This is a genomic window from Dactylosporangium maewongense (genome assembly GCF_039531485.1).
Classification (GTDB): Bacteria; Actinomycetota; Actinomycetes; order Mycobacteriales; family Micromonosporaceae; genus Dactylosporangium; species Dactylosporangium maewongense.
Genome location: NZ_BAAAQD010000005.1, coordinates 113,969 through 339,358 on the forward strand (window position 1 = coordinate 113,969; position 225,390 = coordinate 339,358).

Below are 225,390 nucleotides of genomic sequence, written 5' to 3' on the forward strand. Positions count from 1 at the left end.
CCGGGTTGAGCAGGATCTTCGGCTGCGAGCCCTGCTGGACGCCGGTCTGCGCGAGGTCGAGGTCGATGTCACCGGCGATCAGCTGGTTGTCGATCTCCTCGACGGCGATGCCGAAGGTGACCTCGATGCGGTCCGGCAGCGCCTTGCGGACCGAGTCGGTCTTCGGGTCCCACTGGTCGTTGCGGACGAGGACGGCCTTCTTGCCCTGGTCGTACGACTCGAACTTGTACGGGCCCGAGGAGACGGGACGGTTGCCGTACTGCTCGCCGTTGTCCTTGGCCTTCGGCACGGGGGCGGCGCCCGGCATCGCGAGCAGGTACGGGAAGTCGCTCAGCGGCTCCTTGAGCGTGAACACGATGGTCTTGTCGTCGGGGGTCTGCACCGACTTCAGGCCCAGCTTGTCGGGGTCGGTGTCCTTGTACGGGCCGGGGTACTTCTGGCCCTGGTCGAGCACGTCGACCAGGTAGGTCGGGCCGCCGGACAGGACGTCCTGCGCGAAGACGCGCTCGACGCCGTACTTGACGTCCTTCGACGTGATCGGCGTGCCGTCCTCGAACTTCAGCCCGTCGCGCAGGGTGAAGGTGTACTTCTTGCCGCCGTCCTCGATCTTCGGCAGCTCCGCGGCCAGGTCGGGGGTGAGCACGAGGCCGTCCTCGCCGGGCTTGGCCTGGTTGGTCAGCAGGGTCCGGACGAAGAACCCCTTCATGAAGTTCCAGACGTTCGCGTAGTACGTCCGCACAGGATCGTACGAGTCGGGGCTGTCGTGGTTGGTGACCTTGAGCGTGCCGCCCTTCTTGTCCGAGGGGTTGACCACCCCGGTCAATGCGGCGTTGAAGCCCGCGGCACCTTTCTGACCGGCGCCCTTGCTGGTATCGTCGCTGCTTGGACCGCCTCCGCAGGCGGACAGCACGAGCGACGCGGTGACCGCTCCGGCCACCAGCGCACCTGTTCTGATATTCACGTGTGTTGAACCTTCCCGGATGCCACGACTGTGCGGTCGTGGAGGGTGTTTCGGCACACGGGCAGCACGCATCGCCAGGCGTCCACGATGGACCCTCTACTGTGGACGGGCACGGGCATGCACCGCGCCCACCATGTGGGTCGTCGAGTCGTCTGTACGGGGTTACGAATCTGCTCGCGTAACGGCGATGTGCGTCGCCGTTCATTGAGCAAAGACCTCGGGCACGGCGAAGCGGTTGCGGTGGGCCAGGTCACGCTTTGGTCAAGCAGCGCCGCGTCCGCTCAGTCGAGGAGCGCGATGTTCGCCGACTCCTCCGGGTCGGGGTCCTCGACGGCGAGAAACGCGGCGAGGACCTCGACCGCGACGTCGGGCGCGAGCCGCTTGAGGCTCATCGCGAGGACGTTGGCGTCGTTCCAGAGCCGGGCGCCCCGGGCGATCCACGGGTCCCAGGCGAGCGCGGCGCGGACGCCGGGCACCTTGTTGGCGGCGATCGCCGTGCCGGTGCCGGTCCAGCACATGACGACGCCGAGGTCGGCGCGGCCCTCGACGACGGCGCGGCCGACGGCGGTGCCGAGGTCGGGCCAGGGCGCGCCGGGCACGGCGACGTCCAGCACCTCGTGCTGCTGGGCGAGGTGCTGGACGACCGCCGTGGTGGTCTCGTTGGAGTCGTCTGCGGCGAAGGCGATACGCACGCCTTCAAACCTAACCGTCAGTCGTCCAGGTCGCCGCCCGATGAGCTGGCTTCCAGGGACGACATCATCGACTTGGCCGCGGTGACGAAGTCGGCGCGGACCTTGTCGGGGGTGAGCGTGGTGCCGGCCGGCGCGGTGATGTTCAGGCTGAGGTAGAGGTTGCCGTCGTACAGGTCGAGCTCGTAGAGCAGGGCCTTGTCGGCGGTGGTGTACATCGCGAACGCCTTGGTGCCGATGCCGGACACGTCCGCGACGGTCGCGCCCGCCGCGACGCTGGCGTCGGCGGCCTTCTTCACCGAGTCGTAGTGGGTGCGCACGTCCGACTCCGTCGACGGCACGTCGATCATGACGGTCAGGGTGCCGGCCGCCTCGTACGTGACGACGCAGCCCGGGTAGGTGCGGCCGAACGCCTTGGTCTCCTTCGGTTTCTGGTCCTTGACGGTGCCGAACGAGGACAGGCCCTGGGCGGCGGAGACGGTCGCGCAGGCGTCGGCGGGCTTGGCGTAGGTGGTGGAGTCGGCAAAGAAGTACAGGGCCACGCCGCCGCCGCAACACAGCAGCAGCAGCGAGCCCGCGATGATTCCGAGGATAAGGAAGACTTTCTTCACGCGGTGATGCTGGTGGACGGCTCAGCGAAGATCAGTCGCGTAACGGCCAATGTCGTCAACCCGCCTCGGGGCGCCGGCGCGCAGCCGCTGCGTAAGGGCGACGCACACCAGGACCACCACCGCGGCGGCGACCGCGCCGGCCGGCACGGCCTCGTGCAGCAGCAGCGCCGACCACGCGAGCGTCAGCACCGGCTGCGACAGCTGCAGCTGGCCGATCTTCGCCACCCCGCCCCGGGCGAGCCCCGAGTACCAGGCGAAGAAGCCCAGGAACATCGAGATCACGGTGACGTACGCGAAGCCGGCCCAGGCGCCCGCGGACGCGTGCGGCGGCTGCCGCCAGGCGGAGACCGCGGTCACGGCGACGGTGCACGGCAGCGACAGCACGAGCGCCCAGCAGATCGTGCGGGCGCCGCCGAGGTCGCGGGCGAGGGCGCCGCCCTCGGCGTAGCCGAGCCCGCACAGGGTGACGGCGGCGAGGAGGAACAGGTCGGCGGGGCCGACCGAGCCGCGCACCGCGCCGCTGGCGACGAGGAACACGAGCACGGCGGCGAGCCCGGCGCCGCCGGCGACCCAGAACGCGGGCGTGGGACGTTCGCCGCTGCGGAGGACGGCGAAGCCGGCGGTGATCGCGGGCAGGAGGGCGATGACCACGGCGCCGTGCGAGGCGGTGCTGGTGACCAGGGCGAGGGACGTGAAGAGCGGGAACCCGACGACGACCCCGAGCGCGACCACGGCGAGCCGCCGCCACTGCGCGGCGGTGGGGCGTGGCGCGCGGGTGACAGCCAGGTATGCCAGGGCCAGGAGCCCGGCGCCGACGGCCCGGCCGAACGCGACGAACCACGGGTCGAGATCGCCGACGGCGACCCTGGTGGCGGGCAGCGACATGCTGAACGACAGGACGCCCAGCAGCCCCAGGATCACGCCCGTTACCGTCCCGGCGGGAGTAACGCTACTCTTGTCTCTCATGAATGACGATAACGCAGCCGTCCGCGTTATCCAAGATCTCCGGGTGCAGGCGGCCACGCAGGCCCCGGGGTCGCGGCTGCCGACGGTGCGCGAGCTCAGCGCCCGCCACCAGGCGTCGCCGGTGACCGTGACCCGGGCGATCCGTGCGCTGACCGCCGAGGGCGTCCTGGACGCGCAGCCGGGCCGCGGCACGTTCGTCGCGCGCCGCCCGCGCGCCGCGCAGGAGCAGGACCTCGGCTGGCAGTCGATCGCGCTCGGCGCCCGGCCGCCCGGCGAGGACGCGATGCAGGCGCTGCTGGCCGTGCCGCGCCCCGGCATGATCCCGCTGTCCAGCGGCTATCTCGACGCGGACCTGCAACCGGTGGCGGCGCTCGGCGCGGCCCTCGCCCGGGCGGCCCGGCAGCCGGCGGCGTGGCAGCGCGGGCCGGTCGAGGGCCGGGAGGACCTGCGGGCCTGGTTCGCCCGGACGGCCGGCGGCGAGCTGCGGGCCGACGACATGAACATCTGCCCCGGCGGGCAGTCGGCGCTGTCGACCGCGTTCCGTGCGCTGTGCGCGCCCGGCGACCCGATCCTGGTGGAGGCGCCGACGTATCTCGGTGCGCTCGCCGCCGCGCGGGCCGCCGGGCTGCGGGTCGTGCCGGTGCCGGCCGACGCCGAGGGCGTGCGCCCCGACCTGCTCGAGGCCGCCTTCCGGCGCACGGGCGCGCGGCTCTTCTACTGCCAGCCGCTGTACGCGAACCCGCACGGCGCCACCCTCGCGGCGGCCCGTCGCCCGGACGTGATGGCGGCGGTCCGCCGGGCCGGCGCGTTCCTGCTGGAGGACGACTACGCCCGGGACCTCGCGATCGACGGCGACCCGCCGCGCCCGCTCGTCGCCGACGACCCGCACGGGCACGTGGTGTACCTGCGGTCGCTGACGAAGTCCGCGGCGCCCGGGCTGCGGGTGGCGGCGATCGGTGCCCGCGGGGCGGCCGGCGCGCGGCTGCGGGCGGCGCGGGTCCTCGACGACTTCTTCGTCGCCGGCCCGCTGCAGCAGGCGGCCCTGGACCTGGTGACGTCGCCGGCGTGGCCGCGGCACCTGAAGGCGCTGCGCACGGAGCTGCGGGCGAGGCGCGAAGCGCTGACGGAGGCCCTCGCGGTGCACGTACCGACGCTGCGGACGCCCCTCGTGCCGGCCGGTGGCCTGCACGTCTGGGCACGGCTCCCGCAGGGCATGGACGACGTGGCGGTCACCAACGAGGCGGCGGCCCGGCAGGTGGTGGTGTTCCCCGGGCGGCCGTGGTTCGCGGCCGAGCCCGACGGCGCCTATCTGCGGCTGACGTTCGCCGCGGCGCCGCCGGACCAGCTGCGGGAAGGTGTCCGCAGACTGAAGGGGGCCGCCGGATGAACCGACGGCCCCCACAGTGGACGGTGTGACTAGTTGATGGTGATGACGAGCAGGGTCGGGTTCAGGTTCCTGACGTTGATGTAGTTGTTCGTCAGCGTCAGGTTGTTGAACGTGACCGCGCCCCGGGCGGGACCCTGGCCGGCCTCCGGCAGCTCGTTCGCCCAGATCGCGTAGCCGGACTTCGCGTCGAACGCGTCACCGGAGCGCTGGGCGCCGGAGATCGACACGTTCGTGAAGATGGTGTCCGTGATCGGGTTCTGCGGGGAGCTGCCGACGTAGTTCGTCTGGAACATGATGCCGGAGTAGGTCGGGTCGATGATGTCCACGTCGTTGACCCGGATGCCCTGGAACACCTTGGATGCGGAGAACACCCAGATGGCTCCGAAGACCTGGCTGCCCCAGAAGTGGCCGCCGGCGCGAACGATGGAGATGTTCGAGAACTGGGTGGGCGGGCTCGCACCGAAGCCGTTCATCGGGTAGCCGAAGTCGAGCGAGCTGATGGTGATGCCGCTGTAGACCAGGGTGTCCGCGATGTAGATGTTCCGGAACGTGTTCGCGTACCCGCCGTAGACCGCGAGCCCGGCGGCGCGCCAGGTCAGGGTCGTGGACAGGTTCTCGTAGACGTTGTCCTTCTCGTCCGAGCCACCCGCGTCGATCGCCGAGAACAGCGCGAAGGCGTCGTCACCGGTCGAGCGGGCGTCGTTGTTGGTCACCAGGTTGTTCGTGCTGCCGTTGGTCATGTTGATGCCGTCGGCGAAGGTGTCCCGGATCCGCGAGTTCTTGATCGTCACGAAGTCCGTGTTGGCACCCCAGTACATGCAGACCATGTGCTCGGTCCAGATGTTGTCGATCGTCATGTTGGCCACGTTGGACCAGTCGAAGACCTTGCCGGGACCGTCGTTGCGGATGATGTAGTTACCGAAGTACGCGAAGCCGGAGAACGTCGAACCGTTGGCGGTCGAGTCGGCCCGGAAGCCCACGTCGGTGTTGTCCTGCGTGGACGGTGCGTAGAACCGGGTGAACCACGGGCCGGCGCCGATGACCTTGATCGCCTTGCCGTAGACCTGGAACTTGCTGGCCGTCTGGTAGTCGCCGGGCGGCAGGTAGACACCGAGCGCGGTGGTGCTCTGCCGGGCCTGGCTCAGGGCGTTGTCCACGTCCTGGTGGGTGAAGCCGGCCGGGACGATGTACTTCGTCGGGTCCGGGTTCGGGATGACCGTGGCCTGCTCGAGGTTGATGAAGTCGACCGCGATCGGGCCCGAGTTGGCGGCGTCCTTCTGCAGCTTGATCGTGGCACCGGCCGCGACCGTGGTGCCGAGCAGGACGTTCGCCTCGTCGTAGATGTGGCGCGGGCCGGTGCCGGAGTTCTGCGGCGCCGTCTCGTTGCCGTACAGCCAGGCGTACTTCGACGTCAGGGCGATGTTCTTCAGGTACGTGCCGTTGACGTAGATGTTGAGCGTGGTGTTGGTGTTGTCCGGGATCGAGAACCGCACGACCAGGGTGTTGGTCTGCGCCTTGGTGGTCCACTGGACGTAGTTGCCGGTGCTGTTCAGGTTGACCGCGCGGCGGCCCGAGGCCTCGCCGGCGATGTCGCCGACGGTGCGGTTCGGGCCGACGACGGTCGCGCCGCCGCCGACGGTGCCGTCCTCGGCCTCGTACATGTCGTACGGCATGTTCGCGCCGCGGCCGACGAAGAACGAGGTGGTGGAGGTGTTGTTGGCCTGCTTGACCGACAGCTCGTTGGTGTCCGCGGCGATCACCGTGGTCACCGTGTACTTGCCGTTCGCCGCGGTCCACGTGCCCAGGTTGACCGGGGCGGTGGTGGCGCCGGCGTTGATGACGCCGGTGTAGGAGCCGGTCAGCGTCTTGACGGTCGCGCCGCTGGTGGCGTCCTTGATGGTCACCGTGATGCCGTGGGCGCCGCCGGCGGAGGCCTGGGTGCCCTGGTTCTTGATGGCGACGGTGAACGTGACGGTGTTGCCGGCCGACGGGTTGCTCGGCGACCAGCCCGACGGCGACGCGAGCAGGTCGGACGTCTGCACCGGCGCGACGGTGAACGCCGACCCGGTGAACGTGTTGTTCGTGTCGTCCTGCTCGACGACCGTGTTGCTCTCGTCGACCTTCGCGATCGGCGTGTAGGAGCCCGCGTCGCGGGCGCCGATGCTGGCCGTCACGTTGGTGCTGGCACCGGCGGCGAGGGCGCCGACGTTGGCCGTGCCGACGAGCGTGGTGCCGAAGTAGAACTTGACGTTCGTCGCCGCGGAGCCGGCCGTGCCCTGGTTCTTCACCGTGGCCGTGAGGCTGACCGCGTCGGTCTCGATCGGGTTCGCCGGCGAGCTGGAGATGGCGGTGACGACCAGGTCCGGGTTCGGCGCCGCGACGCCGTAGACCTGGAACTCCGCGATCTGGCCCGACGGGGCGCCGGTGTTCGAGTTGATCTTCAGCTGGACGTCGGCGACGCGGGCGGTCAGCGTGATGTCGACGCTGTTGCCGGTGGCCGGGTCGAAGCGGTAGTCGCGGGCCGGCACCAGGCTGGTGAGCCCGGACGCGCTCTGCTCACGGCCGAGGACCTCGATGTTCTGGGTCCGGGCGCCCCACGCGGTGCTGGGGTCGAGCTTCAGCGTGAGCTTGCTGATGTCGGCGTTGGCGCCCAGCGTCGAGGTCAGGGTGGCCGGGAAGCCGCCCGCACCCTCCCAGTAGGTGGTGACGCTGTTGTCGTTGGCGTTGGCCGGCACGAACGTGAAGACCGAGCCGTTGGCGGTGATCGGCTTGCCGAGGGCCAGGTTGGTGCCGGGCGGCGGGTTGCCGGTGCCGGTGCGGGTGACGGTGTTGCTGGCGGCGGAGTTGTTGCCGGCGCCGTCGACCGCCTTCACCTGGTAGGACACCGTCGCCGTGTCGGGCTGGTTGTCGGTGTACGTGAGGACCGTGCCGGCCACGTTCGCCCGGTAGGAGCCGTTGGCGTAGATGTCGTAGCGGGCGATCGAGCCGCTGTTGTCCGTCGACGCGCCCCAGGTCAGCTTGATCTGGCCGCTGGCCGGCTGGGTGTACGCGAGGTTCGTCGGTGCGGTCGGCGCCTGCGTGTCGACGACGGTGCCGGTACGGGTGACCGTGTTGCTCTGCGCCGACTGGTTGCCGGCCGCGTCCCGCGCCTTCACGAAGTACTGCACGGTGGCGGTGTCGGGCTGCGTGTCGGTGTAGGTCAGGACGGTGCCCGCGACGCTGGTGCGCAGCGCGCCGTTGGCGTAGACGTCGTAGCCCGCGATCGAGCCGCTGTTGTCGGTGGAGGCGGACCAGGTCAGCTTGATCTGGCCGCTGGCCGGCTGGGTGAACGCGAGGTTCGACGGCGCGGTCGGCGCCTGCGTGTCACCGGTGGACGGCCCGTACACCTCGAGCTCGGACAGCTGCGCGGCGGTCCAGCCCGTGTTCGCCGAGATGCTCACCCGGATGTAGCGGGTGGTCAGCTGGGTGAACGGGATGGTCACCGTGTTGCCGGTGCCCTGGTTGAACTCGTATGCCGCGGAGCCGAGGATGTTGGTGAACGTGCTGCCGGTGGTGCTGCCCTGCAGGGTCAGCGTCTGGGTGCGGGTGCCCCAGTTGGTGGGCAGCTTGAGCACGACGGAGCTGACCGGCACGGCCGAGCCGAGGTCGACCTGCACCCACTGCGGCAGCGCGCCGGTGCTCTCCCAGTAGGACGCCTGGTTGCCGTCGCCGGCGTTGGCGGCCGTGTACTGGCCGTTGGTGCTGCTGGAGGAGAACGTCTTGCCGGCGGCGAGGTTGGTGCTCGACGACGCGACACCGTAGATCTCGAACTCGGAGATCTGCGCGGCCGGCCAGCCGGTGTTGGCGGTGAGGTTCAGCCGCACGTAGCGCGCGTTCGAGGCCGTGAAGTCGATGGTGACGGTGTTCTGCTGCGCGGGGTTGAAGCTGTACCCGACGGAGCCGACGATCGTGCTGAACGAGGTGCCGTCCTGGCTGCCGGTCACCGACAGCGTCTGCGTCCGCGTCGCCCAGGCGGTGTCGTTGGGCAGCTTCAGCTTGATCTGGTCGATGTTCTTCGCGCTGCCCAGGTCGATCTGCGCCCACTGCGGGAAGGCGTTGTTGGCGCTCTCCCAGTAGGAGGCCTGGTTGCCGTCGTTGATGTTGCCGATGCCGTTGGCGCCGTTCGTGCTGCTCGACGTGGCGGGTCGGCCGCTGGCGAGGTTGGTTCCACCGGCGGCCTGCGCCGGCAGCGTGTGAGCCGTAACCGCGACCAGGGCTGCCACGGCGAACGCCGAGAGCACCCTTCGCGTCACGTGCCTCTTACTCATCGCGATCCTTCGTTCAGGGGTGTGGTGCGGTGCGGGGAGTTGGCGGCTCCGCGAGGGACGTTGTGGATCCCTCGTGCAGTGGCGGTGCGGTCTTCAGTCAACGGCGGCTGACCCGGTCTTCGGACCGGGTGTGTGGTGGGGCGCGAACGGGCACAGCGGTGCCTCCGGAGACGGGGGATGCGCGGTGGACCTGTTGGCGGACGGGTCACGGCGCGACTCTGACGGCGTCTTGTTGGAATCTTGCATCGGGTTGGCCCAAATGTTGCAGACATGCTACCGATAAGTCAACGGGTGTCACTGGAATCGGCAAGCGCGCGGTTCTGTGGCATCCCGTGGGGTTCCCGCGTTGGATCGTGGGCACCTCGACACACGGCCTGAACGGAGTTTCGAAACGTTCTGGATTCGTTGCCCGCAGGTCTGGTGTTGCCGGGATGTTTCGTGGTTGATTCGTCGGACTGACCGACGAATGAGCTGCGTCGATGGTGTTTGGATGGGGGTCGTTCGATGGCTAGCAAGGAGCGGGCCGGCGCCGGTTCCGTCGACGAGCCCACGGACCAACTCGCCCTGCGCCGCGCCAATCTGAGCCGGACCCTGCGGCACATCCGCATCAACGGACCGCGGTCCCGGGCCGCGATCGCCGCCGCAACCGGCTTGCACAAGGCGACCGTGTCGAGCCTCGTCGACGAGCTGCTGAGCCGGCGGCTCGTGCGCGAGATCGGCACCGAGCACTCCGGCAGCGCCGGGCGCCCCGGCCGCGGCATCGCCCTCTCCCCCGACGTCGGCGCCGTCGGCATCGAGATCAACGTCGACTACCTCGCGGTGCACGGCAGTGACCTCACCGGGCGCACCGTCATCGAGAAGCGGGTCAGCTTCGACGCCAAGGGCCGCGACGTGGAGCGCTGCCTCGACGACCTGACCCAGGCCGCCCAGCGGACCCTGGCGGAGCTGGTCCGCCGCGGCGTGACCCCGGTCGGGCTCACCGTCGCCGTGCCCGGCCTCGTCGACGTGGGCCGCGGCGTGGTCGTGCTCGCCCCCAACCTCGGCTGGCGCGACGTCCCGGTCGCCACCCGCCTCGCGCACGGCCTCGACCCGGACCTCTGGATCATGGTCGACAACGACGCCAACCTGGCCGCGCAGGCCGAATACACGTGGGGGGTCGCCGCCGGCACCGACGACCTCGTCTACCTCACCGGAGAGGTGGGCGTCGGCGGGGGTGTCATCGTCAACGGCCGGCTGCTGCGCGGCGCCGACGGCTTCTCCGGCGAGGTCGGCCACCTGCCGGTCGAGCCGGGCGGGTCGAAGTGCGGCTGCGGTCGCACCGGCTGCTGGGAGACCAAGGTCGGCCTCGCCGAGCTGGTCCGCCGCGCCACCCCGGACGTCGCCTACGGCCTGGAGCAGGGGCCCATCCCGGACCCCGAGGAGCGGGTCGCCGAGGTGCTGCGGCGGCTCGCGCGCGGGGACAAGGCGGTGGCCGCGGCGGTCGCGGAGGTCGGGCACTGGCTCGGGCACGGCGGCGCGATCCTGGTCAACCTCTTCAACCCGCGGGTGATCGTGCTCGGCGGCTACTTCGCGGAGCTCGCCGACCACCTGATCCCGTCCGCGCAGGCGAACCTGGCCCGGATGGCGGTCGCCAGCACGGCGGCGCGCTGCCACTTCGTCGCGTCGCACCTGGGCTTCACGGCGGCCGCCCGCGGCGGGGCCGGGGTGATCGTCGAGCGGATGATCGAGGATCCGACGGCCGTGTCGCTGGCGCCCGCGCCTACCCTTGCGGTCGCACGGTGATCATGAAGTCCCTGAGCTCGTAGCTCGAGATGTCCGGCTTCTTCGTGACCCGCGGCGGTTTGAGCATGGTGAGCCGCGGCTGCGCGAAGAGCTTGCTGAGGAAGATGTCGGCCTCCTGGACGGCCACATAGGCGCCCGGGCACTTGTGCGGGCCGTCGCCGAAGGACAGCCCCGGACCCTCGTCCACGCGTTCCAGGTTCGCGGTGCTGACGTCGATGTCGACCAGCCTGCCGTCCGGGATGTCCCCCACGGGGCCGGTCGTGCGCCGCTTGAGGTTGCCCACGACGGGCTCCAGCCGCAGCAGCTCGTGCAGCAGCGCCACCCTCGTGGTGTCGTCGCCGCCGGTGTACCGGTCGCGAAGGACGTCGTCGGTGAACAGATGCCAGGCGACGACGTTGACGAACTCGCGGGTGGTGACCATGCCGGCCGCGGCGAAAGTCAGGCACTCGCCGAGGATCTCGCCGTCGCGGCAGCCCTCGTCGATCAGGTGCGAGATCAGGTCGTCCCTGCGCTGCCGGCGCCTGACCTTGACCGCCGGCCGCACGTCGGCGAGGTAGATGCCGAGGAACTGGATGTTCTGCTTGAACACCCAGTAGATGCCGTTGAGGCTGGTGAACCCGGGCTTGCCGAACTTCTCCGGGAAGAACCGGTCGAGCCGCCGGTCCAGGCCGGGACGGCTCTCCGTCAGGCCGATCACCGCGCACACGACCTCGATCGCCATGCGGAAGCTCAGCTTGGCGAGGTCGGCCGTCCCCTGCTGCCGGAGCGTCTCGATCTGCTGGTCCGCCGCCCGCTCCATGAGGTCGCGGTAGTGCTCGTCGACCCGCCGCGGGGTGAAGTACCGCGCGGTCTGCCTGCGGTGCTCCCGGTGCTCCTCGCCGTCGCGGTACAGCACCGGGCGGCGGATGCTCGGCGGCAGCTTCTCGACCGTCTCCACGCCGAGGCCCGCCTGGACCGTGTCCGTGCTGCGCAGCACCGCCCGGGCCCGCGCATACCCCATCACCCGGACGGCGTCGGCGTCGGGTTCGTAGCTGCGATCGATCTTCCGGCTACTCATGGTGACCCATACGATACGGGCTCGCGGGGTTCGCGTGTTGCTCGTACGTCTGTACGAATGCGGGTGTAGCATTGATCGCATGATGGACGTCGCGTACCAGCCTTCGATGCTGGACACGGTCATGCCCGCGGTGGGGCCACTCACCGGCGGCATGGTGCGCCACGAGCTCAGCCGCGGCGCCTGGGTCGACCACCTTCCGGGCTGGGTCCTCGGCTCCGACGCGGTCCTTTCGACGCTGCTGCACGAGGTGGACTGGCGCGCCGAGCGGCGCAAGATGTATGACGGCGTCGTCGACGTCCCGCGCCTCCTGCGGTGGTATGGCGAGCGCGACGAGCTGCCGCACCCACTGCTCACCGAGGCCCGCCGCGACCTGACGCGGCACTATGTCGAGGAGCTCGGCGAGCCCTTCGTCACCGCCGGCATGTGCCTCTACCGCGACGGCCGCGACAGCGTCGCCTGGCACGGCGACACCATCGGCCGCGGCGCCCGCTTCGACACGATGGTCGCGATCGTCTCCTTCGGCTCGCCCCGCACCCTCCTGCTGCGCCCCCGCGGCGGCGGCGACAGCATCCGCTTCCCGCTCGGCCACGGCGACCTGATCGTCATGGGCGGCTCCTGCCAGCGCACCTGGGAGCACGCGATCCCCAAGACCGCCCGCCCCGTCGGCCCCCGCGTCAGCGTCCAGTTCCGCCCCACCGGCGTCGCCTGACCGAGGCTTTCTCGCCGGATTCGATCTTTCGATGGATGCGGGAGCGGCGCGCATCCCGTATCGTGAGAGCGGCTCTGATTGTGAGAAGGTGAGCCAGATGAACGAGGTCGATCGTTTCGCGGTATTCCCGGAGTTGCACATCACGGTCGACCCGATGCCAAACCAGGCGCTCCGCGTCAGGGTTGCGGGCGAGGTCACCATGGAGAACGTCGCCCAGCTGCGCACCATCCTCCACCGCGCCATCGACGACGTCCACGCCACCGCCGTCGAGGTCGACCTGAGCCTCGTGTCCTTCATCGACTCGACCGGCATCGGCAAGCTGGTCGCCGCCCGCGCCCACGCCCGCGGCAACCACAGCGACCTGTACATCGTCCACCCCAGCCCCGGCGTCCGCCGCGTGCTCAGCCTGCTGGGCCTCCTGGAGATCCTGAGCGCCCCCGACACCACAGGCACCGCCGCCTGACGGCGTCCCGCCTCCTTTGAAAGATCGGCGTTGCCCGGATTGGAGCTGGGCGTCCGTCGCTGTGGAGTGGGCAGGCTGCGACCGGAGTGATGGTGCGGACGTTGCCGGCCGGGAGTCCGTTGACGGTGCGCCCGGCCGGACCGTCAACGGCCACGCCTGCCTCGTCTTCATCGAATCATCGGGCCGCCCGCGCCTGCCGGGATCAACTCGATCACCATGAAGGGCAGACCTCGGTTCACGGCAAGGATGCCGGCGTGCGGGGTCGTGGGTCCCGGTGTCGATCCGGGCACACCGCCCTTATGAGGGGCGGCCGGACAGCCAGCGTCCGTACCCACGGTGGGTCCACAGTGGACGGCATTCGGAAGGGCGATCGTCGGGAGTCGAACCCGAACCACCAGGGCCACGACCTGGAGTGCACAGCCGGTACACCACGAACGCCATGGAAATGTGGAACTGCTTGCGTACCCGCGGAGGGATTCGAACCCCCAACAGTCTGCTTGTAGGGCAGATGCTCTTCCGTTGAGCTACACGGGCCTGGAACGCGTGGACCGACTCGGGATCGAACCGAGCAGGCGAGGATTGCAAATCGACGCTGCACACCAGTGCTCAGCCCAGAGAACTGCGCGCCCTGTACGGGATTTGAACCCGTGAATCTCCGCCTTGACAGGGCGGCGTCCACTCCTGACTGGACCGACAGGGCTTGCGTACCCGGCGCGACGCCTCTTCCGTTGGGCTGTCCGGGCATGTCGTACAAAAGCTGGGAGCGGAGGATTCGAACCCCCACAGCGAGGACCAAAACCTCGTGGCCTGCCGTTAGCCGAGCTCCCAAAAAACGCAGAGTCGGGAGCCGGGGAATCGAACCCCGCGCTTCCTGGTCCCAAACCAGGTCCGGTCACCAAGCCGGTCGCTCCCGAAGCGAATGCCATCCACTGTGGAGTTGTCAAAGCACAACGCAGGGGCGACAGGATTCGAACCTGCAGCCGTCGGTTTTGGAGACCGGTGCTCAACCAGTTGAGCTACGCCCCTATGAGAAAAGAAAACCGCCCGGTCCCTGGAGGGGGCGGGCGGTGGGGAGGCTGAAGAATCTAGCCTCGGCACCATCCCGCGGTGTGCGGCATGTCGGCCCAGTGCGCGACGGGGGCCATGGGCAGCGCGGCAGCGCGCGCCGGCGCTTGCGGTGCGGTCCAGTGGCTCATCATCGTGACTCCCGGGATCTGTCGTTGTTGACATGGACAACGATAGGCGCGCGCCGACGCGCTGCCAATCGATTAAAGGCGGATTACAGCGCGTCCAGGGCACGGTGGACGACGCCGCCGGCGGCGCGCAGGGCGCGGCGGGCCGAGTCGACGTCGACGCGGGCGAGCAGGGTCACCAGTGCCACCTTGGCCTCGTCGCCGGCGGCGGTGAGCGCGGCCTGGCACGCGTCGGCGGGCAGTCCGGTGGCCTGGACCAGCATGCGGACCTGCCGCACCCGCAGCTTGGCGTTGCTGGCGACCATGTCGGTCATGAGGTTGCTGTACGTGCGGCCGAGGCGCACCATCACGGCGGTCGACAGCGCGTTGAGGACGAGCTTCTGCGCGGTGCCGGCCTTCATGCGGGTGGAGCCGGTGACGACCTCGGGGCCGGTGTCGACGGCGAGGTGGATGTCGGCGTACTCGGCGAGGGCGGCGTTGGGGTTGGCGGAGAGCAGGACGGTGCGCGCGCCGCGGTCGCGGGCGGCCCGCAGCGCGCCGCCGACGAACGGGGTGCCGCCGCTGGCGGTGACGCCGAGCGCGACGTCGCCGGCCGTGAGCACGCCGCCGGCGGTCGAGAAGCCGGTCTCCGCGTCGTCCTCGGCCGCCTCGACCGCGTCGGTGAGGGCGCGGGTGCCGCCGGCGAGGTGGGCGACGACGTGGCCGGGCTCCACACCGTACGTGGGGCGCAGCTCCGTCGCGTCGAGGACGGCCATCCGGCCGGACGTGCCGGCGCCGAAGTAGTGCAGCCGGTGCCCGGAGCGCAGCGCGTCGACGCAGTCGTCGACGGCCTCGGCGAGATCGGGGAGCACGGCGGCGACCGCGGCGGCGACGGTCGCGTCCTCGGCGTTGATCAGCTCGAGGATCTGCAGGGTGGGCAGCTGGTCGATCTGGTGGGACCGCGCGTTGCGTTCCTCCGTCGGGGCGATCGGCGGCGAGACGGTCACCAGGGTCCCCGCTCCGGTCGCACCCGCCGGCTGCGGACCGCTTCTCGGGTTTTCTCCACGGCCGCCTTCGTCTGTGCGTACGTCTTCTGCGCGACGCCGACGAACACGCAGTCGACGACGGTGAGCTGCGCGAGCCGGCTCGCCATCGCCCCGGACCGGAACGTGGTCTCGCGGGCCGCGGTGGTGAGGGTCAGGTCGGCGATGCGGGTGATCGGCGACTTGGGGAAGTTGGTGAGCGCGACGGTCGTGGCGCCGCGCCGGCCGGCCTCGCCGAAGGCCTCGATGGTGTCGACGGTCGTGCCGGTGTGGGAGATCCCGATGGCCACGTCGCGCTCGTCGAGCAGCGCCGCGCTGGTGAGCGCCAGATGCAGGTCCGACCAGGTGTAGGCGACGAGCCCGACGCGGTGCAGCTTCATCTGGAAGTCGCGGGCGACGAACGCGCTGGCGCCGACGCCGTAGATGTCGACCCGGCGGGCGGCGGCGACCGCGTCGATGACCCGCTGCAGGATCTCCAGGTCGAGCTGGGCGGCGGTGTCCTCGACGGCGCGGGCGTCGGCGAAGGCGATCGTCTTGACGACGGTGGCGAGGTCGTCGGTCTGGCTGATGTCGCTGCCGGGCGCCTCGCCCGGGGCTCCGTCGTCCTGCGCCCGCCCCGCCTCCGCCGCGAGCCGCAGCCGCAGCTCCGGATAGCCGGAGAAGCCGATCGCGCGGCAGAACCGGATGACGGTCGTCTCCGACGTCTCGGCCCGCTTCGACAGCTCCGTGATGGTCAACTGGGCGGCGGTGGCGGATTCGTCGGCGACGATCCGTCCGACTCGCTGCTCCGCCGGGGAAAGCGAGGGCAGCAGCCCCCGGATCTTCACCGCGGTGGACGTGGCGCCGCCCTCGGCGGACTGCCGGCTCACCTTCATGTGGGAAAGTTTCCGTTCTCACGCGCTTTTCGTCAATGCAGTACGGTGTTCCGGTGCGAGCACCCCTGGTAGTCGGCGTGGACGCGGGCGCCACCAGCACCCGTTGCGTCGTCGCCACCCTCGACGGCGAGGTCCTCGGCCGTGGTCGCGCGGCCGGCGCCAACCGGAACTCCAGCGGGGGCCGCCCGGCGCAGGCCCTGGAGCAGGCACTCCGCCAGGCACTCAACGGTATCGACCCGGCCGCCGTGGCGTCCGGGGTGGTCGGCACGGCCGGCGCCGCGGCCGCCGGGCGGGCCGAGGCCCGGGAGGCGGCCGAGGAAGCCTGGCGGGCGGCCGGCGCGGCCGGGACGCTCCGCAGTGTCACGGACCTCGAGGTCGCGTTCGCCGCCGGCACCCCGGACCGCGACGGCCTGCTGCTGCTGTGCGGCACCGGCGCCGCGGCGGTGGCGTTCCGCGACGGCACGCCGTACAGGCGCTGCGACGGTTACGGATGGCTGCTCGGCGACGAGGGGTCGGCGGTGTGGCAGGGCCGCCAGGCGCTGCGGGCGGTGCTGCGCGCCCTGGACGGCCGCGGCCCCGCGACCAGGCTCACCGGACCCGTGACGGAGGCCCTCGGGGCGGACGCCGCCGCGGACCCGGAGGAGCACGCGCAGGCGTTGATCAGGGTGGCGTACCGGCAGCCGCCCGCCGCGCTCGGTCTCCTGGCGCCCCTCGTCGGGCGGGCCGCGCTGGACGACGACGCGGTCGCGTGCGAGGTCGTGTACGAGGCCGCCGGGCACCTGCTGCACGCCCTCGACACGGCCGCCGGCGCACCCGGGGAGCGGGCGCGGCCGGTCGTGCTCGCGGGCTCCGTGCTGCTCACCGAGGGCCCGGTCGCGGACCTGGTACGGGAAGGGGTCCGGCTGCGGTTCCGGGTCGAGCCCGCCGAGGCCCGCGACGGCGCAGCCGGCGCGGCCGCCCTCGCGATCGCCGCCCTCACCGGGGCGCCGGTGGCTCCCGCCGTACACACGCGGCTGACGGCACCGGGCAACGATTTCGTCAATATTTGAGCCGAACCCCTGGCAGGAACCTTCCTACTCTTGAAACTTCCGTTGGAAACCTTCATTCTCGATCCAACGAGCGCCCCCTCGACCCCCAACGAAGGAGCACGACGGATGAACACGCTGACCCGCAGGGGCGTCCTGCAGACTGCGGCCACAGCCGGTCTGCTGGCCACCGCCCCGGCCGCGCTGAGCGCCTGTGCCACGAGCGATGGCGGCGGGGACTCCAAGGCCGCCCAGGGTGACAAGAGCAACGTCAACCCGCTCGGCGTGAAGGAGGACGCCCCGCTCGAGGTCGTCATCTTCAATGGCGGCTTCGGCGAGGACTACGCCAAGGCCCACGAGGCCATGTACAAGGAGAAGTACCCGAAGGCGGAGATCAAGCACTCCGCCACCCAGGAGATCGGCAAGACGCTGCAGCCGCGGTTCGTCGACGGCAGCCCGCCCGACATGATCAACAACTCCGGCGCCGCCCAGATCGACTTCAACGGGCTCGTCTCGCAGAACGCGCTCACCGACCTCGCCCCGCTGCTCGACGCGCCGAGCCTCGACATCGCCGGCAAGAAGGTCCGCGACACGCTGCTGCCGGGCGCGCTGCTGCCGGGCACCTACAACGGCAAGGTGTTCGCGCTCAACTACGCCTATACCGCCTACGGCATCTGGTACGACGAGAAGCTCCTCGCCGACAAGGGCTGGCAGTACCCGAAGACGTGGGACGAGATGATCGCCCTCTGCAAGACCATCAAGGCGGCCGGCATCGCGCCGTGGACGTACCAGGGCAAGCACCCGCGGTACATGAGCTGGCCCATCCTGTCCGCGGCGGCGAAGCTGGCCGGCCCGGAGGTCCTGCTCGCCATCGACAACCTCGAGCCCAACGCGTGGAAGCACGAGGCGATCAAGACCGCCGCCGACGCGTACTCGCAGCTCGCCCGCGACGGCTTCATCCTGCCGGGCTCCGAGGGCCTGGACCACATCCAGTCGCAGACCGAGTGGTCGAAGGGCAACGCCGTCTTCATCTCCTGCGGTTCGTGGCTGGAGAGCGAGCAGAAGAAGGTCACGCCGCCCGCGTTCAAGATGGCGATCGCGCCGACGCCGAGCCTGAGCAGCGGCGACAAGCTGCCGTTCGAGGCGCTGCGGGGGACCGCCGGCGAGCCGTACATCGTGCCCGCGAAGGCCAAGAACGCCAACGGCGGCATGGAGCTGATGCGCATCATGCTGTCGAAGAAGGGCGCCGCGGACTTCACCCGCAAGACCTCGAGCCTGACCTGCGTCGCGGGCGCCGAGGAGGGCGTCGAGCTGCCGCCCGGCCTCACCAGCGTCACGAAGGCGCTCAAGGCGTCCGGCGACAAGGGCTTCAACTGGGTGTACAACTCCTTCTACCGCAAGCTGGAGCGCAACCTCGTCGACGCGGCCTGCGGCGACCTGTTCACCAATCGGATCAACGCCCAGCAGTTCGTGGAGGCGTGCCAGAAGGGCGCCGACGAGATCGCCAAGGACACCTCGATCACGAAGTACAAGCGGAGCTGACCCATGCGGCACGGTCGGCGCCTGTTCGTGCTCACGTTCCTCGTACCGCCGCTGGCGCTGTACGCCGTGTTCGTCATCTCGCCCTACCTGCAGGCGTTCCAGATCTCGCTGACCAACTGGCGGGGGCTGTCGCCGGAGTACGAGTACGTGGGGCCGGAGAACTTCAGCCGGCTCCTGCAGGACCACTACGTGTGGAACGCGCTGAAGAACAACGCCATCATCCTCGTGGCACTGCCGGTCGTCACGATCGTGCTGGCGTTGTTCTTCGCCTCGATGCTCAGCGTCGGCGGCCGCTCCGGCAAGGCCGGCGTGCGGGGCGTGCGCGGCGCCGCCTTCTACCGCGTCGTCTACTTCTTCCCCCAGGTGCTGTCGGTGGCGATCATCGGCGTGCTGTGGAAGGAGGTGTACGCGCCGCGCAGCGGCATCCTCAACGGCTTCCTGCGCGCCATCGGGCTCGACGGCCTCGCGAAACCCTGGCTCGGCGACCCGGACCTCGCGTTCTGGTGCGTGCTGGCGGTCATGGTGTGGAGCAACGTCGGCTTCTACGTCGTGCTCTTCAACGCCGCCATGCAGTCGATCCCCCGCGAGATCTACGAGGCGGCGATGCTCGACGGCGCCGAGCGCGGCGAGACCCTGCGCAAGATCACCGTGCCGCTGCTGTGGGACACGATCCAGGTGGCGTGGGTGTACCTCGCGATCCTCGCCATCGACGGCTTCGCCCTGGTGCAGATCATCACCCTGGGCGGCCCGGGCAACAGCTCCGACGTCATCGGCCTGCGCCTGTACGACACGGCGATGGGCGATTACAAGTTCGGCTACGCCTCCGCGATCGGGGTCGCGATGTTCTTCCTGACGCTGTCCATCGCGGTCGTCGCGCTGCGCCTCTCCCGCCGGGATCGGATCGAACTGTGAAAAGCCGCTTCCGTGTCGTCAACGCCTTCTCGCACACCTTCCTCGTCGGCTGGGCCGTGCTCACCACGTTCCCGCTCATCTGGGCGATCCTCAGCGCGTTCAAGGACGACAACGAGATCCTCACCAGCGCCTGGAGCCTGCCGGCCAAGCTGCGCTTCGAGAACTGGAGCCGGGCCTGGACCGAGGCCAGCATCGGCCGGTACTTCCTCAACACGGCGATCGTCGTCGCCGGCGCCCTGGTGGTCACCATGCTCCTCGGTGCGATGGCCGCCTACGTACTGGCGCGGTACACCTTCCGGGGCAGCCGCCTGGTGTACTTCCTGTTCGTCGGCGGCATGATGTTCCCCGTCTTCCTGTCGCTCGTCCCGCTGTTCTTCGTGGTGAAGAACCTCGGCCTGCTCTCCACCCATCTCGGCCTGATCCTGGTGTACAGCGCCTACTCGCTGCCCTTCACCGTCTTCTTCCTCACCGCGTTCTTCCGGACCCTGCCGAGCGAGGTCGCCGAGGCCGCGATGATGGACGGCTGCACGCACTACGGGCTGTTCTTCCGCGTCATGCTGCCGATGGCCCGCCCCGGCCTGATCAGCGTCGGCATCTTCAACCTGCTTGGGCACTGGAACCAGTACGTGCTGCCGATCGTCCTCATGCAGGGCGAGGACGCGGAGAAGCACTGGGTGCTCACGCAGGGCCTCACCGCGCTCGCCATCAACCAGGGCTACGCCGGCGACTACAGCGCCCTCTTCGCCGGCATGGCCATCGCGATGCTGCCCGTGCTCATCCTGTACCTCGTGTTCCAGCGCCAGGTGCAGTCCGGGCTGACCGCCGGCCACCTGAAGTGACTCCCCCGCCGGGGCATCCCGTGAGAGGCGATACACCTACGATCACCGGATGACCTCGCAAGCGCGGACAGTGCCCGACGTCGTACGTCGCCGGCTCACCCCGCCCGGACCCGCCACCCCAGGGTTCTGGCTGGCGGCGATCCTGGTCACCGCGATCGGGCTGCTCCTCCGGATGGTGAACCTGTCCCATCCGAGGGAGCCGATCTTCGACGAGGTCTACTACGCCAACGAGGCGTGGGACCTGCTCCAGCACGGCGTCGAGTGGAACCCCGAGGACAACACCCCGCAGTACGTAGTCCACCCGCCGCTCGGCAAGTGGATGATCGGGCTCGGCGAGCAGATCTTCGGGTACAACTCCTTCGGCTGGCGCATCGCCGCCGTCACGGTCGGCGTCGTGTCGATCCTGCTGATCGTCCTCGCCGCCCGGAAGCTCTTCCGCTCCACGATCCTCGCCGCCACCGCCGGCCTGCTGATGTCCCTGGACGGCATGCACTTCGTCCTCTCGCGGGCCGCGCTGCTGGACATCTTCCTCATGTTCTGGATCGTGGTCGCCTTCTACTTCCTGGTCCTGGACCGCGAGCAGCGGCGCGCCCGGTGGCTGGCCCACCTGGAGTCCGGCTCCTCCCGGGTGCGGCTCGGCGTTCCCTGGTACCGGCTGGCCTGCGCCGTCTCGCTCGGGCTCGCGGCGGGCGTCAAGTGGAGCGCGCTGTGGTACATCCTGCTCTTCGCCGCCGCGATCGTCGTCTTCGACGCCGGAACCCGCCGCACCGCCGGCGTCTCCAACTACGTGAGCACCGCGCTGCTGCGCGACGGCCGGTGGCTCCTCGTGTTCGGCGCGCTCATCGTCGTCACCTACCTCGCCACCTGGACCGGCTGGTTCGCCTCCGACGACGGCTACTTCCGGCACTGGTACGCGCAGGCCCACGGCCTCGGCAGCGACCGCCTCATCGACCCGCTGGTCAACCTGTGGCACTACCACCAGGAGGCGTACGGCTTCCACACCACCCTGGACACCGGGCACCCCTACCAGTCCTGGCCGTGGATGTGGCTGCTGCTGGGCCGCCCCGTCAGCATGTACGTGAACACCGACGGCCCCTGCGACGCCGCCAGCTGCGTCTCCCAGGTGCTGCTGCTCGGCACCCCGGTCCTGTGGTGGTCGTTCCTGCCCGCGCTGGCCGCCCTCACCTGGCTCGCGATCGCCCGCCGCGACGGCCGCGCCTGGCTCATCCTGGCCTGCTCCCTCGCCGGCATCGTCCCCTGGTTCCAGTCCATGCCGGCCCACCGCACGATGTTCTACTTCTACGCCCTGCCCGCCGAGCCCTTCCTGATCCTCGCCGTCGTGTACGTCCTGGGCGCCATCATCGGCCCGCCCCGCCACGTCAACCCCGCCAGCGACCACCGCCTGATCGGCTCAATCGTCGCCGGCGCTTACGTCACCCTGGTCGCCATCTGCTTCGCCTACTTCTACCCCATCTACAGCGCCACCGTGATCACCAACGCCGAATGGCTCTCCCGCATGTGGCTAGGCTCCCGCTGGATATGACCCACCCCCTGCGAGGGGCAGTGGCTAGCCCGGAACAGCGGCTGACCTGGGGGAATGCGACTGATCTCGATGCGGACGCGGGCGTGTCGCGGGAAGCGGTCCGGACCGACAGCCGTTGTTGAGGTTGCAATGTCGCCGCCGTGGGCTGGGAAGGCGCCCGTGGTCGCTTGCTTGCTGAGTGGTGCCACGTGGCGGTGGGGGTCTTCTGCTGTGTCGGGCGGGTTGTGGTCGCGACTGGTGCGACGGCCTCTTCCCGGAGGTCGCGGTGAGCCCGATGCCGAGCGCGGAACCCGAAACCCGACCGCAGCGGGCGCGGTCGCCACAGCCGGAGCCGAGGCCGCAACCGGAGCTGGGACTGGCGCGGAGGCAGGAGCCGGAGGCGGCGGCGTGGGTGGGGCTGGGGTCACCGTCGTGATCGAAGCCGCAGTCGAAGCTGACGCCTCGGCGGCTGCGGGGACCGCGATCCGAGCAGAGGTGGGGGCAGTCGTCCCGCCCGCAGCGGGCGGCGCAGCCCCAGCCGCAGCCAGCGCCACAGCCCGAGGTGCAGCTGGCGGCACAACCCGAGCGGCAGCCAGCGCCACAGCCCGAGGTGCGACCGGCGGCGCAACCCGACTCGCAGTCAGCGACGCAGTCCGAGGGACGGGTGGGGGCGGAGCGGTGGCGGGGTGCGGTACCGACGCCGCAGCGGGATGTGAGAGTGCTGCCGTGGACGGAGGTGGGGCTGTGGGGGCGGCGGCGAGGATGCGGGCGTTGCGGAGGCGGGTCAGGTTCGTGGCGTGGCGGGTGGTCAGGCCGTGGGCGCGGGCTTCGGCGAACTCCGACCTGGCGCGGGAGCGGGCCTCGCGGCGGCGGGCGAACTCGGCTGCGGTGGCGGCGCGGCGGGCGGTGCCGTCCAGCTCGGCGATGGGCAAAGGTGGGCGTGGATCTGGTGCGGACAACGAGAAGTACGGGCGTGGCATTGGCGGCCTCCCCCTGGCCGACGCTTACCTCAATTCTCCCGGCCGCCCAACCCAGCGTCCAGCGCCCACCGCCACCATGCACGTGTTGTGACGGTCGAAGCACCGACCGTCAGAGGCGGGAGCGGAGGCGGCGGAGCATGCGGGCGTCCTCGAAGCCGGCGGCGCGGGCGGCGGACTCGACGGTGGCGCCGTGGCCGATGAGGTGTTCGGCGCGTTCGACCCGCAGGAGCTGCTGGTAGCGCAGCGGGGTCAGGCCGGTGGCGTCGCCGAAGAGGCGGGTGAGGGTGCGTTCGCTGACGCCGGCCGTGGAGGCGAGGTCGCGGAGCGGGAGGCGGTCGGTGAAGCGGGCGTCGATGACGTCCTGGACGCGGTGGACGACGTCGGAGAGGTGGGCGCGGTGGCGGAGCATGGCGCTGTCCTGCGGGTCGTCGCCGTTGCGCCGGGCGTACACGACCATCTCGCGGGCGATCTGGGCGGCGGTGCCCGGGCCGTGGCGCGTGGCGACGAGGTGGAGCGCGAGGTCGATGCCGCTCGCGATGCCAGCGGAGGTGACGACGCGGTCGTCGATGACGAAGAGGACGTCCTTGAGGACCTTGGCGCGTGGGTACCGCGTAGCCAGCCGGTCCTGCAGCAGATGGTGTGTGGTGCACCGGCGGCCGTCCAGGAGACCGGCCTGGCCGAGGGCGTCGGCGCCGGAGCAGACGCTGGCGCAGGTGCCGCCGGCCGCGTGGTGGGCGGCGAGCCAGGTACGGACGGAAACGCTGAGACGGCCGTTCTGCGGGAAGCCGTGGCTGCGCCAGCCGGGCACCACAACCAGGTCGGACGGTGCCAGCGACGGCAGGCCCGTGGTCCGGCGGACCGGCAGGCCCTGGGCGGAGGGGACGTCGTCCTGCTCGGCCGCGTAGTCCAGCTCGTAGTCCAGGCCGAGGTCGCGGGCCGTGGAGAAGACCTGCGCGGGGCCCGCCAGGTCGAGCAGGTGCAGCTGCGGCACGAGCAGGAACACGACCTTCATCAGCCGATGAGCTCCTTCACCGTCGCGATGGTGGCGAAGCGGCCGGCGAGGGCGTACTCGGTGCGGGCGATGACCTCGTCGGTCCGCAGGGTGCGGGGGCTGGCGAGGATCTCGTCGTAGGGCAGGTCGCGCTCGTCGCGGTGCGGGATCGGGAACGTGGCGGTGGCCTCGGTGACGAACGTGACGTCGTAGCCCAGGTCGCCGGCGACGCGGGTGGTGGTCTCGCAGCACAGCTCGGTCTGGATGCCGGTGACGACGAGGTGGCGGATGCCTTCGGTGGTGAGCAGCTGCTGCAGGCCGGTGGTGGTGAACGCGTTCGCGGAGGTCTTGGTGAGGACCGGCTCGTCCGGCAGCGGCTGCAGGCCCTCGATCGGGCGGACGTGGCCGTTGCGCGGGTCGAACACGTTGCCGACCTCGTGGTGCAGGATCCAGATGACGAGGTCGCCGCGGGTACGGGCGGCGTCGATCAACGGGTTGACCGTCGCGACGATGTCGGGGTTGGAGACGGCGGCCCAGCTGGGGCGCTGGCGGAAAGACTCCTGGATGTCGATGACGAGCAGCGCGCTTCTCATGACGACGATCCTGCGCCGCCGGGCGGCTCCGCGACAGGCACGGCCACGCCGGCAACCGGAACGATCTGGTCACGCGAGGAACCGCGCGGAACGGCACCGGACGCTCCGGGCGACGAGAGTCGCAGGGTCAGCCAGTACAGGAGCAGCAACAGCAACGCGAGGGCCAGCAGCGCCGACCCGAGGACGTTGACCCCGGCACGCGCGAGCAGGACGCCGATCGCGGTCGGGACGAGGGCGCCACCGAGCCCGGCGCCGGCGATCTGCAGCCCGATCGCCCGGTCGGCGTGCGCGGCCCCGACGCGGTCGGCGGTGGTGAGCGTGAGCAGCGGGAACACGGGCGCGGCGGCGAAGCCGATGATGCCGAGGCCGGTCGCGGCGAGCCAGCCGGGGCCGGGCAGCGCGACCAGGAACGCACCGGCCGCCATGCCGGCCATGCACCCCACGATGACGCGGTTGACGCCGATCCGGTCGGCGACGGCGCCCTGCACGACGCGGCCGAGGAAGAGCATGGCCCAGTAGCCCGACACGCACACGCCGGCGACCGCGTCGCTCACGCCACGGCCCTCGGTGAGCAGCAGGAACGCCCACAGGCCGGCGCCGGCCTCGACCGCGACGTAGACCCCGAACGCGACCACCTGCACCCACACCACTGGCATCCTGAGGGTGTCCCGGCCGCGTTGTGGCGTCTCGTGTACCGGCACCGGGGCCCTCCCCCAGCTGCGGGCCTTGACGACGAACGAGACCGACAGTGCCAGCTGGGCGGTGGCGACCAGTGCGTACCCGAGGCGCCACGGCGAGCCGCCGCTGATCACGGACGTCATGATGAGCGGTCCGATCGCGACACCGAGGCCGAAGCAGGCGTGCAGCCAGTTCATGTGGCGGGCGTTGAAGTTCGCGGCCGCGTAGGCGTTGAGCCCGGCGTCGATCGCACCGCCGCCGAACCCGCCGAGCAGCGCGCACGGCACGACGAACCAGAGGCTGGGGGCGAGGGCGTACCCGGCGAGGGCGAGGCTCGTCGCGGCGGTGCTGCCGGCGAGCAGCCAGCCGACGCCGACCCGCCCGAGCAGGAACCCGGCGGCGACGCTGGAGGTGAGGTAGCCGGTGGTCGCGGCGACGAGCAGGTAGCCGACGGACTCGGTCGACACGTGGAAGGTGCCGGCCATGAACGGCCAGCCGACGCCGAGGAGGCCGTCGGGGAGCCCGAGGCTGATGAACGCGAAGTAGGCCAGCACGAGCAGCGACGTTCTCACTCCGGCGATCTTACGGTGTCCATTGAATGGGAATCGTCTCCCATTATTAGAGACGAGAATATTAGAGTCTGGGACATGGCCAACAACGTCTACACCCATGGACATCACGAGTCGGTCCTGCGCTCCCACCGCTGGCGCACCGCCGCGAACTCCGCCGCGTACCTGCTGCCGGTGCTCCGGCCGGGCATGACCCTGCTGGACGTCGGCGCCGGCCCCGGCACGATCACCGCCGACCTGGCTTTGGCGGTGGCGCCCGGAGCGGTGACCGCGCTGGAGGCGACCGCGGAGGCACTGGAGGTCACGAAGGCGGGGGTGCGGGGCGTCTCGTACGTGGTCGGCGACGTCCACGCGCTGGACTTCCCCGACGACAGCTTCGACGTGGTGCACGCCCACCAGGTGCTGCAGCACGTCGCGGACCCCGTGCAGGCACTGCGCGAGATGCGCCGGGTGTGCAAGCCCGGCGGTTACGTGGCCGCCCGGGACAGCGACTACGCGGCGTTCACCTGGTTTCCGCAGCTGCCGGAGCTGGACGAGTGGATGGCGCTGTACCAGCGGATGGCCCGCGCCAACAGCGGCGAGCCCGACGCCGGCCGCCGCCTGCTGTCATGGGCGCGCGCGGCGGGCTTCACCGACGTGACGGCGACAGCTTCGACGTGGTGCTTCGCCGACGACGAGGACCGCTCGTGGTGGGGCGGCATGTGGGCGGACCGGGTCCGCGCCTCGGCGATGGCGACGCAGGCCCTGGCCAGCGGCTCGACCCCATCAGACCTGCAGCGCCTCTCGGACGGCTGGCGCACCTGGGCCGCCTCCCCCGACGGCTGGCTCTCCATCCTGCACGGCGAGATCCTGGCCCGGCCGTAAGCTCTACGGGTGGATCGACCCCTCGTCACCGTGTGCCGCGACTGCTGCTGCGGCTCGCCGCGCAAGCACCCGGACGTCGACCACGCCGGCCAGGTGGCGCGGCTCCGCCAGGCACTCGGGGCGGCGGGGGTCCGGGTCAGCGGCAGCCTGGACGCGTGCGCCCGCTCCAACATCGTCGTCGTGCACCCCACCCCGTCCGCCCGGCGGGCGGGTGCCCGGCCGGTGTGGCTCGGCTACCTGCTCGACGACGCCGTCATCGACGACCTGACCGCCTGGGTCGAGGCCGGCGGCCCGGGGGTGGCCCCGCTGCCCGCGATCCTGGAGCTGTACCTGACGAAGGCACCCGCGGGTCAGGGGTAGCGGCGGGGGGTGAAGACGACGGGGGCGCCGTCGCCGCGGGTCAGGGTGCGGGTCTGGGACGAGCCGACGATGAGCAGGGTTCGCATGTCCACTTCGGACGGGTCCAGGTCAGCGAGGCGCACCACGCGGACGCGCTCCTGCGGGCCGCCGACGTCGCGGCCCAGGACGACCGGGGTTTCCGGGGAGCGGTGGCGCAGCAGCAGGTCGCGGGCGGCCTCGACCTGCCAGGTGCGGCTCTTCGAGCCCGGGTTGTAGATGGCGATGACGAGGTCGGCGCCGGCCGCGGCCTCGAGGCGGGCGGCGATGACGTCCCACGGCTTCAGGCGGTCGGACAGCGACAGCACGCAGAAGTCGTGGCCGAGGGGGGCGCCCGCGCGGCTCGCCACCGCCTGGGCGGCGGTCAGGCCGGGCAGGACGCGCACCGGGACGTCCTTCCAGCGGGGTTCGGCGGCGATCTCCAGTACCGCGGCCGCCATCGCGAACACGCCCGGATCGCCGGACGACACGACGGCGACGCGGCGGCCTTCCTTCGCGAGGGACAGGGCGAACTCGGCGCGCTCCGACTCGACCTTGTTGTCGGAGGCGTGCCGGCGCTGGCGGGGGTTGGACGGGATCCGGGCCAGGTACGGGGCGTAGCCGACGAGGTCGGAGGCGGCCTCGACCGCGGCCAGGGCCTCGGGGGTGAGCCAGTCCCGGCCGGCTGGGCCGAGCCCGACGACGACGACCTCGCCGGCGGCGACCGCGGGCGGCGTGGACCGCAGCGCCGACGCCGTCTCCTCGTGCATGCGGCTCGGCAGCAGGGCGAGGGAGAAGTACGGGACCTCGGCCGGGTCCACAGTGGACAGAGGGGCGACGCGCTCGTTGGCGGTGGTGGCGCGCTCGACGTACCAGGCGTCATCGAGGCGGCCGGCGCGCTCCAGGGCGTCCCGGACGGCCCCGAACGTGCGGCCGAGCTTCATGACGGCGGCGGAGTCGGTGCTGGCGAGCCGCGCGGCCAGGTCGTCGACGGGCAGCGTGCCGGGCAGCACGGTGAGCACCTCGTCGCGCTCGACGAGGGGGCGGCCGAGCACCGCGGACGCGCCCGAGACGGAGGTGACGCCCGGCACGACCTCCGTCGCGTAGGCGTGCGACAGGCGCTTGTGCATGTGCATGTACGAGCCGTAGAAGAACGGGTCGCCCTCACAGAGCACGACCACGTCACGGCCGGCGTCGAGGTGCGCGGCGAGCCGGGCCGCCCACGCGTCGTAGTGCTCCTCGATGAGGGCCCGGTAGTCGCGGACCTCCTCGGTGGTGACCGGGTAGACGAGCGCCTCTTCGATCTGGCCGTCGCGCAGGTACGGCGCGGCGATCGAACGGGCGATGCTGCGCCCGTGGCGGGCGCTGTGGAACGCGACGACGGGTGCGGCGGCGACGAGCCGGGCCGCCTTGACCGTCACGAGCTCCGGGTCGCCGGGGCCGAGTCCTACGCCGTACAACCGACCGGTGTCCACTGTGGTCATTCCTTCTCGTCCGCGATGGCGTTGACGGCGGCGGCCGTCATCGCGCTGCCGCCCCGGCGGCCGTGCACGACCAGGTGTGGCAGGTCCGACGCCGCGAGCGCGACCTTCGACTCGGCCGCGCCGATGAACCCGACGGGGATGCCCAGCACGGCCGCGGGCCGGGGCGCGCCGGCCGCGATCATCTCCAGGAGCCGGAACAGCGCCGTCGGCGCGTTGCCGATGGCGACGACCGCGCCGTCGAGGCGCGGACCCCACAGGTCGAGGGCGGCGGCGCTGCGCGTGGTGCCCAGCTCATGGGCGAGCGCCGGGACCCGCGGGTCGCGCAGCGTGCACAGGACCTCGTTGTCGCGGGGCAGCCGGGCGCGGGTCACGCCGGAGGCGACCATCTCCGCGTCGCACAGGATCGGGGCGCCGTCGCGCAGGGCGGCGCGGGCGAGGCGCACGACGTCCGCGCTGTACCCGACGTCACCGGCGAGGTCGACCATGCCGCACGCGTGGATCATGCGGACGGTGACCTGGGCGACGTCGGCGGGCAGCGCGGACAGGTCGGCCTCGGCGCGGATCGTCGCGAACGACCGCCGGTAGATCTCCGCGCCGTCCTTGACGTAGTCGAAGCCACCGTCCTGGACGGAACCGGAGGCGCCATCAGCGACGGTCTCCTGAGCCGTCATGACAGCACCCGGTAGCCGTCGGCGGTCGCGAGCATCTCCACGTGCCTTCCCTTCGGTGCGCCGCAGCGCCGTTCGCAGCCGACCCAGTGCACCGGCAACGCATGGTCGAGACCGCTGAGGACGGCCGCGCGGGCGTCGGCGCGCACGTCGGCGAGGGCCTTCGCGCAGCCGGGCCGGCCGGCGCACGCCGTGACCCCGGCCCACGGTGTCGCGGGGTCGGTGCCGAGGCCGGCGGTCGTCAGCAGTGACTCGAGACGTCCAGCTTCTTCGACCGGCACGTCGGGCACGACGACGGTCCGCCACGGCGTGACGATGATCTCCCCCGGCGCCGCCGCGACGAGCGCCGCCGACTGCTCCGGTGTCAGCAGCCCGAGTGGTACGACCACCGTCAGCGCGACCAGTCCCCCGACCTGCGGGGCCCGTCCGACCGCCGGCCCAGGCGAGCCTACGAATTGGTCAACGTCTGTACCGGGGGCGAACCCCAGGCGGGCCGCCACCCGGGCCGGGCCGTCGGTCAGCTCGGCCAGCCGCCACGCGGTGCCGCCCTGCGCAGCGCGCTCGTCCAGGAACGCCCGGGACGCCCGGAGCAGCAGCTCAGCGGGGTTGTCACCGCCCCGGCCCGCGGTCGGGAGCCCGGCGAGGAGGAGGCGGTCGCCGTGCAGGCCGACGTCGCCGCCGAGCGGGGACACGTCGCCGCGCCCGTCGTCGATGGTCACCAGGAACCGGCCGGGCAGCGCCGCCAGCGCGGGGTCGGCGCACAGCCCGGCGTCGAACGCGGCCACCACCGGCCGCACGTCCAGCTCGCCGAGGCCGTCGCGGCCGCTGAGCGGGCTGGCGATGATGTTGCGGACCCGCTCGTGGGTGTCCGACGGCAGCAGTCCCGCGGCGGTGAGCCTGGCCGCCAGCTCCGGCGACGCGTCCGGCCGCAGCCCTCTGATCTGCACGTTTCCGCGCGAGGTGAGCTCCAGGGCGGGGTCGCCGAGGTCCGCGGCGGCGGCGCGGAGGACCGCGAGGGCTGGGACGGGCAGCCGCCCCCCGGGCAGCCGGACGCGGGCAAGACCGCCGTCGGCCGCCGCGTGGACCTGCACGGCACCCGGGCACCGGTCCGGAGCGTCACGTCCACTGGCAGCCTGCACGCGCCGGATACTACTGCGCAGCGCCGCCCCCGACCCAAGGAAGCCGACCAAGCGACCCGGCCAAGCGGGCCGACCGGCGGCGGCCGGCCCGGGCGAGCTTGACGCAAGGAAGCCGTGACCGGCAGAGTTGGCGGTGCTGTACGGCGACGTGTGGAGGAAGCCGGTGTGAATCCGGCGCGGTCCCGCCACTGTGACCGGGGAGTGGACCTCCGACGACGGCCACCGGGCCCAGCGCCCAGGGGGCCGGAGACGACGGCCACCGGGTGCGAGCCCGGGAAGGCCGGAGGCGAGCGCCGATCCGGGAGCCAGGAGACTCTCCGCCGCCGGAACCTTTCCCGACCGACTTGGGGCGCGGACCCCGAGGGAGGACCCCGGCGTGATCCTGCTGCTGTCGACGTCCGACACCGACCTGCTCAGCGCCCGTGCGAGCGGCGCGGCGTTCCGGCTGGCCAACCCGTCCCGCCTCACCGTGGAGGAGCTGCCGGCCCTGGCCGACGGCGCCGACCTGGTCGTGGTGCGGTTCCTGGGCGGCTACCGCGACTGGCAGGAGGGGTTCGACACGCTGCTGCGCCTGCCGGCGCCGGTGGTGCTGCTCGGCGGTGAGTCGCTGCCCGACGCGGAGCTGATGCGCCACTCGACGGTGCCCGCCGGCGTCGCCGCGGAGGCCCACGCCTACTTCACCGAGGGCGGCCCCGCCAACCTCGCCGAGCTGCACAACTTCCTCTCCGACACGGTCCTGCTGACCGGCCACGGGTTCGCGCCGCCGGTGCAGACCCCCGCGTGGGGAGAGCTGGACCGGGAGTCCACGGCCGACGGTCCGACCGTCGGGATCATCTACTACCGGGCGCACCACCTGGCGGGAAACACCGCGTTCGTGGAGACGCTCTGCGAGGCCGTCGAGGACGCGGGCGGGCGGGCCCTGCCGGTGTTCGCCTCGTCGCTGCGGGCCGCCCCGGCGGAGCTGCTCGACACGCTGCGGCAGGCGGACGCGCTGGTCGTCACGGTCCTCGCCGCGGGCGGCACCCGGCCCGCCGACGCGCAGGCCGGCGGCGAGGACGGGGCGTGGGACGTCGGCGCCCTGGCCGCGCTCGACGTGCCGATCCTGCAGGGGCTGTGCCTCACGAGCTCCCGCGACACCTGGGACGCCAACGACGACGGGCTGTCGCCGCTGGACACCGCGACGCAGGTCGCGATCCCCGAGTTCGACGGCCGGATCATCACGGTGCCGTTCTCGTTCAAGGAGATCGACGCCGACGGCCTCACCGTGTACGTCGCCGACCGGGAGCGGGCCGGCCGGGTCGCCGGGACCGCGGTCGCGCACGCCCGGCTGCGGCACCTGCGGCCCGAGGACCGCAAGATCGTGCTGATGCTCAGCGCGTACCCGACGAAGCACGCGCGGATCGGCAACGCGGTCGGCCTGGACACGCCCGCGAGCGTCGTGCGGCTGCTCGATGCGATGCACGCGCAGGGGTACGTCGGCGCCGACGGCTTCCCGAAGGACGGCGACGCGCTGATGCACACGCTCATCGCCGCCGGCGGGCAGGACGTGAACTGGCTCACCGAGGACCAGCTGCGCGGCAACCCGATCCGGATCTCCGCCGCCCGGTACCGGAGCTGGTTCGACACGCTCCCCGCCGACCTGCGGGAGGAGATGGAGCGGCACTGGGGGCCGGCGCCCGGTGAGCTGTTCGTCGACACGTCCCGCGACCCCGGCGGCGAGATCGTCCTCGCCGCGCTGCGCGAGGGCAACGTCGTGGTGATGGTGCAGCCGCCGCGCGGCTTCGGGGAGAACCCCGTCGCGATCTACCACGACCCCGACCTGCCGCCGAGCCACCACTACCTGGCCGCGTACCGGTGGCTCGCCGACGAGTTCGGCGCGCACGCGGTCGTGCACGTCGGCAAGCACGGCAACCTCGAGTGGCTGCCGGGCAAGACGGTCGGGATGTCCGCCTCGTGCGGCGCCGACGCGGCCCTCGGAAACCTGCCGCTGATCTACCCGTTCCTGGTCAACGACCCCGGCGAGGGCACCCAGGCGAAGCGGCGGGCGCACGCCACCCTGGTCGACCACCTGATCCCGCCGATGGCGCGCGCCGAGTCGTACGGTGACATCGCCCGCCTCGAGCAGCTCCTGGACGAGCACTCGACGATCGCGGCCCTCGACCCGGCGAAGCTGCCGGCGATCCGCGGGCAGATCTGGACGCTGCTGCAGGCGGCGCGGCTCGACCACGACCTGGGCCTGGCCGACCGGCCGGGTGACGACGGGTTCGACGAGCTGATCCTGCACATCGACGGCTGGCTCTGCGAGATCAAGGACGTCCAGATCCGCGACGGGCTGCACGTGCTCGGCGTCGCGCCGGCGGGCGAGGCCCGGGTCGACCTGGTCCTCGCCATGCTGCGGGCGCGGCAGCTGTGGGGCGGCGCGGTCGCGCTGCCCGGCCTGCGCGAGGCCCTCGGCCTGACCGAGGGCTCGACCGCGCGCGTGTCGGTCGACGAGGCCGAGTCGCAGGCCCGCGCCCTCGTGGCGGAGATGGAGTCACGGGGCTGGCCCACCACCGACATCTCCGACATTTCGGATTTGCCGGATGTGGTACGGGTGCTGGAGTTCGCCGCACGGGAGATCGTGCCGCGGCTGTCCCGTACCGGCGACGAACTGACGATGGTCCTGCATGCGCTGGACGGAGGGTATGTCCCGGCGGGGCCGAGCGGGTCGCCGCTGCGCGGGCTGATCAACGTGCTGCCGACCGGGCGCAACTTCTACTCCGTCGACCCGAAGGCGATCCCGAGCCGGCTCGCGTGGGAGACGGGTCAGGCGATGGCCGACTCGCTGCTCGCCCGCTACAAGGCCGACCACGGTGCGTGGCCGCGCTCCGTCGGCCTGTCGATGTGGGGCACCAGCGCCATGCGCACCGCCGGCGACGACATCGCCGAGGCGCTCGCGCTGCTCGGTGTCCGGCCCGTCTGGGACGACGCGTCCCGCCGGGTGGTCAGCCTCACCCCCGTCGACCTCGCCGAGCTGGGCCGCCCCCGCATCGACGTCACGATGCGCATCAGCGGCTTCTTCCGCGACGCGTTCCCGCACGTGGTCGCGCTTCTGGACGACGCGGTGCAGCTGGTCGCCGCGCTGGACGAGTCCCCCGACGACAACTACGTCCGCGCCCACGTCGCCGCCGACGTGGCCACGCACGGCGACGAGCGGCGCGCCACGCTGCGCGTCTTCGGGTCCAAGCCGGGCGCGTACGGCGCCGGCATCCTCCCCCTCATCGACAGCCGTAACTGGCGCGACGACGCCGACCTGGCCGAGGTGTACGCGGTGTGGGGCGGCTACGCGTACGGCCGCGACCTGGACGGGCTGCTCGCCCGGGGCGACATGGAAGGCGCGTACAAGCGGATCAGCGTCGCGGTCAAGAACACCGACACCCGCGAGCACGACATCGCCGACTCCGACGACTACTTCCAGTACCACGGCGGCATGATCGCCACCGTCCGCGCGCTGACGGGCCGCGCCCCGGCCGCGTACGTCGGCGACAGCACCAACCCCGACGCCGTGCGCACCCGCACCCTGAGCGAGGAGACCGCCCGCGTCTTCCGCGCCCGCGTCGTCAACCCCCGCTGGCTCGCCGCCATGCGCCGCCACGGCTACAAGGGCGCCTTCGAGCTCGCCGCCACCGTCGACTACCTGTTCGGCTTCGACGCCACCGCCGGCGTCGTCGCAGACTGGATGTACGAGAAGCTCGCCGAGTCCTACGTCTTCGACCCCGAGAACCGCAAGTTCCTCGACGAGTCCAACCCGTGGGCCCTGCACGGCATCACCGAACGCCTCCTGGAAGCCGCCGACCGCAACCTCTGGGAACACCCGGAACAGTCCACCCTGGACGCCTTGCGCCAGGTGTACCTCGAAACCGAGGGCGACCTCGAGGACGACAACTAGCCCGGCCCTGTGCTTCCGCCCCACCGCTGCCGCGGCGGGTCCCGGCGGGGATTCTCACCCGCACCCCAATGCGCCGCTCCGCGGCGCACTGCCCGCGCTCGCGCGGCAGGATGGCGCTCACGCGAGCATCCCGCGGCCAGCCCGACCCCTTCATTGATCCAAGGACGAATCCGGTCGTTCGGGTGACCGTTTCCGTCCTTCGATCATGACGCCGATGGCCTGTGTCGCCGACGTACGTAAGGCGGCGGCGCGGGGTCAGGGCACGAGGACGGTCTTGCCGCGGATCAGGCCGGACTCGGCGGCGACGTGGACGGCGGGCAGGTCGGTGAGCGGGCGGGTGGCGGTGACGTCCAGGTGGACCGCGCCGGTGTCGATGAGGGCGACCAGCGCGGCGAGCTGCGTGGTGTCGTTGCGTGCGACGAACTGCACGGTGGTCAGCGAGGATCCGGCGGGGACGGGGATCGGCACCGTGGCGGACACCGCGACGCCGCCGGGGCGCAGGAGGGGCAGGAGCGTCGCGGCGGCGTGCTGCGGGTCGAGGGCGACGAGGTTGAGGACGGCGTCGACGGGTTCGTCGAGGGCGGCGGCGAGCGGGGTGGTCGTGTAGTCGATGACCTGGTGGGCGCCGAGGCGGCGGACGGTGGCGGCGCTGCGTGGTCCGGCCGTGGCGATCACGTGCGCGCCGGCGTGCCTGGCGAGCTGGACCGCGAACCCGCCGACGCCGCCGCCCGCGCCGTTGACCAGGACCCGCTGGCCGGGCGTGACGTTCGCGTGGTCGAACACGGCCTGCCAGGCGGTCAGGCCGGCGACGGGGACGGCGGCCGCGTGGGCGAGCGGGACGGTGGCGGGCGCGGCGACGAGCGTGTCCGCCGCGGCGGTGACGAACTCCGCTGCCGTGCCGCCGCTGTCGACCCGGCCGATCACCGGGGCGCCGGGGGCGAGGGTGTGCACGCCGTGGCCTACCTCGACGACGGTGCCGGCGACCTCACTGCCGAGCGTGAGCGGCAGGTCGACCGGCAGGACGGACCGCAGCAGCCCGCGGCGCAGGCCCACGTCCGACGGGTTGAACGACGTCGCGGCGACCCGCAGCAGGACCTCACCCGGACCGGCGGACGGGCGGGGCACGTCCTCGGCGCGGATGACCGAAGCGTCGCCGTACACATGGATTCGCATGGCTCTCACCGGTCGAACCTATGGCGAGGAAGCGGGACGAGCCATGCTTGGAACGCCTTGTTTCATGCGTGATCGTCCCGCGCCGGTACGATCGGCGGGATGGACGTGCTCAGCGACGTGATCGCGGTGATGCGGACGGGGCAGCCGCGGTCGGCGCGGGTGGCGTGGCGCGCGCCGTGGGCGCAGGAGTTCGCGCCGGTGCCGGGGTCCGCGGGCTTCCAGGTGATCCTGCAGGGATCGTGCTGGCTCATCAGGCCGCAGGGCGAGCCGGTCGCCCTCGCGCCCGGGGATGTGGTGCTGCGTCCGCACGGGCACGGCCACACGCTCGCGGACGACCCGCGGACACCGCCGGCGCCCGCCTGCGACCCGGCCGACCCCAGGGCGCTCCAGCCGTATGTCGCCGACACCGCCGGCGGTGACGGCCCCGCCACGGTCACGCTGTGCGGCGGATACCAGCTGGACGGGACCCGCGTCCACCCGCTGCTGCGGGACCTGCCGGAGCTCATCCACCTGCCCGCGCACCTGGGCCGGCACCCCGAGCTGCGCGCGACCGTGGACCTGCTCGCCGGTGAGCTGGAGCGCCCCCGCCTCGGCACCGCCGCGATCGTCCCCGCCCTGCTCGACACGCTGCTGCTGCACGTCCTGCGGGCCTGGATCGAGCGGCAGCCCCTCCGTGAGGCCGCCGCCGGGTGGGCAGCGGCGCTCAACGACCCGGCCGTCGCCGCTGCCCTGCAGGCCATGCACCGCGACCCGGGCCGCCCGTGGACCGTCGCCACCCTGGCCGCCGAGGCCGGGCTGTCCCGGACCCCGTTCGCCCGCCGGTTCACCCAGCTCCTCGGCCAGCCGCCGCTGACGTACCTGACGTGGTGGCGGATGACCACCGCCGCGCGGCTGCTGCAGGAGTCCGGCGCGCCGCTGAGCGCCGTCGCGGCCCGCGTCGGCTACTCGTCGGAGTTCGCCTTCGCCGCCGCGTTCAAACGGCAGCACGGCACCGCCCCCGGCCGGTACCGCAGAAGTCGTGCATGAGCGCACTGAACGGTGACATGTCGACGGCGTCGGGCTCGCACCGACCACCCCACGTCGCCGGCCGGGCTGCCCCGCCCTCATCCGCGACAGCGTGCTCGATCCTCGGCGTTCTCTAGCTCTCCCAGGGCGGCCGGGACAGTATGGGACGTATGGAGCAACCCGACTGGCACGGCCCGCTCACCGAGGCGTACGAGCAGGCGACCCGCTTCCTGACCGGTCTCCCGTCCCGCCCGGTCGGCAGCGGCGCCGGCCCGGACGAGCTGCGGGCGGCGCTCGGCGGGCCGCTGCCCGACAAGGGCACCGACGCGCGTGAGGTGATCGCCCGGCTCGCCGCCGCGGCCGACGCCGGGATCGTCGCGTCGCCGAGCGGCAGGTTCTTCGGGTTCGTCATCGGCGGCGCGACACCGGCCGCGCTCGCCGCCGACTGGCTCACCGCGACCTGGGACCAGAACGCGGGCCTCTACGCCGCCGGCCCGTCCGCCGCGGTCGTCGAGGAGGTCGCCGGCGGTTGGCTCCGCGACCTGTTCGGCCTGCCGGCGCACACCTCGGTCGGCTTCGTCACCGGCGCGCAGATGAGCCACGTGACCGCGCTCGCCGCCGCCCGCCACGAGGTCCTGCGCCGCGCCGGCTGGGACGTCGAGGCCGGCGGCCTGCACGGCGCCCCGCGCATCACGGTCGTCGCCGGCGCCGACCGGCACTCGACCATCGACCGCGCGCTGCGGTTCCTCGGCATCGGCACCGCCGCGCTGGTGCCGGTGGACGTCGACGACCAGGGCCGCATGCAGCCGGACGCGCTGCGCACCGCGCTCGACGACATCGACGGCCCGGTCATCGTCTGCGCCCAGCTGGGCAACGTCAACACCGGCGCGTGCGACCCGATCGCCGCCATCTGCGACATCGCGCACGCGTCCGGCGCCTGGGTCCACGTCGACGGCGCCTTCGGCCTGTGGGCCGCGGCCAGCTCCCGCCACCGCCACCTCGTGACGGGCGTCGACCGGGCCGACTCCTGGACCACCGACGCCCACAAGTGGCTCAACGTCCCGTACGACTCCGGCCTCGTCTTCTGCGCCCACCCTCAGGCCCACCGTGCCGCCATGGGCGTCCGCGCCGCCTACCTCGTCCACGCGGGCGGCAACGAACGCGACGCCCTCGACCACAACCCGGAGTTCTCCCGCCGCGCGCGCGGTTTCCCCGTGTACGCGGCCCTGCGCACCCTCGGCCGGAACGGCGTCGAGGCCCTCATCGACCGCACCTGCGAGCTGGCCACCCGCTTCGCCACCCACATGGGCGACGCGGTCCTCAACGAGGTCGTCCTCAACCAGGTCCTGCTCACCTTCGGCCCGCAGACCTTCGACCTCATCACCCGCGTCCGCGAGGAAGGCACCTGCTGGGTCAGCGGCACCACCTGGCAGGGCAGTCCCGCCATGCGCTTCTCCGTCAGCAACCACACCACCGACGAGTCAGACATCGACCGCGCCGCCGAGGTCATCCTCCGCCTCGCCACCTCCTGACCAGCCGCCGCCTTGATCGAAGGACGGAAGCGGCCGTCCCCCGACAACCAGATCCATCCTTGGATCATGCGGTTCGGGGGAGGGTACGGCCTTTCCCCGTGTCAGGACGCACGTAGCGGTCGCATCACGCCGCGGAACCCGGATCGAGCACCTTGCCGCGGGTAGCGCGGTCGCGGGCGGTAGTGCGGGGAACGTCAGGGCTTGATCGAAGGATCGCAGTGGTCGTCATGGGCCGGATTCGTCCTTCGATCTTGCGCGGCGGCGGACAAGTGGGCGTTCCAACCGGAGTTGGACGGGCCGCGGATGCCCGCGCGAGCGCAGGCAGTGCGCCGCGGAGCGGCGCATTGGGGTGCGGGTGAGAATCCCCGCCGGGACCCGCCGCGAAGCGGTGGGGCGGAAACACAGCGCAGTGAGGTGGGACACGGTGGTTGTCGGGTGGCATACATCCGGGATTCAACGGCCGGGTGGGGTGCGTAGGTTCATGGGCGTCGCAAGGAAAACAACCCCCGGACACCTTCCCCGCACCACCACATATATAAGGAAACGAATCCCCATGAAGCGTCTGCTGATCGCGTCCGTTGTCGCCGGTGCCACCCTGCTGCTGACCGCCGCCTGCGGGGGTGATGACAAGAAGGCCGACGACAAGAAGGACGCGCCGGCCGCCGCGGCCTCGACCGTTGCCAGCGGCGCGCCCGCCGGGAGTGGGCAGCCGTCCGGGAGCGCCAGCGCGAAGGCGAGCGGTGCGGCCGGGAAGGGGCTGCAGTACCAGACGGTGGCGAAGCTGACCGGTGACCTGTTCACCAAGGACCCGCTGTGCCCGGTCGGCCAGTGGGACACGAACTCGACGGGCGTGCCCTCGAAGTACCGGTCCGCGGTCGCGAACTTCAAGCAGTTCGACTGCTACAAGAAGAAGGGCGACTTCATGCCGTCGCGGGGGCAGCAGGCGATCTTCGTGGAGTTCAAGGCGGCCAACGCGGCCAAGGCGTACGCGCAGGACGAGGCGAAGATGTACCCGACGCTCATCGTCGGCAACACGGTCGTCGTGGCGGGCACGGGCCTGGAGAACACGGACATGAAGGCCTACCTGGAGGCCGTGAACGAGACGGTCGGCGGCGCGGGCGAGATCCTGGCGAAGGCCTAAATCCGCAGGCCAGCCCCTTAATTCAGGTCGCGTATTGACTAAGGTACCGGGGCGGGAATAGCCTCCGATGGATCTGTAAGGCAACTTCACAGATCTCGGCCTCCGTCGTCACCCACCGGCGTCGGAGGGCGGCTCCCCGCCCGCCCCGGACCTACCCCCGACATGGGTCCCGAGGGCGGGCGAACCGCCCAGAAGGGACCCCCGTGACCCGCATCTCACGACGCAGGATCGGTCTCGCCATCGGCGCGACCGTCCTTGCCGTCACCGGCACCACCGTGGTCGCCATGACCACCGCCTCGGCCGCCGCCACCGGCCAGATCACCGGCTACGGCGGCAAGTGCGTCGACGTCGCCGCCGCCAGCAACGCCAACGGCACCCAGGTCCAGCTGTACACCTGCAACGGCACCGGCGCCCAGCAGTGGACGGTCGGCGACGACGGCACGATCCGCGCCCTCGGCAAGTGCCTCGACGTCAACGCCGCCAGCAACGCCAACGGCACGAAGATCCAGATCTGGGACTGCAACGGGACCACCGCGCAGCAGTGGTCCAAGCAGAGCGACGGCACGCTGCGGTCGCTCGGCAAGTGCCTGGACGCGACCGGCCCCAGCTCCGCCGACGGGACCAAGCTCCAGCTGTGGGACTGCTTCGCGAGCGCCAACCAGCAGTGGACGCTCCCGGGAGGCACCACGAACCCGCCGACCAGCACGCCCCCGAACAACCCGAACAACCCCGACCTCGGCCCGAACGTGTCGGTGTTCGACTCCTCGATGTCGCAGGCGACGATCCAGAACCGGCTCAACACCGTGTTCAACCAGCAGGTGACGAACCAGTTCGGCGACGCCCGGTTCGCGCTGCTGTTCAAGCCCGGCACGTACAACGTCAACGCCAACGTCGGGTTCTTCACCCAGGTCGCCGGCCTCGGGCTGAGCCCGGACTCGGTGGTCATCAACGGCGCCGTGCACGCCGAGGCCGACTGGTGGCCGGACGGCTCGCAGAACGCGACGCAGAACTTCTGGCGCTCCGCGGAGAACCTGTCGGTCACCCCGACCGGCGGGCTCGACCGGTGGGCGGTGTCGCAGGCCGCGCCGTACCGGCGGATGCACGTGCGCGGGAACCTGGCGCTGTCCGACGGCGGCTGGTCCAGCGGTGGCTGGATCTCCGACAGCAAGATCGACGGCCAGATCCAGTCCGGCAGCCAGCAGCAGTGGATCACCCGTAACTCGCAGATCGGCAGCTGGTCCGGCTCCAACTGGAACCAGGTCTTCGTCGGTACCGCCGGCGCGCCCGGCAACAGCTTCCCCAACCCGCCGTACACCACGGTCGGCACCGCGCCGGTCGTGCGGGAGAAGCCGTTCCTGTACGTCGACGGCGCCGGCGCCTACCAGGTGTTCGTGCCGTCGCTGCGGACCAACGCCAGCGGCAACAGCTGGTCCAGCGGCAGCACCGCCGGGTCGAGCCTGCCGATCAGCCAGTTCTACATCGTGAAGGCCGGCGCGACCGCGGCCAGCATCAACGCGGCCCTCGCCGCCGGGCAGAACCTGCTGTTCACCCCCGGCGTGTACCACGTGAACGACACCATCCGGATCACCCGCGCCAACACGGTCGTGCTCGGCCTGGGCCTGGCCACGATCGTGCCCGACAACGGCGTGACCGCGATGACCGTCGCCGACGTCGACGGCGTGAAGGTCGCCGGGGTCCTCTTCGACGCCGGCACCACCAACTCGCAGGTCCTCATGGAGGTCGGCCCGAACGGCTCGACCGCGGACCACTCGGCGAACCCGACCTCGCTGCACGACGTGTTCTTCCGCGTCGGCGGCTCGATCGCCGGCAAGGCGACCGTCAGCCTGCGGGTCAACAGCAACAACGTGATCGGCGACCACATGTGGATCTGGCGCGCCGACCACGGCAACGGCGGCACCGTCGGCTGGAACATCAACACCGGCGCGAACGGCCTCGTCGTCAACGGCAACAACGTCACCATGTACGGCCTGTTCGTCGAGCACTACCAGCAGTACCAGACGATCTGGAACGGCAACGGCGGCCGGACGTACTTCTACCAGAACGAGATCCCGTACGACGTGCCGAACCAGTCCAGCTGGTCCAGCGGCGGCGGGGCGCAGGGCTGGGCCGCGTACAAGGTCGGCGCGAACGTCACCAGTCACGAGGCGTGGGGGCTGGGCAGCTACTGCTTCTTCAGCACCAACCCGAGCGTCGTGCTGGGCCACTCGTTCGAGGTCCCGCAGACCCCGAACGTGAAGTTCCACAACATGGTCACCGTCTCCCTCGGCGGCACCGGCACCATCGCGCACATCATCAACAACACCGGCGGGCCGTCGAACTCCTCGACGAACGTCGCGAACTGGGTCAACTACCCGTAACCACTGCCGATCAGACCGGCGATGCTGTTCGTCGCCGGTCTGCTCGCGGTCTGCGCCGCGGCCCAGGTCGCGGTGGCCCTGGCGCCCACGGCCGGCACGATCGCGACCGTGGGCGCCGCCACGACGCTCCTCGCCCTCGCCACGAACGTGCGGCTCTTCCGCCGTTTCGCCGCCGGCACCGGCAGGGCCAGGGTCGCCTGGTTCTTCGCCGGGCTCGCGTCCAGCGGCTGGACCCTGGCCTGCCTGCTGTACGTCCTGGACGTCGTCGCCGGGCGGGACGGGCCGCCGCCGCGGGCCGGGGACTGGGCGTCGCTGCTCGCGGTCGGGCTCGCGCCCGCGGTCCTGCTCAGCGCGCCCGCCGCCCCGCAGTCCCTGGAGCAGCGGGTCCGGCTGGCCCTCGACGGGGTGATGGTCGCGGCGGCGCTGTTCGTGCCGGCCTGGCCGCTGCTGCTGCGCGACACGATGCACGCCATCGGCAGCCTCGGCGGGGTCGTCGCGACCGGCGTGCCGAGCGTGCACATCGCCTGCATCGCGATCGCGATCGTCCTGCTGTCCCGCAGCCGGCTCGGCGGCACGACCGCCGTCACCGTCCTGACCGGCGGGTTCGCCGTGTTCGCCGCCGCCACGCTCGTCTACCTGTGGCTCGGCCGGCACGGCTGGACCTCGACGGGTTCAAGCAGGTCAACGACACGCTCGGGCACCCGGCCGGCGACCGGGTGCTGGTCGAGGCGGCCGGCGCGCTGCGGGCCGCGGTCCGCGCCGGCGACCTGCCCGCCCGGCTCGGCGGCGACGAGTTCGCGGTCCTGCTCGCCGACGTGCGCGACGAGCGGGAGGCGGTCGCGGTCGCCGACCGGATCATCGCCGGGATCGTGGCGCGGGTGGCGTCGTCGGGCTGCCCGGTGCGGGTCGGCGCGAGCGCCGGGGTGGTGGTCCGCACGCCGGGACTGGACGACGAGACGATGTTCCGCCTCGCCGACGCCGCGCTGTACCGCTCGAAGGCGGCCGGCAAGGGACGCGTCGAGCTGCACGTCGCCGCATGACATTCTTGCCGGCGTGCGCACTGTGCTCATCCTCGGCGGGACCGGTGAGGCGAGGCGGCTCGCGGAGGCGCTGACCGGCGGCTGCCGGGTGATCAGCTCCCTCGCCGGGCGGGTCGCGGACCCTGCCCTGCCGCCCGGCGAGGTCCGCGTCGGCGGGTTCGGCGGCCCCGCGGGGCTGGCCTCCTACGTGCGGGCCGAGGCGGTCGACGTGGTCGTCGACGCGACCCATCCGTTCGCGGCGGGGATGAGCGCGTCGGCGGCGGCGGCAGGTGTACCGCTGGTGGTGCTGCGACGCCCGGGTTGGGTCGCCGGCGAGGGCGACGAGTGGCACCGGGTACAGGACCTCGATGCCGCGGCGGCGTTCATCGCGGCATCCCCCTACGAGCGGGTGTTCCTCACCACCGGCAGGCAGGGCCTCGGCGCGTTCGCCGCCCTGACGGACCGCTGGTTCCTCGTGCGCAGCGTCGACCCGGTGGCGCCGCCGCACCCGCCGCGGCTGGAGTCGATCCTCGACCGGGGGCCGTTCACCGTCGACGGGGAGACGGCGCTGCTCACCTCGTACGACATCCAGCTCCTCGTGACGAAGGACAGCGGCGGCCCGATGACGGCCGCGAAGCTGGACGCGGCACGGTCGCTGCGGCTGCCGGTGCTCATGGTCGACCGGCCCCCCGTCACGCCCGGCGTGCCCGTGGTGGCGAGCGTCACCGACGCCCTCACACACCTGCGGGGCCTCGGCATCTCCTGACACGATCACCGGCATGCTCCCCGCGGACCTGCACACGCACACCGAGTTCTCCTGGGACACCGCGACCGGCGACATGGAGGGCTCCTGCGCGCGGGCCGTGGAGCTCGGGCTGCCGGCGATCGCGTTCACCGAGCACACCGACTTCGTCGTCTGGGACGTCGACGCCGTCCCGGGCCGCCGGTTCTCGCACATGGCCGACGACAGGAACCTCGCCCCGCCGCCGCTGGACGTGCCCGGCTACCTGGCGGCGATCGACCGGTGCCGGTCGAAGTTCCCGACGTTGAAGATCATCACCGGGGTCGAGCTGGGCGAGCCGCACTGGTTCCCGGCACAGGCGTCCTCGCTGCTGGCCTCGGCGCCGTTCGAGCGGGTCATCGGGTCGCTGCACTCGCTGCGGGTGGACGGCCGGTTCCGCCTCGTCGAGGACGAGTACCCGCTGCGGGGCGTCGCGGACGTGCTGCGCGACTACTTCACCGAGGCGATCCTCATGATCGAGACGGGCCCGCCGTTCTCGGCCCTGACCCACCTCGACTACCCGGTCCGCTACCTGCCGGCCGGCACCACGTTCACCATCGCGGACTTCGAGGAGGAGATCCGGGCGGTGCTGCGCGCCCTCGCCGGCACCGGCCGCGCCCTGGAGGTCAACACCCGCCGCGGCCCCGAGCCCGAGTTCGTCGCCTGGTGGCGCGACTGCGGCGGGCGCGCCGTGTGCTTCGGCAGCGACGCGCACCGGCCCGACCTGGTCGCGACCGGCTTCGCCGAGGCGGCCGCGATGGTGGAGGCCGCCGGCTTCCGGCCGGGCCGCCATCCGTACGACCACTGGCTGCTCTAGGGTTTCGGGATGGGTTGGAACACGTCGGCGCTGTTCGTGCGGGGCGCCTCGGCGGCGGACGCCGTCGGGCTGCTCGCGTCCCCAGCGGTCGCGGAAGGCGCCCCGGTCCCCGCCGACGAGGCCACGAGCGGGCTCGCCGACGGGGTGCTGTTCGCCGCGGAGACGGGCGGCTGGGCGCAGGTGTGGGACCCGTCGATGGCGCTCGCCCCGGCCTGCGACCCGCCCGGCGACGCGCTGAGCGTCATCTTCTCCAGCGTCGCCAGCACCTACGCGTTCACGCTCTCCAGCGGCGGTGAGGTCGTGCGGCAGCTCGTCCACGCCGACGGGGAGGCGGTCGTCGACGTGGGCGCGCCGCTGCCCGTGGAGGCGACCGTGGAGATCCCGTCCTGGGGGCCCGACGAGGACTTCCTGTGGGCCGTCATCGAGGCCGTGACCGGCACCGGCTACCCGGCGTCGCTGGAGTTCCAGCCGTACCGGCACGGCTGAGGCCTTTCTTCAGTCCGCCGGCCAGCTGTACTCGAACGACAGCGAGAACGTCCGGTCGATCCAGTCGCCGCTCGTCTCCCCCGGCGCCGGCCCCGGGCGGCTGCACGCCTCGCTCAGCCGCCGGCGGACCTCGGCGAGCTCGGCGGAGCGGTCGTGCGCGGCGGTGCGCACCCCGCCGTCGAAGCGCAGCTCGGCGACCCGTTCGTACCCGTACGCCGGCCGGAACCCCATGTGGAGAAACCCGATACCGGCGATCCCGGCGCCGACCAGCAGCCGCCCGGTGAACGCGACCGGGGCGTCGACGTCCGAATAGGACCACCGGCCGCGCAGCCCCTTCGGATACGCCGAATGCCCCGGCAGGACCCCGAACAGCGGCACCGGCGGCGCTGTCGCGGGCGCGCCGAGCTCGGCGTCCTGGAGCAGCAGGCGGCCGGCGTCCACCCGGTACCGGCACACGAACCCGCGCCAGCACGCCGTGCTCATCGCGGTGACCTCGATGCCGTGGCCGGCCGGGTCGAACAGCCCCGCACCGTCGACCGCGGTCACGGCGTGCCACTCGCCGTCGTGCAGCACCTCGTCAGGCAGCTGTCCCGTCACGCCGCGAGTCTCGCACCCCCGGGACGCGGTCAGGGGGCGCAGACCGCGTAGGCGGTCGCGGACCAGACGCCGGCGTAGCCGTCCTCGTCCTCGGTCGCGGTGATGCGGACCCCGCTGACCTTGTCGTCCTCCTTGACCGCGACGATGCGCACCTGACCGCCGCCGCCGGTGATCTCGCCGCCGACGCCGTGGACCCGCCCGGCCCCCTGGCACGACGCGACGACCGTCTTCGTGGCCGCCGAGTCGACGGCGGTCGTGGCGGACCTGCGGGTCTGCCCGGCGTGCGGCGTGCCGCAGATCGCCTGCGCGGTGACCGCCCACGGGCCGGCGAACCCGTCGTCGTCCTCCGACCCGGCGACGGTCACGGAGCCGAGGTCCGGCGCGATGCGCAGCCGCTCCAGCATGACGTTGCCCAGCCCGCCGGAGACGCCGCCGCCGGCGGTGTAGACCTTCATGCCGGGCCGGCAGGTGGCGGTCGCGGACCGCTGCGCCGAGGAGCTCGCCACGACCTCCCAGTCGACCGGCGGCAGGTGGCAGGCCGAGCTGGTGGTGACCTGCCAGCCGCCGCTGAAGCCGGTGTCGTCCTCGGTCGCCACGACCGTCACCTCCCCGAACGGCGACAAGATCAGGTTGGTGCGGCCGACCTGGGCCCCGCCGTCCTTGACCTCGGCGCTCACCGCGAGCGGGTATTCGTCCGGGCTGTCGCAGCCGCCCGGCTGCGCCTTGTTCAGGCTGTTGGTGTCGGACGTGCGGGCGAAGTGCGACGGCGTGTCCGCGTGCGCCGGCCCGGCGACGAGGGTCACCGCCGCCGCAACCGCGACCGCTGTCCAGGCCGCCTTCACTTCGCGCACACCGCCTGCCCCGCCAGGGTCCAGCTGCCGCCGTAGCCGTTGCCGTCCTCGGTCGCGGTGACCAGCATCGCCGGCCCCTGATCGGTGGCCGCCATGATGGTGGTCAGCCGGGCCTGCCCACCCCCACCGGTGATCGCCGCGCCCATGCCCTGCAGGTGCTTGCCCTCCGGGCACCGCACGCCGAGCGCCTTCATCGTGCTGGAGCTGGCGGGGACGGTCGCGGTGACCAGCTCGAGCCCGCTCAGCGTCGCGGTGCACACCGCTCTGGCGACGACCCGCCAGCCGCCGCCGAAGCCGTCCTCGTCCTCCACCGCCGTGACGCTGACAGCCTTCAGATCCGCGGTGATCCTCAGGTCGTCGAGCCCCACCTGGGCCTTCCCGCCGACGATCACGGCACCGCCGCTCATCACCCGGCTGCTGCCCGGACAGGTCGCCGTCGCCGCCTGTGTACTGCTGGAGCTCAGCGCCGACTGGCCGGTGACGACCTTCCGGTCGACGGACGGATCTCGGGATCGACCGGGAAGCAGCCGGGAAGACAGCTGGGCGGGTCCGCGTCGAACATCAGCCGGATCGAGGTCGGCGACCTGGGCATCAAGAACCGCGACCTGGAGCGGCTGCTCGACTTTCCGCGGCAATCTAGGTCCGGAGTCGGCCGCGGAAGCATCCGGACCTACGAGCTGCGGTTCGTGCCGGGGCTGCTGCAGACGCCGGCGTACGCGAAGGAATTGCGCCGGCTGCGTTCCATCACGAGCCGGAGGAGGCCGAGCGGCGGCTGGCGCTGCGGATGCACCGGCGGCGGATGCTGTTCGCGCGGGGCACGCCGCTGCTGTGGACGGTCATCGACGAGGCCGCGCTACGCGGTGAGGGTGACCGATCCCGGCCGGCACCGGCAGCGGGCAGCGGGCGTCAGCCGGTGACGTCGCACAGTTGGGGCGGGCCGGCGCCCCCGCAGGTCCACGCAAAGGTGGGCACGTCCGATGCGCGGTCCGTTCAGGGGCGGGCCGGTTGAGTGGGCTGGGTGGACGGGGCTGGGCTGGGCAGGAAGTGCTGGGCGGCGGCGATCGCGGGGTACAGGAGGACGGCGAGCAGGAAGGTCAGCGGGGTCCAGCCGGCGAGGGCGTCGATGGTGAAGGTGGCGAGGACCAGGGCCGTGCCGAGGAGGGCGCCGCCGAGGGCGACGGTCGTGCCGCGGCGGCGGGGGCCGGGGCGGGGTGGGCCGGCGTGGCGGTCCAGGGCGGCGGCGAGGGCGGCGGCGCCGAGGAGGGCCGGGGTGGCGAGGAAGAGCGCGGCGAGGGGGCCGAGGAAGAGGTACAGCGCCAGGCCCAGGCCGGTCACGACAAACGTGAGGGCGAGGCCGAGCAGCAGGGCGAGCCACAGGTGCACGGCGCGGCTGCCGGACGGGGGTGGGGCGGGGACGGCGTCGCGGCGCAGCCAGGTCGCGGCGAGGAGGGCGGCGCCCGCCAGGACCAGCGCCGCCGACACGGCGAGGAGGACCGTTGAGGTGAGGGTCGTGGTCGAGGAGAGGTATTCGAAGGTCTGGCCGTCGTCGCGGACGCACGTGACGCGGGGCGGGAAGGAGCGCTCGACGGCCGTGAACGTGCGGCTCTCGTCGAAGCGGTAGTGGCACGAGCGCGCCGGGTCGAACTTGGACGGGCCGATGGCCCAGAGCGTGAGCGTGGTGCCGAGTCCGAGCAGGGCGCCCGTGCCGGTGAGCGCCCATCCGCCTGCCAGTGCCTTCATGCGGGACATGATGGCAAGGGGGCGCGAGGCGAACTGCATCGATCTTCGCAGGTCGCGACGCGAATTTCGGCAAACGGCGGTCAGAAGTGCGACACAGGTCAGGGGCGGGACGCGCGGCGCAGCAGCTCGGCCATCGGCAGGGTGGCCGCGCCGAACGCGACGGCGTCGGGGCCGAGCTCGCACAGCTCGATCGACACCTGGCCGAACGGGTGCTCCAGGGCCTGCTCCCCCGCCGCCGCGCGGATCTGCGGCAGGAAGCGGGCGCCGAGGGCGAGGCCGGCCCAGCCGCCGAGGACGACGCGCTCGGGGTTGAACAGGTTGACCAGGTTGCCGATGCCGGCGCCGAGCATGCCGGCGGTCTCGGCGAGGATGCCCTCGGCCTCGGGCGTGCCGGCCGCGATGAGGGCGGCGACGTCGGCGAGCTCGTCGGCGCTGCGGACCAGGCCGGGGTTGACCTGCTGGTACCGGTCGAGGATGCCCTCGGCGCCGACATAGGCCTCCAGGCAGCCGCGGGCGCCGCACCGGCACTGCCGGCCGCGGTAGACGACCGTGGTGTGGCCCCACTCGCCGGCGCTGCTGCTCGCGCCGCGGTAGAGGGTGCCGTTGGTGATGACGGCGGCGCCGACGCCGGAGCCGACGAGGACGATGACGGCGTTGGCGGCGCCGCGGCCCGCGCCGAACCACATCTCGGCCTGGCCGAGGGACTTCGCGCCGTTCTCGAAGAAGAGCGGGGCGGTGACGCCGCCGTCGCGCAGCAGCCCGTCGAGGGACGTGCCGCGCCAGCCGATGGTCGGGGCGTGCACCCGCACGGGGTCGGACTGCTCGACGGTGCCGGGCACGCCGATGCCGACGCCGATGACGTCGGCCGGGTCGGTGTCGCCGAGGACCTCGCGGATGCCGGCGAGCAGCTGCCCGGCGACGGCCTCCGGGGCGGGCCGCGACGACGGCAGCGGCTCGTCGACGGCCGCGAGGCGGGTCATGGACAGGTCGAACAGCTCGACCTTGACGCCGGTCTCGCCGACGTCGGCGCCGACGAGCCGGCCGAAGTCGGGGTTGACGCGCAGCAGCACGCGCGGGCGGCCGCCGTCGGACTCGATCTGGCCGGCCTCGACGATGAGGTGCTCCTGGAGCAGCTCGCCGGTGACGCTGCTGGCGGTCGCGGCGCTCAGGCCGGTGATGCGGCTCAGGTCGTGGCGGCTGAGCGGCCCCCGGAAGAACAGCTCCGAGAGCAGCGTTGACCGGTTGCGCCGGCGCATGTCACGGGTCGTGGCCCGCTCGACCTCGATGCGCACCACCGCCGCGTGCCCCTCCCCCGACTGCTGTTTGTCGGTGAATCGTGTCATGTGAGCGCTCCCGCGTCGACACCGTGGGTGCTCATCGTCGCCTGGCGCGTCGTGCTACGGCCGCGACCAGCATCAACGCGACCACCGTGAAGGCGCCCAGCAGCAGCGGGGCGCGGGTGGACCGCTTCGAGTCGGGCGCCGTCCGGGCCTGCGCCTGGGCCTGGGCCTGGGCGGGCAGGGGCGGTGCGGCGCTGCTCGGCGGGGCCAGTTTCAGGCCGCTCGGGTACCGCAGGATCACGGCCGGACCGTCCTGGTCGGAGACGGTCAGCAGGCTCGCGCCGTCGGCGGTGTAGGCGATCGCCTCCCCCTGCGGCTCGTCGGGCAGCGCGGTCACGGTGGCCTTGCCGGAGGTGATCGCCGCGGCGACGTCGCCGCCCTTGACCTCGAACTCGTAGGCGTCGGCGTAGGTGCGCACCACCGCCTTGGTGCCGTCGGCGGACACGGCGGCGCCGGTGACCCAGGCGATGCCGAGGAACCCCAACGGGTTGGACGTGCCGGTGCGCCGCGGCTCGAACGCGCCGACCTTGGTGAGCCTCGCGCCCTCGGTGTTGTCGGTCGGCAGCGGCGTGTCGAGGCGGAACACCTCACCGTTGGGGTCCTTGGTGACGATCACCGGCCGGCCCTGCCCGTCGATGAGCAGCGCCTCGGCGTCGCGGGGCACCCCGTCCGGATACACCAGGCGGTGGATCTTCAGCTGCTTCGAGCCGGCGGCCATGGTCCACAGCGCGATCGTGCTGCGGCGGTTGCCGGAGCCGCCGGTCAAGGGGCTGTTGTCGCCGATGTCGGCGATCCACAGCGTGCCCTTCCGGTCGACGGCGAGGTCCTCAGGGTCCCGGGCGGTCGTGGGGTACTGGACGTCGCCGGTCACCCTGCACGCCTTGTCGAGCATGAAGACGCGGGTCTTGGCGGGGTCGGGGTTGCTGTCGTTCTCCACGAGGTAGCCCGTGGGGGTGACGGCGAGCCCGGACACCTCGGTCACGGCTGGGTCGGTGATCCGGCACATCTCGACGGGTGCCGCCGGCGCCCTCGCCGGCACGGCGGCGTGACCGGCGGAGGGCATCAGCACGATCAGCACAGCAACCACCGCCGCCCACCGCATGGTTCGAGTTTCCCAGAACCTTGACGATCATGTCCGGACATCCGGTTTGGGTGACCCTGCGTCAACCGTTCGGTTACGGAATGCGGCCGACACGTTGGGGGAAATGCTCGGAGGTTACGGCGTCAATATGACACATTTCGGGCATGAACACATGGGGGAACACGTATGGCGGACGGATGAGCGCCATCCGGCCGGCGGTGCTGGCGGCCGCGGCACTCTGCGCGCTCGGCGGCGCCGGCCCCGCGTCCGCCGCCCCGAGCCGGCCCGCACCCGAGCCGGCCGCCGCCACAGCCGAGACAGCCGCACCGGTCATCGTCGCCCGGTACACCTTCGACACCGCGAGCAAGAGAGCCGGTGGCGCCGTCGTCGAGGACGACTCCGGGCACGGGCACACGCTCACCTCGTCGGCCGGGCACGGCGGCAAGGTCCGGCTCGCCGAGCTGCCCGGAAAGATCACCACCGGCCTGGCGGCAGACTTCCCGACCCGGTGCGCCGGCAAGAAGTGCCCGCACGCGGTGCTGCAGACGCCCGACTCGCCGGAGCTGAACCCCGGCACCGGCCCGATCCGCTACGGCGCGACCGTGCGCCTGCCGAAGAAGGAGACCGGCTCCGGGCAGAACATCGTGCAGAAGGGCTACTCGGCCTCCGGCACCCAGTACAAGCTGCAGATCGACGGCGCGGCGGGCCGGCCGAGCTGCGTCTTCGCCGACGCGGCCGGGCCCGCGATCCACGTGGCCCTGTCGGACGTGTCGGTGTCCGACGGCGCCTGGCACCGCCTGGAGTGCCGCCGCGACGGCACCTCCCTCACCCTGCTCGTCGACGACGTGGTCCACGGCACGGCCACTCTGCCGGCGACACTGTCGGTCGTCAACACCGTGCCGCTCAGCATCGGCGGCAAAGGCAACGGCAAGGACAACGACCAGTTCCACGGCATGCTCGACGACGTCTGGATCGCCCGCGGCTGAGCGGTTCCCGGGTCCCTCAGGCCTTCCGGGCCCGAGGGACCACGGTCGCGATCACCGCGGCGGTGGCGAGCATCGCGGTCAGCACGGCGAAGGCGTACGTGTAGCCCGACTCCAGCGGCAGGCCCGCGGGCGTCGTGTGGGCCGTGATCACGGCGCTGGCCACGGCCGCGCCGAGCGAGCCGCCGATGGTGCGGATGTTGGCGTTCATGCCGCTGGCCACGGCCGTCTGCCCGGCGGGGACGGTCGCCACGATGAGGTTGACCATCGCCGTGAACGTCAGCCCGAGCCCCACCCCGAACACGCCCGTCGCGACGGCGACCTGCCAGTACGCGTCGTGGAACAGCGTCAGCCCCGCGCACGACACCGCCGCGGTCGCGGTGCCGATCAGCAGCTGGACCTTCGTCGGCACGTACGCGGTCAGCGGGCCGCTCGCAGACCCGGCCACGGCCATCGTGACCAGCATCGGCAGCATGGCGAGACCGGCGCCGGTGACCGTGGTGCCGAACCCGTAGCCGGTCGACCGCGGCGTCTGCAGGAACTGGGGCAGGAACGCGTAGGTCGCGAACATCCCGGCGCCGAACAGCAATGACACCAGGTTCGTCGTCCACACCGCGGGCAGCCGCATCATCTGCATGTCGATCAGCGGCTCCGCCGAGCGCAGCTCCACCAGTACCCATGCGGCGGCGAGGACGAGGGCGAGCAGCAGCAGCCCGACGACCCGCGCGGACGTCCACCCCCACACCGGGGCCTTGCTCAGCGGCAGGATCAGGGCGACCAGCCACGCGGACAGCAGCACCCCGGCCGGCCAGTTGATCCGGCCCCGGCCCTGACCCGGGTCGCCGACCGGCGACTCGCGGACGAACCGCAGCGTCAGCAGCGCGGTGCCCGCCACGACGACGGCGGGGATCCAGAACAGCGCCCGCCAGTCCAGCGCGCCGACGACCGGGCCGGCGAGGACCACGCCGAGGCCGCCGCCGACGGCGATCACCGCGGACAGCCCGCCGATCGCGGACGGGACCCGGGCCGGCGGCAGCTCGTCGCGGAGGATGCCGAACGAGATCGGGAACACCGCCCCGCCGAGGCCCTGCACGACCCGCCCGATGATCAGGACGCCGACGTTGGGCGCCGCGGCGGCGATCAGGCACCCGACCGCGATGGCGGCGAGCGCGACGAGGAGGGTGCGGCGTTTGCCGTACATGTCGCCGATGCGCCCCATGATCGGCGTCGCCACGGCGGCGGACAGCAGCCACGCGGTGAGCACCCAGGTGACCGTGCCCTGGCTGGTGTGCAGGTCGTGCTGGATCTTCGGCAGCACCGGCGTGACCAGCGACTGCAACAGGGAGAACGACGCGGCCGCGGTGGCGAGCGCGACGAAGAGGAACCGGCTCGCCCGCGGCTGGACGGTGGCGAGCGACGGCGGGCTGAGGGTGAGTGCGCGTGTCATCGGATCTTTCCCCCGGACGCGGTACAGTAGTGGAGGTACACCTCCACATTAGCGGAGGGGTGCCTCCGCTTCCACCTGGTTCCACTATTTCGTTGCGTGCTGGAGATCACCCATGTCGGCCGAGTCCCCTGTCGCCGTCCGGCGCCCGCAGCGCGCCGACGCCCGGCGCAACTTCGACGCGCTCCTCGCCGCGGCCCGTGACGCGTTCGCCGAGCACGGCACCGACGCGTCCCTGGAGGACGTCGCCCGGCGCGCCGGCGTCGGGATCGGGACGCTGTACCGCAACTTCCCCACCCGCCAGGACCTCTTCGAGACCGTCTACCTCGGCGAGATCGAGCAGCTGTGCCAGACCGCCGAGGACGTCGCCGGCCTCCCGCCGTGGGACGCCCTGGAGTCCTGGTTGCGCAGGTTCGTGTCGTACGCGGCGACGAAGCGCGCCATCTACGAGGCGCTCAACCGCGACTCGGCGATGTTCCGCAGCTGCCGCGAGGAGATCTACCGCGTCGGCGAGCCCCTGATGACCCACGCCCAGTCCGCCGGCGCCGTCCGCCCCGACGTCACCTTCGACGACACCGTCCGCATGCTCAGCGGCCTCACCTCGGCCGGCTTCCGCGACGACGCCCAGCGCGACCGGGTGCTGCAGATCGCCCTGGACGGCCTGCGCCCCCGCTGACCGGCGCGGAGATGGACCTCGGGGCTCAACCCACGGGTGGAGACGCGGCCGCTAGGGTCGACCCCGTGACCGACATCGAGGCGCGCCTCGCCAGGATCCGGCGGCTGTTCGCCCGCCTGCACGACCTCGGCTGGACCGAGGCCGCACCCGCCCCGCTGGACCCGTCCACAGTGGAGGGTTTCGAGTCCCGGCACGGGATCCGCCTGCCGGAGAACTACCGCCGCTACCTGCTCGAGTTCGGCGACGCCGACACGGGGCTGCTGGCCCTGGCCGCGTACGGCACGCCACTGTCCAAGCAGGACGAGGCCGAGGACTACTTCCGGTGCAACACGGAGCCGTTCCCGCTGGACCGCGCCTGGGCCGGCACGCCGGATCAGCTGGAGGAGTACCAGGAGGAGATGGGCGAGGACGCGGACCATCTGGACCCGGACGACTTCTACGACATCGACGGCGACCCCCGCGACGGGATGCTGCACCTCGGCGGCACCCGCAGCCAGCTGTACGCGTGGCTGGTCCTCAACGGCCCGTTCGCGGGCACGGTCTGGGTCGACAGCACCGGCTATGCGCCGGACGGCTGGCTCGCCCCGGCGGTGGACATGCTGCAGGAGTTCGTCCCCGAGCAATGGTGGGAGCCGCTGCGCGACGAGCCGTGGTTCCCGGCCGCCGAGGAGCCCGTCGGCGGCCCGGACTTCCTCGACCTGACCGGCGACTGCCTGGCCCGCGTCGTGCTGCGCGCCGAGCTGCGCCGGGCGGTGCCCGCCGACCGCGTCCGCCCCGTCGACGAGCAGCTCACCGGCCTCAGGTACGGCTACCAGTACGACTTCCGGAAGCTCATGCGCATCGACGCCTGACATCCGCCGACTGTCCAATGTAGATGTCCGCTAGCCGACAACCACGCGGCCCTCGGAGACGACAGGATTCCGCGTGTGATGACACGAGCGTTGCTCCCGATCGCCGTCGCGGCGATCGCCCTCGCCGGCTGCTCCTCCGAGGACCCGGCCGACACCACCGCGGCACCCGCATCCACCAGCACCGCTCCGGCCGCCGGCACGTCCAGCGCGGCGGCACCGTCCAGCGCGGCACCGGCCGCATCCGGCTCGGCGGCGACCGGCGGGGGCTGCCCCGTCGACGCGGCCACGCTGCAGAAGGCGTTCCAGGCCAACGCCGAGGTCGCCGGGGCGATCATCCTCGGCAAGGGCTTCAAGGACATCAGCTGCTACCAGGGGTACGCGACGGCCCTGACGCAGCCGGAGGCGATGGACACGGCCGTCGTCGTGTTCAAGTACGACGGCACGAACAAGGTCTGGAAGGCGCTCATCGGCGGCACCGACAACGTCTGCCAGGACACGGTGCCGGCGTCGATCCGCCCGAAGCTCAAGCACTGCACCTGATTCCATTCCGGGACGCGCAGGGCAACGGGCCGGCCGCGCCTCAGCCGGCCCGTTCGCGGGCCGCATAGACGCCCGGGGTCTGGCCGGTCGCGCGGCGGAACGTGTCGACGAAGCTGCTCGGCGTCGCGAACCCGCACCGGTGCGCGACCGCCGTGACCGGCAGCCCACCCGCGAGGAGGATCATCGCGCGGTACACGCGGACGTTGGTGCGCCACTGCGGATACGTCATCCCGAACTCGGCGCGGAACAGCCTTGCCAGGGTCCGCTCGCTCGCGCCGGCCTCCCGGGCCAGCGAGGCCAGGGTCCGCGGCTCGTCGAGGCGGTCCGCGGCGGCCGCGCACGCGGCGGCGAGCCTCCCGTCGCGGGCGGTGGGCAGCGCGACCGGCTCCTGCGGCGCGCGGTGCAGCCGGTCCCGGATCACCGCCCTCAGCCGCGTCTCCTCATCGGCCGGCAGGTCCGCGTCGGTACAGGCGACGAGCAGCTCTCGAAGGAGCGGGCCGACCGCGACGACGGTCGGCGCGCCGGCCGGCAGCGGCGGGTCGTCCTCGTCGGCGAACCCGACGGTGTGGAACACGCTCGCGCCGTGGAACCGGTGCTCGTGCCAGCAGCCGGCGGGAATCCACACGGCCCGGTCCGCCGCCGCGACCCACCCGCCGGCCTCCGTCTGCACGGCGATGACCCCGCGGCTCACGTACACCAGCTGATGCTGGTCGTGGCGGTGCCGGTCGATGTGGAAGCCGGAGCCGTGCTCGGTGGCTTTCGTCGGCGCGACCGGCATGTGGCGGATGTTCGACATCGATCGGCAGAATACCGGAAGCCCGCACCGTACACCCGCTGCGATCTTGAACGGGTGACTGTTGCAACTGCGATCGCCTCCCCGTGGCGGCGCATGCGGGTGTGGGCGGCGGCGCACGCCGTCGACGACTTCTACCAGGGGCTCGTGCCCGCCGCGGTGCCGTACTTCGTCCTCGACCGCCACTACGGCTACGTCGCCGCCGCGGGGCTCGCCATGGCCGCCGCGCTCGGCAGCTCCCTGCCGCAGCTCGTCTTCGGCGTGCTCGCCGACCGGCGCCGCCTGCCGTGGATGTCGCCGGTGGGGGTGGCCCTGGCCGGCACCGGCGCGGGCCTCGCCGGGGTGGCGCCGTCGTACCCCATGGTCTGGACCCTCCTGCTGCTGTCCGGCCTCGGCGTGGCGATGTTCCACCCGGCGGCGGGGCGCGACGCGCGGCTCGCGGCGGGGTCGAGCGCGACCGCGATGAGCTACTTCGCCGCGGGCGGCAGCGTCGGCTTCTTCGTCGCCCCCGCCCTGGCGACCCCGGCGCTGGACGCGTGGGGCGTCGGCGCCACCGCCCTGTTCATCCCGCCGGCCGTGCTCATGGGCTTCGTCCTGCTCCGCCACCAGCGCCGCACCACGGGCGCCGTCGCCGCGCGGGCCACCGCCGAGGGGCGGGACCGGCCCGCGCAGTTCGCCGTCCTCGCGTCGGTGGAGATCGTCCGCTCGGCGGTGTCGTTCGGCGTCAACACGTTCGTCGCCCTCTACTGGATCGACACCCTCGGCGCCTCCCCCACCCTCGGCGGCACCGCCCTCGCCCTGCAGCTCGGCGGCGGCGTCCTGGGCACCCTCGCCGGCGGCCGGATCGCCGACCGGATCGGCCTCGTGCGCACCGTTCGCCTGGGGAACCTGCTGCTCGGCCCGGCGATCGCGGTCATGCTCCTGTGCCCGTCGCCCTACCTGGCGCTGCCGCTGGTGCTGCTGGTCGGCCTGGTCACGAACATCCCGTTCGCCGTGCTGGTCAAGCTGGGCCAGGACTACCTGCCGACCCGCCCCGGCACCGCGGCCGGCGTCACCCTGGGCCTGGCCGTCAGCGCCGGCGGCCTGGCGATGCCGCTGCTCGGCCTCATCGCCGACCACCACGGTCCCCGCGGCGCCTTCATCGCCCTCGCCGTCGTGCCCGTGCTGGCGGCCGCCCTGTCCGCCGCACTGCGCGAACCCGTTCCCGCGCCGGAACTGCGCCCGGCGGCGGTCTTGCAGGAGCCGCGCGTCTGACGGCCCGTCAGGCGACGCCGCCGATGACGGTGCGACCCTCGTCGGCGGCAGCGCGGTAGAACGCGGCGATCGCGTGGGAGACGAGCGTGACCGCCTGGCCCGGCCTCCACCAGCCTTCCTCCGCCAGCCCGTCGGCGATCGCCGCGGCCTCCGGTGCCGTCACCACGAACCCGTTGCCGTTGCCGAAGTCGAAGCCGACCACGGCACCGGTGCCGTCGAGCCGGGAGAATGGCGGTGGTCCGCGGCATCGAGGTGCCGTAGGTCAGTGGCCGCTCAGGGAGGCGGGCAGGCCCGCGGCGCACAGGGCGAGGACGTCGGTGGTGGAGCGCAGGGCGGCCAGGACGCCCGGGTCGGGGGTCGCGAACACGGGCTCGTAGTCGCACTCCCCCGCCGCCGGGTCGACGGTGAAGGCCAGCCGCGGGCCGGCGAGCGAGAACTGCGCGTCGACGCCCGGCTTGTTGCCGCGCGGGTCCTGCCGGTGCCACCGGCCGTCGAGGTGCACGGCGACGAGGCCGTGCAGCACGAAGCCGCCGTCGCCGGTCGCGAGGCGCTGGTAGCAGAGGCCGGCCGGCACGCCCTCGGCCCGCAGCACGGCGGCGAGCAGGTGCGACTTGGCGTAGCACAGCCCGACGCGCTGCTCGAGCACCTCCGCCGCGGTGACCGTCACCCGCGGATCGCCGGCATCGACCGAGTGCCGCACCTCATCCCGTACGAACTCGAACGCCACCCGCGCGAAGCCGGTCTCGTCACGCCCACCCCGCAGCGCCGTCGCGGCCGCACGGACGGCCGGGTGGTCCGCCTGCACGACCTCGTCGCCGGCGAGGTACGGGTCGAGGCTCATGAGCGGTGGCGGGTGGTGGAGTACAGGTGGCTGTCGGGGAACTCCTCGGCGGTGAGGACGCGGCCGACGACGATGACGGCGGTGCGCAGGATGCCCGCCTCCTGGACCTGCTGGGCGATGTCGGCGAGGGTGCCGCGGAGGATGACCTCGTCGGGGCGGCTGGCGCGGGCGACGACGGCGGCGGGGCAGTCCTCGCCGTACCAGGGGACCAGCTCCTCGACGAGGACGGCGATGCGCTGCACGGCCAGGTGGAGCACGATCGTGGCGCGGCTGGCGGCCAGTGTGGACAGTTCCTCGCCCGGGGGCATCGGGGTGGCGCGGGCGGCGGTGCGGGTGAGGATGAGGGTCTGCGCGACGCCCGGCACGGTCAGCTCGCGGCCCAGCGAGGCGGCCGCGGCGGCGAACGCGGGGACGCCCGGCACGATCTCGTAGGGCACGCCCGCGGCGTCGAGGCGGCGCAGCTGCTCGGCCATCGCACTGAAGACCGACGGGTCGCCGGAGTGCAGCCGGGCGACGTCGAGGCCGGCGGCGTGCGCGGTGGTCAGCTCGGCGAGAATCTGGTCGAGGTCGAGGTTCGCAGTGTCGACGAGCCGGGCGCCGGGCGGGCACACGTCGAGGAGCTCGACCGGCACGAGGCTGCCCGCGTACAGGCAGACCGGGGTCCGGGCGAGGACGTCGCGGCCGCGGACCGTGATGAGGTCCGCGGCGCCCGGTCCGGCACCGATGAAGTACACCGTCATTTCCACACCACCCATTGCGTCACCGGCATCATCGGCCGCCAGGCGAGGAACCCGCCGACGGGTGCGGCACGCTGGACCGCGATCCGGGTCAGGGAGCCGCCGTGCGTCTCGTGGAGCTCGGCGACGAGCCGCTCCGAGGCGACGGTGACCGCGTTGACGACGAGCCGGCCGCCGGGGCGCAGCGCCGACCAGCAGCGCTCGAACACCCCTGCCGCGGTGAAGCCGCCGCCGATGAAGACGGCGTCCGGTGCCGCTTCGGACGGGGCGAGGCCGTCGAGCGCGCCGGGCGCGGCACCGACCACTGTGGACAGGTGCGGGACGCCGAGGGTACGGGCGTTGGCGGTGACCCGCTCGGCCCGGACGGGGTCGCGTTCGACGGCGACGGCGCGGCACGAGCGGTGCGCGCGCAGCCACTCGATCGCGATGCTGCCCGAGCCGGCGCCGACGTCCCACAGCAGCTCGCCGGGGCGGGGGCCGAGGGCGGCGAGGGTGACGGCGCGGATCTCGCGCTTGGTGAGCTGGCCGTCGCTGCTGTACGTGTCGTCCGCGAGTCCCGGCGTCAGGGCGGCACCGCTGCCGCGGCAGTCGACGGCGACGACGTTCAGCGGGCCGGCGGCCGTGACGTCGTGGTGGATCCGCTCGTCCGGGCCGCCGAGCGACTCCAGGACGGTGACGGTGCTGTCGCCGAACCCGGTCTCGGCGAGAATCGCGGCCACCGACGGCGGGGTGGCGGTGCCGGAGCTGAGGACGAGCACCCGGCGTCCATTGTGGAGGACGCGGCGCAGCGCGTCGACGGACCGGCCGACGGCGCTGACGACCTCGACGTCGTCCTGGGCCCAGCCGAGCCGCGCGCACGCGAGGGACACCGACGACGGGTGCGGCACCACGTGCACGTGCGCCGCGCCGAGCAGCCTGACGAGGGTGCTGCCGATGCCGTAGTACGTGGGGTCGCCGCTGGCGAGGACCACGACCCGGTCGGCGTGGTGCTCGGCGAGCAGCCGCGGCAGGGCGGGCACGAGCGGCGACGGCCACTCGACCCGCTTCGCGGTGACGGCGGCGAGGTCGAGCTGCCGGCCGCTGCCGAACACGACGGTGGCCTCGGCGATCGCGGCACGCCCGGCCGGCGACACGGACTCCAGGCCGTCGGCGCCGATCCCGACGACGGTCACCTCGGGCGCGACCGCCGCGACGGCGAGGGTCGCGACCGCGGACGACCGCCTGGCGACGACGAGCACCGCCGGTCCATCGAGCGAGGTCGTAGTGACCAACGTCTGTGCGGGGGGTGGCACGTCAGGCCGGCCGGGGACCGTCGCGGCGGACCCAGCCAAGGCCGATGCGGCGGACCCAGCCGGCGGCGGCGCGGTGGACCCAGCCGGCGGCGACGCGGTGGACCCAGCCGGCGGCGACGCGGTGGACCCAGCCGACGGCGGCGCGGCGGACCCAGCCGACGGCGGCGCGGCGGACCCAGCCGACGGCGGCGCGGCGGACCCAGCCGGCGGCGGCGCGGTGGACCCAGCCGGCGGCGGCGCGGTGGACCGGCCGGGGAGGGGCTTGGACGCGGCGGTGCGGGCGGTGAGCAGTGCGGCGGACTCGGCGACGCTCGGGGTGCCGGTGTGGGCGGCGACCCGCGGGGACGGGTTCGGCACCTCGACGGCGGCGAGCGCGGACGCCGGGTGGGTGACGACCTCCCAGCCGTGCCGGGACGCCAGCTCCTCCGCCAGGCCCGCCCTGGTGTCCACGGTGGACAGGGCGAGCACCACGTCGCCGGTGAAGGCGGGCAGGAGGGCCTCGACGTCGGCGGCGGTGGCGGTGGAGCGGGCGCCGAACCCGAGCACTACGCGCATGCCGAGACCAGCCTGTGCGCGAGGTGCGGGGCGCCGGCCCAGTGCAGGTGCAGGTACGACCCGTGCACCGACCCAGCCGCGAACCCCTCCCGGACCGTCCCGCGCTCGCCGTGCCAGGCCCACGCGGGCGTGGCGCCGGAGGACGGGCTGACGGCGGTGCGGTGGAACTCGTGGCCGCTGACCCGGGTGCCGGCGGCGGCGAGGACGCTGTCCGCGACGGCGACGGCGTCGCGGTAGCCGAGGGTCAGCTTCGGGGTCATGGCGGCGTCGACGGGCAGCACCCCGCACATCGGCCGGCCGTCCAGGGTCCGCGCCAGCCACAGCAGCCCGGCGCACTCGGCCGCGATCGGGGCGCCGCGGGCGGCCAGCGCGGCGACCGCCTCGCGGAGCGGCGTGTTGTCGGACAGCTGCTGGGCGTACACCTCGGGGAAACCGCCACCGACGACGAGCCCGCGCGTGCCGGGCGGCAGCGCCTCGTCCCGCAACGGGTCCACGATGGACACCTCAGCGCCGGCGGCGGTGAGCAGCTCGACCGTCTCGGCGTAGCTGAAGGAGAACGCGGGCCCGCCGGCGACCGCGACCACGGGCCGCCCGGCGACGGGCTCACCCACCGACGGCGTCCACGGCGCAGCGGCGAACGAGGGCGCCGAGCGGGCGACGGCGAGGACCGCGTCCAGGTCCACGCCGGAGGCGACCACGGCGGCGAGGGCCCGCACGGACTCGAGAGCCTCGGCGTGGCGTTCGACGACGGGGACGAGGCCGAGGTGCCGGGACGGGGCGGCGACCGCGTCGTGGCGGCGCAGCACCCCGAGGACGGGCGTGCCGACCTCGGCGCACGCGTCGCGGAGGATCTGCTCGTGCCGGTCGGAGCCGACCCGGTTGAGCACCACCCCGGCGATGCGCACGCCGGACCCGAACGACCGGAACCCGTGCACGACCGCGGCGATCGACCGGGCCTGCGCGGTCGCGTCGACCACGAGGACGACGGGCGCGTCGAGCAGCTTCGCGACGTGCGCGGTGGAGCCGAGCTCGCCCGCGCCGGTGCGCCCGTCGAACAGGCCCATGACCCCCTCGACGACCGCGACGTCGGCGCCGGATGAGCCGTGCGCGAACAGCGGGCCGATCCGTTCCTCGCCGACGAGGACCGGGTCGAGGTTGCGGCCGGGGCGGCCGGCGGCGAGCGCGTGGTAGCCGGGGTCGATGTAGTCCGGGCCGACCTTGAACGGCGCCACGCGCAGGCCACGGGCCGCGAACGCGGCGAGGAGCCCGGTCGCCACGGTCGTCTTGCCGTGGCCGGAGGCCGGCGCCGCGACGACGATGCGTGCTACCACTCGATGCCCTGCTGGCCTTTACGCCCCGCGTCCATGGGGTGCTTGACCTTCGTCATGTCGGTGACGAGGTCGGCGATCGCGACGAGGTCGGGGTGCGCGTCGCGGCCGGTGATGACGACGTGCTGGTTGCCGGGCCGGTCCCGCAGGGTGGCGACGACGTCGGCGACGTCGACCCAGCCCCACTTCATCGGGTACGTGAACTCGTCGAGCACGTAGAACCGGTGCGCCTCCGCGGCCAGGTCGCGCTTGATCTGCTCCCAGCCTTCGGCGGCCTCGGCGGCGTGGTCGCGTTCGGTGCCGGGGCGCTGGATCCAGGACCAGCCCTCGCCCATCTTCTGCCACACGACGGGGCCGCCTTTGCCGGTCTCACCGAGGGCCTTGAGGGCGGTCTCCTCGCCGACGCGCCACTTGGGGCTCTTCACGAACTGGTAGACGGCGATCGGCCAGCCGGCGCTCCAGGCGCGCAGCGCCATCCCGAACGCGGCCGTCGACTTGCCCTTGCCCTGTCCGGTGTGGACGGCCAGGATGTGCTGCCGGCGGCGCTGGCGGGTGGTGAGCCCGTCGTCCGGCACGCTCTCGACCTTGCCCTGCGGCATGTTCAGCTCCCCGTGTGGATCGCGGCGGTGGACAGTGCCGACAGCGGCAGGCAGTCGGCGGACAGGGCCCGGGCGAGGCGGCCGGCGAGGCCGAGCCGCACGGGGCCGGACTCGCAGTCGACGACGACCGCGGGGATGCCGGCGAGCGCGGGCGCGACGGTCATCGGGTCGGGGCCGCTGGTCGCGCGGCCGTCGGTGACGACGACGAGCAGCGGGCGGCGGCGGGCGTCGCGGCGCTTCTCGCCGTGCAGCGTGCGGGCGGCCTGGCGCAGTCCCGCAGCGAGGGGGGTCCGGCCGCCGGTGCGCAGCTCGGCGAGGCGCAGCACGCCGACCTCGTGGCTGGCGGTCGGCTCGAGGACCGTGGTGGCCTCCGCGCCGCGGAAGGTGATCATGCCGACCTTGTCCCGGCGCTGGTACGCGTCGCGCAGCAGCGACAGCACGGCCGTCTTCACGACGGTCATCCGCTGCCGGGCCGCCATCGACCCGGACGCGTCGACGACGAACAGCACGAGGTTGGCCTCCCGGCCCACCTTGACCGCCTCGCGCAGGTCGCGGGCGTGGACGCGGCGGGACCCGCGCAGCGCGGCGGCGCGCACGGTGTCGGGCAGGTGCAGGCTGACGAGCTTGCCGCTGGGCTGCCGGGACCGCACGACGCGGCCGTGCCGGCCGTGCGCGGGTGAGCGCCGCCCAGCGTGGGAGCCCTGCTGCCGGTTGGCCCTCCCACCGATCTTCAGCAGGCGCGTCTTGTACGGGGCCTGCGCGAACGCGAGGTCCCCGGCCGGGCCCGTGGCGGGGCCGGTGTCCCCATCGACGTCCGACGTATTGACCATCGTTTGTTCGGGGGTCGGGCGGCCACCCGGATCGTCGACCGGACCCGACGAGCCGGAAATGTCGGACGAGCCGGTAGAAGCGCTCGGCGGAGGCGGGCCACCGCCGTCAGGGCCGCCGCTGTCCGGGCCGCCGCCATCGGGGCCGCCGCTGTCCGGGCCGCCGCCATCGGGGCCGCCGGTGTCAGGGCCGCCGTCCGGGCCGTCGGTGTCGGAGCCGCCGTCGTCGGAAGCGTCGTCGGGGCCGTTGAGCTCCTGGTCGAGGATCTCCTCCAGGCGCTCCTGGTCCGCGCCCGGCGGGTCCAGGGGATCGCGGCGGCGCCGGTGCGGCAGCGCGAGCCGGGCCGCGGCTCGCAGGTCGTCCTTCGTCACGACGGTCCGGCCGTGCCAGGCGGCGACGGCGACCGCTGTGCGGGCCACGACGATGTCGGCGCGCAGGCCGTCCACCCGGTACGCGATGCAGATCCGCGCGATCCGGTCCAGCTGCGCGTCCGGCAGCGTGACCCGGGGCAGGATCTGCCTGGCGGCGTCGATCCTGCCCGCCAGGGCCGCGTCCTGCTCGACGTAGCGGGCGGCGAACCCGGCCGGGTCGTTCTCGTACTGCAGCCGCCGCCGCACCACCTCGGCCCGCGGCTCGACCGTGGCGGGCGCGGCCACGCCGACGACCAGGCCGAACCGGTCGACGAGCTGCGGCCGCGGCTCGCCCTCCTCCGGGTTCATGGTGCCGACGAGCAGGAAGCGGGCGGCGTGCTTGACGGAGACCCCGTCGCGCTCGACGTGGGCGCGGCCCATCGCGGCGGCGTCGAGGAGCAGGTCGACGAGGTGGTCGGGCAGCAGGTTGACCTCGTCGACGTAGAGGACGCCCCGGTGCGCGGCGGCGAGCAGGCCGGGCTCATAGGCCTTCACGCCCTCGCCGAGGGCCCGCTGCAGGTCGAGGGTGCCGACGACCCGGTCCTCGGTGGCGCCGACGGGCAGCTCGACCAGCGCGGAGCGGCGCTGGGCGGCGGGCGTGCCGGCGGTGTGCGGGCCGTCGGGGCACGAAGGGTCGGCAGACAGAGGGTCGCAGGCGAAGCGGCAGCCGGCGACGACGTCGACCTCCGGCAGGAGCGCGGCGAGGCCACGCACGACGGTCGACTTGGCGGTGCCCTTCTCACCCCGGACGAGGACCCCACCGATCGCCGGTGACACGGCGGTGAGCAGCAGGGCCAGGCGCAGGTCGGGCAGGCCGACCACGGCCGAGAACGGATACGGCGACGTCACGGGCACATCCTCCTCGAGCGGGTCCGCGCCCGCTGGGTCATGGAGCACGAGCGGCTGGAGTCTCCTGACTCCCGGATCGCCGCCATCCCCCGACCTTCCGGCTTTCGGCCGTGGCCCTTGCGCTGGAGGGTGGCTCCCCGGTCACAGTGGCGGGACCGTCCCAGATTCGCACTGGGTTCCTCCCTTTGACCGCTCGGGGTTCATCGTGTCCCACGGCTCCCAGTGACGTCAACGTGACCCAAATCCTTCGGGCCGGGCACGACCGGCCGAACAGATGACATGTGGAGGAGCGTCGCGCACGCCGTCCTGTGCGTCGTGTTGACCATGGGTCTGCTCGTCGCGTCGGTACGGCCGCGCCTGCCGCCCCTGGCGCCGGAGACGAGCGTGGCGCCGCCGGGCACCCGGGCCATGTGGCTGTGGGAGCGGGAGCGGCCGGAGGCCGTCGTCGACTGGGCGAAGGCACGCTCGGTGACGACGATCTTCGCGTACTACGACCCGCGCGCCGACGTGACGGAGCTGACCCGGTTGCGTGCGCTGTGTGACGACGCCGGGATCGCCCTCGACGCGCTCGGCGGCGAACCGGCCTGGACGACCGACCACGCGACCGCGCTCGCCTGGGCGCGGGCCGCCGCGGCGTCCGGCCTGTTCCGGGGGCTGCACGTCGACGTCGAGCCCTACCTGCTGCCGGCCTGGGAGGAGCGGCAGGCGGCGCTCGTACCGCAGCTGCTGCGGCTGCTGGACGAGCTGGTGCTGATCGGCCCGCCGGTCGAGCTCGACGTGCCCTTCTGGCTGCCGACGGTCCAGGTCGGCGGGGAGAACCTGGCCGACGCCGTGCTCGCCCGGGTCGACGGCGTCACGGTGATGAGCTACCGCAACACCGCGACCGGCGGCAACTCGATGCTCGGCGTCGCCGACGACCTGCTGCGGCGGGCCGGGAAGGCGGCGAAACCGGCCCGGCTGGGCGCGGAGACGCAGGCGCTCGGTGACTGCGCGTACTGCACGTTCCACGGCGGCACGGACAGCGCCATGCGGGCCACGCTCAGCGACGTCGACCGGGCCGCGCAGCGCTATGCCGCGTTCGAGGGAATCGCGGTGCACCAGTACGACACCTGGATAGCGCTCACCGGCTAGCTCAACCGGCCGCCGGCCCGGCCGATCTGGAATTCGTCATCAGGCAGCCATCATCAACAGAGAAGGACCTCTACCGATGCGCCGTTCAGCCTCGATCGCCCTCGCCTGCGCCGCGGGCGCGGCCGCCATCGTTCCCGCCGCGGCGCCGGCCAGCGCCGCGACCCCGGACCTGGGCCTGGTGGTGCCGCTGCTCGCGCCGATGCTGCCGGGGCAGTCGGGCTGGGTGGGCACACTGTGGGGTGCGGCCGACGACGTCTGCGACGTGCGGGTCACCGCCTCCGGGGCGGGCCTCACCATCACGTACCCGTCGAACACGCAGAGCTACTCGTCGCTGTCGAAGGGTGACTCGCTCGCCGCCGGGCGCGTGGACTACATCGCGTTCAACATCAGCGTCGCCACGAACAAGCTCGTGTCGCTGAACCCGGTGACGCTGAACTACTCGTACACCGAGAAGGCCGACGGCGCGACCACCTGCACCGGCACGAAGCGCACCGGCTCGCAGGTCGCGACCCTGCCGGTCGTGTCGGTCACCGGGGACGCCGTCACCCAGAAGACCTCGACGGTGACGGTGCCGAAGAAGACCCCGGTCTGGTCGCAGCTGGTGTTCCAGGCGCGCAAGGGCGGCGTCGACGACCTGCGCATCACCGTCTCCGGCGGCCCGACCGGCCTGGTCGTCAGCTACCCGCAGGAGCGCGCGTACACCCAGCCCAACCAGGCCGCGGCGCTGGCCGTCGGCACCGACGACTTCGCCGCCGTGAAGTTCGACGCCACGAACGTGGCGGTGGGCACCTACAAGCTGACGGTCAAGCAGACGTACGGCGGCATCACCGACACCAACGACCTCACGCTGGTCGTCGTATAAGGAGGACGCTGACATGATCCGCTCGCGTGTGCTGCTCACCATCGCCGCCCTCGCGGTCACCGCCGGCCTGGCGGGCTGCGGCGACGAGGGCTCGAAGACCCCGGCGAAGATCTCCGCACCGTCGACGGCCGGACCGTCCGCCAGTGCGTCGTTGACACCCGAACGGATGGAGACGATCTTCCTGGACACGACCGCGGCGCACCTGTGCTCGGTCCAGTCGCGGGTCTACACCGACCCTGCGGCGATGGCCGACGCGTACGCCAGCAAACCCCTGTACACGGGGCTGGCCGACGCGCAGGTCGAGCAGTACCAGCAGCGGGTCATCGCCGACCCGGCCTTCGCCGAGCGGCTCACCGCGCAGATCCAGGCGACCTGCGGCACCACCACCGGCTGACCGGTGCCGTCGCGGCCGTCCTCCTCAGCGGAGGGCGGCCTTGCGGCGTTTCTTCTCCGGCTGCACCGGCGCGCGCCGGGCCGCGAGCCCGATCATGAGGCCGACACCCACGATGAGCAGCGCCGGGATCAGCCAGTCGGTGAGCACGAACGGCGTCTTCACCGGCGCCGGCGCCGACACCGGCGGCTGCGCCTGCTGCGGGCCCTGGGTCGGCCCGACCGCCGCCGGCGGGGTGCCCTCCTTGTTGAGCGCGCGGGTCAGCGCCTCGGACGGGCCGGCGGTCGGCGCGGTCCAGCCCGCCGGCGCCGGCGTCACCGGGCCGCTGTAGGTGAACCGCAGCTGCCCCTTCACGGCCTCCCCGTCGGAGGCGACCGTCTGGTAGGCGGCCGTGTAAAGGCCCTGCTCAGGCCAGTGCGACACCGGGACGAGCGCCGGGAAGCCGGTGTTGTACGACCTGGGCTCGAACTTCCCGTCGACCATGAAGTACTCCTGGACGGGCTTGTCGAGCCGCTTCGGCTCCCCGGTCCGCCAGCCGCCCTCGACCCGCAGCCCGGACGGCGCGGTGACCGTGAACCAGGCGAACGAGGCGGGCTGCTCGGTGAAGTACAGCGCCACCTCGGCGCGCGGCTTGTCGACGGTGCTGTCCTGCACCGGGTCGGACATGGCCAGCTGGCCGTGGGCCGAGGCAGGATGTGCGGGCAGCACGACGCCGAGCACGGCGACGAGCGCCAGCACCGCGATCTTCGACGCACCTACACGGACCGATCGCATCGGCACATGATGCCGGGTTCCCCCATGAGCGACAAGACGCTAAATTCACAGCCCTGACAAACCCCCCGTCGCCTCGGGAGCCTTTCCGTGCCTGCAGCTCGTGCCACCGTCCTCGCCGCCGCGCTCGTCCTGGCCCTCACGGGGTGCTCCGCCGACCCTGCAACACCTGCGCCGGCGCCGTCCACCACGACCGCGACGGCCGCCGCCGCCGGTACCGACGCGCCGTCACCAACGGCGGGAACCTCCTCGGCACCGCCGTCGCCGGTCGCGACCTTCGACAAGGAGATCGTCGTCACCGTCGCGAAGAAGAAGGTGACGCCGCCGACCGGCCGGGTCGAGGTCGCCAAGGGCAACCTGGTGCGGATCACCGTCACCTCCGACGTCGCCGACGAGCTGCACGTCCACGGCTACGACAAGAGCCTGGCGCTGCCGGCCGGGGCGCCCGCGTCGCTCGAGCTGCGGGTCGACCGGACCGGGCTGTTCGAGGTGGAGACGCACGCGTCGCACCTGGTGCTCTTCCAGCTCGTGGTCCGTTGAACACCGACCTCGCGCCGGTCCTGGCCCACGGTGTCGGCGGCCGCCAGGACCTGCCGCTCACGCTGGGCCAGCTGCTGGTCGGCGCCGCCGCCGCGTTGATCGTGTCGTTCGTGGTGCTCGGCGTCGCGTGGCGCGCCCCGCGGCTCGACCCCGCCGCCGGCCGTCCCGTGCGGACCATCCCGGTGCCCGCCGTCATCCCCCGGCTCGTGGGCATCCTGCTGCTGGCCGTTCTAGCGTGGACGTTCACGCTGCCCGACACGGCCGACAACCCGGCGGCCGGCATCGTGTACGTGCTGTTCTGGGTCGGGCTGGTGCCGCTGTCGCTCCTGCTCGGCCCCGTCTGGCGGGCCCTGAACCCGCTGCGCACGCTGTCGCTGGGCTTCAAGCCCCGCCGCCCGCTGCCCGAGGGCCTCGGCTACTGGCCCGCCGCCGCGGGGCTCTTCGCGTTCGCGTGGCTGGAGCTCGTCGCCCCCGACCGGGCGACCCTGCCCGTCATCGGCACCTGGCTGGCCGTGTACGCCGTGGCCATGCTCGCCGGCGCCTTCGTCTACGGCCCCGACTGGCACACCCGCGGCGACGCGTTCGAGGTGCTCAGCGACCTCGCCGGCCGGCTCGCCGTCATCGGCCGCCGCCCCGACGGCACGCTCGCCTGGCGCAACCCCCTCGACGGCATCGCCGGCCTGCGCCCCGCGCCCGGGCTCGTCGCCGTCGCCGTCGTGCTGCTCGGCGCCACCTTCTACGACGCGATGTCCGGCGCGCTCTTCTGGCTGCGGTTCACCCAGGAGAACGGGCTGCCCGCCCCCGTCACCGGCACCCTCGGCCTGCTGGCGGTCATCGGTGCGGTGGCGCTCGCGTACACCGTGGCGACCCGCACCTCGGGCCGGCGCGGCCACACGTCGGCGGAGCGCATGCCGGGCGAGCTGGCCCACTCGATCGTGCCGATCGTCGTCGGCTACGTCGTGGCGCACTACTACTCGCTGTTCGTCCTGGAGGGCCAGCGCACCGTCGCGCTCCTGTTCGACCGGCCGGACTTCGACCCGTGGACCGGCGTGATCACCCCGACGGGCGTCGCCAACGTCCAGATCACCGCGATCATCCTCGGCCACCTCGTCGGCACCGTCCTCGCCCACGACCGGGCCCTGAAGGTCTTCCCCCGCGCCCAGGCCATGACCGGCCAGGTGCCGCTGCTGGGATTGATGGTCGCCTACACCGTCGCGGGCCTGCTGCTGCTCTTCACCGGCTGAACCCCGCGCCGGAATGCTTGGTAGAGCGGCGCGAGGGAGGAGCGCCGCTCTACCGGTCCAGCGATATATGTGTATCGAAGGGGGGCCTTCGAGCTAGTCCGTGCGAGGGTCCCGGGGGGTTGGGACCCTTTCGGTTGCCGCTGAGAAGAGCATGCAGGTCGCCACTTGGCGCGGACTTGGCGAACACTTGCGCTGACCTGTCACCCACCCGACACCGTTGCCCGGTATCTCCCACCTTGATCCACCCCTCCGTGGAGGTGTTCAGGCGGGCGCCTGCTCGCTCGTGGGCTCCTTGGCGCCGGCGGCGGGCTCGCCGGGCTCGCCGGGATCGGTGGGCTCGGTGGGCTCGGTGGGCTCGGTGGCGCCGGTGGTGACGAGGAGGAGGGCCGCGGCTGCGGCCATCGTGGTCAGGCCGGCGGTGATGAGGGCGCCGCCGCCGCCGAGCCAGGCGACCAGCGGGGCCGCGGCCGCGGTGCCGCCGCCGATCGCGGTCTGGTTGACGGCGCTGACGGTGGCGAAGAGGCGGCCGTGGCGTTCGGGTGGGGTGCGGGCGGTGATCAGGGCGTTCTGGGCGACGTTGAGGATGCCGTTGCCGGCGCCGCCGAGGGCCGCGGCGGCGTAGGCGAGCAGCAGGCCGGGGGCGAGGCCGATGCCCGCGATGCCGGCGCCCATGGCGAGGCACGCGACGGCGACCGCGACCCGGTGGCTGAGGTGCAGCAGGGGCAGCAGCTGCGAGCCCACGAGGACGCCGGCGCCCCAGACGGTGAGGTAGAGGCCGTACTGCGCGGAGGAGGCGCCGAGCTGGTCGACGAACCGGAACGGCGCCGCGACGTTGTCGACGATGGCGGCGCCGACGCTGATCGCGACGCCGAGGACCGCGACGGTCAGGACCCGGTCGGCGAGCAGCAGCCGCAGCCCGCCGGACCGGTCGTCGGCCGCGGCCGAGGGGTCGGGGCGGCGGCGGACGGTGAGCAGCGCGCACGCGCCGGCGAGCAGCGCGAACGTGGCCGCGTCGGCGAGCACCGCGGCCCGCACGCCGAACCAGCCGGTGAACAGCCCGCCGACGGCGGGGCCGAAGATCCAGCCGAGGCCGAAGCCGAGCGACAGCCGGGCGTAGCCGCGCTCCCGCCCGCTGGGCCCGGTGATGGCCGGCACCAGCGAGCTCGTCGCCGGCCGGACGAACGCCGCCAGCGCCGCGAGCGCCGCGAACAGCAGCACCGTCGGCAGCGGGCCGTCCAGCAGCGCGAGCGGCACCGCGACCAGCGCCTGGCCGAGCAGCGCGACGATCAGCACGCCACGCGTCTCGAGCCGGTCGACGACGCGGCCCACCACCGGGGCCAGCACCACGACCGGCACCAGCTCCGCGGCGAGGAGCGCGGCGACCCACCCGCTGCCCTGCGGCTGGAGGCGCAGCAGCAGCGCGATGAACGCGGCGGCGTCGCCGGCGACCGACACGGCGAGCCCGGCCGTGAGGATCCCGAGGTCCGCACGCCCGCGCCCCGCATCGACGGTCCTCATGGTCGCCATGTCCGCCACCGTACCGCCGCCGCATCCGACGGGACGGCCCCTGATCCCGTATCCTTCGCGGGTTCAAGGGTGGTGACGGGGGGGTCGCTGTGGTGGTACCGGAGTCCGGGCACGGCTGGCACCCGCCCGACGGACCGCCGCCGGGCGACCCGGAGGAGCGGGGCGCGCCGGCCGACGGGTTCCCGACGCCGCCGGTGTACGGGCCACCGCCGCAGCCGGCACCCGCGCCGTCCTTCGCCCAGGGGGCCCGGCCGTCCGCCGTGGTGGCCCTCGTCCTCGCCGGCGTGGTCAGCCTGGTCGCGTGCGTCTGTGTGTCCGCCTACCTGAACGACAAGCCAGAGCTGCCCCGGTCCACCGCGCCCACCTATTCCCGGCCCGCCGCGCCGGCCGCCCCGTCCCTGTCGTCGCGGCCGCCCAGCAGCGCTCCGGCGGGTCCGCCGCGGGTGTGGGCGCTCAAGGCACCGGCGAAGGCGGGCACGATGCGGCGGTCGGACGATCCCCCGCCGGTCCCGGATCCGTACTCGGCGACCTACGAGGATCCGCTCGACCCTCAGTACATGGTGATGCTGACCGGGCAGGTCGGCGCGCGCTTCACGCAGGACGGCCCGCAGGCGGCGGTCGACGCGTGGCTCGCCGCGCAGGACCCGGCCCGCGCGCAGACCACGCTGTGGGCCGAGGAGATGGTGCGGCGCGGCCCGCTCTCGATCGGCGGCGTCGCGCTGTGCCGGGACTCCGTCGGGCTCCCCACGCCCGAGGCCTGGTGCGCGTGGGCGTCCGACGGCGTGGTGGTCGAGTTCGTGTTCGTGCGGGTGCCGGCGCCGGTGGCGTGGGACCGGATGGCGGAGATGCTGCCGGCCATCGCCACGTACTCCTGACGCCCGGTCCTGCCCTGCGGGCTCCCGGAACCGCGGAACGCCGGCCGGCCCGAAGGCCGACCGGCGTTCCTAGCGCAGTCGAGACGCACCCGGCGGGTGGTCAGGCGCTGCTGTCGGAGATCTCGTAGTTCGGGCCGTCCATGACGTTCCCGAGGAAGCTCTCGAAGCGCTCCGTGAGCGACATGACGTGCGCGTCCGACGCCTCGGCACCCTCGATCTCGGCCGCACCGAACCCGGCGGAGCCCTCCTGGCCGTACGCGGCGAAGGTGTGCTCCTGCTCGATCTCGGTGTGCTCGTACCGCGTGTACTCGGTCACCTCGTAGTGGTTGCCCGCGGCGTCCGTGTACTCGATGTGCTTGACGTTCTCGTACTCGGTGTGCTCGATGCTCTGGTGGTCGGTCTCGAGGATGCCGTACTGCGAGTTGTAGTCCTGCTCGCCGACACTCGCCTCGTGCGCCTCCGCGAGGCCGCTGTGGCCTTCGCTGGTCTCGATCTCGCCGTACTCGCTCATGGGGGTGGTCCTCTCGGATGCGTCATCTCGGTGTTGCGCTGTTGGACCTAACGGTACGGGCGTCCGCCAGACCCAAAATCCCGGAAACGTGCCACCCGCACATCCCCGGATCGGCCCGTTCTTCAGATGACGTCGCGTTGGGGTAGGGCTCCAGGGTCAGCGTCGCGAACACCTCGGGGGCGCCGCGGGGGTGTCGATGTCCACCGGCTCCATGACACCAACCCACCGGTGTCAATTTCTTGCATTTCACCAATTATTTCTTGCATGTGCGAGTCCGTCCGGGTTCTGGCACACTGCCGCACCATGCTGGAGGAACTGGTGCAGCCCAACGAGACCACCGTGCCGCTGCTGCCGTGCGTGGCCCCCGAGGAGACCGTGGCGTTCTGGCGTTCGCTGGGGTTCGCGGTCACGTACGAGCAGCGCCGGCCCTACCTGTACCTGGCCTTCCAGTGGCGCGGGGTCGGGCTGCACTACAAGCAGCCGCCGGGCGGCATCGACGCGGCACGGGAGGACATCGGCGGCTGCCTGGTGATGGTCGACCTGGTCGCGCCGTATCACGCGGCGTTCACGGAAGCGATGCGGCGCTCGTACGGCAAGATCCTCGCGAAGGGTCTGCCCCGGATCACCCGCTTCCGCCCCGGCGCGTCGCGCTTCACGGTCGTGGACCCGTCCGGCAACTCGATCGTCTTCATCCAGCGCGACGAGCCGGCCGAGCTGGAGTACGGCGGCGCCAAGCACCTGCAGGGCCTGGCCAAGGTCCTCGACAACGCCCGAATCCTGCGCGAGTTCAAGCACGACGACCTGGCCGCGTTCCGCGCCCTGAACTCCGGCCTCCGCCGCCACGCCGACGGCGCCGCCACCCTCGAACGCGCGGTGGCCCTGGCCTCGCTCATCGAGCTGGCGACGGCCCTCGACGACCCCGGCCGCATCCCGGAGTGGGGCGCCCAGCTGCGCAGCCTCCCGCTCACCGCCGAGGAACGCGCCACGGTGCGGGCCGCCGTCGCCGACACCGCCGTGCTCGAGCCCTGGCTGCCCGCGGACTGACGCGTGAAGCGCGGACAACCCGGTGGATCCGTCGATCCACCGGGTTGTCGAGCGGACGGGTCAGTGCGTCGGGGCGGTCACCTTCTCCGAAGGCGAAGTCGCGGGGTCGGGGGTGTCCAGGTCCAGGGTGGTGCGCAGCGCGGTCGGGCGCATCAGGGCCGCGGCGGCCACGCCGACGAGCGCGATGCCGGCCGAGATGAGGAAGATGTGGCCGGTCGCGTCGCCGTAAGCGGCCCGGACGATGTGCTGCAGGGCGGGCGGGAGGGCGCCGAGGTTGAGGTTGCTGGCGCCGCCGCCGGAGCCGGCGGGGACACCCGCCGCGGCCAGGGAGTGCGTGATGTTGTCGGTGACGCGGCGGGCGAGGACGGCGCCGAGGACGGAGACGCCGATGGTGCCGCCGAGCGAGCGAAAGAAGGCGATCGTCGAGCTCGCCGCGCCGATGTCCTTCAGGGGCACGGTGTTCTGCACGGCGAGGACGAGGTTCTGCATGGAGGAGCCGACGCCGACGCCGACCAGCAGCATGGCCGCGCCGACGAAGACGAGCGACGTCTCGTGGTCGATGGTGGCCAGGGCGGCGAACCCGAGCACGAGGATGACGGTGCCGGCCACGATGTACGGCTTGATGTTGCCCGAGCGGGTGATCAGCCGGCCGACGATGATCGAGGCGCCCAGGACGCCGGCCATCATCGGGATGGTGAGCAGGCCGGCCTCGGTCGGGGTGTAGCCCCGGCCGATCTGGAAGTACTGGCCGAGGAAGACGGCGCCGCCGAACATGGCCATGCCGACGGAGAGGCTCGCGACGATCGACAGGGCGGTGGTGCGCTGCCGGACGATCTGCAGCGGCACGACCGGCTCGGCCGCGCGGGCCTCCACCAGTACCGCGGCGGCGAGAAGGACGAGTCCGGCGCCGACCATCGCGAAGGTCTGCCACGACAGCCACGCGAACGAGCCGTCGACGAACGAGACCCAGATGAGCAGGACGCTGACGCCCGCGGCGATGAGCGAGGCGCCCAGGTAGTCGATCTTGACAGAGCGCTTGACCGTGACCAGGTGCAGGGTCTTCTGCAGCACGAACAGCGCGATCACGGCGATCGGCACGCCGACGAAGAAGCACCAGCGCCAGCCGAGCCACGACGTGTCCACGATGACGCCGCCGAGGAGGGGGCCGCCGACGGTCGCGACGGCCATCACGCCGCCGAGGTAGCCGTTGTACCGTCCGCGCTCCCGCGGCGGGATCATCGCCGCGATGACGACCTGGACGAGCGCCTGCAGGCCGCCCACGCCGATGCCCTGGAAGGCGCGCGCGGCGATCAGCTCACCGGCGTTCTGCGACAGGCCGGACAGGATCGAGCCCACGACGAAGATGACGATGGAGATCTGGACGAGCAGCTTCTTGCTGTACAGGTCGGACAGCTTGCCCCAGATGGGGGTGGAGGCGGTCGCGGTGAGCAGGGTGGCGGTGACGACCCACGTGTACTGGCCCTGGGTGCCGTTGAGCGCCCCGATGATCTTCGGCAGGGCGGTGGAGACGATGGTGGAGCTCACCAGCGCCACGAACAACACGAGCAGCAGCCCGCTCAACGCTTCGAGAATCTGCCGATGCGACATCGGCTTGGCGTGACTCATCGTGTTGCCTCCAGGTGCAGGTCGTTCGCGAAGCGGCGCAGGTAGCCGCTGAAGTGCTCGAGGTCTTCTGGGCTCCAGTCGCGCAGCGCGCCGGCGAGCAGGTCGTCGTACCAGGCGACCGCGTCGGCGAGGGTCTGCCGGCCGGCGGGCGTGAGCTCGAGGAGGGTGGCCCGCCCGTCGTGCGGGTCGGGGACGCGCCGGACGAGGCCGGCCTGCGAGGCGGCGCTGACCGCCCGGCTGGTCGTCGACTGGTCGAGGGCGCACCGTGCCGCGACCTCCTTCAGGTGCCGGCCGCCGTCCGAGCGGTCGATCGCCTGCAGCAGCCCGACCGTGCCCGACGGCAGGACCGGATGCCGGCGGCGGTGCTTGAGCACACGAAGGACCTTCATCAGCTCGTACAGATCGTCGCGCAGCATGGACACCTCCCCAATTACTTGCCTTCTACAAGCATCAGAAAAAGTTGCCCAGTGCGCAAGTTTTCTCAGTGAGAAGTGGGTAACATTCGGAACGTGAGCACCGGGCTGCGGGAACGCAAGAAATCCGCCACCCGGCAGGCTCTGCACGAGGCCGCCGTCCGGCTGGCGATCGAGCACGGCCTCGACCGGGTCACCGTCGAGGCGATCGCCGACGCGGCGGACGTGTCCAGGCGGACGTTCTCCAACTACTTCGCCAGCAAGGAGGAGGCGTTCCTCTACGGCGACCACGCCCGCATGTGCGTGCTCATCGACGCGGTGCGGGCCCGGCCCGCCGGCGAGGCGCCGTGGCAGGTGCTGACCGCCGCCGCCGTCGAGGTGTTCCAGGTGCTCGGCGCCCGGGACCCGCGCTGGATCGCCCAGGTGCGGCTCGTCCGCCGGCACCCGGCGCTCGCGGCGCAGCAGGTCACCACGTACACCTCGATGGAGGACGGCCTCACCGCCGAGCTGGTCGCACGCGGGGTCGAAGGGCCGATCCGCGCCCGTCTGATGGCGGCGGCGTTCATGGCGTCGGTGCGGGTCGCGGTCCAGGCATACCCGGACCGCACCGGGGGCGCCGCGCTGATCGACGTCATGCGAGAAGCCCTCGCCGTGACGGGCGAGGGCTTCCGCGGGTAGGGGGAATCGGGGTCAGCGGCTCCCGTGCGGCGTGGGTCAGCGGCTCCGATGCGGCAGCTGGGTGGCGGGGGTCAGCGGGCGCCGGTCAGCTGCGGGCGGAGCATCAGCAGGACGCCGAGCGTCATGTAGCCGATGAGCAGGTGGCCGCCGCCGACGTAGTCCGCGAGCGGCGAGCCGAAGGTGGCGAAGACCGGGACGGTGACGACGGCCCAGCTCTCCGCGACCACCGGCCAGATCCGCACGACGCCCTTCCACCGGCCGGTGATCGCCAGCTTCACGCCGATGACGGCCATGCCGAGCATCGACAGCGGCCAGAAGATGTCCATCGGGACGAGCCACGCCGCGTCGCGCAGCGCCGGGACGGCGTGCAGGACGCTCCACAGCGTGGCGATCGCCAGCAGCACGTGCTCGACCACGAGCATGCCGCGGGCCACCTTCGTGAGGCCCGTCGCGCGGGTCCGGACCTGGACGGCGAGCAGCGCGAACAGCCCCAGCTGGAACAGTCCGCCGGTGGCGTCGGTGATGGTCAGGCCGAGGGAGTCGGTCGGGTTGTTGCCGACGGTGAACATGCTGGCCGCCCACGCCGCCGTGCCGGCGGTCAGGGCCAGGCCCAGCTTGCGGACGCCACCGACGGTGATGGCGGCGGGGGGCTGCTGGCCGGTGAGGACGTCGGTGCGGGCGGGGACGGGCTCGGTGCGGATCGTCATGGCAGGTTCCTTTATGTGAGGCGGCGGGGCTCGCCGGGTATGCCGAGAATCCTGCGTCCCACCGCGACCCGGGCGGCAGGGCCGCGCGCCCCCGACGGCGTCCCTTCCCGTGTCCCGGCCCGGACGGGACTGCTGTCCCCGGGACCGCGGGACTGCCGGGCTGACACGATGGCCGCATGCGCACGCGGCTCCCCACCATCGCCGGCGGGCTCTTCGTCCTGCTGGCACTCGCCTCGACGATCATCTCGATCGTCCTGGAGACCGCGATCGGCGCCGAGCGCCGCGCCACCGACGGCATCGAGGCGGGCTGGATCTCCGGCCTCGCCGGCCTGGCCCTCGCCGTGCCGGGCGCGCTGCTGGCCCGCAAGGTCCCGCGCAACGCGGTCGCCTGGATCCTGTGCGTCACCGGCCTGCACTGGTCCAGCGACGGCACGTTCGCGTCGTGGGTCGCGTACGCCACCGCCCACGACCCCTGGCTGCCCGGCGTCACCATCTCCTGGTGGCTCTACCAGCGGCTCGGCGCGGCGCTGCTGTTCTCGCTGCCGCTGCTGCTGATCTTCTACCCGGACGGCCGGCCGCCGGAGGGGCGCTGGCGCTGGGCCTCGTTCGTCAGCCTCGGGTTCACCGCGGTCCTGCCGGTCACGCTGCTGTTCGTCCCGACCCGCATCGCCGAGGCGCAGGGCGGCGGTGACGACCCCTCCGCGGCGCTGAAGCTCTCGATCGACCTGCTCACGCTCCCGCTGCCCGACGGCGTCTGGGTCGTCCTGCTCCGCCTCGGCTATGCGGCGCTGCCGTTGAGCTTGCTGGTGCCCTTCGCGGTGGTGTTCCGCCGGTACCGGCAGGCGGAGGGCCTCGCCAAGACCCGCATGCGCTGGCTGGTCTGGGCCGGCGTCGTCGACGTGCTGGTCATGCTCTCCGCGCTGCTGCTGCCCCAGTCGGCGCTGTCGTTCGGCCTGTTCGTGGCGATCGTCGTCACCGGCGGCGCGATCGCGGTCGGCATCCTGCGCCCGCGTCTCGTGGACATCGACCGGCTCCTCGGCGGCACCGTGCTCTACGGCGCCCTGGCCACGCTCGTCGTCGCCGTCGACGCGATCCTGCTCGCCGCGGCGACGACCCTCCTCGGCGAGCAGGGTGCCGCCCTCGCCGGCCTGCTCGTCGTGATGCTCGTGTACGGCCCGCTGCGGCACCGCCTCTGGCAGCTGGTCCAGCGCGTGGTGCTCGGGCGGCGGCACGACCCGTACCGTGTCGTCTCCGGCCTCGCCGAACAGCTCGAACGCACCGACAGCCCCGAGGACCAGCTGCTCGCCGTCGCGCGCAGCGTCGCCGAGGCGTTCAACGCCCCCTACGTCGCCGTCGAGGTCCACCGCGGCGGCGACTCGACCCTGCTCGCCGAGCACGGGCAGCCGGTCCCGGATACGCAGACGCTGCCCATCACGTACCGCGGCGAAACCGTCGGCAGGCTGATCCTGCCCGCCGGCGGACCCCGCACCGACCTCTCCCCGCGCGACGAGCGGCTCCTCGCCGACGTGGTCCGGCAGGCGGCGGCCGCGGCGCGCTCCAGCCACCTCGCCGCCGAGCTGCAGCTGAGCCGGGAACGCCTGGTCGGGGCCCGCGAGGAGGAGCGCCGCCGGGTGCGCCGCGACCTGCACGACGGGCTCGGCCCGGCGCTCGGCGGGGTGGCGCTGCGCATCGACACCGCCCGCAACCTGCTCAAGTCCTCGCCGTCCAGGGCCGACGACATCCTGCGGCAGGCCCGGGAGGACGTGTCGACCGCGCTCGCCGACGTACGACGCCTCGTGCACGACCTGCGCCCACCGGCCCTCGACGACGTGGGCCTGATCGGCGCCGTCGACCAGATCGCCGACCGCCTCCGCACGCCCGCCCTCGCGATCCGCGTCGAGGGTGCCCTGCCCTCGGGGCTGCCCGCGGCGGTGGAGGTGGCCGCTTACCGGATCGCCTCGGAGGCCTTGACGAACGTGTCGAAGCACGCGCGGGCGTCGTCGGTTTCCGCTGATTTTTCCGTTGCTTCGGACAAGTTGGTGGTGACGGTGACCGACGACGGCGCCGGGATCGCCGCCGGCACGCCGTCCGGGGTCGGGCTCATCTCGTTGCGGGAACGCGCCTCGGAGCTCGGCGGCAACTGCGAGATCGAGTGCCCGCCGGACGGCGGCACGACCGTGCGCGCCACACTGCCTCTAGGATCTTCACGTCAGGAGGTGGCCGATGGCCGATGAACCGGTCCGGGTCCTGGTCGCCGACGACCACCCGATCTTCCGCGACGGCCTCGCCGTCCTCCTCGGCTCCGTCGACGGCATCGACGTCGTCGGCACCGCCGCCACCGGCGCGGAGGCCGTCGCCCTCGCCGTCGACCTGCTCCCCGACGTGGTCGTCATGGACGTACAGATGCCCGACCTCAACGGCATCGAGGCCACCCGCCGCCTCTCCGCCGAGGCCCCGTCCGTCGGCGTCGTCGTGCTCACCATGTCCGAGGACGACGGCACGGTCTTCAGCGCCGTCCGGGCCGGCGCCCGCGGGTACCTCGTGAAGGGCGCCGAACAGGAGGAGATCGTCCGCGCCATCAACACGGTCGCCTCCGGCGGCGCGGTCTTCGGCGCCACCCTCGCCCGCCGCATCGCCGAGTTCTTCGCCGCCGGCCCCCCGACCGCGACGACGGCCTTCCCCGAGCTCACCGCCCGCGAGCGCGAGATCCTCGAGCTCCTCGCCGCGGGCCGCTCCAACGCACAGATCGCCCAGACCCTCTACCTGTCCCAGAAGACGGTCCGCAACAACGTCTCGAACGTCTTCGCCAAGCTCCAGGTCGCCGACCGCTCCGAGGCCATCGTCCGCGCCCGCGAGGCCGGCCTCGGCCGCCCCCAGTAGCCACACTCCATCAGCACGAATGCCGCAAGCCGAGCATTGACCAACGCCTGTCCCGGGCCGCGCGGGAGCAGCCACGTGGGAGCAGCCACGGAAGACCCAGGGACCAGCGCCACCCGGGAGCACTTCGCGATGGAGCGTCTGAGGCGAGCACGCCTCGGGCGGGACGGGTGGGTCAGCGGGAGGTGATGGAGGAGATCAGGCCGTACTCGACGGCGTCCTCGGCGGACAGGACGCGGCCGGTGGACAGGTCGTCCTCGATGCGGGAGCGGGGCTGGCCGGTCGCGGCGGCGATGCGCAGGACCAGGTCCTCCAGGTCGCGCAGGTAGCGCCCGGCCTCGGCGACGACCTGATCGGCGGTGCCGCCCGGGCTGGTCACCTTCGGCTCCGACAGGCGGAACCTGGCGTGCGCGAACGCCGTGCGGGTCGCCGCGGCGCAGAACACCCCGAGGGCGGCGCCGCCGACCTGGCCGACGGCGGTCGCGTGGACCGGGGCGTGCACGGCGTCGAGCGCGTCGACGAGTGTGAACACCGCCGCCAGCTGTCCCTCCTCCGCCGACAGGTGCAGCGTGATCGGATCGGCGCCGATCGCGTCGAGTGCGAGGAGCGTCGCCGCCGCCCTGCCCGCCATCTCGGGCTCGATCACCCCGCGCAGAAACACCATGCGCCGACCGAACAGCTGCTCGTCGAGCCACGGCGCGTGCTGCGCCTGCGGCGGCTGCGGGTCTTCGTCGGGCCGCCACTCGGGCCGGAACCGCAAACTGTGCTCCATACGCCGACCCTAGGCGACCTCGCCCCCACCCGCCGCACCCCGTGTCCCCATTCCGCTGCGGGCGGAAGCCGGGCTCGCCGACCAACCCAGGCAGACCGCGAGATCCCCGCCGTAGGTGGGGAACGGGTGCCGGCCCGCGGCGGCGAGCTCGTGGCCCAGGCGGAGGCGGTCGCCCCAGGTGGGGTTTCTCCGCAGACAGCGCTCCAGGTACGGCTCGACGAGGTCGGGCCGGTCGCGGGCGGCCAGCCACTCGACCAGCGACGACGGCGAGTTGGTGCGGTCGCCGGGCACCGTGACCACGGCCCGGTCCGGGTCGCCCGCCTCGTCGAACCACGGCAGCACCGCGTCGCGCACCACGGCCGCGAAGGTGGCGAGTGCCGCGGGGCGGCGGGCGGGGTCGGTCAGGTCGATCTGGCCGTCGGGGAAGTCGCCGTACACGTAGCCGTTGGCGCGACCGGCCGCGTACCCGAGCGGGTGACCGATCGCCCAGCTGTCCTGGTCCGGCACCAGGCAGCGGCCGGGGTTGGCCCGCCGCCAGGTGGTCAGGGCCGCGTCGTGCAGGATCAGGACCGTCTGCACGGTGATGGTGCCGGCCGCGCGGTTCATCGACGACGGCTGGAGGGAGACCTCGTGCGTGACGCTTTCGACGGTACGGGTGAGGTTGCGCCGGCGGGTCGACCATGCGAAACCGGTGCCGGTCAGCAGGTCACCCAGATGGTGGCCCGCCGCGGTGACGACGTCCGCCGGCCGCCGCGCCGAAACCAGAGCCGCAACCGAGGTCGGAGCCGGGTGCGCAGGGTCGGTCATGTCACGAGTGGGGGCGGTCGAGGCCGAGGTGGTCGAGCCAGTCGTCGACGGGGTGGCCGAGGTCCTCGGCGGTGTCGAACCAGTGGGCGGCGGTGGCGGCGTCCTCGGGGACGCCCTCGCCGGTCAGGTGCATGTAGCCGAGCATGGCGGCGGCGCGTGGGTTGCCGGCGTCGGCGGCGCGGCGGTAGTAGGCGGCGGCGAGGGTCAGGTCGGCGGGGAAGCCGTCGCCGGTGGCGTGGGCGGCGCCGAGGTTGTACAGCGCCCGTGGCTGGCCGAGGTCGGCGGCGCGCAGCAGCCAGCGGCGGCCGAGGTCCTCGTCGCGGGGGACGCCTTCGCCGGTCGCGTGCAGCACGTACAGCTCGAAGGCGGCGTCGGCGTCGCCCTGCGCGGCGGCCCACTCGTGGTGCGGCACGGCGGCGGCCGGGTCGCCGAGCCACTGCTCCAGCAGGCCCAGCCGGTAGCGGGCGGCGGGGTCGGTGGCGGCGTGCGGGCGCAGGTGCTCGCGGGCCGCCCGCTGCGCGTCGGCCGGGCCGTCGGCGCACGAACGGGCGAAGAGCAGCGCCCCGTCGCGGTCGCCGAGCGCGGCGGCCTCGGCGAAGCACTGCCGGGCCTGGTCCAGCGTGGTCCCGCCGGAGGGGAAGGCGGGGGCGAGCACGGCACCGCTCACGCCGAGGTAGCAGTGGCCGAGCTCGGTCCAGGCGCGGGCGCTGCCCGACCGGCCGGCGGCGCTGAGCCCCGCGACGACCTCCTCGGCCGCCGTGAGCGGCAGGATACCGATCATCATGTCGCCGCGGTTGATGCGGCCCGCGAGGTCGATGCAGCGTGACTCGTCGAACTCCACCCGCGCAACCTAGCAGCCGCCGGCCCGTGACCGTCCGCGATCGTCTCAGAGTGATTTTCCCGTTTCCCCGGGGCTGCTACTTCCGGCTGTCACCATGCGGTTAACGGGTACAGCTTCCGATGACCTCTGGAGTGCGCATGGTGGACGCCTCGCTCAACGAGTCCGGCCTCGCCGACACAGACCTCGTCGAGATCGTCAACGAGGTCTGGGACGCGTACCTGCAGCAGCCGGACGCCCAGGCGACCGATCACGAGCCGGTGCTGGACATGCGTCCGATCACCGCCGCCGTCTCGATCACCGGTGCCTGGGAGGGTCACGTGCGGGTGCTCGTACCGGCGGCGGCGGCGAACGACATCACCGGCCTGATGCTCGCCATGGAGCCCGACGAGGTCACGGACCAGGACGTCACCGACGCGATGGGTGAGCTGATCAACGTCGTCGGCGGCAACCTGAAGAACCGCGGCGCGCAGCCGGCGAAGCTGGGGCTGCCCGTCGTCGCGACCGGCAAGATGCTGTTCCCGTCGACCCGCGAGACGCACCGGCTCGCCGTCGGCTGGCAGGGCAAGCCGGACGAGCCGATCACGTTCAGCGTGCTGCACGTGCACCGGGACCGGCCGGTCACCAGCCGCATGGCGTGACCGTGGCGGTCACCAGGTTCGCTGCCGCACCAGCGCGGCCTCGATGCGTTCCGCCGGTGCCGGCGTGCCGTAGTAGTGGCCCTGGCCGTAGCGGCAACCCGCGGTCCGCACGACCTGCAGGTGCCGCTCCGCCTCCAGACCGTGGGCGACGACCGTCACGTTGAGCCGCTGCGCGAGGCTCACGACGACGTCGATGATCGGCGCCGCGGCCCCGCCGCCGGCCGGCTGCGCCGCGAAGAGGGCGCCGTCGACCTTCAGCACGTCCGTCGGCAGCCGCCGCAGGTGCGCCAGTGACGTGGCGCCCGTGCCGAAGCCGTCCAGCGCGGTCCGCACCCCGATGGCCCGCACCGTGGCCAGGGGCTCGACGGCCCGGTCGAGGTCCACCCCGAGCTCCCGCTCCGACAGCTCCACGACCAGGTCCGGCGGGTCGATCTGGTGGCTGTCGAGGGCGAGGCTGAGCCGGCCGGCGAACCCTTCGGCGACGAGGTCGTCGATCGCCACGTTGACCGACATCCACAGCTGGTACCCCTCGTGCTGCCACGACGACAGCTGCCGGCACGCCTGGTTGAGCACCCAGTCGTGGATCTCGCCGGTGATCCCGAGCTCCCGCGCCACCTCCAGGGTCTCCCGCGGCGGGACCGTGCCGAGGGTGGGGTGCCGCCAGCGCAGCAGCGCCTCCACGCCGATCGGGTGGCCTTCGACGAGGTCGTAGACCGGGTGGTACGCGAGGTCGAGCTCGCCGCGCTCGGCCGCCTGCGGCAGGTGCTGCTCGAGCGTGGCCCGCCGCACGAAGGCGTCCTCGACGGCGGCGTCGTGCCACTCGACCTTGCCGCGCCCGCCGCGTTTCGCCCGGCGCAGCGCCAGCCCGGCCCGGCGCAGCGACTCCTCGGCGCCGCCGCCGGCCGGGGCGAGCCCGATCCCGGCGGACAGCTGCAGGTCGGCGCCGGGCAGCGGGTACGGCTCGCCGAGGTCGCCGAGCAGCCGCGTCGCGAGCGTGAACGCGTGGACCTTGTCGACCCCGGTGTACACCGCGAACTCGTCGCCGTTGAGCCGCGCCGCGACGTCGCCCTTGCCGATCGCGGCGCGGATGCGGGCGGCGGCCTCGACCAGCATCGCGTCGCCGACGTCGGAGCCGTGCAGGTCGTTGACGCCCGCGAAGCCGTCCAGGCCGATCATCATCAGGTGGCCGGTCTTGTCTTCGAGGTGGGCCAGCAGCGTCCCGCGGTTGGCCAGCCCGGTCAGCGGGTCGGTCCGCTGCGTGCGCTGCAGGCTGCGCTCCAGGTCCTGTTCGGCGGTGACGTCGCGCAGGTGCACGACGACGCCGTCGACCTCGGGGTTGCCGCGTTCGTCGGTGACGCTGACCTCGACCGGCCGCCACGCCCCGAACCCGTCCTGGATCCTGGCCCGCACCGGCTGCGGCGACGTCCGGTCCAGGGCCAGCTCATCGGCGTCGCCGGGATGTACCAGCTGCAGGAACGGCCGGCCCACCACGTCCTGGTCCGACAGCCCGAACCGGCGCGCCGCGGCCGCCGACTGCCACCGCACCGACAGGTCCCGGTCCAGCACCACGATGACGTCGGAGGATCCGGCGACCAGCGTGCGGAAGGTCGCCTCCTGCGCGTCGAGCTGGCCGCTGTACCGGCGTAGCGCGACCGCCTCGAGCAGCTCGCGTACCGCGACGGCCAGCACGGCGAGCGTGCCGATGACCATCGCGGGCGTGCCGAGCTGCCCGCGGCTGACGAGCGCGTACAGCACCGCGGCGGCGCCGGCGAGGACGGGCGCGACGAGCAGCGGGTCGCCGATCAGCGTGCCGTCGGTGGCGGGCCGGACGGGCCGGCGGTCGACGTACACCGACCGGCACGCCCCGGCCCAGACCAGCACCGACCCGAGGACGAGCAGGCCGCCCGCGACGAGCAGCCAGGTGCCGCCGCCGGCGGGCCGCAGCGGCAGCACCGCCAGGCCGAGAACCAGGAGCGCGACGCCCCCGGCGGCGGTGACGGCGGCCCAGCGCGGGAACGGCGCCCGTACGCCGCTGACGACCGCGACCGTGATGCCGACGATCGCGAGCAGGCAGGTGGTGAAGACGGTGGGGCTGGGGTCCCCGTGCTGTTCGAGCACGAGGACGAGCAGGGTCAGGAACTTCCACAGTGCGACGCAGATCCCGTCGAGCGCCCGCCGGAACGCGCCGGGCGTGTCGACGGTGACCCCGGGCAGCTTCAGCAGGCCGGCCACGAGCGCCGCCCCCGCGACCGGCGCGACGTACCCGGCGACGGGCGTGGCCACGGCGGAGACCCCGGCGCCGAAGACTCCCAGAGCGAGCGCCACGAGACTGAACACGGTGCCGCGCGGCAGCGCCTTCGGCGCGGCGGCGACGGCCTCGTCCGCGTGCGGGTGCTGCCGGCCGGCACCGATCGCGAGGCGCAGCAGCCAGGCGGCGTGCAGGGTCACCGCGGCCGCGGCGGCGACGAGGACGGCGACCTCGGCCGGTAGCCCGAGCGGCGGCCCGCCGACGAGGACGGCCGCCGCGACGGTCAGCGTGAGCGGTGCCGAGGCCATGAGCATCCGGCCTCGTGATCTGTGCGCGCCACCGATACCCGGTTTCATCGCGTCGGTCCGTTCGCTCGCTCGGCAGGGGGTCCTAGCTGCCCCCAGCAACGACGAGCGCGGCCCGGGGTGACGTCAAGGTCACCCGATCGGACGAAACTTCGCCCGTTTTGCGATGGTTTGATGGCATACGCCTCGGGGACGATGTGAGCGGCGCGCCAGGACGGGTAACAGGGCGGGTTTGCCCGCCGCTCGCAGGGGCCCTGCGGGGCGGGTCCGGCATGCCAGGATGAGCCGATGGGGAGCGTCGACGAGGTACGCGCGGTGGCGCTGAGCCTGCCGCGGACGACGGAGCACCTGATCCGCGACCGGGTCAAGTTCCGGGTGGGCAGCATCGTCTATCTGGCGCTGTCGCAGGACGAGACGACGCTGGGGTTCGCGTTCCCGAAGGAGGAGCGCGACGCCCTCGTGGCGACCGACCCCGGCCGGTTCTTCCTGCCGCCGCTGTCGGACCTGCGGTTCAACTGGGTCTGCGGCCACCTCGCCGAGCTCGGCGGCGAGGAGCTGCGCGACCTGATCGTCGACGCGTGGCGGATGGTGGTCCCGAAGCGCGTCTACGCCGCCTGGCACCAGAGCCTGTCATGAGCGCACCAGAGCCTGTCATGAGCCTGGCCGTGCCGCCGTTGTTCGCGGCGCTCGCCGGGGCGCGCAGCGTCCTGGTCGCCGGGGCGGGCGGCGGCTTCGACGTGTACGCCGGGCTGCCGCTGGCGCTCGCACTGCGCGCGCAGGGGAAGGTCGGTCTGGCGAGTCGGGTGCTGTACCTGGACACGCTCGAGGACACGGTCAGCATGGAGCAGGTGGTGGCCCGCATCGGGCAGTTCCGCGCCGGCGTCACGCCGCGGCCCGCGCGGCCTTTTCCACACTGACGGGTGCCGGACAGCTGGTAGCCTTGCGGATTCGGCGAGCGGGGTGGAGGTGAGGCGTGAGGACCGCACTGCGCACGACCGCGGTCAGCCTCGCGCTGAGCATCTGCGCCATGCTGCTCGGCCTGACCCAGGCCCACCACACGCTGCCCGGCGACACGTTCCAGGTCGCGCGGACGGCGAGCGTCGCGTCGGCGGCACCGGGCGCGGAGGCGCCCCAGGGGCGCAAGCTCCCCCGCACCGGCGACACCGGCGCCGACGGGGCGCACTGGCTCGTGGTGCTGCCCGCCACCGTCGACGTCACGCCGCCGGCGGCCCGCTGGTCCGCGGCGGCCGGCCCATCCCACGTCCACAGTGGACGATGCGGTGCCACCCCGGGGTGCCGGGGCCCGCCCACTTCCTGAGGTTCCACGCCTTCCACAGCCGTGACCCCGCCGGGGTCGACGGTTTCGTCGCGTTGTCCCTCAGGAGGTTCCGTCATGTACCGCATACCGCAACGCCCGCGTCAGTTCGTCACGCCGCACGGCCCGCCGGGCCGCCGGTGAGCGCCATCGCCGCGATCGTCATCTTCACGGTCGCGTTCGCCCTCATCGCCACCGAAAAGGTCCACCGGGTCGCCGTCGCCCTGTTCGCCGCCGGCATGATGGCCCTGCTGGGCCTGGTGCCCGGCAAGGACGTGTTCTTCTCCGAGCACGCCGGCATCGACTGGAACGTCATCTTCCTGCTGCTCGGCATGATGATCATCGTCGGGGTCATCAAGCAGACCGGCGTCTTCGAGTTCCTCGCCATCTGGGCGGCGAAGCGCTCCGGCGGCCGGCCGTACAAACTCCTCGTGATGCTCATGGTCATCACCGCGGTCGCGTCGCCGTTCCTCGACAACGTCACCACGATCATGCTGGTCGCGCCGGTGACCGTGCTGGTGTGCCGCAAGCTGGGCATCCCGGCCGCGCCGTACCTGATCGCGGAGGCCCTCGCCTCCAACATCGGCGGCGCCGCCACGCTCATCGGCGACCCGCCGAACATCATCATCGGCAGCCGCGCCGGCCTGACGTTCAACGACTTCGTCGTGCACATGGCACCGATCGTCGTCGTCCTGTTCGTGCTGTTCGTGCTGCTGGCGTGGGTCATGTTCCGCAAGCGCTTCGAGTACCACCCCGAGCGCGTCGCCGAGGTCATGGCCATGGACGAGCGCGCGTCGATCACCGACCGGCGGCTGCTGATCCGGTGCCTGGCGGTCCTCGGGCTGGTCGTCACCGGCTTCGCGCTGCACGCCGTCATCCACGTCGAGCCGGCCATCATCGCGCTGCTCGGCGCCGGGCTGATGGTGCTCGTGTCCCAGGTCCCCACCGCCGCCTACCTGGAGGAGGTGGAGTGGTCGACGCTGGTGTTCTTCATGGGCCTGTTCGTGATGGTCGGCGGCCTCGTCGAGACCGGCGTCATCCACCACATCGGCACCTGGGCGACCGGCCAGGTCGGCGACGACTGGTTCCTCGCCGCGACCGGGCTGCTGTTCGGATCCGCCGTGCTCGGCGCGTTCTTCGACAACATCCCGTACGTGGCGACGATGGCCCCGATCGTGGAGGACATCGTGGCGACCACCCCCGACCCGGCCACCGGCCAGTCGCTGTGGTGGGCGTTCGCCCTCGGCGCCGACTTCGGCGGCAACGGCACCGCCGTCGCCGCCAGCGCCAACGTCGTCGTGCTGGGCATCGCCGCCCGCTCCGGCGAGCCGATCAGCTTCTGGCAGTTCACCCGCTACGGCATCGTCACCACCGTGATGACCACCGTCATCGCCTGGGGTTACGTCTGGTTGCGCTACTTCTCCTGACCCACGCCCCACCGGCCCACACAGGGTGACCGCCCCAGCCACCGGGGCGGTCACCCGCGGCGCGACCAGGCCTGGTCCGGTCCACCGCGCTTCACATTTCTGGGGTTTGTCGGAGCGGCGAAGCGGACGAAACGATGAGATATTCGACGGGTGGACCATTTCACAACGGCTGCGGGGTCGCCGTCGCGGGCCCTTAACATCCGGTCATGAGTGAGGCTGTGCGCCTCGGCGCCGACTTCGCCGACGGTGACCTGGAGCAGTGGCAGCGGCTGGCCCTGGCGGTGCTGCGCAAGACCGGTGCCGCCGACGACGGCACGCCGCCGGAGGCGGTCGCGGAGCTGCTGGGCAGCGCCACCTATGACGGGATCGCGGTCGCGCCGCTGTACACCGCCGCCGACGCGGCCGGGTTGCCGGCGGCCGGGTGGCCGGGTCAGGCGCCGTTCATCCGCGGCGGCAGCGCGCAGCCGCGGCCGTGGGACGTGCGGCAACGGCACGCGGACCCCGACGCGAAGGCGACCCGCGAGGCGATCCTCGCCGACCTGGAGAACGGGGCGACCTCGATCTGGCTCGACGGGATCGCGCCCGGCAGCATCCCCGACGTCCTCGACGGCGTGTACCTCGACCTGGCCCCCGTCGTGCTCGACTGCGGCGCCGCGACGGAGGACGCCGCGCGCGTGTTCCTCGGGCTGCCGGGTGACGACAAGCGCGGCAACCTCGGCGCCGACCCGCTCGGGTGGCAGGCGAAGACCGGGGAGCCCGCCGACCTCGGCATGCTGGGCCGGCTCGCGAAGCAGGCCCCGCGGCACGTGCCGGTGGCGACGGTCGACGCGACGCCCTACCACGAGGCCGGCGGCAGCGACGCCGAGGAGCTCGGCTTCGCCGCCGCGACCGGGGTCGCGTACCTGCGGGCGTTCGTCGACGCGGGGATGAGCGCCGGCATGGCGCTGCGCCAGCTGGAGTTCCGCTATGCGGCCGGCCAGGACCAGTTCGCGACGATCGCGAAGCTGCGGGCGGCGCGGCGGATCTGGTCGAGGATCGCGACGGTCTGCGACGTGCCGCACCTCGGCGCGCAGGTGCAGCACGCGGTGACGAGCGCGGCGATGATGACGGCCCGCGACCCGTGGGTGAACCTGCTGCGCACCACCGTCGCCTGCTTCGCCGCCGGGGTCGGCGGCGCCGACGCGGTGACGGTGCTGCCGTTCGACGCGCGGCTCGGGCTGCCCGACGGCTTCGCCCGGCGGATCGCGCGCAACACCTCGACGCTGCTGGTCGAGGAGGCGCACGTGGCGCGGGTCCTCGACCCGGCCGGCGGCTCATGGTTCGTGGAGTCGCTGACCGACGCGCTCGCGCACGCCGCCTGGGACGTGTTCGTCGAGGTGGAGCGGGCCGGCGGGATGGGCGCCGCGCTCGGCGGCGGGCTCGTCGCCGACCGGGTCGCCGCGACCTGGCAGCGCCGCGCCGACCGGATCGCGCACCGCCTCGACCCGATCACCGGCGTCAGCGAGTTCGCGTCCCTGGAGGAGCGGCGGCCGGTCCGCTCCCCCGCGCCGCAGGCACCTTCGGGTGGGCTGCCGCGGCACCGGTACGCCGAGGCGTTCGAGTCCCTGCGTGACGCCGCCGACGGCTCGGACCAGGTCGTCAGCCTGGTCACGCTCGGCCCGGTCGCGGCGCACACCGCGCGGGCGTCGTTCGCGGCCAACCTGTTCGCCGCCGGCGGCATCCGGACCACAGTCGTTGACTCGGGCCGCGGCGGAGCCGTCCACAATGGACCGTCTACGACCGTGGCGTGCATCTGCGGCTCCGACCGTTCCTACGCCGAGGAGGCCGAGGACACCGCCCGCCGGTTGAAGGCCGAGGGCGTCAAGACCGTCTGGCTGGCGGGGAAACCCGCCGGCTACGAGCACGTCGACGACTACCTGTACACCGGCTGCGACGCACTCGCCGTGCTCCGCCGCACACATCTGGACCTGGGACTGGTGGCGCCGTGATCCCCGACTTCACCGAGGTCGCCCTCGGCACCCCCCGCGTCGACGCCACCCCGCCGGAGCCCGCCGAGGCGTGGCCGACCCCGGAGGGCATCGACGTCGCCGGCGTGCACGGCGCACCCGACCTCGACGGGCTCGACTTCCTCGACACATACCCGGGGATCGCCCCGTTCCTGCGCGGGCCCTACCCGACGATGTACACCACGCAGCCGTGGACGGTCCGCCAGTACGCCGGGTTCTCCACCGCCGAGGAGTCCAACGCCTTCTACCGGCGCAACCTCGCCGGCGGGCAGAAGGGCCTGTCCGTCGCCTTCGACCTCGCCACCCACCGTGGCTACGACTCCGACCACCCGCGGGTCGCCGGCGACGTCGGCATGGCCGGCGTCGCGATCGACTCCATCCTCGACATGCGGCAGCTCTTCGACGGCATCCCGCTGGACAAGATGAGCGTGTCGATGACGATGAACGGGGCGGTGCTCCCCGTGCTCGCCCTCTACATCGTCGCCGCCGAGGAGCAGGGCGTCGCGCCGGAGCAGCTGTCCGGCACGATCCAGAACGACATCCTCAAAGAGTTCATGGTCCGCAACACCTACATCTACCCGCCCGCGCCGTCGATGCGGATCATCAGCGACATCTTCCGGTACACCTCGGAGAAGATGCCGAAGTTCAACTCGATCTCCATCTCCGGCTACCACATCCAGGAGGCCGGGGCGACCGCCGACCTGGAGCTCGCCTACACCCTGGCCGACGGCGTCGAATACCTGCGGGCCGGCCGCGACGCCGGCCTCGACGTCGACGTGTTCGCGCCGCGGCTGTCGTTCTTCTGGGCCATCGGCATGAACTTCTTCATGGAGGTCGCGAAGCTGCGCGCCGGCCGGCTGCTGTGGGCGAAGCTCGTGCGCGAGTTCGGCGCGAAGAACCCCAAGTCGCTGAGCCTGCGCACGCACTGCCAGACGTCCGGCTGGTCGCTGACCGCGCAGGACGTGTTCAACAACGTGGTCCGCACCTGCGTCGAGGCGATGGCCGCCACCCAGGGCCACACCCAGTCGCTGCACACCAACGCCCTCGACGAGGCCCTGGCGCTGCCGACCGACTTCTCCGCCCGCATCGCCCGCAACACGCAGCTGCTGCTGCAGCAGGAGTCCGGCACGAACCGGGTCATCGACCCGTGGGGCGGCAGCGCATACGTGGAGCGCCTCACCCACGACCTCGCGGCCCGCGCCTGGCAGCACATCCAGGAGGTCGAGGCGGCCGGCGGCATGGCCCGCGCCATCGACGAGGGCATCCCGAAGCTGCGCATCGAGGAGGCGGCGGCCCGCACCCAGGCCCGCATCGACTCCGGCCGGCAGCCGGTGATCGGGGTCAACAAGTACCGGCCCGACGCCGACGAGCCGATCGAGGTCCTGAAGGTCGACAACTCCTCCGTCCGCGCCCAGCAGCTGGCGAAGCTCGCGCGCCTGCGCGCCTCCCGCGACTCCGCCGCGACGCAGGCCGCCCTGGACGCGTTGTCGGCCGGCGCCGCGTCGGACGGCAACCTCCTGGAGCTGTCGGTCGCGGCGGCCCGCGCGCACGCCACCGTCGGGGAGATCTCCGACGCCCTGGAGAAGGTGTTCGGGCGGCACACGGCGCAGATCCGTACCATCTCCGGGGTGTACCGCGACGAAGCCGGCAACGACGAGCTCATCGACCGGGTCCGCGCCGCCACCGCCGAGTTCGCCGAGGAGGAGGGGCGCCGCCCCCGCATCCTCGTCGCGAAGATGGGCCAGGACGGCCACGACCGCGGCCAGAAGGTCGTCGCGACCGCGTTCGCCGACCTCGGCTTCGACGTCGACGTCGGCCCGCTCTTCCAGACGCCGGACGAGGTGGCCCGCCAGGCGGTCGAGGCCGACGTGCACATCGTCGGCGTCAACTCCCTCGCCGCCGGGCACCTCACCCTCGTCCCCGCGCTGCGCGACGCCCTCGCCGCCCTCGGCCGCGACGACATCCTCGTCATCGTCGGCGGCGTCATCCCCCAGCAGGACTTCGACGAGCTGCGCGCCGCCGGCGCCGCCGCGATCTTCCCGCCGGGCACGGTGATCGCCTCCGCGGCCCTGGACCTGCTCGCCCAACTGCGCCGGTGACCGCTCTCCTCGAGGGGGTGCTCGCCGGGCACCGCGCGTCGATCGGGCGGGCGATCACCCTCGTGGAGTCGACCCGCCCCGACCACCGCACCCAGGCGCAGGAGCTGCTCGTCGCGCTGACCCCGCACGCGGGCCGGGCCCGCCGCGTCGGCGTCACGGGCGTCCCCGGCGTCGGCAAGTCCACGTTCATCGACACGCTCGGCACGTTCCTCACCGGCGCCGGGCACCGGGTCGCGGTCCTCGCCGTCGACCCGTCCTCGACCCGCACCGGCGGCAGCATCCTCGGCGACAAGACCAGGATGGCCCGCCTCGCCGTCGACGACGCCGCCTTTGTACGGCCGTCGCCCACGTCGGGCACCCTCGGCGGCGTGGCCCGCGCGACCCGCGAGGCGATGACCGTCGTCGAGGCGGCGGGCTACGACGTCGTCCTCGTCGAGACCGTCGGCGTCGGCCAGTCCGAGACCGCCGTGGCCGGGATGGTCGACACGTTCCTGTTGCTGGCGCTCGCCCGTACCGGCGACCAACTGCAGGGCATCAAGAAGGGCGTCCTGGAGCTCGCCGACGTCATCGCCGTCAACAAGGCCGACGGCCCGCACGAGCCCGACGCCCGCAAGGCCGCCCGCGAGCTCGCCGGCGCGCTGCGCCTGCTGCACACGTCCGGCGCCCGCGACTGGCAGGTGCCGGTCGTCACCTGCAGCGGCCTCACCGGCGCCGGCCTGCCCGACCTCTGGTCCCGCCTCGAGGCCCACCACGACCACCTGTCGTCGTCGGGCGCCCTCGACCGCCACCGCGAGGCCCAGCGGGTCGCGTGGATCTGGGAGACCGCCCGCGCGACCCTCCTGGACCGGCTGCGCGCCGACGCCGACGTGCGGGCCCTCGCCCCCGACCTGGAGGCCCAGGTCCGCGCCGGCACCATGACCCCCGGCCAGGCCGCCGACGCCATCCTCGCCGCCTTCCACCGCTCGGCGTAGCGAACCTCAGGCGGCGCCCTCGTCGGGAGCGCGCTCAGCTCGGCGGAGCCGTGGCGGGCGCCGGCGGCGACCCGGGCGCCCGGCGACCGCCAGGCCGATGCCCTTGCTCGCGCCGGTCACGACGGCTCGCCGGCAGGGGCGGCCGAGGTTCACAGGGACTGCTGCTTCAGCCAGGTCAGGCAGGTGTCCGCCACCTCGCGCCAGCCGGAGTCGATGGTCAGCGAGTGCGCCCGGTCCGGGAACGTGACGAGGTCGGTGACGGCCTCGGAGTGGCGGTACTGCTTGAGGGTCGCCCGGGTCACCGACTCGGGGACGGTGTGGTCCTTGCCGCTGGCGATCAGCAGCAGCGGGCCGCGGGTCTGGTTGTCGGTGGCGACCTTCGCCGGGGAGTGCGGGTCGAAGTTCGCGGTGGCCGCCTCGAACAGCGGCTTGCCCGGCGCGGGGATCGTCCAGCGCTCGTGGAGCTCGTCGGACTCCTGCTCGGAGACGGTGTTGGCGAAGGCGAACCGGAACTGCTCCGCGGTCAGGGAGACGGCCCGGTGCAGGTTCGCCGGGTTCCTGAAGACCGGCAGCGTGGCCCGCAGCGCCGACAGCGGCACCGGCAGCACACCCTTGATCTGGGCGGCGTCGATCGCGATGGCGGCGAGGGCACGGTCCTGGCCCAGCAGCTTCTGGGCGATCATCCCGCCGAACGAGTGCCCGATCAGGATCGGCGGCGAGGGCAGCCGATCGATGACGCCGGCGAAGTGCTCGACGACGTCGTCGATGCCGTGGTCGCCGATCGCGTCGGGGTGCTGCCGCGACGCCTCGACCGTGGCGCCGTCACCGGGCCAGCCGGGGGCGTGCGGGTCGTAGCCGGCGTCCCGGAACAGCTGGATCCACGGGTCCCACGACGAGGCGTGCAGGCAGAGGCCATGGATGAAGAGCACGGGCGTGGTCACGGTTCGTCTCCACTCGACGCGGGCAGGTGCAGCGGTCGTGAGCACGGTACGCCGGCGGGCTTCAGTCCCGGCTAGCGTCAGACGACTGAACCTGGTGGGACAGCGCGGCGGCGAGCTGGCCGCGGGAGCCGACGCCGAGCTTCGGGAAGATGCGGTACAGGTGTGAGCTGACCGTGCGGTGCGACAGGAACAGCCGCTGGCCGATCTCGCGGTTCGACAGGCCCTGCGCGGCCAGCTCGGCGATCTGGGTCTCCTGCGGCGACAGCCGGTCCCGCGGGTGCGGGGTCGGCTGCCACCCGCGCTCGCCGGTCGCCCGCAGCTCCTGGTCGGCCCGCTGCGCCCACGCGCGGGCGCCGACGGCCTCGAAGGCGGCCCGCGCCGCGCGCAGCGGCTCGCGGGACTCGACGACCCGCCGCCGCCGGCGCAGCCACGAGCCGTAGGCCAGCTCGGCGCGGGCCCGGTGCCAGGGCAGCCGGCGGCTCGCACCGTCCACGGCGAGCTGGAACAGCGTCTCGGCCGACCCGTGATCCGCCAGCACCGCCCTGGCGTACTCCAGGGCGATCGTCGATCCGGTCGCCGGCGACGACCCCGCGATCCGCTCCATCGCGGCCAGCGCCGACCTCGCCTCGGCGTGCCGGCCGGTGTGGACGGCCGCGTCGGCCAGATAGCCCAGCGTCCACACCTGCTGCACCCGCTGGAAGGCCTGATCCGCGGGCTCGAATACGCGGAGCAGCTCGCGGTACGCCGGCTCGGGCCGGTTCGCGCCCAGCTCGGCGATCCCGCGGGCCAGCTGCACACCGGCGAGCAGCGACGACGCCGCGTTCGGGGTCCGCAGCGCCGTGTGCTCGGCCTCCGCGAGCAGGACGTGGTGCGTGTCCCAGCCGCGGCCCACGCCGTCGATCAGGGCCACGGCGATGCGGGCGGTCGCGGCCCACAGCGACTGGCCCGTCTCGTCCGCGAGCCGCATCGCCTCGTCCGCCGAGCTCGCCGCGTCGAACGTGCCCAGGTAGATCTCGGCCCACGCCCGGATCGCGAGCGCCTCGGCGAGCAGGCTCATGCGGCCCTGCGCGCGCAGCTCGTGCACGGGGGTGGACAGGAACGTCACGGCCCGGGGGAAGTCACCGGTGCAGAACGCCGCGATGCCCAGCAGGCCCGCCAGGTCGGGGCGGCCGCCGGCGTCCGCGGGCCACCGCGCGAGCTGCTCGATGACCGCCGGTCCCTGCTCGTGCGACTCCGACAGCGCGTGGATGGCCAGCAGCCGCGGGTCGCCGGCCAGCACGTCCGCCTCCCGGGCGGCCTCGACGATCGCGTGCCGGAGCCGCTCCCCCGGGTCGCGCCACCAGACCCGGCGGGCCGCGCCGACCAGCAGCTGCATGGCGAGCTCGACGTCCCCGCCGGCGGTGGCGTGCCGGGCCTCGTCGACGAGGTGCCGCACCTCTGCCGGCTCGCCCGTGGACCCGTCGTGGAAGACGCCCTCAAGCCAGATCAGCCGCGACCGGTCCCGGGGCCGCAGCGTCACCCCCGCGACCTGCGCCTTGATCTGCTCGACCTGGTCGAAGCGGCCCAGCTGGTAGCCGAGCTCCGCGGCGCTGAGCAGGCGCGCGGCCTGCGCCTGCGGGTCCGGGCTCAGCGCCGCCGCCCGCTCCAGCCACGCCGCCGCGGACGCGATCGCGCCGCGGCGCTGGGCGTTCCCGGCCGCCTGCTCCAGCTCGGCCGCGATCCGTTCGTCGCGCCCGGAGACCGCGGCGGCCCGGTGCCACACCGCCCGGTCCGGCTGCGCGGCCAGCACCCGGGCGAGCGCCTCGTGCGCCTGCTGGCGCGTCGCCGGCGGCATGGCCTGCCGCAGCGCCGAGCCGACCAGGGGGTGGGTGATCCGGTACCGGTCCCCGGCCACCGTCAGCAGCCCGTGCTCGAACGCCGGCTGCGCCGCGACCCGGTCGACCGGCGCACCGTGGAGGATCCGCGCCGCCGCGAGCACGTCGTTGACGTCGTCACCGTCGTCGACCGCGGCCACGGTCAGCACCGCGCGCACGGCCGGGCCCAGGTGCTCGGCCCGCGCGGCGAAGGCCCGCTCCAGGCGGGTGGTCATGGGCAGGTCGTCGTCGAGCTCGGTCCACGCGTGCTCCCCCGACTCCAGCGTGGTCGCGAACTCGATCAGGGCGAGCGGGTTGCCGCCGGCCTGCCGCAGCACCCGGTCACGCACCGCCGGGGCGAGCCGCGGCGCCCGCGCCTCCAGCAACGCCGCCGCGGCGGCCTCGTCGATGCCGCCGAGCTCCATCCACTCGACCGTGCCGGGGTCGGCGAACGGCAGCGGCCCGGTCCGCGACGTGCACAGCACGACCACCCGCTCACTGTCGATCCGGCGGGCGACGAAGGCGAGCGCGTCGATCGACGGCCGGTCCATCCAGTGCAGGTCGTCCAGGCACACCAGCACCGGCGTCCGCCGCGCCAGGTCGACGAGCAGCTCCAGCACGGCCAGGAACGCGAAGAACGGGTTCACCTCGGCCGAGTCGCCCATGGCGAAGCAGGCGAGCAGGGCGTCGCGCTGCATGGCCGGCAGCCGCTCGGCCCGCGGCAGCAGCGGCCGCAGCACCTGGTGCAGGCTCGCGAACGGCAGATGCGTCTCCGACTGGCTCCCCCGCGCCGCCAGCACCGTGAACCCACGGGTCCGCGCGTGCCCCACGACCTCCGCCTGCAGCGCGCTCTTGCCCACTCCGGGCTCGCCGAGCAACCCGACCGCACACCCCCGGACGTCGACCGCGTCCAGATGCCCGGACAGTGTGCGCACCTCATCGTCACGCCCGAGAAGACGCTGACCGGTCGACCTGCTCACACCGCCGAGCATTCAACCTCCGCCGCCCCCGTGTCCAACCGGGCCGGCCCTCACCGACACTCAGATGTCGACGGGTTTCCCGGTGGTGAGGTCGACGACGCTGATCGCCTCCATGGGGCAGGAGGCCATCGCGTCGAGGACGGCCTCGTCGCCGGGGGCCACGTCCTGGTCGACCGGGTGGGCCCGGCCCTCGACGTCGTCCAGCTCGAAGCGGTCCGGGGCGATGCCCTGACAGCTGCCCGAGCCGATGCACGTGTGGTCCACGGTGATCCGCCACATACACACCAACCTATCGAACTGCGCCATTGTTTGCCGACCCGAGCCAGGTTGGCAAGATTCGTACGGACGATTGAAAAAGTTCAACTTCGGTCGTAGCTTTTGAGGCGCTCACCCCCTGACCCGGTCGGAAGGTGGCTCCATGTCTGCATACCCCGCCAGCGTGCACTTCAGCTCCGGACGCACCGCCGAAGGACCGCTCATCTGGGCGCAGACAGCGATCTGGGACGTGCTGCGCTGGCTGCCACCGCGCGACTCGACCCTCAACCTGCTCACCCGGTGCCCCGTCCCACCGCACAACGACCTCGACGGCGTGCTCGCGGCCCTCCGGCGGCTCGTCGAGCGGCACGACTCGCTGCACACCCTGTACGCCGACACCCCCGAAGGCCCCCGGCAGCGGGTCGTCGGCGAGGGCGACATCCCGCTGCGGGTCCACGACATCGGCGACCGCGGCACCGACGAGGCCGCCGCGGAGCTCGGGGAGGCGCTGCGCGCCCCGTGGTTCGACATCGGCGCCGACCTGCCGCTCCGGGTCGCGATCCTGGTCCGCGACGACGCCCCGGTCACCGTCCTGCTCGCCGCCAGCCACATGGCCGTCGACGGCGGGAGCTTCGCGATCGTGCGCGGCGACCTGCTCAACCTGCTGCAGGACCCACCGGTCGCGGTCGAGCCGGGCCAGCAGCCGTTGCAGCGCGTCGAGTACGAGACGTCCGCCGTCGGCCTGCGCAGGGAGGCGAAGGCGCTCGCCTACTGGGCGAAACACCTCACCGGCGTCCCCACCCGCATGATCGAGAGCGTCCGCGACGGCCGGCCGCCCAACCTCGACTGGGGGCTGATCCAGTCCCCCGCCCTGGCGCTCGCCGCGAACGGGCTCGCCGCCCGGGCCGGCGTCCCACCGGCGACGGTGCTCCTGGCCGGGACGGCGCTGCAGCTCGCGGCGTACACCGGCGAGACCGAGGCCCTGCTCCGCATGATCGTGGCGACCCGCTTCCGGCCGGCGAGCCGCGCGCTGGTCGGCGCCTTCAACCAGAACGCGCTCTTCCGGCTCGACTTCACCGGCCGGCCCGCCGAGACCGTCGGCGACCTGCTGCACCGCGCCTCGGACGCCGCGCTGCTGGCGTACGCCCACTGCGAGTACGACCCACGCCGGCTCGAGTCGCTGTTCGCCGAGATCGCCGCCCGCAGCGGGATCACACCCGACGGCTACTGCTTCTTCAACGACACCCGCTTCGTCGCGCAGGACCAGCCACCGCCGGCGCCGCCGGCCGACCTCGCCGACGCGATCCACGCGGCGCTGCCGGCGACGAAGCTGCGCGCCCCCGTCATCGACCGCCTGCCCAAGGGCGCCAACTTCTTCATGTTCCTCACCGACCTGAGCGACACCGCCGAGCTGATGCTGTGCGCCGAGCACGGGTTCCTCGGCGAGCGCGGCCCCCTCGGCTTCCTCGACGGCCTGGAGCGCCTCGTCGTGAAGGCCGCGCTCGACGAGCACGTCACGACCGGCGCGCTGTACCGCGACGCCGCCTGCCCGTGACGGCCCCGCACCACCATGCTCAAAGGCCCGTGACGCGACGATGACGGCGGCGGCCCGGTCACCGGAAAGCCGGTGGCCGGGCCGCGAGACACCGCACGCTCAGGTGCTGGGGCGCGGGATCAGCTCGGGGGAGATGACGTCAGCGATCGTGCTCTCGCGGAGGTGACGGTTGTGGCGCGGCACCTGCCGGGTCTTGGCTTCGGCCAGGCGCCGGCGCAGGTCGTCGCGGACCTCCAGGATGGCGGCGTGCAGGTCCTCCTCCGTCGATGTGGTCACCGCCTTCGGGTGGCCGGGGGTCCAGCACTCGAGGGTGACCTTCTGGCCGCGGGCGTTGCGGTCCTTCACCGACACCTCGATCTCCGTCGCGTCGACCGGGAACGCGGCCAGGTGGGTGTCGAGCGTGGCGAACTGCTCGGCGATCCAGACTCTGTCGCCCTGGGAGAAGCCGGCGCCGACGCGCAGGCAGTCCTCGACGGTGGCCGGTGTGCTCGTAGCACTTCTCGACATGTCCGAGACCCCTTCCGTTGCTTGCCTTGACTTTGACCGCTTACCCCTCAATGACCCGGTTCATGTCCCCCAATCCTTCCTAGGAGGCTAGTCCACCACCCTTGGCGATGATTCCGGCCCGAATCCGTCAGCTCGCCCGGTCGGCGGCCGATGAAGGGGACAGTATGTCCAGACCTCCGTGGATCGTCGCCGTCGTGACAGCGCTCGCGATCCTGCTCACCCCGACCGTGGTGCTCGGCACGGCCTCGCCCGCGAACGCCGGCGAGGGGGGCGACCCTGCCCTGATGCAGAAGCTCGACGAGGCGAACCGCGCCTACATCGACGCGCAGAACGCCCTGACCGCGTCCCTGCAACGGCAGAAGGCCCTCGAGGAACAGCAGCAGAAGCTGGAGCCGGAGTACGCGAAGCTGCGCGACGAGACCCAGACGATGACGGTCGCCGCGTACCAGAACGGCGGCGGGCTGCGCAGCGCGGCGACGCTGCTGGACAGCCGGACGCCGGGGGTCTTCGCCGACCGGGTGAGCACCCTGGAGGTCATCGCCCGGCGCAACGCCGCCCGGCTCACCCGGCTGACGGCGATGCGGACCGAGCTGATCAGGACGAAGGCGACGATCGACGCCGAGGTCGGCACGCAGCAGGCGAGCATGGCGGTGATGGCGAAGCAGAAGGCCGACCTGGAGGAGGCGCTCGCCCAGTCGATGGCCGCCGTCGACGTGTCCACCACGTGGAGCGGCAAGACCACGACCAAGGTGGCCGAGCCCGCGCCGCGCCTGGCCGACGGCTCCTGGGCGGCGGAGTCGTGCGGCACCGACGACCCGACGACCGGCGGCTGCCTCACGCCGCGGACCCTGCACGCGCTGCAGGAGGTGCGCAGGGCCGGGTTCCTGCACTTCGTGTCGTGCTGGCGGGCACCGGGCGAGCCCTACGAGCACCCGAAGGGCCGGGCCTGCGACTTCGCCGCCGACGTGAAGGGCTTCGGCGGGGTGGCGGCGGGCGCGTCGAAGGAGTACGGCACCCAGCTCGCCGCGTGGCTGATCAAGAACGCGCAGGCACTGGGCGTGATGTACGTGATCTGGTTCAAGCAGATCTGGACGCCGGCGGGCGGCTGGCACGCCTACAACAGCGGCCAGGGCGACCCGAGCAGCGACCACACCAACCACGTGCACATGTCAATCTACTAGCACCGACAGCAGCGCCGTCACCGCCGGCAGCGCCGCTCTGCCCGCCGTGACCAGCGCGTCCAGCCGCCGGGCGCCCGCGACGGGCAGGTCGGTCACCCGTACACCCGCCGCCAACGCGTCACGGAGCGCCAGGTCCGGCACGATGGTGGCGCCGTGCCCCGCGGCGACGAGCGCGAGCACGACCGGGTAGTCGACGCACGCGTGCACCCGCCGCGGGGTGAAGCCGCGCTCGCGGCCGAGCCGGTCCAGGACCTGCCCGGTCGTCGACGTCGGCGGCCCGGCGATCCACGGGCAGTCGGCGAGGTCGCCGTAGGAGAGCACGGGCGGCCAGCCCGCGGGCACCACGACCCGGTACGGGTCCTCGCCGAGCGGCACCACGCTCACCTGCCGCCGCGACTCCAGGCCCAGCGAGGCGTCGCGCTCGGTGATGGTCACGTCGAGGCCGCCGAGGCGCAGCTCGCGCAGCGCGGGCGGGCCGTCGAGCTCGGTGATCGAGCAGGTCACGTCGGGGTGGTCGCGGGCGAGGCGGGCCATCGCGGGGATCAGCAGGTGCCGGATCACGGTCGCGAATGCGCCGACACGCACGAGCCCGGCGGCGCGGCCCGACATGGCGACCAGCTCCCGCTCCGCCTCGGCCAGCTCCCGCTCGATCGCCTCGGCGCGGACGGCGAGGACCCGGCCGGCGGCGGTGAGCACGGCGCGCCGCCCGGACCGGTCCACCAGCGGCCGGCCGACGGTGTGCTCCAGCTGCGCGAGCTGCTGCGACACCGCCGACGGGGTGACGTGCAGCGCCGCGGCGGCGCCGGCGAGGGTGCCGCGGCGGGCGATCGCGGCGAGCACCGCGAGGCGGCGCGGGTCCAGGTTCATGCAGTCCTGCTTCAGTGCAACTGTAGGAATTCTCGCTCACACGTTAGCTGCGCTGTCTGCCACGATCGCAGGTGTGCGACGCTTCATCGAACTGAGCCACCCCGTCCACGCCGGCCTGGTCACCTATCCGGGCATGCCCGGGCCCGTGATCAGCGACTACCTGTCCCGCGAGGACGCCCGCGGCAGGTACGCGCCCGGGACCGACTTCCAGATCGGCCGCATCGACCTGATCGCCAACACCGGCACCTACCTGGACACGCCCGCGCACCGCTTCGAGGGCCGCGGCGACCTCACCGACGTCCCCCTCGAACGGGTCGCGGACCTGCCCGGCGTCCTCGTCGACGCGACCGGTGTCCGCGCGGTCGACGCGGCGCTGCTGGAGCGGCAGGCCGGCACGTACGGCGACGTCACGGACTGCGCCGTCCTCGTGTGCACCGGCTGGTCGAAGCACTTCGGGAAGCCCGCCTACGGCGACCCGGACGCGCCGTTCCTGACCCGCGACGCCGTCGAGTGGCTGGTGCGCAGCGGCCCGGCGCTGGTCGGCATCGACTCGGTCAACATCGACGACGTCGCCGACCTGACCCGCCCCGCGCACACCGGCCTGCTCGACGCCGGCATCTACGTCGTGGAGCACCTCAACGACCTGGACCGGTTGCCGGTCGACGGGTTCCGGTTCACGGCGGTGCCGCCGCGGATCGCCGGCATGGGCACGTTCACCGTCCGCGCCTACGCGGTGCTGTCGTGATCGCCCTGATCGGCTGGGCGGGCGCGGCCGGGCTGCTCGCCGCGTACGCCCTCGTCTCCACGAAACGGATCACCGGCGACGGTGCCGTGTTCCAGGGCCTCAACATCACCGGCGGCGCGGCTCTCGCGCTCAACTCGGCCGTCAACGGCGCGTGGCCGTCCGCGGTGCTCAACGTCGTGTGGGTGGCGATCGGCGCGGTCGCGATCTTCCGGCTGGCGCGGCGCCGGGCCGTCAGAGCCGCCCCGAGTACCAGGGCGTCCTGACCCGGTAGAAGACGAACCGTCCGGGCGCCGCCGCGCAGGCCAGGTACGTGTGGCTCCACGTGCACGTGTCGACCGGCACGTCCAGGGCGCCGAGGTCGCGGGTCGCGCCGTTGTCGGCCTGCACGCCGAGCCAGGTGTACGGGCCGGCCGGCACGTCGACCGGCAGCAGCAGGTAGCTGCCGTCGTCGAGGCGGGCGGCGCGCCGGCCGGGCCAGCGCCGCACGACCTGCCCCGCGTCGTCGAGCAGCACCGCGCCATCGGCGTCGCGGAGCATCAGCCGCTCGCCGACGGGCAGCAGGGTGCGGGGCGCGTCGACGTCGACGCGGAACGCGACCTCGCCGGTGCGGATGTCCAGCGCGGTCACCCGGTGCCCCTCGACCGCGCAGACCCGCCGCTCCCCGCAGGCGGCGAGCGACCGCACCCGCACCTGCGGGTCCGGTGACGTCCACGTCCACTGCACCTTGTCGAGCTTCAACCGGTCGCGGGCCTGGATCCGGTACCCGGGGCCGGATCCGGCGACGAAGACCTGCTCCTCGTACGGGTACACGAGGTCCTCGGGCGCGGCGACGGCCGGCGCGGCGTCGTCCGGCTTGCCGCTGGACAGGCTGATCACCTCGATGCCACCGCCGGCGACGGCGCGGACCAGGTGCGGGTCGACGGTCAGCGGCTCGTCGAGGGCGGCGCCGTCCGGCGACGTCGGGACCTGCTGGTGGCTCCAGTTGTCGGTCAGCCAGAAGCTGCCGGCGCCACCCGGCTGATCGAGGGTCGCGATCTCCTTCTGCGTGCCGACGTCGGTGACGACGAGCTTGTGGTCGGCGCCGCGGTACCGCACGAAGTACTTGCCGACGAGCTCCCAGCGGTCCCCGGCGACGACGTCGAACCTGATGAACGGCACCCCGTTGTTCGCGTTGAGCAGGGTGATCGTGCGGTGTCCGGCGGTGTCCGGGGCGCCGGTGACGATCACGGAGCCGCGGGCGAAGCTGAACGACTCGACGGCGGTGAGGGCCGAGTTGGTCCAGATCGGGGGCTCGCCGGGCTTGTCGACGTCGACCGCGCGCAGGTGGAAGCGCCCAGTGGCTCCCGGACCGGCCTGATAGCCGACGAACGCCCGGCCGCTGTCCAGGAACGCGCGCAGGCCGGGCCCCTCGACGGCGCCCGGGAAGGCGGCCTCGCCGGTGCGGGTCAGCCGGTCGAACGCATACGGCCGCTGGTTGAGCCGGTAGACGAACGCGCCGGCGAGCACGGCGACGACGAGGACCGCGACGACCGCGGCGGACCAGCGGGCGCGCCGCGAGAGCCACAGCGACCGACGCGACGTCTGCACCCGCCGACCCTATCCTGACCGTCCTACGAGAAACTGTTGGGGCCGAGCAGCGCTTTCAGGTCGCCCTTCAGGGCGGTGGTCGGCTCGACCCGGTACGGGCCGAGGCGCAGCAGGGTGATCCGCGAGCCGTGGCTGAGCTTCACGTGCACCTCGGCCTTGCCGGGGTGGTTGAGCAGGATCTCCTTGAGCCGGTCGACCAGCGGCGGCGTGCACCGGTTCGCCGGCAGCGACAGCACCACCGGCCGGTTCTCGTCCGCGGTGGTGACGTCGGGCATCGACAGGTCCATCGCCATGAGCCGCGGCGTCTCGTCCCGCCGGTCGACGCGGCCCTTGACCACGACGATCGCGTCCTCGGCGATGTACTGGCCGACGAGCTCGTACGTGTTGGGGAAGAACAACGCCTCGACGGCGCCGCCGAGGTCCTCCAGGCTCGCCGACGCCCACGGCTTGCCCTGCTTGGTGATGCGCCGCTGCACGCCGGTCAGCATCCCGGCGAGGGTGATGACGGCGCCGTCCGGCACCGAGCCCTCCTCCGACAGGCTGCTGATCGCCGTGTCCGCGGCCTTGGCGAGCACCGACTCGAGGCCGAACAGGGGGTGGTCGGACACGTACAGGCCGAGCATCTCCCGCTCGAACGTGAGCAGCTCCCGCTTGTCCCACTCGATCTGCGGGATCGCGGCGGTCATGGCGGGGGCGCCGCCGCCGGTGTCGTCGCTGCCGAACGCGTCGCCGAAGAGGTCGAACTGGCCGATCGCCTCGTTCTTCTTGATGTCGGCGTACGCGTCGATCGCGTCGGCGTGGATCGCCAGGAGCCCGCGGCGCGGGTGGTCCATCGAGTCGAACGCGCCGGCCTTGATCAGCGACTCGATCGTCTTCTTGTTGCAGGCGACGGCGTCGACCTTCGACAGGAAGTCGTGGAAGTCCTTGTACGGCGCGGCCTGCCGGCAGCGCACGATCGCGTCGACGACGTTGTGGCCGACGTTGCGCACGGCGGCGAGGCCGAAGCGGATGTCCTTGCCGACCGGCGTGAACGGCCCCGCGGACGTGTTGACGTCCGGCGGCAGCACGTCGATGCCCATCCGCCGGCACTCCGACAGGTACAGGGCCATCTTGTCCTTGTCGTCGCCGACGCTGGTCAGCAGCCCGGCCATGTACTCCGCCGGGTAGTTCGCCTTGAGGTACGCCGTCCAGTACGAGACGAGCCCGTAGCCGGCCGTGTGCGCCTTGTTGAACGCGTAGTCGGCGAACGGGACGAGCACGTCCCACAGCTTCTTGATCGCGTCGGCGCTGTAGCCGTTGGCCTTCATGCCGTCGCTGAACGGCACGAACTCCTTCTCCAGGACCTCTTTCTTCTTCTTGCCCATGGCCCGGCGCAGCAGGTCGGCCTGGCCGAGGGTGTAGCCGGCGAGCTTCTGCGCGGCGCGCTGCACCTGCTCCTGGTAGACGATCAGCCCGTACGTGGGGCCCAGGATCTCCTGGAGCGGCTCCTCCAGCTCCGGGTGGATCGGCGTCATCTCCTGCTGCCCGTTCTTGCGCAGCGCGTAGTTGGTGTGCGAGTTCGCACCCATCGGGCCCGGGCGGTACAGCGCCAGGACCGCGGAGATGTCCTCGAAGTTGTCGGGCTTCATCAGCCGCAGCAGCGAGCGCATCGGGCCGCCGTCGAGCTGGAACACGCCGAGGGTGTCGCCGCGGGCGAGCAGCTCGTAGGCGGCCTTGTCGTCCAGCGAAAGGCTGAGCAGGTCGAGCTTGATGCCGTGGTTGCGCTCGATGTTCTTGACCGCGTCGTCGATGATCGTCAGGTTGCGCAGGCCGAGGAAGTCCATCTTCAGCAGCCCGAGCGTCTCGCACGTCGGGTAGTCGAACTGCGTGATGATCGCGCCGTCGGCGTCGCGGCGCATCAGCGGCACGTGCTCGATCAGCGGCTCGGCGGACATGATGACGCCGGCGGCGTGGACACCCGTCTGGCGGATCAGCCCCTCGATGCCCTTCGCCGTGTCGACGACCTTCTTGACGTCGGGGTCGCTCTCGTACAGCGCGCGGAACTCGACCGCCTCGGAGTAGCGCGGGTGGTTCGGGTCGAAGATGCCGGTGAGCGGGATGTCCTTGCCCATCACCGCGGGCGGCATCGCCTTGGTGATCCGGTCGCCGACCGCGAACGGGTAGCCCAGGACCCGCGCCGAGTCCTTGATGGCGGCCTTGGCCTTGATCGTGCCGAAGGTGGCGATCTGCGCGACCCGGTCCTCGCCCCACTTGTCCGTCACGTACCGGATGACGTCGCCGCGCCGGCGCTCGTCGAAGTCGATGTCGATGTCGGGCATCGAGATACGGTCGGGGTTCAGGAACCGTTCGAAGATCAGGCCGTGCGGCAGCGGGTCGAGGTCGGTGATGCCCATCGCGTACGCCACCAGGCTGCCGGCGGCCGAGCCACGCCCCGGGCCGACGGCGATGCCCTGGTTCTTCGCCCACAGGATGAAGTCGGACACGACGAGGAAGTAGGCCGGGAAGCCCATCTTCACGATCATGTCGGTCTCGTAGTCGGCCTGCCGCTGGTGCTCCTCGTCGATGCCCTCGGGGAACCGGCGCGCCATCCCTCGGGCGACCTCGGCCCGGAAGAACGACTCCTCGGTCTCCCCCTCCGGCACCGGGAAGCGCGGCATCAGGTTGCGCTCCTTGAACATGCCGTCGGTGTCGACCTTCTCGGCCACCAGCAGCGTGTTGCGGCAGCCCTGCTGCCACAGGTCGGAGCCGTCGACGGCGCGCATCTCGTCGGCGGACTTCAGGTAGTAGCCCGACCCGCCGAACCGGAACCGGTTCGGGTCGTTGATGTTGGCCGCCGTCTGCACGCACAGCAGCACGTCGTGCGCCTCGGCCTGGGCCTGGTGCGTGTAGTGCGAGTCGTTGGTGACGACCGGCGGGATGTCGAGCCGCTTGCTGATCTCGGTCAGGCCCTCGCGGACGCGCCGCTCGATGTCGAGGCCGTGGTCCATGACCTCGAGGAAGTAGTTGTCCTTGCCGAAGATCTCCTGGTACTTGGCGGCGGCCTTCAGCGCCTCGTCGAACTGGTCGAGCCGCAGCCGCGTCTGGACCTCGCCGGACGGGCAGCCGGTCGTGGCCATCAGGCCCTCGGCGTGCTCGGCGATGATCTCCATGTCCATCCGGGGCCACTTCACGAAGTGCCCCTCGATCGACGCCCGCGAGTTGAGCCGGAACAGGTTGTGCAGGCCGGTCCTGTTCTTCGCCCAGATGGTCTTGTGCGTGTACCCGCCGGAGCCGGACACGTCGTCGTCCTTCTGGTCGGGGCGGCCCCACTTGACGCGCTGCTTGTGCAGCCGCGACTCGGGCGCGACGTAGGCCTCGACGCCGAGGATCGGGGTGACGCCGGCGGCGGTCGCCTGCTTGTAGAAGTCGTACGCGCCGTGCATGTTGCCGTGGTCGGTGATCGCGACGGCGGGCATGCCGAGACGGTTCGCCTCCTTGAACATGTCCTTCAGTCGCGCCGCTCCGTCGAGCATGGAGTACTCGGTGTGCACATGGAGATGCACGAACGAGTCGGCCATGCTGCGCCCCCCTGTTCAGCTGTCCTTCACTTCCGGCGCGTCAGCCTAGCCACGGTTCATGATCGACACGCCGTCGGGCGGATGTGATCCCTCTTGCGGCCCAGAATCGGCACACGCAGACCGGACAAAACCGCCGCCGCCTCGACGGTCCGTCACGGCCGGGTCACTGCAGCTCGGCGGTGACCAGCAGCCGCACGTACGCGTCGACCCAGAGGCGCACGGTCGCGTCGTCCGGGTCGGGTCCCAGCCCTTCCCGCAGGGCGCCGACCGAGGCGGCCGCGCGGCGCAGCCCGACCCGCAGCAACGTCTGCTCCGCGTCGCGCAGCCGGCCGGCGAACGTCGGCGGCAGCATCCGCAGGCCCCGGTGGGGCACCTCGGCGAGCAGCGCCGAGGCCGCGCCGACCGCGTGCCGGAGCGGGTCCTCGTCGAGCACCGGCCCGCCGTCGACCCGGAACCCGCCCGCCGGCGCCAGGTCGGGGACCACGACGGCGTCGGCGCCGACCGCGAACCCGAGCGGCTCGACGGTGATCATGCCGCGGGTCCTGCCGACGATGCCGGCGACGGCCCGGACCGGACCCCGCAGCGCCGCGGCGATCGCGTCGAGGGCGCCGGGCGCGGCCGCGGTGTGGGTCGCGGTGATCGTCGCCACCCCGCCGGCCGGGGCCGCGACGACGGCGTCGAGCCGCTGGGCGCCCGGGGAGTAGTGCACGGACCGGACCTCCGCGACCTCCACGACGCGCACCAGCTCCGCCTCGACCCTGGGCCGCACGACCCGCGGCGGGAGCCCGTCGAGGTGCGCGGCGAGGTCCCGCAGGTCCCGCACGACGAGCGCGTCCGGCAGGGCCGTCCACATGCCCTGCGACGGGGTGACGGTGGTCTTCGCGACGCGGCTGGTGGCGAGGCGCACGGTGCGGCTGGCGCTGCGGACCGCCGACTCGGTCACGACGGTGCCGCCGGCGAGCTGGGCGGCGGTGGCTCCGGCCACCCGGCCGCCTTCCCGGTACGGCCGGCGCAGCACCAGCACGGTGGCGCTGTCCGCGTGGGCGAAGTAGATCTCGACCTGCGTCTCGTCGCCGACGGTCCTGAGCCGGCAGCCGAGCCCGTCGAGCCGGGCGCGGCGCATCGGGGTCTCCGCGGCCTCCCGCGTGCCGAGGATCCTGGCCCGCAGGCCGGCGCCGGGAGCTGCCGGAAGGGCGTGACACCGGCTGGTGACCGCGCGGTGCCTGGCGTGCAGCTCGGCGACCAGCCCGGCGAGCCGTTCGTGGCTGTAGGAGGTGGCGCGCTGCCCGTACGCCGCGAGCTGCTCCTCGAGGTCGCCGACGGCGAGCAGCGGCCAGCGCAGCCCGGCCCGGTCCAGGCGCTGCCGCACCTCGGCGACCGTGGCCGCCAGCCCGGGGCCGACGTGGGTCGCGCCGGTGAGCAGGATCTCGCCGGCGAGGTGTACGGCGGCGTCGAGGGATGCGTCGGTCCCGGTGTCGGCGGTGGCGGGCCCTCCGACGTCGACCTGCACGTCCTGCCCGTCGGTTTTTGCACCTTTCGCGGCTTCTGTATCAGCTGCTTCTGCGGCGGCTTTCGCGTCTTTTGTATCGGCGGCTTTCGGGTCTGCATTCGCGTCTGCGGCTTTCGCGTCTGCGGCTTTCGCGTCGGCGGCTTTCGCGTCGGCGGCTTTCGCGTCGGCGGCTTGGAACGCCCATACGGCGAGCGCGATGACGTCGTCGCGGACCCCGGCGACCGCGTCCGTGTGCACGAACCCGAGATCGCCGGGGACCAGGAACCGGACCGTCGCCGAGCCGAGCTCCACCCGCGGCGCCGGGTCCGCCGCGGAGGGCCGGTGGACGCGGGCGACGTACCCGGCCCGGTGCGCCCGCCGTGCGGCGTTGAGCTGCCGCGCCCCGATCCGCGCCTCGAGCTGCTCGTCGGTGAACACCCCCGGCGACCATCGCGTGACGTCTTCGGTTGTCTCGTTGCCGCTCTGGTACGCGATGACGAGGCCCACGATGTGCCGGCAGATCCCGGTCGCGCCGCAGGTGCAGCTGCCCTTCTCGAGGCCGCCCTGCGGGAGCGCGGTCTCGGGGCCGTCCGGGTAGGTGCCGCGGACCGTGCCGTCGGGGTCCTCACTGATCGCCGGGGGCGCCTGCTCGACCTCCCTCGTCGCGCGCTTGACCAGTCCCCGGTTGGTGAGCGCGGCGAGCGACTCCTGGGTCAGCGCGAGCAGGTCCGCTCTCATCGGGCCACCTGCTCCGCGACGTACGCCGCCAGCTCGCCGGGGGTCATGGCACCGACGGAGGCGCCGGCGTCGGCGAGGCGGGCGCCCATGTCCCGGTCGAACGCCGGGTCGGCGTCCTCGTCCAGCGCCGCCAGGCACAGCACCTTCGTCCCCTGGGCCGTGACGTCCCTGACGAGACGGACGAGCCGCTCGCCGCCGGTGGGCCCCTCGTACAGGTCGCTGATCACGACCAGGATCGCCCGGCGCGGCTGCTCGATCAGTCCGGCGCCGTAGTCGACCGCCCGCGCGATGTCAGTACCGCCGCCGAGCTGGACCTTCATCAGCAGCTCCACCGGGTCGTCGACGTCGGCGGTCAGGTCCACCACCGCCGTGTCGAACGCGACGAGGTGCGTCTTCACGCCCGGCAGCCCCCACAGGCACGCCGCGGTGACGGCCGAGTGGATGACGCTGCCCGTCATCGACCCCGACTGGTCGACGAGCAGGATCACCTGCCACCGGTCCAGGTGCCGGCGCGTCCGCGAGATGAAGTACGCGGACTCGACGTACACCTTCCGCTCCTGCGGCCGGTACCGCCCGAGGTTCGCCCTCAGGGTGCGCTTCACGTCGAAGTTCCTGGCGACCTTGAACCGGCTCGCGCTGCGGGACCGTGCCCCGGAGAACGCGTGCCGCACCTCCGTCGCGAGCTTCTCCACCAGCTGCCGCACAACCTTGTCGACGATCCTGCGCGCCAGCACCAGCACGTCGGGGTTCATCAGGTGCTTGGTGCGCAGGACGGCTCTCAGCAGCGTCGGGTTGGGCTCGACCCGGGCGAGGACCGCGGGGTCGGTGACGACGTCGTGGATCTCGTACCGCTCCACGGCGTCGCGCTGCAGCCGCTCGATCGTCTCCTTCGGGAACAGCGTCGTGATGTCGTCGAGCCAGTCGACCGTGGTGACCACCGACTCGCCGTCGCCGCCGTGCCGTGTCTGCGGGCGCCGGATGCCTCGCCGTTCGAGGTCGTCGTCGCGTCCGTACAGCCAGTCGAGGGCCGCGTCGCGCCCCAGCCCGTCTTCGCTGAGCTGCCCGCCGTCCAGCACCGACTGGCCGGCCTCGCCGAGCACCAGCCGCCACCGCTCCAGCTCCATCGCGGCACGCTTCTGGTCGACACTGTCCCGCTCCGCGCTGATCTGAGCGGCGCTGTCCTGCGCCACGCTGTCCGACACGGCACGGTCCTGGTCGGCGCTGACCTGCGCAGCGCTGTCCCGCTCCGCGCTGACCTGCGCAGCGCTGTCCGGGCCGGGGCTGTCGTGGTCGGGCGGGCTCATGTCAGGAGTCCTTCACGGGTGAGTGCCGCGTCGACCCGGGCCTCGAGCTCCAGGGCGGCGGCGACGAACGCCGGGTCGGTGCTCCGCCTGCGCAGCAGCGACCGGGGGCTCCCGCCGAGCCCGCGCCTCGCGAGCAGGTGCCCGGCGACGGTCTCCCGTTCCCGGGGCGGGAAGTACGTGAACGCCTGCCGCAACGCCGGCAGCGCGATCAGGAACTCCGCCTCGCCCATCCCGCTGATCAGGTCGTCGAGCACGTCGAGCACCCGCGGCGAGTGCAGCACCTCTTCGCGCGCCACCGCGAACAGCCCTGCCAGCCAGTCGCCGGCCGTGCCCGGGGCCGCCGCGCCGCGCACCGCCCGCACCGGGTCCTCCCAGCCGCTGCCCTGTTCCTCCGGGTCGGTGGTGTCCACGGACCAGCAGAAGCCGAACGCGGCGCCGCGGAGGTCGGGCGGGGACTCCCGGTCCTCGGCGACCCGGCGCATCACGGCGAGTGCGGCGTCGCGGTCGAGGGCGAGGCGCGGCCCGGCGTGCACCGTGGTGTCCCGGACCGCGACGACCGCCGCGATGCGGGCGGGGTCGGCCGGGGAGGCGCTGCCCCGTACACCTTCCGCGAGCCACAACGCCCGCTGGTGGGCGGCGGCGATCACCGTGCCGAGGGGGACGCTGCCGGCGGTGCCGAGGAGCCGGTCGTGCCGCCACAGGGTCAGCACGACCGCGAGGAGCCGGCCGAGGTCGCCGAGGTCCCCGGCGGTGCCGACGGCCGCGCCCAGGTCGTGCAGCACCTGGTCCGACAGGCGGACCGTGCCGCACAGCGCCGCGTCGAACAACGCGTCGGCGAGACCGGCGACGTCCGCCCCGCGGATCCGTTCGGCGAGGACGGCCGCGGCGGCTTCGTCGAGGGTCGCCCCGTACGCCCCGGCCTCGATCAACGCGACCAGCCGATGCTCATGGACGGTGACGTCCCACTGCTCCTCCAGCACCGGATCAACCCCGGTCCGCGGCCCCCGCCGCCGCTCGAACCCCGGGATCCGCAGCACCCGCAGCCGGTGCAGCAGCCGGCTGCGCCGCAGGCCGTCGTCCTCGGTGAGCGCGACGGTGACCGTACCGTCGACGCCGAACCCTTCCCGTTCCAGCTCGACATCCGCGTGGTGCACGAGCGGCGGCAGCGGCGTCGATGGATGCAGCCGGCCGACGCGGGTGCCGCTGAGCGCCGCGACCATCTCGACGACGACCGGGTGGGTGCCGGCCCGCAGCCGCCCACGGGTCGCCCACGGCAACGGCTCGTCGAGCGCGTCGTGCACGAGCGCCCCGGCAAGCCCGTCGAGGATGTCGGTCCTGCCCGGGTACTGATGTCCCCGCACGAGCGCCAGCCCCGCTGCGGACGCCCGCGCCGCGATCAGGTCCGCCGTCGACGCCCGCTGCTTGCGCTCCCGCAGCCGCCCGACGACAGCCCCGGCCAGGTGATCGGCGGCCTGCCGCGGCCCCCCGTCCCACAGCTGCTGGTAGTACTCCGGCGACGGCATCCCCGACTGGTACCCGTCGAACGAGTCCAACCGCCGGAACGAGTACGGCACCAGAAAACTGCCCCCGACCGCCCCCTCAGGCAACACCGGCACCTCAGGCCACCCCGTGTCCCCGCCCACGCCCCCCACCGACGCGCCACCCCCGTCGGCACCTTCACGCGGCACTGGCACGCCGAACCGCGTGGCGCCCCCGTCCGCATCCGCGCCCTCAGCACCCACCGGCTCCTCAGGCGACGCCCCACTCTCGTCCGCACCTGCTCGCGGCGCCGGCACAACGGACCGCCCAGCGTTCCCGTCCCCGGCACCCACCGACACTCCGGGGGACGCGCCACCCTCGTCCGCGTCTGGCGGTGGCACCGGTGTGACGCCCCCGTCCGTCAGGCGGATCAGCGCCGGCCGGTGGAACCCGCCGGTGACCACGACGACGGGACGGTCCCCCGCGTCGGCGGCGGCCGCGCGGATCCAGCGGGCCATGTACGCCTCCCGCCTCACGTCGCCCTCGCTCGCCGGGGTCTCCCCACGCAGCAGGTCGAAGTACGCGGCGAGCCGCTCGGCGATCCCGTCATCGGGCGGGATCTCGAACAGGTGGTCCCACAACGCGTCCACGTTGTCGACGGCGAACTCCGTGCACAGCCGGTCGACGACCTCGGCGTAGCGCTGCTCGGCGTCGGCGTACCGGTTCTCCCGCTGCCCGAGGGCCGGGTCCCACGCCGGCAGGTCGATGAAGCGCACGGTCGCGCCGGCCCGGTGACCTTCCTGCAGCGCGACCCACTCCGGCGAGTACGCGCAGAACGGCGCCCACGACGCGCAGTGCCGCTCGTCGTCGCGGTAGCTGCTGAACACCGCGACCGGCAGCTCGTGCCCGAGAAGCAGCTCGCCGATGCGGTCGTTCATGTCGGCGGGCCCCTCGACGAGCACGTACGCGGGCCGCAGCACCGCGATCGTGCCGGCGACGAGCCTGGCGCAGGCCGGGCTGTGGTGCCGCACGCCGATGAACGTGGTGACCATCGCCGTTACCCCGGCAGCTGGTGCCGGGCCGCGTGCAGCGCCTTCCACTGCGCGCCGGTCCGCCAGGTCAGCTGCTGCTCCAGGTACCGCCGCAGCTTGGCCAGATCCTCGGTGTTGTCCTTCGCGGCGGTACCGGCGAGGCACGACACCAGGTCCTCGGCGGTGCCGGCCTCCCGGCGCAGGAACCAGCCGCGCAACCCGACGGCGTGCGCGACGGAGACGGCCTCGGCGGTGCTCATGACCGCCGACAGCCGCTCCATCGTGTCGCCGCGCGCCGACTGTCCCGTCCGCAGCTCCCGAAACGTCGTCACGAGCACCTCCAGCACGTCGCGGCGCGGCGCGGCGGTGACCCCGGACCGGCGCAGCAGCGCACCCGCCTCCGCCTCGACGAGCGCGAGCTCCGTGTCGAAGTCGGCGATCGGGAACACGGTCTCGAAGTTGAACCGCCGCTTCAACGCCGCGCTCATCTCGTTGACGCCCCGGTCACGGGTGTTGGCGGTCGCGATCACGTTGAACCCGTCACGCGCGAACACCATCGCCTCCGGCCCAATCAGCTCGGGAATCGCGAGCACCCGGTCCGACAGCGGCGACAGCAGGCAGTCCTGGACCTCGAGCGGGCAGCGGGTGATCTCCTCGAACCGCACGACCTTGCCCTCGGCCATCCCCCGCAACAGCGGCGCCCGCACGAGCGACCGCTGGTTGGGCCCTTCCGCCACGAGGAGTGCGTAGTTCCACGAGTACTTGATCTGGTCCTCGGTCGTCGCCGCCCCGCCCTGTACGGTCAGCGTCGACTCCCCGCTCACCGCCGCCGCCAGCAGCTCCGACAGCAGCGACTTGGCGGTGCCGGGCTCACCGACCAGCATCAGCCCCCGGCTGGTGGCGAGCGACACGAGGGCCCGGTCGATCAGCGACGGGTCACCGACGAACTTACGGCTGATCCCCGCCGACGGGTCCCCCACGATGAACCGCCGCGCCGCCGTCAGGCTCAACGCCCACCCCGGCGGCCGCTCCCCGCTGTCGGTGTCGCGGAGCTTCGCCAGCTCGTCGGCGTACCGGACCTCGGCCGGCGGCCGCTGCACGGCGGTGCCCTCCTCCAGCAACTCGTGCGCAGCGCTCACAGCCTGACCTCCCACAGGTCTCTGATGATCTCGGACACGGTAACGGGGCCGAGCCCGCCGACCATGCCCGGCCCGTCCCTCTCCCACCTGGCCACGCCACCCCCACCGATCCAGAACTCCAGAAACGCCTGCCCCGCCGTCTCCTTCACGCCGCGCGCACCCCCTCCCACTCCCGCCTCGCAAGCCACACCCACTCCCACGACTCCGCCCGGACCCGCCTCGCAAGCCACACCCACTCCCACGACTCCGCCCGGACCCGCCTCGCAAGCGGCACCCGCTCGCACAACGCCGCCCGCATCCACTCCCACGACCCCGCCCGCGACACCGCTCGGACCCACGACCCCGCCCGCGACACCGCTCGGACCCGCGACGCCGGCCGGACCCGCGACGCCAGTTGCACCTGCTTCATCCGTCCGATCCGCTTCTCCGAGGCGGGCCGGGCACACTTCGCCGGGCGAGCCCGTGCCGCTCGCGGTGTCCTTGGTCATGCGGTCGCTGCTTCCAGGTCACGGACGAGCTCGTACGCCCCGATCGGGTCAAGGTCGGCGAGCCGCAGCCGCTCCGTCCCCAGGTGGCCGGCGTGCCGCCGCACGACGCAGACGTCGGCGATCGCCTGGACCGGGTCGACGGTCGGGTCGGCGTGGTGCAGCCCGGGGTCCAGCTCGACCACGGCGACCCGATCACCGGGGAGATCCCTCTCGATCGACCCCCACCCGTCCCGCAGCCCGCTGCCGGTCCGGCGCCACGCGCCGCGGAGCAACGCGGCGAACCTCTCGCTCGGCGCCTTCACGCCGACGAACCGGACCAGCGCGTCACGGTCCACCTCCTCGGCGGCGAGCGCATGGGAGCCTCGCCCGAGCTGCGGAAACGGCTGCAGGATCGCATAGTCGGCGAACACCCCGGCCCACGCGGCCACCCCGTCACCGAGGTGCAGCGGATGCGCGACCCCGACCACCGCGTCGTCGGCCAGCGTCACCGACTCGTCACCAACCCCGGCGAACGTCCGATCCTCCGCCACCCGCACCCCCACGACGCCCCGCGCTGGCCCGCCACCTCCACCCGAACCAGCGGCCGCGACCTCAACCCCACCGCCCAGCGCGGTGACGCCCCGCGCCGGCCCGCCACCCCCGCCCAAACCGACAGCCGCGACCTCAACCCCACCGCCCAGCACTGTGGCACCCTGCACCGGCCCGCCACTTCCATCCGAATCAGCTGCCGCGACCCCGATCCCGGCGCTCAGCACGGTGCGGGACGGCGCGGTGGCGTCGGAAGCGGCGGCCTGCATGGTGCGGGAAGGCGCGACGACACCTGCCGAGACGGCATGGCCACCCACCACGAGAGCGCGGTCGCGTCCCGGGACGAAGCTGCCGGGTGGACCGGAGGGCTCGGCCTGCCCGGCGGACGGTTCGGCGGGGAAGACCGCCCAGACGAGGCGGCGGGCCACGTGGAAGACCAGCGGGTGGTCGACGATCAAGCGGCGGAACTCGGCGGCGGACCACCGGCGGCCCGACACCATGGCGTGCTCGAAGCGTGTGACCTGGTCGGCGGCGACGGCCCGCGCGTCCTTCTTCAGCAGCGCGAAGCGCTGCGCGGCGGCGCGGGCGAGGGCGGGGTCGTCGCGGGTGCCGGGCTTCGGCAGGTCCTTGCGCCGGGCGCCGGTCCCGTCGGTGACGAACGGTCTGAGCTGCTCGTCGAGGCCGACCGTGAACCGGCGTGGGCCGTAGCCGAGCGTGAGCGTGCCGGCGGCATCGAGGCCGAGGTCGGGGACGAGCCGGTCGGCGAGCTGGTCCGGGGACAGGTCGAGGGACGCGGCGACCTCCGCCAGCCGCTCCTCGGCGCGGACGCGGATCGGCTTGGCCCGGACGGTGGTGGTGAGGCGGTGCAGGTGGGTGAGGGCGCCCTCGGTGCCGATCCTGGCGATGATGTCGACGGCCGAAGCGGCTCTGGCCATGGCGCCCTCGCCGGGCCAGGCGCGGATGTGCGCGGCGAGGTGGCGGGCCGTCTCGTCGTCGCCGAGCAGGGCCTGGGCCTCAAGGACCCAGCCAGCGCGCGGCGGGGCGCCGGCCTCGACCCAGCGCTCCAGCAACGACACCGCGAACGCGGCAAGCGACGCCGGGGTGCACGCCTCGGCGACGACGGCCAGGCCGGCATAGGGCTCGCCCTGCTTCGACATGGCAAGCATCGTCAGCACGTGCCGCGCGGCGTCGGGCGGGACCGTGCCGGCGCCGCCGCGCAGCTCGATCGGGGTGAGGGCGGCCGGGTCGGCCCAGTCGGGCAGCGCCGGCACGCGCGCCGGCAGCACCAGCAGGGGGTCGGTGTCGAGGAGGTCGATGACCGCGGCTGAGGCGACGGCACCGTAGGACCGGGCGGCGGTCTCGACCGTGTCGCGGTGGTCCAGGCCGGCGAGGACGCGCAGCGCCTGGCCGGCAAGGCGGCGCGCGGACCCGGCCGGGCCGACCGCAGCGGGGATGAGCGCCCGGGCGGCGGCAGCGGGGTGCCGGCGCAGCCAGTCGGTGGCGCGCTGCCGTGCGGCGCGGCCGCCGTCGAGCCCGCGGGCGACGGCGGCGGCGACCTCAGGCCCGGTGAACGGCATCAGCAGCGGGCTCGCGCCCGACCGGTCGACCTCGAGGACGAGCGGCAGCACGAGCACGCCGAACCTCGCGATGAGCGGGGGCGCCCAGCGCTCACGGTCCCAGCGCCGGGTGGGCCGCCAGCGGGCGGCGACCGGCGCGGCGATCTCCATGGGCGCGCGGAGGAAGAACCCGAACTTGTCGAACCAGGCGCACCGCCCCGCTTCGATGTCGCGGGCGAGTGCGGTCCAGTCGGACCGCAGCGGCCCCCACTGGCCGGCGGTGCCGGCCCGGTCGAGCCATTCCGCCTGCTCCCCCGGCTCCCAGCCGATCACCGGCTCGTCGGTGCAGCGCAGCCCGGGGACGACGAGGGGCTTACGGCCGGTCCGCCGGGCCGAGACCCATGGTGGTGTGACGAGTAGCGGCGGCAGCGCCTTGGGCGGCGCGACGACGCGGCGGTCGAGCGCGGCGAGCTCGGCGGCGACCCTGGTGGCGGCGGCGCCGGCGAGCGCCGGCAGGACCTCTTCCGCGGCGGCACGGTGCCGGGCGACGTGGGTGCGCAGCCGCTGGGCGATCCGCGGGCGCGACGCCCCCTCGGCGAGCAGCCGCACCGCCCGCTGCGGGAACCGGTCGCACGCCTCGGTCAGCGCGGCCGGGACGTCGCGCTTGTCGGCCCGGTCGACGAGGGCCTGGAGCGCCTCGTCGGTCGGCATCGTGGCGAGAATCGACAGCATGGCTCGCCGGCCGTCGGCGGACGCCGACCCGAACCGGTCCAGCCACACCACGAGCGGCGGCACGACGGCGACACCGAGCCCGTCGGCGATCGTGGGCAGCAACGTGGCGTCGGCGAACATCGCCCACGGCGGATAGGACCCGACAAGGGTCTCGGCCTGCGCCGCGGTCGTCACCGACGCCAGGGTCAGCCGGGTGCGCCAGTCGTCGCCGACGACGTGACCGCGCACCTCCTCCTCGACCCACGACGCCTCGGTCGGCGCGAGGAACGCCGCCACCACCCGGTGCGTCGCCGACCGCTCCCGCCAGGCGGCGAGCCGCCGCACGAGCGACCGGTACACCTCCTCGGGCGCCGCGGCGAGGGCCGCCCGCACCCTTGCCAGGACTGAGAACGCGCCCTCGGAGCCCCGCAGGTAACGGACCACGGGCTGCCCGACCAGGGTCGTGCCGGCGCCAAAGCTGCCATAGCCGAGGCCCTGCAGCTCCATTGCGGCCTCGACCGCGAACGGCAGCCCGCGGCCGGCGACCCACCCGTCGGCGAACACCGCCGCCGCGGCCCGGCAGCGCTGGTCGGGCGGCCCGACATACGCGGCGACGACCGCGGCCGCGCCGAGCGGGGTGCTGGCGGCGTCGCCGTCGAGGTGCGCGAGGCCCTCGGCGCTCACGTCGGCGGGGGTGTCGGCGTTGGTGAGCGCGGCGCGCAGGCTGGGGCGCTTGTCGAGCAGCGCGGCGATGTCGGCGGCCCAGGTCGCGCTCGGGCTGAACCCTGCGGGCGCCCCGCCGCGCCGCGGCAGGATGTCGCGCAGCCAGGAGGCCGGAACCCCGAACGTGCCCATGTGCCGCCTCCCCGTGGTCCGTTTCGGATGGCGGTCACCATAGCGACGCCCACCGACAATTTCGGGTGAGGCGGCCGCACGCTGCGGGAACGGCGTTGATCACGAAATTGAGCAAATGGGGAAAATCGGATCCTCGGAAAAGTGTCAGACCCTCCTGTTACACCTACAGACATGGGAATCCGAACCAGCCGCGGGGTGAGCGTCGACGAGGCGCTCCGGATGGTCCTGACGCTGCCCGAGGTGGAGCAGCGCCAGCACGGCAACCATCTCGGCTTCCGGGTGCGTGACCGGGGGTTCGCCTACCTGTGCGAGGACGACTGGACCATGCTGGTCAAGACGTCCCGTGAGGAGCAGGCGGCGCTCGTCGAGGACGACCCGCGGGCCTACAAGAAGTCACACGTGTCCGGCCGGTTCGGCTGGGTGCAGGTGCGTTTACGCAAGGCGCACGAGGACGAGCTCGCCGATCTGATCACGGAGGCGTGGAGGATGACCGCACCGCGGCCGATCGTGGCACGTCTGGATCTCGCGTTGAGTTAGCGGGTGATGTACAGAGTGAGCCCTCGCCACCCGGTCCCGCTATCGCAGCGCCGACACGACCATCATGACGAGCCCGGCACTCAGCACGGCGAGGAAGGCGACCGCGAGAGCGATGCGCGACGACAGACGAGCGACCGGGGCGACGTTGGCCATGATCTTCATGCACGGGAGGAAACCATGACGGCCTGAAGCCGGCCTGTGGTCCGGCTGAAGGGAAGCCCGCCGCGTCGAGCGCACCACGCGGGGCCATGCCGGCAGCCAGGGGACCGCACTGGCGCAGGGACCATGTCTGCAGAGGGCAAGCACGCTCGGCGGAGGGCAATGCGTGACGCCGTTGGAGGAGCCGCACCCGCAATGGCAACGCGCCCGGCGGAGGGCAACCTGCTCGACGGAGCGGACCCGGCCCAGAGGGAGCGGCACCGGCTTCGAGGGAGCGGCGCCGGCCCGGCGAAGGGATGAACCCGCCCAGCGGAGGGGCGAACTGGCCCAGCGGAGGGGCGAACCAGCCCGGCGGAGGTCGAACCGGCGCGGCGAAGGGGCGAACCGGCCCGGGCGGAAGCGGAAGCGGAGGCGGAGGCGGAGGCGCACCAGGCTGAATCGAACTCACCCCACTGAGTGAAGTCCTCCTGCGGGAGAAGTCGGCTGGTCTGCATGGCACCGTCAATGCAGGGAAGGCGCCAGCCGGAGAAGGCCGCTTGTCCAAGGAGCCGTTCCAGCTGCGGCGACCCGCCCGGGCGAAGAGACAGCCGGGCGGAGAGGCGGCCGGGCGGAGAGGCGGCCGGGCGGAGGGAACCGCTCAAGGTGTGGCGGGGGCTGCCGATTGCGGCGGCTGTGGACGTGCGGGTGCTGGGGCAGATCGAGATCATTGACGGTGACGGCCGGCGGATGACCGGGGATGACCTGCCGCGGCGGGCCCGGCAGGTGCTGGGGGTGCTCGCGGCGCGGCATGACCGGGTGCAGTCCAAGGATGCGCTCGCGGACGCGGTCTGGGGGGTGGACCTGCCCGGGAACGCGACGGCGGCGCTGGAGCACTACGTGTCGGTGTTGCGGCGGGCGTTGCAGCCGGGGGTGCCGACGGCGAGGTCGTTCATCGTGACGCGGGCCGGTGGGTACGTGTTCGCCACCGACCGGGCCCGGCTCGACCTCGCTGAGCTGCGGGCGGCCGCGAAGGTCGCGGAGCGGCGGCCGGGGCAGCTGGACGTGCGGGAGCGGATCGTCGAGCTGGCGCCGGAGCTGCCGTTCGTGGAGGACGAGTACGCCGACTGGGCCGCGCCCGCGCGGGCCGAGGTCAAGGCGGTGCTCGTCGCGGCGCTGCTCGACCTGGCCGAGCCGGCGGCGACCGCGGACCCGGCCAGGGCGCTGCGGCTGGCGCGGGAGGCGACGGAGCTGGAGCCGTTCACCGAGCGCGGATACCGGCTGGCGATGGTCGCCGGTGCGGCGCTGGGCCGGGCCGACGAGGTCGTCCGGTGGTTCGACCTGTGCCGGCGGGCGCTCGCCGACGACCTCGGGATCGCACCGTCCGCCGACACGACGTCGCTGCGGGACCGTCTCCTGGCGGAGCTCAACACCGCCGCCGCCCGACCGGTTGAGAGCGCGCCGAACGGGGACCGCCGCCGGGGCGGGGACCGGCGCAAGGCCGACCGGCGTGCCGCGGTGCCCACCGGTCCGGCCACGTCCGATGCCGGGGAGAGCGGCGCGGAGCCGGTCGAGCGGCGGCTCGCCGTCGTAAGAGAGGCGGGCAGGGAGAGCAGCAGAGAAGCCTGCGGAGAGACCGGCAGGCAGGCGGCGCGCGGGTCGGCGGACGCCACGGGGTTCGTGGGGCGGCGGGGTGAGCTGGCCGCGCTGCGTGACGGGCCGGGGGTCGTGCACGTGGTCGGGCCGGCCGGGGCGGGGAAGTCCGCGCTGCTGGGGCGGCTGCGGGACGAGGCGCCGGAGCGGGTCGGGCTGGGGCGGGGCCCCGGGCCCGGCGGGGCGCTGCGGCTCGGCTGGTTGCGCACGGCGTTGCACCAGTTGGGGCGGCCCGCGGACCGTACCCTCGACGCGGCGATGCACGAGCGGCGCACGCTGCACCCCGCCGAGCTGGACGCGATCGCCGCGGAGCTGGGTGGGTGTGTCGTCGCGGTCGACGACGCGGAGCATCTCGACGCGGACTCGGTCAGCGAGCTGCGGTGGCTTCGGGAGCGCGGAGTGCGGGTCGTGGTGTCGTACCGCTACCCGTCGGCGATCGCGGACCGCCCCCTGCACGCGCTGGACGCGGACCTGGTGCTGCGGCTCGACCCGCTCGGCGAGCGCGACCTGCCGGTCGAGGTCCTGCAGGCCAGCGGCGGCATCCCCGCGCTCGTCGCGGCCACAGGAGGGGCCACAGGAGGGGCCACGGGAGGAGCCGCGGGAGAGGCTGCGGGAGGGGCCACGGGAGGAGCCGCAGGCGGGGACCCGGCGATCGCGGAGGCGGTCGCGATGCACCTCGCCAGGCAGCGGACCAGGTGGATGCCGCCGGCGGCGTGGGAGATCCTACGGCTGACCGCGGCCCTCGGCACGTTGCGGGTGGAGCAGCTGGCCGCGGCCGGTGGGCTGGACCTCGACGAGGTCCTGGCCGCGGTCGACCGGCTCGTCCACGCGCACCTGCTGGTGGAAGGGCCCGGCGGCAGCGTCCGGCACCGCAGCGACCTGATCCGGTCCGCCGTGGCCGCCCAGATCTCCGCCGCCCACGGCCACCACCTCCGGGACCGCCTCGCCACCGCGTAGCGCCAGACCGGACGAGGCACCACAACCCGACAAGCAGCGCCGTACATCAGCCGCAAACGCGACAGGAAATCCTCGTTGCGCCGGGGAGCGGTGCGTCGTATGTTGTTCTCAGATCGAGAAATACTCTATCTGAGAAGGACTCATCGTGAACGACGCCGACTTCCTCGCCAGCTACGACCCGCGCGCCTACCCGCCGGTGGCGGTGACCGTGGACATCGTGGCGTTCACGATCCGCAACGGCGTGCTCAACGTGCTGCTCGTGCGGCGCGCCTGCCCGCCCAGCGAGGGCATGTGGGCGCTGCCGGGCGGGTTCGTCGGGCAGTGGGAGGACCTGCCGACCGCCGCCGCGCGGGAGCTGGCAGAGGAGACCGGCGTCGCCACCGCGCACCGCCGGCTGCACCTGGAGCAGCTCGGCACGTACGGCGCACCGGACCGCGACCCGCGCATGCGGGTGTTCTCGGTGGCGTACGTCGCGTTCGCGCCGGACCTGCCCGATCCCGTGTCCGGCTCCGACGCCCGCGAGGCGGCCTGGGTGCCGATGGACGAGCGGCCCACGGAGCTCGCGTTCGACCACGGCACGATCGTCGCCGACGGCCTGGAGCGCGCCAGGTCGAAGCTGGAGTACACGCCCCTGGCGACGAAGTTCGTCGGCGAGGAGTTCACGATCGCCGAGCTGCGCGCGGTGTACGAGACGGTCTGGGGCGAGCCGCTGCACGCCGGCAACTTCCACCGCAAGGTGCTGTCGGTCCCCGGGTTCGTCGAGAGCACCAACACGACCACGGAACGCGGCGGCGCCCGCGGCGGACCGCGCGCCAAGCTCTACCGCGCCGGCGACGCCCGCCTCCTGCACCCCGCGCTGCTCATGCCCAGCCGAGAGGAGACGGTCCGGTGACCCGCAGCGGTGCAACCAGAAGCACCACCACCGCCGAGGCGATCGCACTGATCGAGTCCGCCGGCGGCAGCCTGTTCGACGGCGACGACCCGGCCGGCACCTACCGGCGGCTCGCCCGCCTCACCCACCCCGACGTGGCCGGTCCGCAGGGCGCCGCCGCGTTCGCCCGGCTCACCGAGCTGTGGCGCAACCACGGCACGATCCGCAGCGCCAAGGGCGCCTACTCGACCGCGACGCTCGCCTTCGAGGGCGACCTGGCCAACCTGTACGCCGTGCCGGAGGGCCATCTGAAGCTCGTCCGCGACCCGGCGTGCAACGACCTCATGGCGCGGGAGGCGACCGCGCTGCAACGGATCGCCGACCGTGGCGACCCGCGCTACCTGCCCTACGTGCCGCGGCTCGTGGACACGTTCCGCCACAAGGAGGACGCCACGACCAGGCGCGGCAACGTCGTTGCGACCTCCGCAACGGGGTTGCACAGCCTCGCCGAGGTGGTGCTGCGCCGCCCGAACGGGCTCGACCCGCGCGACGCGGCGTGGATGTGGCGGCGGCTGCTCGTGGCGCTCGGCCTCGCGCACCGCGCCGGCGTCGTGCACGGCGCGATCGTGCCCGAGCACGTCCTCATCCAGCCGGAGGACCACGGGGTCGTGCTCGTCGACTGGTGCTACAGCGTCACCGAGCCCGGCGACCGGATCCCGGCGATCGTGCCGCACCGGCGCGACCACTACCCGGCCGAGGTGCTCGCCCGCGAGACCCCCGGCCCGTACACCGACCTGGCCATGGCCGCCCGGCTGATGGCCGACCTCATGGGCGACCGCGCCCCGCAGGCACTGCGGCGCTTCGCCGACGGCTGCCGGCTCGCGTCGCCGAGGCAGCGCCCCGACGACGCCTGGAAGCTGCTCGGCGAGCTCGACGACCTGCTGCACCGCCTGTACGGCCCGCGCAAGTTCCGACCGTTCACGCTTTGAGAAGGAGACCCTCATGGGAAGTGGGATCTGGTCGACCGACGTCTACGACGCCGCCGACCGCTACCGTCGCGCCACCGGCGCCAGCGCGTTCGCGTACAGCGACTCCGGCGCCCGCACCGTCCACAGTGCACTCGACCCGAAGGGCGTCGGCAAGCGCGAGAGCCGGGACTCCGACGAGCACCCCGACTCGGTCGCCATCGCCGTCATGTTCGACGTGACCGGCTCGATGGGCTCCGTGCCCCGGGTGCTGCAGCAGAAGCTGCCGCAGCTGCTCGGTCTGCTGCTACGCAAGGGATACGTGAAGGACCCGCAGATCCTGTTCGGCGCGATCGGCGACGCCACCTGCGACCGGGTGCCGCTGCAGGTCGGGCAGTTCGAGTCGGACAACCGGCTGGACGAGGACCTCGGCCGCTTCGTGCTCGAAGGTGGCGGCGGCGGGCAGATGACCGAGTCCTACGAGCTCGCGATGTACTTCATGGCCCGGCACACCAGCATCGACTGCTACGAGAAGCGCGGCAAGCGCGGGTACCTCTTCATCATCGGCGACGAGCAGGCCTACTCGCGGGTGAAGCCCGGCGAGGTCCGCGACGTCATCGGCGACAAGCTCGGCGAGGCGATCGGCTTGCGGGCGATGGTCGACGAGGTCCGCCGCATGTACGACACGTACTACATCCTGCCCGCCGGCTCGTCGTACGCCGGCAACACCACCATCCTCGACTTCTGGAAGGACCTCCTCGGCCAGAACGTCATCGCCCTCGACGACCTGGACGCGGTGTGCGAGACCATCGCCCTCACGGTCGGCCTCGGGGAGGACTCCATCGACCTGGACGAGGGCCTCGAGGACCTGCGCGAGGCCGGCTCGGCGGCGACCGCGACCGTCGGCAAGGCCCTCGCCCGCATCGGCGGCGGCCGCGCGCCCGTCGCGACCGGCTCGGCGCCCACCATGTCCGGCACCACCAGCGTGGAACGGTTGTAAGCCATGCAGCACGTCATCGTGGTGGACCTCGGATACGGGGACTGCGGCAAGGGGACCGTCGTCGACCACCTCTGCGCCACCCGTGACGTGCACACCGTGGTGCGCTTCAACGGCGGCGCCCAGGCCGCGCACACCGTCGTGCTCGGCGACGGCCGCAAGCACACGTTCGCACAGTTCGGGTCGGGCACGTTCCGGCCCGGCGTGCGGACCCACCTGTCGCGGTTCATGGTCGTCGACCCCCTCACCCTGGCCGCCGAGGCCGACCACCTGGTGGGACTCGGCGTCCACGACGTATGGTCCCGGCTCACCGTCGACCGGGCGGCGCTGCTGTCCACGCCGTACCACCGCGAGGCGAACCGGGCGAAGGAGATCGCCCGGGGCGCCGACCGGCACGGTTCGTGCGGGATGGGCGTCGGGGAGGCCATGGCGTACGCGCTGCGCCACCCCGACGACGCGCCGCGGGCCGGCGACTGCACGGATCCGCCGCTGCTGCGGGCGAAGCTCCGCCGACTCCGCTCCAATTTGGGCGTGGACGGCCCGCCGGTCGACGCGTGCGTCGAGGCGTACGCGGCGTTCGCCACCACCGTGTCCATTGTGGACGGACTGCGGATCGAGGGGCCGTGCGTGTTCGAGGGCGCGCAGGGTGTACTGCTGGACGAGTGGCACGGGTTCCACCCGTACACCACCTGGAGCACGACGACGTTCGCCAACGCCGAGACGCTCCTGGCCGGCGAGCCCGCCTACCGGCTCGGGGTCCTGCGGACGTTCACGACCCGCCACGGCGCGGGCCCGCTCGTCACCGAGGACCCGTCGCTGCCCGTCACCGACCCCAACAACCCCGCGAACCCGTGGCAGGGCGCGTTCCGCGTCGGCCACTTCGACGCGGTCGCGCACCGGTACGCCCTGGACGTCTGCGGCGGCGTCGACGGGCTCGCCCTCACCCACCTCGACACCGCTTCGGCGCATCCGGACCTGCGGATGTGCGTTGACTACGACGGTGTCAAGCCCACCCGCGGCCCGACCGGCGACCTGGACCGGCAGGAGCGCCTCACCCGCGCGATGGCGTCCAGCCGGCCGCGCCTCGTCCCGGTGGACGACTGGACCGCCGCGGTCGAGGAGCAGCTGTCGGCGCCCGTGGTGCTGGAGTCGCACGGCCCCCGCTCGGAGGACAAGACGTCCACCGATTCGGCACCGACGGTGGCCGCCCGGGTGACATGCTGAGGTCCGCACCTCAGTCGCACCACAGTCGAACCTCAGCCGGTCGTGTGACGCTGCCTGCCGACACCTTCGGGAGGGACACGCATGGTCATGGGACTCGGTCGGGGCACGCTCAACGCGGTCCTCCTCGCCACCGCGGCGGGCCTCGCGATCGGCGGCGTCGCCGGCGTCGTGTCCCCCACGTTCGCCGAGGCCGGACCCTCCGCGCCGCACCGGGCCGCCCCCGCGACGGTGGTCACGGACGTCGACGTGCTCACCGGCGACCACATGAGCATCACGGTCCGCTTCAGCAACCCTGGCCGCGCGCCGCGCCACGTCGCCGCCACGGACATCAGCGTGTCCGCCGGTGCCGTCGTCCTTCGCTCCCGTACGACCAGCGCCTTCGACGTCCGGCCGGGCGCCACGGCCACCTCGACGTTCGACTTCGACACCCCGCCGACCGGCGCGTCCCTCACCCTCAACCTGCCGGGTGAGGCGCTCCCCCTCTGAGACCCGTCGCCGCCCGGCGCGCGAGCAGCACCAGCCCGACCGCACCGGCGGCGAGCACCGCGCTCGCGGTGTAGGCGAACGGGTCGAGCACGAACAGGTCGCCGCCCGCCGGGCCGGTCCACCCCGTCAGCGCGCCGAGCAGCGTCCACAGCAGCGCCGCCACCCCGTCGCCGACCATGACGACGAACGGCCCGGCCAGCGCGGTCAGCACCAGCGTCCGCGGCACCCGGCCGGCGCCGAGGCCGGCGACCCCGGCGAACGCGGCGACCACGAGGGTCTGCGCCACCATGTACGCGGCGTTGTTGAGATGCAGCAGCTGGAGCAGCTCATACGTGTCGTCGGCCAGCGCGGTGTACCGGGTCGCGACCGATCGGTGCGCCACCCCGACCGCGCCGCAGCAGATCAGGCCGGCGCCGAGCACCCAGCCGGACCTGACGAGGACCCAGCGCCCGCGCTCCGCCGGCGGGTCACCCCCGGGCCGGCGGGCCAGCAGCGCCGCACCGAGGACCAGCCCGGGCAGCGCCGGCACGAACGCCGCGACGAGCTCCATCCCCAGCACCGCGTCCAGCGCCGCCCCGTGCGGGTAGCAGTCGTTCGGGTCGCCGCACCGCGGCACGCCGGCCTGGTCGAGCTGCCGCTGCACGGTGCCTGCCGCGAACCAGACGTACCCGGTGGCGACTGCGCTCACCACGGCGGCGGCGACCAGATACGGACGGAGCAGCCGCAGCGCAAGCCCCATCATCCGGCGGTCACCTCCGTGATCGTCAGCGGCACCGGACCCGCGGCGAGCCCGGCGGGCGGGTGCCGCGTCGGTCACCGGTGGGTGGTCACCCGCCGTCGCAGACGTCACGGCCCGGCTGGGTGGCCGGCCCCGTCCTGCCCCGCACCGACCGTTCCTCGCGCCGCCTCTAGCATCGCGCCTGGCGCCGTCCCGAGAATGGGACATTCCCCTCCCGAGCACCGCAGTCCGGGCGCGGCCCGCCGGTGCCGCGTGGCCCGGGACGGGGTGACGGCCTGGGAACCGGGACGGCGGCGAGGGTTCACAGGCCGCCGCCGAATGGTTCGACGGCGACTCACATTGGGCGCGCGGGGTCAGTGACTGAGGCGCTCGCGGCGGACGACGGGGCGGCGGCCCTCGCCGCACGGCCTCGGCGGGCTGGGCGCGGCGTCGGTCACCGTCCACCGGTGGGTGGTCACCCGCCTCCGCAGACGTCACGGCCCGGCTGGGCGGCCGGCCCCGTCCTGCCCCGCACCGACCGTTCCTCGCGCCGCCCCAAGCATCGTGCCTGGCGCCGCCCCGGGGATCGGGCCGCCGCCGAGTGGCTCGGCGGCGGGATCGCATGAGGGCGTGGGGGTCAGTGGCTGAAGCGCTCGCGGCGGACGACGGGGCGGCGGCCCTTCAGGGTGGTGCGGCGCAGCGTGTCGATGACCTCTTCGACGGCGCCCTCGGGGACCTCGACCAGGGAGAAGCGGTCGGTGATCTCGATGGCGCCGATGTCGCGGCCGCTCAGGCTCGACTCGCCGGTGATGGCGCCGACGAGGTCCTGGGGGCGGATGCCGGCCGCGCGGCCCGCGCCGACGAAGAGCCTGGTCATGCCGCCGGCCGGTACGCGGCGGCCGCCCGCGTCGCGGCCCCGGCCGCGGCCGTCGGCGTCGCGGACCGCGACCCGGCGGCCGGGACCCGGCCGGTCCCCCGAGCCCGCACCGGACCGCCCATCGCCGACGCCGGAGCCCGAGCCGAACCGGTCGGAGGGCTCGCGGGGCGCGCGGAGGGTGATGTCGGGGATCTCCTCCTGGTCGCCCTCGCCGATACCGGTGGCGTCGTGGGCGATCTTGACCGCGGCCATCGCGATCTCCATCAGGTCGAACTCGTCGCTGAGGGTCTCCACGACGACGCGGAACTGGGTGAGGGCCTCACCGTCGGCGGCGAGCAGCTCGTGGAGGGCGGCACGGGTGAGCTCGAGGCGGCGGGCGCGCAGGTCGGCGACGGTCGGGACCTTCTCGATGAGGATGCGCTGCTTGGTGATCCGCTCGATGGTCTTCAGCATGCGGTGCTCGCGGGGCTCGGCGAGGGTGATCGCGATGCCCTCGCGGCCGGCGCGGCCCACGCGGCCGATGCGGTGGACGTAGGACTCGGGGGCCGAGGGCACGTCGTAGTTGACGACGTGGGTGAGGTGCTCGACGTCCAGGCCGCGGGCGGCGACGTCGGTGGCGACGAGCAGGTCGGCGGTGCCGTTGCGCAGGCGCGCCATGACCCGGTCGCGCTGCTCCTGGCCCATGCCGCCGTGGAGGGCCTCGGCGCGGTACCCGCGGCCGTTGAGCGTCTCGGTGAGCTGGTCGACCTCGTCGCGGGTGCGGCAGAAGACCAGCGCGGCGCCCGGGGCCTCGACGTCGAGGATGCGGCCGAGGGCGGCGGGCTTGTGGGCGCGGCTGACGACGTACGCCACCTGCCGCACCAACGGGGCCTCGCCGGCGGGGGTCGGCGCGCGGCCGATCTGGATCCGGACGGGGTCGTTGAGGTGGCTGCGGGCGAGGCCGTCGATGCGCGGCGGCATCGTGGCGGAGAAGAGCACCGTCTGCCGGTCCTCGGGGGTCTCCTGCAGGATCGCCTCGATGTCCTCGGCGAAGCCCATGTCGAGCATCTCGTCGGCCTCGTCGAGCACGACGACGCGCAGGTCGTGCAGGCGCAGCGTGCCGCGGCTGATGTGGTCGAGGGCCCGGCCGGGGGTGGCGACGACGACGTCGACGCCGTGCTCCAGGGCGCGCAGCTGGCGGCCGATCGGCTGGCCGCCGTAGATCGGCACGACGCGGGTGCCGAGGTCCTTGCCGTAGCGGTGGATCGCCTCGGACACCTGGACGGCCAGCTCGCGGGTGGGCACGAGGATGAGCGCCGAGGGGTTGTCGCCGCCGGGCGAGGGGATCGTCTGCAGCAGCGGCAGCGAGAAGGCGGCGGTCTTGCCGGTGCCGGTGGCCGCCTGGCCGAGCAGGTCACGGCCCTCCAGCATCGGCGGGATCGCCTCGCGCTGGATCGGGGTGGGCTCCTCGTAGCCGAGGTTGGTCAGCGCCTTGAGCAGCTCGTCCCGCAAGCCCAGTTCGGCGAAGCCGGTGTCTTCGGTCACGGTGGGGCTCCTCAATCGCGAAATTCGTGGCTTCTACCAGCATCCCAGGCCCGGCGTCCCGCCGCCTGAGCGGTCTGCCTGGATGTGACCTGCGACCAGCCGACTGGTACAACGAGCGAGTGGCCGATGACGACTGGCAGGCGCAGCGGGCCCGTGCGGTGGCGCACCACGGGGCCGAGCTCGACCGGCGCCGCGCCGCGGAAGCCGAGCAGGCGACGGCGCTTATCGAGCGGTTCGTGGCTGACGCGCTCGCGGCGGGCCTGCCGACCGAGTCGCTGCGGGCCCGCTCGTATGGCGGTCGTTCCTACCGTACGCCGTTGCGCGGCTGGTACCTCAACAGTGAGCACACCATCGCGGTGGGTGACGACGGCCGGTACTACTCGCTGCTGGTGCCGTCGAGCGCGACGGCGTGGCTGACCGGGGTGACGCCGCAGCCGCACGCGCCCCGGCTCATCGTCGGCGAGGGCGGCCGCGACGGCGAGTCGATCCCCCTGCAGAAGGTCCTGGACAGCAAGCTCAGAGACGGATGAACGCGGGCGGCACCTCGTCGGTGAGCCACACGCCGTTGCCTGAGACGTAGAACACGTGGCCGGCCCGGGCCATCTCCCCGGCGAGGACGGTGAGGACGGCGACGGCGCCGCCGCGGCGGGTGCCGACCCGGCGGGCGGTCGCGGTGTCGGGTGACAGGTGCACGTGGTGGCGGCCGCCGCGGTTGAGGCCGGTCGCCTGGATCGACGGCAGGGCGGCGGCGCCGGTGCCGTGGAAGAGCACCTCCGGCGGCTCCTGCGGGGTGAGCCCCAGGTCGACCGGCACGGAGTGCCCCTGGTTGGCGCGGATCCGCTCGACGCCGCCGGGTCCCGTCTCGACCGCGTAGCGCTGCTTGTCGTTGCCGGCGACGACCTCGTCCAGGTCGGCCCGGGTGATGCCCATGGCGTCCAGGAACGTCCCGACGGGCACCCAGCCGCTCGGGTCGAGGGTCAGGCCGACCCGCGCGGGGTCGTGGCGCAGCGCCTTCGACATCCGCTTACTGAGCTTGACCAGCTGCTGGTGATCCATGGCCGTTCCATTGTCGGCCCCGCCGCAACCGGATAACGACGCGGTCCGGCCGGATCAGGACCGCGCGGCGCCGGCCCATCCAGCGCCGCAGCGCGCCGGACGGGTCGAACTCGGGCGTCACCGCGATCACCGTGGCGCCGCCGTGCTTCATGACGACGCCGGGCCGGGTGAGGACCGCCCAGCCGTCGCCGAGCGCCTCGTCGAGCCGGACCGTCCGGCCGGAGCGCACCACGAACGGCTGCGGGGCGAGGGGGCCGACCCCGCGCAGCGGCGGGCTGGTGGAGCGCAGCGCGAGGCCCTTCAGGCCGGGCAGCCGCCACACCGCGCCGAGCACGACCCGCCGCACCGCCGCCGCGCGGTCCTGGCCCCCGGTCATCGCCCACCCCGCCACGATCGCGAGCCGGATCTGCGCCTTCGCGTGCGGTTTGCGTTCGCGCTGGAACGAGTCGAGCGCCGACGGGTCGCCGGAGGCGCGCCAGGCCGCCAGCTTCCACGCGAGGTTGTAGGCGTCGCGCAGGCCGGCGCCGAGTCCCTGGCCGATGAACGGCGGCGTCTGGTGGGCCGCGTCGCCGAGCAGGAACACCGTGCCGCGCCGCCACGTGTCGGCGATCCTGGCCCGGAACGTGTACTGCGCCGCCCGGACCACCGTCACCGCCGCACCGGCCCGCCAGGGCGCGAGCAGCTCGTCCACGTCGAGCGCCGGCTCGCCGTCGTGCATCCGGAACTCCCACCTGTACCGGCGAGACCCCAGCTGCATGAAGGTGGCGGCGCGACGCGGGTCGCAGATCTGGTGGACGCCGCCCCACGCGTCGAGGTCCCGGTCGGTGACGCCGTCGACCACCAGCCACCGCTCCTCGAACCCGAGGTCCTCCAGCTCGGCGCCGATGGCCGCCCGGACGGTGCTGTTGGCGCCGTCGCAGCCGAGCACCGCCGACGCCCGCAGCGACGACCCGTCGGCGAGGGTCACCGAGGTGGACGTGACCCCGGTGACGGTGACCCCGCCGCGGAACTCGATCAGCGGCAGCTCGGCGACCCGCGCGCGCAGCAGCCGCTCCAGGTCGGGCTGGTCGAACATGTTGGCCTGCGGCCAGCCGTGCGGGCCGGGCCCCGGGTCGCGGCGGAACTCGGCCATCACCCGGTGCCTGCCGTCGAGCAGCCGCAGCCCCAGCCCCGGCCGGCTGACCGCGGCGAACGCGTCGGCGACGCCGAGCTCCTGCAGGATGCGCATGACCTCGTCGTCGACGTGGACGGCCCGGGGCAGCGGATACGGCTCGGGGTAGCGATCCAGCAGCAGGCACGGCACGCCGCGCTGGGCGAGCAGGATCGCGGAGGCGGCACCGACCGGTCCCGCCCCCACGATCACCACTGGGTCCACGCGGCGAGGGTACGTTATGCGCAGCGCGTCCCGTTGAGCGTGAACGCGGTCGGCGCGGTGTTCGTGCCGTTCCAGTTGGACAGGAACCCGAACGTCACGGTGCCGCCGGCGGGGATGCTCGCCGTGTAGCTCACGCTGGTCCAGGTGACCGCGGCGCCGGACTGGGCGTAGGTGGCGCCCCACGACTGGGTGACGACCTGGCCGTTCGCGAAGCTCCAGGTCAGCGTCCAGCCGTTGATCGCGCTGGCACCGGTGTTCGTCACCTTCACGTCGCCCTGGAACCCGCCCTGCCACTGGTTGGTGACGCTGTACGCGACCTTGCACGCGCCGGACGGCGGCGGGGACGACGACCTCGACGGCGACGGCGACACCGACCGGGAGGGCGACGGGGACACCGAACGGGACGGCGACACCGACGACGTCGGCGACGTGACCCCGCCGTAGACGGTGGCCTCCTTGGCGGTGGCCTTGATGCCGTTGGCGCCGTTGAAGATGCGCTCGCCCCAGCTGGTGAGCTGCGCGGGGTTGAAGCCGGTCACCATGTCGAGGTACTCGACGCCGCCGCCGTTGCCGCTCCACGACCAGCCGAGGTAGCCGATCCGCAGCGACTGGGTGGTCGCCATGATGGTGTCCTCGTCGGGGTTGCCGTCGGAGTGGTTGAACCCGAACTCCCCGACGACGATCGGCAGCTTCGCGGTGACGAACCGGTTGAGATAGTCGTTGATCTCCGCGGCGGTGTCGAACACGCCGTACATGTGGATCGAGAACACCGTGTTCTTCAGCGGGTCGGCGGCGAAGACGGTCGCCGCGTTGTCGCGCATCGTGAAGGACCAGTCCTGGCCCCAGTTGGGCGCGTCGACCATGATGGTGTGCTCGAACCCGTTGCTGCGCAGGCGCTTGACCGCGTTGGCGGTGTCGGTGGCCCAGTTGGCGACGGTGGCGGCGTTGTTGCCGTAGGGCTCGTTGCCGATGTTCACGATGACGTACTTCTCCTGGCCGGCGAGGGCGCTCTTGACGCTCAGCCAGTAGTCGACCGCCCGGTCGAGGGTGATCGCGCCGCTCTGCTCGCCGTAGCCGGTGGTGTCGTGCGCCTCCAGGACGCAGATGAGCCGGTTGGCCTTGCACAGCGACACGACGTTGGCGACGTCGGCGGTGTCGTTCTTCGTCCAGCGGTCGCCGGTGGCGAGCACGACCCGGACGCTGTTCGCGCCGAGCGCCTTGATGTTGGCGAACGAACTGGTCTGCGTCGGGTACCAGGTGTGCGCGTGGCTGACGCCGCGCATGACGAACTCGGCGCCGTTGGCGTCGTAGAGCCGGCCGTTGCTGACGGTGAAGCCGGTCGCCGCCGACGCCGGCTGCACGGCGACGAGCAGCGACACCACGACCGCCAGCGCCGCGGCCGCCGCGAGGGTGATCCGCGTTCTCATGTTGGTCCTCCTAGGGGGTGTTGGACGCAACATATGAAGCGGTTCAGTTCACGGTCAACGATGTCAGCGCCGGGCCGCAGGTCGGCCGCGCGAGCGGTGTGAAACTTGCAGCGCCGGGTAGCTGGGGCCGCATGACCATCGACAATCCGTCCGACCTGTTCCTCTACGAGCTGTCCGGCATGTACGACGCCGAGCGCAAGAGCAACCATCTCGTCGGCGAGATGCTCGGCCAGGCCGAACAAAGCCCCCTCGCCCAGATCCTGCGGGCCCAGCAGCAGCAGGGACAGCAGAAGATCCAGAACATCGAGACGTGCTTCGCGATGATGGAGATGGAGCCGGTCGAGGTGCCGTGCTCGACGCTCGACGGGATGCGGGCGGAGTTCCAGGCGTTCGCCGGCCAGCGGCCCTCCACCGAGGCGATGGAGATCTACGCCGTGGACGCGGAGACGAAGCTGGCGCACTTCGGCATCGCCGGCTACCGCGGACTGATCGACAAGGCGCTGCTCATGGGCGAGACGCAGTGCGCGCAGATCCTGCAGACCAACCTGGTGCAGAAGCAGGAGAACGCGGGGACGTTCGAGCGGATCAGCCACGAGCTCGGCCAGCGGGTGGCGATGCAGATCTGAGGCAGATCTGAGGCCCGTAGGGGGCCCCGACATCGGGCCCCCTCCGGTCCTCCGGGGTCAGCCCCCGAGACTCGCCGCAGCGGAGGCGATCGCCGAGGCGAACGTGCTCACCTGCGTGTAGACGCCCGGGTAGTTCGGGCGGGCGCAGCCGTTGCCCCAGCTGACGATGCCGACCTGGATCCAGGCGTTGGCGGCGTCGCGGCGGAACATCGGGCCGCCCGAGTCGCCCTGGCAGGTGTCGGTGCCGCCGGCGGCGTACCCGGCGCAGATCTCGTCGTTCGGGATCAGGTCCGGGTAGGAGTTGTCACAGGTCGAGTCCGCCACGTACGGCACGGTCGCCTTGAGCAGGTAGCGCTGCTGCGCGCCGCCCTCACGCGCCGCACCCCATCCCGCGACGGTGAAGGTGCCGGTGTTGTACGTGGTGTTCGTCGCGATCGGCAGCAGGGCCAGGCCGCTGACGGGCGACGCGAGCCGGATCAGCGCCCAGTCCTTGCCGTTGCCGTTGTACCCGGGTGCCCGGTACACGTAGTTGGATTTGACCTGGACGCGGCTGGCCGACTGCAGGTCGACCACGCCCAGCGTCGCGGTGATGCTGGTGTTGGTGCCGGTGGCGCCCACACAGTGCGCGGCGGTGAGCACCAGCCGCGGGCTGTACAGCGCGCCGCCGCAGCCCATCGAGAGCCGCACCATGAACGGGAACTCGCCCTGCGCCGCACGGGTGCCGCCGACGACGTCCTGCTGGGCGTGCGCGACGCCCGGCAGCACGCCGACGGTGGCGATGACGGCGGTCAGGACCGCCAGGAACCTTCGAACCATCCGGAGCCTCCCCAACGAGTTGGATGATGGGGAGGATGGTATCCATCGATTCGATACTTATGGATATATCGTCCGGCTCATACTGCCGACCACGACGCTGGTCTCGGTCTCCGGGTCGGTGACGGTCGTCGGCGTCAGGCCGCTCCCGGCGAGGACCGCGTGGACCGCGTCCAGCTGGGCGTCGCCGGCCTCGGTCAGCAGGCGCCCGTCGCGGGCCAGCCAGCGCGGCGCCTCGGCCGCGACCCGGCGCAGCACGCGCAGGCCGTCGTCGCCGCCGTCGAGCGCGGCCCGCCGCTCGTGCACCCGGAACTCCTCGGGCAGGAACGCGATCTGCGCCGTCGGCACGTAGGGCACGTTCGCGAGGAGCACGTCGACCCGCCCGCGCAGGTCCTCCGGGAGCGGGTCGAAGAGGTCACCCTCGTACACCTCGGCGTGCGGGAGGTTCCGTCGCGCGCAGGCCACCGCGGCCGGGTCGACGTCGGCCGCCACCAGCCTCGTTCCCTCCCTGCCGCGGGTCGCGACCGCGCCGAGCGCCCCCGTGCCGCAGCACAGGTCCAGCACCGTGTGTCCACTGTGGATGAACGTGCGTGCGGTGACGGCCAGGAGCTCGGTGCGGTGGCGCGGGATGAACACCCCGTCCTCGATGGCGAACCGTTCGCCCGCGAACAACGCCCACCCGACGAGGTACTCGATGGGGTACCCCTGCACCCGCCGCTCGACGAGCGTCGCCAGCCGTTGTCCGTCGCCGGCGGCCGCCTCGGTGAGCAGCGCGGCCTCGTCCTCGGCGAACACGCATCCGGCGGCGCGCAGCCGGTCAATAACCGTGGGCACGCCGCACTGTAGCGCTGCTAGTCTGACCTGTGCGCGCGGTTATGCTGTCCGGCCCGGGTCCCGTGTCCAACCTGAGCGTCGTCGAGGTGCCGACACCGTCGCCACCGCCGGGCTGGGTCAGGATCCGCGTGCGGGCGTTCGGGCTCAACCGGTCGGAGCTGCACACCCGCCTCGGCCTCGCGGAGGGCGTGGTCTTCCCCCGCGTCCCGGGCATCGAGGCGACGGGCGTGGTGGACGACCCGGGTGACTCCTCGTTCACCGTCGGCCAGCAGGTCGCCACGATGATGGGCGGGATGGGCCGCACCTTCGACGGCGGCTACGCCGAGTACACGGTCGTGCCCGCCGCGCAGGTCATCCCGTTCGTGTCCGAACTGCCGTGGCCCGCGATCGGCGCCGTGCCGGAGACGCTGCAGACGGCGTACGGCTCCCTCGTCACCGCCCTGGACCTGCGGCCCGGCCAGACGCTGCTGATCCGCGGCGGCACGTCGTCGGTCGGCCTGGCCGCCGCCGCCCTCGCCCGCGACCTCGGCGCGACCGTGCTGTCCACGACCCGCTCCCCCGGCCGCTTCGCGGCGCTGACCGCGGTCGGCGTCACCCACCCGCTCGTCGACGACGGCTCGGTCGCCGCTCAGGTCAGGGCGCTGTTCCCGGACGGCGTCGACGCGGCCCTGGAGCTCGTCGGCACCCCCACCCTGCCCGACACGCTGGCCGCGACCCGCGTCCGGGGCACGGTCTGCTTCACCGGCATGCTGTCCAACGAGTGGCTGGTCCGCGACTTCTACCCCATCGGCTACCTGCCGACCGGTGTCCGCCTGACCGCCTACGGCGGCGAGGCGAGCGACCTGCCACCCGCGGTCCTGCAGCGGTTCCTCGACCGGATCGCCGCCGGTGAGGTGACGCTCGGCCCGGTCCACACGTACGCGATGGACGACATCCGCACCGCCCACACCGACCTGGAGCGGGGCACCCACGTCGGCAAGCTGGTCGGGCTGCCCCTCCCGTGACGCCGTCCTTCGAGCAGCTCGTCGAGGAGGCCCTGGCCGCCCCGGTCGCCGGCTGGGACTTCACCTGGCTCGCCGGTCGATCGCACGGCGGCGACCCGTCCTGGTCCTACCCCGCCCTCGCCCGCCCGCTGATCGCCGGCGCGTCGTCGCTGCTGGACGTCGACACCGGCGGCGGCGAGCTCCTGGCCTCCCTCGCCCCGCTCCCCCCGCGCACCGTCGCGACGGAGTCCTGGGCACCGAACGTCCCGGTCGCCGCCGCCCGCCTGTCCCCGCTCGGCGTCGGCGCCCTCGTGTTCCACCTGCGCATGGTCTCCTGGCAGATCCCCGACTTCACGGTCACCCGCTACGAGCCCGCGCTGCGCCGCCTGCACGCCGCCGGCCCCGTCGTCGTGCACGCCCACCGCTTCCTGATCCACGCGGTGCGGTAGCCGTGGAGTACCCCGACCTGTCGCCGTACGAGTATTACGAGTTCCCGCTCCCGATGCGCAACGTCGGCTGGCTGGGACCCTCCTTCATCCCGCGACCGCCCGCCCCGGACGTCGACCCGCGACCCCTGCGCGCCGCCTCCCGCGCGCGGTCCAACGTGATGCTCGGCTGGCACGACTGCCCGTGGTGCCCCGGCACGACCGCCCCCCACGACGGCAACGGCGAATACCACTACTACGCCCACGACGGCGAGGTGTACGCCGCCCCGGTCATGCTCCTGCACTACGTCGAGGTGCACGGGTACCGCCCGCCGGAGCAGTTCCTGCAGGCCCTGCGGGTGCCCGGCGAGCTGCCCTGGGACGACCGCGCCGAACGCCTCGCCACCCTCCTGTTCGACCCGTCCGAGGATGTGCCGCTGCGCGCCGCCGGCATCGTCGACCTCGCGTCCTGGAAGCACCCCCGTACCATCGACGTCCTCCTGCGGGCGGCCCACGACCCGCAACTCGTCGACGCCGGCGTCGACATCGGCCGCGCCCTCGCGCTGCTGCCCTACGACGTCCCCGCCGATGACCTGCCCGAGCTCGTCCGCTGGGGCTTCGACCTGCAACGCACCAACGACGGTGCCAACCCGTGACGTCGCATTCGAATGGCAGGTACAGCGCCATGCACACCGCAGAGGCCCGCATCGAGGACGCGGGCAACATCCTGGTCGCGCCGGCGGCCCTGCACGACGATCCGCTGGTCAGGGACTTCTTCGGGGCCGTGAGCACGCCGCAGGAGCTGCCCGCCGTGCATCGCAGGACCGTCTACCTGTGCGGCGACGTGTCCAGCATCGGCGCGCACGCGCTCGACGGGGCCGCGCGGGTGTTCGTCGTCAAGGAGCTCTCGCACGGCCACGACGGCGCGCCCTGGCCGGTCGTCGACCTCGGGCAGGTTCCAGTCCGCGTCCACGGCGCCGGCGTGTACTACCGGCGGTTCTTCGACCCCGGCGCCGGCCACTTCGGCCGGATCAGCTCGGAGCACGCGTTCCAGTCCCTCACGGAGTCCACCAAGCCCGGCACCGCCCACCGCACCGGGATCTACCTGACCCCCGTCACACGGGACGGCGCCGACCTGCACTTCCGCCTGCTCCGGTGCTCCACGAACCTCTCAGGCCCGACCGAGAACTTCGCCGCGACCGACACGCGCATCGTCGAGGCCCTGAACCGGGAGGCCGCCCACGTGTTCCGGGGCCACGCCCCGCTGAACCACGTCCTCGCGCAGATCTACCACAACACCCCGGGCACCGACGAGCGCAAGCAGTCCAAGGCCAAGATCTCGGCGCACGCCGACAAGACCAAGGACATGCCCGGCAACGGCGTCATGGCCTTCTGCACCTTCTACGACGGGCTCGACAAGCTGCGCCCCCTGGGACCCTTCGACCACGGCCTGAACGGTGTCAGCGGGCTCACCAGGCTGCACTTCCGGCTCAAGGCGCCGGCCGACCTTCCGGAGCAGTTCACCCTGACCCTCTATCCCGGCTCCGTGTTCTTCATGCCGCTGTCCACGAACCGGCTGTACACGCACGAGGTCCGGCCCCCGACCCTGGACGCCGGGCTGCTGCCGACCCGCCTCGGTTATGTGGTCCGCTGTTCGAGCGCCGAGGCCGTGCACAGGGACGGGCAGACGTTCCTCAAGACGGACGCCGGTCCGGTCGAGCTGGGACCGCCCACGCCGGAGGGCATGGCCGAGCTGCGCAGGTTGTACGCCGAGGAGAACCGGACCCAGTCGTTCGTCCACTACGGCGACGAGCTGCGCTTCAGCATGAACTCGGGGGACTACCTTGCACCCCGGGTCTGAGTTCCGCTCGTACACCCTGACCGCCGGCGGAAACCCGTTCGAGGAGCTGTTCGCGTCGGTGCGGTTCGAACCGGTGGGCAAGGGCCGGCTGGGCGCCGTCCTGGTCGGGACCGGCGAGACGGGTGACGTGCCGATCGTGCGCACCACCACCCGCTACAGCCTGCCCGCGCAGCGTTTTCCGCCGGTGTACGAGCGGCTGGCGCGACAGGTCCAGGCCTGCGCGGCGCTCCCTGCCGCCTTCAACAACGCGCTCGTCGAGAGCTACACGAACGCGTACACCACCATGGGCGGCCACAGCGACCAGGCCCTCGACCTCGCGGACGGGTCGTCCATCGCCGTCTTCTCCTGCTACGAACGACCCGAGGTGCACCCACCGCGGAAACTGGTCGTCGAGCCGAAGGAGCCCGGCGGCGCCACCTACGAGATCCCGATGCCCCACAACAGCGTCATCGTGTTCTCCCTCGACACCAACCGCCGCCACCGCCACCGGATCATGCTGGACAGACCCGCCCAGATGCCCGAGAACCGCTGGCTGGGCGTGACCTTCCGGACATCGAAGACCTTCGTCCGCCACCACGACGGCCATGCGACCCTGTCCAACGGCGCGCACCTGACCTCAGCCGACGCCGCCCAGCAACACGAGTTCTTCCTGCTGCGGCGCCGCGAGAACACCGAAACGGCCTTCACCTACCCTCCGCTGACGTACACCCTCAGCAACAGCGACCTACTGCCACCCCTCACCACCCCACCGACTGACCCACTGTGAACAGGATGGACACCAGTCGCTCGACGAGGTCCTTCTCGAGCGCCAGTGGGACGGCGGGCAGTCGAACACGACAGGACAGCGCGGCGAACACGACGGAAGGGACCCGACAGGTGGACGGCCAGATGCGGTAGGACCGGCCAGCCGCGACGGCCTGTACAGGTATGAGGGACTCCAGCCGCGGGAGCAGCGCTCGTGGTGGAGGTGTTCCCACAGCCCGTGCATGGTCCACTCGATGAACCGGCGGTGCACCGTCGGCCGGGACACCCCGAAAGCCCTCGAGGGCAGCTTCCGCCACGAACAGCAGATCATGCCCAAGACCACAACCTCACCAGCTGAGACCCCTAGACTCGGTGCGGCTCCAGGGCGGCTCGGTGCGCCACCGGCAAGCGGCGCGCCACCGGGAATTGGCGTGGCACCGGCGACCGGCGCGGCCCCACGAGTTGGACCTCCGTGGTCGCCAGCAGACGTGGAAATGTCGGCGGGGCTCGGGACACCGCTGGAGCCGTGGAACTCAACGCCGGTGGGGCGAGCGAAGGCGTTGCCTCCGACGAGCACGGCGTGGCTCGGGTGCACCGCCCGATGGACCGAGATGGGAACCGTTGTCGCCGGTGGACCTGGACCGGCGGGCGGCGCCGAGGGTGCGGGCGGCGCGGGGAGTTCCCCCGGGTGCCCGGGACGGCGGTCGCAGGCGGGGCCGATGCCGGTGCGCCGGGCCGCGCGCTCGCGTGCGGATCCGTCGAACGCCTGACTGGCGGGGTGCCCGCAGACGCCACCGCCGGGGTGCCCGCAGACGAGGTCAAGCCCGCTGCCGACGTCGCAGACAAGGGTGGCACCGGCTGGGCGGCCACAGGCGGTGCCGAGGCGGTCGAGTCCGCTGCTGACGTCGCAGCCAAGGGCGTCGCCGCTGGGGTGCCCGCAGACGTTGCCGAGACGGTCGAGCGTGCTGCCGCCGTCGCGACCGAGGGCGTCACCAGCTGGACCGTCGCGAGCGTCGGTGGCGAAGCGGTTGAAGGTGGCGGTGCAGTCGGAACCGTTGCCCGCTGGGTGGTTGACGGCGCTGGCCCGACCGCCACGGACGTTGCCGGCGAGGTGGTCGAGTGCGCGGCCGAGGGCAGCACGGGCTGAACGGCGCACGCGGTGCCGGTGAGGCGGTCGGAGGCGGTGGTCGTGGTGGCGCGGCCGGGAGACATCGGCGGTGACACGGTCGGAGGGGGCGGTGGTGGGACGGTCGGCGGGGGTGGGGCGGTCGGGCGTGTTGCCGGTGGGGGTGCGGTGGTGAGGGTGCGGGCGTTGCTGAGGCGGGTCAGCTTGGTGGCGTGGCGGGCGGCGAGGCCGTGCGTGCGGGCCTCGGCGAACTCCGCCTTGGCGCGCGACCTGGCCTCCCGCCGGCGGCTGTGCTCCTCAGCGGCGGAGGCGCGCCGGGCGGCGCCGACCGCGGCCCAGTCGACCTCCGAAACCCGCGGCGCCGGGCCGGAAAGCGGTGCGGACAAAGAAAAGTATGGCCGTGGCATGAGCGACCTCCCCTCAACCGCTCACCACCCATCCTTCCTCAACCACACCCCCCGCACACCGGCCGAAAGAAGGGAACCAGGGCGTAGGTCGTCGCGTGTACAGGTGTGACGATTCGCAGACGAACCATCCTCGTGGCCGGGGCAACCGCCGCCGGCACGGCGCTCGCGCCCGGAGCGCCCGGAGCGCCCGGGGTCGCCGTAGCAGCCGGGACAACCGGGACGGCCGAAGTCGTCGTCCTGGCCGTGGGCCGGGGCGGCGGGCCGGCGAAGGCGTTCCTGGAGCTGGTCCGCACCGACCGGCCGGCGGAGCCGATCGGGGTGCCGTTCGAGGGGACGGTGCGGGTGCCGGTCGACCGGGGGACGTACCTGGTCTCGGTGGAGGTGCAGGAGGACCGCGTGCGGACCTGGCTCGTGCAGCCCGGAATCCGGGTCGACGGGGCGGTGACCCTGACCGCCGACGCGCGGGCCGGGCGGCCCGTGGCGATCGCCGTGCCGCGGCAGGACGCGGTGCCGGAGCTGCTCGAGGTCAGGTACAGGATGCCGGTCACCGGTGGTGAGACGTGGGAGAACGGGTTCGCGGTGCGCGGTGACCTGCGTGGCGTGTACTACGGGGCGCTGGGCGGGGAGCGGCCGGTCGACGGGTTCCGGGTCATGGTCGCGGTCACCATGACCGCCGCCGGGGCCGTCTACTTCCTGGCCTGGATGGTGTACGGGCGGCTGCCCGCCGGCCTCGCCCGCACCCTGACCCCGGGACAGCTGAGCACCGTCAGGAGCCGGTTCGGGGCGAGGGTCGGCGGCGCGGGCGTCACGTACACGAGGCCGCGGATGCCGGGCGGGGGCGGGGTGTTCGCCGCGGCCCTGCCGCTCGAGGCGCTCCCGGCGCGCCGCGACGACCACTACAACCTCGACGCGGGCGGCGTGACGTGGCGGACCACGTTCGAGGAGCCGGCCGCCGGGGTGCGGCTGGAAGGGCCGGCCGGCACGGCGTGGAACGAGGGGGTCGCGGCGCCGGGCGTCGACGTACAGGAGCTGCCCGAGCAGTGGGTGTCGCGCAACGGTGACACGCTCGTCGTCGCGGCCCGGCTGCACGGGGACGGCGCCGGGCATCCGGGGAGCGCGGAGTACGCGAGGGCGCGGACGGCCGTGTACCGCGACGGCGTGCTCGTCGCCGAGGCCGACGCCGCGGAAGGGGTGTTCGAGGTGCCGCCGGAGCCGGGACTGTTCCGCCTGGAGATGCGGGCGGAGCCGGCGGCGTTCGGGACCGTCGTCGACGTCGCCTGGACGTTCCGGTCCGAACATGTGCCCGGCGGGGACTGGCGGCGGATGCCGCTGCGCGCGGTGTCCTTCGCGCCTGTACTGCGGGCCGACGGCACCGCCGCCGCCGGCCGGGCGTTTCGCTTCCCGTACCGGATGACGACGCAGGCGACGACGGCGGTGCGGCCGGGTGTGGAGGTGTCCTACGACGACGGGCGCTCATGGTTCCCCGCGCTGGTGACCGCCACGCACGTCGCGGTCGCGCACCCGGGCGGCAAGGGCTGGGTGTCGTTGCGGGCCACGGCCGAGGGGCTGGAGCAGACGACGCTGCGGGCGTATCCGTTCGGGCCTTGACCGCGACGGTGGCGCTGCTGAGAAGATTCCAGCAGCGCCGGGCCCGGTCACGCCACGTGCGCGTCGGCCGCGTCGAGGGCGTCGTCGATCGCGTCGATGCCCTGCAGCAGCTCTTCCTCGGTGACGACCAGCGGCGGCACCACGTGCAGCCGGTTGAAGTGCGTGAACGGCCACACGCCGCGGGCCTTGCAGGCGGCGACGACGTCGGCCATCGGCTTGGCCGCGGCGCCGGACGCGTTGTAGGGCACCAGCATCTCGCGGGTGTCGCGGTCGCGGACCAGCTCGATCGCCCAGAACAGGCCCAGGCCGCGCACCTCCCCGACCGACGGGTGCCGGTCGCGCAGCTTCTCCAGCCGCGGCGCGACGACCCGCTCGCCGAGGTCCTTGACCCGCTCGGGGATCCGCTCGTCGCGCATCACCTCGATGGTCGCGACGGCCGCCGCGCAGGCCAGGGGGTGGCCCGAGTACGTGAGGCCGCCGGGGAACGGGCGCTCCGCGAACGTGTCGTACACCTTGTCGCCGAGCACGACCCCGCCCAGCGGGACGTAACCGGAGTTGACGCCCTTCGCGAACGTGATCAGGTCCGGCACCACACCCCACCGGTCGACGGCGAACCACTCACCGCACCGGCCGAACCCGCTCATCACCTCGTCGCAGATCAGCAGCGCCCCGTGCCGGTCGCACAGCTCGCGGACCCCGGCGAGGTACCCGGGCGGCGGCACGAGGATCCCGTTGGTCCCGACGACCGTCTCCAGCACGACGGCGGCGATCGTGCCCGGCCCCTCGAACATGAACACCTCCTCGAGGTGCTGCAGGGCGCGCTGGGTCTCCTGCTCCGGGCTGTCCGCGTGGAAGGAGGAGCGGTAGGGGTACGGGCCGAAGAAACGCACGACGCCCGGCATCGCGGGCTCGTTGGCCCAGCGGCGCGGATCGCCGGTGAGCGTGATCGATCCGGTGGTCGCGCCGTGGTACGACCGGTACGCGGCCAGGATCTTGTGCCGGCCGGTCGTCAGCCGCGCCATCTTGACGGCGTGTTCGTTGGCCTCGGTGCCGCCGTTGGTGAAGAACACGTGCGACAGGTCCCCGGGCGCCACCTCCGCGATGAGCCGCGCGGCCTCGCTGCGCGCCGGGTTGGCGAAGCTCGGCGCGACCGTGCACAGCAGCGCCGCCTGCTCCTGGATCGCGGCGACGACCCGCGGGTGCTGATGCCCGAGGTTCAGGTTCACCAGCTGTGAGGAGAAGTCGAGGTACCTGGTGCCGGCGGCGTCCCAGAACGTGCTGCCGAGGCCGCCGGTGACGACGACCGGGTCCAGCGCCCGCTGCGCCGACCAGGAGTGGAAGACGTGCGCGCGGTCGTCACGGTAGGCGTCCGCGTCGGAGATGTGTCCGGTCATGAGCCGACGCTAATCGCACACGTCCGGCCGTACAATAGCTTCATCGTTACAGGTTGTTACGGGTCCTATGCTGAGGACCATGCAGATCACCTCGACCGCTGAACTGGAGGACCTGCTCGGGTCGCCGATGCCCCGGGCCGCGAGCAAGGAACGCAGCACCCTGGCACAGACCGACCGGGACTGGCTGGCGCTGTCGCCGTTCGTCCTCGTCGGCACCTCCGACGCCGACGGCAACTGCGACGTCTCCCCGAAGGGCGACCCGCCCGGCTTCACCCACGTCATCGACGAGCGGACCATCGCCCTGCCGGAGCGCCCCGGCAACCGGCGCGCCGACAGCTTCCACAACATCCTCGCCAACCCTCACGTCGGCCTGATCTTCCTGATCCCGGGCCGCCGCGAGACGCTGCGCATCAACGGCCGCGCCCGCCTGCTCACCGACGCCCCGTGGTTCTCCTCGATGGTCGTCGAGGGCCACCGGCCGATCCTCGCCCTCGTCGTCGACATCGACACCATCTTCTTCCACTGCCAGAAGGCCTTCATGCGCTCCAACCTGTGGAAGCCCGAGACCTGGACCCCCGAGGACCTGCCGTCCCACGCGAAGCTCATCAAGAGCGTCCTGAACACCAACGAGTCGCTCGAGCAGCTCGAGGAGTACTACGCCGAGGACCGCTACAGCCGCGGCCTCTACACCTCCTGACCCTTCCCCGCCCCCGCGAACAGTTCGGTGAGGTCCGGGTACAGCTTCTCCAGCCGCCCGGCCTCACCGAACCCCGCCGGCCACCGCGCGCCGGGAATCCCGCGCGGCCTGCGCTCGAACGCGTCCGGAAGCTCCACGAGCGCCGCGTACGTCGGATGCAGCTTGGCGAGGACGAGCTCGAACGCGGCCTCACCCACGCCGAGCAGCTCCTCCGCGTGCGGATAGTCCTCGTCCGACCAGCGCTCACCCCGCATGCCCGCCAGCCGCCGCACCTGCGGATGCTCAGCCAGCAGGTCAGGATCGTCCAGCACCCACTCGAACATCTCCCGCCCCAGCGCCACCACCCACGGCCGGAAGCAGTAGAAGTTGTCCTCCGACACCTCGGCCCCGGTGACGATCTGGGCCGCCTCCCACAGCTCGCAGGTGAGCAACTGGTCGCACTTCTCCACCATCATCGTGTGGAACCGCACGATCTCCGCAACCGGCAACCGCGCCAGCCGCGCCTCCAGCGCCCGGAACCGCCGTTCCCCGGCCGGCTCGACCGCCTGCCAGAACGTCTCCTCATCCACCGCCCCATGATCTGCCCTCGACACAAACCCGCTGGTGTCGGTCGATCATGGTCGCGATACTGCGCGGATGAGCAGATTTACCGAGGTCATCGTGCTGGCGAAGGAAGCGGAGCAGGTGATGGAGCCGCTCACGCTGCCCGACCCGCAGCGGGGCTGGCACCAGTGCTTCGGTCGCGTCGACGAGAACCAGTTCTACGGCACGAACTTCGGCTCGTCCGAGTGCTACGCCTGGGTCATCCAGTTCCAGCGCCAGACCTGGGCGGGGTTGCTGCCGCTCCTCGAGTCGCTGCCCTGGCCGCGGCCGGAGTCGGTGCAGGTGCTCATCCGCGACGAGGAGGACGACTGTTTCGGCCTGTGGATGCTGTACGACGGCAAGCTGGCCGAGGTGCCGCTGCCTCACACGGACCGCTACAACAACGGCCGCACCATCACCGGCGTCCTGTCCCGCACCGACCGGGTATGACCCCCTGCGGACTCGTATGCGGCCGCGGTCAGGTGGTGGCGTCGTGCATGGACTTGGTGAAGACGGACTCGGCGTCGGCGTGTTCTTCGCTCTGGGGGCCGTTGCGCACCTCGACGAGGGTGCCGTCGTGGAGGGTGAGCTGCCAGTGGAAGCGGAGCTTGGTGGTGCGGACGGCGGCGGTGATCTCCTCGTACGGGATGAAGCGCGCGCCGGGGGTGGTGGCGAGTTCGCGGGGGTTGCCGTCGGCGAGCCAGCGGCGCATCCGGTAGCGGGCCATGCCCGTCTTGTACCGCGGCATCCCCGGCATCACGAGCAGCCCTTGGCTGAGGATGAGCAGGTCCGCGCGGGAGCCGTCGACGATGGCGGTGGTGATGCCGGCGAGGATGCCGGCGTGCTCGGTGCCGACGCGCTGGCGGACGTGGCGGGCGGTGGTGACGTCGACGCCGCGGGCGTGCAGCTGCTGGCGGGCGAGGGCCACGGTCGCCGGGTCGCAGGCGAGGCCGGCGGGCTGGGAGAGGTCGAGGCGGGCGCCGGAGAGGTCGACCAGGAAGGCGGACGCGGTCCAGGACACCTGCCAGCGGGCCACGCCGGAGCGGACGGCGGCGAGGCGGAGCAGGGTCTCCAGCGGCGCGGCGAAGCGGGTGCGGGCCTCGCGGCGGGTCGCGTCGGGGAAGAGCGGGCCGGCGAGGTCGTCGAGGCGGCCGGCGGCGACGAGGTCCAGGACGGCGCCGACGTCGGGGACGGGCCGGCCGACGGCGCGGCTGAACGCGCGGAGCATCGTGTCGGACTGCTCCTGCAGGTCGGAGGTCTGCACGGCGGCGCGGAACTCGTCCCAGGGCAGGACCATGGCGGCCGGCAGCGCCACGGCCTGCAGGGCGCGGCCGGCGGCGGCCAGGTCCGCGACGAGGACGGCGGCGGGTCCGGCGGCGGCGGCGAAGGAGGACTCCGGCGCCGCCATGACGGCCTCGACGCGGGCGGCCAGCGGCGGGTGGGTGTCCCAGCGGTCGTGCGGGCGCGCCGCCGTGACGAGCCGGGCGCGCACCGCCGAGACCTCCTCCGCGCGGGCGCGCAGCAGCGGCGGGAAGCCGCCGAACACGTCGTCGGGCAGGTAGCCGGCGTCCAGGCCGGGGCGCACGACGGTGCCGAGATAGAAGCCGAACACCTGGTCCAGGACCTCGACCTCGCGCAGGGCGCTCGCCGCCGGCAGCCGGCCCGCCACCCGTACCGCGGCGAGATCCGCCTCGAGCTCCTGGCGGCGGCTGACGGCGTTGTGCACGAGCAGGAACAGGGCGGCGTAGGCGCGGAAGACCCAGCCGGCGACGTTGGACGTGCCGAGGTGGCCGATGGTGCGGGCGAGGGCGAGGCGGCCGCGGTACGAGATGCCGGCGAACCTCGTGTGGCTGCCGGAGTAGTGGCCGAGCTCGTGCGCGAGGACGAACCGCAGCTGCGCGACGGTCAGCGTCTGCAGCAGCGGCATCCCCACGTACAGGTGGCGGCGCCCGCCGATCAGCCCCATCAGGTGGGCCCGTTCGCTGACGGCGGCGTTGACCTCCGGCACCAGGTGGATCTCATCCGGGGCGCGGGTGCCGACCGCCGCGGCCAGCTCGCGCACCGTCTGCCACAGCCCGGGCGCGTTGTGCGGGGTGAGCGGGATGCCCTGCGGGCCCGCGCCGTCGGCGCGCAGCGCCTTCCAACTGCCGTAGCCGACGGCCCACACGTTCGCGACGAACACCGCCACGCCGAGCTTCACGCCGATGAAGCCGGTGGTGACGCTCGCCACCCAGATCGCGAGGGCAAGCCCGGCCGCGAACTGTACGAGAGCGAGGACGTAGAAGCCGGCCAGCATGATCAGCGACAGGAAGGCGCGGACGGCGACGGTCATCGTCAGGCCGTGCTGTCTCTGGCGCGCGCCGTCGACCGGGCCCTGGTGAACGCGACGTCGGGGGTCGCGAGGTACGACCAGGGCCAGCGCGTCACCCGGTCGCCGAGCACGTCGAAGCGCTCGGCGGCGGCGGGCCGGTCGCCGTTGAGCGTGAACGCCATCGCGAACGCGTTGTCGCCGGCGGCCCAGCCGGGGCGCCGCTCGTAGCGGTTGTGCCGCACGGAGCGGTCCGCGGCGAGGCGCAGCCGCTCGCCGACCTCGGGGCTGTGCATGTACTCGCCGTCCTCGCCCTCGGGCAGGTCCAGCCAGTGCTCGATGTGCGCGTCGGCGACCAGGACCCCGAGCGGCGAGCCGGGCGGTGCGGCGGCGGCCGCGGACTCGGCGAAGTCGTGCATCAGCTCGTGCGAGCCGCTCCACTTGCGGCACAGCTGCTGCAGCATGTGCGAGTGGGCGTCGCGGTGCCACGGGTGCCGGCGGACCGCCTCGTCGAACCGGCGGCGGGTCTCGTCGAGGCCGAGCTGCCTGGCCCGGCCGAGTGTGACGAGCCCCACCCAGGGCGTCGGGTCGTCGGCGTCGAGCTCGGTCGCGTCGTCGAGGCAGTCCTCGGCGAGCTTCAGCCGGCGGAAGAACACCTTGAACGCGTCCTCGCTGACCGTCGAGGCGCTGCCGTTGCCGCGGGCCTGCCACGCCCAGTCGATCGCGTGCAGCCCCTTGACGGTGAGCGGGGTCGCCTTGCCGGGCACCGCGGCGATCCACTCGTCGATCCACGCGCCGTCGCCGGCGTGCTCGCCGAGGACGCGGCAGTAGAAGTACCGGTCGTCGGGGTGTTCGACATCACGCAGCGTCTCCGCCGCCGCCTGCCAGTCGCCGCGCTTCGCGGCCGCGATGAGCCGGGTCGCCTCAGGGTCGCCCTGTGCCGGGTCGATGTCCAGGTGTTCGATCCTGTCTGCGGCTCTTCGCCGGAATGGCCACATCGAACCTGTTCCTCCCCGTGACGGTCAACGGCCCAGAACTATAGGGTCCGCCGTCCACGGCTGCTATCGGCCCCGCGACGGTAGGGCTAGGCCCACTGTTTCCGGGCCGGGGCGCCGCGAGAATGGCGACATGAGGGTGAAGGCGTTCGTGCGGGCCGGGGCCGTCGCGATCGGGCGGGTCGCGCTGCTCGGGCTGCTGTCGCCGCCGGTGAAGCTGGTGCTGCTCATCCTGTCCGTGGTGTCGCTGGCGCTCAGCGTGATCGGGCTGGGGCTCGTGCTGGCGCCGCTGGTGGCGATGCTCGTGCGGGCGTACGCCGACCTGCACCGGCGGGCGGCACGCGACTGGTCGTGGGTCGACATCCCCCGGCCGTACCGGCCGCTGCCCGCGGGCGCGTTCGTCGGGACCCCGCGCCGGTGGTGGTGGCTGGTCCGCGACCCGGCGACGTGGCGGGACCTGCTGTGGCTCCTGGCGGGCGCCCCCGTCGGGCTGCTGCTGGGTCTCGCCGGTCCGGTGCTGCTGGTGTACGGCCTGGAGGGGCTCCTCGGGGTGGCGGTCATCATCGACGCCGCGACCGGCCGGTACGGCTACGGCGTCACCTGGCCGATCTCCGACACCCTCGACGTCGTCAGCGTCCCGCCGCAGGGTGCGCTCGTCACCGCCGGCGCCCTGTACGCGGGACCGTGGCTGCTGTGGACGCTGGCGCACTTCGACCGGCTGCTGCTCGCCCCGACCCGCGGCGCCGCGCTCGCCACGCTCGCCGAGCGGGTCGACCGGCTCACCGAGACCCGCACCCACGTCGTCGACGCGCAGGCCGCGGAGCTGCGCCGGATCGAGCGGGACCTGCACGACGGCGCGCAGGCGCGGATCGTGTCGCTGTCGATGAGCCTCGGGATGGCCGAGGACCTCGTCGCCCGCGACCCGGCCGCCGCGCAGGCGCTCATCGCCGAGGCGCGGGAGGCGAGCGGGCTGGCGCTCGCGGAGCTGCGGCACCTGGTGCGCGGTATCCACCCGCCGGTCCTCGCCGAACGCGGCCTCGACGGCGGCGTGCGGGCCCTCGCGCTGACGCTGCCCCTGCCGGTGACCGTCACCGTCGACCTGGACGGCCGCCCCGACGCGCCGGTGGAGTCCGCGGCGTACTTCGCGGTCGCCGAGGCCCTCACCAACGTCGTCAAGCACGCGCACGCGTCGGCGGCCTGGGTATCGTTGACCCACCTCGGTGGCGCGCTGCACATCACCGTCGGCGACGACGGTGTCGGCGGCGCCGAGGAGCGAAGCGGCTCCGGGTTGACCGGGGTCGCGCGCCGGCTGGGCGCGTTCGACGGCGTCCTGCGCGTCGACAGCCCGCCCGGTGGCCCGACCGTGCTGACCATGGAGCTGCCGTGCGCGTTGTCATCGCCGAGGACCTCGCCCTCCTCCGCGACGGGCTGATCCGGCTGCTCAGCTCGTACGGCTTCACGGTCGCCGCGGCCGTCGACACCGGCGAGGCGCTGCACGAGGCGCTGCTGGAGCACCGGCCCGACGTCGCCGTCGTCGACGTGCGGCTGCCGCCGACCTTCACCGACGAGGGCCTGCGCGCGGCAATCGCCGCCCGGGCCGCGGTGCCGGGCCTGCCGGTGCTGGTGCTGTCGCAGCACGTGGAGCAGCTGTACGCGCGGGAGCTGCTCTCCGACCGCCGCGGCGGCGTCGGCTACCTGCTGAAGGACCGGATCGCGACCGTCGGCGAGTTCGTCGACGCGGTCCGCCGGGTCGCCGGCGGCGGCACCGCCATGGACCCGGAGGTCGTGTCCCAGCTGCTGGCCCGCAGCACCCCGACCGCGGCCCTCACCCCGCGCGAGCGCGAGGTGCTCGGTCTGATGGCGGAGGGCCGCTCCAACGCCGCGATCGCGTCCCGGCTCTTCGTCACCGACAAGGCCGTCGGCAAGCACATCAACAACATCTTCGCCAAGCTCGGCCTGCCCCAGTCGGAGGACGACAACCGCCGCGTCCTCGCGGTCCTCGCCTACCTCAACGCGTAGTGCGATCGGGCGCTCGACAACGGGTGATGGGCGGCGCGGCCTGCTCTGATTCGGCGTACATTCACGCTGAGCGACGGGAGGTGACGCGATCGGAGATCGATTAGGAACGCTCCTGTACCGTGCCAAGAAGACGGCCGCGCGGCACCGCCCCCGTCCGTGACGGGCAACCGGCGGGCCGCGTCAACCAGCGGGCCGCGTCAACCAGCGGCCGCCGGGGTAACGGACGCGACATGGGTGCGGTGGTGGTCGGGCAGCTGGCCCGCGATCTCGTGATGGTCATGGAACGCCTGCCGGACGTGCACGCGTCGGGTGCGGTCCGGCAGCGGCTCGAGCAGCTCGGCGGGAAGGGCGCCAACCAGGCCGTCGGCCTGTCGCAGCTCGGCGTCGCGACGGCGCTCGTCGCGGTGGCCGGTGACGACCCGGTCGGCGACGCGCTGCTGGCCAGGGCCGCGCTCGACGGCATCGACGTGACGCACGTGGTGCGGCGGCCGGGCACGGCGACCGGGCTGATCGTCGAGGCCCTGGAGGACGGCGGCCGGTGGCGCTACCTGGAGCACCTGCCGCAGGGTGTCCTGCTGACCGAGGCGGACGTGCGGGCCGCCGAAGACGTGCTGCGCGCCGCCGGCGCGGTGCTCGTGCAGCTGCAGCAGCCCCTCGACGCGGTCCGTGCCGCCGTGGAACTTTCAGGCGGGCTGACCGTCCTCGACGGTGCCGTCACCGACCGGTCGCTCCTGCACGGCGCCGACGTCCTGCGCGCCGACGCGCACGAGGCGGAGCTGCTGCTGGGGGTGCCGGCGCGGGAGAAGGACGTCCTGGCGGCGGCGCCGGCGCTGCTGGACGCCGGGCTGCGGCTGCTCGCGTTCGCGCTCGCGGACGGTGGTGACCTGTTCGTGTGGCGCGACGGCCACGAGCGGGCCCCCTGGCGCGACAGCCACGAGCCGGTCCCCTGGCGTGACGGGCACGAGCTGGTCCCCCACGCGGCCGGCGAGGCCGTCGACACGACCGGCGGCGGCGACGCGCTCACGGCCGCCCTGACCGCCGCGCTGCTGGACGGGGCGACGCCCCGGGAGGCGGCGCGGGAGGCGGTGGCGGCCGCCGGGCGCGTCGTCACGCACGCCGGCGGCCGCCCGGGGCTCACGCCCCGCCGGCGGTCAGCGTGACCGTCTGCGGGGTGAACGAGGTGCCGAGGACGTCGACGCCGGCGGCCTTGGCCGCGTCGATCGCCTTCTGCATGTAGTCGTTGGTGTAGGCCAGGCCTTCGGGCTTCTTCTTCAGGACGGTGTCGCCGACCTGGTTCTTCGTCGTCATCGAGATGTCGACGGTCTGGTTCCAGGCGGCCTCGTCGACGAGCCCGACGCCCTTCGCGGCGGGCCAGACGAGCTTGTTGACCTCGTTCATCTGCCACAGCTGGTGGCTCTTGCCGAGCTTGGAGCCCTTCGCGACGACCATGTCGCGGCACTCCTCCGGCTTGTCGCGGCAGTACGCCCAGCCCTTGATGGTCGCGGTGAGGAACTTGACCGTCTGGTCCTGGTACGCCTTGTCCTTGAGCTTGTCGGTGTTGGCCCAGACGGCGTCCTGCAGCATCGAGGTGCCGACGGTCTTCCAGTCGATGATGGAGAAGTCCGAAGCCTGGTACAGCGCGCCGGTCGCCGGGTTGGTGGCCTCGAGCAGCTGCGCGTACTCGTTGTAGGACATGGCCTGCGCGACGTCGATCTCCTTCTTCAGCAGCGCCTGCATGTCGAACTGCTGCTGCACGAGGGTGACGTCCTTGCCGGGGTCGAGGCCGGCCTTCGTCATGCCGGCGAAGAGCTCGAACTCGTTGCCGAAGCCCCAGTTGCCGACCTTCTTGCCCTTGAAGTCGCCCGGAGACTTGATGCCGCTGCTGGCGAACGCGACCTGGTAGGTGCCGGAGCGGGCGAAGATCTGCCCGACGTCGGTGATGCCGGCGCCCTGCTCGCGCGAGGCGAGGGCCTTCGGCACCCAGGCGACGGCGTAGTCGGCCTTGCCGGTCGCGAGGACCGTCTGTGGCACGATGTCGACGCCGCCCTCGATGAGCTGCACGTCGAGGCCCTGCTCCTTGTAGAAGCCCTTGTCGGCGGCGGCGATGTAGCCGGCGAACTGGGCCTGGAAGAACCACTGCAGCTGCAGCTTCACGGTGGTGACGCCGCCGCTGCCGGTGGTGGTCGTCGTCGGTGTGTCGGCGGTGCCGCAGCCGGCGAGCGCGAGGCTCGCGACGGCGGCGCCGGTGATGAGGGACCTGATCCGCATGGGCGCTCCTCGAAAAAACTACGAACGAACTACGAACGGGCCTTCCAGGGCATTGCGAGACGCTCCAGCAGGAGCGTGGTCAGGTAGAAGACGAGGCCGAGGGCGCAGGCGCCGACCACGAACGCCCACGCTCGGGGATACGCGGTGAACGCGGCGGCGGAGGTGATCCGCGCCCCCAGCCCGTCCTGCAGGCCGCCGAAGTACTCGGCGACGACCGCGGCGATGACGGCGAGGGAGGACGCCTGCCGCAGTCCGGTGAACACGTAGGGCAGCGCGCCGGGCAGGCGCACGAGCCGGGCGAACGTCCAGCCGCCCGCCGCGTAGCTGGCCATCAGCTCGCGGTGGGTGGGGTCGACCTCCCGCAGCCCCCGCAGCGTGTTGATGAAGACCGGGAAGAACACGATGATCCCGGCGACGACCCGCCGCGGCAGGCTGCTGGTGGAGTCGAACATGTTGTTGAGGATCGGGGCGAGGGCGATGATCGGCAGCGCGTTGACGACCGCCGCGTACGGCACGGCGACGTCGCTGAGCAGCTTCGACCGGCTGGTGGCGAGCGCGGCGAGGATCGCGACGGCGGTGCCGCCGACGAGCCCGACGAGGGCGTTGGCGCCGCTGGCGAGCGCGGCGTCGAGCACGTTGCCGCGCTGCTCCACCAGCTGCGCCCAGATCGCCGACGGCGCCGGCAGGATGAACGGCGCGATCCGTCCGGCCGTGACGACGACCTCCCAGAGCACGATCGCGACGACGCCGACCAGCACCGGGGGCAGGACCGATCGGAGGTATCTCATGCCCGCAGCGCCTTCCGGACCGCGGTGACGTGCTCGAAGTAGGCCGGGGACTGCCGGGCCGCCTCGTCGCGGGCCGGCAGGTCGATGTCGACGGTCGCGGTGATCCGGCCGGGCCGGGCGGACATGACGACGACCTTGCCGGACAGGAACACCGCCTCGGAGATCGAGTGCGTGACGAAGACCGTGCTGGTGCCGGTCTTGGCACAGATCTGCAGCAGCTCGCCCTGCAGCCGCTCCCTCGTCATCTCGTCGAGGGCGCCGAAGGGCTCGTCCATGAGCAGCAGCGGCGGGTGTACCGCCAGGGCCCGCGCGATCGCGACCCGCTGCTGCATGCCGCCGGACAGCTGAGCCGGGTAGTGCCCGGCGAAGTCGGCGAGGCCGACGAGCGCGAGCATCTCCTCGGCCCGCTGCCGGCGTTCCGCCTTGGGCACCTTGCGCAGTTCGAGGGGGAGCTCGACGTTGCGCCGCACGGTGCGCCACTCGAAGAGGCCGGCCTGCTGGAAGGCGATGCCGTACTCCTGGTCGCGGCGGGCCTGCGCGGCCGGTTTCCCTGCGACGGTGACGGTGCCCGCGGTAGGCTCGATGAGGTCGGCGATGAGCCGCAGGAGGGTGCTCTTGCCGCACCCGGACGGCCCGATCAGCGACACGAACTGTCCACTGTCGACGGTCAGGTCCACGTCGGACAGCGCGGTCACCTCGTCGGGGCGACCCGCGTTGAACACCTTGCTGACACCAGCGATCGAGACAGCGCTCATACGACGTTCACCTCGACCCTACGCCTGTGCCGCATGAGGGGGAGCTCGAGCAGGCTGACGGTGCCGGCGACGACGAGGCCGAGGACGGCGGCGCCGAGCATGGCGGTGTAGACCTTCGCGGGGTCAGAGGTGGCCTCCCTGGAGTACTCGATGACGAGCCGGCCGATCCCGCCGCGGGTGCCGGTGGAGATCTCGCCGACGACCGCGCCGACGACCGCGGCCGCACCGGCGAGGCGCAGCGCGGGGAACAGGAACGGCAGCGCGGCGGGCAGCCGCAGCTTCAGGTACGTGCGCCACCAGCCGGCGGCGTAGGAGCGCATCAGCTCCACGCCCGACGCCGACGGGGACTGCAGGCCGCGCAGCAGTCCGACGGCGACGGGGAAGAACGCGAGGTACGAGGCGATGACGGCGACCGTCATCCAGTCCTGCCACGGGTACGGGCCGAACGACAGGGCGCCGCTCCAGCCCGCGACGAGCGGCGCGAGCGCCACCAGGGGCACGGTCTGCGACAGCACCACGTAGGGCAGCAGGCCCCGCTCCACGACCCGGAACCGTTGCATCAGCGTGGCGAGGACGAAGCCGATCGCCGTACCGACGAGAAAACCGACGGCGGTGACACCCAGCGTGAACAGGCAGGCGTCGGCGACGACCTGCCACACGGGACGGCCGCCGGTCAGCTCCGGCCGCCCCAGCCGCTGCGCGACCGTCCACAGGTGCGGCATCGACAGGTCGTCGGCGCGGGGCAGCACCTTCACGCCGAGGACCGCGGTGCCCTCGGGGTCGCCGACCGCCTTGTACCCCTCCCACAACAGGGCGAAGACGACCAGCCCCCCGAGAGCACCGAGGACCTTCTTCATGACAGCGCCGGGATGATCTGCTCGCCGTAGGCGCGCAGCGTCGATTCCTTCGCGTCGTGCTGCAGGTACACGGCGAACTGGTCGACGCCGAGTTCCTTCAGCTCGTTGAGCCGTTGCAGGTGTTGCTCGACCGGGCCGAGGACGCAGAACCGGTCGATGATCTCGTCGGGCACGAAGTCGGTGTGCGGGTTGCCGGCCCGCCCGTGCTCGGCGTAGTCGTAGCCCTTGCGGCCCTTGATGTAGTCGGTGAGGGCCGTCGGGACCGCGCCGTCGCTGCCGTACCGCTCGACGATGTCGGCGATGTGGTTGCCGACCATACCGCCGAACCACCGGGTCTGGTCCCGCTGGTGTTCGAGGTCGTCGCCCACGTACGCGGGCGCCGCGACGCAGAACTTGATCGCCGCCGGGTCGCGGCCCGCCTTCTCGGCCGCGTCCCGCACCGCCTTGATCATCCAGGCGGCGATGTCGGGGTCGGCGAGCTGCAGGATGTACCCGTCGCCGACCTCGCCGGTGAGCGCGAGGGCCTTCGGCCCGTACGCGGCGACCCACACCTCGAGGCGGCTGTCGGGCGCCCACGCGAACCGCAGGTCCCGGTCGCGCAGGTGCACCTCCCGGCCGTTGCCGAGCTCGCGGATGACCTGCACGCACTCGCGCAGCTCGGCGAGGGTCGTCGGCCGGCTGCCGAGGACCCGCACCGCGGAGTCGCCGCGGCCGATGCCGCAGACGGTGCGGTTGCCGTACATCTCGTTGAGGGTGGCGAACAGCGACGCCGTCACGGTCCAGTCGCGGGTGCCGGGGTTGGTGACCATCGGCCCCACGATCACCCGCTCGGTGTCGGCGAGGATCTTGCTGTAGATGACGAACGGCTCCTGCCACAGCACGTGCGAGTCGAACGTCCACACGTGGCTGAACCCGGCCGCCTCCGCCTGTTTCGCGAGCTCGACCGTTTGCGTCGCAGGCGGGTCACACTGGAGCACCACCCCTACATCCATACGTCACCTCACCTTGGGGAAGCCCAGGTCGACCTCCGACGTGGCCGGGTCGGGCCAGCGGGAGGTGACGACCTTGCTGCGCGTGTAGAACTGGATCCCTTCGGGGCCGTACATGTGCAGGTCGCCGAAGAGCGAGGACTTCCAGCCGCCGAAGCTGTAGTAGGCGACGGGGACCGGGACCGGGACGTTGACGCCGACCATGCCGCAGACGACGTCGTACTGGAACTGCCGGGCGGCGCCGCCGTCGCGGGTGAAGATGGCGGTGCCGTTGCCGTACTCGTTGTCGTTGACGAGCTTCAGGGCCTCGTCGTAGGAGTCCACGCGGACCACGGACAGGACCGGGCCGAAGATCTCGTCGGTGTACAGCGGGGAGTCGGTGCTGACCTTGTCCACCAGTGACGCGCCGAGGAAGAACCCGGGGCCGTTGCTGACCGGGGCGTCGCGGCCGTCGACGACGACCTCGGCCGTCCCGGGCTCGCTCAGGTAGCCGGCGACCTTGTCGCGGTGTTCGCGGGTGATGAGCGGGCCCATCTCCGCGGCCGGGTCGCTGGCCGGGCCGACCGCGATCCGGCCGATCCGTTCGCTGATCGCGTGCACCAGCGGGTCGGCGACGGCACCGACGGCGACGACGACGGAGATCGCCATGCACCGCTCCCCCGCCGAGCCGTACCCGGCGGACACCGCGGCGTCGGCGGCGGAGTTCACATCCGCGTCGGGCAGGACGACCATGTGGTTCTTCGCGCCGCCGAGCGCCTGGACCCGCTTGCCGGCCCTGGTGCCGGCCTCGTAGACGGCCTTGGCGATCGGGGTGGAGCCGACGAAGCTCAGCGCCTGCACGTCGGGGTGGGCCAGGAGGGTCTCGACGGCTTCCCGGTCGCCCTGCACGACGTTGAACACGCCGTCGGGCAGCCCGGCCTGGCGGAGCAGGTCGGCGAGGAGCAGCGAGACGGACGGGTCCTTCTCGCTCGGCTTGAGCACGAACGTGTTGCCGCAGACGAGCGCGTTGGCGAACATCCACATCGGGACCATCGCCGGGAAGTTGAACGGGGTGATGCCGGCGACCACCCCGAGGGGCTGGCGGATCGAGTACACGTCGACGCCGTTGGACGCCTGCTCGCTGTAGCCGCCCTTGAGCAGGTGCGGGGCGCCGGTGGCGAACTCGACGTTCTCCAGCCCGCGGGCCACCTCGCCGGCGGCGTCGGCGACGGTCTTGCCGTGCTCGGCGCTGACGAGCGCCGCGATCTCCTTGCGGTTGGCGTCCACCAGCTCACGGAAGCGGAACATGACCTCGGCGCGCCGGGACAGCGACGCCGCCCGCCACGCCGGGAACGCCTTCAGGGCGCTGGCGACCGCCCTGTCGGTCTCCGCTTTCGTGGCGGCGACGACGTACGCCTGCTGCTCGCCGGTCGCCGGGTCCCAGACCGGCAGCCGGCGGCCGCTGGTGCCTTCCACGGCGGCACCGTCGAGCCAATGCTTGATCTCACGCATGTCTTGTTGCCTCGGTTTCAGATCAGGTAGTCGGAGAGTCCGCGGCGGACGAACTGCCCGTGGCCCTTGCCGCCGTGATACGCGCCGTCGGCGACGATCACGCGGCCGCGGGACATGACGGTGTCGACCTTCCCGGCGATCTCGTAGCCTTCCCAGGCGGAGTGGTCCATGTTCATGTGGTGCGTCTCGACGCCGATGCGGGTGCGGGCCGCCGGGTCGTACAGGACGATGTCGGCGTCGGATCCGGGCGCGATGATGCCCTTGCGGGGGAACAGGCCGAACATGCGCGCGGGGGTGGTCGCGATCGTCTCGACCCAGCGGGCGAGGCTGAGCTTGCCGTCGACGACGCCTTGGTACAGCAGGTCGACGCGGTGCTCGACGCTGCCGATGCCGTTGGGGATCTTCGAGAAGTCGCCGATGCCGAGCTCCTTCTGGTCCTTGAAGCAGAAGGGGCAGTGGTCGGTGGACACGACGGACAGGTCGTTGGTGCGCAGCCCCTGCCACAGGTCGGCGCGGTGCGTCTCGTGCTTGCTGCGCAGCGGCGTCGAGCAGACCCACTTGGCGCCCTCGAAGCCGGGCGCGCCGAGCTGGTCCTCCAGCGTCAGGTACAGGTATTGCGGGCACGTCTCGGCGAAGACGTTGCGGCCGAGGTCGCGGGCGGCGGCGACCTGTTCGAGGGCCTTGCTGGCGGACAGGTGCACGATGTAGAGCGGGCAGTCGGCGGCGACCCCGGCGAGCCAGATCGCGCGGCTGGTCGCCTCCGCCTCCAGGGCCTCGGGGCGGGTGAGGCCGTGGTGGATCGGGTCGGTCTCGCCGCGTTCGAGGGCCTGCTTGACCAGGACGTCGATCGCGGGCCCGTTCTCCGCGTGCATCATGATCATGGCGCCGTTGTCGCGGGCCTTCTGCATGGCGCGCAGGATCTGGCCGTCGTCGCTGTAGAAGACGCCGGGGTACGCCATGAACAGCTTGAAGCTGGTGATCCCCTCGTCGGTGACGAGGGTGTCCATGGCCTTGAGCGACTCGTCGTCGACGCCGCCGAGGATCATGTGGAACGCGTAGTCGATGTGGCAGTTGCCGTCGGCTTTGCCGTGCCAGGCGGCGAGCCCGTCCTGCACCACCTCGCCGGTGCGCTGCACCGCGAAGTCGATGATGGTGGTCGTGCCGCCCCAGGCGGCGGCGCGGGTGCCGGTGTCGAACGTGTCGCTGGCGAACGTGCCACCGAACGGCAGCTCCATGTGGGTGTGCGCGTCGACGGCGCCGGGGATGACGTACTTGCCGGTCGCGTCGATCGTCTCGAAGTCGCCCTCGGCCGGCCCCTGCCCGGGAGAGAAGATCGCCGACACCTGCTCGCCGACGACGAGCACGTCGGCGGGGAGCGCACCCGTGGGACCGATCACGGTCCCGCCCTTGATGAGGATCACGGTTTCACCAGGTCCCCGTACGCGTCCGGGCGCCGATCCCGGTAGAACTGCCATCGGTCCCTGACCTCGGCGAGCAGGCCCATGTCGAGGTCGCGGACGATCAGCTCCGGGTTGTGCGAGTCGCCGACCTCGCCGACGAACTTCCCCTCCGGGTCCACGAAGTACGAGGTGCCGTAGAAGTCGTTCTCGCCCAGGTCCTCAATGCCGGTGCGGTTGATCGCGCCGATGAAGTACTCGTTGGCGACGGCGCTCGCCGGCTGCTCCAGCTGCCACAGGTACGCGGACAGGCCGCGGCTGGTCGCGGACGGGTTGAAGACGATCTGCGCGCCGTTGAGACCGAGCGCCCGCCAGCCCTCCGGGAAGTGCCGGTCGTAGCAGATGTAGACGCCGACCTTGCCGACCGCGGTGTCGAAGACGGGGTAGCCGAGGTTGCCCGGGCGGAAGTAGAACTTCTCCCAGAAGCCCTTCACCTGCGGGATGTGGTTCTTGCGGTACTTGCCGAGATACTTCCCGTCCGCGTCCACCACGGCCGCGGTGTTGTACAGGACGCCGGGCTGCTCCTGCTCGTACATCGGCAGCACCATCACCATGCCCAGCTCCGCGGCGAGAGCCTGGAAGCGTTCGGTGGTGGGGCCGGGGATGGACTCGGCGTACTCGTAGTAGGCCTTGTCCTGCACCTGGCAGAAGTAGGGTCCGTAGAACAGCTCCTGGAAGCAGATGACCTTGGCGCCCTGCGCCGCGGCCTGCCTCGCGTACTCCTCGTGTGCCTTGATCATCGACTCTTTGTCGCCCGTCCAGCTCGTCTGGACGATGGCGGCCCGGATCACGTCTGCCATGGCTGCCCCTCTCTGGGCTTCTGCGGCTTCAACAGTGCTGGGCTTTACGTTGACCTTGTCTCGGGTCGGATGCCGTAGGACACTAACGACACAAATCTAGGCGGACAATGGTCCAAGCGTTACAGAATGTTTCGGAGATGTAATTTGCTCGCGCTCATCGCCGGGGCGGTCGACGACCGCAGCGCCCGGGGAATCGCCGCCGCCGTCAGCCGACTGGTGACCGCCGGGACGCTGCCCGCGGGCTCCCGCCTGCCGACCGTGCGGGACGTCGCGCGCGAGCTCGGCATCAGCCCCACCACCGTGTCCGAGGCGTGGCGCAGCCTTGCCCGGGCCGGCGCAATCCAAACCCGGGGCCGCTCCGGCACGTTCGTGGCCACGCCCTCGTTGCCGCGCCAGCGTCTGCGGTACGCGCAGCTCGGCGGCCGCATCGGCGAGCTCGGCCCCTCGGAGCTGCTCCGCGACTTCTCGACCGGCGTGCCCGACTACGACCTGCTGCCGTCGCTCACCGAAGCGCTGCGCCGCATCGGCGACGCCCGCCTGACCACCAGCTACCTCGACGGCGCGGTCCTGCCCTCGCTGGAGGACGTCCTGCGGGCCCGCTGGCCGTTCCCCCCTGACCAGCTCACCGTCGTCGACGGGGCGATGGACGCCCTCGACAGGATCACCGGCACCGTGGTCCGCTTCGGCGACCACGTCCTGGTGGAGAACCCCGCGTTCCCGCCGATGCTGGACCTCCTCGAAGCCGTCGGCGCCACGGTCGTCGGCGTCGCCATCGACGAGCACGGCATGCGCCCCGACGCCCTCGCTCTTGCCTTGACGCAGTGCGAGCCCGTCGCCGTGTACCTGCAGCCGCGCGCCCACAACCCGACCGGCGCGAGCATGACCCAGGCCCGCGCCGACAAGCTCGCCCGCGTCCTGGCCCGCCACCCGGGCGTCACCGTCATCGAGGACGACCACGCCGGCGACATCGCGACCGCTCCCCCGGTCAGCCTCGGCCGCCGCCTGCCCGACCGGACCGTCCACGTGCTCAGCTTCTCCAAGAGCCACGGCCCCGACCTGCGCCTCGCCGCGATCGGCGGCCCCGCCGCCGTGGTCACCGCCGTCGCCGACCGCCGCCTGCTCGGCCCCGGCTGGTCCAGTCGCCTCCTGCAGGCCGTCCTCGTCGAGCTCCTCACCGACCCGTCCACAGTGGACGCCGTGGTCCACGCCCGCGACGAGTACGCCCGCCGCCGCACCGCCCTGCTCGACGCCCTCGACACCCGCGGCGTCACGGCCACCGCCGCCGACGGCATCAACCTCTGGATGGCCGTCGCGAACCAGCAGGTGGCCATGCTCACCCTGGCGGCGCACGGCATCGCGGTCGCCCCCGGCGCCCCCTTCGAGGTGAGCCACCTCGACAGCGACCACGTCCGGATCACGGCCGGCCTGGTCCGCGACGGCTTCGACGACCTCGCCGACATCCTCGCCGAAGCCGCGGGCGCCACAACCCGCGGCAGCGGCCCCCGCACCGCCAACCACCCCCGCGGCTGGCGCTGAGCGCTGTAATACTCCGCGCCTCCCGGCGCGGGGCGGGGGTTCCCACCCGCGGCCCCCATGCTCGCTGCGCTCGCACGGCCTGCGCTGGCGCGCGCCCGCTTCTGCGCATGCGCGGCATCCGGTGGTCGCCCTGGCCAGGAGCGCCCACCCGCCACCGCACCCCCCGCCACACCACCATGCGGCGGCCCTCCCGCCCTTGTGCCGAACGGCCTGGTTCTGCCGGCATCCGAAGGCCCGGCCGCCGCGGCGGTCCCGGAACCACGCCTGGCCGGTCACGGCGAACACCGTGGACCCGGGTCACGCCCGCCCGTGACGAGCACGCCCAGGCAGCGGCGAAGCACCACCGCGGCCGTCGTTCACGCCTGCTCTAATGTGCGCATGTTGAGCCTGCCCGAGCCGGGGACGCCGTTCCATCGCCTCGCCCGCACCGAGGCGCACCGGTGGTGGCGGCCGGTCGTGGGCACGCTCATCCTGGCCGTCGCCTGGTTCGGAAGCCTCCCCGCCCTCGCCGTCGCCGTCGACGCGGTCAGCCTCATCGTGCACGAGCCGACCGGCGTGAACGGCGCGTTGAGGTTCAGCCCGACCAGCGCGGCCTGGCTGTCCGTGCTGACCGTCGGCCTGCTCCTGCCGGCGGCGCTGTTGGCCGCCCGCGACGTGCAGAACCGCCCGGTCGGCACGCTCGCGTCGGTGACCGGCCGGGTCCGCCTGGGCTGGCTCGGCGGGTGCCTGCTTGTGGCGGCGGTGACGACGGTCGGGTGGATCGCCGGGGGCGAACTCGTCTACGAGGCGATGGGCGACGGAGACAACGGAACGCCGGTCGGCGCCGGCAAGTTCGGGCGCAACGTCCTGATCTTCCTCGCGCCCACGGTGCTCATGGCCGTCGCCCTGGAGTACGCGTTCCGGGGCTGGCTGCTGCAGGCCGTCGGAGGGTTCAGCAAGAAGCTGTGGACGGCGATCGCCGTCCAGGCGGTCCTCTACGCCGCCGCATTCGGCACCGACGGGCCGTGGTCGTTCGCGGACTGGCTGGTCACCGGGGCAGTGCTGGGCTGGCTGGCGGTGCGCACCGGCGGCCTGGAGGCGGGCATCGCCCTGATGACGTGCCTCTACCTGACCGGCCTCGGCTACGACGCGCTGTACGGCTGGCTCACCTATTTCGGGCCCTATGACGACCTGGACTGGCAGATCTTCGCGCTGAACCTGGTCGTGAACCTGGTGTACGCCGCGGTCGTCACCCGGCTCGCGCGCCGCCGGGGCATCGTCACCGTCAGCGCGGAGCCGGCCGCGGGGTCGTACACCGTGGGGTCGAACGTCGTGGAGCCGGAGCCGGTCTAAAGCCCGTCTGACGCGGTCACGGCCCGGACCTGTTCGGCGATCGCGAGTTCCTCGTCGGTGGGCACGACGCACACCGTCACGCGGGCGCCGTCCGGGGAGATGATCGGGGCGTGGGCGGCGTTGCGGGCCGGGTCGACCGTGATGCCCCAGGTGTCCAGGCCGTCGAGGGCGGCGGCGCGGACCGGGGCGGCGTGCTCGCCGACGCCCGCCGTGAACGTGATCGCGTCGAGGCGGCCCAGCACCGCGTGGTAGGCGCCGACGTACTTGCGGATCCGGTGGCAGTACACGTCGAAGGCCAGCGACGCGTCGGGGTCGCCTGACGCGCGCCGGGCAAGGACCGTGCGCATGTCGTTGGCGCCGGACAGGCCCTTCAGGCCGCCGTGGCGCTGGAGCTGGTCCTCGGCCTCGGCGGCGGAGAGGCCCGCGGCGCGGTGCAGGTAGCTCAGGACCGCGGGGTCGACGTCGCCGGAGCGGGTGCCCATCACGAGGCCTTCGAGCGGGGTGAGGCCCATCGACGTCTCGACGCTGCGGCCGCCGCGGATCGCCGTGGCGCTGGCGCCGTTGCCCAGGTGCAGCACGATCATGTTCAGGGCGGCGAGCGGGCGGCCGAGCAGCGACGCGGTACGCCGGGAGACGATGTCGCACGAGGTGCCGTGGAAGCCGTACCGCCGGATCCCGAACCGACGAGCGAGGTCGCGGTCCAGGGCGTAGGTGCGCGCCTCCGCGGGCAGGGAGGCGTGGAACGCCGTGTCGAACACCGCGACGTGCGGGACGCCGGGCAGCGCCGCGCGGGCCGCCTCGATGCCGACGATGCCACCCGGGTTGTGCAGCGGCGCGAGGGGCGTGAGCTCCCGCAGTACCGACAACATCGCGTCGTCGACGAGGGCCGGCTCGGTGAAGGTGGAGCCGCCGTGCACGACCCGGTGCCCGACGGCGACGATGCCGGCGGTGTCCAGGCCGCCGAGGATCTCGCCGAGCGCGGCCGTGTGGTCCGCGACCCCGCCGGGCTCGCCGATCCGCTCGACGACACCGTGGGGTCCGGCGGCCGCGGGGTCGGACAGGTCGACGACACGGAACTTCACCGACGACGAGCCGCTGTTGAGCACGAGGATCATGACAGGCAGACTAGCGGTGTGGCTCGCATCGTGTACCTGGTCGAACACGGACCTGGATCCGGCAAGTCCGCCGTGGCGCTCGGCCTCGCCGAGCTCCTGTCGCGGAAGGTGCCCAGGATCGGGGTGTTCCGCCCGTTCGTCGACGGGACGGCGAAGGACTCGACCCTGGCGCTGCTGTGCGAGCGGTACCACATCGACAGCGACCATCAGGAGCTCTTCGGCGTCACGGCGGCCGAGGCCGCGCAGATGCTGTCCGCGGGCGACGGCGAAGGCCTCGTCGGGCGGATCGTGGAGCGGTTCCGGCCGATCGCCCGCGACCATGACGCCGTCGTCGTCATCGGCAGCGACCTCGACGACGAGCAGTCGCCGAGCCTCGCGCTCAACGCCCGCCTGGCCAACGAGTTCGGCGCGGTCGTGGTCGCCGTCGTCAACGGCGCCGGCCTGGACGCCGACACGGTCGAGTCGGTGGCGCGGCAGGCGTACCACGGGCTGGTCGAGCACGACGCCACCGTCGCCGCGGTCGTGGTGAACAAGTCGTCGGAGAAGCCGCCGGCGCTGCCGGTGCCCTGTTACACGATCCCGAACGTGGCGACGGTCGCGGCGCCGACGGTCGCGGAGGTCGCCGCGTCGCTGGGCGCGACCGTCGTCAGCGCCGGCCCCGCGTCGCTCGAGCGTGACGTGCTCGACTACGTCGTCGGCGCCGCCCAGGTGCCGGCCGTGCTCGACCACCTGACCGCCAACTGCCTGCTGATCACCCCCGGCGACCGGGCCGACCTGCTCGTCGCCGCGGCCGCCGCGCACGCGTCGGGGACCGTGCCGCTCGCCGGGATCGTGCTCACGCTCGGGATCGCGCCCGACCCGGCGGCCCTCGCCCTGTTCGAGCGGCTCAACACCGGTCTCGCCGTGTTGTCGGTACCGGCGGCGAGCTACGACACGATCGCGGCCTCGACGCGGATGGAGCACCGGCTCGGCCCCGCCAACCCGCGGAAGGTGGCGGCGGCGCTCGGGGCGTTCGAGTCGAACGTGGACACGGCGGCCCTCGAGGCGGCCCTCGAACTGACGGCGTCGACGCGCGTGACGCCGCTGATGTTCGAGTACGACCTGATCGACCGCGCGCGGGCCGCGAAGCGGCACCTGGTCCTGCCGGAGGGGACGGAGGAGCGGATCCTGCGGGCGGCGGACATCCTGCTGCGCCGCGGCGTGGCGTCGCTGACGCTGCTGGGTGACCCTTCGGTGATCGCCGCGAAGGCGCGGGACCTCGGTCTGGACATCTCGGACGCGGCCGTGATCGACCCCGCGACCTCCCCGCTCCTGGAGCGCTTTGCCCCGGTTTACGCGGATTTACGGGCACATAAGGGTGTAACGCTGGACCTGGCCCGGGACGTGGTCCGCGACGTCAGCTACTTCGGCACGATGATGGTCCACCTCGGCCTCGCCGACGGCATGGTCTCGGGGGCGACGCACACCACCGCCGCCACGATCCGGCCCGCGTTCGAGATCATCAAGACGGTGCCGGGCCTGAGCGTCGCCTCCAGCGTCTTCTTCATGCTCCTGCCTGACCGTGTGCTGGTGTACGGCGACTGCGCCGTCAACCCGGACCCCGACGCGGAGCAACTGGCCGACATCGCCTTGTCGTCGGCGTCGACCGCGGCACAGTTCGGCATCGACCCGCGGGTGGCGATGCTGTCGTACTCGACCGGGACGTCCGGCGCCGGAGCCGACGTGACGAAGGTGGCCTCGGCGACCTCGCTCGTCCGCTCCCGCCGCCCCGGCCTTCCCGTCGAGGGGCCCATTCAGTACGACGCCGCGATCGACCCCTCCGTCGCCGCCACCAAGCTCCCGGGCAGCGCCGTCGCCGGCCAGGCGACCGTGTTCGTGTTCCCCGATCTCAACACCGGCAACAACACCTACAAGGCCGTCCAACGCTCCGCCGGCGCCGTCGCCGTCGGCCCCGTCATGCAGGGCCTGCGCAAACCCGTCAACGACCTGTCCCGCGGCGCCACGGTCAAGGACATCGTCAACACCGTCGCCATCACGGCGATCCAGGCCCAGGGTTTTTTGTCATACCCGTCGGGCACGATGGAGGCATGACGGCGAAACTTACCTCGGTGGTGCTCGACTCCCCTGATCCGCATGCGCTCGCCCGGTTCTATTCCGAGCTGCTCGACCTGCCCATCACCCGCGTCGACGGCGACTGGGTCGACATCGGCGACGGCACGACGAAGCTCAGCTTCCAGCACGCCCCCGAGTTCCGCCCGCCACTGTGGCCCGACCCCAACTTCCCCCAGCAGATCCACCTCGACATCCAGGTCGACGACATCGACGCCGCGGAGTCCAAGGCCCTGCGCATGGGCGCCACCCTGCTCTCGACGAAGGAGGCCGGCTTCCGCGTGTACAGCGACCCGTCGGGCCACCCGTTCTGCCTCTGCTACGACTGACCTTCCGCCACGGCGAGGCCCATCCACCCTCTGCGGTGTTGGAGCGGTCCACCGCGACTCCGCCCGGGTGTGGTCTTGAGCGGCGGGACACCCGAGCGCGGCCTGCCCGGCCTCCGTCCAGGGCTCCGCGACGTCCACGCCTGCTCCTGGATAGCGCCATGCCGAGGACCCGCTCACGACCGCGCTGCAGCGGACTCCCGCGCTGCCCGCCCAGCTCAGTGCCGGGCCATTCCCGCGGCCGCACGTCCGCGCAGTTCCGCCTGTGCGATCTCGCCTGCACCGCCTTGCCTGTGCCGCCCTGCCTGTGCCGCCCTGCCTGTGCCGCCCTGCCTGCACCGCCCCGCCTGCACCGCTCGCGCGCGTCGCCTCGCTCGTTTGCCGCGCCTCCTGCCGACGCTCCGCCTGCCTGGCCGGCCGGCATCCTGGATGCCACCCACGTCCACACCTGCATCCGGAAAGCTCCGCCCGGCGACGCTTCCCCTGGCAGCCTCCGCGACCTGCATCCGCCCCGGTCGGGCTCATCCCGAAGACACCTGCAGGGCTACTCCCGCGGCCGACTCATACGCCGTCCCGCTCGCCTACTCCCGCAGCTGACTCTCTACAGCCGCTCGCCCATGCCGCCCGCTCGCTCGCCCCTGCTACCCGCCGGCAATCGGCCTGCGTCATCGACTCCCGGGCGCCAACCACGTCCACACCTGCATCCGGAAACCTCGGCACCCCCTCCACCCGGCAGCCTCTGCGACCTCCACCTGCCCCAGGGCGAACTCATCCCGAAGGCACCCTCAAGGTCACTCCCGCAACCGGCTCCCAGGCCTTCCACCTGCACAACCTGATCCTCGCCGGGCCGGGACACGCCAGAGCACCGTCCGGGCAGATCTCGCGCCGGCCACCCGCGCCGCCTGCGCACCCACACCGTCAGCCCGCCCGCCCCGCCGCCACCTCGGGCGCGGCCGATGTCCTGGGCGCCGCGAATGTCGACGCCTGCTTCCGGCAAGTTCGTCCGGACCACCACTGCCGCGACCTGAACCTGCCCCGACGGCGACCTGCAGAAGTCGCCCCAGGGCCGCTCCCACAGCCAGGCGCCGCACCGCGTCCGCCCGCAGCGCCGCCCGCCTGTCCTGCCTGCCTACGCCACACGGCCGACCGCGCCATCTGACCCGCGTCGCCCGCACTGGCTGCCCGGCCTCGTCGCCGCGCCGGCCGCCCACGCAACCACTCCGCGCTCGCCGGCGCCGCCTGCCCGCATCGCCTCCCGCTGCCGCCCGCCAGCGCATTCACGCCACACGCTCGCCCACGCCAGACCAACCACACCGTCCACACCACACGCCCGACCACACCACACGCCCGACCACACCACACGCCCGACCACACCACACGCCCGACCACACCACACGCCCGACCACACCACACGCCCGACCACACCACACGCCCGGCCCCGGCGCCATGCTGCCTGCCCGCGTCGCACGTCCGGCCCGTGGCTGTGCGGGCTGCCTGTGTCGTCTGGCCGCTCGGCCCGCTCTCGCTCGCTCCCCGCACCGCCTGGCCGTGCCGCCCGCACACCCACACTGCGCGCTCCCCGCGTCGCCTGGTCGCGCGGGGGGCTTCGCCGCTCCCGTGGATGCTGGCCGTCTCCCGCCGGACGGTGGCGCTGTCAGGCAGTCGGCGCGGCCAGGGGCCGGTGGTGGGGAGGGCGACGGGCCGGGGCTACGGGTTGACCAGGGGTTTGGTGGGGCAGCCGTGTTGTTGCTGCCACTGCTCAACGTCGGCTACCGGAGACTTCTCGGTGCCGGCTTTCCAGGCGTCTAGGTAGGACCAGGGCCAGATCGCGCCGCGGCGGGTCCACCAGTCGGTGGTCTTCTGGCAGGCCGGGGAGATGCCGAAGTGGATGTGGCAGGCGCTGGCGTCGCCGGTGCGGCCGACCTTGGCCACCGGCTGGCCGGCCTTGACCGGGGTGCCGGCCTCGATGCCCTGGTCGATCGTGGAGAAGTGGGACATGTAGTAGCGGATGCCGTCGCCGCCGAGGATGTTGACGGAGAGGCCGCCGCGGGTGGCGCCGTCGTTGACCTTCGCCTGGTAGGTGTCGGTGCGGGTGACCTCCAGGACCGTGCCGTCGACCGGGGAGACGGCGGTGAGGCCGCAGGCGGCCATGATGTCGCTGGCCGGGTAGTCGTGGTGGGTCCGCGCGTAGGAGGCCTTGCCCTGCACCGGGAACGCGTGCTTGACCGGCTGCCCGGCGGCGGCGCCCGCGGTGGAGCCGGCGCTCGGCGCTGCTGCCTGCGAGGACGACGGACCGGATCCCACCTGGCGGCCGGGTGACTCCGACGCGGCCGGGGTCGGCGGGGCGGTCGAGGGGGCGGGGTCGCCGCCGCAGCCGGCGGCGCCGAGCGCCACCAGCGCGACGACACCGGCGAGCCTGGTGCGCAGCGCGAACATCGTCAGCCACCCTACGCCCCCTCGACAACCACCCGCGTCACGGCGCCCGGCCGTGGCGCTTCGAGCGTTCAGACGGGCGCGGGAAGGATGGCGAGGAGCTGGGTGGGGGGTTCCAGGGCGTCGACGAGGGTGTCGCCCTCGAGCCAGAGGCCGCCGGCGCGGCAGACGAGCGCCGCGGCGGCCTCGACGGGACAGGGCAGGAGGGCGCCGCAGGCGCCGCAGCGGGCCGGGTCGTCCGGGTCGCGTTCGAGGTGGCGCGTCTGGAGTTCCGCGGCGGTGGTGACAAGGACGCTGTCAGGGTCGAGGTGCAACATGTCGATGATCGTGCCGCCGGTACCGGCGACGACAGCGCCACAAAACGGGTGAAAAGCCTGCGGAGGGCGGGTCACCCGGGCAGATCAACGGGAGGGCTGGCCGGTCCCGTCGCACTGGCTCGCGGCGCCGGTGACGCCGTCGGGCTGGTGGGCCGGGGTCGGGGAGCCTGCGTTGACGTGGACGCGCGCGCCGCAGACGGGGCAGCGGCTCATGGCCTCGGAAGACATCTCGCTCACCTCACGCAGACAGGAAGGCCGGACGAGGGAGTGATTCCCCCCGTCCGGCCTCTTGGAACATGTCAGCCGCTGACGAGCGCCAGCATCTGGCTGATCTGCTGCGTGCGGGACAGCTCGATGCGCTCCGCGAACTGCTTGACGGTGCTGTTCTGGCCGTTCGCCTTCAGCTGCTGCGCCATCTCGACCGCGTTGTGCTGGTGGGCGATCAGCAGGTTGAGGAACTTGGTCTCGAAGTCGGCGCCGGACGCGTCCCGCAGGGCCTTGATCTCCGCCTCGCCGGTGGCGGGCTGGCCGCCGTGCGCGGCGTGGCTGCTGTGGTCGTCGCTGCCGGTGGCCTGCTCGTTCCAGCCGGTGAGCCAGCCCTTCATGCGGTCGACCTCCTCGGCCTCGACGACGTCGATGGCGCCGGCGAGGTTGACGACGTCCTCGCGGACGCCCTTGGCCTTGCCGAGCTTCAGCATCTCCAGGCCCTGCCGCTGGTGGCCGATCATCATCTGCAGGAACAGCACGTCGTAGGCGTTGTGCGGGCCTTCGGCGACGGCGGCGACGCCCTGCGGCGCGGCCGCGGCACCCCGCTGCGGGCCGCCTGCAGGCTGGTCGACGTCCTTGCAGCCGGTGAGCAGGAGCGCGGCGCCGACCAGCAGCGCGACGGCGGTGCGGAAACGCGTCACGGCGGTCACACCGGCAGCCAGAGCGCGAGCGTGTAGATCGGCTCCCAGCTGTAGATCGCGGTGTGGGCCTGGCGGCACTGGTACTTGCGGCCGTCGTACGTGACGACGTCACCGACGTGGTAGGTGACGCCGGCGGCCCAGGCGGCCCCGCCAGGGGCGGGCGTGGTGGTGGGCGGCTTCGACGTGGTGGCCGTCGCGGTCGGCTTCGGCGAAGCGGTGGCCGTGACCGTGGGCTTGGGCGAAGCCGTGGCGGTGGGCGTGGGGGTGGAGCCGCCGCCGGAGCCGATCTGCAGGTCGACGCAGTTGTAGAACGCGTTCACCGTGTCGGCGATGTTCCACACCGCGAGGACCGTCTGCCGGCCCGAGTACCCGGCGAGGCTCACCTGGTGCGACACGGTCGCGTTCGGCTGCTTGCCGCCGTCGTTGAACTGCGCGATGCGGGTGTTGCCGATGAAGTAGTCCCACGTGCTGGTGGAGTGCCGGGCGGTCAGGACCCAGTTGAAGGTGACCGAGGTGCCGACCTGCGTGGCGGGCCAGTTGCGGCTGTTGTCGTTGAGCACCGCGAACTCGGGCTTGCCGGCGTTGCAGTTCTTCTGCCCCTTCGGGCCTTCGACGCTCTGCGGCTCGTACTGGATGGGACCGCAGTCGGCGACCTTCTTCTGCGCGCACAGCGCCTGCCGGCTCGGCGGTGAGGATACGTATCCGTGCGCCGAAGCGGGCGAGCCGAACCACAGAGTGCCGGCCGTCGCACCCAGTGCGACCAGCGGATACAGCACGGATCTACGCATCGCCAATTTTCCTTCCACACCTTTGTCGAGCAGGTGCGGAAAAACGTATCGGAGGTGCGCTTAACGAGCCCTTCTGCGATTTGCAAATCCCGCCTAACGCGTATTTATGGCGTCGTTAAGCGAGACGGGGGAGGCGAGGCCGAGGCCGACGGCGGGCGGGTGCGAGGCGACGAGCCAGTCGGCGGCGACCCGCGCGCGGTTCGCCGGCAGGGACAGCAGATGGTAGGCGCGGGTGACGGCCTTGGCGGGCAGGCCGGACAGCGGGACCCGCAGCGGGTTCGCCGCGGCGTCCGGGCCGCCGAGGTCGACCAGGAAGCCGAGGTCGTGATGCTTGTACCGGCGCCGTTTCCCGATCCCGAAGGAGGCGACCACGTTGCGCGCGGCGAGCGCGCCCTGGCGGACGGCGTGCTGCGCGGTCATCGGGGTCAGCCGGCCGGGCCGGGTCAGGTCGGGCACGGCGGCGGCGTCCCCGCAGGCGAACACGTCCGGGAACCCGGGCACCGTCAGGTACTCGTCGACGACGAGCCGCCCCTGCTCGGTGCGTAGCCCGAGGTCCTCGACGAGCGGGTCCGGCCGCACCCCCACGCACCAGATGAGGGTGCGGGTCGGCACGACCCGCCCGTCGGTGAGCCGGACCCGGTCCGACTCGGCCGCGGCGACGGACGCGCCGGTCAGCACCTCGACGCCGCGGGCGCGCAGCACCCGGTCCGCGGTGCGGGAGAGGCGCGGCGACAGCTCCGGCAGCACCCGCGGCGCGGTGTCCAGCAGCAGCCAGCGCACCGGCACGCCGGCGAGGGACGGCTGGTGGCTGACGATGTCGGCGACGGCGAGCCGGCAGTGCGCGGCGACCTCGGTGCCGGTGTAGCCGGCGCCGACCACGACGAACGTCAGCCTGGCCGCGCACTCCGCCGGGTCGTCGGCGGACGCGGCGAGCTCGACCTGCCGGATCAGGTGGTCGCGCAGGTACAGCGCCTCCGGGATGCCGCGGAAGCCGTGCGCGTGCTCGGCGACGCCGGGGATCGGCAGGAGCTTGTTGACGCTCCCGACCGTGATGACCAGCCGGTCGTACGTGAGCTGCCGGGTCCGCGCGGCGCCGTCCTCGAAGCGGACCGTGCGCCGGTGCGGGTCGACGTGCGTGGCGTTGCCGAGCACGAACCGCACCCCCGGCAGTGCGGCGGGCAGCGACACCGCCACCCGGCGGGGCTCCAGGACGCCGGCCGCCACCTCCGGCAGCAGCGGCAGGTACAGGAAGTAGTCAGTCGGGTTGAGCAGCGTGATCCGCGCCCGCCCGCGGGTCAGCCGGGTCAGCCGCCGGGCCGCATGGAACCCCGCGAACCCGCCGCCGACCACCACGATGTGGGGTGCCATACAAGCCTCCGTCGTGAGCGTCACACCGCGATACCCAGCTCGACCCGGGTCACGCCGGGCGCGCATGATCGCTGGCATGCTCACCGTCGTGCTGCGGACCGCTCAGGTCGCCAGGGTCCTTGCCGCGAGCTTGCTGGGCCGGCTGCCGCTCGGTGCCGCACCCGTCGCGCTGCTGCTGTTCGCCCGCGAGACGCTGTCGATCGGCGCGGCCGGCGCGCTCGTCGGCGTCTACACGGCGGGGGTCGCGGTCGGCGGGCCGGTCCTCGCCCGCGTCGCCGACCGGTTCAGGCAGCCGCCGGTGATGCTGGCCGGCGCGGCCGTGTCGACCGCCGGGTTCGTGCTCCTCGCGTCGGGCGTGCCGCTGTGGGCGGCACTGTTCGCGGTGCTCCTGGCGGGCCTGGGCGCGCCGCCGTTCGAGGCGGGCCTGCGGGTGCTGTGGCGGTCGCTGCTGCCGGAGGAGCAGGTGCCCACCGCGTACACCCTGGACATCGCGGTGCAGGAGCTCATCTTCATCTTCGGTCCGCTGGTCGCCGGCGCGTCCGTCGCGGCCGGCGGTCCCGTCACGGGCCTGTACGTGACCGCGGGCCTGCAGTTGGCCGGGACCGTGTGGTTCGTCACGACGCCCGTGGTGCGCGGGTGGCGCGGTGAGCACGCGGAGCGGCACTGGGCCGGGGCGTTGCGCTCGGGCCGGCTGAGGCTGCTGCTCGTCGCGGTGGTCCTCGTCGGTACGGGTGTCGGCAGCCTCCCCGTCGCGGTGATCGACTACGCGGAGTCGGTCGGCGGCCGTGGCTGGTCGAGCTGGATCCTGGCGGCGCAGGCGACCGGTGCGCTCATCGGCGGGCTCGTCAACACCCGGGTGAAGGTCGACGGGCGGCGGCTGCCGCTGCTCGCCCTGTGTCTCGGCCTCGGGTATGCGCCGCTGCTGCTCACCCCGTCCCAGCCGGTCCTGCTGCTGCTCCTCGCGGTCCTCTCGGGGCTGTTCCTGCCGCCGTTCCTGGCCGCGACGTTCGTCACCGTCGACCGGATCGCGCCGGCTGGCACGGCGGCGGAGGCGTTCGCGTGGGTGGCGACGGCGTTCTCGGTCGGCGCCGCGGCGGGCGCCGCCGTGGACGGCGCGATCCTGGACGCGACGACCGGGCCGCGGATCGGGTTCCTCCTGTCGCCGCTGGTCATCGCGCTCGCCGCGCCGCTGCTGGTGCCCCTGGCCAGAAACCTCCGCACGGGCGGCGACCCGGCACCCGCCGAACACGTTCGGGCGGAGACCCCCTGATTTGTCCGAAATAACCGGAAAATCGGGTTTACTTACTACTGTCGAAAGCAGCGCGACGGCCACCGGTTGAAATCAACGGGGGACGGGGGACGTCGCGGCAGCGGCGGGTCCGGGGCGGCAATGGCGCCACCCGGACCCGTTCGACGTTTCGCGTACAGTTCCGGGGTGACCCCGCACGACCCCACTCTCGTCTCCGCCCCTGCTCCGAGGGCCGGCCACTCCCCCGCCGACGCTCCGGAGGACACCATGCCCCGCCGTGCCGCCGACGCCCCTGTGGGCGTCCCGGTCGACAGCGAGGGCGTGCCGTTCGGGCCCGGGATCGACCCCGACCGGCTCGCGATCTGCCTCGCCGTCTTCGAGGAGCTCGACGAGCTCCCACCGGACCACCCTGACGTGGTGCGGGTGCGCAGGGCGACGTCACACCTGTACAAGAGCGTCAAACGCCAGCGGCGCAGCGACCGCCGCGCGGCCATCACCGAGAACGACCGCATCGTGACGTCCGCCACCGCGACCGGTGCGCCCGGCCGCATCGACGACGAGACGCAGGGCATCGCCCTGGTCTCACCGACCATCGGCGCGACCGCGGGCCGGCTGCTGCGGCCGAGGTCCTGCTACACCTGCAAGAACCGGTATGTCGACGTCGACGCGTTCTACCACCAGCTCTGCCCGGACTGCGCGCGCCTCAACCGGCAGCGCCGCGACGCCCGCACCGACCTCACCGGCCGGCGGGCGCTGCTGACCGGCGGCCGGGCGAAGATCGGCATGTACATCGCGCTGCGCCTGCTGCGCGACGGCGCCCACACGACGATCACGACCCGGTTCCCGAACGACGCGGTGCGCCGCTTCGCGGCGATGCCCGACAGCGCCGACTGGCTGCACCGGCTGCGGATCATCGGCATCGACCTGCGCGACCCGGCCCAGGTCGTCGCGCTCGCCGACGACGTCGCCGCGCAGGGCCCGCTGGACATCCTCATCAACAACGCCGCGCAGACCGTGAAGCGGGCGCCCGGCTCCTACTCCCACCTCGTCGCGGCGGAGTCCACGCCGGTCGAGCTGGACGGCCCGATGCCGGAGCTGCTGACGTTCCACAAGGCCGACCCGCACGCGGAGCTGACCCTGGAAGCCGGCTCGTCGCCGCTCATCCCGCCGGACGCGCTCACGGCCCTGGCCCTGACGAGCCGCAACACCACCGCGGAGAAGGTCGCCGCGCTGACCGCGATCGACGCCGGCGGGCTCGTGCCGGACCTCGCCTCGATCAACAGCTGGACCCAGCGGGTGCACGAGGTCGACCCCCTCGAGCTGCTCGAGGTGCAGCTGTGCAACGTGACGGCGCCGTTCATCCTCGTCAGCCGGCTGCGCCCGGTCATGGCCGCCGCGCCGGCCCGCCGCAAGTACGTGGTGAACGTGTCCGCCATGGAGGGCCAGTTCAGCCGCCGCTACAAGGGGCCCGGCCACCCGCACACCAACATGGCGAAGGCCGCGCTCAACATGCTGACCCGCACCAGCGCGGAGGAGATGCTGACCGAGGGCATCCTGATGACCGCGGTGGACACCGGCTGGATCACCGACGAGCGTCCGCACCCGACGAAGATGCGCCTGCACGAGGAGGGCTTCCACGCCCCGCTCGACCTCACCGACGGCGCCGCTCGCGTGTACGACCCGATCGTGCGCGGCGAGCAGGGCGAGGACCTCTACGGCTGCTTCCTGAAGGACTACAACCCGTCCGCCTGGTGAGGCGGGCGGGTCGCGGCGGGGGTCGCGGACCGGGTCCGGGTCAGCGCAGCTGGTAGGACAGCGTGAACTTGCCGACCTGGACCTCGTCGCCGTCCTTCAGCGTGGCGCTCTTGACGCGCTCGCCGTTGACATACGTGCCGTTGAGGCTGCCCAGGTCGAGCGTCGAATAGCCGAAGCCGCTCGGGTTGCGGTGAAACTCGACGTGCTTGCGGGAGACCGTGTTGTCGTCCAGGACGATCTGGTTGGCGGCGTCGCGGCCGCAGCGGACGATCTCGCCGTCGAGGGCGAACTCGGCGCCCGCCTCGGCGCCCTTGCGGATCAGCAGGGTCGCGCGGCCCGACGGCAGCTTCTCCATGTGGGCGGTCAGGTCGAGCGGCTGCGTGGCGCCCTCGGGGGCGTCGACGGACGCCTGGGCGAGCAGCTCCTCGCTTGCCACGATCGGCACCCGCCAGTGGCGGGCCAGGCCGATCGCCTCCAGGGGAGCGGCCGGCACGCGGATGCCGTCGCCGAGCACCAGCTGGAACGGGCCCGTGGCCGCGACGACCTCGATCGCCCGCAGCGGGGCGCGCAGCGCGGTCAGCGCCCGCTGGAACAGCTCGGCGCTGACCGGCTCGACCATGTCCCGCGGGCCGCCCTCGACCACGAACTGCAGGTGGCGGCCGGTCTGCTCGTCCTTGAGCAGCACCATCGGACGGCTCTGCCAGGTCTGCGCCCGCACACCAACGACGACGAGCTCACGCATCCCCGGGCCTCCCGTGTCCGACGGTCAGTTTTGACGTGCCGCTAACGGTACCGGTCGGTGGCTTGCTTCAGAAATGCCAGCCCCGTCGCTGCGTCGCCTGCTGGATCCAGTTGTTGACCTCGGCGGGCCAGTTGACCGCCCCGGCCTGCGCGTGCCCGACCTGGAACCGGCTGATCGAGTCGGTGCCCTCCGTGAAGATCCCGCCGCGCTTGTCGAACTCGATGATGACCTGCGTGCCGTGCGGGTCGGTCACGAACGTGACCTCGACCTCGTTGATGCGGCTCGCGTACTGGTGCGCGGCGTAGAACTCGATCTCCTGGTAGAACGGCAGCGTCTGGTGCACGCCGTGGATGTGCCCGCGCTCCAGGTCGGCGGCCTTGAACCGGAAACCGAGCTGCCCGAACGCGTCCAGGATGGCGCCCTGCACCGGCAGCGGGTGCACGTTGATCGCGTCGAGGTCACCCTTGTCGATGGCCCTGGCGACCTCGAGCTCGGTGCGCACGCCCATGGTCATGCCGTGCAGGCGCTGCCCGTACATGTGCGTGATCGGCGTCTCCCAGGGGATCGGCAGCTGGAACGGCACCGCGTGCTGCTGCCCCGGGCCGAGCCGGAACCCACCGGTGAGCTGCTGGCGCTGGAACTCGACCGTCGCGTCGTACTCACTGTCGGCGCCCTCGACCTCGACGCGCGTCTGCAGCGCGACGACGATCCGCTCGACCTCGACCTCGTGGTCTCCACCGGCGAACCGGACCTGACCCTGCACGTACCCGCCGGGCTGCACGTCCGGACCGTCCAGGACGGTGTCGACCGTCGGGCCACCGACACCGAGCGCGCGCTTCAGGCTCTTGAAGACCATTCGCGGAGACTAACACGCAACACTGTAGGGTTGGCTGATGTCCAGACTGCTGCGGATCGGGGAGCTCGCACACCAAGCCGGCGTGTCCACCCGCACGGTGGACTTCTACACCGGGCTCGGGCTGATCGCGCCGGCCGACCGGACCGCGGGCAACTTCCGGCTCTACGACCCGGACTGCGTCGACCGGATCGCCGCGATCAGGGCCCTGGAGGCCAACGGGGTCAGCCTCGCCGACATGGCGGGCGCCCTCGTGCCGGGCAAGGGCGACCTGCCCGGCCAGCTGTCGCAGCTTCAGGTCGACCTCGACACGCTCCGGGAGGCGGCCGCGCACTCCGGCCCGGCCGCCCACCAGCTGCTGCTCGCCCTCACCGCCCGGCTGCAGTCGCTGATCGCCACCGCCATCGAGGTCACGGGCAACCTGCCCCCGATGTAGCCGCCGTCAGGCTCTGATCAGCTCGGCCACCCGTACACCGTGCGCCGCCGCCTGCTCGTGCCCCTTCTTCAGCGACTCGGCGGCCAGCCCACGCAGCGGCGCCATCGCGGGGGTCACGTCGGCGAGGGTCAGCTCGGCCTCGGCGATGTGCAGGTCGAGCCCGAAGACCTCGCCGAGCAGGCGGCGCAGGTAGGGCGTGACGTGGTCCCAGCCCTCCTTGGGGGCGCCCGGCCCGTAACCGCCGCCGCGGCTCAGCGCGAGGACCGCGGGCTTGCCCAGCAGCGGCTGGTCACCGTGCACGCCGAGGCGCGGGTGCAGCACGAGCAGGTCGATCCAGGCCTTGACCTGTGCCGGGAGGTTCCAGTTGTACAGCGGGACCGCGAAGACGAACGCGTCGGCGTCCAGCAGCTCCGTGGCGAGCCGGTCCACCAGGTCGCGGGCCTCGTCGGCGGGGGCCGGAGCGGACGGGTCGACGGCGGCGCGGGCCAGGGTGCTCCACGCGTCGGACGGCAGCGGGTGGGCGCCGAGGTCGCGCCGGGTCACGGTGGCGCCGGGATGCTCGGCCAGCCAGGCCCGCTCGGCGGTGTCCGCGAGGGCGCGGCTGACCGATCCGGTGGTGCGGATGCTGGCGTCGAGACGGAACAGATGCATGTTCGGGCTCCCCATCAATGCTTGCGCTTCTGTACAGATAGTCTGCACAGCAGAACATCTTCCCGCAAGAGTGAGTGAGCTGCTTATCATTGCTGCATGACGCAGGCGCCGGAGGTTCGCGACGAGCTCCAGTCGGACCTCGGCTGGGCGCTGGGCGTCATGCTTCGCGCCTACGCGAAGGGCGCCGGGCACGTGATCGCCGGCGTCCCGGGAGGCCCCCGCGGCTACCAGGTCCTCGCGGCCGCCGCCTCCGGCGCCGAGGGCACGCAGCTCGCCCTCGCCAACAAGCTCGGCATCGACCGGACCGTGATGACCTACCTGCTGGACGACCTGGAGCAGGCCGGCCTCATCGAGCGGCGGCCCGACCCCGCCGACCGGCGCGCCCGGCGGATCGTGGCCACCGACGCGGGCCGGGCCACGATGTGTGAGCTGCAGGGCAAGCTCGCGCACGTCGAGTCGCGGGTGCTCAGCGCGCTCGACGAGGCGGAGCGGGAGCTCTTCCGGGCGCTGCTGCGCAGGGCCGCGACCCGGGTGGACGAGCACGACCCGCTCGCCGACGCGTGCACGGTGGTCGACCAGTTCGCCGCGTCGCCCACCGCTTCGGCCGTCGCCGCATCCACCGCTTCCGCCGGCTCGTCACCCACCGCTTCGCCCGCCGGTTCGGCCGGTGCCTCGCCCGCCGCATCGCCCGGCGCCTCACGCCGGCGCCGGAAGGGTCAGATCTGACAACGTTCCGGTCTCATCAGGGCGTTTGACGTGGTGAGGTCGGCATAATTGGAGCTGACCATCCGGCGAGCAGTGAGGACCCCCGGTCGCGATGATGCTGCAACGCCGGTATCGGCTCGAGCGGCTGATCGGTGCGGGCTCCACCAGCGAGGTCTGGGAGGGGCACGACGAGCTCCTGCGCCGTCAGGTCGCGGTCCGGCTGCTGCGCGCCGACCGCGCCGAGCTCGCCGCGGAGTTCCTCGCCGAGGGCCACGCCGCCGCGCGCCTCACCCACACAGGGGTCGCCGCCGTCTACGACGTCGGGACCGTCGACCTGCCGTCGCGGGGCGACGTGCCGTATGTGGTCATGGAGTTCATCGACGGCGTCACGATCGCCGACCGGCTCCGCCACGGCCCGCTCACCACCCTCGAGGCGGCCCAGACCGGCGCGGAGGTCGGCGCCGCCCTCGCCCACGCCCATGGCCAGTGGGTCACGCACGGCGCGCTCACCGCCGCGAAGGTCGCCCTCACCGACGTCGGCGCGAAGGTCTTCGGCTTCACCGACCGCCGCGGCGACGACCCGCACGACGTGAGCCTCGACGTGTACGCGCTGGGCGCCCTCCTCGCGTCCGCCCTCGACCCCACCGCGTCCGGCTCCGGCTCTGACGCCGCCGCGCTGGCGGTGCTCATCGAGCGGTGCACGGCCCCCGACCCCGCGCTGCGCCCCAGCAGCGACGAGGCCGCGCTCGGCTTCGCCCGGATCGCCCGCACCAGGGTCGACCTGCCCGCCTGGTACACCATGTCCGCCGCCTCCACCTCCTCTGTCGCCGACGAGACCCTCGCCGCCGGCGGTCCGCCGCTGTCACCGGCCCGCCGGTCGTCGGGCCTGCCCTTCTCGGTCCTGCCGTTCTCGGTCCGGGGCCTGTCGGCACTGCCCCGCGCGTTCCCCCCGGTCCGCCTGCGCCGCGACGCCTCCACCGTCCGGTCCGCCACGCCACCGGCCGCGCACCGGCCCTGGGTGCGGCCCGCCACCCACCTCGGCGCCCGCTCGGCGGCGCACACCCGGATCGTGCTGTCGCGGCTGCCGTTCGGCGGGCAGTCCCGCTCCACCGCCCACCTCAACGACGTGACCCTCGTCGACCTGCGCTCGGCCCGCACCACACCGCCGCCACCCGCCACCGCGCCCGCCACCCGCGGCGGCCGGCGCTGGGCGATCCGGGCCCTCGTCGGCTCGGCGGTCGCCGCGGTCGTGTCGCTCGCCGCGGTCGCCGCCATCGGGCAGCCCCAGGCGGAGGGCACGCCTCCCTCGACCGGCCAGCTGCAGACCGCCACCGCCGGCGCGAGCCCCGTCCCCACCGCCACGACCCAGGCCCCCGCCCCACCGCCCCCGGCGACGACACCTCCGCAGACCCAGCCGACGACCCGTCCACCGACGACCAGGCCGACGTCGGCCAAGCCCTCGACGTCTCCCCCGGCCAGCCCGTCCGCGTCCGCCTCCCCGTCGGCGTCGCCCTCCGCCTCCCCGTCGCCCTCGGAGTCCCCGTCGCCCTCGGAGTCCCCGTCGACCTCCACGTCCCCATCCCCCTCGGCATCCGACACCACCTCGCCGAGCCCTTCCCCCGCCACCCCGTAACCCGCCGCCCCCACCGGCTGCTCCGCGACCCGTCCCTGCGCGAATCGGACGCCCGCCGCACCGCGCCCCGCGCGACCCGCCACTGCGCGGACAGGTGCCTCCACACCGCCTCGCCGAGCCCTCCGCCCGCCACACCGTGACCCGACACCCCACACCGGCTGACCCGCGACCCGACTGCGTGGACCGGGCGCCCTCCACACCACCTCGCCGAACCCTCCGCCCGCCACACCGTGGCCCATCGCCCCGCACCGCACCACGACCCGCTGCTCCACGACCCACCGCCGCGCGGACAGGTGCCTCCACACCACCTTGCCGAGCCCTTCGCCCGCCGCACCCGCGGGCCGGCTCCCACACCGTTCCGCGACCGCCACTGCGCGGGCCAGACGTCCTTCACGCACCGCGCCGCGACCCACCGCCCCAAGACCAGGCGCGCCTTCCACCGCCGCCCCACGACTCGCCGCTCCGTGGACCAGGCGCCCCTCGCACACCGCTCCGCGACCCGGCGCCCCACGACCCGCCACCGCACGGACCAGGCGCCCTCCACACCACCTCGCCGAACACTTCGCCCGCCGTGCCCGCGGCCAGCGGCTCACGCACCGCTCCGCGACCCGCCTCCCCTGATCTGGGTGCGCCTTCCACTCCGCCGCCGCCCCACGACCCGGCACTGCGTGGATCGGGCGCCCTCCACACCACCTGACCGAGCCTTCGCCCGGCGCACCGCGACCCGGCACACACCGCTACGCGACCCGCCACTACCCGGACCAGGAGCCCTTCACGCACCGCGCCGCGACCCACCGCTTCGTGGACCAGGCGCACTCGACACACCGCGCCGCGACCCGCCACCCCAAGACCAGGCGCGCCTTGCACCCGCCGCCCCACGACTCGCCACTGCGCCGACAAGGCGTCCTTCACGCACCGCTCCGCAACCCGCCGCCCCCTTGACCGGGCGCGCCTTCCACCCGCTGCTCCGCAACGCACCGCCCCAGGGCCAGAGGCGCCTTCCACTCGCCGCCCTATGACTCGCCGCTCCGTGGACCAAGCGCCCCTCGCGCACCGCTCCGCGACCCGGCGCCCCATGACCCGGCGTCTTCCAGCCGCCGCTCCGCGATCCGGCGGGTCGTGACCTGGGGCAATTCGTGCACCGCTGGGAAGTCGCTGTCGGGCCCGCGCCGTAGCCGGTCAGCCGGTCCGCTCCTGATAGACGTTGCGCGATGCTCCCGCGCACACCAGGCGGGTGATCGCGCGGCGTTGCAGGGCGGTCAGGGGGTCCAGGACGGGTTGCGGCCGCTGAGGCCCAGGGCGCGGGACAGTGGCGGGGCGGCCGAAGGGACGGGGACCTCGGCGCCGTACACGTTCATCTGGCGGCCCATGTCGGCGGTGCGGGCGACCTCCTCGTACACCCGCTGCACAACGACATCGTCCCAGTGGGGGTCGACGCCGGTGGCGCGGGCGAGGTCCCAGCCGTGCAGGACCAGTTCGCCGAGGACCATGCCGCCGACCATGTCCGCGGGCAGGTCCGTCGGGCCGCCCATCCGGGTGGTGCCCGACCACGCCGCGGGGGCGGTCCAGGCCGCGGCGAGCGACTCGAGGTGGGCGCGCAGCAGGGTGCGCCAGTCGCCGGCGGTGCGGTCCTGTTCGGGGCCCGGGTCGACGGTCTCCTTGCGGGCGGCGCCGGTCAGGGGCGGCGCCCAGTGCAGCAGGTGGTTGACGAGCGCCCGGACGTCCCACCCGGCACACGGCGTCGCCGCGTCCAGGGAGTCGATGCCGTCCACGATCTTCAGGGTCACCGGCGTGGCGAGGCCGATGAGCAGGTGTCCTTCCATCCGCGCAACGGTAGGCGCCGCGGCAGGCGCGGGTCTTGGACAAACGCGACGGCTACCCTTGCGGGGTGCGCGACCCGAGGGAGCTGGGCGGTGCGTGGTCGGCGTTCCAGCGGCACGGCGCCGCGTCGCCGTCGCCGGTCCTGGAGGGGGTCGTCGCCCGGTACTGGTGGGCGACCTGGGACCTGACCGGCCAGCCCGGCTACCGCCAGCTGCTCCCGCCGACGCCGAGCGTGCAGCTGACGTTCCCCACCGACGGCGAGCCTCTGCTCCGCGGCGTCCACCGGCGTTGCTTCACCCGGATGCTGCACGGCGCCGGCGGCGTCCAGGGCGTCGCGTTCGTCCCGGGCGCGTTCCGCCGGTTCCTCGGCGCGCCCGTGAGCTCCCTGACGGGGCGCACCGTCCCCGCCGCGGAGGTCTTCCCCGGCATCCCCGCCGTGCCGCCCGGCGACAGCGCGACCGTCGACGCCTTCCTCGCCGGGGCGCTCCCGCCGCCCGACCCCGCCGGTGACGCGGCCGCCGCATGTGTACGCCATGCCGCCGCCACTCCTGGCCTCCGCCGCGTCGACGATCTGGCCGGCGCGTGCGGGCTGGGCGTACGGCACCTGCAACGCCTCTTCGCCGAGCACGTCGGTGTCAGCCCGAAGTGGCTGCTGCGCCGCTTCCGTCTCCAGGAGGTGACCGACGTCCTGGCCGCCGCGCCCGGCGCCCCGGTCGACTGGGCGGGCCTCGCCGCCGACCTCGGGTACGTCGACCAGGCCCACCTCAGCAGGGACTTCGCCGCCATGTTCGGCGAGCCCCCGACCACGTACGCCGCCCGCTACTGACGCCGGTCCGGCGGTGGGAAAAGGCCGCCGGCCGGACCCCACAGAACGGGATCCGGCCGGCAGCTTCTCCGGTCAGCGACGCCGGCGGAACCGCAGCCGCTCGGCGAGCATCTGGCTGCCCGCGACCCGGCTCGCGGCACCGCCCACGATCAGCGCGAGCGCGGCCAGGGTCAGGAGCGTGACCGACGGGCCGGTGACGGGCAGGCCGCCACCGCTGCTCGGCGTGGAGACGTCCGCCGGGGCGGCGCCGACGGTGACCGCCAGCTTCAGCACCCGCAGGGTGCCGGACGGGTCGGTGCCCATCGAGACGAACGTGTGCTGGCCGGCCAGGCCCGCCGGCACGGTCACCTGCTTGCTGAACGACCCGTTCTCGTCGGTGAGGGCGGTGCCCAGCGCGGTCGGGCTGGAGAAGACCAGCAGCTGCACCCACGTCCGCGGCGCGAACCCGGTGCCGACCAGGACCGTCGGCTGACCCGCGCTCGGCAGCGCCGTGCCGGCGCTCGACGTGAGGACGCCGTCGACGGCCGTCGGCGGCACGGTCGCCGGCACCGTCACGGGTGCCGCCGGCGTGACCGCGAGCGGGGCACTGGCCGTCGCGTCGCCCTCGGCCACCGTCGCGGCCACCGTCACCTGGTAGGTGACCTTGTTGGTCACGCCGGTCAGCTTGTGGCTCGTCGTCGAGCCGCCGGTGACCGTCGCGGTGACCGGTGAGCCCGTCGCGGGGGTCGCCGTCACGGTGTACCCGGTGACCGCGCCAGCCGGCTGGGGCACCGTCCACGTCACGTCGATCGTGGTGTCGCCGGGCACGACGGTCACGACCGGGGCGGTGACCGCCGGCGCCGTGACGGACGCCGTGCCGGCCGGTGAGGCGCCCTTGACGTTGACCGCGGCCACCGAGACGGTGTAGCCGGCGCCGGGGATGCCAGAGAAACTGCAGGTGGTGGCGAGCGGCGACGCGGTGGCGCACTCCGGCGAGGCCGGGCCGGCGCCGCTGGAGCGGGACACCGTCACCGTGTAGGACAGGATCGGCGCGCCGCCGGTCTCTCCCGGCGTCCAGGCCACCTTGATCAGGCCGCCGTCGACCGAGGCGCTGACCGCCGGAGCGGCCGGCACCGCGGCCTCGAGGGTCACCGACGCGGTGCCGCCGACCGAGACGCCGGCGTTGTTCTGCGCCGTGACGGCGACGTCGTAGGTCGCGCCGGGCACGCCCGTGGCGCTGCAGGTCGTGCCGGTCGGGGTCGCGGGCACGCAGGTCAGCACGGTGGCCGGGGTGCCCTGCCGGGTCACGGTGACCTGGTACGCGCTGATCGGCGCCCCGCCGGTGGCGTTCGGGCTCCAGTTGACCGTGATCGTGGTGCCCGACGACGCGGCGGTCACCGTCGGCGCGGCCGGGGCGACCGCGGCGGCCGTGATGGTGCCGGTGCCGGCGGTGGAGCTGCCGGCGCTGTTCACCGCGACGACCGCGACGTCGTAGGTCTCGCCGGGCGTGCCGGTCGCGGTGCAGCTGACCGGCGGCGTCGGCGCGCCGGCCGGCGGGGTGCAGGGCAGCGACGGTGCCGTCGGGTCGCTCTGCGGCACGAGCGTCACCACGTAGCTGGTGATCGCCGCGCCGCCGTTGAAGTTCGGCGTCCACGCGACGGTGATGACGCTGCCGGAGACCGTGGGCGACACGGTCGGCGCCGACGGGGCCACCGCCGCCACCGTCGCCGTGGCGGTGCCGCCCAGGGAGGTGCCGGCGCTGTTCGTCGCGGTGACGACGACGTCGTAGACCGACCCGGGCGCGCCCGTGGTGCTGCAGGTCGTGCTCGTCGGCGTGGCCGGGGTGCAGGTCAGCACCGTCGCCGGCATGCCCTGCCGGGTGAGCGTCGCCTGGTACGCGGTGATCGCCGCGCCGCCGGTGGCGTTCGGGGTCCAGTTGACCGTGATCGTGGTGCCGGAGGTGCCGGCGGTGACCGTCGGCGCGGCCGGGGCCACCGCGGCGACCGCGGCGGTGGCGGTGCCGGCGGTGGAGGTGCCGGCGACGTTGACCGCCGAGACCGCGACGTCGTACGTCTGGCCGGGCACGCCGGTCGCGGTGCAGCTGACCGGCGGCGTCGGCGCGCCGAGCGGCGGGGCGCAGGGCAGCGTCGGTGTCAGCGGGGCGCTCTGCGGCACCAGCGTCACCACGTAGCTGGTGATCGCCGCGCCGCCGTTGCTGCCCGGCGTCCAGTTGACGGTGATCGCGCTGCCGGAGACCGACGTCGTCACGGCCGGCGCCGCGGGCGCGTTGGCGAGGACCGCCGTGGTGGTGCCGGCCGTCGACGGGCCGACGGAGTTGTAGCTGCGGACCTCGACCGAGTACGTGGCGCCCACGACGCCGGTGAACGTGCACGACGATCCGCTCACCCAACCGTCCGGGTAAACGACCTCGACCGTCGGCGCCGGCAGCGGGGCGTTGCACGTCACGGGGACCGGGCTCCCGCCGTCGGTCCGGTTGACCAGGACGGTGTGCCCGGTGATCCCGGTGACGCCGAGCTGCTCGGCCCAGGTGACCGTGACGGTGGTGCCGCTGACCGTGGCCTGGGCGGTCGGCGCGGGGGGCACCGGCGGGACGGTGGCGGTGATGGTCTGGTAGCTCGACCAGCCGACGCTGTTGTGGGCCCGGACCTTGACCTGGTAGCTCGTGCCGGCCTGCCCGGCGATGGTGCAGGTGGTGGCGGTGGCCACGGTGCACGGCACCGTCACCGCCGGGTTGCTGCCGGAGACCGTCACGTCCGTCTCGTAGGCGTCGATGCCGGTCTCGCCGACCGCGGGCGCGTAGGTGATCGTGATGTCCGTGCCGGTCCGGGAGGAAGTCACCTGCGGCACGCCGGCCGGGGCCTGCAGCTGCGCCAGCCAGACGGCGCTGGAGCGGGGTTGGCCGCCCACGTACGCGTACACGACCACCCGGTTGACGCCGGGAAAGATCAGGTTGGAGAACGTGCACGGGCTGACCGTGCACTGGGAGATGCCGTTGCCGTTGACGCTCACCAGGTAGCTCGTGGCACCGGGGACCGGGGTCCACGCCACCGCGAACGTCGTCGCGGTCTCGACGATCGAGGTGATGATCGGGCCCAGCGGATCGCCGACTCCGCCGGGACTCGGCGTCGCCTCCACGGTCGCCGTCCCCGGGGACGCCAGGGTGTTCTTGCCGAGCCAGGGCACGGGCGGCGGCGGTGGCGGCTTCAGCGCCGGGGAAGCCGGCCGCGCGTGCGTCGAGAGCGTCCGCGCGAACCCGCGGATGGTCTTGCCGTAGGCGGAGGCGCTGGTGGCGGCCGAGCCTGACCGCGCCGTCGCGGCCGGGCTGCCGGCGCCGGCCGGCGTGCCGGGGTTCCCCTTGCCCGCCGCCCCGCTCTTGCCGACCTTGTCGCTGGCCTTGAGGTTCGTCTTGTCGCCCGTCTTGTCGCCCGTCTTGTCGCCCGTCTTGGCGTTCGTCTTGGCGTTCGTCTTGGCGTTCGTCTTGGCGTTCGTCTTGGCGCTGGCCTTGGGGCTGGCCTTGGCGCTGCCGGACCGGCTGGCGGCCGGCTTGCCGCTGGGCTCGCCGGCAGCGGGCGCGGCGACGCGGGCCGCGGCGCCCGGGCTGCGTCCGGTGCCACCGGGGTCCGCTGAGGCGGGCGCGGACAGCCCGATCAGTGCCAGCAATGACGCGACGGCGCATGCCGCCGCCAATCGATGCGATCGGAAATTCCTCGGCGACATCATGCCCCTGGTCCCTGGTGCGCTTGATTGATCTACTCCAGCGGGACGCTATGGCACCTGTCCGACAAAGTGGGTATTTCTCAAAAATCAGACGAATTTGCACCACACCCCGGCGGTCGCCGACCGGCCGACGCCGCCGGACGGCCCGCGTGTACAACAGACGCCATGGACGCGAAGCGGGCGCAGGGGATCGGGTTCGCCGCGGCGATGGGTGCGCTGGCCGGCGCGGCCCTCGGGGCGCACCGCGGGGCGCGCGGCGCGGTCGCGGGTGCGGTGCTGGGCGCCGGCGCCCTTGCGGGCGTCGACGCGCTCGCGCGGGCCAGGCAGCGGCCGGGCGAGATCCCCGCGGTGTGGTCGCGGGTCGCGGCCAGCGGCGCGATCGCGGCACCGGTCGGGTGGGCCGCCGGCAAGGCCGGCGCGAGCCCGCTCGCGGTGGGCGTGGCGAGCGGCGCGGTCGCCGGGGCGATGGGGATCAGGCCGCACAAGGTGGCGCTCGGGCCGGTGGTCGGGCTCGCCGTCGGCGCGGCGATGCGCGACCGGCCGCCGGCGCAGGTCGCCGCGGCGAGCGTCGTGGCGTTCCGGACGGTGTCGCAGCTGGTGTTCCGGGATCCGCAGGTCAGCCTCCTCGCGGAGCGGGTGCCGGCGGAGCGGCTGCCGTTCGTCGTGCCCCTCGAGGCGCGGACCAGGTATGTGGGCACCGGTTACGTGCGGGCGCTCGCCGAGGCGACCGGTGGCACGTACCGGGAGGCGGCGCCGGACGTCGGCATCGTCGCCGACCTCGACGTCCTCGCGGGGCCCGGATTCGACCCGGGCGCGGTGCCGCCGCTCGTGCGGGAGTTCTACGAGCACACGACCCGGTTCACGCTCGACATCGTGCCCCGCTGGCGGGCCTGGGTGCGGCCCGGGTATCTGCTGTACCGCAACCTCGTCGCCCGGCCGCTCGGGCAGGCGAACGTGCCGATGAACCAGCGGGAGGCGCTGCGTGGGGTCCGCAGCCGCATCGACACCGTCACCACCGGCGACGGCCTGCAGACCCGCGGCTGGATCCGCAGCTACGCCGACACCGACGAGCCGATCTACGTCGGCATCTACACGACGTACCGGCATGAGGGCCGCGGCTATGTCAGCGTCGGCTTCCCGTTGCCGCAGGCGAACTTCACCGCGACGCTCGCGCCACGGCAGCGCGAGCACGGGCTGGTCCTCACCAGCTCCGCGCACGACGGGCAGACCGGGCACTACCTGAGCCACATCGACGCGCAGACGCGCGAGCTGACGACCCTGGCGGTGAGCGGCTTCGCCGAGGAGCTCGACGTGTACGTCGAGAACGGTGAGCTGCGGGCCGTGCACGCGTTCGCGGTGTTCGGGCTGCCGTTCCTGCGCCTGGAGTACACGATCCGCCGGAAGAGCCCGCGCTAGCGCCGCCCGCCGGGGTCCTCCGACAGGCCGAAGGCGGCGAGCGCGGAGTCCAGCATCGCCTCCTGTACGGCCGGCGGATACGCCGACGGGTCGGCCGCCGCGAACGCCGCCGCGCCCTCCACCATGGCGATGAGCGCGACGGTGACGGTGGCCGGGTCCTGCGGCGGGCCGCACGCCTCGACGAGCCGGCCGACCCTCGTCCGCCACGCCCGGCTGTTGACCCGGTGCAGGTCGGTGAGCTCCTCGTCGGCGACGGCCGCGGCGAGGAACCCGAGCCAGACGGCGCTCTCCGCGACCGTCTGCGGGTCGAGGGCGAGCCCCTGGTGCAGGATCGCGCGCAGCGCGGCCCGTGGCGAGGCCGCGGTGGCCTCCAGGGTCTCGACGCGGGCCTTGGTCGTCTCGTGCAGCAGCTGCCGGGCGTGCCGCAGCAGCGCCCGCCGGTTGGGGAACCGGTGCATGACGAGGCCGGTCGTGCAGCCCGCGGCGGCGGCCACGGCGCGGATCGTCAGCCGCTCCAGGCCCTGCTCCGCGAGGACGTCCCAGACCGCCTTCGACAGCCGCTCCTCGTGTGGCACGCGTCGCACTCCATCCGTCTCGTAACAACTGTTACGGTACCACCCATGACCGACTGGATCATCGAGGAGCGGGCCTGGGACGACCTGGACGGGGCCGCCCTGCGCGCCGCGCAGCGGGCCGAGCTCGACGCCCGCTACGGCAGCGACGACCACGAGCCGGGCGGCCCGCCGTCCGGCGATGACATCGACCTGTTCCTGGTCGCGACGGCCGGCGGCGGCCCGGTCGGCTGCGGGGCGCTGCGGCACCTCGACGCGACCTCCGCCGAGGTCAAGCGGATGTACGTGGTCCCGGACGCCCGCGGCACCGGCGTCGCGACCGCGATCCTGCGCGGACTGGAGGACGCCGCCCTGGCCCGCGGCTGGACGACGCTGCGCCTGGAGACCGGCACGGAGCAGCCCGACGCCCAGCGCTTCTACCGGCGCGAGGGCTACCACGAGATCCCGCTCTTCGGCGTCTACGCGGGCTCCGCCCTGTCCGTCTGCTACGAGCGCGCCCTGCGCCGGTAGCGCGCCCGCCATGGCACACCGCATCGGCGCCGTCGTCAGCATCAACGCCTCGATCACGGTCGTCGCCGACGGCTGGCGGGGCTGAGACAGGGTTCGTCGTGACCGGCGTGCCGGCGCGGCTCAGGCTGTGGATCGAGGAGCCGGTGGAGGCGGCGTGGGGCCGCGCCGCCCGCGCGCTCCTGGTCCGCGAGCCCTGAGCCCGGACCACCAGCACCAGCCCGGGCGCCCCTTGCCGTTCGGGGTAGCAAGGGGCGCCCGGTGGGTCAGGCCGTGACGATCGTGCCGTCGGGCTTACGGGTGCAGGTGACGGTGCGGGCGGTGGCCGTGGCGGCGCCGGTGAGGCACTTGCCGAGGACGGCGTGGCCGGCGGCGCTGGGGTGCCACGACTCCTGGCAGGTCTGGAAGTACGTGACGCAGGTGTTCGCGATCCGCTGGATGGCGATCTTGTCCTTGCCGGCGAGGCTGGTCACGAACACGCCCGAGGCGCCGTCCTGCAGGCGGATCGGGGTGGCCAGGGCGTTGCCGGGGCTGCCGGACCGCTCGCAGAGCCGCGCGCCGTCGAAGGCGTGCTGCACGTCGAGGTAGACCAGGTCGTCGCCGGGGAACTCGGCGGCGAGGGTGTCCCGGGTCGTGCGCACGATCGTGCCGAGGCCCTGCGAGAAGCCGTGCCCGGGCGCGAGGCTGGCCCGGTGGATCGGGCAGCCGGCGGCGTACCGCTCGGCGCCGAGGTCGCGGAACTTGTCCCGGTCGTCCTGCCGGCCGTCCTCCTCCCAGTAGGTCTGGTCGAGGTCCAGCGGCAGCGGGTTCGTGTAGTCCTGGAACACCACCCGGTGCTGCCCGTCGGCGTCGATCTGGTCGAGGGTGGCGATGATCTGCCGGGCGGCCGCGATCGTCTCGGCGGTCGCCGCCTGGACCTGCGCCGCGGTCGCCAGGTCGGCGGCCGTGCACGGCTCCTGCTCGACCGGGCCGTTCAGGTATGCCCAGAACTCCCACCAGCCGGTCCACGCGTCGGCGATGAACCGGTTCGCGCACTTCTCGGCCACGTCGCCGAACGTGAACGAGCTGTTGTTGGAGCCGAGCCCGATCAGCACCAGGTCGATGTCGTGGGTCTGCGCGACGGCCCGGAGCTGGTCGAGCTGCGCGGCGACGGAGCGGCCCTTGTCGCGGGCGCCGGACGGGTTGGCGATGTCGTGCGGGCGCCCGCCGGAGCACGCCAGGTTGAAGCGGGCTTGGATGCCGGGCAGCGCCGCCTGGTTGAGCGACGCGTTGGCGGACCGGTGGCAGAAGAAGGCGTTGGTGTTGGGCGCCGACCAGCCGGGGAACGGCTGCGCGACGCCGTTGACGTCGACGACCGGCTGGTAGCTGCCGGCGCCCTCCCCGCTGATGAAGCTGTCGCCGAGGGCGACGGCGGCGGTCGGCAGGGCGGCCGCGGCGGGCAGCGCCGGCACGACCGCCGCGCCGGCGGAGACCAGCACGCCCGCCACGACGAGCGCGGTACGACGGAACACGGACACGGCGGTTTCCTCGATCCCATCGAATGTGAAAAATCCTCTGGGTCGGGATCAGATCACGACGTGCGCACGCCCGTCAATGTTTCAGGGCGATTTCCCTACAAAACAGATCGGGTAACCGTGAACATGAAGCAGCCGTAGGCGACGTTGCGGGAGTCCACCCGTACCACCGCCGCATCCGACAACACGTCGGCGATGACGCCCTCCGGGTCCTCGCCGTCGTGGACCCGGGTCGCGGGATGGATCCATCCGCGCGCGTCATAGGCCCGCAGCACCTGCGACCGGCCGCGCCAGCCCTCCGGGTATCCGGTCCCGGCGGGCCCGTCGCACCGCCGCGTGTGGGCGAAGACGGCGCCGATCTCCCGGTACGGGCTCGCCGGCAGCACCGGTTCGAACCCGAACAGCATCAGCCGCTCCCCCGCCACCGCGTCACGCAGGCAGCACCGCAGCGGCTCGCCCCCGCTCGCGTCCTGCTCCACGACAGGGTTGCCGGAGACGTCGATTCCCTTGCCCCGCACCGATTCCAGGATCGCGGGGTCGATCGCGTGCACTGTGAACATGCCCCGATCCTGTCCCACGCAAGGGGTTCGAGGCTGGCGGGAATCGGCCGTCGCGCTCGCCGTGCGGACCCGCACCGGCGCCCTTACCGTTGCAGGAGTGGAACGCGTACCCCTGGACGAGAACGCCGCCACGCGGCAACGCCTGACCGCCCTCATCGACTCCCTCGGCGACGACGACCTCGCCCGGCCGGTGACCCCCAGCTGGAGCGTCGCCACCGTGCTCGCCCAGCTCGCGTTCTGGGACCGGTGGGCGCAGACCCTGGTGCGGCGCTGGCGCTCCGGCGAACTGCCGCCGCCGAGCGTGCCGCCGTGGTACGACGACGCGCTCAACCACACCCTCCTGCCGACGTGGCAGGCGCTCCCCGGCCGCGAGGCGGCACAGATCGCCCGCGCCGCCGCCGAGGCCGCCGACCGCGAGATCGAGAAGGCCGAGACCCCGGTCGTCGCCGGCATCCTCGCCTCCGGCCAGGCCAACCTCCTGGACCGCGCGACCCCCCGCAACGACGCCCTGGACCGGATCGAGCGCGCGCTGCGCTGAGCGGCACGGGAAGGGGCGCCGCGAGAAGCGGCGCCCCCTTTGAAACCTGCGACTGAAACCTGCGACGAGATCGGGCTACAGACCCGCGCGCGGGTCGTCGCCCCGCCGCTGGCCGGTCTCGGCGCCGTGCTCCTCGACGTACTTCTTGAAGCGCTTCGCGTCGGCCTTCACCTGCAGGTCGTCGACGCCGACGGCGGCGCCGGCCTTCTCCACGACACCCTCGGGCTGCCAGTCGAGCTGGACGGTCACGCGGGTGTCCCGGTCGCCGAGGCGGTGGAAGGTGACGACGCCGGCGTGCTTGGTGTCGCCGCCGACGCTCCTCCAGGCGATCCGCTCGTCGGGGTGCTGCTCCGTGATCTCGGCGTCGAACTCGCGCCGGACGCCGCCGACCTTCGTCACCCAGTGGGTGCGGCGGTCGTCGACCTGCCTGATCGACTCGACGCCGCTCATGAACTGCGGGAAGGACTCGAACTGCGTCCACTGGTTGTATGCGGTGCGCACGGGCACGTGGACGTCGATGGTCTCGGTCACGCCACTCATTCGTTCCTCCGAAGAACTCGTGATTGTCGCGTTCGTCCATCTCGTGCCCGCCCTTGAGCAGAGCAAACGGGATTCAGGCCTGTTGTTGCGTGGGTCTCACCAGCAGCTCGTTGACCGCGACGTGCCGGGGCCGGGTGATGATGTAGGTGATCGTGTCGGCGATGTCCTCGGCCTCGAGGCGCTGCATGTCGGCGAAGCGCTGGTTGAGGCCCTCCAGGATCTCGGGGCGGTTGTGGCCGGCGAGCTCGGTGGCGACGGCCCCCGGCTCGACCAGTGACACGCGGACGTAGCGGCCGGTGACCTCCTGGCGGAGTGCCTCGCTGAAGGCGCCGACGGCATGCTTGGTGGCGTTGTAGACGCCGCTGCCGTTCCGGGCGACCCGGCCCGCGACGGAGCTGACGTTGACCATGTCGGCGACCCGGCGCGGACCGTCGGCCGCCGCGGCGAGCAGGTGCGGGAGCGCGGCGTGGGCGCAGTACATGAGCCCCATGACGTTGACGGAGACCATGCGCTGCCACTCCTCGACGGGCGCGTCGACCACGGGCCCGAGCAGCATCACACCGGCGTTGTTCACGAGGGTGTCCAGGCGACCGAGCTCGCTCACCGTCTGGTGTACCGCGGCGACGGCGGCCGACTGCTCGGTGACGTCCGCCTCGACGACCAGGGCGGTGCCACCGTCGGCGCGGATGCGCTCCGCGAGCGTGGCGAGCCGGTCGGCCCGGCGGGCGGCGAGCGCGACGGCCGCGCCGCGGGAGGCCAGCGAGAGGGCGGCCGCCTCACCGATCCCGCTGGAGGCGCCGGTGACCAGTGCGACGGTTCCTGACAAAGATCCCATACAAGGGAAATTACCCCCTGCTACGCCTCTGCTATGCCTCGAGATCGCGCCGGATCTCCTCGAGGACCTTCTGCGTCTCCGTCGGCGGGCGGGCCTCGACGCACAGCCGCTCCATCGCCTCGGCGTACAGGTCGACGTCGTCGCGCTTGTCGAGGTAGAGGGCGCTGGTGAGCTGCTCGATGTAGACGACGTCGGGCAGGTCCTGGTCCGGGAAGCGCAGGATGGTGAACGCGCCGCCGGCCGCGGCGTGGCCGCCCGCGTTGAACGGGATGACCTGCAGCCGCACGTTGGGCAGCGTGTTGGCCTCCAGCAGCGCGTCGACCTGGCCGCGCATGACGTGGGTGCCGCCGATCGGGCGGCGCAGCGCGGCCTCGTCGACGACGACCCACAGCTTGGGCGCGTCGGCGCGGGTGAGGACCTGCTGGCGGGCCATCCGCAGCTCGACCCGGCGGTCGATCTCGTCGGCCTTGGCGCGGCCGTGGCCGAGCAGGACGACGGCCCGCGCGTACTCCTTGGTCTGCAGCAGGCCCGGCACGAACTGGACCTCGTACGTGCGGATGAGGGCCGCGGCGGCCTCGAGCCCGAGGTAGGACTGGAACCAGTTGGGCAGCACGTCGCCGAAGCGGTGCCACCAGCCGGGGTTGTTGGCGTCGCGGGCGAGGGCGAGCAGCCGGGTGCGCTCCTCGTCGTCGTCGAGCCCGTACAGGGTGAGCAGGTCGGCGACGTCGCGCTCCTTGAAGCCGACGCGGCCGAGCTCCATCCGGCTGATCTTCGACTCCGACGAGCGGATCTCCCAGCCGGCGTCCTCACGGGTCACGCCCTGCGCCTCACGGAGCCGGCGCAGATGGGCGCCCAGCAGCATCCGGAGGACCGTGGGGCCTCCGGCCGCGCCGCCTTCCGGTGTTCCGGTCGTCACCTACTGCCTCCGAGTCCTGGACACTGCCCTGTCACCCACTGTCCCCGCGGCGATCCATTCCTGAGCGGTCCGTCCTGGCGAACCGTCCCATGGTGGAGCCGTCCCGTGGGCGAGCCGGAGTAAGCATGCCATGACCCGACAGTAAGCGGGAGTGGGCTCGCATCGATCGGCGGTATCTCCAGCGAGCCCGCCCCGACCGTCACATCCTCAGCCGTCCAGCAGGTTGTCGAAGTCGCCGTCGCGGGCGCCGGCGATGAAGGCGGCGATCTCGTCGTAGGTGTAGATGAGCGCGGGCCCCTGCGGGTCGCGCGAGTTGCGCATCGCGAAGCCGGTCCCGCCGGGCAGCGGGGCCAGCTCGACGCAGTTGCCACTGGGGTTGCTACGGCGGCTCTTCTGCCAGGTGACGCCCGGCAGCTCGCCGGCCGGCATCCCGTTGTACGTCTGTTCCATGGGCATCTCTCTGCAACATGTAGTTGAAAGTTTGCCGAGAATCGGCGTCTGCACGTGCATCGGCTCTTGCGTATGCAGCCGATAACGCGCATGCTAGCGCATGTGCGAATGTGCGGGGACGCTCACAATTTGTGACCAGAACCGGACGTTCGTGCCCAAATGATCGGGTGGCTTCCCCAGCTACGATCTTGGAGGACGCGCGCATGGACCCTCTCGCCTTCCTGGCCGGTGCGGCCGTGGCGGCCGGAGCGTGCGCGGCGTGGGTGTCCCAGCGCCGGGTGACCCGCCTGCGGCGCCAGCTGACCGCGGAGCGCCACGCCGCCTGCCATGACCCGCTGACCGGCCTGCCCAACCGCCGGGCCTTCTACTCACGGGGCGCCGAGCTCGTCGGCGACCCGCACGCGCACCCCCTGGTCGCGGTGGTGCTCGACGTCGACGGGTTCAAGCAGATCAACGACGTCTATGGGCACTCCGCCGGCGACGAGGTCCTGGTCACCATCGGGCACCGCTTCGCCTCGTGCGCGGGCGAGGGCCCGAGACGGGGCATCGTGGCCCGGCTCGGCGGCGACGAGTTCGCCGGCCTCATCCCCGAACGCGACGGGGAGCCCGACGAGCAGGCCGCCCGGCTCGCCGACATGCTCGCCGCCCCGATGCGGCTCGGCGGTCAGGTCGTCTCGGTCAGCACGTCGGTCGGGCTGGTCCCGGTCGAGCCCAGCGCGCACCTCGCCGATGCCGTGCACCGGGCCGACGCCGCCATGTACCGCGCCAAACGCCACACCCAGCGCCGCCGGACCCCCCTGGTGACGCACCAGCACGTCCTGCACACCTCGCTCCGTCGTGAGCTGCCCACCCACCCCACATCGGCGACCTGACAAGGACCCCCCGCGATGGACCTCAAAGAGCTCGTCCGCCAGCGCCGCCGCCACCAGCCCCGTCCGAAGAGCTGGCTGGCCGCCAAACTCCACCGTGCGGAGCAGTGCCGCGACTGCCACCAGCCGTGGCCGTGCGACCAGTACGTCGCCGCCCGCAACTCGGTCCTCGTCTACGCCCTGCGACGCCTCGAGCTCGCCCGGCCCGGGAGTCTGGGGTGACAATCGCGCACATCCCGGCCCGGCCGACCTGGCTGTGCACGGGATGTCGCGAGCCGTGGCCGTGCCAGGCCAAGCGCGACCAGCTCGTTGCGGAGCACGGCGACAGCCCCGCCGCGCTGCGCACGATGATGGCGCTGCGGGTCGCCGACGCCGCCGAGGACCTGCGCCAGCTGGGCGCCGACCAGCTGTGGACGCGGTTTCTGGGCTGGCTGCCCGCACCCGGCCAGGGGCCAGTGATCCACTGGGTCGCGAACCCGCCGCTCGGCGGGCACCGCAGACCGGCGCCGGTCAAGGAGCAGATCGACCCGCGGGGTCCGTCGCGCACGTCGCCAGCACCGGAAAATGGTCCGACGCGGACGCAGTCCCGCCGCCGGTCACCACACGGCACGTCCTGAAGTCCCCGGCGACCGCCGGCGACGCCAGGATGTAGTCCAGCCGCGCCCGCGTGAACTCCTCGCCGCCGAGCGCCGTCGGCACCGTCCAGCCCGGCCCCTCGCCGACCGCCTGGAACACGTCGACCAGGCCGCGGCGGGCCAGCAGCGCCATCGCCCGGGTGTCCACCCCGCCCCGCCCGAACCAGGTGCGGTGCCGCCGCCGGACGTCGCCCGGCGGGCCGGACGACGGGGACAGCGAGTTGAAGTCGCCCATCAGGACGACCCGCTCCCGCCGCCCGGCGAAGGCCGCGAGCAGCCGGGCCTCGTACAGGCGGATCCTGCCCCAATAGGGGAACAGGTGCGTGCTGACCACGGTCAGCGGACCCGCCGCCGTGTCGATCTCCACCCACGCCGCCCCGTGATGGAAGCTTCCCGGCACCGCGCCGCGGCGCAGGATCCGCAGGCGCGGCGCGACCAGCAGCCCGACCGGCTGCCCGGTCCGCGGCGGCGCCACGTGCAGGCTCATCCCGGTGCGCTCCGCCAGGGGCGGGTCGCCGCGCAGCTCCTGCACCGCGGCGACGTCGGGCGCCGCAGCATCGACGACCTCGCACACGGCGTCCAGCCGCCCGCCGCTCGCGCCGGTCAGGATGTTGTACGACAGCAGCGTCAACGACATACATTGCCCGGATGGACGTCCACAACGCTCTCCTCAGCTCCCGCGACGAGACCATCCGCACGCTCGTCGACCTGGTCCGCGTACCCAGTGTGGGTGGCACCCAAGCGGAGGGGGAGATCGTGCGTCACGTCGCCGGCCTGCTCGCGGCGGAAGGCGTCGAGACCGACCTGTGGCAGATCCCCGTCGCCGAGCTCGCCGGCCGTCCCGACTTCCCCGGCATGGAGGTCGAGCGGTCCGAGGCGTGGGGGCTCGTCGCCCGGCTGCCCGGCACCGGCGGCGGCCGCACGCTCATGTTCAACGGGCACCTCGACGTGGTCCCGCCCGGTGACCTGTCGACCTGGTCCGACGACCCGTTCTCCGGGCGGGTCGCCGACGGTCACGTGTACGGCCGCGGCGCCTGCGACATGAAAGGCGGCTTCGCCGCGGCACTGGCCGCCCTGCTCGCCCTGCACCGCAGCGGCACCCGGCTGCCCGGCGACGTCCTGCTCGCGGCGGTCGTCGGCGAGGAGGACGGGGGTCTGGGCACCTACGCGACCCTCGACCGCGGCTGGCGCGCCGACGCGTGCGTCATCACCGAGCCGACCGCGCTGGACGTCCTGGCCGCCAACGGCGGCGCGCTCACCTTCCGGCTGCGGGTGCCGGGCCTCGCCGCGCACGCCTGCGCCCGCACCAGCGGCGTGAGCGCGGTCGAGAAGTTCCAGCTCATCTTCCCCGTGCTGCGGGCCCTGGAGGCGTCCCGGAACCGGTCGGTCGACCCGATGATGCGGCGGTGGGACATCGCGTACCCCCTGGAGATCGGCACCGTGCGGGCCGGCGACTGGGCGTCGACGGTGCCGGACCTGCTGGTCGCCGAGGGCCGCTTCGGGGTCGCGCTCGACGAGCCGGTCGACGAGGCGCGCGCCGCGTTCGAGCGGACCGTCGCGGAGGCGTGCGCCGCCGACCCGTGGCTGAAGGAGCACCCGGTGACGGTCGAGTGGTGGGGCGGGCAGTTCGCGTCCGGCCGCTGCCCCTCCGGCACCGACCTGGTCCGGCGGGTCCTCGACGCGCACACCTCCACCCACGCCGGCTCCCCGTTCGCCGCCGAGCCGGCGGTCGTGGGCGCGCCGTACGGCTCCGACCTGCGCCTGCTGACGAACATCGGGGGCATCCCGGCCGTGCAGTACGGGCCGGGCGTCGGCTACGGGCACTGCCCCGACGAGAAGGTGTCGATCGAGCAGGTCCACGCGTGCTCGGCCACCCTCGTCAACCTCGCCCTGGCGTTCTGACCGTTCGCGCTCATCACGCTACATTTCGTGTTGATAGCGCTCCCGTACTGGCGAGGCATTGACCAAGAGTTGTAAAGACTGTTAACTAATCAGCCAGACGGACGCTGCGATGCGGAACGAGGCTGGTCAATGCGGATCTCTCGCACGGTGCTGCCGGCTCTCACCGCCGCCGGCGCCGCGGTCCTGCTGCTCGCACCCCTGACCGCGGCCGCCGCGGCGGCGTCGCTGACGGCGACGTTCGCGCAGACGTCGGTGTGGGGCAGCGGGTACGGCGCCGAGTTCGCCGTCACCAACCGTGGCGACGCGGCGGCGAGCGGCTGGGTGGTCGAGTTCGACCTGCCGGCCGGGTCGGCGGTCAGCAGCTCGTGGGACTCGACCCGCACCAGCACCGGGCAGCACCACCGCTTCGCGAACGCCTCGTGGAACGGTGCCGTGGCCGCCGGCGCGACGGTCCGGTTCGGGTTCAACGTCAGCGGCACCGGTGTGCCCGTCAACTGCACCGTCAACGGCCTGCCGTGTGCGGGCGGTCCGGCGCCTTCCTCGCCTCCGTCCACTCCGCCTTCTTCCCCGCCTTCTTCTCCACCCTCATCCCCGCCGTCATCCCCGCCTCCCTCCGGGTCCATTGTGGACGTCTCCACGGCCGCGCAGCTCGAGGCGGCCCTGGCAGCCGCGCGGCCCGGCCAGACGATCCGGCTCGCGCCCGGGGTGTACGACGGTTCGTTCATCGGCACGACGCCCGGCACCGCGGCCGCGCCGATCACCGTCACCGGCCCGCGGACCGCCGTCCTGACCAACCCGGCGAGCGCCGGCAGCGGCCCGTCGTGCCCCGTGCCGACGCCCGGCTGGGACCCCGGCTACGGCTTCTGGCTCGCCGGCGCGCCGTACTGGCGGCTGAGCGGGTTCACCGTCGCGAACGCGAAGAAGGGCGTCGTCGTCGACGACTCGCCGCACGTCACGCTCGACGGCCTGTACGTGCACCACATCGGCGACGAGGGCGTCCACTTCAGACGGTCCTCTTCGGACGGAGTGCTCCGCGGCTCGACGATCGAGTACACCGGCACGGCGCAGCCCGCGTACGGCGAGGGCGTCTACCTCGGCTCCGCGAACTCGAACTGGGCCTGCCACGGCAACACCGGCGGCGTGGACCGCTCCGACCGGGTGCAGGTGCTCGACAACCACATCGGCCCGTACGTGGCCGCGGAGCACATCGACGTCAAGGAAGGCACCCTCGGCGGGGTGATCCGGGGCAACACGTTCGACGGCCGGGGCATCGCGGGGCAGAACTCCGCCGACTCGTGGGTCGACGTGAAGGGCACCGGCTACCTGATCCAGGGCAACACCGGCACGTTCGCGCCGCCCGGCACGTTCGCCAACGGGTACGAGACCCACAACCCGGTCGCCGGCTCCGGCTGTGGCAACGTGTGGCGGGACAACAGGTCCGACCTCGGCGGCGCCGGCCGCTACGCGGTCAACGTGACGTCGACCTCGAAGTGCGCCGGAAACCTCAACGTGGTCTACTCCTCCAACAGCGTCACCAACGCCACCGGAGGATTGACGAACATCTCCGTCACGAGCGGATGACCGATCGGTCGATGTCATATATCGATGAGCTGAATATAGTGATGGGCATGACTGGCGTACCGTTACGTGAACCGACATTCCTCGTGCTGACCGCGCTCGCGGCCGAGCCGCAGCACGGCTACAGCGTCCTGGAGGACGTGCGGCGCATCTCCGACGACCGCGTCCGCCTCCAGGCCGGCACACTCTACGGCATCCTCGACCGGCTCCGGGTGGACGGCCTCATCGAGGTCGACCGGGAGGAGGTCGTCGCGTCCCGGCTGCGCCGCTACTACCGGCTCACCGTCCCGGGCCGAGACCTGCTCAGCGCCGAGACCGACCGGCTGCACCGCAACGCCGCCGCCGCCGACCGGCGCCTCCGCCAGCTCCGCCTGGCCACCGACGCCGCCTGACCTCTTCCCCGCTCCCCTCGCCCTGCGGTGATCGGATCGCGGATCCGGTCGCCATGACGACCAGATCCGCTACCTGATCAAGGACGGGCCACTCAGGTGGCACTGATCCGCAGGAGCGACTCGCGGAGGCGGGCCAGCTCGTCCGCGCCCAGCAGGGCCGCGAAGTCACCGTCGACCGCCGCCATCGCCGCCGGCGCGTCGGCGAGGAACGCCGTGCCACGGTCGGTCAGCGCCACGATCACCGCCCGCTGGTCGTTTGGGTCCGGACGGCTCGACACATAGCCGCTCGCCTCGAGCTCCTTCACCAGGCGGCCCGCCATCTGCCGGGTCATGCCAGCCTTCGCCGCCAGGTCCGTGATCCTGATGCCGGCCGGGTCCAGGTTCGTGATCACCGGCACGTGCCCGAGGCGGATCTCGCCGTGCCCGCCCGCCTGCAGCTTGGCCAGGGACGCCGCCTGGGCCCGCCGGTGCGCGTGCAGCAGCAGCCGGCCGAGCGGCAGCGCGCGCAGTTCGTCGGGCGTGAGATCAGACATACGAAACCCCGTTTACAAAGTACGAAACCTGGTTTAGCTTTTGGGGGCAGCCTTCAAGGAGACCTTGCAGGCGACCTTCAAGGGGGACAACTATGAGTATCGTCCGTGCGGCCGACGCGCCGCGATTCGAGCTCGACGGATCCAGGTTCACGGTGTTCTCGGGGCCCAGCAACGGGTCCCACCAGGTGTGCGCGTGGCGGCTGACCGTCGCCGCGGGCCACGAGTCGATGCCGCACAGCATCGACCGCGACGAGGTGTTCATGGTGCTGTCGGGGCAGCTGCGGGTCACGCCCGGCGGTGAGGTGCTCGGCGCCGGCGACTCGGTCGTCGTGCCGGCCGGCTCGCCGATCGCCGCCCACAACCCGGGCAGCGAGCCCGCCGAGGTGTACGTCTCGGTCGCCGCGGGGTTCACCGCCTACCGCGCCGACGGCAGCGTCTTCGGCACCCCACCGTGGGCCGCGTAGCGGGCCGGGGTGACCCCGACGTGCCGGACGAAGTGCCGGTGCAGGTGTGACTGGTCGTGAAACCCGACCTCCGCGGCCACGTCCGCGGGGCGGCGGCCGCTGAGCAGCAGCCGGCGGGCCTGCTCGACCCGGCGGCCCACCAGGTACCGGTGCGGCGGCAGGCCGAAGGTCGCGGTGAACGACCGGACCAGGTGCCCCGGGTGGCACCCCAGCAGCGCGGCCGCCTCGACGAGGGTGATCCCCTCGCGGGTCCGCGCGTCGAGCAGCTCCCGCAGCCCGCCCGCGACTCCCCGTGCGGGCGGGCCCGGCGTGGCGTGCCGGTCGAAATGTCCTTGCAGGCGGTCGCGGATCAGAGTCAGCCGGCTCTCCGCCTCCAGCTCCTCACCCGGCGCGTCCAGGGCCAGGTGGAGCTGGTGGATGCGCTGCCGCAGCAGCGGGTCGTCGACGCCCGGGCGGTCCACGGCGGCGCCGGCGAGGCCCGCGTCGAGGACGGTCGTGTCCAGGTACAGCACCCGCTTGCGGAACCCGTCGCCGGTCGCGGCCCGCCCGTCGTGCGGCACGTCCGGCGGCAGCAGCGTCACCGACGCGCCGGCCGCGCCGCGGTGGTGGCGGTCCAGGTCGAAGCGGATCGCGCCCTCGTCGACGATGAGCAGCGTCCACGCGTCGTGCACGTGCGGCGGGTACGCGTGGTCCACGAAGTGCGCGTGGAACACCTCGGCGATCCCGGGCACGCTGGGCCGCCACGCGGTGACGAGCTCCATGTGCACAACGTACAAGACCACCCCGGCCGGCCCGGGCACGCTGACCGCATGACGTCTCCCACGAAGATCGCCGTGCTGCTGCGGGACGACCTGGCGGTCTGGCAGCGCCTCAACGTCACCGCGTTCGTCGTCAGCGGCATCGCCGGCACCGCGCCGCAGCTGCTCGGCGAGGACTACGCCGACGCCGACGGCAACCGGTACCTGCCGATGTTCGGCCAGCCCGTCATGGTCTTCGAGGGCGACGCGACCACCCTCGCCGTGGCGCACCGCAGGGCCCTGCAGCACGCGGCGCACGCGGAACGGTCGGTCGCGTGTGCAACGTTCACGGAGGAGCTGTTCAAGACCGGCAACGACGAGGACAACCGGGCCGCCGTCCGGGCCGTGCACCAGGCAGATCTCCGGCTCGCCGGGATCGCCGTCCACGGGCCGCGCAACGCCGTCGACAGGATACTGAAAGGTGCGCGCCTGCATCGTTAGGCTCCGCCGCCATGAACCACGCGCCTGTTGAAGCCCACGTCCCGGCCGTCGCTCGTGCCGTGGCCGATCACGTCCCGGCCGCCGCTTGTGCCGTGGCCGATCACGTCCCGGTGGTCTTCGAAGGGCCGGGTGCCGGGAGCGGGCCGCTGTCCTGGGGGCAGATCGAGAGCTGGAACGCGGTCACGAGCCTCGGCCACTGGATGCCGATCGGCGGGGCGCTGCCGGTGCGGCCCGGCACGACCGTCGAGGACCTCGCCGGCGAGCTGCGGCACCACCTGAGCCGGCACCCGTCACTGCGGACGCTGCTGCGGATCCCGCCCGGCGGCGGCACCCCGACGCAGGAGGTCCACGCCTCCGGTTCGGCGGCGCTGCAGGTGTACGAGACGCACGGCGCCGACCCGTCCGCCCTGGCCGATCTCGTCGCCGCACGGTTCCGGGACGCGCCGCTCGACTTCACGGCCGAGTACCCGATCCGCATGGCGGCGGTGCTGCACGGCGGCGTGCCGAGTCACGTCGTCGCGCTCATCTCGCACTTCGCGGCCGACGGCGCCGGCGCGCAGGCGATGCTCCGCGACGTCGCCGCGCGGCCCGCCGCGCCGGTCGAGGGCCGGCAGCCCCTCGACCAGGCGCAGTGGCAGCTGTCCCCGGCCGGCCGCCGCCAGAACGAGGCCGCGCAGCGGCACTTCGAGTCCATCCTGCGGACGATGCCGCCGGCGCGCTTCCGCAAGCCTGTTGCGGCGCAGCGGCCGCGGTACTGGCGCGGCGTCCTCGACTCGGCGGCGCTGCCGCTGGCGTTGCGGGCGCTGACCGCGCGGACCGGCGCGGACCCGTCGGCGGTGCTGCTCGCTGTGTTCGCCCTCGCCGTGCACGCGACGTGCGGCGTCGACCCGGTCGTCGTCCGCCCTCTGGTCAGCAACCGCTTCCGCCCCGGCCTCGCCGACGTGGTCTGCACCGCCGTGCAGGCCGGGCTCTGCCAGGTGCCGGTCGCCGCCGGCTCCGCTGCCGCCACCGACGCTGCTTCGGCCGCCGGCTCCGCTGCCGCCACCGACGCTGCTTCGGCTGCCGGCTCCGCTGCGGCTGCCGGCTCCGTTGCCGGTTCCGCTGCCGGCGGCGGGGGTTTCGAGGAGGTGCTGGCGCATGCGAAGCGGGCGACGATGAGTGCCTACAAGCACGCGTACTTCGACCAGCGGGACCTGTTCGCGCTCGTCGACCGGGTCGGCGCCGAGCGGGGCGAGCGGCTGGAGATCGGCTGCTTCCTCAACGACCGCCGCGACCCGTCGCCCGGCGCGGGCGGCCCGGCCCCGACGGCGGCGGAGATCGCGGCGGTGCTGCCGGGGACGGTGTTCGACTGGACGGTCCGCCGGGACGCGCCGGGCTTCGAGCCGATGATCCTCGACGTCGAGGACACCCCGGGCGGCCTGCGCTGCACCGCGCACACCGACACGGCGCACATCTCCCCCGCCGACACCGAGGCGCTGCTGCAGCACCTGGAGCGGATCGCGGTCACAGCGTCAGGTGCTCGGCACGGCTGAGGCCGACCAGCTGCGTCATGTCCAGCGGCAGCTCGGGCCGGGTCGTGGTGACGGCGCCGTCCGCGCCCGTCTCGAAGTTCGCGGCGGAGACCCGGACGTGCACGCCGTCCCGCCGGTACGCGTCGACGGTGCGCCGCACGGCTCCGCCGCCGAGGTCGGCCGTGACCCGGACGACGACCGTGCCGTCCGCCTCCACGCTCTGCTCGCAGGTGCTGCCGGCGGCGCACCCGGTCCCGGCGGGCTCGGCCTCCTTCGACACCTCGGCGTCGACGCGGGACACTCCGGCGGCGTCGGCGGCGACGACCGCCGCCACGAACCGGCCGCCGTCCGCGTGGAACGCCATCCCCCGCTCGCAGCTGATCGCGTCCTGCAGCGTCGCGCCCGGCAGCGCCCGGCCGAGCGGCTCGGCGAGCGCCGGCGTCAGCATGCCCTCGGTCACGGCCTGGAGCCGCCGGGCCGCGTCCTCCGCCTCGGTGCTCGCCGGCGGCCGGGTGGCCGCGCCGGTGGGCTCGCACGTCGCCGGCGGCTGCGCGGCGGCGCCGCCGTCGCGGTCCCGGTCCACGACCAGCGGCACGGCCGCCGCCGCGACGACCACCACCGCCGCGACGGCGACGAGCAACCGGGTCCTGGTCCGGTGGCGGCGCGCCCGGCGCACGACGGCGTCGAGGTCGACGCGCGACGGCGGGTGCGGCGGGTCGAGGCGGCGCAGTTCGTCGGTCAGCTGGTCCATGGTGACTCCTCCTGGACGGACATGCGCTCCCGCAGCGTGTCGAGGGCCCGCGCCGCCTGGCTCTTCACGGTGCCGGTGCTGCACCCGAGCTCCCGCGCGGTCTCCTCGACGGAGAGGTCGCAGCAGTACCGCAGCACGACCACGGCACGGCGGCGGGGCGGGAGCTCGTCGAGCAGCGCCAGCAGCGACACCCCGTCACGTACGCGCGATTGCCCTCGACATCCGTTGCCACAACCACCTGACACCGACGGCGGCGTCCAGGGTTGCTCAGGATCCGCTACAGCTCCTGCGCGCGGTCCGCTACAGCTCCTGCGCGCGGTCCGTTACTGCTCCTGCGCGCGGAGCAGGTCGGCGAACTCCGGGTACGACGAGTCCGACTTGGGGAGGATGCCGGCGGCGACCATCGCGGGACCGAGTTCCCGGCGCACGTCTTGGTCGTCGCACTCCAGGCCGAACTGGATGACCTCGGCGACGACCTCGGTCGTGCCGGCGCGGAAGATGGTGCCGCTGTCCACCTGGTACAGCCACGCGTCGAACCTGGGCTCGTCGCCGTCGACCACCCGCCACAGCCAGCAGAACCCGCGGAAGCCGGACTCGTCCTGGTCGTCGTCGGACAGCCGGGCCTCCGCGTCGAGGTCCTCGCCGTCGTACAGCCGGCCGGCCGCACGCAGCTGCTCACGCTCGACCGGGCTCAGCTCACCGGCGTCGGTGATCTCCCGCTCGTCCACGAATCGGCTCACCACGCCGCACAGCCAAGCGCACGCGACTTCCCGCGTCAACCGTCCGCGCTCGACCGTCCGCGCTCGACCGTCCGCGCTCGACCGTCCGGATGAGGTGGTGCGCGGCTCAGCCGTCGGCGTTCTCCCGCCGTGTCTCCGGGGTGCCGTCGCGGTCCAGGTGCTCTACGGCGTTGAACCGTTCGGGCCGAAGCCGCTCGCCGTCGGAGCGCCAGCTGCTGATCGAGCAGTTGCCGAGCGTGCTGTCCCGGGCGAGCCGCATCAGGGTCGCCTCGTCGAGCCCTTCGACGAGGTACCGCACGAGCATGACGATCGCCTCGTGGCCGAACAGGACGACCCGGCCGCCCGGGTGCGCGGTCCGCACGTCGCCGAGCAGCGACCGCAGCCGCAGCAGCACGTCGGCCCAGGACTCGCCGCCCGGCGGGCGGTAGTAGAACTTGCCGAGCCGGCGGCGCCTGGCGGCCTCCACCGGCAGCCGCGCCTCGACGCCGCGGGCGGTGAGCAGGTCGAGGACGCCGAGCTCGCGGTCGCGGAGCCGCTCGTCGAGCACGGCCGGGACGTCCATCCCGGCCAGCGCCAGCTCGGCGGTCTGCCTCGTCCGCAGGTACGGCGAGACGACCGCCACCTGGGGACGCTCGTGCACGGACAGGCCGGCGAGCCACCGCCCGACGGCCTGCGCCTGCTCGCGGCCGAGCTCGGACAGTGGGACGTCGGCGTCACGTTCCGGGATGGCGATCTCCTCGAGTCCACTCGCCTCGGCCTGCTCCGCAAGCACGTTGCCGGTCGACTGGCCGTGCCGGACGACACCGAGCCACTGAAGATCCACCATGTCGCCCCTTTGCCCGCCTGGATTCCTTTCACACAAGGACTCTGACAAGATCGGAGCTTCGATCCATGGGGGTTGCGCAACGATGCTCGCGAATGCGGTGTTCACGGTCGGTGTGGTCCTGGTCGTGGCGGGTGTCGTCGGCTGGATCGTCGCGGGGATCCTCAACCGGGGCGGTTCCCGGGGCGCCGTCCCGCAGCCGGGCGAGATCTGGTGGGCCACCGTCCCGTACCGCGACGGCGAGGGCGAGAAGCGCCGTCCCGCGCTCGTGCTGGCGGGCGACGGCCGGTCGTACACCATCCTGAAGATCACCAGTCAGGACAAGAGCCACCGGCATGACCACATCGAGATCCCCACCCGCACGTGGGACCGGCGAGCCACGTACAACAGCTTCCTGGACCTCTCCGCGCCGTTCCAGCTCAACCGTCTGGACTTCGCCAACCGGGCCGGCGTCGTCGACCCGGCGACGTGGCAGCGGGTCGCGCAGCAGCACCGGGTCGGGATGCCACTGCCGGCCGGTCGGAGCACGCCCTCGCCGGCCATCCGGCTGCTGAGCACCCTCGCGTTCGTGGCCGGCCTGTTCGCCATCTGCGCCGGCACGGTCGCGCCGTGGGTGAACGGGTTCCGCGACGAGATGGCGACGGCGGCGAGGGGCGACATGCCGCTGCACGACACCGGCCGGACCGCATCCGACCAGGGATCCTCGGGCCGCGCCTACGACAGCACCCTCAACGGCGTCCACTTCGCCGATTCGACCGGTTTCTGGGTCGGCTGCGAGGGCAAGCCGTCGGCGGTGACGTTCGCGCTGGACGGCAAGTTCAAGCGCTTCACCGGTACCGCCGGACTCGACGCCATCACACCGAAGGACGTCGTCGTCAAGCTGGTCGTCGAAGTCGACGGCAAGGACGCGGCGACGGTGTCCGTGAGCCGGACGGCCTCCGCACCGCTCGACATCGACGTCACCGCCGCCCGCACACTGACCCTGTCCGCGCTGCGCACGAAGGGCACCTGCGGCAACGCCACCCGCCCGTACGGCGCCGTCGGCGACGCGCTGCTGCACCAGTCCTGACCTCTGGCACCCGTCCTCGGCTGCGCTGCGGCGTCGGCGAGTGCTGCGGGGTCGGCAACTGCGGGGTCGGCGAGTACTGCGGGGTCTGTGACGGGTCCCGCGTCTGCGGCGCGACGATCGTCGCCGGCGTGAGCGGTGCCGGCGTGCCCGGCGGGGGTAACGGCTCGAAGGTCGGCTTCTCCCCACCGTGCTCGCCGCCTTCGACGACCGGCGGCTGCCCGTTCTGCCGGCCGGTGACGGGCGACTGCGACGTCGCCTGCGGCTGCGTCGCCGGCCGCGTCGGCTCCGCACCGCCGGCCCCCTGCGTCACAGCCAGCGCCACGACCGCCCCGACCAGCACGGCGAGCACCACCAGCGAGCCGGCCACGTGTCTGGGTCCGAGCGCCTTCTCGTCGTCCACGCCGAAATTGTCGTACCTCTCGGGCACGATGCTGGCATGCACCTCGTCACGCACGGCGCCGGCACCCCGGTGCTCGCCCTGCACGGCTGGACCGTCGACCACCGCATCATGTCCGGCTGTCTGGAGCCCCTCTTCACCCGCCGCCCCGGCTACCGGCGCCTCTACCCCGACCTGCCCGGCATGGGCCGCACCCCCGCCGGCACCGCCACCACCACCGACGACATCCTCGCCGCCGTCCTGACCCTCATCGGCACCGTCCTGGGCGGCACGCCGTTCCTCCTCGTCGGCGAGTCCTTCGGCGGCTACCTGGCCCGCGCCGTCGCCCGCGCCCTGCCCGACCAGGTCCTCGGCCTGGCCCTCATCTGCCCCGTCGGCCAGACCCTGGACCGCGACCTTCGGGTCCGCCCGCCGCACCAGGTGCTGCGCTCCACCCCAGGCCTCCTCGACGACCTCGACCCCGCCACCCGGGCCGCCTACACCGACGGGGCTGTCGTCCAGACCCCGCAGACGCTGCGCCGCTTCCACGACGAGATCGCGCCCGCCATCCAGCTCACCGACCACGCGGCGATCGCCCGCTTCGAGCAGCGCTGGCACCTGACCGACGGACCGGAGGGCCCGGCACCGTTCGGACGCCCGACACTGATCCTGTGCGGCCGCCAGGACTCGTCCGTCGGCTACGCCGACCAGTACGCACTGCTCCCCCACTACCCGCGCGCCACGTTCGCCGTCCTCGACGTCGCCGGCCACAACCTCCAGATCGACCAGCCCACCCTGTTCGAAGCCCTGATGGACGAGTGGCTCGACCGCTGCACCACCGAGCCGCCCATGTGACCACACTCCACACTCCGCTGACCGACCCGTCGAATCAACGCACCCCTGCCACACCCCACCCCGTAATCCACCGATGCACGCCCGAGCTCTTCGGCCGGAGACAGTGTTGCGTGCGCTGCTCCTGCGACGCCCGGCGGGCGGTACGCGACCACGTGCTGCGACAGGCCAGCGGCGCCAGAATGCCCAGCCGTGCCACCCTGCCCCGACGGATGGCGCTAGCGATGCTGCCAGCGGGACCACCTCCAGCAGCGGCATGCGGCAAACGACCTCAGAACGACTGACCGACACCAACGACCCACGGCCGCAGCGCAACCAGCAGGCACCACCTCCAGCGGCGGCAACCGCCCCAGGACAACCGACCGTCACCAACCACCCACGTCCACAGCGCGCCCAGCAGGGCACCGCGTCCAGCAACGGCAGGCGGCAAGCGACCCCAGGACAACCGACCGGCGCCAACAGACCCCCATCCGCAGTGCGGACCAGTGGGCACCACCTCCAGCAGCGGTATGCGGCAAGCGACCTCAGAACGGCCGACCGACACCAACAGACCCACGCCCGCAGCGCGCCCAGCAGGGCACCGCGTCCAGCAACGGCAGGTGGCAAGCGACCCCAGGACGACCGACCGACACCAACCACCCACGTCCACAGCGCGACCAGCAGGCACCACCTCGAGCAGCGGCTGACTGCTGACGGCGGACGCCACAGGAGGGCCAGCGGCGACAACGACCTACGTCCGCAGTGCGACAGCAGGCGCTACCTCGAACAGCGGCTGGTGTGGCGGCTGACTGCTGACGGCGGGCAGCCTCAGGAGAACGGCGGCGCCGATGGTCCACATTGGCGGCGCGACCGGCGGGCATTGCCACCGGTAGCGGCTGATGGCGGCCGCGGGCGGGGCCCAGGAGGACCAGCGGCACCAGCAGGCACGTCGGCGGCGCAGCCAACGGGTGCTGCCCCGGTAGCGGCTGGCGGGTCAGGATGACCAGCTGTGCCAGCGGGCGCCAGTAGATGGTGTCGGCGGTGCGGTCAGCGGTCGCTGCCTCCAGCAGCGGCAGGCGGCAAGCGACCCCCGAGAACCGGCGGCGTCGACAACCCACGTCAGCAGCGCTGCCACCTGGTGCCGTCTCAGCAACGGTCGGCGAGCCGGCCCCAAGACGGCCGGCGGCGTCGACGATCCACGTCAGCAGCGAGGCTACCTGGTGCCGCTTCAGCAACGGCTGGCGGCAGTCGGCCCAAGCGAGCCGGCGGCGCCGACGATCCGTGTCGGCAGTGCGCGACGAGGCTGTCCAATGCCGTGGCCAGTTGGAGGCATGAGCTCAGCCCGGGCACACCGCCACCGTGGAGCATCACGGGCGCCGCGAGATTCTCATGATCCGGAAGACTTTGTGCTGCTATGACGACACAAACTCTTCCGGATCATGGGGAAGGGCGGAGGGCGGGCACCGGATGCGGCGCGTATGCGCCGCTTGGTCTGCCTCGCGCCATAGCGCGGGCAGTGCGTCGCGGAGCGGCGCATTGGGGCTGCGGGTGAGAATCCCCGCCGGGCCCCGCCGCGGCAGCGGTGGGGGGAGGTACAGCGGGCGGGTGGCGGCCGGACGCCTGGTCGCCACCCGCCCTGGGCCCTGACCGTCGGCGTCGGTCAGGGGGTCGGGGTCAGCCTGTGTAGACGCGGAACTCCGAGATCTGGCCGGCGGGCCAGCCGGTGTTGGCGGTGAAGTTCAGGCGCAGGTAGCGGACGCTGGTGGTGTTGGGCAGGGTGATGGTGACGGTGTTGCCGGTCGACTGGTTGAACGTGTAGGTGGCGGAGCCGACGATCGTCGTGCCGGTGGCGCCGTCGGTGACGGACAGCGTCTGGTTGCGGGTGCCCCAGTTCGACGGCAGCGTGAGCACGACGCGGCGGGCGGCGGTGGCGGCGCCGAGGTCGACCTGGAGCCACTGCGGCCAGGCGTTGTTGGCGCTCTCCCAGTAGGTGCCGGTGTTGCCGTCGACGGCGTTGCCGCTGCCGTACACCTGGGTGTGGCTGCTCTCCGACGTGGGGCGGCCCTGGGCCAGGTTGGTGTTCGTGTTCGGCGGCGGCGCGGTGGTGACGGTGACGGCGTTGGAGGCGCCGGACGTGTTGCCGGCCGCGTCGTAGGCGGCGACGGTGAAGGTGTACGAGGTCGACGCGGTCAGGCCGGTGGCGGTGAAGGCGAGCGTGCCGGTGGTGCCGATCGCGGTCGAGCCGGAGCCGTTGACGCGGGACACGCGGTAGCCGGCGACGCCGACGTTGTCGGTGGAGGCGTTCCAGGCGAGCGCGACGGTGGTGTCGGTGCTGCCGGTGACGCGCAGGTTGCCGGGGACGCTCGGCGCGGTCTGGTCCGGGCCGGTCGGGAACGGCACCGTGAAGCGCGTCGCGGTCAGGGCGACCTGGCCCTTCAGCATCCGGCCGCCGTCGTTGGTGAGGCGCAGGTAGTAGTCCGACGAGCAGGGGGTGCCGTCCTCGTCGAGGGCGCGCATCCCGGAGTTCGTCGGCTGCCACGCGGCGCTCTCGGCGGTCTTCGCGATCTGGTTGCCCTCGTTGAACTCGTCGAACATGGAGATGTAGACGCTCGGTACGCCGGCGCGGGTGTGGTTGTAGAACTGGCGCCACATCAGCTCGCCGTGGCGGCGGTGGCCGGCGGCGAGGTCGCCGGGGATGACGCACGGCTGGTAGTCGATGCCGCGGGCGTTGAGGTCGGCGAGGTCGGGAAGGACGCGGTTGGTGTAGAACCAGTCGGCGCCGTTGTTGTCGCTGATCCGGCCGACCATCCACGGCGAGATCATGTTGAACGCGTGGTACACGTCGATGAACCCGGCGCGGGAGTCGTCGGTGCCGAGGCGCCAGTGGGTCGGGACGCCGCCGATCACGTAGCAGCCCTGGCCCTTGAACCAGTTGATGACGTCGAGGCACTGCGCGGGCGTGAACGGGCGGCCGTCGTCGTTGAAGCCGAAGCCCCAGATGCACACGACGGGCTTGCCGTTCTGGCGGGCGTAGGCGGAGGAGGCGGTGTACGCCGACATCTTCGTCGTCCAGTCGGTCTTGATCTCCGACTGCATGGTCAGCCACCAGGTGACGTCGTACATGATGTAGAACTTGCGGCCGGTCGCCTCCGCGGCGGAGCGGACCTTCGCCGCCATCGCGTCACGGGTCGGTCCTTCGCCACCGAACGGGTTGAAGCGCTGCAACGCCGCGACGTCGCAGCCGTTCTGCTGCATCCAGCGGAAGTGGGTGTCCACGGTCTGCTGGTCGTAGGAGGAGAAGAGGTTGGCCGGCTGGCCGTTGCCCAGGTTGGCGAAGTTGCTGCGGTACCCGCGGGTGAAGTCGCGCATGTCGGGCCAGCAGGTGATCGAGCAGGCGCCGGGGGCGGGCGGCTGCGACCAGTTGGGGCTGTAGTGCCACCAGCCGTTGATCGGGGCGCCGTCGCCCGGGGCGGCGAACCAGCCCTGGTAGCCGACGGTGACCTTGCCGACGACGTCGCCGGGCGGGCTCGCGGCCTCGGCCGGTTGGGTGGCGGCCGCGATCGGCAGGGCGGTGGCGGCCGTCCCGGCGAGCGCGGTGGTGATGACGGAGCGGCGGGAAACTCCCATGTGGACTCCTCGGGTGTGCCCGTCGCGGCGTCCGGGGTCCCGCGGGGCACGGTCGACGGCGCCGGCCCGATGGCGGTCGGGCCCGCGAACGGCACCGCGGCCCGTGCCGCGAATGGTGCTGCGGCTGGTGCTCCGGGCTCGCGTTGCGGCTGGTGCTGACGACGGTGCGGCGGGACGGCTGACTGGCGACGGGGCGGGCGGGGGCTTGTATCGGCGGTGCAGCGGGCAGGCGGACCCGCGGACCGGCACTGAGCAGCCCACGCGGTGTCACGGCGCGGTTGGCGGTGCTGCCGATGTCGGCTTCTGGGCTGGAATCCTGCCAGCAACCCGCAGCTTCACGCAATACTTCGATGCGATCCCCGCAAGATTTCGACGACCATAGTGCGATCCAAGGGGGTCTCTTGACACGATCGTGAATGTGCAGCTCAGAGGCACATTGAGAAGGTTCTTCGCCTGTTGGGTAAGATCTTCGATGTGGCAGCCACAGCAGCGCAGCGCTTCGCGGAGATCAACACGCCGCACCCGCCGGCCGAGACGAAGATCCTCATGCGGCGGGCGGTCGTCCTCGGCGGCAGCATGGCCGGTCTGATGGCCGCCCGGGTCCTCGCCGACCACGCCGACGAGGTCGTCATCGTCGAGCGCGACGACACCGACGTCAACGCCGGCCCGCGCCCGGGTGTGCCGCAGGGCAGCCAGGTCCACGCGCTGCTGCCCGCGGGACAGGTGCAGCTCGACCGCTGGTGGCCGGACTTCACCGAGCGCGCGATCGCGGCCGGCGCCCCCGACGAGGGCCGCACCGACGCGAAGATCTTCATCAACGACGAGCTGCGCGTGACCACCGAGCCGCCGCCGGAAAAGCCGATCCTCATCACCACCCGCCCGTTCCTGGAGGCCCAGGTCCGCCGCCGGGTCCTGGAGAGCCCGAAGGTCCGGATGGTGTACGGGCGCGCCGACGGCCTGCTGTTCGCCCCCGGTGAGGGTGGCGGCGTGGTCGGGGCCCGCTACGTCCCGGCGGCGACGGGCACCCCGGCCACCGGAGCCGACGACGGCGGGCGGCAGGGCGCCGCCGGTACCGACGCCGCAAACGCTGACGGAGGACAGGACGCTGCCGTCGAGCTCGCCGCCGACCTGGTCGTCGACGCGATGGGGCGGGCGAGCTCGCTCAACGACTGGCTCGAGGCGCACGGCTGGCCCCGCGCACCGATGCAACGCATGCCGATCAAGCTCAACTATGCGTCGGCCCTGTTCGAGCGCGACCCCGCGGTCAGCGACACGTGGATCGCGATCTCGCAGACCACGCCGGCGAAGGACCGGGTCGCCCGCATCGGCGGCATCAACTCCGTCGAGGGCGACCGCTGGATCATGCTGGTCGCCGGCTACGACGCCGACCGGCCCAGCCGCGACGTCGAGGAGTTCGCGAAGCGCTGCCGGCAGTACTTCCCGACGATGTTCGGCGACATCGCCGAGCGCGGGAAGATGATCGGCAACGTCATCACGTATCACCAGGCCGACAGCCGCCGGCGCGACTTCGACCAGGTCGACCGCCTGCCGACGGGGATCATCGCGGCGGGTGACGCGGTCGCGTCGTTCAACCCCGTGTACGGCCAGGGTATGACGTCCGCGACGCTGCACGCGTCGTGCCTCTCGGAGTGGCTGCGCACCGGGCCCGACCTCGCCACCGAGCCGGCCCGCGGCTACTTCGAGCGGGTCCGTGTGGTGGTCGACGCGGCCTGGCAGGTGTCGACGTTCGCCGATCTCGGGCTGCCGCACATCACCAGCGGCCAGCCGCGCGGCTACAAGGTCATCAAGTGGGCCAGCGAGGTCATCCTCAAGGCCTCCATGACGGACTCCGTCACGAGCCAGAAGCTCAACCGGGTGACCACGATGCTGGACCACCCGAACGCGCTCGCCAGCCCGGGGCTGCTGCTGCGGGCGCTGCGGCTGAAGTGGTTCGGCGGCGCCCGCGCCTGACCTCGGGGCGTCAGCTCATCCAGAGCTCCGGGGCGTCAGCTCATCCAGATGACGACGCTGTCGCCGTCGGCCGCGGCGGCGTGGAAGAACGCGACCAGGGTCTCGTAGGACGACCGCAGGTAGTCCAGGGACCCCGGCTCGTGCCAGATCATCGGGTACACGTCGTCGGCGGTCAGCGCCGCCGGCTCGTAGTGCGCGGCGAGGTCGGCGAACGGGGTGACGTCGAGGAACCCGGCGGCGGTCGCGACCTCCTCGGGGGTGAGCACCCGCGGCGAGTCGTAGCCCCACTGCTCGTCGGTGATCGGCACGCCGCCGCTGATCACGTCGACGGGCGCGTCGATCTGGGCGAGCAGGAACTCCAGCCCGCCCCACGCCTTGTCGACGTCGACGTGCGGCCGGTCGGTGATCTGGTCGTTCGCGGCGAAATGATCGGTGCGCAGCAGGACGCGCAGGTCGGCCAGGTCGCCGTCGCGCAGCCGCGCGTACTGCGTGATCATGCTCATGAGGCGCGATCGTAGCCGAGCGCCCGGCGGGCCTCACCGACCTGGCGTGCGACGGCGGCGGCGCCGTGCTCCGCGGCGAGCCGCTCCGCCCGCTCCAGCAAAGACGGCACCTCGTCGTGCCGCCGCGCCGCCGCCTCCAGCTGCGCCAGGGTCAGCAGGCTCGCCGCGACGCCCGCGTGGTGACCGGCCCGTTCCCGCAGCCGCACCGCGTCGAGCAGGTGCTCGCGTGCCTCGTCGAGCCGTCCCGCCAGGTGCGCGGAGATGCCGAGGTGATGCAGTACCGACGACAGGGTGAGCGTGTCGTCCTCGGCCTTCGCGAGGACTCTCGCCCGTTGCAGCGCGGGGACCGCCGCGTCGTCGTCCTGGCGGACCACCTGATGGAAACACCCGATCCAGAACAGCGCCTCACCCTCGCCGCGCGCGTCGCCGAGCTGCTGGTAGAGCTGCGCCGCGCGGGAGAACAGCGGCAGCTCCGCCGGGTCCTCGACCCTGTCCCGCAGGAACCGGGCGTGCACGACCCTTCCGCGGGCCAGGGCGAGGTCCGCCTCGACCGCGTCGAGCTCGCGGTCGGCGGTGGGCAGCGCGTCGTGGTCGTCGCCGAGGACGCTCCGCTCGTACAGCTCCCGGGCCCTCGCCAGGCGGTGCTCCGCGCTCATCCGGCAAGCATAGGACCCGGTGGATCAGATCCGGCTCGTCAGATCCGGGCCAGCCGGCGGGCCCGCACATGACCGATCGCGAGCAGGACCACGGCGATCGCCGCGAAGACGACGATCGTCGGTCCGAGCCGCCACGTCAACGTGTCCGCCGGCCGGTAGGTGTCCAGTGGCGCCGGGAGGTGTACGGAGTTGTCGAGGATCACGACGACGGTCAGGACCGCGACGGCGATCGGCAGGCGCGGGTCCGCCACGACACCGACGGTGATCGCGGCCAGCAGCGCGAGCGGGTAGAAGAGGCCGTACCCCGGGGAGAAGTAGGCGCCGGTGACCAGGAGATAGCCCAGCCACATCAGCAGGCCCACCGGCGCGGCGACCAGCCAGACCGCGGAGATCCTGCGCCGCTCGGGGCTCCGGTCGGCGACACTGAGACCCACGAGCACGACGAGCGCGGTGAGCAGCAGGTGCGAGACGCCGTCGGACGCGAACGGCACGGCGGTCCACAGGCCCGTGAGCACGGTCGCGGTGACCGTCCGGCCCGCGAGCAGCGCGAGGATGGCGCCGGTGCCCAACGCGGCCGTGAGGACCCCCCAGACGACCATGGTCGACAAGTAGACGTCGAGGCGGATGTCGTACAGGAAGTAGAGCAGCGCGAGGAGCGACTGCGCCTGCAGGACCAGGGCGCCGATGCGCAGCCCCTCGGACCAGACCGCGCCGGCGGTGCGGTGGCGCCGCAGGCCGAACCGCTCCTTCGTGCCCTGCACCAGGATGCTCGCCGCCTCGCGCGGGCTCGGCGTCCGGCGGCCGGGCTCGGCGGCGTCGAGCAGGGTGCCGAGCATCTCCTCGCCGCGCCCGGTCCGCCATGCCTTGGGGTACGCCCGCAGCAGCGCCTCGTAGCGGCGGGCGAGGACGGCCTCGGGGCCGGTGCTCGTGCCTGCGCTCGTGCCGGCCTGGCTGTCGGCGCTCGTGCCGGGCTCGCCGCCCCCGTGGCGCCGTGCGCTCATGTCGGCCTCGCCGGCGGGTGTGGGCGTGCGGGCCTCGTCGGCGGGTGTGGGCGTGCGGGCCTCGTCGGCGGGTGTGGGCGTGTCCGCCTCGTCGTGGGCGGGTGTGGGCATGCCGGGCTCGCCGCCCCCGTGGCGGCGTGCGCTCGTGCCGGGCTCGCCTGTGCCGGGCTTGTCGTGGTGGTGCGGGGTGCTCATGCGGGGCTCACCGCCGTGTTGATGGCGCGGCGCCGGGCCGTTGCGTTGGTGACGACCTTCGCGGCGGCCGCGAGCCGGGCCGCCTCTTCCTGCAGGGCGGCGCCGCCGTCGGCGGTGAGCGCGTAGTAGCGCCGGGCCCGCCCGTTGACGATCTCCTCGCTGACCACCTCGACCAGGCCTGCCTCGGCGAGCCGGTCCAGCACGGCATACAGCGAGCCGGCGGCGAGGCGGACCGACCCGTCCGACAGTGCCTCGACCCGCTTGATGATGACGTATCCGTGCAGCGACCCGTCCAACAACGCGGCGAGCACGAAGTAGCTCGGTGATCGCAGTTGTATAGTCATGTGAGAAGACTATCCGCGTCACATGTCCATCGCAAGCGACTCATCCACGCAACTCACTGTCAGGGACTCGCTCGCAGTCGCCACCACCGCCGCCCGCCGATACAACCGGTGAACCCGATGCCGGGCAGTTCCGGGTGTTGGGCAATGCGGCGGGCGGCGGGGCGGAGTTTCATCGGGCGCGCCGGCGTTCATGGTTCGGTGCGGCGCGGCAGCTGCACTGCGGCGCGGCATCCTCGCTCAGGCGCGGCAGGCTTCGCTGCCGTGTGACGGCGGCCCTCGCAGGGCTCAGCCGATGATGCGGCGCCCGGCGTAGAACGCGTAGACCTTGGCGATCCGGACGTGGTCGCCGGGGTGCGGTGCATGGATCATCATGCCGTCACCCAGATAGATGCCGACGTGGCCCGAGCTGGGAAACACCAGGTCTCCGGGCTGCAGTTGGGCCCGGGACACCGACCGTCCGCGGCCGATCAGGCCGCCGGTCTGGTGCGGAAGTTTGATGCCGGCCCGGGCATAGCTGGCCACGACCAGCCCCGAGCAGTCGAACGAGTTCGGCCCGGCCGCGGCCCACACGTACGGCTTGCCGAGCTGCGCTCGGGCGTACGCCAGAACGGCGCTCACCGACCCGGCGACGACCGGCGTCTGCACCTGCGGCACCGCGGGCTTCTTGGGCTTCTGCTTGGGTTGCGCCTGGTTGGTGGTCTTGACCTTCGGGGCCTTCACCACGGCTTGGACCGCCTGTGCGGTCTGGATGACCGGCCGGACCGGCGGGTTGCGCCGCTCGAAGAACCGGTCCGCGCGCAGCACCGGTGTGCGTGCGGCGAGCTGTTGCGGGATCTCGGCGGCGGCGGTCGGTTGACGACTGGCGGCGGCCGAGGTGGGTGCGGGCAGGACGACGGCGGACAGGACTATTGAAACCGCGACGAGGCGGAGAACTGAGGACAGAACGTGCTCCAACGCTAGGTCCAGGACTCAGCTGTGCATCCTGTGGCCGCCAGCGCGACCCGCCCTGCGACTGAGGCAAGGGCTTTCCAGGAACCTGGACGAGACCGAACTGTTGTCAACACCCGGAATGAACCGCGGTGTAGTTCGGAACCTATGGCGTCGAAACGAGATCATCGACCGCTCATCATCGATCTCACACGCGATGTCACCCCGCCCTCCGGCGCGTCGGAGCGGTACCGACGACAGCGATGGCAGGCGATTGGACCATCGAGGTCCGTGACGTCGTGGACACTCCAGGGATGCGAAAAGCGCGCGCCACCACCGGAAGCGGCCGGCCGTCAGCCCGCTTCGTCAGTGGTCAGCCCGTCTCGCCGGCGGTCAGCCCGTCCCGCCGGTGAACAGGCTGGGGAGGTTGACGACGATGCCTTCCTGGCTGCTGCGGGCGATGACGACGACCGCCTCTTCCGCGCCCGGGTTCTCCTCGCGGTGCGGCACGAACGGCGGCACGAAGACGTAGTCGCCCGGCTCGGTCTCGATCCTGACCTCCCGGCCGCCTTCGGCGAACACGAAGACCGGATGGCCGGACACGACGTAGATGGCGGTCTCGGCCTCGCCGTGGTGATGGTCGCCGGAGCTGGTGGCGGGGGCGACGTGGGTCTGCCCCATCCAGACCTTCTCGGAGCCGACGGTCTTGCCGGAGACCGCCTCCAGGCGGGTCATGCCGGTGGTCTGCCGGGTGTCGCCACTGAGCTCCCTGCCCTTGATGTGCCGCAGCGGTGCGTGCCAGCGATCCTCCATCCTCGAACCCTACCAACAGCTTCAATATGTTCATTACGCTCATCTTTGAGTCCTTTAGTCCGTTTTGTCGTTAAGGTCACCAGTGGCTGGGCACGAGGCCCGGCCGGACGGGAGCGACGAAAGCATGAACCGCAGGAGTCTGCTGCTGGGGGCGGGCGCGGTCGGCCTCACGGCCGCCGTCGGCGGCGCCGCGATCGCGGTGGCCGCACCGGAGGACACCGAGGCGGGCCGGCGGCCGCAGCCGCTGCTCACCTGGGAGCTGACCGGCGGGTTCGTCCCCGCCGGCTGGACCGCACTGCGCCCCGCGCGCCTCGCCGCCTACGAGGACGGCACGCTCATCGCCGACGCCACCCGCCGGCTGAAGATCAGCCAGGGCACGGTGCGCTCGCTGCGCAACCACGCCCTGCTGGTCCTGCGCGACCCCGCGAACTCCCGCCGCCGCCCCGGCGCCCCGATGATCGCCGACGTGCCGTCGACGGTCTTCACCGTCCGTGGCAACGGCCGGCGCTTCCGTGCCCAGTACGAGGGGCTCGAGGAGACCCGGTCGGACAGGGCGTACCCGCAGGCGTCGTACTCACTGCTGGACCACCTGACCCAGCTGCGCGACCGCACCCTGCGGACGGGTTCGTCCTACCACCCCGACGCAGTGCGGCTCATCGCCGTCAAGCTCGACCCGGCCCAGCAGCCGTCGACCCCACCGCCGTCGACCCGCCCGTCCCCCGTGGCCCAGTGGCCCGCGGACGTGCCGCTGCCCCGCCTGGGCAAGGACGAGTTCGTCGCCCAGCTCGACCTCCGCGGCCGCCAGGCCCGCGCGCTCCTGCGCGCCCTGCCCCACCCCGACCCGTCGAGCTGGCCGGTCCTCGCCACCCCGGACGGCACCCGCTTCCAGGTCAACCACCGCTTCCTGCTCCCCCACGAGTGAGCACGAGCCGCCGGTTTGGGCGGCGAGGGAACGCAGCGTAAAGTGGTGATGACGCCATCGAAGATCAATTAGGTGGGCGTTGGTACGGTGCTTAGGTAAGCAGGCGCCGCACCCGCCGGGGTCGTGTGATGGGGTCGCGAGTCGTCGCTCTGCCCGTTCGCCACCCAAGGGCGACGAATCGGCCGGTCCGCCGCCGGCCCGCACTCAGGCCCGCGCCCGGGAAGCCAGGCGTCGGCCACAGCGGGCAGGCGGGGCCACGGAGTTACGCGCTGGGGTTAGTGTCAGGCTGCGGCGCAGAGTTCACCGTGCGACTGCCGTACGGGGCCCTGCGACGCTGCCGCGCGGGGCTCTGCGACGCGGAGTTCACTGTGCGGCTGCCGCGTGGGCCCGCCGCGCGGAGTTCACCGGCGGCGCGGAGTTCACTGTGCGGCTGCCGTGGGGCCCTGCCGCGCGGAATTCACCGTGCGGCTGCCGCGTACGGCTGCCGCGTGGGGCTCTCAGGGCGGGGCTCAGTGCGGGGCTGCGGCGGTGACGCCGTGGACGACGGTGGCGATCAGGCGGTCGAGGGTGGCGTCGACGGACTGGGGCAGGCCGAAGCCGCCGGAGGTGTGCAGGACCGCGAAGCCGTGCATGGCGGCGCGGGCGATCCGCGTGGCGTGGACGAGCTCGTCGTCGGCGAGGCCGCAGCCGCGCAGCACGGCGAAGCACACCTCGACGAACCTGTCCGCGGCGGCCGTGACCGCCGGGTCGGGGTCAGGGGCCTGCGGCAGCAGCGCGTAGCGGTGCGGGTGGGTCATCGCGTAGCGGTGGTAGGCGCGCATGAGGGCTTCGAGGGCGGTGTCGCCGCTGAGGCCGAGCACGGCGGTGGTGGCGGCGGCGGTGAACTCGTCGAGGAGGCGCACCGCGAGGAGGTTGCGCAGGTCGGTGAGGCTGCCGACGTGCTTGTACAGCGACGGCGTGGCCACCCCAGTCCGAGCCGCGACCGCCGCGAGGGTCAGCGCCGCCGGGCCCTCGGAGTCCACGAGGGCCAGTGCGGCGTCGACGACCGCGTCCCGGCTCAGGCCCGCCCTAGGCATGGGCCGCGTCCACGAGGGCCAGCGCGGCATCGACGACCGCGTCCCGCCTCAGTTTCGCCCAGACATGGAGCGCATCCCGGCTCAGACCGGCCCTGGAGGCGTCCCAGCTCAGATCGGCCCTAGGCACGTCCCAGGTCAGACCGGCCCCGGGCACCTCCCGGCTCAGGCCCGACCTAGCCATTTCCCGAATCAGACCAACCCTGGGCACGTCCCGGATCAGACCGAGCCTAGGCATGAGCCGCGGCCGGCTCAGGGCTGGCCTAGGCACGGGTGGCGGGCTGGTTGAGGAAGGCGAGGACGGCCGACGCGGTCTCGGCGGGGAACTCCGAGTGCGGGTAGTGGCCGGCGCCGTCGATCATCGTGACGGTGGCGCCGATGCGGGAGGCGACCAGAGCGGCCTCGGCGGCGGGGTCGGGGAAGTCGGGGTCCTTGGTGCCCATGAGCACCAGGGCAGGCGTGCGGACCTCGTCCATGCGGGCCTCGCACACGGACACGTCGGCGGCGAACATCGCCCGCAATGCTGCCATACGGCCGGGCTCGGCGAGGTTCGCGGCGAGGGCGGCGCGCTCCGCCTTGTGGTTCGCGGGTTTGCGGGTCTTGAACAGGCTCGACCAGTACAGCATCCACAGTGGACGGAAGCGGCCGACGGCGGCGATCGCCAGGCGCATCACGGGGTTCGGCGCGGGCATGACCCTGGCGAACGGGGCGCAGAGCACGATCGCGCGGAAGAGCGAAGGGGCCTCGGCGGCGGCCCAGACCGCACTGGCGCCGGTGTAGGAGTTGGTGAGCAGCACGGCCGGGCCGGCGTCGAGGTGGCGCAGAAGCGCGACGGCGTCGCGGGCGATCGCCTCCGGTGAGTAGTCGGACCAGACGACGTCGGAGGAGCCCGCGCCGCGCAGGTCCATCGTGACGACGCGGTGGCCGGCGTCGACGAACAGCGGCCGGATCAGCTCGTACGTCATCCGCGTGACGCCCATCCCGGGCAGGCACAGCAGGAGCGGCCCGTCGTTGCCGCTGTCGTCGTACCCGATGCGGCCACCCTCAACAGCGAAGCTAAGTTCCATAGCTTTAAAGCTAATGCCATTAGCCAACAAGCACAAGACCCGGGGCTCAGGCGATCCCCGCCGCCTTGCACGCCTCCGCGTAGGCGCCCGCGCACAGCGCCGAAGGCGTGACGAAGCCGTCCTTCACCACCGTGGACGCGATCGTGTCTCTGGTGACGGTCACCGGGTCGAGCAGGATCGACGGGACCTGGCCGGCGCCGTTGTCGACGCTCGCCGGCGCGGCCGGCCGCTTGCCGCGCACCAGGTCGTTCGCGAGGGCCGCCGCGGTCTCGGCCTCGGTGCGGATCGCCTTGTAGACGGTCATGTACTGGTCGCCGACGAGGATCCGCTGCAACGCCGCCGTCTCCGCGTCCTGCCCGGTCACCGGCACCTGCGGTAAGCCAAAAGCCTTCATCGCGGCGATCGCGGCGCCCGCGGTGCCGTCGTTGGCGGCGTACACGCCGACGATCGTGCGCCCCCGGAGGGTCGGCAGGGTGCGGGCCGTCCACGCCTTCGCGTTGTCGGGGTTCCACTCGGCGGTGTCGGACTCGGCGGCGACGCGGACCTTGCCGTCGAGACCGGCGTGGGCGCCCTGCTTGAACAGGGTGGCGTTGTTGTCGGTGGGTGAGCCGTTGATCCACAGGATCTCCCCCGCCGCCGCCTTCGGGCCGAGGGCCTGCAGCAGCGCCGCTGCCTGCAGCGCGCCGACCTTCGCGTTGTCGAAGGAGATGTAGTAGTCGACCGCGGTCTTGAGCACCAGGCGGTCGTACGAGATGACCGGCACGCCCTTCGCGGCCGCCGCGGAGACGATCTGGCCGGCGGCGACGCTGTCGACGGGGGTGAGCACGAGGGCCTTGGCGCCCTTGGCCAGCGCGTCCTGGGCCTGCTGCAGCTGGGTCGCGGCGTCCTGCTCGGCGTTGCGGTAGTCGACCTCGCAGGCCGGGCACAGCTCCGACAGCTTCTGCGCGAAGTAGGGCTGGTCGCCGGCCTCGTACCGGCTGGCCTTGCGCTCCGGCAGCAGCAGCGCCACCCGCGCGGAGAAACCCTCGTCGCCGGTCTTGAGCGCCTCGGTGCAGCCGGACAGCACCGACAGCGAGAGCAGCAGCGCAACAAGGCGTCGCATACGCATCCTCAGTACGTGAAGCGCGACACGAGACCGCGCATGTCGGAGGCCATCCGGGCCAGCTGGTCGACGGCCTCGCCGGTGCTGGTGACGCCCTCGTTGGTGGACCTGGTGGCGTCGGCGACGCCGGAGATGTTGGTGGCGATGTCGACGGACCCGCCGGCGGCCTCGTCGACGCTGTGGCCCATGGTGCGGGCGGTGACCGCCTGCTCCTCGACGGCGGCGGCGATCGAGTGCTGGTACTCGCTCATCTGCGCGATGACCTCGCCGATCTGGCTGATCGCGTTGACGGCGTCCTCGGTGTCGAGCTGGATCGCCTGGACGCGTCTGCCGATGTCGTCGGTGGCCCGGGCGGTCTCGCGGGCGAGGTCCTTGACCTCCTGGGCGACGACGGCGAAGCCCTTGCCGAAGTCGCCGGCGCGGGCCGCCTCGATCGTCGCGTTGAGCGCGAGGAGGTTCGTCTGCCCGGCGATCGACGTGATGACCTTGATGACCTCGCCGATCTCGCCGGAGGAGGCGCCGAGCTTGCCGATGGTCTCGTTGGTCGTGGCGGCGATCGAGACGGCGGTGGCGGTGACGGTCGCGGCGTGCGCGGTGCTGCGGGAGATCTCCTCGATCGCGGTGCTCATCTCCATGGCGCCGTTGGCCACGGCGGCGACGTGCTCGCTGACCTCGCCGGCGGCGCGGGCGACGAGTGAGGCGCGGGAGTTGGCGTCGGTGGCGCTGGTGTCGATCTGCCGGCTGATCGCGGTGAGCTCCTCCGCGGCCGCGGACAGCGTCGCGGAGTTGTCGCCGAGGCTGCTGACCGCCTCGCGGGTGCTGGCGGTCGCGGCGTTCAACGCGCGGGCCATGTCGCCGACCTCGTCGCGCTGCGGGATGTCGGCCTCGGCGGTCAGGTCGCCGGCGGCGACGGCGGTCAGCACGGCGTGGACGCGGCGGATCGGCCGGACGATGAGCCCGGTCAGGTAGCGGCTGAGCAGCATCGCCGCGGCGAGCCCGGCGAGCAGCGCGACGATCATGGCGATCCGCGCCCGGTTGTAGGCGTCGGCGGCGTGGCCGGCGCCGGACCGGCCGCTGGCCTGCTCGTAGGCGAGCAGGTCGGTGAGGGCCGCCATCGCGTTCGCGGAGACGGTGGCGCCGTCGCCGAGGTACGCGGCCTGGAAGCCGGGGATGTCACCGGCGGCGGCGAGCGGCAGCAGCCGGTGGTCGCGGATGTTGCGGAACGCGCCCCACCAGATCTCGAAGCGGGCGAGCAGGTGCCGCTGCCTCGTCGTCGTGACCGTCGACCGGTACGCGGCGAGCTCCTTGTCGACGGCGGCGTCGGAGGCGGCGATGCCGTCCTGGAACGCCTTGCTGGCCACGGGCCCGTTGGACAGTGCGAGGTTCGCGACGTCGCCCTGGACCTTCATCGCCGACTGGCTCATCGCCGCGAGGTGCGACGAGGGCACGAGGTTGTTCCGGTACAGGTCGCCGGCCTTGGCGTTGACCTCGCCGAGGCTGCTGACCCCGACGCCGAGGACGACGGCCCCGACGGCGCAGCACACCAGCACCAGCAGCAGGAGTTTCCTGGCCACCGGCTGGTCGGCCAGCCACCGCCGTTTCGAACGCCGCGACTCTGCACGCTCCACGGATTCACCGATCGGCGGCGATACGTCCGACCTGAGCGGAACGACGGCCCGCGGCACGGTTCACAGCGCGCGGCGCAGCCACTCCTCCACGCCCGCGACGTGGATCGTCGCCCAGGAGCGGGCGAGCTCCGGCTGGCGGGCGCCGATCGCGTCGACGATCGCCTGGTGCTGCTCGCGGGTCCGTTCGGCGGCGCCCTCCTGGGTGAGGCCGCGCCAGATCCTGGCCCTGGTCGTGGGGCCGGACAGCCCGTCGATGAGGGAGCACAGCACGGCGTTGCCGGAGCCGGCCGCGATCTGCCGGTGAAACTCCAGGTCGTTGGCGACGAGCGCCTCGATCGTCGGGTCGTCGCCGAGCTGGTCGAGCACCGTCTGCAGCTTCGCGACGTCGGCGGGGGTCATCCGCTCGGTGGCGAGGGCGGTCGCGGCGGGCTCCAGGATCCGGCGCACCTCGAGGAACTGCAGGACGGTGTCGTCGCGGTGGAAGTCGACGACGAAGCTCAGCGCGTCAAGGAGCAGGTCCGGGGCGAGGCTGGTGACGTAGGTGCCGTCGCCCTGCCGGACGTCCAGGACGCGGATCATCGACAGCGCCTTGACCGCCTCGCGCAGCGAGTTGCGGGACAGGCCGAGCCGCTCGGCGAGGTCGGCCTCCTTCGGCAGCCGGTCGCCGGGGCCGAGCTCACCGGAGGTGATCATGCCCTTGATCTTGTCGATCGCCTCGTCGGTCAGTGCCATGTTTCCCTCATGGATTCCTCCGGGGCGACTGTATCGCCCGCCGTGCCGATGTCCAGCCGGTAGACCGCGGTGGCGGTCCCGGCGAAGATTGCCGCGCGACCCGCGTCGTCCGTGTCCAGCAGCACGTCGCGCAGCAGGTCCCGCATGGTGTCGAGGACGCGTCGGTACGAGGCTGCGAGCAGACAGACGGGCCAGTCCGACCCGAACATGAGCCGTGCGGGTCCGAACAGTTCGACGGCGGCCCGCACGTACGGGGCCAGGTCCGCCGCGGTCCAGGTGGTCCGGTCGGCCTCGGTGACCAGCCCTGACAGCTTCGCCGTGACGTTCGGGCACCCGGCCAGGAGCGCCAGGTCGCGCCGCCACGGGTCGAGCCCGCCGGAGCTGATCGCGGGCTTCCCGAGGTGGTCCAGGACGAACCGGACGTCGGGCAGGTCCCGGGCGAGGCGGGCCGCCTCCGCGAGCTGGTCGTGCCGGACGACCAGGTCGAAGGCGAGGCCGGCGGCACCGATCGCCAGCAGCCCGTCGCGGACGTCCGGCCGGTCCAGGTAGCCGGCCGGCTCGGCCTGCACCTGTGCGCGCAACCCCACCAGGTGCTGCGCGCCCGGCAGCTCCCGGTACCGCGACAGGGGCAGGTCCACGGGGTCGGCCCAGGCGACCACGCCGGCGATCGACGGCGTGTCGAGGGCGTGCCTGAGCAGCACCGCGGCCTCATCGGCGGCGCAGCGGCCGCCCTCGACGAGGACGGTGTGCGACACCCCCGCCGCGGCCAGCTCGGCCTCCAGCTCCGCGGGGGTGAACGTGCGGCGGATCGGGGCGAGCGAGGGGTCGTCGAGCCAGGTGTACCCGCCGTCCAGGTCCCACAGGTGGTGGTGCGCGTCGATGACCGTCACAGCAGCCCGGCCTCCCGCAGCGCCGGCCACAGCGACGCGGGCGGCGGGGTGCCGGCGAGCGCGGCGTTGCGGCGCACCTGCTCCGGGGAGTCGGCGCCGACGACGA

General features: G+C 72.9%; 207 protein-coding genes, 5 tRNA genes, 2 pseudogenes and 2 riboswitches (2 of these 216 only partly in view). Of the genes and pseudogenes, 95 read left to right on the forward strand and 119 right to left on the reverse strand.

The window, feature by feature from the left end:
- From ABD332_RS14785 to ABD332_RS14800, 4 genes are all read right to left on the reverse strand, one after another.
- Window positions 1-961, reverse strand: the 5' portion of a protein-coding gene (locus tag ABD332_RS14785; RefSeq protein ID WP_344502447.1) for an ABC transporter substrate-binding protein. The gene continues 809 nt to the left of window position 1, outside the view; 961 of the gene's 1,770 nt are visible here — the first part of the coding sequence; the start codon lies at window positions 959-961; its stop codon lies beyond the left edge, outside the window.
- 281 nt (window positions 962-1,242) lie between these two features.
- Window positions 1,243-1,653, reverse strand: a complete 411-nt coding sequence (locus ABD332_RS14790) for an RpiB/LacA/LacB family sugar-phosphate isomerase (protein WP_344502448.1) — start codon at window positions 1,651-1,653, stop codon at window positions 1,243-1,245.
- Between the two features lie 17 nt (window positions 1,654-1,670).
- Window positions 1,671-2,261: a hypothetical protein gene (locus ABD332_RS14795; protein ID WP_344502449.1), complete on the reverse strand. Its 591-nt coding sequence runs from the start codon at window positions 2,259-2,261 to the stop codon at window positions 1,671-1,673.
- Window positions 2,262-2,282: 21 nt separating this feature from the next.
- A complete protein-coding gene (locus ABD332_RS14800; protein ID WP_344502450.1) occupies window positions 2,283-3,182 on the reverse strand; it encodes a DMT family transporter in 900 nt (299 codons plus the stop codon).
- A 43-nt stretch (window positions 3,183-3,225) separates the two neighbouring features.
- Between ABD332_RS14800 and ABD332_RS14805 the strand changes: the two genes are divergently transcribed.
- Window positions 3,226-4,614 carry an aminotransferase-like domain-containing protein gene (locus ABD332_RS14805; protein ID WP_425552199.1) on the forward strand — a complete coding sequence of 463 codons (1,389 nt, stop codon included), beginning with the start codon at window positions 3,226-3,228 and terminating at the stop codon, window positions 4,612-4,614.
- A 29-nt stretch (window positions 4,615-4,643) separates the two neighbouring features.
- Here the strand turns inward: ABD332_RS14805 and ABD332_RS14810 are convergent, their stop codons facing one another.
- On the reverse strand, window positions 4,644-8,921 hold the full coding sequence (locus tag ABD332_RS14810) for a galactose-binding domain-containing protein (RefSeq protein WP_344502452.1): 4,278 nt from the start codon (window positions 8,919-8,921) through the stop codon (window positions 4,644-4,646).
- A 504-nt stretch (window positions 8,922-9,425) separates the two neighbouring features.
- Here ABD332_RS14810 and ABD332_RS14815 point away from each other — a divergent pair.
- On the forward strand, window positions 9,426-10,703 hold the full coding sequence (locus ABD332_RS14815; RefSeq protein ID WP_344502453.1) for an ROK family protein: 1,278 nt from the start codon (window positions 9,426-9,428) through the stop codon (window positions 10,701-10,703).
- On the opposite strand, the gene ABD332_RS14820 is transcribed toward ABD332_RS14815, so the two are convergent.
- Window positions 10,681-11,760, reverse strand: coding sequence for a cytochrome P450 (locus tag ABD332_RS14820; protein WP_344502454.1), 1,080 nt, complete (start codon window positions 11,758-11,760; stop codon window positions 10,681-10,683). The two genes, ABD332_RS14815 and ABD332_RS14820, sit on opposite strands and share 23 nt — an antisense overlap.
- A gap of 82 nt (window positions 11,761-11,842) precedes the next feature.
- Here ABD332_RS14820 and ABD332_RS14825 point away from each other — a divergent pair, with 82 nt between their 5' ends.
- Complete coding sequence (locus ABD332_RS14825) at window positions 11,843-12,469, forward strand: alpha-ketoglutarate-dependent dioxygenase AlkB (RefSeq protein WP_344502800.1); 627 nt, start codon at window positions 11,843-11,845, stop codon at window positions 12,467-12,469.
- A gap of 97 nt (window positions 12,470-12,566) precedes the next feature.
- On the forward strand, window positions 12,567-12,932 hold the full coding sequence (locus tag ABD332_RS14830) for an STAS domain-containing protein (RefSeq protein WP_344502455.1): 366 nt from the start codon (window positions 12,567-12,569) through the stop codon (window positions 12,930-12,932).
- Between the two features lie 462 nt (window positions 12,933-13,394).
- On the opposite strand, the gene ABD332_RS14835 is transcribed toward ABD332_RS14830, so the two are convergent.
- From ABD332_RS14835 to ABD332_RS14865, 7 genes are all read right to left on the reverse strand, one after another.
- Window positions 13,395-13,466, reverse strand: a tRNA-Val gene (locus tag ABD332_RS14835).
- 90 nt (window positions 13,467-13,556) lie between these two features.
- Window positions 13,557-13,632: transfer RNA gene (locus ABD332_RS14840), tRNA-Asp, on the reverse strand.
- Window positions 13,633-13,689: 57 nt separating this feature from the next.
- A tRNA-Gln gene (locus tag ABD332_RS14845) sits at window positions 13,690-13,760 on the reverse strand.
- A 12-nt stretch (window positions 13,761-13,772) separates the two neighbouring features.
- Window positions 13,773-13,845, reverse strand: a tRNA-Pro gene (locus ABD332_RS14850).
- A gap of 40 nt (window positions 13,846-13,885) precedes the next feature.
- Window positions 13,886-13,958: transfer RNA gene (locus tag ABD332_RS14855), tRNA-Trp, on the reverse strand.
- A gap of 253 nt (window positions 13,959-14,211) precedes the next feature.
- Window positions 14,212-15,111, reverse strand: a complete 900-nt coding sequence (murQ, locus tag ABD332_RS14860; protein ID WP_344502456.1) for an N-acetylmuramic acid 6-phosphate etherase — start codon at window positions 15,109-15,111, stop codon at window positions 14,212-14,214.
- On the reverse strand, window positions 15,108-16,022 hold the full coding sequence (locus ABD332_RS14865; RefSeq protein ID WP_344502457.1) for a MurR/RpiR family transcriptional regulator: 915 nt from the start codon (window positions 16,020-16,022) through the stop codon (window positions 15,108-15,110). The genes murQ and ABD332_RS14865 overlap by 4 nt, the downstream gene beginning before the upstream one ends.
- A 53-nt stretch (window positions 16,023-16,075) precedes the next feature.
- Between ABD332_RS14865 and ABD332_RS14870 the strand changes: the two genes are divergently transcribed.
- The 5 genes from ABD332_RS14870 to ABD332_RS14890 all read left to right on the forward strand — a co-directional run bounded on the left by ABD332_RS14870 (window position 16,076) and on the right by ABD332_RS14890 (window position 21,883).
- Complete coding sequence (locus tag ABD332_RS14870) at window positions 16,076-17,071, forward strand: N-acetylglucosamine kinase (RefSeq protein WP_344502458.1); 996 nt, start codon at window positions 16,076-16,078, stop codon at window positions 17,069-17,071.
- Window positions 17,072-17,176: 105 nt separating this feature from the next.
- Entirely contained in the window at window positions 17,177-18,589 is a 1,413-nt protein-coding gene (gene ngcE, locus ABD332_RS14875) for an N-acetylglucosamine/diacetylchitobiose ABC transporter substrate-binding protein (RefSeq protein WP_344502459.1), read from the forward strand.
- A gap of 3 nt (window positions 18,590-18,592) precedes the next feature.
- Window positions 18,593-19,501 (forward strand): carbohydrate ABC transporter permease, encoded by a 909-nt coding sequence (locus ABD332_RS14880; RefSeq protein ID WP_344502460.1) that lies wholly within the window; start codon window positions 18,593-18,595, stop codon window positions 19,499-19,501.
- Window positions 19,498-20,340: a carbohydrate ABC transporter permease gene (locus ABD332_RS14885; RefSeq protein WP_344502461.1), complete on the forward strand. Its 843-nt coding sequence runs from the start codon at window positions 19,498-19,500 to the stop codon at window positions 20,338-20,340. The genes ABD332_RS14880 and ABD332_RS14885 overlap by 4 nt, the downstream gene beginning before the upstream one ends.
- Window positions 20,341-20,389: 49 nt before the next feature.
- On the forward strand, window positions 20,390-21,883 hold the full coding sequence (locus ABD332_RS14890; protein ID WP_344502462.1) for a dolichyl-phosphate-mannose--protein mannosyltransferase: 1,494 nt from the start codon (window positions 20,390-20,392) through the stop codon (window positions 21,881-21,883).
- 1,068 nt (window positions 21,884-22,951) lie between these two features.
- Here the strand turns inward: ABD332_RS14890 and ABD332_RS14895 are convergent.
- Genes ABD332_RS14895 through ABD332_RS14905 form a run of 3 tightly spaced genes read right to left on the reverse strand, consistent with a single transcriptional unit; the run spans window position 22,952 to window position 25,676 of the window.
- The gene (locus ABD332_RS14895) at window positions 22,952-23,854 is read right to left on the reverse strand and encodes a GlxA family transcriptional regulator (RefSeq protein ID WP_344502463.1); all 903 of its coding nucleotides are present in this window, start codon (window positions 23,852-23,854) and stop codon (window positions 22,952-22,954) included.
- The gene (locus ABD332_RS14900; RefSeq protein ID WP_344502464.1) at window positions 23,854-24,426 is read right to left on the reverse strand and encodes an isochorismatase family protein; all 573 of its coding nucleotides are present in this window, start codon (window positions 24,424-24,426) and stop codon (window positions 23,854-23,856) included. Before ABD332_RS14900 ends, ABD332_RS14895 begins: the two co-directional genes overlap by 1 nt.
- A complete protein-coding gene (locus tag ABD332_RS14905; RefSeq protein ID WP_344502465.1) occupies window positions 24,423-25,676 on the reverse strand; it encodes an MFS transporter in 1,254 nt (417 codons plus the stop codon). The genes ABD332_RS14900 and ABD332_RS14905 overlap by 4 nt, the downstream gene beginning before the upstream one ends.
- Before the next feature lie 75 nt (window positions 25,677-25,751).
- Here ABD332_RS14905 and ABD332_RS14910 point away from each other — a divergent pair, with 75 nt between their 5' ends.
- Together ABD332_RS14910 and ABD332_RS14915 are read left to right on the forward strand one after the other, a co-directional pair.
- Window positions 25,752-26,537 (forward strand): class I SAM-dependent methyltransferase, encoded by a 786-nt coding sequence (locus ABD332_RS14910; RefSeq protein ID WP_344502467.1) that lies wholly within the window; start codon window positions 25,752-25,754, stop codon window positions 26,535-26,537.
- Between the two features lie 9 nt (window positions 26,538-26,546).
- Window positions 26,547-26,897: a hypothetical protein gene (locus ABD332_RS14915; RefSeq protein WP_344502468.1), complete on the forward strand. Its 351-nt coding sequence runs from the start codon at window positions 26,547-26,549 to the stop codon at window positions 26,895-26,897.
- Here ABD332_RS14915 and ABD332_RS14920 read toward each other — a convergent pair.
- From ABD332_RS14920 to ABD332_RS14930, 3 genes are read right to left on the reverse strand one after another with little or no spacing between them, the layout of a single operon-like run.
- Window positions 26,888-28,396, reverse strand: coding sequence for a precorrin-2 C(20)-methyltransferase (locus tag ABD332_RS14920; RefSeq protein ID WP_344502469.1), 1,509 nt, complete (start codon window positions 28,394-28,396; stop codon window positions 26,888-26,890). The two genes, ABD332_RS14915 and ABD332_RS14920, sit on opposite strands and share 10 nt — an antisense overlap.
- A complete protein-coding gene (locus tag ABD332_RS14925; protein ID WP_344502470.1) occupies window positions 28,393-29,067 on the reverse strand; it encodes a precorrin-8X methylmutase in 675 nt (224 codons plus the stop codon). The genes ABD332_RS14920 and ABD332_RS14925 overlap by 4 nt, the downstream gene beginning before the upstream one ends.
- Entirely contained in the window at window positions 29,064-30,203 is a 1,140-nt protein-coding gene (locus ABD332_RS14930) for a precorrin-3B synthase (protein ID WP_344502471.1), read from the reverse strand. The genes ABD332_RS14925 and ABD332_RS14930 overlap by 4 nt, the downstream gene beginning before the upstream one ends.
- Window positions 30,204-30,317: 114 nt before the next feature.
- Window positions 30,318-30,539: riboswitch (cobalamin riboswitch) on the forward strand.
- A 40-nt stretch (window positions 30,540-30,579) separates the two neighbouring features.
- Here ABD332_RS14930 and cobN point away from each other — a divergent pair.
- Window positions 30,580-34,131 (forward strand): cobaltochelatase subunit CobN, encoded by a 3,552-nt coding sequence (gene cobN / locus ABD332_RS14935; RefSeq protein WP_344502472.1) that lies wholly within the window; start codon window positions 30,580-30,582, stop codon window positions 34,129-34,131.
- A 255-nt stretch (window positions 34,132-34,386) separates the two neighbouring features.
- Here the strand turns inward: cobN and ABD332_RS14940 are convergent, their stop codons facing one another.
- Window positions 34,387-35,304, reverse strand: a complete 918-nt coding sequence (locus tag ABD332_RS14940) for an NADP-dependent oxidoreductase (RefSeq protein WP_344502474.1) — start codon at window positions 35,302-35,304, stop codon at window positions 34,387-34,389.
- Window positions 35,305-35,403: 99 nt separating this feature from the next.
- On the opposite strand from ABD332_RS14940, the gene ABD332_RS14945 reads away from it, so the two are divergent.
- The 4 genes from ABD332_RS14945 (at window position 35,404) to ABD332_RS14960 (ending at window position 41,360) form a co-directional block, all read left to right on the forward strand.
- Complete coding sequence (locus ABD332_RS14945) at window positions 35,404-36,330, forward strand: AraC family transcriptional regulator (protein WP_344502475.1); 927 nt, start codon at window positions 35,404-35,406, stop codon at window positions 36,328-36,330.
- A 149-nt stretch (window positions 36,331-36,479) separates the two neighbouring features.
- A complete protein-coding gene (locus ABD332_RS14950) occupies window positions 36,480-37,841 on the forward strand; it encodes a pyridoxal phosphate-dependent decarboxylase family protein (protein ID WP_344502476.1) in 1,362 nt (453 codons plus the stop codon).
- A gap of 553 nt (window positions 37,842-38,394) precedes the next feature.
- Complete coding sequence (locus tag ABD332_RS14955) at window positions 38,395-38,982, forward strand: hypothetical protein (RefSeq protein WP_344502477.1); 588 nt, start codon at window positions 38,395-38,397, stop codon at window positions 38,980-38,982.
- 203 nt (window positions 38,983-39,185) lie between these two features.
- The gene (locus tag ABD332_RS14960; protein ID WP_425552200.1) at window positions 39,186-41,360 is read left to right on the forward strand and encodes a ricin-type beta-trefoil lectin domain protein; all 2,175 of its coding nucleotides are present in this window, start codon (window positions 39,186-39,188) and stop codon (window positions 41,358-41,360) included.
- Here ABD332_RS14960 and ABD332_RS14965 read toward each other — a convergent pair.
- Window positions 41,351-41,986 (reverse strand): hypothetical protein, encoded by a 636-nt coding sequence (locus ABD332_RS14965; RefSeq protein ID WP_344502478.1) that lies wholly within the window; start codon window positions 41,984-41,986, stop codon window positions 41,351-41,353. The two genes, ABD332_RS14960 and ABD332_RS14965, sit on opposite strands and share 10 nt — an antisense overlap.
- Before the next feature lie 12 nt (window positions 41,987-41,998).
- Between ABD332_RS14965 and ABD332_RS14970 the strand changes: the two genes are divergently transcribed.
- Genes ABD332_RS14970 through ABD332_RS14985 form a run of 4 tightly spaced genes read left to right on the forward strand, consistent with a single transcriptional unit; the run spans window position 41,999 to window position 44,463 of the window.
- Entirely contained in the window at window positions 41,999-42,400 is a 402-nt protein-coding gene (locus tag ABD332_RS14970) for a GGDEF domain-containing protein (RefSeq protein ID WP_344502479.1), read from the forward strand.
- A 13-nt stretch (window positions 42,401-42,413) separates the two neighbouring features.
- On the forward strand, window positions 42,414-43,145 hold the full coding sequence (locus tag ABD332_RS14975; protein WP_344502480.1) for a cobalt-precorrin-6A reductase: 732 nt from the start codon (window positions 42,414-42,416) through the stop codon (window positions 43,143-43,145).
- Between the two features lie 13 nt (window positions 43,146-43,158).
- On the forward strand, window positions 43,159-43,977 hold the full coding sequence (locus tag ABD332_RS14980; protein ID WP_344502481.1) for a PHP domain-containing protein: 819 nt from the start codon (window positions 43,159-43,161) through the stop codon (window positions 43,975-43,977).
- A gap of 9 nt (window positions 43,978-43,986) precedes the next feature.
- Window positions 43,987-44,463 carry a hypothetical protein gene (locus ABD332_RS14985; protein WP_344502482.1) on the forward strand — a complete coding sequence of 159 codons (477 nt, stop codon included), beginning with the start codon at window positions 43,987-43,989 and terminating at the stop codon, window positions 44,461-44,463.
- A gap of 9 nt (window positions 44,464-44,472) precedes the next feature.
- Here ABD332_RS14985 and ABD332_RS14990 read toward each other — a convergent pair whose 3' ends face one another.
- From ABD332_RS14990 to ABD332_RS15000, 3 genes are read right to left on the reverse strand one after another with little or no spacing between them, the layout of a single operon-like run.
- Complete coding sequence (locus ABD332_RS14990) at window positions 44,473-45,060, reverse strand: hypothetical protein (protein WP_344502483.1); 588 nt, start codon at window positions 45,058-45,060, stop codon at window positions 44,473-44,475.
- Between the two features lie 29 nt (window positions 45,061-45,089).
- On the reverse strand, window positions 45,090-45,911 hold the full coding sequence (locus ABD332_RS14995; RefSeq protein ID WP_344502484.1) for a hypothetical protein: 822 nt from the start codon (window positions 45,909-45,911) through the stop codon (window positions 45,090-45,092).
- The gene (locus ABD332_RS15000) at window positions 45,899-46,318 is read right to left on the reverse strand and encodes a hypothetical protein (protein WP_344502485.1); all 420 of its coding nucleotides are present in this window, start codon (window positions 46,316-46,318) and stop codon (window positions 45,899-45,901) included. Before ABD332_RS15000 ends, ABD332_RS14995 begins: the two co-directional genes overlap by 13 nt.
- Window positions 46,319-46,573: 255 nt before the next feature.
- Here ABD332_RS15000 and ABD332_RS60070 point away from each other — a divergent pair.
- Window positions 46,574-46,636: pseudogene (locus ABD332_RS60070) on the forward strand (Scr1 family TA system antitoxin-like transcriptional regulator); the annotation flags it as partial.
- A complete protein-coding gene (locus ABD332_RS60075; protein ID WP_425552213.1) occupies window positions 46,636-46,920 on the forward strand; it encodes a Scr1 family TA system antitoxin-like transcriptional regulator in 285 nt (94 codons plus the stop codon). The pseudogene ABD332_RS60070 and the gene ABD332_RS60075, both read left to right, overlap by 1 nt.
- On the opposite strand, the gene ABD332_RS15005 is transcribed toward ABD332_RS60075, so the two are convergent.
- The 3 genes from ABD332_RS15005 to ABD332_RS15015 form a co-directional block, all read right to left on the reverse strand.
- A complete protein-coding gene (locus tag ABD332_RS15005; RefSeq protein WP_344502486.1) occupies window positions 46,902-47,651 on the reverse strand; it encodes a hypothetical protein in 750 nt (249 codons plus the stop codon). The genes ABD332_RS60075 and ABD332_RS15005 overlap by 19 nt on opposite strands.
- 98 nt (window positions 47,652-47,749) lie before the next feature.
- Window positions 47,750-48,994 carry an ROK family protein gene (locus ABD332_RS15010; RefSeq protein ID WP_344502487.1) on the reverse strand — a complete coding sequence of 415 codons (1,245 nt, stop codon included), beginning with the start codon at window positions 48,992-48,994 and terminating at the stop codon, window positions 47,750-47,752.
- Window positions 48,995-49,025: 31 nt separating this feature from the next.
- The gene (locus ABD332_RS15015) at window positions 49,026-50,069 is read right to left on the reverse strand and encodes an NHL repeat-containing protein (RefSeq protein WP_344502488.1); all 1,044 of its coding nucleotides are present in this window, start codon (window positions 50,067-50,069) and stop codon (window positions 49,026-49,028) included.
- A gap of 167 nt (window positions 50,070-50,236) precedes the next feature.
- Between ABD332_RS15015 and ABD332_RS15020 the strand changes: the two genes are divergently transcribed.
- The gene (locus ABD332_RS15020; RefSeq protein WP_344502489.1) at window positions 50,237-51,058 is read left to right on the forward strand and encodes a LamG-like jellyroll fold domain-containing protein; all 822 of its coding nucleotides are present in this window, start codon (window positions 50,237-50,239) and stop codon (window positions 51,056-51,058) included.
- A 16-nt stretch (window positions 51,059-51,074) separates the two neighbouring features.
- Here ABD332_RS15020 and ABD332_RS15025 read toward each other — a convergent pair whose 3' ends face one another.
- Window positions 51,075-52,502: an MFS transporter gene (locus tag ABD332_RS15025; protein WP_344502490.1), complete on the reverse strand. Its 1,428-nt coding sequence runs from the start codon at window positions 52,500-52,502 to the stop codon at window positions 51,075-51,077.
- A 112-nt stretch (window positions 52,503-52,614) separates the two neighbouring features.
- Here ABD332_RS15025 and ABD332_RS15030 point away from each other — a divergent pair, with 112 nt between their 5' ends.
- The 3 genes from ABD332_RS15030 (at window position 52,615) to ABD332_RS15040 (ending at window position 54,566) form a co-directional block, all read left to right on the forward strand.
- A complete protein-coding gene (locus tag ABD332_RS15030; protein WP_344502491.1) occupies window positions 52,615-53,175 on the forward strand; it encodes a TetR/AcrR family transcriptional regulator in 561 nt (186 codons plus the stop codon).
- Window positions 53,176-53,240: 65 nt separating this feature from the next.
- Window positions 53,241-54,026, forward strand: coding sequence for an SMI1/KNR4 family protein (locus ABD332_RS15035; RefSeq protein WP_344502492.1), 786 nt, complete (start codon window positions 53,241-53,243; stop codon window positions 54,024-54,026).
- Window positions 54,027-54,104: 78 nt separating this feature from the next.
- Window positions 54,105-54,566 (forward strand): hypothetical protein, encoded by a 462-nt coding sequence (locus ABD332_RS15040; RefSeq protein ID WP_344502493.1) that lies wholly within the window; start codon window positions 54,105-54,107, stop codon window positions 54,564-54,566.
- 40 nt (window positions 54,567-54,606) lie between these two features.
- Here the strand turns inward: ABD332_RS15040 and ABD332_RS15045 are convergent, their stop codons facing one another.
- Window positions 54,607-55,362 (reverse strand): AraC family transcriptional regulator, encoded by a 756-nt coding sequence (locus ABD332_RS15045; RefSeq protein ID WP_344502494.1) that lies wholly within the window; start codon window positions 55,360-55,362, stop codon window positions 54,607-54,609.
- Between the two features lie 54 nt (window positions 55,363-55,416).
- On the opposite strand from ABD332_RS15045, the gene ABD332_RS15050 reads away from it, so the two are divergent.
- Window positions 55,417-56,613 carry an MFS transporter gene (locus tag ABD332_RS15050; protein ID WP_344502495.1) on the forward strand — a complete coding sequence of 399 codons (1,197 nt, stop codon included), beginning with the start codon at window positions 55,417-55,419 and terminating at the stop codon, window positions 56,611-56,613.
- Between the two features lie 7 nt (window positions 56,614-56,620).
- Here ABD332_RS15050 and ABD332_RS15055 read toward each other — a convergent pair whose 3' ends face one another.
- Genes ABD332_RS15055 through ABD332_RS15090 form a run of 7 tightly spaced genes read right to left on the reverse strand, consistent with a single transcriptional unit; the run spans window position 56,621 to window position 64,052 of the window.
- Window positions 56,621-56,815 carry a hypothetical protein gene (locus tag ABD332_RS15055; RefSeq protein WP_344502497.1) on the reverse strand — a complete coding sequence of 65 codons (195 nt, stop codon included), beginning with the start codon at window positions 56,813-56,815 and terminating at the stop codon, window positions 56,621-56,623.
- 60 nt (window positions 56,816-56,875) lie between these two features.
- Window positions 56,876-57,454: a transglutaminase-like domain-containing protein gene (locus tag ABD332_RS15060; RefSeq protein WP_344502498.1), complete on the reverse strand. Its 579-nt coding sequence runs from the start codon at window positions 57,452-57,454 to the stop codon at window positions 56,876-56,878.
- Complete coding sequence (cobM, locus tag ABD332_RS15065) at window positions 57,451-58,194, reverse strand: precorrin-4 C(11)-methyltransferase (RefSeq protein WP_344502499.1); 744 nt, start codon at window positions 58,192-58,194, stop codon at window positions 57,451-57,453. The genes ABD332_RS15060 and cobM overlap by 4 nt, the downstream gene beginning before the upstream one ends.
- The gene (cbiE, locus tag ABD332_RS15070) at window positions 58,191-60,038 is read right to left on the reverse strand and encodes a precorrin-6y C5,15-methyltransferase (decarboxylating) subunit CbiE (RefSeq protein ID WP_425552201.1); all 1,848 of its coding nucleotides are present in this window, start codon (window positions 60,036-60,038) and stop codon (window positions 58,191-58,193) included. Before cbiE ends, cobM begins: the two co-directional genes overlap by 4 nt.
- A complete protein-coding gene (locus ABD332_RS15080) occupies window positions 60,029-61,369 on the reverse strand; it encodes a cobyrinic acid a,c-diamide synthase CobB (protein WP_344502500.1) in 1,341 nt (446 codons plus the stop codon). Before ABD332_RS15080 ends, cbiE begins: the two co-directional genes overlap by 10 nt.
- Window positions 61,363-61,965, reverse strand: coding sequence for a cob(I)yrinic acid a,c-diamide adenosyltransferase (cobO, locus tag ABD332_RS15085; RefSeq protein WP_344502501.1), 603 nt, complete (start codon window positions 61,963-61,965; stop codon window positions 61,363-61,365). The genes ABD332_RS15080 and cobO overlap by 7 nt, the downstream gene beginning before the upstream one ends.
- 2 nt (window positions 61,966-61,967) lie before the next feature.
- On the reverse strand, window positions 61,968-64,052 hold the full coding sequence (locus ABD332_RS15090; protein ID WP_344502502.1) for a VWA domain-containing protein: 2,085 nt from the start codon (window positions 64,050-64,052) through the stop codon (window positions 61,968-61,970).
- 35 nt (window positions 64,053-64,087) lie between these two features.
- Window positions 64,088-64,261: riboswitch (cobalamin riboswitch) on the reverse strand.
- A gap of 70 nt (window positions 64,262-64,331) precedes the next feature.
- Here ABD332_RS15090 and ABD332_RS15095 point away from each other — a divergent pair.
- From ABD332_RS15095 to ABD332_RS15105, 3 genes are all read left to right on the forward strand, one after another.
- On the forward strand, window positions 64,332-65,183 hold the full coding sequence (locus ABD332_RS15095) for a hypothetical protein (RefSeq protein WP_344502503.1): 852 nt from the start codon (window positions 64,332-64,334) through the stop codon (window positions 65,181-65,183).
- 76 nt (window positions 65,184-65,259) lie between these two features.
- Window positions 65,260-66,045: a hypothetical protein gene (locus ABD332_RS15100; RefSeq protein WP_344502504.1), complete on the forward strand. Its 786-nt coding sequence runs from the start codon at window positions 65,260-65,262 to the stop codon at window positions 66,043-66,045.
- Window positions 66,046-66,058: 13 nt separating this feature from the next.
- A complete protein-coding gene (locus ABD332_RS15105) occupies window positions 66,059-66,439 on the forward strand; it encodes a hypothetical protein (RefSeq protein WP_344502505.1) in 381 nt (126 codons plus the stop codon).
- A 24-nt stretch (window positions 66,440-66,463) separates the two neighbouring features.
- Here the strand turns inward: ABD332_RS15105 and ABD332_RS15110 are convergent, their stop codons facing one another.
- Window positions 66,464-67,210, reverse strand: a complete 747-nt coding sequence (locus ABD332_RS15110) for a copper resistance CopC family protein (RefSeq protein ID WP_344502507.1) — start codon at window positions 67,208-67,210, stop codon at window positions 66,464-66,466.
- Between the two features lie 87 nt (window positions 67,211-67,297).
- Here ABD332_RS15110 and ABD332_RS15115 point away from each other — a divergent pair, with 87 nt between their 5' ends.
- Complete coding sequence (locus ABD332_RS15115) at window positions 67,298-67,747, forward strand: hypothetical protein (protein WP_344502508.1); 450 nt, start codon at window positions 67,298-67,300, stop codon at window positions 67,745-67,747.
- Window positions 67,744-68,991, forward strand: coding sequence for a hypothetical protein (locus ABD332_RS15120; RefSeq protein WP_344502509.1), 1,248 nt, complete (start codon window positions 67,744-67,746; stop codon window positions 68,989-68,991). The genes ABD332_RS15115 and ABD332_RS15120 overlap by 4 nt, the downstream gene beginning before the upstream one ends.
- 261 nt (window positions 68,992-69,252) lie before the next feature.
- Here the strand turns inward: ABD332_RS15120 and ABD332_RS15125 are convergent, their stop codons facing one another.
- Window positions 69,253-70,518, reverse strand: coding sequence for an MFS transporter (locus ABD332_RS15125; protein ID WP_344502510.1), 1,266 nt, complete (start codon window positions 70,516-70,518; stop codon window positions 69,253-69,255).
- Between the two features lie 89 nt (window positions 70,519-70,607).
- Here ABD332_RS15125 and ABD332_RS15130 point away from each other — a divergent pair, with 89 nt between their 5' ends.
- On the forward strand, window positions 70,608-71,393 hold the full coding sequence (locus ABD332_RS15130; RefSeq protein WP_344502511.1) for a hypothetical protein: 786 nt from the start codon (window positions 70,608-70,610) through the stop codon (window positions 71,391-71,393).
- A 100-nt stretch (window positions 71,394-71,493) separates the two neighbouring features.
- On the opposite strand, the gene ABD332_RS15135 is transcribed toward ABD332_RS15130, so the two are convergent.
- Window positions 71,494-71,904 (reverse strand): hypothetical protein, encoded by a 411-nt coding sequence (locus ABD332_RS15135; RefSeq protein ID WP_344502512.1) that lies wholly within the window; start codon window positions 71,902-71,904, stop codon window positions 71,494-71,496.
- Window positions 71,905-72,207: 303 nt separating this feature from the next.
- Here ABD332_RS15135 and ABD332_RS15140 point away from each other — a divergent pair, with 303 nt between their 5' ends.
- Window positions 72,208-72,948 carry a VOC family protein gene (locus ABD332_RS15140; RefSeq protein WP_344502513.1) on the forward strand — a complete coding sequence of 247 codons (741 nt, stop codon included), beginning with the start codon at window positions 72,208-72,210 and terminating at the stop codon, window positions 72,946-72,948.
- A 60-nt stretch (window positions 72,949-73,008) separates the two neighbouring features.
- Here ABD332_RS15140 and ABD332_RS15145 read toward each other — a convergent pair whose 3' ends face one another.
- Together ABD332_RS15145 and ABD332_RS15150 are read right to left on the reverse strand one after the other, a co-directional pair.
- Entirely contained in the window at window positions 73,009-74,556 is a 1,548-nt protein-coding gene (locus tag ABD332_RS15145; protein WP_344502514.1) for an MDR family MFS transporter, read from the reverse strand.
- Between the two features lie 14 nt (window positions 74,557-74,570).
- Window positions 74,571-74,990, reverse strand: a complete 420-nt coding sequence (locus ABD332_RS15150; protein WP_344502515.1) for a MarR family winged helix-turn-helix transcriptional regulator — start codon at window positions 74,988-74,990, stop codon at window positions 74,571-74,573.
- Window positions 74,991-75,083: 93 nt separating this feature from the next.
- Between ABD332_RS15150 and ABD332_RS15155 the strand changes: the two genes are divergently transcribed.
- Complete coding sequence (locus tag ABD332_RS15155; protein WP_344502516.1) at window positions 75,084-75,665, forward strand: TetR/AcrR family transcriptional regulator; 582 nt, start codon at window positions 75,084-75,086, stop codon at window positions 75,663-75,665.
- 71 nt (window positions 75,666-75,736) lie between these two features.
- Here ABD332_RS15155 and ABD332_RS15160 read toward each other — a convergent pair whose 3' ends face one another.
- Complete coding sequence (locus tag ABD332_RS15160; RefSeq protein ID WP_344502517.1) at window positions 75,737-76,372, reverse strand: hypothetical protein; 636 nt, start codon at window positions 76,370-76,372, stop codon at window positions 75,737-75,739.
- 176 nt (window positions 76,373-76,548) lie between these two features.
- Between ABD332_RS15160 and ABD332_RS15165 the strand changes: the two genes are divergently transcribed.
- A complete protein-coding gene (locus ABD332_RS15165; RefSeq protein ID WP_344502518.1) occupies window positions 76,549-78,606 on the forward strand; it encodes a sensor histidine kinase in 2,058 nt (685 codons plus the stop codon).
- Window positions 78,596-79,252 carry a response regulator gene (locus tag ABD332_RS15170; RefSeq protein WP_344502519.1) on the forward strand — a complete coding sequence of 219 codons (657 nt, stop codon included), beginning with the start codon at window positions 78,596-78,598 and terminating at the stop codon, window positions 79,250-79,252. The genes ABD332_RS15165 and ABD332_RS15170 overlap by 11 nt, the downstream gene beginning before the upstream one ends.
- A gap of 172 nt (window positions 79,253-79,424) precedes the next feature.
- On the opposite strand, the gene ABD332_RS15175 is transcribed toward ABD332_RS15170, so the two are convergent.
- The 3 genes from ABD332_RS15175 to ABD332_RS15185 are packed head-to-tail and all read right to left on the reverse strand — an operon-like array spanning window position 79,425 to window position 81,669.
- Window positions 79,425-80,021, reverse strand: coding sequence for an ATP-dependent Clp protease proteolytic subunit (locus ABD332_RS15175; RefSeq protein ID WP_344502520.1), 597 nt, complete (start codon window positions 80,019-80,021; stop codon window positions 79,425-79,427).
- A 9-nt stretch (window positions 80,022-80,030) separates the two neighbouring features.
- Entirely contained in the window at window positions 80,031-80,828 is a 798-nt protein-coding gene (locus ABD332_RS15180; protein ID WP_344502521.1) for a hypothetical protein, read from the reverse strand.
- A gap of 1 nt (window position 80,829) precedes the next feature.
- Window positions 80,830-81,669, reverse strand: coding sequence for a tetratricopeptide repeat protein (locus ABD332_RS15185; protein WP_344502522.1), 840 nt, complete (start codon window positions 81,667-81,669; stop codon window positions 80,830-80,832).
- A 137-nt stretch (window positions 81,670-81,806) separates the two neighbouring features.
- Between ABD332_RS15185 and ABD332_RS15190 the strand changes: the two genes are divergently transcribed.
- A complete protein-coding gene (locus tag ABD332_RS15190; protein ID WP_344502523.1) occupies window positions 81,807-82,307 on the forward strand; it encodes a chemotaxis protein CheX in 501 nt (166 codons plus the stop codon).
- Window positions 82,308-82,316: 9 nt separating this feature from the next.
- Here ABD332_RS15190 and ABD332_RS15195 read toward each other — a convergent pair whose 3' ends face one another.
- The gene (locus ABD332_RS15195; RefSeq protein WP_344502524.1) at window positions 82,317-84,869 is read right to left on the reverse strand and encodes a putative bifunctional diguanylate cyclase/phosphodiesterase; all 2,553 of its coding nucleotides are present in this window, start codon (window positions 84,867-84,869) and stop codon (window positions 82,317-82,319) included.
- Between the two features lie 279 nt (window positions 84,870-85,148).
- Between ABD332_RS15195 and ABD332_RS15200 the strand changes: the two genes are divergently transcribed.
- The 7 genes and pseudogenes from ABD332_RS15200 (at window position 85,149) to meaB (ending at window position 92,678) form a co-directional block, all read left to right on the forward strand.
- Window positions 85,149-85,496: an MmcQ/YjbR family DNA-binding protein gene (locus tag ABD332_RS15200; protein WP_344502525.1), complete on the forward strand. Its 348-nt coding sequence runs from the start codon at window positions 85,149-85,151 to the stop codon at window positions 85,494-85,496.
- The gene (locus tag ABD332_RS15205) at window positions 85,493-85,777 is read left to right on the forward strand and encodes a hypothetical protein (protein ID WP_344502526.1); all 285 of its coding nucleotides are present in this window, start codon (window positions 85,493-85,495) and stop codon (window positions 85,775-85,777) included. The genes ABD332_RS15200 and ABD332_RS15205 overlap by 4 nt, the downstream gene beginning before the upstream one ends.
- A gap of 56 nt (window positions 85,778-85,833) precedes the next feature.
- Window positions 85,834-86,178, forward strand: coding sequence for a hypothetical protein (locus tag ABD332_RS15210; protein ID WP_344502527.1), 345 nt, complete (start codon window positions 85,834-85,836; stop codon window positions 86,176-86,178).
- Between the two features lie 137 nt (window positions 86,179-86,315).
- Window positions 86,316-87,602 carry an ArsB/NhaD family transporter gene (locus ABD332_RS15215; protein WP_344502528.1) on the forward strand — a complete coding sequence of 429 codons (1,287 nt, stop codon included), beginning with the start codon at window positions 86,316-86,318 and terminating at the stop codon, window positions 87,600-87,602.
- 206 nt (window positions 87,603-87,808) lie between these two features.
- Window positions 87,809-89,590: a methylmalonyl-CoA mutase subunit beta gene (locus tag ABD332_RS15220; protein ID WP_344502529.1), complete on the forward strand. Its 1,782-nt coding sequence runs from the start codon at window positions 87,809-87,811 to the stop codon at window positions 89,588-89,590.
- Between the two features lie 62 nt (window positions 89,591-89,652).
- Window positions 89,653-91,707, forward strand: a pseudogene (gene scpA, locus ABD332_RS15225) (methylmalonyl-CoA mutase); the annotation flags it as partial.
- Window positions 91,704-92,678, forward strand: a complete 975-nt coding sequence (gene meaB, locus ABD332_RS15230; RefSeq protein ID WP_344502531.1) for a methylmalonyl Co-A mutase-associated GTPase MeaB — start codon at window positions 91,704-91,706, stop codon at window positions 92,676-92,678. The pseudogene scpA and the gene meaB, both read left to right, overlap by 4 nt.
- A 149-nt stretch (window positions 92,679-92,827) precedes the next feature.
- On the opposite strand, the gene ABD332_RS15235 is transcribed toward meaB, so the two are convergent.
- The 3 genes from ABD332_RS15235 to ABD332_RS15245 form a co-directional block, all read right to left on the reverse strand.
- Window positions 92,828-93,619, reverse strand: a complete 792-nt coding sequence (locus tag ABD332_RS15235; RefSeq protein WP_344502532.1) for an alpha/beta hydrolase — start codon at window positions 93,617-93,619, stop codon at window positions 92,828-92,830.
- 61 nt (window positions 93,620-93,680) lie between these two features.
- Window positions 93,681-96,464 carry an ATP-binding protein gene (locus ABD332_RS15240; protein ID WP_344502533.1) on the reverse strand — a complete coding sequence of 928 codons (2,784 nt, stop codon included), beginning with the start codon at window positions 96,462-96,464 and terminating at the stop codon, window positions 93,681-93,683.
- Window positions 96,465-96,512: 48 nt separating this feature from the next.
- On the reverse strand, window positions 96,513-96,731 hold the full coding sequence (locus ABD332_RS15245) for a ferredoxin (RefSeq protein WP_344502534.1): 219 nt from the start codon (window positions 96,729-96,731) through the stop codon (window positions 96,513-96,515).
- 139 nt (window positions 96,732-96,870) lie between these two features.
- On the opposite strand from ABD332_RS15245, the gene ABD332_RS15250 reads away from it, so the two are divergent.
- Entirely contained in the window at window positions 96,871-98,262 is a 1,392-nt protein-coding gene (locus ABD332_RS15250) for a condensation domain-containing protein (RefSeq protein ID WP_344502535.1), read from the forward strand.
- A gap of 99 nt (window positions 98,263-98,361) precedes the next feature.
- Here the strand turns inward: ABD332_RS15250 and ABD332_RS15255 are convergent, their stop codons facing one another.
- A complete protein-coding gene (locus tag ABD332_RS15255; protein WP_344502536.1) occupies window positions 98,362-98,769 on the reverse strand; it encodes an HPF/RaiA family ribosome-associated protein in 408 nt (135 codons plus the stop codon).
- A gap of 164 nt (window positions 98,770-98,933) precedes the next feature.
- Between ABD332_RS15255 and ABD332_RS15260 the strand changes: the two genes are divergently transcribed.
- The gene (locus ABD332_RS15260; protein WP_344502537.1) at window positions 98,934-99,950 is read left to right on the forward strand and encodes a coiled-coil domain-containing protein; all 1,017 of its coding nucleotides are present in this window, start codon (window positions 98,934-98,936) and stop codon (window positions 99,948-99,950) included.
- Here ABD332_RS15260 and ABD332_RS15265 read toward each other — a convergent pair.
- Window positions 99,939-100,817: a LysR family transcriptional regulator gene (locus tag ABD332_RS15265; RefSeq protein ID WP_344502538.1), complete on the reverse strand. Its 879-nt coding sequence runs from the start codon at window positions 100,815-100,817 to the stop codon at window positions 99,939-99,941. The genes ABD332_RS15260 and ABD332_RS15265 overlap by 12 nt on opposite strands.
- A 73-nt stretch (window positions 100,818-100,890) precedes the next feature.
- On the opposite strand from ABD332_RS15265, the gene ABD332_RS15270 reads away from it, so the two are divergent.
- Both ABD332_RS15270 and ABD332_RS15275 read left to right on the forward strand, forming a co-directional pair.
- Complete coding sequence (locus ABD332_RS15270) at window positions 100,891-101,562, forward strand: cyclase family protein (protein WP_344502539.1); 672 nt, start codon at window positions 100,891-100,893, stop codon at window positions 101,560-101,562.
- Complete coding sequence (locus ABD332_RS15275; RefSeq protein ID WP_344502540.1) at window positions 101,559-101,825, forward strand: CBU_0592 family membrane protein; 267 nt, start codon at window positions 101,559-101,561, stop codon at window positions 101,823-101,825. Before ABD332_RS15270 ends, ABD332_RS15275 begins: the two co-directional genes overlap by 4 nt.
- On the opposite strand, the gene ABD332_RS15280 is transcribed toward ABD332_RS15275, so the two are convergent.
- From ABD332_RS15280 to ABD332_RS15315, 8 genes are all read right to left on the reverse strand, one after another.
- On the reverse strand, window positions 101,794-103,149 hold the full coding sequence (locus tag ABD332_RS15280; RefSeq protein ID WP_344502541.1) for a hypothetical protein: 1,356 nt from the start codon (window positions 103,147-103,149) through the stop codon (window positions 101,794-101,796). The two genes, ABD332_RS15275 and ABD332_RS15280, sit on opposite strands and share 32 nt — an antisense overlap.
- A 23-nt stretch (window positions 103,150-103,172) precedes the next feature.
- Window positions 103,173-106,706, reverse strand: coding sequence for a DNA polymerase III subunit alpha (gene dnaE / locus ABD332_RS15285; protein ID WP_344502542.1), 3,534 nt, complete (start codon window positions 106,704-106,706; stop codon window positions 103,173-103,175).
- Between the two features lie 163 nt (window positions 106,707-106,869).
- Window positions 106,870-108,933: a hypothetical protein gene (locus tag ABD332_RS15290; RefSeq protein WP_344502543.1), complete on the reverse strand. Its 2,064-nt coding sequence runs from the start codon at window positions 108,931-108,933 to the stop codon at window positions 106,870-106,872.
- A complete protein-coding gene (locus ABD332_RS15295) occupies window positions 108,930-110,057 on the reverse strand; it encodes a VWA domain-containing protein (RefSeq protein ID WP_344502803.1) in 1,128 nt (375 codons plus the stop codon). The genes ABD332_RS15290 and ABD332_RS15295 overlap by 4 nt, the downstream gene beginning before the upstream one ends.
- Before the next feature lie 176 nt (window positions 110,058-110,233).
- The gene (locus tag ABD332_RS15300; RefSeq protein WP_344502544.1) at window positions 110,234-112,768 is read right to left on the reverse strand and encodes a DUF5682 family protein; all 2,535 of its coding nucleotides are present in this window, start codon (window positions 112,766-112,768) and stop codon (window positions 110,234-110,236) included.
- A gap of 5 nt (window positions 112,769-112,773) precedes the next feature.
- Window positions 112,774-113,886: an ATP-binding protein gene (locus ABD332_RS15305; RefSeq protein ID WP_344502545.1), complete on the reverse strand. Its 1,113-nt coding sequence runs from the start codon at window positions 113,884-113,886 to the stop codon at window positions 112,774-112,776.
- Window positions 113,883-114,035: a hypothetical protein gene (locus tag ABD332_RS15310; protein WP_344502546.1), complete on the reverse strand. Its 153-nt coding sequence runs from the start codon at window positions 114,033-114,035 to the stop codon at window positions 113,883-113,885. Before ABD332_RS15310 ends, ABD332_RS15305 begins: the two co-directional genes overlap by 4 nt.
- A 335-nt stretch (window positions 114,036-114,370) precedes the next feature.
- Window positions 114,371-118,024: a DUF4132 domain-containing protein gene (locus ABD332_RS15315; RefSeq protein ID WP_344502547.1), complete on the reverse strand. Its 3,654-nt coding sequence runs from the start codon at window positions 118,022-118,024 to the stop codon at window positions 114,371-114,373.
- 171 nt (window positions 118,025-118,195) lie between these two features.
- On the opposite strand from ABD332_RS15315, the gene ABD332_RS15320 reads away from it, so the two are divergent.
- The gene (locus tag ABD332_RS15320; protein ID WP_344502548.1) at window positions 118,196-118,561 is read left to right on the forward strand and encodes an MmcQ/YjbR family DNA-binding protein; all 366 of its coding nucleotides are present in this window, start codon (window positions 118,196-118,198) and stop codon (window positions 118,559-118,561) included.
- Window positions 118,562-118,600: 39 nt separating this feature from the next.
- Here ABD332_RS15320 and ABD332_RS15325 read toward each other — a convergent pair whose 3' ends face one another.
- Window positions 118,601-118,723: a hypothetical protein gene (locus ABD332_RS15325; RefSeq protein ID WP_344502549.1), complete on the reverse strand. Its 123-nt coding sequence runs from the start codon at window positions 118,721-118,723 to the stop codon at window positions 118,601-118,603.
- Window positions 118,724-119,446: 723 nt separating this feature from the next.
- Between ABD332_RS15325 and ABD332_RS15330 the strand changes: the two genes are divergently transcribed.
- The 6 genes from ABD332_RS15330 to ABD332_RS15355 all read left to right on the forward strand — a co-directional run bounded on the left by ABD332_RS15330 (window position 119,447) and on the right by ABD332_RS15355 (window position 125,849).
- A complete protein-coding gene (locus ABD332_RS15330; RefSeq protein ID WP_344502550.1) occupies window positions 119,447-121,306 on the forward strand; it encodes an AfsR/SARP family transcriptional regulator in 1,860 nt (619 codons plus the stop codon).
- Between the two features lie 145 nt (window positions 121,307-121,451).
- Complete coding sequence (locus ABD332_RS15335; RefSeq protein ID WP_425552202.1) at window positions 121,452-122,198, forward strand: NUDIX hydrolase; 747 nt, start codon at window positions 121,452-121,454, stop codon at window positions 122,196-122,198.
- Window positions 122,195-123,166 (forward strand): serine/threonine-protein kinase, encoded by a 972-nt coding sequence (locus tag ABD332_RS15340; RefSeq protein ID WP_344502551.1) that lies wholly within the window; start codon window positions 122,195-122,197, stop codon window positions 123,164-123,166. The genes ABD332_RS15335 and ABD332_RS15340 overlap by 4 nt, the downstream gene beginning before the upstream one ends.
- 13 nt (window positions 123,167-123,179) lie before the next feature.
- Window positions 123,180-124,142, forward strand: a complete 963-nt coding sequence (locus ABD332_RS15345; protein WP_344502552.1) for a hypothetical protein — start codon at window positions 123,180-123,182, stop codon at window positions 124,140-124,142.
- A 3-nt stretch (window positions 124,143-124,145) separates the two neighbouring features.
- Window positions 124,146-125,363, forward strand: coding sequence for an adenylosuccinate synthetase (locus ABD332_RS15350; protein ID WP_344502553.1), 1,218 nt, complete (start codon window positions 124,146-124,148; stop codon window positions 125,361-125,363).
- An 87-nt stretch (window positions 125,364-125,450) separates the two neighbouring features.
- The gene (locus ABD332_RS15355) at window positions 125,451-125,849 is read left to right on the forward strand and encodes a hypothetical protein (protein ID WP_344502554.1); all 399 of its coding nucleotides are present in this window, start codon (window positions 125,451-125,453) and stop codon (window positions 125,847-125,849) included.
- Here the strand turns inward: ABD332_RS15355 and ABD332_RS15360 are convergent.
- Together ABD332_RS15360 and ABD332_RS15365 are read right to left on the reverse strand one after the other, a co-directional pair.
- Window positions 125,818-126,591, reverse strand: coding sequence for a hypothetical protein (locus ABD332_RS15360; protein ID WP_344502555.1), 774 nt, complete (start codon window positions 126,589-126,591; stop codon window positions 125,818-125,820). The two genes, ABD332_RS15355 and ABD332_RS15360, sit on opposite strands and share 32 nt — an antisense overlap.
- Before the next feature lie 613 nt (window positions 126,592-127,204).
- Window positions 127,205-128,992 (reverse strand): DEAD/DEAH box helicase, encoded by a 1,788-nt coding sequence (locus tag ABD332_RS15365; protein ID WP_425552214.1) that lies wholly within the window; start codon window positions 128,990-128,992, stop codon window positions 127,205-127,207.
- A 95-nt stretch (window positions 128,993-129,087) separates the two neighbouring features.
- On the opposite strand from ABD332_RS15365, the gene ABD332_RS15370 reads away from it, so the two are divergent.
- The gene (locus ABD332_RS15370) at window positions 129,088-129,498 is read left to right on the forward strand and encodes a hypothetical protein (protein WP_344502557.1); all 411 of its coding nucleotides are present in this window, start codon (window positions 129,088-129,090) and stop codon (window positions 129,496-129,498) included.
- On the opposite strand, the gene ABD332_RS15375 is transcribed toward ABD332_RS15370, so the two are convergent.
- The 3 genes from ABD332_RS15375 to ABD332_RS15385 are packed head-to-tail and all read right to left on the reverse strand — an operon-like array spanning window position 129,485 to window position 132,826.
- Window positions 129,485-130,024 (reverse strand): RNA 2'-phosphotransferase, encoded by a 540-nt coding sequence (locus tag ABD332_RS15375; protein WP_344502558.1) that lies wholly within the window; start codon window positions 130,022-130,024, stop codon window positions 129,485-129,487. The genes ABD332_RS15370 and ABD332_RS15375 overlap by 14 nt on opposite strands.
- On the reverse strand, window positions 129,993-131,399 hold the full coding sequence (gene mhpA / locus ABD332_RS15380) for a bifunctional 3-(3-hydroxy-phenyl)propionate/3-hydroxycinnamic acid hydroxylase MhpA (RefSeq protein ID WP_344502559.1): 1,407 nt from the start codon (window positions 131,397-131,399) through the stop codon (window positions 129,993-129,995). The genes ABD332_RS15375 and mhpA overlap by 32 nt, the downstream gene beginning before the upstream one ends.
- A gap of 14 nt (window positions 131,400-131,413) precedes the next feature.
- Window positions 131,414-132,826, reverse strand: coding sequence for a cellulase family glycosylhydrolase (locus tag ABD332_RS15385; RefSeq protein ID WP_344502561.1), 1,413 nt, complete (start codon window positions 132,824-132,826; stop codon window positions 131,414-131,416).
- A gap of 131 nt (window positions 132,827-132,957) precedes the next feature.
- Between ABD332_RS15385 and ABD332_RS15390 the strand changes: the two genes are divergently transcribed.
- On the forward strand, window positions 132,958-133,452 hold the full coding sequence (locus tag ABD332_RS15390) for a YciE/YciF ferroxidase family protein (RefSeq protein WP_344502562.1): 495 nt from the start codon (window positions 132,958-132,960) through the stop codon (window positions 133,450-133,452).
- Between the two features lie 57 nt (window positions 133,453-133,509).
- On the opposite strand, the gene ABD332_RS15395 is transcribed toward ABD332_RS15390, so the two are convergent.
- Together ABD332_RS15395 and ABD332_RS15400 are read right to left on the reverse strand one after the other, a co-directional pair.
- Window positions 133,510-134,268: a S1 family peptidase gene (locus ABD332_RS15395; protein WP_344502563.1), complete on the reverse strand. Its 759-nt coding sequence runs from the start codon at window positions 134,266-134,268 to the stop codon at window positions 133,510-133,512.
- A 57-nt stretch (window positions 134,269-134,325) separates the two neighbouring features.
- Window positions 134,326-135,099 carry a putative protein N(5)-glutamine methyltransferase gene (locus ABD332_RS15400; RefSeq protein WP_344502564.1) on the reverse strand — a complete coding sequence of 258 codons (774 nt, stop codon included), beginning with the start codon at window positions 135,097-135,099 and terminating at the stop codon, window positions 134,326-134,328.
- Window positions 135,100-135,128: 29 nt separating this feature from the next.
- On the opposite strand from ABD332_RS15400, the gene ABD332_RS15405 reads away from it, so the two are divergent.
- The 7 genes from ABD332_RS15405 (at window position 135,129) to ABD332_RS15435 (ending at window position 142,253) form a co-directional block, all read left to right on the forward strand.
- Entirely contained in the window at window positions 135,129-136,103 is a 975-nt protein-coding gene (locus ABD332_RS15405) for an alcohol dehydrogenase catalytic domain-containing protein (RefSeq protein ID WP_344502565.1), read from the forward strand.
- Window positions 136,100-136,531: a hypothetical protein gene (locus tag ABD332_RS15410; RefSeq protein WP_344502566.1), complete on the forward strand. Its 432-nt coding sequence runs from the start codon at window positions 136,100-136,102 to the stop codon at window positions 136,529-136,531. Before ABD332_RS15405 ends, ABD332_RS15410 begins: the two co-directional genes overlap by 4 nt.
- Window positions 136,532-136,533: 2 nt before the next feature.
- A complete protein-coding gene (locus tag ABD332_RS15415) occupies window positions 136,534-137,163 on the forward strand; it encodes a DUF7919 family protein (protein ID WP_344502567.1) in 630 nt (209 codons plus the stop codon).
- A 29-nt stretch (window positions 137,164-137,192) separates the two neighbouring features.
- On the forward strand, window positions 137,193-138,368 hold the full coding sequence (locus ABD332_RS15420; protein ID WP_344502568.1) for a hypothetical protein: 1,176 nt from the start codon (window positions 137,193-137,195) through the stop codon (window positions 138,366-138,368).
- The gene (locus ABD332_RS15425) at window positions 138,352-139,134 is read left to right on the forward strand and encodes an alpha-ketoglutarate-dependent dioxygenase AlkB (protein ID WP_344502569.1); all 783 of its coding nucleotides are present in this window, start codon (window positions 138,352-138,354) and stop codon (window positions 139,132-139,134) included. Before ABD332_RS15420 ends, ABD332_RS15425 begins: the two co-directional genes overlap by 17 nt.
- 666 nt (window positions 139,135-139,800) lie before the next feature.
- Entirely contained in the window at window positions 139,801-140,259 is a 459-nt protein-coding gene (locus tag ABD332_RS15430; RefSeq protein ID WP_344502570.1) for a hypothetical protein, read from the forward strand.
- A 518-nt stretch (window positions 140,260-140,777) separates the two neighbouring features.
- On the forward strand, window positions 140,778-142,253 hold the full coding sequence (locus tag ABD332_RS15435; RefSeq protein ID WP_344502571.1) for a hypothetical protein: 1,476 nt from the start codon (window positions 140,778-140,780) through the stop codon (window positions 142,251-142,253).
- Between the two features lie 47 nt (window positions 142,254-142,300).
- On the opposite strand, the gene ABD332_RS15440 is transcribed toward ABD332_RS15435, so the two are convergent.
- On the reverse strand, window positions 142,301-143,647 hold the full coding sequence (locus tag ABD332_RS15440; RefSeq protein ID WP_344502572.1) for an aspartate aminotransferase family protein: 1,347 nt from the start codon (window positions 143,645-143,647) through the stop codon (window positions 142,301-142,303).
- Between the two features lie 67 nt (window positions 143,648-143,714).
- Between ABD332_RS15440 and ABD332_RS15445 the strand changes: the two genes are divergently transcribed.
- On the forward strand, window positions 143,715-144,344 hold the full coding sequence (locus ABD332_RS15445; protein WP_344502573.1) for a pyridoxamine 5'-phosphate oxidase family protein: 630 nt from the start codon (window positions 143,715-143,717) through the stop codon (window positions 144,342-144,344).
- Here ABD332_RS15445 and ABD332_RS15450 read toward each other — a convergent pair.
- Window positions 144,332-144,913: a DUF4240 domain-containing protein gene (locus ABD332_RS15450; protein WP_344502574.1), complete on the reverse strand. Its 582-nt coding sequence runs from the start codon at window positions 144,911-144,913 to the stop codon at window positions 144,332-144,334. The two genes, ABD332_RS15445 and ABD332_RS15450, sit on opposite strands and share 13 nt — an antisense overlap.
- A 67-nt stretch (window positions 144,914-144,980) precedes the next feature.
- On the opposite strand from ABD332_RS15450, the gene ABD332_RS15455 reads away from it, so the two are divergent.
- Window positions 144,981-145,376 (forward strand): hypothetical protein, encoded by a 396-nt coding sequence (locus ABD332_RS15455; RefSeq protein WP_344502575.1) that lies wholly within the window; start codon window positions 144,981-144,983, stop codon window positions 145,374-145,376.
- Window positions 145,377-145,404: 28 nt separating this feature from the next.
- Here the strand turns inward: ABD332_RS15455 and ABD332_RS15460 are convergent, their stop codons facing one another.
- Window positions 145,405-147,258, reverse strand: coding sequence for a M48 family metalloprotease (locus ABD332_RS15460; protein WP_344502576.1), 1,854 nt, complete (start codon window positions 147,256-147,258; stop codon window positions 145,405-145,407).
- Between the two features lie 2 nt (window positions 147,259-147,260).
- Complete coding sequence (locus ABD332_RS15465) at window positions 147,261-148,232, reverse strand: hypothetical protein (RefSeq protein ID WP_344502577.1); 972 nt, start codon at window positions 148,230-148,232, stop codon at window positions 147,261-147,263.
- A 130-nt stretch (window positions 148,233-148,362) separates the two neighbouring features.
- On the opposite strand from ABD332_RS15465, the gene ABD332_RS15470 reads away from it, so the two are divergent.
- The 3 genes from ABD332_RS15470 (at window position 148,363) to ABD332_RS15480 (ending at window position 151,408) form a co-directional block, all read left to right on the forward strand.
- Window positions 148,363-149,661 (forward strand): sensor histidine kinase, encoded by a 1,299-nt coding sequence (locus ABD332_RS15470; RefSeq protein WP_344502578.1) that lies wholly within the window; start codon window positions 148,363-148,365, stop codon window positions 149,659-149,661.
- Window positions 149,613-150,248, forward strand: coding sequence for a LuxR C-terminal-related transcriptional regulator (locus tag ABD332_RS15475; RefSeq protein ID WP_344502579.1), 636 nt, complete (start codon window positions 149,613-149,615; stop codon window positions 150,246-150,248). The genes ABD332_RS15470 and ABD332_RS15475 overlap by 49 nt, the downstream gene beginning before the upstream one ends.
- Window positions 150,249-150,478: 230 nt before the next feature.
- Complete coding sequence (locus tag ABD332_RS15480) at window positions 150,479-151,408, forward strand: PfkB family carbohydrate kinase (protein ID WP_344502580.1); 930 nt, start codon at window positions 150,479-150,481, stop codon at window positions 151,406-151,408.
- Here the strand turns inward: ABD332_RS15480 and ABD332_RS15485 are convergent.
- From ABD332_RS15485 to ABD332_RS15520, 8 genes are read right to left on the reverse strand one after another with little or no spacing between them, the layout of a single operon-like run.
- A complete protein-coding gene (locus ABD332_RS15485) occupies window positions 151,383-152,516 on the reverse strand; it encodes an ABC transporter substrate-binding protein (protein WP_344502581.1) in 1,134 nt (377 codons plus the stop codon). The two genes, ABD332_RS15480 and ABD332_RS15485, sit on opposite strands and share 26 nt — an antisense overlap.
- A 29-nt stretch (window positions 152,517-152,545) precedes the next feature.
- Window positions 152,546-153,304: an ABC transporter permease gene (locus tag ABD332_RS15490; RefSeq protein WP_344502582.1), complete on the reverse strand. Its 759-nt coding sequence runs from the start codon at window positions 153,302-153,304 to the stop codon at window positions 152,546-152,548.
- On the reverse strand, window positions 153,301-154,059 hold the full coding sequence (locus tag ABD332_RS15495) for an ABC transporter ATP-binding protein (RefSeq protein WP_344502583.1): 759 nt from the start codon (window positions 154,057-154,059) through the stop codon (window positions 153,301-153,303). Before ABD332_RS15495 ends, ABD332_RS15490 begins: the two co-directional genes overlap by 4 nt.
- Window positions 154,056-154,916, reverse strand: a complete 861-nt coding sequence (locus tag ABD332_RS15500) for an ABC transporter permease (RefSeq protein ID WP_344502584.1) — start codon at window positions 154,914-154,916, stop codon at window positions 154,056-154,058. Before ABD332_RS15500 ends, ABD332_RS15495 begins: the two co-directional genes overlap by 4 nt.
- The gene (locus tag ABD332_RS15505; protein WP_425552204.1) at window positions 154,913-155,896 is read right to left on the reverse strand and encodes a TIGR03842 family LLM class F420-dependent oxidoreductase; all 984 of its coding nucleotides are present in this window, start codon (window positions 155,894-155,896) and stop codon (window positions 154,913-154,915) included. The genes ABD332_RS15500 and ABD332_RS15505 overlap by 4 nt, the downstream gene beginning before the upstream one ends.
- A 15-nt stretch (window positions 155,897-155,911) precedes the next feature.
- Window positions 155,912-157,396 carry a CoA-acylating methylmalonate-semialdehyde dehydrogenase gene (locus ABD332_RS15510; protein ID WP_344502586.1) on the reverse strand — a complete coding sequence of 495 codons (1,485 nt, stop codon included), beginning with the start codon at window positions 157,394-157,396 and terminating at the stop codon, window positions 155,912-155,914.
- A gap of 17 nt (window positions 157,397-157,413) precedes the next feature.
- Entirely contained in the window at window positions 157,414-158,817 is a 1,404-nt protein-coding gene (gene hydA, locus ABD332_RS15515; RefSeq protein WP_344502588.1) for a dihydropyrimidinase, read from the reverse strand.
- Window positions 158,814-159,653, reverse strand: a complete 840-nt coding sequence (locus ABD332_RS15520; RefSeq protein WP_344502589.1) for a nitrilase-related carbon-nitrogen hydrolase — start codon at window positions 159,651-159,653, stop codon at window positions 158,814-158,816. The genes hydA and ABD332_RS15520 overlap by 4 nt, the downstream gene beginning before the upstream one ends.
- 144 nt (window positions 159,654-159,797) lie before the next feature.
- On the opposite strand from ABD332_RS15520, the gene ABD332_RS15525 reads away from it, so the two are divergent.
- Together ABD332_RS15525 and ABD332_RS15530 are read left to right on the forward strand one after the other, a co-directional pair.
- On the forward strand, window positions 159,798-161,189 hold the full coding sequence (locus ABD332_RS15525) for an aminotransferase-like domain-containing protein (RefSeq protein WP_344502590.1): 1,392 nt from the start codon (window positions 159,798-159,800) through the stop codon (window positions 161,187-161,189).
- Between the two features lie 378 nt (window positions 161,190-161,567).
- Window positions 161,568-162,521, forward strand: a complete 954-nt coding sequence (locus ABD332_RS15530; protein WP_344502591.1) for a CPBP family intramembrane glutamic endopeptidase — start codon at window positions 161,568-161,570, stop codon at window positions 162,519-162,521.
- Here the strand turns inward: ABD332_RS15530 and ABD332_RS15535 are convergent.
- The gene (locus ABD332_RS15535) at window positions 162,518-163,636 is read right to left on the reverse strand and encodes an acetate/propionate family kinase (protein WP_344502592.1); all 1,119 of its coding nucleotides are present in this window, start codon (window positions 163,634-163,636) and stop codon (window positions 162,518-162,520) included. The genes ABD332_RS15530 and ABD332_RS15535 overlap by 4 nt on opposite strands.
- 18 nt (window positions 163,637-163,654) lie before the next feature.
- On the opposite strand from ABD332_RS15535, the gene pta reads away from it, so the two are divergent.
- Both pta and ABD332_RS15545 read left to right on the forward strand, forming a co-directional pair.
- Complete coding sequence (gene pta / locus ABD332_RS15540) at window positions 163,655-165,727, forward strand: phosphate acetyltransferase (RefSeq protein ID WP_344502593.1); 2,073 nt, start codon at window positions 163,655-163,657, stop codon at window positions 165,725-165,727.
- The gene (locus ABD332_RS15545; RefSeq protein WP_344502594.1) at window positions 165,724-166,074 is read left to right on the forward strand and encodes a VOC family protein; all 351 of its coding nucleotides are present in this window, start codon (window positions 165,724-165,726) and stop codon (window positions 166,072-166,074) included. Before pta ends, ABD332_RS15545 begins: the two co-directional genes overlap by 4 nt.
- Before the next feature lie 1,704 nt (window positions 166,075-167,778).
- Here ABD332_RS15545 and ABD332_RS15550 read toward each other — a convergent pair.
- The 6 genes from ABD332_RS15550 to ABD332_RS15575 form a co-directional block, all read right to left on the reverse strand.
- Window positions 167,779-168,507: a M23 family metallopeptidase gene (locus tag ABD332_RS15550; protein ID WP_344502595.1), complete on the reverse strand. Its 729-nt coding sequence runs from the start codon at window positions 168,505-168,507 to the stop codon at window positions 167,779-167,781.
- A gap of 68 nt (window positions 168,508-168,575) precedes the next feature.
- Window positions 168,576-168,821: a hypothetical protein gene (locus tag ABD332_RS15555; protein WP_344502596.1), complete on the reverse strand. Its 246-nt coding sequence runs from the start codon at window positions 168,819-168,821 to the stop codon at window positions 168,576-168,578.
- Window positions 168,822-168,905: 84 nt separating this feature from the next.
- On the reverse strand, window positions 168,906-169,049 hold the full coding sequence (locus tag ABD332_RS15560) for a hypothetical protein (protein ID WP_344502597.1): 144 nt from the start codon (window positions 169,047-169,049) through the stop codon (window positions 168,906-168,908).
- A 71-nt stretch (window positions 169,050-169,120) separates the two neighbouring features.
- Window positions 169,121-169,729: a DUF305 domain-containing protein gene (locus ABD332_RS15565; RefSeq protein ID WP_344502598.1), complete on the reverse strand. Its 609-nt coding sequence runs from the start codon at window positions 169,727-169,729 to the stop codon at window positions 169,121-169,123.
- Window positions 169,730-169,734: 5 nt separating this feature from the next.
- A complete protein-coding gene (locus tag ABD332_RS15570) occupies window positions 169,735-170,523 on the reverse strand; it encodes a lytic polysaccharide monooxygenase (protein WP_344502599.1) in 789 nt (262 codons plus the stop codon).
- Between the two features lie 87 nt (window positions 170,524-170,610).
- Window positions 170,611-171,885: an NAD(P)/FAD-dependent oxidoreductase gene (locus ABD332_RS15575; protein WP_344502600.1), complete on the reverse strand. Its 1,275-nt coding sequence runs from the start codon at window positions 171,883-171,885 to the stop codon at window positions 170,611-170,613.
- 76 nt (window positions 171,886-171,961) lie between these two features.
- On the opposite strand from ABD332_RS15575, the gene ABD332_RS15580 reads away from it, so the two are divergent.
- The gene (locus ABD332_RS15580; protein WP_344502601.1) at window positions 171,962-173,155 is read left to right on the forward strand and encodes an MFS transporter; all 1,194 of its coding nucleotides are present in this window, start codon (window positions 171,962-171,964) and stop codon (window positions 173,153-173,155) included.
- Between the two features lie 246 nt (window positions 173,156-173,401).
- Window positions 173,402-174,889: an SDR family NAD(P)-dependent oxidoreductase gene (locus tag ABD332_RS15585; protein WP_425552216.1), complete on the forward strand. Its 1,488-nt coding sequence runs from the start codon at window positions 173,402-173,404 to the stop codon at window positions 174,887-174,889.
- Window positions 174,890-174,929: 40 nt separating this feature from the next.
- Here ABD332_RS15585 and ABD332_RS15590 read toward each other — a convergent pair whose 3' ends face one another.
- Window positions 174,930-175,631, reverse strand: a complete 702-nt coding sequence (locus tag ABD332_RS15590) for an FHA domain-containing protein (RefSeq protein ID WP_344502603.1) — start codon at window positions 175,629-175,631, stop codon at window positions 174,930-174,932.
- 67 nt (window positions 175,632-175,698) lie between these two features.
- Window positions 175,699-176,487: a sporulation protein gene (locus ABD332_RS15595; RefSeq protein WP_344502604.1), complete on the reverse strand. Its 789-nt coding sequence runs from the start codon at window positions 176,485-176,487 to the stop codon at window positions 175,699-175,701.
- Between the two features lie 37 nt (window positions 176,488-176,524).
- Between ABD332_RS15595 and ABD332_RS15600 the strand changes: the two genes are divergently transcribed.
- A complete protein-coding gene (locus tag ABD332_RS15600) occupies window positions 176,525-176,920 on the forward strand; it encodes a MerR family transcriptional regulator (RefSeq protein WP_344502605.1) in 396 nt (131 codons plus the stop codon).
- Window positions 176,921-176,926: 6 nt separating this feature from the next.
- Here ABD332_RS15600 and ABD332_RS15605 read toward each other — a convergent pair whose 3' ends face one another.
- Complete coding sequence (locus ABD332_RS15605) at window positions 176,927-177,571, reverse strand: FMN-dependent NADH-azoreductase (protein ID WP_344502606.1); 645 nt, start codon at window positions 177,569-177,571, stop codon at window positions 176,927-176,929.
- 96 nt (window positions 177,572-177,667) lie between these two features.
- On the opposite strand from ABD332_RS15605, the gene ABD332_RS15610 reads away from it, so the two are divergent.
- A complete protein-coding gene (locus tag ABD332_RS15610; protein ID WP_344502608.1) occupies window positions 177,668-178,297 on the forward strand; it encodes a MarR family winged helix-turn-helix transcriptional regulator in 630 nt (209 codons plus the stop codon).
- Window positions 178,298-178,388: 91 nt separating this feature from the next.
- Window positions 178,389-179,909 (forward strand): protein kinase domain-containing protein, encoded by a 1,521-nt coding sequence (locus tag ABD332_RS15615; RefSeq protein ID WP_344502609.1) that lies wholly within the window; start codon window positions 178,389-178,391, stop codon window positions 179,907-179,909.
- A 1,259-nt stretch (window positions 179,910-181,168) separates the two neighbouring features.
- Here ABD332_RS15615 and ABD332_RS15620 read toward each other — a convergent pair.
- The gene (locus ABD332_RS15620; RefSeq protein ID WP_344502611.1) at window positions 181,169-181,732 is read right to left on the reverse strand and encodes a TIGR03086 family metal-binding protein; all 564 of its coding nucleotides are present in this window, start codon (window positions 181,730-181,732) and stop codon (window positions 181,169-181,171) included.
- A 65-nt stretch (window positions 181,733-181,797) separates the two neighbouring features.
- On the opposite strand from ABD332_RS15620, the gene ABD332_RS15625 reads away from it, so the two are divergent.
- Entirely contained in the window at window positions 181,798-182,556 is a 759-nt protein-coding gene (locus tag ABD332_RS15625) for an AraC family transcriptional regulator (protein ID WP_344502613.1), read from the forward strand.
- 72 nt (window positions 182,557-182,628) lie between these two features.
- Here the strand turns inward: ABD332_RS15625 and ABD332_RS15630 are convergent, their stop codons facing one another.
- Complete coding sequence (locus ABD332_RS15630) at window positions 182,629-186,216, reverse strand: fibronectin type III domain-containing protein (RefSeq protein WP_344502614.1); 3,588 nt, start codon at window positions 186,214-186,216, stop codon at window positions 182,629-182,631.
- A 222-nt stretch (window positions 186,217-186,438) separates the two neighbouring features.
- Here ABD332_RS15630 and ABD332_RS15635 point away from each other — a divergent pair, with 222 nt between their 5' ends.
- Complete coding sequence (locus ABD332_RS15635; protein ID WP_344502615.1) at window positions 186,439-187,689, forward strand: hypothetical protein; 1,251 nt, start codon at window positions 186,439-186,441, stop codon at window positions 187,687-187,689.
- Here ABD332_RS15635 and ABD332_RS15640 read toward each other — a convergent pair.
- Complete coding sequence (locus tag ABD332_RS15640; RefSeq protein ID WP_344502616.1) at window positions 187,686-188,264, reverse strand: TetR/AcrR family transcriptional regulator; 579 nt, start codon at window positions 188,262-188,264, stop codon at window positions 187,686-187,688. The genes ABD332_RS15635 and ABD332_RS15640 overlap by 4 nt on opposite strands.
- 45 nt (window positions 188,265-188,309) lie before the next feature.
- Here ABD332_RS15640 and ABD332_RS15645 point away from each other — a divergent pair, with 45 nt between their 5' ends.
- Window positions 188,310-188,771 (forward strand): GNAT family N-acetyltransferase, encoded by a 462-nt coding sequence (locus tag ABD332_RS15645; RefSeq protein ID WP_344502617.1) that lies wholly within the window; start codon window positions 188,310-188,312, stop codon window positions 188,769-188,771.
- Window positions 188,772-189,034: 263 nt separating this feature from the next.
- On the opposite strand, the gene ABD332_RS15650 is transcribed toward ABD332_RS15645, so the two are convergent.
- Complete coding sequence (locus ABD332_RS15650; RefSeq protein ID WP_344502618.1) at window positions 189,035-190,285, reverse strand: SGNH/GDSL hydrolase family protein; 1,251 nt, start codon at window positions 190,283-190,285, stop codon at window positions 189,035-189,037.
- Between the two features lie 95 nt (window positions 190,286-190,380).
- The gene (locus tag ABD332_RS15655) at window positions 190,381-190,842 is read right to left on the reverse strand and encodes a DUF1203 domain-containing protein (protein WP_344502619.1); all 462 of its coding nucleotides are present in this window, start codon (window positions 190,840-190,842) and stop codon (window positions 190,381-190,383) included.
- 97 nt (window positions 190,843-190,939) lie between these two features.
- Here ABD332_RS15655 and ABD332_RS15660 point away from each other — a divergent pair, with 97 nt between their 5' ends.
- Window positions 190,940-191,380: a maleylpyruvate isomerase N-terminal domain-containing protein gene (locus ABD332_RS15660; RefSeq protein ID WP_344502620.1), complete on the forward strand. Its 441-nt coding sequence runs from the start codon at window positions 190,940-190,942 to the stop codon at window positions 191,378-191,380.
- Between the two features lie 75 nt (window positions 191,381-191,455).
- On the opposite strand, the gene ABD332_RS15665 is transcribed toward ABD332_RS15660, so the two are convergent.
- The 4 genes from ABD332_RS15665 to ABD332_RS15680 all read right to left on the reverse strand — a co-directional run bounded on the left by ABD332_RS15665 (window position 191,456) and on the right by ABD332_RS15680 (window position 194,121).
- The gene (locus tag ABD332_RS15665) at window positions 191,456-191,920 is read right to left on the reverse strand and encodes an SRPBCC family protein (RefSeq protein ID WP_344502621.1); all 465 of its coding nucleotides are present in this window, start codon (window positions 191,918-191,920) and stop codon (window positions 191,456-191,458) included.
- Window positions 191,921-191,993: 73 nt separating this feature from the next.
- Complete coding sequence (locus tag ABD332_RS15670; RefSeq protein WP_344502622.1) at window positions 191,994-192,755, reverse strand: SDR family NAD(P)-dependent oxidoreductase; 762 nt, start codon at window positions 192,753-192,755, stop codon at window positions 191,994-191,996.
- A 31-nt stretch (window positions 192,756-192,786) separates the two neighbouring features.
- Window positions 192,787-193,617, reverse strand: coding sequence for a helix-turn-helix domain-containing protein (locus ABD332_RS15675; RefSeq protein ID WP_344502805.1), 831 nt, complete (start codon window positions 193,615-193,617; stop codon window positions 192,787-192,789).
- Window positions 193,618-193,878: 261 nt separating this feature from the next.
- Window positions 193,879-194,121 (reverse strand): DUF397 domain-containing protein, encoded by a 243-nt coding sequence (locus ABD332_RS15680; RefSeq protein WP_344502623.1) that lies wholly within the window; start codon window positions 194,119-194,121, stop codon window positions 193,879-193,881.
- Between the two features lie 203 nt (window positions 194,122-194,324).
- On the opposite strand from ABD332_RS15680, the gene ABD332_RS15685 reads away from it, so the two are divergent.
- Both ABD332_RS15685 and ABD332_RS15690 read left to right on the forward strand, forming a co-directional pair.
- Window positions 194,325-194,993 carry a GGDEF domain-containing protein gene (locus ABD332_RS15685; protein ID WP_344502624.1) on the forward strand — a complete coding sequence of 223 codons (669 nt, stop codon included), beginning with the start codon at window positions 194,325-194,327 and terminating at the stop codon, window positions 194,991-194,993.
- Window positions 194,994-195,008: 15 nt separating this feature from the next.
- Window positions 195,009-195,212 carry a hypothetical protein gene (locus ABD332_RS15690; RefSeq protein ID WP_344502625.1) on the forward strand — a complete coding sequence of 68 codons (204 nt, stop codon included), beginning with the start codon at window positions 195,009-195,011 and terminating at the stop codon, window positions 195,210-195,212.
- Window positions 195,213-195,500: 288 nt separating this feature from the next.
- On the opposite strand, the gene ABD332_RS15695 is transcribed toward ABD332_RS15690, so the two are convergent.
- Complete coding sequence (locus tag ABD332_RS15695; RefSeq protein ID WP_344502626.1) at window positions 195,501-196,256, reverse strand: endonuclease/exonuclease/phosphatase family protein; 756 nt, start codon at window positions 196,254-196,256, stop codon at window positions 195,501-195,503.
- 17 nt (window positions 196,257-196,273) lie between these two features.
- Between ABD332_RS15695 and ABD332_RS15700 the strand changes: the two genes are divergently transcribed.
- The 3 genes from ABD332_RS15700 to ABD332_RS15710 all read left to right on the forward strand — a co-directional run bounded on the left by ABD332_RS15700 (window position 196,274) and on the right by ABD332_RS15710 (window position 199,497).
- Window positions 196,274-197,527 carry an ArgE/DapE family deacylase gene (locus ABD332_RS15700; protein ID WP_344502627.1) on the forward strand — a complete coding sequence of 418 codons (1,254 nt, stop codon included), beginning with the start codon at window positions 196,274-196,276 and terminating at the stop codon, window positions 197,525-197,527.
- Between the two features lie 129 nt (window positions 197,528-197,656).
- Window positions 197,657-199,108, forward strand: coding sequence for a cellulose binding domain-containing protein (locus ABD332_RS15705; protein WP_344502629.1), 1,452 nt, complete (start codon window positions 197,657-197,659; stop codon window positions 199,106-199,108).
- 47 nt (window positions 199,109-199,155) lie between these two features.
- A complete protein-coding gene (locus ABD332_RS15710; RefSeq protein ID WP_344502630.1) occupies window positions 199,156-199,497 on the forward strand; it encodes a PadR family transcriptional regulator in 342 nt (113 codons plus the stop codon).
- Between the two features lie 92 nt (window positions 199,498-199,589).
- Here ABD332_RS15710 and ABD332_RS15715 read toward each other — a convergent pair whose 3' ends face one another.
- On the reverse strand, window positions 199,590-200,030 hold the full coding sequence (locus tag ABD332_RS15715; RefSeq protein ID WP_344502631.1) for a MarR family winged helix-turn-helix transcriptional regulator: 441 nt from the start codon (window positions 200,028-200,030) through the stop codon (window positions 199,590-199,592).
- 92 nt (window positions 200,031-200,122) lie between these two features.
- Here ABD332_RS15715 and ABD332_RS15720 point away from each other — a divergent pair, with 92 nt between their 5' ends.
- The gene (locus ABD332_RS15720; protein WP_344502632.1) at window positions 200,123-200,494 is read left to right on the forward strand and encodes a cupin domain-containing protein; all 372 of its coding nucleotides are present in this window, start codon (window positions 200,123-200,125) and stop codon (window positions 200,492-200,494) included.
- On the opposite strand, the gene ABD332_RS15725 is transcribed toward ABD332_RS15720, so the two are convergent.
- A complete protein-coding gene (locus ABD332_RS15725; RefSeq protein ID WP_344502633.1) occupies window positions 200,446-201,255 on the reverse strand; it encodes a helix-turn-helix transcriptional regulator in 810 nt (269 codons plus the stop codon). The genes ABD332_RS15720 and ABD332_RS15725 overlap by 49 nt on opposite strands.
- 48 nt (window positions 201,256-201,303) lie before the next feature.
- On the opposite strand from ABD332_RS15725, the gene ABD332_RS15730 reads away from it, so the two are divergent.
- Window positions 201,304-201,732, forward strand: coding sequence for a DUF2000 family protein (locus ABD332_RS15730; protein ID WP_344502634.1), 429 nt, complete (start codon window positions 201,304-201,306; stop codon window positions 201,730-201,732).
- Window positions 201,733-201,824: 92 nt separating this feature from the next.
- Window positions 201,825-203,264: a condensation domain-containing protein gene (locus tag ABD332_RS15735; protein ID WP_344502635.1), complete on the forward strand. Its 1,440-nt coding sequence runs from the start codon at window positions 201,825-201,827 to the stop codon at window positions 203,262-203,264.
- Here ABD332_RS15735 and ABD332_RS15740 read toward each other — a convergent pair.
- From ABD332_RS15740 to ABD332_RS15755, 4 genes are all read right to left on the reverse strand, one after another.
- Window positions 203,236-203,994 carry a hypothetical protein gene (locus ABD332_RS15740; RefSeq protein ID WP_344502636.1) on the reverse strand — a complete coding sequence of 253 codons (759 nt, stop codon included), beginning with the start codon at window positions 203,992-203,994 and terminating at the stop codon, window positions 203,236-203,238. The two genes, ABD332_RS15735 and ABD332_RS15740, sit on opposite strands and share 29 nt — an antisense overlap.
- Window positions 203,982-204,185 carry a sigma-70 family RNA polymerase sigma factor gene (locus ABD332_RS15745; protein ID WP_425552206.1) on the reverse strand — a complete coding sequence of 68 codons (204 nt, stop codon included), beginning with the start codon at window positions 204,183-204,185 and terminating at the stop codon, window positions 203,982-203,984. Before ABD332_RS15745 ends, ABD332_RS15740 begins: the two co-directional genes overlap by 13 nt.
- A gap of 132 nt (window positions 204,186-204,317) precedes the next feature.
- The gene (locus tag ABD332_RS15750; protein ID WP_344502637.1) at window positions 204,318-204,737 is read right to left on the reverse strand and encodes a hypothetical protein; all 420 of its coding nucleotides are present in this window, start codon (window positions 204,735-204,737) and stop codon (window positions 204,318-204,320) included.
- A gap of 103 nt (window positions 204,738-204,840) precedes the next feature.
- Window positions 204,841-205,560 (reverse strand): histidine phosphatase family protein, encoded by a 720-nt coding sequence (locus ABD332_RS15755; protein WP_344502638.1) that lies wholly within the window; start codon window positions 205,558-205,560, stop codon window positions 204,841-204,843.
- A gap of 82 nt (window positions 205,561-205,642) precedes the next feature.
- Here ABD332_RS15755 and ABD332_RS15760 point away from each other — a divergent pair, with 82 nt between their 5' ends.
- A complete protein-coding gene (locus tag ABD332_RS15760; protein WP_344502639.1) occupies window positions 205,643-206,626 on the forward strand; it encodes an NPCBM/NEW2 domain-containing protein in 984 nt (327 codons plus the stop codon).
- 436 nt (window positions 206,627-207,062) lie between these two features.
- The gene (locus ABD332_RS15765; RefSeq protein WP_344502640.1) at window positions 207,063-207,857 is read left to right on the forward strand and encodes an alpha/beta fold hydrolase; all 795 of its coding nucleotides are present in this window, start codon (window positions 207,063-207,065) and stop codon (window positions 207,855-207,857) included.
- Between the two features lie 1,650 nt (window positions 207,858-209,507).
- On the opposite strand, the gene ABD332_RS15770 is transcribed toward ABD332_RS15765, so the two are convergent.
- Window positions 209,508-211,460 (reverse strand): galactose-binding domain-containing protein, encoded by a 1,953-nt coding sequence (locus ABD332_RS15770; protein WP_344502641.1) that lies wholly within the window; start codon window positions 211,458-211,460, stop codon window positions 209,508-209,510.
- 474 nt (window positions 211,461-211,934) lie between these two features.
- On the opposite strand from ABD332_RS15770, the gene ABD332_RS15775 reads away from it, so the two are divergent.
- On the forward strand, window positions 211,935-213,431 hold the full coding sequence (locus ABD332_RS15775; RefSeq protein ID WP_344502642.1) for an FAD-dependent oxidoreductase: 1,497 nt from the start codon (window positions 211,935-211,937) through the stop codon (window positions 213,429-213,431).
- Window positions 213,432-213,466: 35 nt separating this feature from the next.
- Here the strand turns inward: ABD332_RS15775 and ABD332_RS15780 are convergent, their stop codons facing one another.
- The 6 genes from ABD332_RS15780 to ABD332_RS15805 all read right to left on the reverse strand — a co-directional run bounded on the left by ABD332_RS15780 (window position 213,467) and on the right by ABD332_RS15805 (window position 217,870).
- Window positions 213,467-213,934, reverse strand: a complete 468-nt coding sequence (locus tag ABD332_RS15780) for a YfbM family protein (protein ID WP_344502643.1) — start codon at window positions 213,932-213,934, stop codon at window positions 213,467-213,469.
- Entirely contained in the window at window positions 213,931-214,590 is a 660-nt protein-coding gene (locus ABD332_RS15785; RefSeq protein WP_344502644.1) for a tetratricopeptide repeat protein, read from the reverse strand. The genes ABD332_RS15780 and ABD332_RS15785 overlap by 4 nt, the downstream gene beginning before the upstream one ends.
- A gap of 38 nt (window positions 214,591-214,628) precedes the next feature.
- Window positions 214,629-215,786: a hypothetical protein gene (locus ABD332_RS15790; RefSeq protein ID WP_344502645.1), complete on the reverse strand. Its 1,158-nt coding sequence runs from the start codon at window positions 215,784-215,786 to the stop codon at window positions 214,629-214,631.
- On the reverse strand, window positions 215,783-216,130 hold the full coding sequence (locus ABD332_RS15795) for a PadR family transcriptional regulator (protein WP_344502646.1): 348 nt from the start codon (window positions 216,128-216,130) through the stop codon (window positions 215,783-215,785). The genes ABD332_RS15790 and ABD332_RS15795 overlap by 4 nt, the downstream gene beginning before the upstream one ends.
- 285 nt (window positions 216,131-216,415) lie before the next feature.
- A complete protein-coding gene (locus ABD332_RS15800) occupies window positions 216,416-217,084 on the reverse strand; it encodes a C40 family peptidase (RefSeq protein ID WP_344502647.1) in 669 nt (222 codons plus the stop codon).
- Between the two features lie 366 nt (window positions 217,085-217,450).
- Window positions 217,451-217,870: a cupin domain-containing protein gene (locus ABD332_RS15805; RefSeq protein ID WP_344502648.1), complete on the reverse strand. Its 420-nt coding sequence runs from the start codon at window positions 217,868-217,870 to the stop codon at window positions 217,451-217,453.
- 124 nt (window positions 217,871-217,994) lie between these two features.
- Between ABD332_RS15805 and ABD332_RS15810 the strand changes: the two genes are divergently transcribed.
- Window positions 217,995-218,792, forward strand: a complete 798-nt coding sequence (locus tag ABD332_RS15810; protein ID WP_344502649.1) for a hypothetical protein — start codon at window positions 217,995-217,997, stop codon at window positions 218,790-218,792.
- Between the two features lie 509 nt (window positions 218,793-219,301).
- Here the strand turns inward: ABD332_RS15810 and ABD332_RS15815 are convergent.
- The 7 genes from ABD332_RS15815 to ABD332_RS15845 all read right to left on the reverse strand — a co-directional run.
- Window positions 219,302-219,868 (reverse strand): TetR/AcrR family transcriptional regulator, encoded by a 567-nt coding sequence (locus tag ABD332_RS15815; protein ID WP_344502650.1) that lies wholly within the window; start codon window positions 219,866-219,868, stop codon window positions 219,302-219,304.
- Between the two features lie 260 nt (window positions 219,869-220,128).
- On the reverse strand, window positions 220,129-220,932 hold the full coding sequence (locus tag ABD332_RS15820) for an alpha/beta fold hydrolase (protein WP_344502651.1): 804 nt from the start codon (window positions 220,930-220,932) through the stop codon (window positions 220,129-220,131).
- Between the two features lie 46 nt (window positions 220,933-220,978).
- Window positions 220,979-222,034 carry a sugar ABC transporter substrate-binding protein gene (locus ABD332_RS15825; RefSeq protein WP_344502652.1) on the reverse strand — a complete coding sequence of 352 codons (1,056 nt, stop codon included), beginning with the start codon at window positions 222,032-222,034 and terminating at the stop codon, window positions 220,979-220,981.
- A gap of 8 nt (window positions 222,035-222,042) precedes the next feature.
- Window positions 222,043-223,662: a methyl-accepting chemotaxis protein gene (locus ABD332_RS15830; RefSeq protein ID WP_344502653.1), complete on the reverse strand. Its 1,620-nt coding sequence runs from the start codon at window positions 223,660-223,662 to the stop codon at window positions 222,043-222,045.
- Window positions 223,663-223,722: 60 nt separating this feature from the next.
- On the reverse strand, window positions 223,723-224,394 hold the full coding sequence (locus ABD332_RS15835; RefSeq protein ID WP_344502654.1) for a FadR/GntR family transcriptional regulator: 672 nt from the start codon (window positions 224,392-224,394) through the stop codon (window positions 223,723-223,725).
- A complete protein-coding gene (locus tag ABD332_RS15840; protein ID WP_344502655.1) occupies window positions 224,385-225,284 on the reverse strand; it encodes an amidohydrolase family protein in 900 nt (299 codons plus the stop codon). Before ABD332_RS15840 ends, ABD332_RS15835 begins: the two co-directional genes overlap by 10 nt.
- Window positions 225,281-225,390, reverse strand: partial view of an aldo/keto reductase gene (locus ABD332_RS15845; RefSeq protein ID WP_344502656.1) — the final stretch only. It continues 817 nt past the right edge of the window; only the last 110 of its 927 coding nucleotides appear in the window; its start codon lies beyond the right edge, outside the window — the gene reads right to left on this strand; its stop codon occupies window positions 225,281-225,283. Before ABD332_RS15845 ends, ABD332_RS15840 begins: the two co-directional genes overlap by 4 nt.

What these genes read in the sequence shown, in the direction of transcription:
- ABD332_RS14805 (WP_425552199.1), top strand. Translation starts at nt 3,226, where the DNA reads ATGAATGACGATAACGCAGCCGTCCGCGTTATCCAAGATCTCCGGGTG.
- ABD332_RS14810 (WP_344502452.1), bottom strand. Translation starts at nt 8,921, where the DNA reads ATGAGTAAGAGGCACGTGACGCGAAGGGTGCTCTCGGCGTTCGCCGTG.
- ABD332_RS14815 (WP_344502453.1), top strand. Translation starts at nt 9,426, where the DNA reads ATGGCTAGCAAGGAGCGGGCCGGCGCCGGTTCCGTCGACGAGCCCACG.
- ABD332_RS14820 (WP_344502454.1), bottom strand. Translation starts at nt 11,760, where the DNA reads ATGAGTAGCCGGAAGATCGATCGCAGCTACGAACCCGACGCCGACGCC.
- ABD332_RS14825 (WP_344502800.1), top strand. Translation starts at nt 11,843, where the DNA reads ATGGACGTCGCGTACCAGCCTTCGATGCTGGACACGGTCATGCCCGCG.
- ABD332_RS14830 (WP_344502455.1), top strand. Translation starts at nt 12,567, where the DNA reads ATGAACGAGGTCGATCGTTTCGCGGTATTCCCGGAGTTGCACATCACG.
- ABD332_RS14865 (WP_344502457.1), bottom strand. Translation starts at nt 16,022, where the DNA reads ATGAAGGTGAGCCGGCAGTCCGCCGAGGGCGGCGCCACGTCCACCGCG.
- ngcE (WP_344502459.1), top strand. Translation starts at nt 17,177, where the DNA reads ATGAACACGCTGACCCGCAGGGGCGTCCTGCAGACTGCGGCCACAGCC.
- ABD332_RS14880 (WP_344502460.1), top strand. Translation starts at nt 18,593, where the DNA reads ATGCGGCACGGTCGGCGCCTGTTCGTGCTCACGTTCCTCGTACCGCCG.
- ABD332_RS14890 (WP_344502462.1), top strand. Translation starts at nt 20,390, where the DNA reads ATGACCTCGCAAGCGCGGACAGTGCCCGACGTCGTACGTCGCCGGCTC.
- ABD332_RS14895 (WP_344502463.1), bottom strand. Translation starts at nt 23,854, where the DNA reads ATGAAGGTCGTGTTCCTGCTCGTGCCGCAGCTGCACCTGCTCGACCTG.
- ABD332_RS14900 (WP_344502464.1), bottom strand. Translation starts at nt 24,426, where the DNA reads ATGAGAAGCGCGCTGCTCGTCATCGACATCCAGGAGTCTTTCCGCCAG.
- ABD332_RS14910 (WP_344502467.1), top strand. Translation starts at nt 25,752, where the DNA reads ATGGCCAACAACGTCTACACCCATGGACATCACGAGTCGGTCCTGCGC.
- ABD332_RS14920 (WP_344502469.1), bottom strand. Translation starts at nt 28,396, where the DNA reads ATGACCACAGTGGACACCGGTCGGTTGTACGGCGTAGGACTCGGCCCC.
- ABD332_RS14925 (WP_344502470.1), bottom strand. Translation starts at nt 29,067, where the DNA reads ATGACGGCTCAGGAGACCGTCGCTGATGGCGCCTCCGGTTCCGTCCAG.
- ABD332_RS14940 (WP_344502474.1), bottom strand. Translation starts at nt 35,304, where the DNA reads ATGCGAATCCATGTGTACGGCGACGCTTCGGTCATCCGCGCCGAGGAC.
- ABD332_RS14945 (WP_344502475.1), top strand. Translation starts at nt 35,404, where the DNA reads ATGGACGTGCTCAGCGACGTGATCGCGGTGATGCGGACGGGGCAGCCG.
- ABD332_RS14950 (WP_344502476.1), top strand. Translation starts at nt 36,480, where the DNA reads ATGGAGCAACCCGACTGGCACGGCCCGCTCACCGAGGCGTACGAGCAG.
- ABD332_RS14955 (WP_344502477.1), top strand. Translation starts at nt 38,395, where the DNA reads ATGAAGCGTCTGCTGATCGCGTCCGTTGTCGCCGGTGCCACCCTGCTG.
- ABD332_RS14980 (WP_344502481.1), top strand. Translation starts at nt 43,159, where the DNA reads ATGCTCCCCGCGGACCTGCACACGCACACCGAGTTCTCCTGGGACACC.
- ABD332_RS14985 (WP_344502482.1), top strand. Translation starts at nt 43,987, where the DNA reads ATGGGTTGGAACACGTCGGCGCTGTTCGTGCGGGGCGCCTCGGCGGCG.
- ABD332_RS15000 (WP_344502485.1), bottom strand. Translation starts at nt 46,318, where the DNA reads ATGAGCGGCGGTGCCGTGATCGTCGGCGGGAAGGCCCAGGTGGGGCTC.
- ABD332_RS15005 (WP_344502486.1), bottom strand. Translation starts at nt 47,651, where the DNA reads ATGAAGGCACTGGCAGGCGGATGGGCGCTCACCGGCACGGGCGCCCTG.
- ABD332_RS15010 (WP_344502487.1), bottom strand. Translation starts at nt 48,994, where the DNA reads ATGACACGATTCACCGACAAACAGCAGTCGGGGGAGGGGCACGCGGCG.
- ABD332_RS15020 (WP_344502489.1), top strand. Translation starts at nt 50,237, where the DNA reads ATGAACACATGGGGGAACACGTATGGCGGACGGATGAGCGCCATCCGG.
- ABD332_RS15025 (WP_344502490.1), bottom strand. Translation starts at nt 52,502, where the DNA reads ATGACACGCGCACTCACCCTCAGCCCGCCGTCGCTCGCCACCGTCCAG.
- ABD332_RS15030 (WP_344502491.1), top strand. Translation starts at nt 52,615, where the DNA reads ATGTCGGCCGAGTCCCCTGTCGCCGTCCGGCGCCCGCAGCGCGCCGAC.
- ABD332_RS15040 (WP_344502493.1), top strand. Translation starts at nt 54,105, where the DNA reads ATGACACGAGCGTTGCTCCCGATCGCCGTCGCGGCGATCGCCCTCGCC.
- ABD332_RS15045 (WP_344502494.1), bottom strand. Translation starts at nt 55,362, where the DNA reads ATGTCGAACATCCGCCACATGCCGGTCGCGCCGACGAAAGCCACCGAG.
- ABD332_RS15060 (WP_344502498.1), bottom strand. Translation starts at nt 57,454, where the DNA reads ATGAGCCTCGACCCGTACCTCGCCGGCGACGAGGTCGTGCAGGCGGAC.
- cobM (WP_344502499.1), bottom strand. Translation starts at nt 58,194, where the DNA reads ATGACGGTGTACTTCATCGGTGCCGGACCGGGCGCCGCGGACCTCATC.
- cbiE (WP_425552201.1), bottom strand. Translation starts at nt 60,038, where the DNA reads ATGCGCGTAGTGCTCGGGTTCGGCGCCCGCTCCACCGCCACCGCCGCC.
- cobO (WP_344502501.1), bottom strand. Translation starts at nt 61,965, where the DNA reads ATGCCGCAGGGCAAGGTCGAGAGCGTGCCGGACGACGGGCTCACCACC.
- ABD332_RS15095 (WP_344502503.1), top strand. Translation starts at nt 64,332, where the DNA reads ATGTGGAGGAGCGTCGCGCACGCCGTCCTGTGCGTCGTGTTGACCATG.
- ABD332_RS15100 (WP_344502504.1), top strand. Translation starts at nt 65,260, where the DNA reads ATGCGCCGTTCAGCCTCGATCGCCCTCGCCTGCGCCGCGGGCGCGGCC.
- ABD332_RS15105 (WP_344502505.1), top strand. Translation starts at nt 66,059, where the DNA reads ATGATCCGCTCGCGTGTGCTGCTCACCATCGCCGCCCTCGCGGTCACC.
- ABD332_RS15110 (WP_344502507.1), bottom strand. Translation starts at nt 67,210, where the DNA reads ATGCGATCGGTCCGTGTAGGTGCGTCGAAGATCGCGGTGCTGGCGCTC.
- ABD332_RS15125 (WP_344502510.1), bottom strand. Translation starts at nt 70,518, where the DNA reads ATGGCGACCATGAGGACCGTCGATGCGGGGCGCGGGCGTGCGGACCTC.
- ABD332_RS15135 (WP_344502512.1), bottom strand. Translation starts at nt 71,904, where the DNA reads ATGAGCGAGTACGGCGAGATCGAGACCAGCGAAGGCCACAGCGGCCTC.
- ABD332_RS15140 (WP_344502513.1), top strand. Translation starts at nt 72,208, where the DNA reads ATGCTGGAGGAACTGGTGCAGCCCAACGAGACCACCGTGCCGCTGCTG.
- ABD332_RS15145 (WP_344502514.1), bottom strand. Translation starts at nt 74,556, where the DNA reads ATGTCGCATCGGCAGATTCTCGAAGCGTTGAGCGGGCTGCTGCTCGTG.
- ABD332_RS15150 (WP_344502515.1), bottom strand. Translation starts at nt 74,990, where the DNA reads ATGCTGCGCGACGATCTGTACGAGCTGATGAAGGTCCTTCGTGTGCTC.
- ABD332_RS15160 (WP_344502517.1), bottom strand. Translation starts at nt 76,372, where the DNA reads ATGACGATCCGCACCGAGCCCGTCCCCGCCCGCACCGACGTCCTCACC.
- ABD332_RS15165 (WP_344502518.1), top strand. Translation starts at nt 76,549, where the DNA reads ATGCGCACGCGGCTCCCCACCATCGCCGGCGGGCTCTTCGTCCTGCTG.
- ABD332_RS15170 (WP_344502519.1), top strand. Translation starts at nt 78,596, where the DNA reads ATGGCCGATGAACCGGTCCGGGTCCTGGTCGCCGACGACCACCCGATC.
- ABD332_RS15175 (WP_344502520.1), bottom strand. Translation starts at nt 80,021, where the DNA reads ATGGAGCACAGTTTGCGGTTCCGGCCCGAGTGGCGGCCCGACGAAGAC.
- ABD332_RS15180 (WP_344502521.1), bottom strand. Translation starts at nt 80,828, where the DNA reads ATGACCGACCCTGCGCACCCGGCTCCGACCTCGGTTGCGGCTCTGGTT.
- ABD332_RS15190 (WP_344502523.1), top strand. Translation starts at nt 81,807, where the DNA reads ATGGTGGACGCCTCGCTCAACGAGTCCGGCCTCGCCGACACAGACCTC.
- ABD332_RS15195 (WP_344502524.1), bottom strand. Translation starts at nt 84,869, where the DNA reads ATGCTCATGGCCTCGGCACCGCTCACGCTGACCGTCGCGGCGGCCGTC.
- ABD332_RS15200 (WP_344502525.1), top strand. Translation starts at nt 85,149, where the DNA reads ATGGGGAGCGTCGACGAGGTACGCGCGGTGGCGCTGAGCCTGCCGCGG.
- ABD332_RS15205 (WP_344502526.1), top strand. Translation starts at nt 85,493, where the DNA reads ATGAGCGCACCAGAGCCTGTCATGAGCCTGGCCGTGCCGCCGTTGTTC.
- ABD332_RS15220 (WP_344502529.1), top strand. Translation starts at nt 87,809, where the DNA reads ATGAGTGAGGCTGTGCGCCTCGGCGCCGACTTCGCCGACGGTGACCTG.
- ABD332_RS15240 (WP_344502533.1), bottom strand. Translation starts at nt 96,464, where the DNA reads ATGCTCGGCGGTGTGAGCAGGTCGACCGGTCAGCGTCTTCTCGGGCGT.
- ABD332_RS15245 (WP_344502534.1), bottom strand. Translation starts at nt 96,731, where the DNA reads ATGTGGCGGATCACCGTGGACCACACGTGCATCGGCTCGGGCAGCTGT.
- ABD332_RS15250 (WP_344502535.1), top strand. Translation starts at nt 96,871, where the DNA reads ATGTCTGCATACCCCGCCAGCGTGCACTTCAGCTCCGGACGCACCGCC.
- ABD332_RS15255 (WP_344502536.1), bottom strand. Translation starts at nt 98,769, where the DNA reads ATGTCGAGAAGTGCTACGAGCACACCGGCCACCGTCGAGGACTGCCTG.
- ABD332_RS15260 (WP_344502537.1), top strand. Translation starts at nt 98,934, where the DNA reads ATGTCCAGACCTCCGTGGATCGTCGCCGTCGTGACAGCGCTCGCGATC.
- ABD332_RS15265 (WP_344502538.1), bottom strand. Translation starts at nt 100,817, where the DNA reads ATGAACCTGGACCCGCGCCGCCTCGCGGTGCTCGCCGCGATCGCCCGC.
- dnaE (WP_344502542.1), bottom strand. Translation starts at nt 106,706, where the DNA reads ATGGCCGACTCGTTCGTGCATCTCCATGTGCACACCGAGTACTCCATG.
- ABD332_RS15290 (WP_344502543.1), bottom strand. Translation starts at nt 108,933, where the DNA reads ATGAGAGCGGACCTGCTCGCGCTGACCCAGGAGTCGCTCGCCGCGCTC.
- ABD332_RS15295 (WP_344502803.1), bottom strand. Translation starts at nt 110,057, where the DNA reads ATGGAGCTGGAGCGGTGGCGGCTGGTGCTCGGCGAGGCCGGCCAGTCG.
- ABD332_RS15300 (WP_344502544.1), bottom strand. Translation starts at nt 112,768, where the DNA reads ATGGTCACCACGTTCATCGGCGTGCGGCACCACAGCCCGGCCTGCGCC.
- ABD332_RS15315 (WP_344502547.1), bottom strand. Translation starts at nt 118,024, where the DNA reads ATGGGCACGTTCGGGGTTCCGGCCTCCTGGCTGCGCGACATCCTGCCG.
- ABD332_RS15320 (WP_344502548.1), top strand. Translation starts at nt 118,196, where the DNA reads ATGGGAATCCGAACCAGCCGCGGGGTGAGCGTCGACGAGGCGCTCCGG.
- ABD332_RS15325 (WP_344502549.1), bottom strand. Translation starts at nt 118,723, where the DNA reads ATGAAGATCATGGCCAACGTCGCCCCGGTCGCTCGTCTGTCGTCGCGC.
- ABD332_RS15330 (WP_344502550.1), top strand. Translation starts at nt 119,447, where the DNA reads ATGACCGGGGATGACCTGCCGCGGCGGGCCCGGCAGGTGCTGGGGGTG.
- ABD332_RS15345 (WP_344502552.1), top strand. Translation starts at nt 123,180, where the DNA reads ATGGGAAGTGGGATCTGGTCGACCGACGTCTACGACGCCGCCGACCGC.
- ABD332_RS15350 (WP_344502553.1), top strand. Translation starts at nt 124,146, where the DNA reads ATGCAGCACGTCATCGTGGTGGACCTCGGATACGGGGACTGCGGCAAG.
- ABD332_RS15355 (WP_344502554.1), top strand. Translation starts at nt 125,451, where the DNA reads ATGGGACTCGGTCGGGGCACGCTCAACGCGGTCCTCCTCGCCACCGCG.
- ABD332_RS15360 (WP_344502555.1), bottom strand. Translation starts at nt 126,591, where the DNA reads ATGATGGGGCTTGCGCTGCGGCTGCTCCGTCCGTATCTGGTCGCCGCC.
- ABD332_RS15375 (WP_344502558.1), bottom strand. Translation starts at nt 130,024, where the DNA reads ATGGATCACCAGCAGCTGGTCAAGCTCAGTAAGCGGATGTCGAAGGCG.
- ABD332_RS15385 (WP_344502561.1), bottom strand. Translation starts at nt 132,826, where the DNA reads ATGAGAACGCGGATCACCCTCGCGGCGGCCGCGGCGCTGGCGGTCGTG.
- ABD332_RS15390 (WP_344502562.1), top strand. Translation starts at nt 132,958, where the DNA reads ATGACCATCGACAATCCGTCCGACCTGTTCCTCTACGAGCTGTCCGGC.
- ABD332_RS15395 (WP_344502563.1), bottom strand. Translation starts at nt 134,268, where the DNA reads ATGGTTCGAAGGTTCCTGGCGGTCCTGACCGCCGTCATCGCCACCGTC.
- ABD332_RS15420 (WP_344502568.1), top strand. Translation starts at nt 137,193, where the DNA reads ATGCACACCGCAGAGGCCCGCATCGAGGACGCGGGCAACATCCTGGTC.
- ABD332_RS15440 (WP_344502572.1), bottom strand. Translation starts at nt 143,647, where the DNA reads ATGACCGGACACATCTCCGACGCGGACGCCTACCGTGACGACCGCGCG.
- ABD332_RS15445 (WP_344502573.1), top strand. Translation starts at nt 143,715, where the DNA reads ATGCTGAGGACCATGCAGATCACCTCGACCGCTGAACTGGAGGACCTG.
- ABD332_RS15455 (WP_344502575.1), top strand. Translation starts at nt 144,981, where the DNA reads ATGAGCAGATTTACCGAGGTCATCGTGCTGGCGAAGGAAGCGGAGCAG.
- ABD332_RS15460 (WP_344502576.1), bottom strand. Translation starts at nt 147,258, where the DNA reads ATGACCGTCGCCGTCCGCGCCTTCCTGTCGCTGATCATGCTGGCCGGC.
- ABD332_RS15465 (WP_344502577.1), bottom strand. Translation starts at nt 148,232, where the DNA reads ATGTGGCCATTCCGGCGAAGAGCCGCAGACAGGATCGAACACCTGGAC.
- ABD332_RS15470 (WP_344502578.1), top strand. Translation starts at nt 148,363, where the DNA reads ATGAGGGTGAAGGCGTTCGTGCGGGCCGGGGCCGTCGCGATCGGGCGG.
- ABD332_RS15480 (WP_344502580.1), top strand. Translation starts at nt 150,479, where the DNA reads ATGGGTGCGGTGGTGGTCGGGCAGCTGGCCCGCGATCTCGTGATGGTC.
- ABD332_RS15485 (WP_344502581.1), bottom strand. Translation starts at nt 152,516, where the DNA reads ATGCGGATCAGGTCCCTCATCACCGGCGCCGCCGTCGCGAGCCTCGCG.
- ABD332_RS15490 (WP_344502582.1), bottom strand. Translation starts at nt 153,304, where the DNA reads ATGAGATACCTCCGATCGGTCCTGCCCCCGGTGCTGGTCGGCGTCGTC.
- ABD332_RS15495 (WP_344502583.1), bottom strand. Translation starts at nt 154,059, where the DNA reads ATGAGCGCTGTCTCGATCGCTGGTGTCAGCAAGGTGTTCAACGCGGGT.
- ABD332_RS15500 (WP_344502584.1), bottom strand. Translation starts at nt 154,916, where the DNA reads ATGAAGAAGGTCCTCGGTGCTCTCGGGGGGCTGGTCGTCTTCGCCCTG.
- ABD332_RS15510 (WP_344502586.1), bottom strand. Translation starts at nt 157,396, where the DNA reads ATGCGTGAGATCAAGCATTGGCTCGACGGTGCCGCCGTGGAAGGCACC.
- ABD332_RS15520 (WP_344502589.1), bottom strand. Translation starts at nt 159,653, where the DNA reads ATGGCAGACGTGATCCGGGCCGCCATCGTCCAGACGAGCTGGACGGGC.
- ABD332_RS15530 (WP_344502591.1), top strand. Translation starts at nt 161,568, where the DNA reads ATGTTGAGCCTGCCCGAGCCGGGGACGCCGTTCCATCGCCTCGCCCGC.
- ABD332_RS15535 (WP_344502592.1), bottom strand. Translation starts at nt 163,636, where the DNA reads ATGATCCTCGTGCTCAACAGCGGCTCGTCGTCGGTGAAGTTCCGTGTC.
- ABD332_RS15545 (WP_344502594.1), top strand. Translation starts at nt 165,724, where the DNA reads ATGACGGCGAAACTTACCTCGGTGGTGCTCGACTCCCCTGATCCGCAT.
- ABD332_RS15550 (WP_344502595.1), bottom strand. Translation starts at nt 168,507, where the DNA reads ATGTTCGCGCTGCGCACCAGGCTCGCCGGTGTCGTCGCGCTGGTGGCG.
- ABD332_RS15555 (WP_344502596.1), bottom strand. Translation starts at nt 168,821, where the DNA reads ATGTTGCACCTCGACCCTGACAGCGTCCTTGTCACCACCGCCGCGGAA.
- ABD332_RS15560 (WP_344502597.1), bottom strand. Translation starts at nt 169,049, where the DNA reads ATGTCTTCCGAGGCCATGAGCCGCTGCCCCGTCTGCGGCGCGCGCGTC.
- ABD332_RS15575 (WP_344502600.1), bottom strand. Translation starts at nt 171,885, where the DNA reads ATGGCACCCCACATCGTGGTGGTCGGCGGCGGGTTCGCGGGGTTCCAT.
- ABD332_RS15580 (WP_344502601.1), top strand. Translation starts at nt 171,962, where the DNA reads ATGCTCACCGTCGTGCTGCGGACCGCTCAGGTCGCCAGGGTCCTTGCC.
- ABD332_RS15585 (WP_425552216.1), top strand. Translation starts at nt 173,402, where the DNA reads ATGCCCCGCCGTGCCGCCGACGCCCCTGTGGGCGTCCCGGTCGACAGC.
- ABD332_RS15590 (WP_344502603.1), bottom strand. Translation starts at nt 175,631, where the DNA reads ATGCGTGAGCTCGTCGTCGTTGGTGTGCGGGCGCAGACCTGGCAGAGC.
- ABD332_RS15595 (WP_344502604.1), bottom strand. Translation starts at nt 176,487, where the DNA reads ATGGTCTTCAAGAGCCTGAAGCGCGCGCTCGGTGTCGGTGGCCCGACG.
- ABD332_RS15600 (WP_344502605.1), top strand. Translation starts at nt 176,525, where the DNA reads ATGTCCAGACTGCTGCGGATCGGGGAGCTCGCACACCAAGCCGGCGTG.
- ABD332_RS15605 (WP_344502606.1), bottom strand. Translation starts at nt 177,571, where the DNA reads ATGCATCTGTTCCGTCTCGACGCCAGCATCCGCACCACCGGATCGGTC.
- ABD332_RS15610 (WP_344502608.1), top strand. Translation starts at nt 177,668, where the DNA reads ATGACGCAGGCGCCGGAGGTTCGCGACGAGCTCCAGTCGGACCTCGGC.
- ABD332_RS15615 (WP_344502609.1), top strand. Translation starts at nt 178,389, where the DNA reads ATGATGCTGCAACGCCGGTATCGGCTCGAGCGGCTGATCGGTGCGGGC.
- ABD332_RS15620 (WP_344502611.1), bottom strand. Translation starts at nt 181,732, where the DNA reads ATGGAAGGACACCTGCTCATCGGCCTCGCCACGCCGGTGACCCTGAAG.
- ABD332_RS15635 (WP_344502615.1), top strand. Translation starts at nt 186,439, where the DNA reads ATGGACGCGAAGCGGGCGCAGGGGATCGGGTTCGCCGCGGCGATGGGT.
- ABD332_RS15645 (WP_344502617.1), top strand. Translation starts at nt 188,310, where the DNA reads ATGACCGACTGGATCATCGAGGAGCGGGCCTGGGACGACCTGGACGGG.
- ABD332_RS15655 (WP_344502619.1), bottom strand. Translation starts at nt 190,842, where the DNA reads ATGTTCACAGTGCACGCGATCGACCCCGCGATCCTGGAATCGGTGCGG.
- ABD332_RS15665 (WP_344502621.1), bottom strand. Translation starts at nt 191,920, where the DNA reads ATGAGTGGCGTGACCGAGACCATCGACGTCCACGTGCCCGTGCGCACC.
- ABD332_RS15670 (WP_344502622.1), bottom strand. Translation starts at nt 192,755, where the DNA reads ATGGGATCTTTGTCAGGAACCGTCGCACTGGTCACCGGCGCCTCCAGC.
- ABD332_RS15675 (WP_344502805.1), bottom strand. Translation starts at nt 193,617, where the DNA reads ATGCTGCTGGGCGCCCATCTGCGCCGGCTCCGTGAGGCGCAGGGCGTG.
- ABD332_RS15680 (WP_344502623.1), bottom strand. Translation starts at nt 194,121, where the DNA reads ATGGAACAGACGTACAACGGGATGCCGGCCGGCGAGCTGCCGGGCGTC.
- ABD332_RS15685 (WP_344502624.1), top strand. Translation starts at nt 194,325, where the DNA reads ATGGACCCTCTCGCCTTCCTGGCCGGTGCGGCCGTGGCGGCCGGAGCG.
- ABD332_RS15690 (WP_344502625.1), top strand. Translation starts at nt 195,009, where the DNA reads ATGGACCTCAAAGAGCTCGTCCGCCAGCGCCGCCGCCACCAGCCCCGT.
- ABD332_RS15700 (WP_344502627.1), top strand. Translation starts at nt 196,274, where the DNA reads ATGGACGTCCACAACGCTCTCCTCAGCTCCCGCGACGAGACCATCCGC.
- ABD332_RS15705 (WP_344502629.1), top strand. Translation starts at nt 197,657, where the DNA reads ATGCGGATCTCTCGCACGGTGCTGCCGGCTCTCACCGCCGCCGGCGCC.
- ABD332_RS15710 (WP_344502630.1), top strand. Translation starts at nt 199,156, where the DNA reads ATGACTGGCGTACCGTTACGTGAACCGACATTCCTCGTGCTGACCGCG.
- ABD332_RS15715 (WP_344502631.1), bottom strand. Translation starts at nt 200,030, where the DNA reads ATGTCTGATCTCACGCCCGACGAACTGCGCGCGCTGCCGCTCGGCCGG.
- ABD332_RS15720 (WP_344502632.1), top strand. Translation starts at nt 200,123, where the DNA reads ATGAGTATCGTCCGTGCGGCCGACGCGCCGCGATTCGAGCTCGACGGA.
- ABD332_RS15725 (WP_344502633.1), bottom strand. Translation starts at nt 201,255, where the DNA reads ATGGAGCTCGTCACCGCGTGGCGGCCCAGCGTGCCCGGGATCGCCGAG.
- ABD332_RS15730 (WP_344502634.1), top strand. Translation starts at nt 201,304, where the DNA reads ATGACGTCTCCCACGAAGATCGCCGTGCTGCTGCGGGACGACCTGGCG.
- ABD332_RS15740 (WP_344502636.1), bottom strand. Translation starts at nt 203,994, where the DNA reads ATGGACCAGCTGACCGACGAACTGCGCCGCCTCGACCCGCCGCACCCG.
- ABD332_RS15755 (WP_344502638.1), bottom strand. Translation starts at nt 205,560, where the DNA reads ATGGTGGATCTTCAGTGGCTCGGTGTCGTCCGGCACGGCCAGTCGACC.
- ABD332_RS15760 (WP_344502639.1), top strand. Translation starts at nt 205,643, where the DNA reads ATGCTCGCGAATGCGGTGTTCACGGTCGGTGTGGTCCTGGTCGTGGCG.
- ABD332_RS15765 (WP_344502640.1), top strand. Translation starts at nt 207,063, where the DNA reads ATGCACCTCGTCACGCACGGCGCCGGCACCCCGGTGCTCGCCCTGCAC.
- ABD332_RS15770 (WP_344502641.1), bottom strand. Translation starts at nt 211,460, where the DNA reads ATGGGAGTTTCCCGCCGCTCCGTCATCACCACCGCGCTCGCCGGGACG.
- ABD332_RS15780 (WP_344502643.1), bottom strand. Translation starts at nt 213,934, where the DNA reads ATGAGCATGATCACGCAGTACGCGCGGCTGCGCGACGGCGACCTGGCC.
- ABD332_RS15785 (WP_344502644.1), bottom strand. Translation starts at nt 214,590, where the DNA reads ATGAGCGCGGAGCACCGCCTGGCGAGGGCCCGGGAGCTGTACGAGCGG.
- ABD332_RS15790 (WP_344502645.1), bottom strand. Translation starts at nt 215,786, where the DNA reads ATGAGCACCCCGCACCACCACGACAAGCCCGGCACAGGCGAGCCCGGC.
- ABD332_RS15795 (WP_344502646.1), bottom strand. Translation starts at nt 216,130, where the DNA reads ATGACTATACAACTGCGATCACCGAGCTACTTCGTGCTCGCCGCGTTG.
- ABD332_RS15805 (WP_344502648.1), bottom strand. Translation starts at nt 217,870, where the DNA reads ATGGAGGATCGCTGGCACGCACCGCTGCGGCACATCAAGGGCAGGGAG.
- ABD332_RS15810 (WP_344502649.1), top strand. Translation starts at nt 217,995, where the DNA reads ATGAACCGCAGGAGTCTGCTGCTGGGGGCGGGCGCGGTCGGCCTCACG.
- ABD332_RS15815 (WP_344502650.1), bottom strand. Translation starts at nt 219,868, where the DNA reads ATGCCTAGGGCGGGCCTGAGCCGGGACGCGGTCGTCGACGCCGCACTG.
- ABD332_RS15820 (WP_344502651.1), bottom strand. Translation starts at nt 220,932, where the DNA reads ATGGAACTTAGCTTCGCTGTTGAGGGTGGCCGCATCGGGTACGACGAC.
- ABD332_RS15825 (WP_344502652.1), bottom strand. Translation starts at nt 222,034, where the DNA reads ATGCGACGCCTTGTTGCGCTGCTGCTCTCGCTGTCGGTGCTGTCCGGC.
- ABD332_RS15835 (WP_344502654.1), bottom strand. Translation starts at nt 224,394, where the DNA reads ATGGCACTGACCGACGAGGCGATCGACAAGATCAAGGGCATGATCACC.